200 protein-coding genes, 2 tRNA genes, 1 other RNA gene, 3 pseudogenes and 1 riboswitch (2 of these 207 only partly in view) are annotated in these 230,686 nt (G+C 36.2%); of the genes and pseudogenes, 111 read left to right on the forward strand and 95 right to left on the reverse strand.

Annotated elements, in window-relative coordinates:
* The 7 genes from BAZ10_RS14335 to BAZ10_RS14365 form a co-directional block, all read left to right on the forward strand.
* On the forward strand, nucleotides 1-592 hold the 3' portion of the coding sequence (locus tag BAZ10_RS14335; RefSeq protein ID WP_078772621.1) for a PLP-dependent cysteine synthase family protein. The gene continues 446 nt to the left of window position 1, outside the view; the window shows 592 of its 1,038 coding nt (coding positions 447-1,038); its start codon lies beyond the left edge, outside the window; its stop codon occupies nucleotides 590-592.
* A gap of 73 nt (nucleotides 593-665) precedes the next feature.
* Nucleotides 666-1,937 (forward strand): aminotransferase class I/II-fold pyridoxal phosphate-dependent enzyme, encoded by a 1,272-nt coding sequence (locus BAZ10_RS14340; RefSeq protein WP_059156314.1) that lies wholly within the window; start codon nucleotides 666-668, stop codon nucleotides 1,935-1,937.
* A gap of 78 nt (nucleotides 1,938-2,015) precedes the next feature.
* Entirely contained in the window at nucleotides 2,016-2,831 is an 816-nt protein-coding gene (locus BAZ10_RS14345) for a hypothetical protein (protein ID WP_078772622.1), read from the forward strand.
* 74 nt (nucleotides 2,832-2,905) lie between these two features.
* Nucleotides 2,906-3,367 (forward strand): glucosaminidase domain-containing protein, encoded by a 462-nt coding sequence (locus BAZ10_RS14350; protein ID WP_078772623.1) that lies wholly within the window; start codon nucleotides 2,906-2,908, stop codon nucleotides 3,365-3,367.
* An 81-nt stretch (nucleotides 3,368-3,448) separates the two neighbouring features.
* Nucleotides 3,449-4,780 carry an SGNH/GDSL hydrolase family protein gene (locus BAZ10_RS14355; RefSeq protein ID WP_078772839.1) on the forward strand — a complete coding sequence of 444 codons (1,332 nt, stop codon included), beginning with the start codon at nucleotides 3,449-3,451 and terminating at the stop codon, nucleotides 4,778-4,780.
* A gap of 9 nt (nucleotides 4,781-4,789) precedes the next feature.
* Complete coding sequence (locus tag BAZ10_RS14360) at nucleotides 4,790-6,445, forward strand: MBOAT family O-acyltransferase (protein WP_078772624.1); 1,656 nt, start codon at nucleotides 4,790-4,792, stop codon at nucleotides 6,443-6,445.
* A gap of 46 nt (nucleotides 6,446-6,491) precedes the next feature.
* Nucleotides 6,492-6,926 carry an FKBP-type peptidyl-prolyl cis-trans isomerase gene (locus tag BAZ10_RS14365; protein ID WP_021347813.1) on the forward strand — a complete coding sequence of 145 codons (435 nt, stop codon included), beginning with the start codon at nucleotides 6,492-6,494 and terminating at the stop codon, nucleotides 6,924-6,926.
* Between the two features lie 130 nt (nucleotides 6,927-7,056).
* Here BAZ10_RS14365 and BAZ10_RS14370 read toward each other — a convergent pair whose 3' ends face one another.
* From BAZ10_RS14370 to atpD, 4 genes are all read right to left on the reverse strand, one after another.
* On the reverse strand, nucleotides 7,057-8,370 hold the full coding sequence (locus BAZ10_RS14370) for a GDSL-type esterase/lipase family protein (RefSeq protein ID WP_078772625.1): 1,314 nt from the start codon (nucleotides 8,368-8,370) through the stop codon (nucleotides 7,057-7,059).
* Nucleotides 8,371-8,536: 166 nt separating this feature from the next.
* On the reverse strand, nucleotides 8,537-11,068 hold the full coding sequence (locus BAZ10_RS14375) for a DUF5686 family protein (RefSeq protein ID WP_245803824.1): 2,532 nt from the start codon (nucleotides 11,066-11,068) through the stop codon (nucleotides 8,537-8,539).
* A 166-nt stretch (nucleotides 11,069-11,234) separates the two neighbouring features.
* On the reverse strand, nucleotides 11,235-11,519 hold the full coding sequence (locus tag BAZ10_RS14380) for a F0F1 ATP synthase subunit epsilon (protein WP_009090662.1): 285 nt from the start codon (nucleotides 11,517-11,519) through the stop codon (nucleotides 11,235-11,237).
* A 56-nt stretch (nucleotides 11,520-11,575) separates the two neighbouring features.
* Nucleotides 11,576-13,084 (reverse strand): F0F1 ATP synthase subunit beta, encoded by a 1,509-nt coding sequence (gene atpD, locus BAZ10_RS14385; protein ID WP_009090660.1) that lies wholly within the window; start codon nucleotides 13,082-13,084, stop codon nucleotides 11,576-11,578.
* A 102-nt stretch (nucleotides 13,085-13,186) separates the two neighbouring features.
* On the opposite strand from atpD, the gene BAZ10_RS14390 reads away from it, so the two are divergent.
* A complete protein-coding gene (locus tag BAZ10_RS14390) occupies nucleotides 13,187-14,107 on the forward strand; it encodes a bifunctional riboflavin kinase/FAD synthetase (protein ID WP_078772627.1) in 921 nt (306 codons plus the stop codon).
* A gap of 38 nt (nucleotides 14,108-14,145) precedes the next feature.
* Here the strand turns inward: BAZ10_RS14390 and BAZ10_RS14395 are convergent, their stop codons facing one another.
* Both BAZ10_RS14395 and BAZ10_RS14400 read right to left on the reverse strand, forming a co-directional pair.
* The gene (locus BAZ10_RS14395) at nucleotides 14,146-15,651 is read right to left on the reverse strand and encodes an alpha-L-fucosidase (RefSeq protein ID WP_078772628.1); all 1,506 of its coding nucleotides are present in this window, start codon (nucleotides 15,649-15,651) and stop codon (nucleotides 14,146-14,148) included.
* Between the two features lie 118 nt (nucleotides 15,652-15,769).
* Entirely contained in the window at nucleotides 15,770-17,848 is a 2,079-nt protein-coding gene (locus tag BAZ10_RS14400) for a glycoside hydrolase family 2 protein (RefSeq protein ID WP_078772629.1), read from the reverse strand.
* Between the two features lie 268 nt (nucleotides 17,849-18,116).
* On the opposite strand from BAZ10_RS14400, the gene BAZ10_RS14405 reads away from it, so the two are divergent.
* The gene (locus BAZ10_RS14405; RefSeq protein ID WP_059156306.1) at nucleotides 18,117-19,124 is read left to right on the forward strand and encodes an acyl-ACP desaturase; all 1,008 of its coding nucleotides are present in this window, start codon (nucleotides 18,117-18,119) and stop codon (nucleotides 19,122-19,124) included.
* A gap of 276 nt (nucleotides 19,125-19,400) precedes the next feature.
* Nucleotides 19,401-19,529 carry a hypothetical protein gene (locus BAZ10_RS19380; RefSeq protein ID WP_262488187.1) on the forward strand — a complete coding sequence of 43 codons (129 nt, stop codon included), beginning with the start codon at nucleotides 19,401-19,403 and terminating at the stop codon, nucleotides 19,527-19,529.
* A gap of 90 nt (nucleotides 19,530-19,619) precedes the next feature.
* Here the strand turns inward: BAZ10_RS19380 and BAZ10_RS14410 are convergent, their stop codons facing one another.
* From BAZ10_RS14410 to BAZ10_RS14450, 9 genes are all read right to left on the reverse strand, one after another.
* Nucleotides 19,620-20,153: a glutathione peroxidase gene (locus BAZ10_RS14410; protein ID WP_078772840.1), complete on the reverse strand. Its 534-nt coding sequence runs from the start codon at nucleotides 20,151-20,153 to the stop codon at nucleotides 19,620-19,622.
* Between the two features lie 103 nt (nucleotides 20,154-20,256).
* Nucleotides 20,257-20,919 carry a histidine kinase gene (locus tag BAZ10_RS14415; protein WP_078772630.1) on the reverse strand — a complete coding sequence of 221 codons (663 nt, stop codon included), beginning with the start codon at nucleotides 20,917-20,919 and terminating at the stop codon, nucleotides 20,257-20,259.
* A 30-nt stretch (nucleotides 20,920-20,949) separates the two neighbouring features.
* A complete protein-coding gene (kdsB, locus tag BAZ10_RS14420; RefSeq protein WP_078772631.1) occupies nucleotides 20,950-21,684 on the reverse strand; it encodes a 3-deoxy-manno-octulosonate cytidylyltransferase in 735 nt (244 codons plus the stop codon).
* 30 nt (nucleotides 21,685-21,714) lie between these two features.
* The gene (locus BAZ10_RS14425) at nucleotides 21,715-22,071 is read right to left on the reverse strand and encodes a four helix bundle protein (RefSeq protein ID WP_059322394.1); all 357 of its coding nucleotides are present in this window, start codon (nucleotides 22,069-22,071) and stop codon (nucleotides 21,715-21,717) included.
* A gap of 30 nt (nucleotides 22,072-22,101) precedes the next feature.
* Nucleotides 22,102-23,355, reverse strand: coding sequence for a pyridoxal phosphate-dependent aminotransferase (locus BAZ10_RS14430; RefSeq protein ID WP_078772632.1), 1,254 nt, complete (start codon nucleotides 23,353-23,355; stop codon nucleotides 22,102-22,104).
* Nucleotides 23,356-23,400: 45 nt separating this feature from the next.
* Nucleotides 23,401-25,113: a phospho-sugar mutase gene (locus BAZ10_RS14435; RefSeq protein ID WP_078772633.1), complete on the reverse strand. Its 1,713-nt coding sequence runs from the start codon at nucleotides 25,111-25,113 to the stop codon at nucleotides 23,401-23,403.
* Nucleotides 25,114-25,116: 3 nt separating this feature from the next.
* Nucleotides 25,117-25,818 carry a GIN domain-containing protein gene (locus tag BAZ10_RS14440; protein WP_078772634.1) on the reverse strand — a complete coding sequence of 234 codons (702 nt, stop codon included), beginning with the start codon at nucleotides 25,816-25,818 and terminating at the stop codon, nucleotides 25,117-25,119.
* A 39-nt stretch (nucleotides 25,819-25,857) separates the two neighbouring features.
* Complete coding sequence (locus BAZ10_RS14445) at nucleotides 25,858-26,808, reverse strand: glycosyltransferase family 2 protein (protein WP_065082666.1); 951 nt, start codon at nucleotides 26,806-26,808, stop codon at nucleotides 25,858-25,860.
* Between the two features lie 15 nt (nucleotides 26,809-26,823).
* On the reverse strand, nucleotides 26,824-27,411 hold the full coding sequence (locus BAZ10_RS14450) for a DUF4199 domain-containing protein (protein ID WP_078772635.1): 588 nt from the start codon (nucleotides 27,409-27,411) through the stop codon (nucleotides 26,824-26,826).
* Between the two features lie 157 nt (nucleotides 27,412-27,568).
* Between BAZ10_RS14450 and ffs the strand changes: the two genes are divergently transcribed.
* Nucleotides 27,569-27,666: signal recognition particle sRNA small type (gene ffs / locus BAZ10_RS14455), an RNA gene on the forward strand.
* 8 nt (nucleotides 27,667-27,674) lie between these two features.
* On the opposite strand, the gene BAZ10_RS14460 is transcribed toward ffs, so the two are convergent.
* From BAZ10_RS14460 to BAZ10_RS14475, 3 genes are all read right to left on the reverse strand, one after another.
* Nucleotides 27,675-28,361: a metal-dependent hydrolase gene (locus tag BAZ10_RS14460; RefSeq protein ID WP_078772636.1), complete on the reverse strand. Its 687-nt coding sequence runs from the start codon at nucleotides 28,359-28,361 to the stop codon at nucleotides 27,675-27,677.
* A 365-nt stretch (nucleotides 28,362-28,726) separates the two neighbouring features.
* Complete coding sequence (gene menA / locus BAZ10_RS14470) at nucleotides 28,727-29,647, reverse strand: 1,4-dihydroxy-2-naphthoate octaprenyltransferase (RefSeq protein WP_078772638.1); 921 nt, start codon at nucleotides 29,645-29,647, stop codon at nucleotides 28,727-28,729.
* Between the two features lie 74 nt (nucleotides 29,648-29,721).
* Nucleotides 29,722-30,558, reverse strand: coding sequence for a 1,4-dihydroxy-2-naphthoyl-CoA synthase (locus BAZ10_RS14475; RefSeq protein ID WP_016198645.1), 837 nt, complete (start codon nucleotides 30,556-30,558; stop codon nucleotides 29,722-29,724).
* A gap of 125 nt (nucleotides 30,559-30,683) precedes the next feature.
* On the opposite strand from BAZ10_RS14475, the gene BAZ10_RS14480 reads away from it, so the two are divergent.
* Entirely contained in the window at nucleotides 30,684-31,166 is a 483-nt protein-coding gene (locus tag BAZ10_RS14480; protein WP_078772639.1) for a lipocalin-like domain-containing protein, read from the forward strand.
* Between the two features lie 8 nt (nucleotides 31,167-31,174).
* Here BAZ10_RS14480 and BAZ10_RS14485 read toward each other — a convergent pair whose 3' ends face one another.
* The 3 genes from BAZ10_RS14485 to BAZ10_RS14495 are packed head-to-tail and all read right to left on the reverse strand — an operon-like array spanning nucleotide 31,175 to nucleotide 34,885.
* Nucleotides 31,175-32,308 (reverse strand): lactonase family protein, encoded by a 1,134-nt coding sequence (locus BAZ10_RS14485; protein WP_078772640.1) that lies wholly within the window; start codon nucleotides 32,306-32,308, stop codon nucleotides 31,175-31,177.
* A gap of 11 nt (nucleotides 32,309-32,319) precedes the next feature.
* Nucleotides 32,320-33,330, reverse strand: a complete 1,011-nt coding sequence (locus BAZ10_RS14490; protein WP_165689650.1) for a WD40/YVTN/BNR-like repeat-containing protein — start codon at nucleotides 33,328-33,330, stop codon at nucleotides 32,320-32,322.
* Nucleotides 33,331-33,370: 40 nt separating this feature from the next.
* The gene (locus BAZ10_RS14495; protein WP_059156296.1) at nucleotides 33,371-34,885 is read right to left on the reverse strand and encodes an amino acid permease; all 1,515 of its coding nucleotides are present in this window, start codon (nucleotides 34,883-34,885) and stop codon (nucleotides 33,371-33,373) included.
* Between the two features lie 184 nt (nucleotides 34,886-35,069).
* On the opposite strand from BAZ10_RS14495, the gene pnuC reads away from it, so the two are divergent.
* The 7 genes from pnuC (at nucleotide 35,070) to BAZ10_RS19095 (ending at nucleotide 41,694) form a co-directional block, all read left to right on the forward strand.
* Entirely contained in the window at nucleotides 35,070-35,759 is a 690-nt protein-coding gene (gene pnuC, locus BAZ10_RS14500) for a nicotinamide riboside transporter PnuC (protein WP_078772641.1), read from the forward strand.
* A 7-nt stretch (nucleotides 35,760-35,766) separates the two neighbouring features.
* Nucleotides 35,767-36,417, forward strand: a complete 651-nt coding sequence (locus BAZ10_RS14505) for a translation initiation factor IF-2 (RefSeq protein ID WP_078772642.1) — start codon at nucleotides 35,767-35,769, stop codon at nucleotides 36,415-36,417.
* A gap of 119 nt (nucleotides 36,418-36,536) precedes the next feature.
* Entirely contained in the window at nucleotides 36,537-37,304 is a 768-nt protein-coding gene (gene dapF, locus BAZ10_RS14510; protein ID WP_078772643.1) for a diaminopimelate epimerase, read from the forward strand.
* Between the two features lie 7 nt (nucleotides 37,305-37,311).
* On the forward strand, nucleotides 37,312-38,337 hold the full coding sequence (gene mltG, locus BAZ10_RS14515) for an endolytic transglycosylase MltG (RefSeq protein WP_078772644.1): 1,026 nt from the start codon (nucleotides 37,312-37,314) through the stop codon (nucleotides 38,335-38,337).
* On the forward strand, nucleotides 38,337-40,928 hold the full coding sequence (locus BAZ10_RS14520; RefSeq protein ID WP_078772645.1) for a TonB-dependent receptor: 2,592 nt from the start codon (nucleotides 38,337-38,339) through the stop codon (nucleotides 40,926-40,928). Before mltG ends, BAZ10_RS14520 begins: the two co-directional genes overlap by 1 nt.
* 5 nt (nucleotides 40,929-40,933) lie before the next feature.
* Nucleotides 40,934-41,497, forward strand: coding sequence for a tyrosine-protein phosphatase (locus BAZ10_RS14525; RefSeq protein WP_078772646.1), 564 nt, complete (start codon nucleotides 40,934-40,936; stop codon nucleotides 41,495-41,497).
* Nucleotides 41,498-41,541: 44 nt separating this feature from the next.
* Entirely contained in the window at nucleotides 41,542-41,694 is a 153-nt protein-coding gene (locus tag BAZ10_RS19095) for a hypothetical protein (protein WP_164474698.1), read from the forward strand.
* On the opposite strand, the gene BAZ10_RS14530 is transcribed toward BAZ10_RS19095, so the two are convergent.
* The 14 genes from BAZ10_RS14530 to tpx form a co-directional block, all read right to left on the reverse strand.
* Nucleotides 41,691-42,338: a J domain-containing protein gene (locus BAZ10_RS14530; RefSeq protein WP_078772647.1), complete on the reverse strand. Its 648-nt coding sequence runs from the start codon at nucleotides 42,336-42,338 to the stop codon at nucleotides 41,691-41,693. The genes BAZ10_RS19095 and BAZ10_RS14530 overlap by 4 nt on opposite strands.
* Before the next feature lie 202 nt (nucleotides 42,339-42,540).
* On the reverse strand, nucleotides 42,541-44,544 hold the full coding sequence (locus tag BAZ10_RS14535; RefSeq protein ID WP_078772648.1) for an alpha/beta hydrolase family protein: 2,004 nt from the start codon (nucleotides 44,542-44,544) through the stop codon (nucleotides 42,541-42,543).
* 114 nt (nucleotides 44,545-44,658) lie between these two features.
* Entirely contained in the window at nucleotides 44,659-45,117 is a 459-nt protein-coding gene (locus tag BAZ10_RS14540; RefSeq protein WP_078772649.1) for a DoxX family protein, read from the reverse strand.
* Nucleotides 45,118-45,555: an SRPBCC family protein gene (locus BAZ10_RS14545; protein WP_078772650.1), complete on the reverse strand. Its 438-nt coding sequence runs from the start codon at nucleotides 45,553-45,555 to the stop codon at nucleotides 45,118-45,120. It lies immediately after the preceding gene.
* A 33-nt stretch (nucleotides 45,556-45,588) separates the two neighbouring features.
* Nucleotides 45,589-46,011 carry an SRPBCC family protein gene (locus BAZ10_RS14550; protein WP_078772651.1) on the reverse strand — a complete coding sequence of 141 codons (423 nt, stop codon included), beginning with the start codon at nucleotides 46,009-46,011 and terminating at the stop codon, nucleotides 45,589-45,591.
* Between the two features lie 26 nt (nucleotides 46,012-46,037).
* A complete protein-coding gene (locus BAZ10_RS14555) occupies nucleotides 46,038-46,892 on the reverse strand; it encodes a VOC family protein (RefSeq protein ID WP_078772652.1) in 855 nt (284 codons plus the stop codon).
* Between the two features lie 10 nt (nucleotides 46,893-46,902).
* Complete coding sequence (locus BAZ10_RS14560; protein WP_078772653.1) at nucleotides 46,903-47,313, reverse strand: SRPBCC family protein; 411 nt, start codon at nucleotides 47,311-47,313, stop codon at nucleotides 46,903-46,905.
* Nucleotides 47,314-47,422: 109 nt separating this feature from the next.
* Nucleotides 47,423-47,863 carry a VOC family protein gene (locus BAZ10_RS14565; RefSeq protein ID WP_078772654.1) on the reverse strand — a complete coding sequence of 147 codons (441 nt, stop codon included), beginning with the start codon at nucleotides 47,861-47,863 and terminating at the stop codon, nucleotides 47,423-47,425.
* An 18-nt stretch (nucleotides 47,864-47,881) separates the two neighbouring features.
* Complete coding sequence (locus BAZ10_RS14570) at nucleotides 47,882-48,655, reverse strand: alpha/beta fold hydrolase (protein ID WP_078772655.1); 774 nt, start codon at nucleotides 48,653-48,655, stop codon at nucleotides 47,882-47,884.
* 2 nt (nucleotides 48,656-48,657) lie between these two features.
* Nucleotides 48,658-49,182, reverse strand: a complete 525-nt coding sequence (locus tag BAZ10_RS14575; RefSeq protein WP_078772656.1) for a DinB family protein — start codon at nucleotides 49,180-49,182, stop codon at nucleotides 48,658-48,660.
* Between the two features lie 198 nt (nucleotides 49,183-49,380).
* Nucleotides 49,381-49,968: a Crp/Fnr family transcriptional regulator gene (locus BAZ10_RS14580; RefSeq protein ID WP_078772657.1), complete on the reverse strand. Its 588-nt coding sequence runs from the start codon at nucleotides 49,966-49,968 to the stop codon at nucleotides 49,381-49,383.
* Entirely contained in the window at nucleotides 49,952-50,338 is a 387-nt protein-coding gene (locus BAZ10_RS14585) for a glyoxalase superfamily protein (RefSeq protein ID WP_078772658.1), read from the reverse strand. Before BAZ10_RS14585 ends, BAZ10_RS14580 begins: the two co-directional genes overlap by 17 nt.
* Nucleotides 50,339-50,349: 11 nt before the next feature.
* Nucleotides 50,350-51,561: a DUF763 domain-containing protein gene (locus BAZ10_RS14590; protein ID WP_078772659.1), complete on the reverse strand. Its 1,212-nt coding sequence runs from the start codon at nucleotides 51,559-51,561 to the stop codon at nucleotides 50,350-50,352.
* A gap of 69 nt (nucleotides 51,562-51,630) precedes the next feature.
* Nucleotides 51,631-52,128, reverse strand: a complete 498-nt coding sequence (gene tpx, locus BAZ10_RS14595; protein ID WP_009090558.1) for a thiol peroxidase — start codon at nucleotides 52,126-52,128, stop codon at nucleotides 51,631-51,633.
* Between the two features lie 335 nt (nucleotides 52,129-52,463).
* On the opposite strand from tpx, the gene BAZ10_RS14600 reads away from it, so the two are divergent.
* The gene (locus BAZ10_RS14600; protein WP_078772660.1) at nucleotides 52,464-52,991 is read left to right on the forward strand and encodes a DUF4442 domain-containing protein; all 528 of its coding nucleotides are present in this window, start codon (nucleotides 52,464-52,466) and stop codon (nucleotides 52,989-52,991) included.
* Nucleotides 52,992-52,994: 3 nt separating this feature from the next.
* On the opposite strand, the gene proC is transcribed toward BAZ10_RS14600, so the two are convergent.
* Nucleotides 52,995-53,783: a pyrroline-5-carboxylate reductase gene (gene proC / locus BAZ10_RS14605; RefSeq protein WP_078772842.1), complete on the reverse strand. Its 789-nt coding sequence runs from the start codon at nucleotides 53,781-53,783 to the stop codon at nucleotides 52,995-52,997.
* Between the two features lie 162 nt (nucleotides 53,784-53,945).
* On the opposite strand from proC, the gene BAZ10_RS14610 reads away from it, so the two are divergent.
* Together BAZ10_RS14610 and BAZ10_RS14615 are read left to right on the forward strand one after the other, a co-directional pair.
* Complete coding sequence (locus BAZ10_RS14610; protein WP_078772661.1) at nucleotides 53,946-56,165, forward strand: NADP-dependent isocitrate dehydrogenase; 2,220 nt, start codon at nucleotides 53,946-53,948, stop codon at nucleotides 56,163-56,165.
* A gap of 153 nt (nucleotides 56,166-56,318) precedes the next feature.
* On the forward strand, nucleotides 56,319-58,715 hold the full coding sequence (locus tag BAZ10_RS14615) for a hypothetical protein (protein ID WP_078772662.1): 2,397 nt from the start codon (nucleotides 56,319-56,321) through the stop codon (nucleotides 58,713-58,715).
* Between the two features lie 71 nt (nucleotides 58,716-58,786).
* Here BAZ10_RS14615 and arsC read toward each other — a convergent pair whose 3' ends face one another.
* The 3 genes from arsC to BAZ10_RS14630 form a co-directional block, all read right to left on the reverse strand.
* The gene (gene arsC / locus BAZ10_RS14620; RefSeq protein WP_009090551.1) at nucleotides 58,787-59,134 is read right to left on the reverse strand and encodes an arsenate reductase (glutaredoxin); all 348 of its coding nucleotides are present in this window, start codon (nucleotides 59,132-59,134) and stop codon (nucleotides 58,787-58,789) included.
* A 13-nt stretch (nucleotides 59,135-59,147) separates the two neighbouring features.
* The gene (locus BAZ10_RS14625) at nucleotides 59,148-59,762 is read right to left on the reverse strand and encodes a deoxynucleoside kinase (protein WP_009090550.1); all 615 of its coding nucleotides are present in this window, start codon (nucleotides 59,760-59,762) and stop codon (nucleotides 59,148-59,150) included.
* A 106-nt stretch (nucleotides 59,763-59,868) separates the two neighbouring features.
* Complete coding sequence (locus BAZ10_RS14630) at nucleotides 59,869-60,210, reverse strand: winged helix-turn-helix transcriptional regulator (RefSeq protein ID WP_078772663.1); 342 nt, start codon at nucleotides 60,208-60,210, stop codon at nucleotides 59,869-59,871.
* Between the two features lie 92 nt (nucleotides 60,211-60,302).
* On the opposite strand from BAZ10_RS14630, the gene BAZ10_RS14635 reads away from it, so the two are divergent.
* Entirely contained in the window at nucleotides 60,303-60,938 is a 636-nt protein-coding gene (locus tag BAZ10_RS14635) for a peroxiredoxin family protein (protein ID WP_021347852.1), read from the forward strand.
* A gap of 56 nt (nucleotides 60,939-60,994) precedes the next feature.
* Here the strand turns inward: BAZ10_RS14635 and BAZ10_RS14640 are convergent, their stop codons facing one another.
* The 8 genes from BAZ10_RS14640 to BAZ10_RS14675 form a co-directional block, all read right to left on the reverse strand.
* Nucleotides 60,995-62,041: a glutaminyl-peptide cyclotransferase gene (locus BAZ10_RS14640; RefSeq protein ID WP_021347853.1), complete on the reverse strand. Its 1,047-nt coding sequence runs from the start codon at nucleotides 62,039-62,041 to the stop codon at nucleotides 60,995-60,997.
* Between the two features lie 64 nt (nucleotides 62,042-62,105).
* Nucleotides 62,106-63,023, reverse strand: a complete 918-nt coding sequence (locus BAZ10_RS14645; protein ID WP_021347854.1) for a Dyp-type peroxidase — start codon at nucleotides 63,021-63,023, stop codon at nucleotides 62,106-62,108.
* Nucleotides 63,024-63,075: 52 nt separating this feature from the next.
* Nucleotides 63,076-63,453 (reverse strand): VOC family protein, encoded by a 378-nt coding sequence (locus BAZ10_RS14650; RefSeq protein ID WP_009090541.1) that lies wholly within the window; start codon nucleotides 63,451-63,453, stop codon nucleotides 63,076-63,078.
* The gene (locus BAZ10_RS14655) at nucleotides 63,437-63,871 is read right to left on the reverse strand and encodes an SRPBCC family protein (RefSeq protein ID WP_078772664.1); all 435 of its coding nucleotides are present in this window, start codon (nucleotides 63,869-63,871) and stop codon (nucleotides 63,437-63,439) included. The genes BAZ10_RS14650 and BAZ10_RS14655 overlap by 17 nt, the downstream gene beginning before the upstream one ends.
* 123 nt (nucleotides 63,872-63,994) lie before the next feature.
* Nucleotides 63,995-65,200, reverse strand: a complete 1,206-nt coding sequence (locus tag BAZ10_RS14660) for an ABC transporter permease (RefSeq protein ID WP_078772665.1) — start codon at nucleotides 65,198-65,200, stop codon at nucleotides 63,995-63,997.
* Nucleotides 65,201-65,208: 8 nt separating this feature from the next.
* Nucleotides 65,209-66,165 carry an HlyD family secretion protein gene (locus BAZ10_RS14665; RefSeq protein ID WP_078772666.1) on the reverse strand — a complete coding sequence of 319 codons (957 nt, stop codon included), beginning with the start codon at nucleotides 66,163-66,165 and terminating at the stop codon, nucleotides 65,209-65,211.
* Nucleotides 66,166-66,175: 10 nt separating this feature from the next.
* Entirely contained in the window at nucleotides 66,176-67,597 is a 1,422-nt protein-coding gene (locus BAZ10_RS14670) for a TolC family protein (RefSeq protein WP_245803825.1), read from the reverse strand.
* A 131-nt stretch (nucleotides 67,598-67,728) separates the two neighbouring features.
* Nucleotides 67,729-73,563, reverse strand: a complete 5,835-nt coding sequence (locus BAZ10_RS14675) for an alpha-2-macroglobulin family protein (RefSeq protein WP_078772668.1) — start codon at nucleotides 73,561-73,563, stop codon at nucleotides 67,729-67,731.
* Nucleotides 73,564-73,750: 187 nt separating this feature from the next.
* On the opposite strand from BAZ10_RS14675, the gene BAZ10_RS14680 reads away from it, so the two are divergent.
* From BAZ10_RS14680 to BAZ10_RS14690, 3 genes are all read left to right on the forward strand, one after another.
* On the forward strand, nucleotides 73,751-74,335 hold the full coding sequence (locus BAZ10_RS14680; RefSeq protein WP_245803826.1) for a UbiA prenyltransferase family protein: 585 nt from the start codon (nucleotides 73,751-73,753) through the stop codon (nucleotides 74,333-74,335).
* 31 nt (nucleotides 74,336-74,366) lie between these two features.
* On the forward strand, nucleotides 74,367-75,446 hold the full coding sequence (gene recF, locus BAZ10_RS14685) for a DNA replication/repair protein RecF (RefSeq protein WP_078772670.1): 1,080 nt from the start codon (nucleotides 74,367-74,369) through the stop codon (nucleotides 75,444-75,446).
* Nucleotides 75,447-75,819: 373 nt separating this feature from the next.
* Complete coding sequence (locus tag BAZ10_RS14690; RefSeq protein ID WP_009090517.1) at nucleotides 75,820-76,113, forward strand: hypothetical protein; 294 nt, start codon at nucleotides 75,820-75,822, stop codon at nucleotides 76,111-76,113.
* On the opposite strand, the gene BAZ10_RS14695 is transcribed toward BAZ10_RS14690, so the two are convergent.
* The 3 genes from BAZ10_RS14695 to BAZ10_RS14705 form a co-directional block, all read right to left on the reverse strand.
* Entirely contained in the window at nucleotides 76,091-78,127 is a 2,037-nt protein-coding gene (locus BAZ10_RS14695) for a recombinase (RefSeq protein WP_078772671.1), read from the reverse strand. The genes BAZ10_RS14690 and BAZ10_RS14695 overlap by 23 nt on opposite strands.
* A 19-nt stretch (nucleotides 78,128-78,146) precedes the next feature.
* Nucleotides 78,147-78,797: a monofunctional biosynthetic peptidoglycan transglycosylase gene (gene mtgA, locus BAZ10_RS14700; protein ID WP_078772672.1), complete on the reverse strand. Its 651-nt coding sequence runs from the start codon at nucleotides 78,795-78,797 to the stop codon at nucleotides 78,147-78,149.
* A 171-nt stretch (nucleotides 78,798-78,968) separates the two neighbouring features.
* The gene (locus BAZ10_RS14705; protein WP_078772673.1) at nucleotides 78,969-79,406 is read right to left on the reverse strand and encodes a hypothetical protein; all 438 of its coding nucleotides are present in this window, start codon (nucleotides 79,404-79,406) and stop codon (nucleotides 78,969-78,971) included.
* Nucleotides 79,407-79,753: 347 nt separating this feature from the next.
* Here BAZ10_RS14705 and BAZ10_RS14710 point away from each other — a divergent pair, with 347 nt between their 5' ends.
* From BAZ10_RS14710 to pgl, 9 genes are all read left to right on the forward strand, one after another.
* Nucleotides 79,754-80,818: a sensor histidine kinase gene (locus tag BAZ10_RS14710; RefSeq protein WP_245803827.1), complete on the forward strand. Its 1,065-nt coding sequence runs from the start codon at nucleotides 79,754-79,756 to the stop codon at nucleotides 80,816-80,818.
* On the forward strand, nucleotides 80,815-81,537 hold the full coding sequence (locus BAZ10_RS14715; RefSeq protein WP_078772674.1) for a LytR/AlgR family response regulator transcription factor: 723 nt from the start codon (nucleotides 80,815-80,817) through the stop codon (nucleotides 81,535-81,537). Before BAZ10_RS14710 ends, BAZ10_RS14715 begins: the two co-directional genes overlap by 4 nt.
* 393 nt (nucleotides 81,538-81,930) lie before the next feature.
* On the forward strand, nucleotides 81,931-82,065 hold the full coding sequence (locus BAZ10_RS19385; protein ID WP_262488188.1) for a hypothetical protein: 135 nt from the start codon (nucleotides 81,931-81,933) through the stop codon (nucleotides 82,063-82,065).
* Between the two features lie 201 nt (nucleotides 82,066-82,266).
* Nucleotides 82,267-85,221 carry a SusC/RagA family TonB-linked outer membrane protein gene (locus tag BAZ10_RS14720; protein WP_078772675.1) on the forward strand — a complete coding sequence of 985 codons (2,955 nt, stop codon included), beginning with the start codon at nucleotides 82,267-82,269 and terminating at the stop codon, nucleotides 85,219-85,221.
* Between the two features lie 6 nt (nucleotides 85,222-85,227).
* A complete protein-coding gene (locus BAZ10_RS14725) occupies nucleotides 85,228-86,694 on the forward strand; it encodes a RagB/SusD family nutrient uptake outer membrane protein (protein ID WP_078772676.1) in 1,467 nt (488 codons plus the stop codon).
* A 342-nt stretch (nucleotides 86,695-87,036) separates the two neighbouring features.
* Nucleotides 87,037-88,386 carry an endonuclease/exonuclease/phosphatase family protein gene (locus BAZ10_RS14730; protein WP_078772677.1) on the forward strand — a complete coding sequence of 450 codons (1,350 nt, stop codon included), beginning with the start codon at nucleotides 87,037-87,039 and terminating at the stop codon, nucleotides 88,384-88,386.
* A 287-nt stretch (nucleotides 88,387-88,673) separates the two neighbouring features.
* A complete protein-coding gene (gene gndA / locus BAZ10_RS14735; RefSeq protein WP_078772678.1) occupies nucleotides 88,674-90,092 on the forward strand; it encodes an NADP-dependent phosphogluconate dehydrogenase in 1,419 nt (472 codons plus the stop codon).
* A 12-nt stretch (nucleotides 90,093-90,104) separates the two neighbouring features.
* Complete coding sequence (zwf, locus tag BAZ10_RS14740; protein ID WP_078772679.1) at nucleotides 90,105-91,586, forward strand: glucose-6-phosphate dehydrogenase; 1,482 nt, start codon at nucleotides 90,105-90,107, stop codon at nucleotides 91,584-91,586.
* A 21-nt stretch (nucleotides 91,587-91,607) separates the two neighbouring features.
* Nucleotides 91,608-92,318 (forward strand): 6-phosphogluconolactonase, encoded by a 711-nt coding sequence (pgl, locus tag BAZ10_RS14745; protein ID WP_078772680.1) that lies wholly within the window; start codon nucleotides 91,608-91,610, stop codon nucleotides 92,316-92,318.
* A 61-nt stretch (nucleotides 92,319-92,379) separates the two neighbouring features.
* Here pgl and BAZ10_RS14750 read toward each other — a convergent pair whose 3' ends face one another.
* The 4 genes from BAZ10_RS14750 to BAZ10_RS14765 are packed head-to-tail and all read right to left on the reverse strand — an operon-like array spanning nucleotide 92,380 to nucleotide 96,420.
* Complete coding sequence (locus BAZ10_RS14750; protein WP_078772681.1) at nucleotides 92,380-93,171, reverse strand: TerC family protein; 792 nt, start codon at nucleotides 93,169-93,171, stop codon at nucleotides 92,380-92,382.
* A complete protein-coding gene (locus tag BAZ10_RS14755) occupies nucleotides 93,172-94,371 on the reverse strand; it encodes a cation:dicarboxylate symporter family transporter (RefSeq protein WP_078772682.1) in 1,200 nt (399 codons plus the stop codon).
* Between the two features lie 48 nt (nucleotides 94,372-94,419).
* A complete protein-coding gene (locus BAZ10_RS14760) occupies nucleotides 94,420-95,706 on the reverse strand; it encodes a CitMHS family transporter (protein WP_078772683.1) in 1,287 nt (428 codons plus the stop codon).
* Between the two features lie 21 nt (nucleotides 95,707-95,727).
* Nucleotides 95,728-96,420 (reverse strand): DUF2490 domain-containing protein, encoded by a 693-nt coding sequence (locus tag BAZ10_RS14765; protein ID WP_078721228.1) that lies wholly within the window; start codon nucleotides 96,418-96,420, stop codon nucleotides 95,728-95,730.
* A 330-nt stretch (nucleotides 96,421-96,750) separates the two neighbouring features.
* Here BAZ10_RS14765 and BAZ10_RS14770 point away from each other — a divergent pair, with 330 nt between their 5' ends.
* Nucleotides 96,751-97,686 carry a sensor histidine kinase gene (locus BAZ10_RS14770; protein ID WP_245803828.1) on the forward strand — a complete coding sequence of 312 codons (936 nt, stop codon included), beginning with the start codon at nucleotides 96,751-96,753 and terminating at the stop codon, nucleotides 97,684-97,686.
* On the forward strand, nucleotides 97,679-98,380 hold the full coding sequence (locus BAZ10_RS14775) for a LytR/AlgR family response regulator transcription factor (RefSeq protein ID WP_059322467.1): 702 nt from the start codon (nucleotides 97,679-97,681) through the stop codon (nucleotides 98,378-98,380). The genes BAZ10_RS14770 and BAZ10_RS14775 overlap by 8 nt, the downstream gene beginning before the upstream one ends.
* A 52-nt stretch (nucleotides 98,381-98,432) precedes the next feature.
* Here the strand turns inward: BAZ10_RS14775 and BAZ10_RS14780 are convergent, their stop codons facing one another.
* The 4 genes from BAZ10_RS14780 to BAZ10_RS14795 all read right to left on the reverse strand — a co-directional run bounded on the left by BAZ10_RS14780 (nucleotide 98,433) and on the right by BAZ10_RS14795 (nucleotide 104,450).
* On the reverse strand, nucleotides 98,433-100,859 hold the full coding sequence (locus BAZ10_RS14780; RefSeq protein ID WP_078772684.1) for a TonB-dependent receptor domain-containing protein: 2,427 nt from the start codon (nucleotides 100,857-100,859) through the stop codon (nucleotides 98,433-98,435).
* Between the two features lie 66 nt (nucleotides 100,860-100,925).
* Nucleotides 100,926-102,212 carry a sensor histidine kinase gene (locus BAZ10_RS14785; RefSeq protein WP_078772685.1) on the reverse strand — a complete coding sequence of 429 codons (1,287 nt, stop codon included), beginning with the start codon at nucleotides 102,210-102,212 and terminating at the stop codon, nucleotides 100,926-100,928.
* 7 nt (nucleotides 102,213-102,219) lie between these two features.
* Nucleotides 102,220-102,903, reverse strand: a complete 684-nt coding sequence (locus BAZ10_RS14790; RefSeq protein ID WP_078772686.1) for a response regulator transcription factor — start codon at nucleotides 102,901-102,903, stop codon at nucleotides 102,220-102,222.
* Between the two features lie 164 nt (nucleotides 102,904-103,067).
* Complete coding sequence (locus BAZ10_RS14795; RefSeq protein ID WP_078772687.1) at nucleotides 103,068-104,450, reverse strand: MFS transporter; 1,383 nt, start codon at nucleotides 104,448-104,450, stop codon at nucleotides 103,068-103,070.
* A gap of 892 nt (nucleotides 104,451-105,342) precedes the next feature.
* On the opposite strand from BAZ10_RS14795, the gene BAZ10_RS14800 reads away from it, so the two are divergent.
* Nucleotides 105,343-106,155 (forward strand): M12 family metallopeptidase, encoded by an 813-nt coding sequence (locus tag BAZ10_RS14800; protein WP_034868180.1) that lies wholly within the window; start codon nucleotides 105,343-105,345, stop codon nucleotides 106,153-106,155.
* Between the two features lie 65 nt (nucleotides 106,156-106,220).
* Nucleotides 106,221-107,117, forward strand: coding sequence for an omptin family outer membrane protease (locus BAZ10_RS14805; RefSeq protein ID WP_245803829.1), 897 nt, complete (start codon nucleotides 106,221-106,223; stop codon nucleotides 107,115-107,117).
* A 54-nt stretch (nucleotides 107,118-107,171) separates the two neighbouring features.
* Here BAZ10_RS14805 and BAZ10_RS14810 read toward each other — a convergent pair.
* Both BAZ10_RS14810 and BAZ10_RS14815 read right to left on the reverse strand, forming a co-directional pair.
* Nucleotides 107,172-107,245 (reverse strand) — tRNA-Arg (locus tag BAZ10_RS14810).
* A gap of 168 nt (nucleotides 107,246-107,413) precedes the next feature.
* A tRNA-Arg gene (locus tag BAZ10_RS14815) sits at nucleotides 107,414-107,487 on the reverse strand.
* A gap of 45 nt (nucleotides 107,488-107,532) precedes the next feature.
* On the opposite strand from BAZ10_RS14815, the gene BAZ10_RS14820 reads away from it, so the two are divergent.
* The 7 genes from BAZ10_RS14820 to BAZ10_RS14855 all read left to right on the forward strand — a co-directional run bounded on the left by BAZ10_RS14820 (nucleotide 107,533) and on the right by BAZ10_RS14855 (nucleotide 114,036).
* Nucleotides 107,533-108,579 carry an ABC transporter substrate-binding protein gene (locus tag BAZ10_RS14820; protein WP_078772689.1) on the forward strand — a complete coding sequence of 349 codons (1,047 nt, stop codon included), beginning with the start codon at nucleotides 107,533-107,535 and terminating at the stop codon, nucleotides 108,577-108,579.
* Nucleotides 108,580-108,792: 213 nt separating this feature from the next.
* Nucleotides 108,793-109,449 carry a hypothetical protein gene (locus BAZ10_RS14825; RefSeq protein WP_078772690.1) on the forward strand — a complete coding sequence of 219 codons (657 nt, stop codon included), beginning with the start codon at nucleotides 108,793-108,795 and terminating at the stop codon, nucleotides 109,447-109,449.
* 39 nt (nucleotides 109,450-109,488) lie between these two features.
* Nucleotides 109,489-109,890 carry a DoxX-like family protein gene (locus BAZ10_RS14830; RefSeq protein ID WP_078772691.1) on the forward strand — a complete coding sequence of 134 codons (402 nt, stop codon included), beginning with the start codon at nucleotides 109,489-109,491 and terminating at the stop codon, nucleotides 109,888-109,890.
* Nucleotides 109,887-110,390: a DUF2071 domain-containing protein gene (locus tag BAZ10_RS14835; RefSeq protein WP_317043653.1), complete on the forward strand. Its 504-nt coding sequence runs from the start codon at nucleotides 109,887-109,889 to the stop codon at nucleotides 110,388-110,390. Before BAZ10_RS14830 ends, BAZ10_RS14835 begins: the two co-directional genes overlap by 4 nt.
* 221 nt (nucleotides 110,391-110,611) lie before the next feature.
* Complete coding sequence (locus BAZ10_RS14840; protein ID WP_078772692.1) at nucleotides 110,612-111,370, forward strand: class I SAM-dependent methyltransferase; 759 nt, start codon at nucleotides 110,612-110,614, stop codon at nucleotides 111,368-111,370.
* Between the two features lie 521 nt (nucleotides 111,371-111,891).
* Nucleotides 111,892-112,701 (forward strand): helix-turn-helix domain-containing protein, encoded by an 810-nt coding sequence (locus BAZ10_RS14850; protein WP_078772694.1) that lies wholly within the window; start codon nucleotides 111,892-111,894, stop codon nucleotides 112,699-112,701.
* 66 nt (nucleotides 112,702-112,767) lie between these two features.
* Complete coding sequence (locus BAZ10_RS14855; protein ID WP_078772695.1) at nucleotides 112,768-114,036, forward strand: erythromycin esterase family protein; 1,269 nt, start codon at nucleotides 112,768-112,770, stop codon at nucleotides 114,034-114,036.
* Between the two features lie 89 nt (nucleotides 114,037-114,125).
* On the opposite strand, the gene BAZ10_RS14860 is transcribed toward BAZ10_RS14855, so the two are convergent.
* Complete coding sequence (locus BAZ10_RS14860; protein ID WP_078772696.1) at nucleotides 114,126-114,614, reverse strand: nuclear transport factor 2 family protein; 489 nt, start codon at nucleotides 114,612-114,614, stop codon at nucleotides 114,126-114,128.
* 94 nt (nucleotides 114,615-114,708) lie between these two features.
* On the opposite strand from BAZ10_RS14860, the gene BAZ10_RS14865 reads away from it, so the two are divergent.
* The 3 genes from BAZ10_RS14865 (at nucleotide 114,709) to BAZ10_RS14875 (ending at nucleotide 116,433) form a co-directional block, all read left to right on the forward strand.
* A complete protein-coding gene (locus BAZ10_RS14865; protein ID WP_078772697.1) occupies nucleotides 114,709-115,116 on the forward strand; it encodes an Rrf2 family transcriptional regulator in 408 nt (135 codons plus the stop codon).
* A gap of 7 nt (nucleotides 115,117-115,123) precedes the next feature.
* Nucleotides 115,124-115,771 carry an NAD(P)-dependent oxidoreductase gene (locus tag BAZ10_RS14870; RefSeq protein ID WP_221407377.1) on the forward strand — a complete coding sequence of 216 codons (648 nt, stop codon included), beginning with the start codon at nucleotides 115,124-115,126 and terminating at the stop codon, nucleotides 115,769-115,771.
* A 119-nt stretch (nucleotides 115,772-115,890) separates the two neighbouring features.
* The gene (locus BAZ10_RS14875; protein ID WP_236900601.1) at nucleotides 115,891-116,433 is read left to right on the forward strand and encodes an HdeD family acid-resistance protein; all 543 of its coding nucleotides are present in this window, start codon (nucleotides 115,891-115,893) and stop codon (nucleotides 116,431-116,433) included.
* A 117-nt stretch (nucleotides 116,434-116,550) separates the two neighbouring features.
* Here BAZ10_RS14875 and BAZ10_RS14880 read toward each other — a convergent pair whose 3' ends face one another.
* A complete protein-coding gene (locus tag BAZ10_RS14880; protein WP_059323969.1) occupies nucleotides 116,551-116,733 on the reverse strand; it encodes a hypothetical protein in 183 nt (60 codons plus the stop codon).
* A 17-nt stretch (nucleotides 116,734-116,750) separates the two neighbouring features.
* A complete protein-coding gene (locus tag BAZ10_RS14885) occupies nucleotides 116,751-117,281 on the reverse strand; it encodes a hypothetical protein (protein ID WP_059323968.1) in 531 nt (176 codons plus the stop codon).
* A gap of 266 nt (nucleotides 117,282-117,547) precedes the next feature.
* Between BAZ10_RS14885 and BAZ10_RS14890 the strand changes: the two genes are divergently transcribed.
* The 7 genes and pseudogenes from BAZ10_RS14890 (at nucleotide 117,548) to BAZ10_RS14920 (ending at nucleotide 126,704) form a co-directional block, all read left to right on the forward strand.
* On the forward strand, nucleotides 117,548-119,242 hold the full coding sequence (locus BAZ10_RS14890) for an acyl-CoA synthetase (RefSeq protein WP_078772698.1): 1,695 nt from the start codon (nucleotides 117,548-117,550) through the stop codon (nucleotides 119,240-119,242).
* Nucleotides 119,243-119,427: 185 nt separating this feature from the next.
* Nucleotides 119,428-120,030: a TetR/AcrR family transcriptional regulator gene (locus tag BAZ10_RS14895; protein WP_078772699.1), complete on the forward strand. Its 603-nt coding sequence runs from the start codon at nucleotides 119,428-119,430 to the stop codon at nucleotides 120,028-120,030.
* A gap of 16 nt (nucleotides 120,031-120,046) precedes the next feature.
* A pseudogene (locus tag BAZ10_RS14900) lies at nucleotides 120,047-121,393 on the forward strand (TolC family protein).
* 22 nt (nucleotides 121,394-121,415) lie between these two features.
* Nucleotides 121,416-122,492: an efflux RND transporter periplasmic adaptor subunit gene (locus tag BAZ10_RS14905; protein ID WP_078772700.1), complete on the forward strand. Its 1,077-nt coding sequence runs from the start codon at nucleotides 121,416-121,418 to the stop codon at nucleotides 122,490-122,492.
* A 32-nt stretch (nucleotides 122,493-122,524) separates the two neighbouring features.
* Nucleotides 122,525-125,698: an efflux RND transporter permease subunit gene (locus BAZ10_RS14910; protein WP_078772701.1), complete on the forward strand. Its 3,174-nt coding sequence runs from the start codon at nucleotides 122,525-122,527 to the stop codon at nucleotides 125,696-125,698.
* A gap of 98 nt (nucleotides 125,699-125,796) precedes the next feature.
* Nucleotides 125,797-126,279 (forward strand): DUF2059 domain-containing protein, encoded by a 483-nt coding sequence (locus tag BAZ10_RS14915; protein WP_078772702.1) that lies wholly within the window; start codon nucleotides 125,797-125,799, stop codon nucleotides 126,277-126,279.
* Nucleotides 126,280-126,290: 11 nt separating this feature from the next.
* A complete protein-coding gene (locus tag BAZ10_RS14920; protein WP_024565904.1) occupies nucleotides 126,291-126,704 on the forward strand; it encodes a hypothetical protein in 414 nt (137 codons plus the stop codon).
* 38 nt (nucleotides 126,705-126,742) lie between these two features.
* On the opposite strand, the gene dnaE is transcribed toward BAZ10_RS14920, so the two are convergent.
* Nucleotides 126,743-131,404, reverse strand: coding sequence for a DNA polymerase III subunit alpha (dnaE, locus tag BAZ10_RS14925; protein WP_078772703.1), 4,662 nt, complete (start codon nucleotides 131,402-131,404; stop codon nucleotides 126,743-126,745).
* A 267-nt stretch (nucleotides 131,405-131,671) separates the two neighbouring features.
* Here dnaE and BAZ10_RS14930 point away from each other — a divergent pair, with 267 nt between their 5' ends.
* The 3 genes from BAZ10_RS14930 to BAZ10_RS14940 all read left to right on the forward strand — a co-directional run bounded on the left by BAZ10_RS14930 (nucleotide 131,672) and on the right by BAZ10_RS14940 (nucleotide 136,484).
* Nucleotides 131,672-132,085 (forward strand): GxxExxY protein, encoded by a 414-nt coding sequence (locus BAZ10_RS14930; protein WP_078772704.1) that lies wholly within the window; start codon nucleotides 131,672-131,674, stop codon nucleotides 132,083-132,085.
* Between the two features lie 61 nt (nucleotides 132,086-132,146).
* Complete coding sequence (locus BAZ10_RS14935) at nucleotides 132,147-134,219, forward strand: alpha-ketoacid dehydrogenase subunit alpha/beta (RefSeq protein ID WP_078772705.1); 2,073 nt, start codon at nucleotides 132,147-132,149, stop codon at nucleotides 134,217-134,219.
* 45 nt (nucleotides 134,220-134,264) lie between these two features.
* Nucleotides 134,265-136,484, forward strand: a complete 2,220-nt coding sequence (locus BAZ10_RS14940; RefSeq protein ID WP_078772706.1) for a hypothetical protein — start codon at nucleotides 134,265-134,267, stop codon at nucleotides 136,482-136,484.
* A gap of 79 nt (nucleotides 136,485-136,563) precedes the next feature.
* Here the strand turns inward: BAZ10_RS14940 and BAZ10_RS14945 are convergent, their stop codons facing one another.
* From BAZ10_RS14945 to BAZ10_RS14955, 3 genes are read right to left on the reverse strand one after another with little or no spacing between them, the layout of a single operon-like run.
* Nucleotides 136,564-137,910, reverse strand: a complete 1,347-nt coding sequence (locus BAZ10_RS14945; RefSeq protein ID WP_078772707.1) for a family 43 glycosylhydrolase — start codon at nucleotides 137,908-137,910, stop codon at nucleotides 136,564-136,566.
* On the reverse strand, nucleotides 137,897-138,997 hold the full coding sequence (locus tag BAZ10_RS14950; RefSeq protein WP_078772708.1) for a glycoside hydrolase family 43 protein: 1,101 nt from the start codon (nucleotides 138,995-138,997) through the stop codon (nucleotides 137,897-137,899). Before BAZ10_RS14950 ends, BAZ10_RS14945 begins: the two co-directional genes overlap by 14 nt.
* 27 nt (nucleotides 138,998-139,024) lie before the next feature.
* A complete protein-coding gene (locus BAZ10_RS14955; protein WP_078772845.1) occupies nucleotides 139,025-141,433 on the reverse strand; it encodes a glycoside hydrolase family 31 protein in 2,409 nt (802 codons plus the stop codon).
* Between the two features lie 327 nt (nucleotides 141,434-141,760).
* On the opposite strand from BAZ10_RS14955, the gene BAZ10_RS14960 reads away from it, so the two are divergent.
* Nucleotides 141,761-143,032: a M20 metallopeptidase family protein gene (locus tag BAZ10_RS14960; RefSeq protein WP_078772846.1), complete on the forward strand. Its 1,272-nt coding sequence runs from the start codon at nucleotides 141,761-141,763 to the stop codon at nucleotides 143,030-143,032.
* 9 nt (nucleotides 143,033-143,041) lie between these two features.
* Here BAZ10_RS14960 and BAZ10_RS14965 read toward each other — a convergent pair whose 3' ends face one another.
* From BAZ10_RS14965 to BAZ10_RS14985, 5 genes are all read right to left on the reverse strand, one after another.
* Nucleotides 143,042-143,845, reverse strand: coding sequence for an SDR family oxidoreductase (locus BAZ10_RS14965; RefSeq protein WP_078772709.1), 804 nt, complete (start codon nucleotides 143,843-143,845; stop codon nucleotides 143,042-143,044).
* 22 nt (nucleotides 143,846-143,867) lie between these two features.
* Nucleotides 143,868-145,526 (reverse strand): FAD-binding dehydrogenase, encoded by a 1,659-nt coding sequence (locus BAZ10_RS14970; protein WP_078772710.1) that lies wholly within the window; start codon nucleotides 145,524-145,526, stop codon nucleotides 143,868-143,870.
* 182 nt (nucleotides 145,527-145,708) lie between these two features.
* Nucleotides 145,709-146,701, reverse strand: a complete 993-nt coding sequence (locus tag BAZ10_RS14975) for a glycosyltransferase (RefSeq protein WP_078772711.1) — start codon at nucleotides 146,699-146,701, stop codon at nucleotides 145,709-145,711.
* An 80-nt stretch (nucleotides 146,702-146,781) separates the two neighbouring features.
* Nucleotides 146,782-147,945, reverse strand: coding sequence for a THUMP domain-containing class I SAM-dependent RNA methyltransferase (locus BAZ10_RS14980; RefSeq protein ID WP_078772712.1), 1,164 nt, complete (start codon nucleotides 147,943-147,945; stop codon nucleotides 146,782-146,784).
* A gap of 41 nt (nucleotides 147,946-147,986) precedes the next feature.
* Entirely contained in the window at nucleotides 147,987-148,367 is a 381-nt protein-coding gene (locus BAZ10_RS14985) for a Fur family transcriptional regulator (protein WP_078772713.1), read from the reverse strand.
* An 80-nt stretch (nucleotides 148,368-148,447) separates the two neighbouring features.
* On the opposite strand from BAZ10_RS14985, the gene BAZ10_RS14990 reads away from it, so the two are divergent.
* Nucleotides 148,448-149,170, forward strand: a complete 723-nt coding sequence (locus BAZ10_RS14990) for a class I SAM-dependent methyltransferase (RefSeq protein ID WP_078772714.1) — start codon at nucleotides 148,448-148,450, stop codon at nucleotides 149,168-149,170.
* Entirely contained in the window at nucleotides 149,171-149,863 is a 693-nt protein-coding gene (locus BAZ10_RS14995) for a ZIP family metal transporter (protein WP_078772715.1), read from the forward strand.
* Between the two features lie 80 nt (nucleotides 149,864-149,943).
* Here the strand turns inward: BAZ10_RS14995 and BAZ10_RS15000 are convergent, their stop codons facing one another.
* Together BAZ10_RS15000 and BAZ10_RS15005 are read right to left on the reverse strand one after the other, a co-directional pair.
* Nucleotides 149,944-151,356, reverse strand: a complete 1,413-nt coding sequence (locus BAZ10_RS15000; RefSeq protein ID WP_245803830.1) for an OmpP1/FadL family transporter — start codon at nucleotides 151,354-151,356, stop codon at nucleotides 149,944-149,946.
* A 63-nt stretch (nucleotides 151,357-151,419) separates the two neighbouring features.
* Nucleotides 151,420-152,343 carry a vitellogenin ii gene (locus BAZ10_RS15005; protein ID WP_078772717.1) on the reverse strand — a complete coding sequence of 308 codons (924 nt, stop codon included), beginning with the start codon at nucleotides 152,341-152,343 and terminating at the stop codon, nucleotides 151,420-151,422.
* Between the two features lie 148 nt (nucleotides 152,344-152,491).
* On the opposite strand from BAZ10_RS15005, the gene proS reads away from it, so the two are divergent.
* The 7 genes from proS to BAZ10_RS15040 all read left to right on the forward strand — a co-directional run bounded on the left by proS (nucleotide 152,492) and on the right by BAZ10_RS15040 (nucleotide 163,158).
* A complete protein-coding gene (gene proS, locus BAZ10_RS15010) occupies nucleotides 152,492-153,967 on the forward strand; it encodes a proline--tRNA ligase (RefSeq protein ID WP_078772718.1) in 1,476 nt (491 codons plus the stop codon).
* Between the two features lie 244 nt (nucleotides 153,968-154,211).
* Complete coding sequence (locus BAZ10_RS15015; protein ID WP_078772719.1) at nucleotides 154,212-155,534, forward strand: OmpA family protein; 1,323 nt, start codon at nucleotides 154,212-154,214, stop codon at nucleotides 155,532-155,534.
* Between the two features lie 113 nt (nucleotides 155,535-155,647).
* On the forward strand, nucleotides 155,648-157,045 hold the full coding sequence (locus tag BAZ10_RS15020; protein ID WP_078772720.1) for an Nramp family divalent metal transporter: 1,398 nt from the start codon (nucleotides 155,648-155,650) through the stop codon (nucleotides 157,043-157,045).
* 59 nt (nucleotides 157,046-157,104) lie between these two features.
* The gene (locus BAZ10_RS15025; protein WP_078772721.1) at nucleotides 157,105-157,641 is read left to right on the forward strand and encodes a nucleotide exchange factor GrpE; all 537 of its coding nucleotides are present in this window, start codon (nucleotides 157,105-157,107) and stop codon (nucleotides 157,639-157,641) included.
* Between the two features lie 26 nt (nucleotides 157,642-157,667).
* Nucleotides 157,668-158,780: a molecular chaperone DnaJ gene (dnaJ, locus tag BAZ10_RS15030; RefSeq protein ID WP_078772722.1), complete on the forward strand. Its 1,113-nt coding sequence runs from the start codon at nucleotides 157,668-157,670 to the stop codon at nucleotides 158,778-158,780.
* 297 nt (nucleotides 158,781-159,077) lie between these two features.
* Nucleotides 159,078-159,533: a glycine-rich domain-containing protein gene (locus BAZ10_RS15035; RefSeq protein ID WP_236709566.1), complete on the forward strand. Its 456-nt coding sequence runs from the start codon at nucleotides 159,078-159,080 to the stop codon at nucleotides 159,531-159,533.
* Nucleotides 159,534-159,926: 393 nt separating this feature from the next.
* A riboswitch (SAM-I-IV-variant riboswitch) is annotated at nucleotides 159,927-160,022 on the forward strand.
* A gap of 391 nt (nucleotides 160,023-160,413) precedes the next feature.
* Nucleotides 160,414-163,158: a TonB-dependent receptor plug domain-containing protein gene (locus BAZ10_RS15040; RefSeq protein ID WP_078772723.1), complete on the forward strand. Its 2,745-nt coding sequence runs from the start codon at nucleotides 160,414-160,416 to the stop codon at nucleotides 163,156-163,158.
* Nucleotides 163,159-163,289: 131 nt separating this feature from the next.
* Here the strand turns inward: BAZ10_RS15040 and BAZ10_RS15045 are convergent.
* Together BAZ10_RS15045 and BAZ10_RS19285 are read right to left on the reverse strand one after the other, a co-directional pair.
* Nucleotides 163,290-163,844 (reverse strand): annotated as a pseudogene (locus BAZ10_RS15045) (class I SAM-dependent methyltransferase); the annotation flags it as partial.
* A gap of 15 nt (nucleotides 163,845-163,859) precedes the next feature.
* Nucleotides 163,860-164,087: a hypothetical protein gene (locus tag BAZ10_RS19285; RefSeq protein ID WP_245803831.1), complete on the reverse strand. Its 228-nt coding sequence runs from the start codon at nucleotides 164,085-164,087 to the stop codon at nucleotides 163,860-163,862.
* A 717-nt stretch (nucleotides 164,088-164,804) separates the two neighbouring features.
* Here BAZ10_RS19285 and BAZ10_RS15050 point away from each other — a divergent pair.
* The 8 genes and pseudogenes from BAZ10_RS15050 to BAZ10_RS15085 all read left to right on the forward strand — a co-directional run bounded on the left by BAZ10_RS15050 (nucleotide 164,805) and on the right by BAZ10_RS15085 (nucleotide 172,837).
* Entirely contained in the window at nucleotides 164,805-165,383 is a 579-nt protein-coding gene (locus tag BAZ10_RS15050) for a hypothetical protein (protein WP_009091631.1), read from the forward strand.
* Nucleotides 165,384-165,471: 88 nt separating this feature from the next.
* On the forward strand, nucleotides 165,472-166,272 hold the full coding sequence (locus tag BAZ10_RS15055; RefSeq protein WP_078772724.1) for a WxL protein host-binding domain-containing protein: 801 nt from the start codon (nucleotides 165,472-165,474) through the stop codon (nucleotides 166,270-166,272).
* Entirely contained in the window at nucleotides 166,265-169,027 is a 2,763-nt protein-coding gene (locus tag BAZ10_RS19100; RefSeq protein WP_078772725.1) for a COG1470 family protein, read from the forward strand. Before BAZ10_RS15055 ends, BAZ10_RS19100 begins: the two co-directional genes overlap by 8 nt.
* On the forward strand, nucleotides 169,024-169,563 hold the full coding sequence (locus BAZ10_RS15065) for a hypothetical protein (protein WP_078772726.1): 540 nt from the start codon (nucleotides 169,024-169,026) through the stop codon (nucleotides 169,561-169,563). The genes BAZ10_RS19100 and BAZ10_RS15065 overlap by 4 nt, the downstream gene beginning before the upstream one ends.
* Nucleotides 169,564-170,073 carry a hypothetical protein gene (locus BAZ10_RS15070; RefSeq protein ID WP_078772727.1) on the forward strand — a complete coding sequence of 170 codons (510 nt, stop codon included), beginning with the start codon at nucleotides 169,564-169,566 and terminating at the stop codon, nucleotides 170,071-170,073.
* Between the two features lie 79 nt (nucleotides 170,074-170,152).
* Entirely contained in the window at nucleotides 170,153-170,590 is a 438-nt protein-coding gene (locus tag BAZ10_RS15075) for a low affinity iron permease family protein (RefSeq protein ID WP_078772728.1), read from the forward strand.
* Nucleotides 170,591-170,748: 158 nt separating this feature from the next.
* Nucleotides 170,749-171,147 (forward strand): hypothetical protein, encoded by a 399-nt coding sequence (locus tag BAZ10_RS15080; protein WP_078772729.1) that lies wholly within the window; start codon nucleotides 170,749-170,751, stop codon nucleotides 171,145-171,147.
* A gap of 356 nt (nucleotides 171,148-171,503) precedes the next feature.
* Nucleotides 171,504-172,837 (forward strand): annotated as a pseudogene (locus BAZ10_RS15085) (GH1 family beta-glucosidase).
* Between the two features lie 63 nt (nucleotides 172,838-172,900).
* Here BAZ10_RS15085 and BAZ10_RS15090 read toward each other — a convergent pair.
* Entirely contained in the window at nucleotides 172,901-173,494 is a 594-nt protein-coding gene (locus tag BAZ10_RS15090; protein WP_078772730.1) for an HD domain-containing protein, read from the reverse strand.
* A gap of 260 nt (nucleotides 173,495-173,754) precedes the next feature.
* Between BAZ10_RS15090 and BAZ10_RS15095 the strand changes: the two genes are divergently transcribed.
* The 12 genes from BAZ10_RS15095 (at nucleotide 173,755) to BAZ10_RS15150 (ending at nucleotide 189,635) form a co-directional block, all read left to right on the forward strand.
* Entirely contained in the window at nucleotides 173,755-174,318 is a 564-nt protein-coding gene (locus BAZ10_RS15095) for a helix-turn-helix domain-containing protein (protein WP_078772731.1), read from the forward strand.
* An 84-nt stretch (nucleotides 174,319-174,402) separates the two neighbouring features.
* Nucleotides 174,403-176,826, forward strand: coding sequence for a heavy metal translocating P-type ATPase (locus BAZ10_RS15100; protein WP_078772732.1), 2,424 nt, complete (start codon nucleotides 174,403-174,405; stop codon nucleotides 176,824-176,826).
* Nucleotides 176,827-176,950: 124 nt separating this feature from the next.
* On the forward strand, nucleotides 176,951-177,196 hold the full coding sequence (locus tag BAZ10_RS15105) for a heavy-metal-associated domain-containing protein (RefSeq protein ID WP_078772733.1): 246 nt from the start codon (nucleotides 176,951-176,953) through the stop codon (nucleotides 177,194-177,196).
* 57 nt (nucleotides 177,197-177,253) lie between these two features.
* A complete protein-coding gene (locus BAZ10_RS15110; protein ID WP_078772734.1) occupies nucleotides 177,254-177,835 on the forward strand; it encodes a helix-turn-helix domain-containing protein in 582 nt (193 codons plus the stop codon).
* 227 nt (nucleotides 177,836-178,062) lie between these two features.
* Nucleotides 178,063-179,118: an efflux RND transporter periplasmic adaptor subunit gene (locus BAZ10_RS15115; RefSeq protein WP_078772735.1), complete on the forward strand. Its 1,056-nt coding sequence runs from the start codon at nucleotides 178,063-178,065 to the stop codon at nucleotides 179,116-179,118.
* Nucleotides 179,119-179,139: 21 nt separating this feature from the next.
* Nucleotides 179,140-182,244 carry an efflux RND transporter permease subunit gene (locus BAZ10_RS15120; RefSeq protein ID WP_078772736.1) on the forward strand — a complete coding sequence of 1,035 codons (3,105 nt, stop codon included), beginning with the start codon at nucleotides 179,140-179,142 and terminating at the stop codon, nucleotides 182,242-182,244.
* Nucleotides 182,245-182,356: 112 nt separating this feature from the next.
* Nucleotides 182,357-183,706 (forward strand): TolC family protein, encoded by a 1,350-nt coding sequence (locus tag BAZ10_RS15125; RefSeq protein ID WP_078772737.1) that lies wholly within the window; start codon nucleotides 182,357-182,359, stop codon nucleotides 183,704-183,706.
* A 48-nt stretch (nucleotides 183,707-183,754) separates the two neighbouring features.
* Nucleotides 183,755-185,173, forward strand: a complete 1,419-nt coding sequence (locus tag BAZ10_RS15130) for an MFS transporter (RefSeq protein ID WP_078772738.1) — start codon at nucleotides 183,755-183,757, stop codon at nucleotides 185,171-185,173.
* 260 nt (nucleotides 185,174-185,433) lie between these two features.
* On the forward strand, nucleotides 185,434-185,661 hold the full coding sequence (locus BAZ10_RS15135; protein ID WP_078772739.1) for a heavy-metal-associated domain-containing protein: 228 nt from the start codon (nucleotides 185,434-185,436) through the stop codon (nucleotides 185,659-185,661).
* A 233-nt stretch (nucleotides 185,662-185,894) separates the two neighbouring features.
* On the forward strand, nucleotides 185,895-187,076 hold the full coding sequence (locus BAZ10_RS15140; protein WP_078772740.1) for an MFS transporter: 1,182 nt from the start codon (nucleotides 185,895-185,897) through the stop codon (nucleotides 187,074-187,076).
* An 86-nt stretch (nucleotides 187,077-187,162) separates the two neighbouring features.
* On the forward strand, nucleotides 187,163-187,909 hold the full coding sequence (locus BAZ10_RS15145; RefSeq protein WP_078772741.1) for a hypothetical protein: 747 nt from the start codon (nucleotides 187,163-187,165) through the stop codon (nucleotides 187,907-187,909).
* Nucleotides 187,910-188,486: 577 nt separating this feature from the next.
* Nucleotides 188,487-189,635, forward strand: a complete 1,149-nt coding sequence (locus tag BAZ10_RS15150; RefSeq protein ID WP_078772742.1) for an acyltransferase family protein — start codon at nucleotides 188,487-188,489, stop codon at nucleotides 189,633-189,635.
* A 75-nt stretch (nucleotides 189,636-189,710) separates the two neighbouring features.
* Here BAZ10_RS15150 and BAZ10_RS15155 read toward each other — a convergent pair whose 3' ends face one another.
* Together BAZ10_RS15155 and BAZ10_RS15160 are read right to left on the reverse strand one after the other, a co-directional pair.
* Nucleotides 189,711-191,726, reverse strand: a complete 2,016-nt coding sequence (locus tag BAZ10_RS15155) for a BCCT family transporter (protein WP_078772743.1) — start codon at nucleotides 191,724-191,726, stop codon at nucleotides 189,711-189,713.
* Between the two features lie 280 nt (nucleotides 191,727-192,006).
* Nucleotides 192,007-192,696, reverse strand: coding sequence for a TMEM175 family protein (locus tag BAZ10_RS15160; RefSeq protein ID WP_078772744.1), 690 nt, complete (start codon nucleotides 192,694-192,696; stop codon nucleotides 192,007-192,009).
* 221 nt (nucleotides 192,697-192,917) lie between these two features.
* Here BAZ10_RS15160 and BAZ10_RS15165 point away from each other — a divergent pair, with 221 nt between their 5' ends.
* On the forward strand, nucleotides 192,918-193,895 hold the full coding sequence (locus BAZ10_RS15165) for a DUF2971 domain-containing protein (protein ID WP_078721167.1): 978 nt from the start codon (nucleotides 192,918-192,920) through the stop codon (nucleotides 193,893-193,895).
* 57 nt (nucleotides 193,896-193,952) lie between these two features.
* Here the strand turns inward: BAZ10_RS15165 and BAZ10_RS15170 are convergent, their stop codons facing one another.
* Complete coding sequence (locus tag BAZ10_RS15170) at nucleotides 193,953-194,771, reverse strand: anti-sigma factor (RefSeq protein WP_078721166.1); 819 nt, start codon at nucleotides 194,769-194,771, stop codon at nucleotides 193,953-193,955.
* 1 nt (nucleotide 194,772) lies between these two features.
* Nucleotides 194,773-195,375 carry an RNA polymerase sigma factor gene (locus BAZ10_RS15175; protein WP_245803832.1) on the reverse strand — a complete coding sequence of 201 codons (603 nt, stop codon included), beginning with the start codon at nucleotides 195,373-195,375 and terminating at the stop codon, nucleotides 194,773-194,775.
* Between the two features lie 61 nt (nucleotides 195,376-195,436).
* Between BAZ10_RS15175 and msrB the strand changes: the two genes are divergently transcribed.
* The 4 genes from msrB to BAZ10_RS15195 all read left to right on the forward strand — a co-directional run bounded on the left by msrB (nucleotide 195,437) and on the right by BAZ10_RS15195 (nucleotide 198,254).
* Complete coding sequence (gene msrB, locus BAZ10_RS15180; RefSeq protein WP_078402321.1) at nucleotides 195,437-195,952, forward strand: peptide-methionine (R)-S-oxide reductase MsrB; 516 nt, start codon at nucleotides 195,437-195,439, stop codon at nucleotides 195,950-195,952.
* A gap of 116 nt (nucleotides 195,953-196,068) precedes the next feature.
* Nucleotides 196,069-196,638, forward strand: coding sequence for a fasciclin domain-containing protein (locus tag BAZ10_RS15185; protein ID WP_078772745.1), 570 nt, complete (start codon nucleotides 196,069-196,071; stop codon nucleotides 196,636-196,638).
* Between the two features lie 66 nt (nucleotides 196,639-196,704).
* Nucleotides 196,705-197,415, forward strand: coding sequence for a ferritin-like domain-containing protein (locus tag BAZ10_RS15190; protein ID WP_078772746.1), 711 nt, complete (start codon nucleotides 196,705-196,707; stop codon nucleotides 197,413-197,415).
* A 26-nt stretch (nucleotides 197,416-197,441) separates the two neighbouring features.
* The gene (locus BAZ10_RS15195) at nucleotides 197,442-198,254 is read left to right on the forward strand and encodes a ferritin-like domain-containing protein (RefSeq protein ID WP_078402323.1); all 813 of its coding nucleotides are present in this window, start codon (nucleotides 197,442-197,444) and stop codon (nucleotides 198,252-198,254) included.
* A 70-nt stretch (nucleotides 198,255-198,324) separates the two neighbouring features.
* Here the strand turns inward: BAZ10_RS15195 and BAZ10_RS15200 are convergent, their stop codons facing one another.
* The gene (locus BAZ10_RS15200; protein WP_078772747.1) at nucleotides 198,325-199,317 is read right to left on the reverse strand and encodes a phosphatidylinositol-specific phospholipase C; all 993 of its coding nucleotides are present in this window, start codon (nucleotides 199,315-199,317) and stop codon (nucleotides 198,325-198,327) included.
* A 159-nt stretch (nucleotides 199,318-199,476) separates the two neighbouring features.
* Nucleotides 199,477-201,126 carry a fibrobacter succinogenes major paralogous domain-containing protein gene (locus BAZ10_RS15205; protein WP_245803833.1) on the reverse strand — a complete coding sequence of 550 codons (1,650 nt, stop codon included), beginning with the start codon at nucleotides 201,124-201,126 and terminating at the stop codon, nucleotides 199,477-199,479.
* Between the two features lie 509 nt (nucleotides 201,127-201,635).
* Here BAZ10_RS15205 and BAZ10_RS15210 point away from each other — a divergent pair.
* The 7 genes from BAZ10_RS15210 (at nucleotide 201,636) to BAZ10_RS15240 (ending at nucleotide 207,341) form a co-directional block, all read left to right on the forward strand.
* Nucleotides 201,636-202,259 carry a Crp/Fnr family transcriptional regulator gene (locus BAZ10_RS15210; protein ID WP_078772749.1) on the forward strand — a complete coding sequence of 208 codons (624 nt, stop codon included), beginning with the start codon at nucleotides 201,636-201,638 and terminating at the stop codon, nucleotides 202,257-202,259.
* 62 nt (nucleotides 202,260-202,321) lie between these two features.
* Nucleotides 202,322-203,113 (forward strand): sulfite exporter TauE/SafE family protein, encoded by a 792-nt coding sequence (locus tag BAZ10_RS15215; protein WP_078772750.1) that lies wholly within the window; start codon nucleotides 202,322-202,324, stop codon nucleotides 203,111-203,113.
* Between the two features lie 98 nt (nucleotides 203,114-203,211).
* A complete protein-coding gene (locus BAZ10_RS15220) occupies nucleotides 203,212-204,624 on the forward strand; it encodes an MBL fold metallo-hydrolase (RefSeq protein WP_078772751.1) in 1,413 nt (470 codons plus the stop codon).
* A 41-nt stretch (nucleotides 204,625-204,665) separates the two neighbouring features.
* Nucleotides 204,666-204,980 (forward strand): thioredoxin, encoded by a 315-nt coding sequence (trxA, locus tag BAZ10_RS15225; RefSeq protein ID WP_078772752.1) that lies wholly within the window; start codon nucleotides 204,666-204,668, stop codon nucleotides 204,978-204,980.
* A complete protein-coding gene (locus BAZ10_RS15230) occupies nucleotides 204,964-205,527 on the forward strand; it encodes a YeeE/YedE family protein (RefSeq protein ID WP_078772753.1) in 564 nt (187 codons plus the stop codon). The genes trxA and BAZ10_RS15230 overlap by 17 nt, the downstream gene beginning before the upstream one ends.
* A gap of 11 nt (nucleotides 205,528-205,538) precedes the next feature.
* On the forward strand, nucleotides 205,539-206,027 hold the full coding sequence (locus tag BAZ10_RS15235) for a DUF6691 family protein (protein ID WP_078721157.1): 489 nt from the start codon (nucleotides 205,539-205,541) through the stop codon (nucleotides 206,025-206,027).
* 225 nt (nucleotides 206,028-206,252) lie between these two features.
* A complete protein-coding gene (locus BAZ10_RS15240) occupies nucleotides 206,253-207,341 on the forward strand; it encodes an alpha/beta hydrolase (RefSeq protein WP_078772754.1) in 1,089 nt (362 codons plus the stop codon).
* Between the two features lie 81 nt (nucleotides 207,342-207,422).
* Here BAZ10_RS15240 and BAZ10_RS15245 read toward each other — a convergent pair whose 3' ends face one another.
* The 4 genes from BAZ10_RS15245 to BAZ10_RS15260 form a co-directional block, all read right to left on the reverse strand.
* On the reverse strand, nucleotides 207,423-207,824 hold the full coding sequence (locus tag BAZ10_RS15245; protein ID WP_059324912.1) for a DUF1634 domain-containing protein: 402 nt from the start codon (nucleotides 207,822-207,824) through the stop codon (nucleotides 207,423-207,425).
* Nucleotides 207,824-208,657, reverse strand: a complete 834-nt coding sequence (locus BAZ10_RS15250; RefSeq protein ID WP_078772755.1) for a sulfite exporter TauE/SafE family protein — start codon at nucleotides 208,655-208,657, stop codon at nucleotides 207,824-207,826. Before BAZ10_RS15250 ends, BAZ10_RS15245 begins: the two co-directional genes overlap by 1 nt.
* On the reverse strand, nucleotides 208,654-209,310 hold the full coding sequence (locus tag BAZ10_RS15255) for a FadR/GntR family transcriptional regulator (protein ID WP_078772756.1): 657 nt from the start codon (nucleotides 209,308-209,310) through the stop codon (nucleotides 208,654-208,656). Before BAZ10_RS15255 ends, BAZ10_RS15250 begins: the two co-directional genes overlap by 4 nt.
* A gap of 218 nt (nucleotides 209,311-209,528) precedes the next feature.
* Nucleotides 209,529-209,942, reverse strand: a complete 414-nt coding sequence (locus BAZ10_RS15260) for an OsmC family protein (RefSeq protein WP_059324910.1) — start codon at nucleotides 209,940-209,942, stop codon at nucleotides 209,529-209,531.
* A 316-nt stretch (nucleotides 209,943-210,258) separates the two neighbouring features.
* Between BAZ10_RS15260 and BAZ10_RS15265 the strand changes: the two genes are divergently transcribed.
* Together BAZ10_RS15265 and BAZ10_RS15270 are read left to right on the forward strand one after the other, a co-directional pair.
* The gene (locus BAZ10_RS15265) at nucleotides 210,259-210,927 is read left to right on the forward strand and encodes a carbonic anhydrase (protein ID WP_078772757.1); all 669 of its coding nucleotides are present in this window, start codon (nucleotides 210,259-210,261) and stop codon (nucleotides 210,925-210,927) included.
* Nucleotides 210,928-210,947: 20 nt separating this feature from the next.
* A complete protein-coding gene (locus BAZ10_RS15270; RefSeq protein ID WP_078772758.1) occupies nucleotides 210,948-211,253 on the forward strand; it encodes a hypothetical protein in 306 nt (101 codons plus the stop codon).
* Between the two features lie 88 nt (nucleotides 211,254-211,341).
* Here the strand turns inward: BAZ10_RS15270 and BAZ10_RS15275 are convergent, their stop codons facing one another.
* Nucleotides 211,342-211,761, reverse strand: coding sequence for a helix-turn-helix transcriptional regulator (locus BAZ10_RS15275; protein ID WP_078772759.1), 420 nt, complete (start codon nucleotides 211,759-211,761; stop codon nucleotides 211,342-211,344).
* Between the two features lie 127 nt (nucleotides 211,762-211,888).
* Nucleotides 211,889-213,304 carry a tetratricopeptide repeat protein gene (locus BAZ10_RS15280; protein WP_078772760.1) on the reverse strand — a complete coding sequence of 472 codons (1,416 nt, stop codon included), beginning with the start codon at nucleotides 213,302-213,304 and terminating at the stop codon, nucleotides 211,889-211,891.
* A gap of 793 nt (nucleotides 213,305-214,097) precedes the next feature.
* Between BAZ10_RS15280 and BAZ10_RS15285 the strand changes: the two genes are divergently transcribed.
* From BAZ10_RS15285 to BAZ10_RS15315, 7 genes are all read left to right on the forward strand, one after another.
* The gene (locus BAZ10_RS15285; protein ID WP_078772761.1) at nucleotides 214,098-214,742 is read left to right on the forward strand and encodes a Crp/Fnr family transcriptional regulator; all 645 of its coding nucleotides are present in this window, start codon (nucleotides 214,098-214,100) and stop codon (nucleotides 214,740-214,742) included.
* A gap of 251 nt (nucleotides 214,743-214,993) precedes the next feature.
* Nucleotides 214,994-215,200: a hypothetical protein gene (locus BAZ10_RS15290; protein ID WP_245803834.1), complete on the forward strand. Its 207-nt coding sequence runs from the start codon at nucleotides 214,994-214,996 to the stop codon at nucleotides 215,198-215,200.
* A gap of 47 nt (nucleotides 215,201-215,247) precedes the next feature.
* Entirely contained in the window at nucleotides 215,248-216,906 is a 1,659-nt protein-coding gene (locus BAZ10_RS15295) for an FISUMP domain-containing protein (protein WP_078772762.1), read from the forward strand.
* A gap of 142 nt (nucleotides 216,907-217,048) precedes the next feature.
* Nucleotides 217,049-217,618, forward strand: a complete 570-nt coding sequence (locus tag BAZ10_RS15300; RefSeq protein ID WP_078772763.1) for a hypothetical protein — start codon at nucleotides 217,049-217,051, stop codon at nucleotides 217,616-217,618.
* 225 nt (nucleotides 217,619-217,843) lie between these two features.
* Complete coding sequence (locus BAZ10_RS19105; RefSeq protein WP_078796800.1) at nucleotides 217,844-218,692, forward strand: DUF4822 domain-containing protein; 849 nt, start codon at nucleotides 217,844-217,846, stop codon at nucleotides 218,690-218,692.
* A 391-nt stretch (nucleotides 218,693-219,083) separates the two neighbouring features.
* Nucleotides 219,084-219,602, forward strand: coding sequence for a hypothetical protein (locus BAZ10_RS15310; RefSeq protein WP_078772764.1), 519 nt, complete (start codon nucleotides 219,084-219,086; stop codon nucleotides 219,600-219,602).
* Nucleotides 219,603-219,722: 120 nt separating this feature from the next.
* Nucleotides 219,723-220,928 carry an NAD(P)/FAD-dependent oxidoreductase gene (locus BAZ10_RS15315; protein ID WP_078772765.1) on the forward strand — a complete coding sequence of 402 codons (1,206 nt, stop codon included), beginning with the start codon at nucleotides 219,723-219,725 and terminating at the stop codon, nucleotides 220,926-220,928.
* Between the two features lie 380 nt (nucleotides 220,929-221,308).
* Here the strand turns inward: BAZ10_RS15315 and BAZ10_RS15320 are convergent, their stop codons facing one another.
* From BAZ10_RS15320 to BAZ10_RS15345, 6 genes are all read right to left on the reverse strand, one after another.
* The gene (locus BAZ10_RS15320; RefSeq protein WP_078772766.1) at nucleotides 221,309-221,731 is read right to left on the reverse strand and encodes a hypothetical protein; all 423 of its coding nucleotides are present in this window, start codon (nucleotides 221,729-221,731) and stop codon (nucleotides 221,309-221,311) included.
* Nucleotides 221,732-221,753: 22 nt separating this feature from the next.
* Nucleotides 221,754-222,101, reverse strand: a complete 348-nt coding sequence (locus BAZ10_RS15325; RefSeq protein WP_078772767.1) for a DoxX family protein — start codon at nucleotides 222,099-222,101, stop codon at nucleotides 221,754-221,756.
* Between the two features lie 66 nt (nucleotides 222,102-222,167).
* A complete protein-coding gene (locus BAZ10_RS15330; RefSeq protein ID WP_078772768.1) occupies nucleotides 222,168-222,923 on the reverse strand; it encodes an SDR family oxidoreductase in 756 nt (251 codons plus the stop codon).
* 228 nt (nucleotides 222,924-223,151) lie between these two features.
* Nucleotides 223,152-224,846 carry a RagB/SusD family nutrient uptake outer membrane protein gene (locus BAZ10_RS15335; RefSeq protein WP_078772769.1) on the reverse strand — a complete coding sequence of 565 codons (1,695 nt, stop codon included), beginning with the start codon at nucleotides 224,844-224,846 and terminating at the stop codon, nucleotides 223,152-223,154.
* 12 nt (nucleotides 224,847-224,858) lie between these two features.
* Nucleotides 224,859-227,846, reverse strand: a complete 2,988-nt coding sequence (locus BAZ10_RS15340) for a SusC/RagA family TonB-linked outer membrane protein (RefSeq protein WP_078772770.1) — start codon at nucleotides 227,844-227,846, stop codon at nucleotides 224,859-224,861.
* Between the two features lie 249 nt (nucleotides 227,847-228,095).
* Nucleotides 228,096-230,324, reverse strand: a complete 2,229-nt coding sequence (locus BAZ10_RS15345; RefSeq protein WP_078772771.1) for an alpha-L-fucosidase — start codon at nucleotides 230,322-230,324, stop codon at nucleotides 228,096-228,098.
* A gap of 311 nt (nucleotides 230,325-230,635) precedes the next feature.
* Between BAZ10_RS15345 and BAZ10_RS15350 the strand changes: the two genes are divergently transcribed.
* Nucleotides 230,636-230,686, forward strand: partial view of a hypothetical protein gene (locus BAZ10_RS15350; protein WP_078772772.1) — the 5' end (the start) only. Its footprint extends 378 nt past the window's final position; 51 of the gene's 429 nt are visible here — the first part of the coding sequence; it begins with the start codon at nucleotides 230,636-230,638; its stop codon lies beyond the right edge, outside the window.

A 230,686-nucleotide genomic window follows, 5' to 3' on the forward strand; every position in this document is an offset into this window, starting at 1 on the left:
CTTCAATGAATTAAACATTGAAGCTCACTATCAGAACACAGGTCCTGAAATCTGGGAACAGACGGAGGGGAAAATAACTCATATTTTTGCATGTTGTGGTACCGGCGGAACTTTGTCCGGATCTGCAAAGTTCTTAAAAGAGCAGAATTCTGATATCAAAGTAATTGGTGTAGATGCAGATGGCTCTATTCTGAAGACTTACCATGAAACCGGAGAAATCGACAAAGATGAAATTCACTCTTATCAGATAGAAGGTTTGGGAAAAAATCTTATTCCCGGAGCCTTATTATTTGATCAGGTTGATGAATTTGTCCGTGTAAATGATGAGAACTCGGCATATGCCACAAGAGATATTGCGTTAAAAGAAGGAATTATGGGTGGTTATACCACAGGTGCTGTTGTTCAGGCTCTGAAACAATATGCGGAAACCCATGAATTTTCTAAAGATGACCTTGTTGTACTTATATTCCCGGATCATGGCTCCCGTTATATTACTAAAGTATATAATGACGGCTGGATGGAATCTCAGGGATTTAACCGTAACTGTGTACACAATTACGAAGAGGTCTTCAAAACAGAATACATCAAATAATTATTGTAATAATTTAATATAACTTTCTCCCGATATTCCATCGGGAGACTTTTTAATAAAAAACCACAATTAAATGGATATTTTTGAAAGAATCAAGCAAAATCCAGGTCCATTAGGGCAATTCGCCGATTATGGAGAAGGTTACTTTATTTTCCCAAGACTAGAAGGACCTATTGGTCCGAGAATGCAGTTCCAGGGAAAAGAGGTTATCTTTTGGAGTGCTAATGATTATTTAGGATTATGTAATCATCCGGAAGTAAAAGAAGCTGATGCAAAAGCTGCTGCAGAGTATGGAATGTTCTATCCTATGGGTGCAAGAGCAATGTCCGGAGAAACTGACCAGCACCTTCAGCTGGAAAAAGAACTGGCTGAATTCGTTCAAAAAGAAAGCGCATATCTATTGAATTTCGGATATCAGGGAATGGTTTCTACTATAGATGCCCTGGTAAACAGAAATGATGTTATTGTATATGATATGGATTCTCATGCTTGTATTGTAGACGGTGTAAGACTACATTCTGGTAAGAGATTTACATACAAGCACAATGATATGGAAAGTCTTGAAAAAAATCTTCAAAGAGCAACTAAAGTAGCACAGGAAAACAATGGTGGTATTTTAGTAATTACTGAGGGGGTTTTTGGAATGAGAGGACAGCAGGGAAAAATTAAAGAGATCTGCGAATTAAAATCTAAATACAACTTCCGCTTATTAGTAGATGATGCTCATGGTTTTGGTACTTTAGGTAAAACTGGTGCCGGAGCAGGTGAAGAACAGGGATGTCAGGATCAGATTGATGTATACTTCTCTACTTTTGCTAAGTCTATGGCTGGTTTTGGTGCATTTTTAGCGGGAGATAAAGAAATCATCCGTTACCTGAAATTCAACCTTCGTTCACAGATCTTTGCGAAATCTCTTACAATGCCTATGGTACTTGGCGGATTAAAAAGGCTGGAGCTACTGAGAACCAGACCGGAGATAAAAGCTAAGCTTTGGGAAAATGTAAATAAATTACAAAAAGGATTAAAAGACAGAGGCTTTAACATTGGTGATACCAATACATGTGTAACACCTGTTATGATGCAGGGAACTCCTGTAGAAGCTACCCTATTAGTTAAAGATCTTAGAGAGAACTACCGTATATTTACTTCTGTTGTAGTATATCCGGTAATTCCTAAAGGAATGATCCTTTTAAGACTTATTCCTACTGCTTCTCATACAGATGCTGAAATCAATGAAACTCTTGCAGCTTTTGAAGCTATCCATGACAAATTGGTTAGCGGATACTATAAAGAGCAGGAGCAGAAGCTTTTACAAGAACAGGGACTAAGTTTCAAGCCAATTTAATAGTAAGCTATAATTCAATATAAAAAGCTGGAAGTATACTTTCAGCTTTTTTCATGCCTTAAAACTATTATTATTTCGATGAAAAATGCTATTATTGCAGTATATATCTCAATGATGAGAAAAGTTACCTATATAGCTTTTTCATTTATATTATGTACAACTTTTACTGCCTGTAAGACAGCCCCTCAGGAAGCTGATTTCCTGAGAAACAATGTGGTGCACGGCATTAATGACCAGATTATTACCGGAAAGTTCGTAGCCAAAAACGACCTCAATATTCAGCATGAGATCAATATCACTAAACTGAACAGATCTAAGAATTATGAGGTTAATTTTGCAGCGTATGACAAAAACGGAATTGCTTATTACTCAGTAACTTCCAAAGGAACGTATAATGGATATGTACTTGTTGTTCCGTTTGAATATGAGCACCAGAAAGATGATTTGTATTTAAACTTTAACGGAGAAAAAATGAAGATTAATTATGATACTGATGTAAAAAGTATTATTTCTAATCTTGGAATTAAAGGAAATCATTTACCTAAGATTTACACCCATATTCTTACAGCTGTACCCGGAAATGGAAAGAAGCCGGAGTTATTTTTCTTGAAAAACTTTGAAAATGAGTATCCAAAAGAAGCTGGATTTTTTGATCATCCAATTATAAAAAACAGGTTAGAAAAATTATTAAAAGATGCTTATCCGGACTTTATAAAAAATTTCAGAGAAGAGACTCCAATCGTCCAAGCAGAGCCGGGTGTGTACAAAACGTCAGGATGCTCGGATCGTAAATGTCTTGATAATCAATCATTTATAGAATTCAATGTACCGCATAACAAAATAAATGTTAAAGTTTTTAACAAAAAAAAGAAAATAGAGTACAAAGAACCCTGAAAAAATGTTAAAATTTCTTAAAAATTTGAGACCATAGACTTGAAGGGCTACCTTCGCACTCAAATTTAATATTTATGAAACATTTTATTAATATTAAAGTAGTCGTCATAAGTTTAGTATTAACTTTTATTTCATTCAATGCCAAAGCGCAGAATTCTTACATTAAAGAGAATAAAGACATGGCAGCGACACTTTCAAAAGAATATGGTATACCCAGTTCGATTATTTTAGCAGTAGCCTTCGTAGAATCGGGAGGCGGAACAAGTAAAAACAGCAAAGCTTTAAATAACCACTTCGGGATTGTAGGCAAAAACACAGTAAACAGTTCGAAGTACAAAAGCTTCACTTCAGTAAAAGAAAGTTACAGAGCATTCTGCGAGCTTCTTTCCAGAAAAAAATACTACTCCCAACTAAAAGGGACAGACAATCACAACGCTTGGGTCAAAGCGATCGCATCCGCAGGATACTCCACTCAGCCAGAAACCTGGAAACAACGGATCAACTCAATCATCAACAAATTCGGACTTTCAGACTAATATGTCTCTGTTTTGTGTAAAATTATTTTTATATTTGGCATCTGTTTGCTAGGTACTATTAATAATTTAAAAACACATTCTTTGAAAAATCAAAATAAAAGAGTACTCGCGTTAGTCTCTGCATGTTTTTTCATTTATCTATTAGTTTCCATAATTTTTAAGGTTTTCAGCCTTAGCTGGGAACCTTTTGACCGCATTAATTTAATTGCTGATATTTTCCCTAATAAGGAAAAGCAAAAAGCTGATTCTTTAGCTTCACAGCCAAAAATAAATGTAAAGGAAACTACGGAGCAGGATTTTGATCTTTACAAAAAACCTGAATTCATCACCAATTTTAATAAGGGTGAGCATAGTTCGCTTCCTAAATTCATGGAGAAGCTGAACAGGCTGAAAAAGGGTGAAAATGTAAAAATCCGGATTGCTTATTTTGGAGATAGTATGATCGAAGGTGACTTACTTACCCAGACATTACGTAAACTTTTACAACAGGAATACGGAGGTTATGGTGTAGGTTATCTTCCTATCTCTTCTAATGTAGCAGGGTTCAGACAAACTGCAACCACTTCTGCATCCGGATGGAATGATACCAGCTTTAAGACCAAAGGAGCTACCAATATGTACCTCTCCGGGCATTATTTTACCGGAGATGGTTCTGGTTCTTATACCGACAATACTATTAAAAATGATTCTTTAGCTACACCTATTACCAAATCCGTCATTTACGGAAGAGGAGGCGGAAGTGTATCTGTAAATGGGACAGAGCTTAGCCTTGGCGGAAACGCAAGTGTAAATAAAGAATCTATTACCGATTCTTCCCACCAGATAAAACTAAAAGGTAATGCAGGCTCTACACCTATCTATGGTGTAAGTTTTGAAAGCCAGAAAGGTATCTTTGTAGATAACTTCTCTTTCAGAGGTATTACCGGTGTGGAACTGAACAAACTGGATGAAGATTTTATTAAAGCTATCCAGGAAAATAATCACTACGATCTTATCGTACTTCAGTATGGGGTAAATCTTCTTTTCCGTCCGAACGATACTGACTATAGCTACTATGCTAAACTAATGAAGCCGGTTCTGGCTAAATTAAAAAATGGTTTTTCTGATGCCGATTTCCTTGTCGTAAGTTCTGCGGACAGAGCTTTCCGATATGATGGAACTTATAAAACAGCAAAAGGATTACCTAACCTATTGGAAACACAGGCACAATTAGCTATTGAAAACGGATTTGCATTCTACAATCAGTTTGAATCTATGGGTGGAACCAACTCTATTGTAAAATGGGCAAATGAAACACCTCCGCTGGCTAATAAAGATTATGTCCATCCGAATGGGAAAGGAGCCGATATACTGGCAGAGAAAATCTACCATGCTATCCAGAATGATTATAAAAAATATTTAAAGAAAAAATAAGCACTACAAATGTTTGAGAAATTACTGGCTGATTTCGATTTAGGAGCCTTCCTTCATCAGTTTTTATATGACAAAGAGAATCCTTTGCTCTTTAACAATGGATTTTTCGTTTATTTCTTCTTTTTATTTATTGTTCTGTTTTATTTTCTTAGAAAATATCCTAAGCCCAGAAGATATATGTTTTGTTTCTTCTCGCTTTACTTTTTCTATAAAGCAAGTGGAGCCTTTGTATTACTGGTAATACTGTCTGCTATTGTAGACTTTGTTCTCTCTAATGCGATATACAAAACACCGGATAAGAAGAAAAAGACCATATTACTTATTTGTAGTATAGTGTTTAACCTTGGGATGCTTTTCTATTTTAAGTATACCAATTTCTTTATTAATGTATCCAACGAATTATTCCATACAGGATTCAATCCTCTGAATATTTTATTACCTGTAGGGATCTCTTTTTATACTTTCGAAAACCTTAGTTATACACTGGATGTATACCGTGGCGAATTTAAACCTGCTACTAAGTTTTCAGATTATTTATTATTCCTTTCTTTCTTCCCAAAACTTGTGATGGGGCCAATTGTACGGGCACATGATTTTGTACCCCAGATTAACCAATCTTATGTTATATCGGAAAGGGACTTTGCAAAAGGATTTTATCTTATTATTTCAGGTCTGATAAAAAAGCTTGTTATATCGGATTATATTACTCTTAACCTTGTTAATTATATATTCGATAATCCATCCTTGCATGCCGGTGTAGAAAATCTTTTTGCGGTATACGGCTATGCGATGGTTATTTACTGTGACTTTAGTGGTTATAGTGATGTTGCAATAGGTGTTGCATTGTGGTTAGGCTTTAAAATACCGACAAACTTCCTTTCTCCTTATCAGAGTAAGAGTATTACCGAATTCTGGAGAAGATGGCATATTTCCCTGTCTTCATGGCTGAGAGATTATTTGTATATCCCGTTAGGAGGTAACAGAAATGCAACTGTAGGTTCTTATATCTTTGTTGTATTATTCCTGGCAGGAACTTTTCTCATGTCAGTTAATCTGTTCCATTTATCATACATGTGGGCAGGCGGAGTTTCAGCAATTTTATTGTTAATCTTTGTTCTTCCGCCACTGATTAATAAAAATCCAAAAGGTATTGCAGCCAATTTCAATTTACTGACAACAATGTTACTAGGTGGTTTCTGGCATGGTGCAAGCTGGAACTTTATTATCTGGGGTGCCATGCATGGTGTATCATTAGGTATTCATAAAATATGGATGATGCTTACCGGAAAGGCTTTTGCAGGATTTAACAATTCTAAGTGGTATAATGCTATTATGGTTGTGATAACTTTCCACTTTGTATGTTTCTGCTGGATCTTCTTTAAAGCTGAAAATTTTGATATTGCTATGTCAATGATTCACCAGATCTTCTATAACTTCGATGCCGGAGTTTGGGGACCTTTCTACGACAATTATAAAGAAGTATTATGGATGATAGCTCTGGCAATGTGTATTCACTTCATACCGGATGGCTATGCAGATAAAGTAATAGATAAAGTTGGTAAAGTTTCTTTAGCATACTATATTCTTATTTTCTTTGCATTTCTTATACTATATGGTTACTTTAAATCGTCTGAACAGGTAATGCCTATTTATCTACAGTTCTAACTGATTAATTGTTTTTCACTAAATTCGCAGTCTAAAAAATAAAAATATGGGCGTAGCAGATTTATTATTGAAAAAGAAGAAAGCTTTGGCTGAGAAGAACCTAAAGGAAGGTCAGGAATTTCAGGCTGCATTTGGGGCAAAAGAAGGAGTTGTAACCCTGGAAAGCGGGCTTCAGTATGAAATATTAGAGGCTTCTGAAGGGAAAAAACCTGGTGCTAAAGATTCTGTTATTTGCCATTATCACGGTACAACGATTAGCGGTCAGGTTTTCGACAGTTCTGTAGAAAGAAAAAAGCCAGCTACGTTTCCTTTGAACAGGGTTATCGAAGGATGGACTGAGGCTTTACAGCTAATGTCTACAGGCAGCAAATGGAAACTGGTTATTCCACCACATTTAGCATACGGAAACGAGCAAATTTCAAAAGAAATAGGGCCTAACAGTACTTTGATCTTCGAAGTAGAGCTTTTAGGAATTAAATAAAATACGAAGTTAGAAATTAGAAATACGAAATTTTCACTTCTAAATTTAAAATATAAAAAACAACCTGTTTCATTTTGAAACAGGTTGTTTTTTATATTTATGATCGTAATTCGTAATCCAAAATTCTAACTTATTTTAAAGCCTCATTCAGCGCCTTCCAGATCATTTCTGCTTGCTGGGTATATCCAGGTTTCAGAAAATGAACTCCATCTCCATTAGCTTCTTTTCTTGCTAAAGATTTAACAAAGTAACCTTTCCCCCCTGTTGCTTCATACATGTTAAGAAAAGCTGTATTATTTTGAATACTTATTTCTTTTATCCATGAAACAATTTCTTGTATACGGTCTCCTTTTAATTTATTATCTGTAGGAGAGATCAAAAGAATGGGTAATGTAGGATTATCTTTTCTAAAAGCTTGTATCAGGTCTTGTGCGCTCTTTTGGAATTCTTCTTTTGTAATGGTACTCAAAGATTCATTTGTTCCCAGTGAAATCATAACTACATCCGGATTTACCTGCTTCAACTCTTCCAGCTGCAACGGATATTTTAAAAAGTCAGCATAAGTAGCCCCGTTTACACCTACACCGTTGAAAACAATACCAGAAGTAGCATTCTTTTTAAGAAACTGAAAACCATATAAAATATTTCCTTTGGAAGCATTGGTACGCATCAGAAAGTTTCTCGTTGCCTTAGGATAATTAAAAACAGTTTCTCCTTCAGTATATTTTCCTTGCCCGGCTATAGTCAATTTTTGTTCAAAATCGGGGTTAAAATCAGGTTCTGTCTGTTCCGCTTTTATGACCTGCCCAGGCTGCGGGAATTTAATTCCATTTCCATTTAGCTGGGCCAATCTTGTCGTTGTTGTATTAAATTTTGCAGCCAGTTCCGGAAAAGTTTCTCCCTGCTGAACCGTATATGATACAATAGTCTTTCTTTTAGCAATATAAGAATTAAGAGGAGCATTGGTTTCATAAATAGTAAAGCTCTCCCCTGCCATTTGCTTATCATTCAGTATTCTTACTTCATCAAAAGAATCATTAGGATTATTAAAGCCTATTTCTATAAAAGAATCTTTATTATTTCCCATAACAAAGCCTAAAGCTCCCATCTGACTGAAAACATCCTGATCGTATACCAAGCGGAATGTCTGCCATGCCTGATTAGAGACTGATGTAATATCCAATGGCCCGTTGGAATTGGCTACAGCATAAGGAAATACCAATCCTCTTCCGGCATAGCCATATTTTTCGGTAAATCTTTGTCTCAAAACTTCCGGAATCCATCCAGCCTGAATATGGGAATCTCCTAAAAATAAGATATTAGTAACTTTATTATTTGCTTTAAGTTTTTGAGCAAAACTTGCCATTCCTGATGGATTTTCAATCTGTTGTGCAGATAAAGAAATACAAGCGGCTAAAGAAATTGCTTTTAAATATTGATGCATAATGTGTTCTCAGAATTTGAAGTCTTAAAGATAGGAACTATGACTGAAAAAACAGGAAAACCAATAAGAAATCATAAATGCCCAGATACAATATTGTCTATAAAAAAACTCGCAGGTTTTTAAAGCCTGCGAGTTTATATACTCAAAAATATTTTTGCTCTATATATTAGAATCCGAACTGCATTCCGATTTTCACACCAAATTTACGTGCATCAGGTCTGTCCAGGTAGTTCCCTCTCCAGTTGAAATCTATTCGGAACATACGGAAGTTACCGAAACCAATATTTTCTATTCCGAAACCATATTCATAGTAAATATGATCTTTAGGAGCTGTATAGAAAATGTTGGATCTGTTCATGACTACATTATCATGCTTCAGGCTACCCCATGCTCCTCTAAAGAAAGCTACTTCACGAAGTTTTAGCTTCTTAAGTAATGGTACTTTGTTGAATATCCATCCATTAAAATGGTGCTCCCAGAATAATGTAGAATAAGAATCTGTTACAAATTCATAGAAATTAAGCTGGGCAAAAGTATTTGGAATACTAAAGTATGATTGGTTCCCCGGAAGAACATTCATTAAAGATAATGGTACAGATCCGAAAATGGTACCTGCTTCAAAACTAACATCTGATCGTCCCATATTACCAATAAGAATTGGATGTCTGTATGAGAACTGTAATTTATCGTAGTTGAAATCAGACTTGAAAAAACCAGGTATCCCTTTCGTATAACGTAAAGTAAAAGTCGGAGATAATGTTTTTATGGTATTTCTGTCTACTCCATATTCAGCAAATCTAGCTCCCGGACGATAAGTTAGTACTAGCGATGCTCTGGCATCATTTACCTGACTTTTTTCTATACCATTTTTATTTACGTAGTTTATCTTGAATAACTCCGGATCTGCAGCTGTAATTTCTCTGTAGCTGCCGTCCAACATTATCTGGAAATTACGGAAAGGCTCTATCGAAAAATAGAGGTTATTCTCTACAACCTTACTCAGATAGACATTGCTTCCGGTACTTGCAATAGATGAAGATGCAAATGATCTTCTCATCCCTACACTACTGTTGGTATCCCCTATTGCTTCTACACCCAATTGCTGGATATCGTTTTTGAAACCATAACCAATTGTAAAACGGTTATTTTTATCAAACATGTAGCGTCCGCCTATTCCATATTTGAATTTATGATCTTTAAATCCATAAGCTCCATAACCTTCGAGTCTCCACATATCATTACGACTAAAGAAAGTTCTTAGTCCCAATCTTACACGTGGCCCTTCAACATCATTACGCCCGTATACGGAATAAAGATTACCTATATCGATCGCTTTTCCTACATTATAAAAGCCAGAACCTAGCATTTCCGCAACTTTTATAGCAGTTTTAAATTTAGGTACCTGCCATAATTTTTCAAGATTATTATAGGTCACAGAATCCATTTTGGTTAATGGAACCTGACGGTTAGCTTGCCAAAAAGCATCGTCTTTCTTATAAACTTCAGGGTTTCCTATCTCAACTTTCTTATCTACTTCAGCAGATATTTCAGGTTTATTAACCTCAAAGTTTGTATAAGAAATAGTACGGTCTACATAAAGTCCTTTAGAATTGGCTTTTTTATTCAATAAGGACATATCTATCATAATATGCGACTTCTCCGGTCTGAAAGACTTTTCATCGATAATATAATAGGTTAATTCAGCATTTACACCACGAACAAAGTTTACGTCCATATTCTTTGCAGAATTCAACGATACTTTTTTAACGGCATAAGATGATTTCGCTATAAATATAACGCCTCTGAAAGCAAGTGCTGCTGTATTTTTAGGATAGTATTTTATCGTAAAACATGGTTCTCCATCTACAACATTATCCGGCATCAATTCGTACTCGTATATACTAAATCCGTCTGTAGAAAGCGGACTTGGAAAACCTTTATCGAAAAAGTTTAACGTATTGTCATAAATATTGAAATCTTTATAAAGGTTCTGAATAGTCTGAACCATGAACTGGTAATCTTCAAAGCCTGAAGCTTTTTCAGCTACCAATACTTTCTTTTCAGATGAAGAAGGTTTGTTTCTTTTATAAAAGGTAGAAATTTGCTCGTTCATGTAGATCGGTACATAAGCTTTTCCGGTAACGGCAGCTGTATCAACATTTTTGAACATGAACTCCATTCCTTTAAAAATCTTTTTCTGGGTAAAAGTACTGTCAAGATTATTGAGGGATGCTTCCAGCTTTTGATATTCGTCATATTTATAATTATCATACGAATCAAAAGCATTTCTGTACTTGCGCTTCCATACTTCGTTCAGAATTGCGTAGGCAGGATTTTCTTTTTTATTTTTGTACTTTTTCTTACCACTGATTACAACACCTTCAATATTCTTCTGTTCCGTTTTCACAGATGATACCAGTGAAATATCCAGTATGGATGTTTTATGAAAATCAAAAGGTACATCCTGCAGTAGAAAGTCTTTCTTTTCTACAGAAATCATACCGATACTGTCCTGAACAACAAGTTCAAAAAGTCCGTTACTGTCTGTTTTTGCAGTGTTATTTTGATTGCTAAGCAGGGCTTCAGCAATCGGTTTTCTAGATTTGGAGTCCGTTATTTTACCTGTCAGTTTTAGCTGCCCGTTTACCTTCACAAGCATCACACAGGTTAAAGAACAAAATAGTAGTTTTTTCATCATAAGATTTCACATCGTCAGAACCAGCATTCCTTTTATAAAATAATTTTGCAAATATATAAAAGAATACCTGTGTTTATAGCCAAGGGCGTGCCAATTAACTATTTATAACAATAAAAAATCCCGAATCATTGATGATCCGGGATTTTTTTATCCTTAAACAAGGGAATTAACATTCACAAAGAATAATTCCGTTGTCGTTATTAAACTCTATTACTCCGCTTTTGATTTTGTAAGCAAACTCACCTTTGTCAGCACTTACGGTCTCAAAATTCTTAGCATAGTTATCTGAAATTCCAGCTGAGAAAATTCTAACATCACCTTCCTTCAGTGCAGAAACAATTGATGCGTGATTTTTCATGATGTGGAAATCACCACTGATACCTGGTACCAGAACTGAATCTACTTGTCCTTCAAACACTACAGATTCCGGGGTTAATATTTTTATAATCATTTTTAATTGCTTTAGGCTACCAGCTAATAGCTATGGGCTATCAGCAATTAGCAATATTATTTGTTCTCAGCTAACATTTTCTCTCCGGCTTCGATAGCATCTTCGATAGAACCTTTAAGGTTGAAAGCTGCTTCCGGAAGGTGATCTAACTCACCATCGATAATCATGTTAAATCCTTTGATTGTATTTTTGATGTCTACCAACACACCTGGAATACCTGTAAACTGCTCAGCAACGTGGAAAGGCTGAGATAAGAATCTCTGAACTTTTCTTGCACGGTAAACTGATAATTTATCTTCTTCAGAAAGTTCTTCCATACCAAGGATAGCGATGATATCCTGAAGAGCTTTATATCTCTGAAGAATTTCTTTTACTCTCTGAGCACAGTTATAGTGTTCTTCACCGATAATTTCCGGAGCAAGGATTCTTGAAGTAGATGCCAATGGATCTACAGCCGGATAAATACCTAATGAAGCAATTTTTCTGTCCAATACAGTTGTTGCATCTAAGTGAGCAAATGTTGTAGCCGGAGCCGGGTCAGTTAAGTCATCCGCAGGTACGTAAACCGCCTGTACAGATGTAATAGATCCGTTTTTAGTTGAAGTAATTCTCTCCTGCATCGCACCCATCTCAGAAGCTAGAGTTGGTTGGTAACCTACCGCTGAAGGCATACGACCAAGAAGTGCAGACACCTCAGAACCAGCCTGTGTAAAACGGAAGATATTGTCTACGAAGAAAAGAACGTCTCTACCTTGTCCGCTTTCACCACCATCACGGTAGTATTCAGCTAAAGTAAGACCAGAAAGGGCTACACGTGCTCTTGCACCTGGTGGCTCGTTCATCTGTCCGAAAACGAAAGCAGCTTTAGATTCTTTCATCAACTCACTGTCAACTTTAGAAAGATCCCATCCACCGTTCTCCATAGAGTGCATGAATTCGTCACCATATTTAATAATACCAGACTCTAACATTTCACGAAGAAGGTCATTTCCTTCTCTTGTTCTTTCACCTACTCCTGCGAATACAGAAAGACCACCGTGTCCTTTAGCGATGTTATTAATCAATTCCTGGATCAATACTGTTTTACCTACACCAGCACCACCGAACAAACCAATTTTACCACCTTTTGCATAAGGCTCGATAAGGTCGATTACTTTGATACCTGTATATAATACTTCAGCAGAAGTTGATAACTGATCGAATTTAGGTGCTTCTCTGTGGATTGGCAAACCATTGTCTTTAGATAATTCCTGAAGTCCGTCGATAGCATCTCCTACCACGTTGAACAATCTACCATTTACTTCTTCACCAATAGGCATAGTAATTTGTCTTCCATGTCCTATTACAGATTGTCCTCTTTGAAGTCCGTCTGTTGCATCCATAGCGATACATCTCACTGTATCCTCACCGATGTGTTGTTCAACTTCTAAGATCAGACCTTTCTGGCCTTCTCTGACAACTTCAAGTGCGTCATAAATGTTTGGTAGTTCCTCTACTTCCTGAAATACCACGTCGATTACCGGTCCGATAATCTGTGCAATTTTTCCCTGAATTTGGTTTGCCATTTCTAATTTTTTTCTTGAGTGCAAATATAGTGATATTCCTCATATCTGCATTGTCTGTAAAAAAGATTTTTATCATATTTGTAATGCCTAAAATTTTTCACCTTGAAAATTGTAAAAAATATAGCTGAATATAGCGATGCAATGGGACTTACAATGTCGTTGGGAATGTTCGACGGAGTACATAAAGGCCATCAGGAAATTATAAAAAAACTAGAAAAGCATAGTGAAACCCACCAGCTGGAGAGTGCATTGCTCACTTTTTGGCCGCATCCCCGAAAGGTTTTGCAACCAGAAGTTGAGATAAAATTACTCAATACTCTGGAGGAAAAACTACAGCTTTTAGAACGTTTTGGAATTCAAAAAACATTTCTTCAGGAATTCAATGACGACTTCAGAAATCTTTCCGGAGAGGATTTTGTGAAACAAATTTTGCTGGATAAACTCCATATGAAGCATATTGTGATTGGCTACGATCATCATTTTGGAAAAAATAAAAGCGGAAATTTTGAGCTTCTCGAAAAAATGGCTTCAGAAAACAATTTTGTTGTGGAAGAAACCAAAGCTGTTCTTGTGAATGAACTTGCAGTAAGCTCTACAAAAATAAGGAATGCGTTGTCTGAGGGAGATATAATAACAGCTAATGAATTCTTAGGTTACCACTACCCTGTAAGCGGTACAGTCGTAGGAGGTAAAAAAATAGGAAGAACTATTGGCTACCCAACCGCCAATATAGATGTAGATCCTATAAAGCTGCTTCCTAAAAACGGAGCCTATATCGTAGATGTAGAACTTAACGGACAAATGCACAAAGGAATGTTGAGCATAGGTACAAATCCTACAGTAAACGGAACTAAAAAAACAACGGAAGTATATATCCTGGATTTTGATCAGGATATCTACGGAGAACATATTACCGTATACTTCAGAGATTATCTTCATGATGAGATAAAGTTTGAAAGTCTTGAAAAACTGATTGAAAGACTGGATGAAGATAAACAGCTAACAATAGATTTCTTTAAATAACAAAAAAGCGAAAACCTGGGTTTTCGCTTTTTTATTTATTACATTTTCGCATCCATCAGCTTGTCTGTTTTCACAGATCCCTGTTTCATTTCTATTTTTATAACAAAAGCTTTATCTGTCTGGTAATCTTTCGGGAGGATAATATCATAGTATGTATTCTTATCCAAATCCAATCCCATATCGCTTTGTTTTAATTCCAGTTTTCTGTTCCCTGTAAGCAGTGAAGCAGAAGACGGAACTTCTGTAGCTTTCTTATCTACTCTTAATCTCACAATCTGATTAACAGGTCTGTTAAACACTGTTAAGTAGGTATTATTACCTTTCTTTGTAAAATATCCATAGTTGGAAAGGGACATCGGAGAATGTTCTACATTATAAATAGCTTCAGCATTTACTTTTGTCCATTCACCTATTTCTTTCATTATTTTATCCTCTTCAGGGTGAAAATTCCCGTTACCATCGGGTCCAAAATTAACAACAAAATTACCTCCCATAGAACGTGAACGCATCAACATTTCAATTAGATCATCAGGTGTTTTGGTATAAATCCCATTCCAATCTTTCATGTAACCCCAGCCATTTGGCGGAATAGTCATTACACAATCCCAGTCGTTCCCGTTAAGAGATTCGTAATTTTTTGGAAGCTTACGTTCCCAACCCTGCTCATAATCGCCCAGCAAATCTCCGTTAGTATCGAAGTGCCTTTTTTGATTTTCATCGTTACGGAAACGACTACCGATGATAAGCCCTGGATGTTTTTCGCGAAGTTTTTTCTCCAGATTATAGGTAAATTCATAGGCACTTTTCCACGAGGCATCCCATGTTCCGTCGAACCAAAATCCTTTAATCTGTGGATAGTTCTTCAGCAACTCCAGTAACTGATTTTCTGTATATTTCAAAAATTTAGAATATTTAGCCTTCTCTTCAGCTGTTTGGGGTGCTTTGTAAAGATAGTCAGGATTATTCCATTCCAAAATAGAAAAATATAGGAAAACATCTATCCCCTCAGCATCATAAGCATCTACAATTTGCTTTACAATATCTTTTTTATAAGGCGTTTTTGTAATATTATAAGCAGAGTACTTTGTAGGCCATAAAGCAAAACCATCGTGATGCTTTGTTGTAAAGATTACATATTTAGCGCCCATATCTTTAGCCTGTTTCGCCCAGCGTTTGGCATCAAAATCTTTAGGGTTAAACTGTTTATATAGATTATCATAGGTATTCTTCCAATCCTTAGGAGCTGTTGGTCCGCTCCAGGAACGTATCCACTCCGATGCTGCTGCCCCGCCTCTGGCACTTACACCATTCCATTCGTTTCCCGGAATAGCATAAATTCCCCAATGGATGAACTGCCCTAATCCGTATTCTCTGAATTTCTGCATCGCTTCATCTGTCCGGTGAGCTGGCGTGATGGGGCCGTATTTCAGCACCACCCTTTCCTTAGGCTTCTCCTGTTTTTCTCCGGTCCATGCCTGAGCCTGCATCATAGCACTCATAGAAAGCACGGTCAGAAGGCTTAAATTAAACATTGATTTTCTCATGGTATTAGTTGGTTGTTAGTTTTTAGTTATTGGTTGTTAGTTGATGGTTCCTAGTTTTCAGATAATGCCTTAAAATGTAATAGAGTATATACTAGTCCTGTAACATTGCTACATTATCTCACTCTAAAGTCCATGTCATTTCATCGGTCAGTTCTTTTCCACCGGATTTACCAATAGCTTTAATGGTATTTGTTCCTTTTTGAAGCTGAGCATTTTCTATTACCCAATGTTTCGCATTCACACCATTTTTAGCCTGATATTCTTTTCCGTTAACCGATATTTTAACCTCTTTTAGATTAGAAAACACCTGAATTTTAGAAACCGGATTTTTACGCATATTATCTCTTCTATTCGCCAGATATATCATTGGCTCTGGGTTCCAATTGGCCTTATACCAGTAGAAAGAATCTTTTTTACGTTTGCGGTCAAAGGTAATCAGCCCTTTTAGGTTTCGGGCGTTTACACCACCACGATTCCACATCGGAACTGCAAATTCAAACATATTCCATACATAAGAAGCGGCAATCTGCGGATGTTTTTCTATAATCGCCCATTGCTGAATATGGGTCTCTGTCTGATAATTTTCCGGAAATGATTTCCCGGAAACCACATCTGCAGGCTGTTTTACTTCTTCAGCTCCAATATCCATATTTCCGTCTGCGCCGTATTCGGTAAGGATTACTTTATACTGTGCAAAATTCTTTTCCAGTCCTTGTGCCCAATTTTCCAGATCACCAATTTTACCGCCATACCAGCCAAAATAGTGGTTAATTCCCTGAACATCAGTTGTAAGATTTTCTGGCCTGTCTACCTGATTATAGCCATTTACAGCTCCTGTCATCCGGTATGGGTCTATTGCTTTTGCAATATCACTTAGCTGGCGCGACAATACAGGAACTTGTTCGTCTTTGGTCTTGGAATAGACCTCATTATGTACCCCCCATATATATATAGAAGGGTGATTATAATTTTGCTTTACCAATTCCGTCATTTGTTGTTTCGCATTGTCATTCTCCTGATAAGAAACAGCATTTACGAAAGGAATTTCTGCCCATACAAGAAAACCGTACTGGTCTGCCAGTTCATACATCTGCGGGGCTTGCTGGTAATGAGCCAAACGAATAGTTGTAACGCCCATTTCCTTCATCAGGTCCATATCTCTTTTATGCTGCTCATAAGACAGTGCCGAACCATATCCCCATTCATCCTGATGGCGGGAAACGCCATGCATTGGGTAATGTTTTCCGTTCAGAAAAAAACCTTTTCCGGGAATTACCTCTACAGTTCTTACACCAAGGTTTTGCTTTAGAACATCTGTATCGGTACCATTAACAATAATTTTGGAAGATACGGTATACAAGTAAGGATCGCGCACACCATCCCAAAGATGCGGATTCTTCAGATTAATATTCTGGGTAACATAAGTAGTCCCCTGCGGACTTATGTTCACAGGATTTTTTACTACCGCTACGGTTTTACCATCTTTATTAATAACAGAAGTCTCCAGTATAGCATTCTGAATTGTTTTTTCAGTAGTTTCGAGTTTTGCTTTTATTTCTATATCTGCACTTTTCGCAGATACATTTTTCTGGCTAATAAATATTCCGGGTGCGGCATAATCCGTTACCACAAAATTGGTTTTATTCGTCGTAATCATACTTACCGGACGGTAAATGCCTCCATAAATAGGGAATAAAAACTGATTAACGGGAATAACATCTTTACGCGCCTGGTTGTTGGCGATAACTGTCAGTACATTTTCTTTACCATAGTTTACCGAATTGGTAATTTCGTAGGCAAACTGGGAATATCCTCCTTTATGCTCCCCAATAAATTTATTGTTGATATAAAGCTTCGCAACGCTTCCTACTCCTTCAAATTTCAAAAATGTTCTTTTGTTTTTTTGCGCATCACTTACTGTGAATTTCTTCTGGTATAATACATTTCCGGTATAAAAATTATTATCCCGCTGCATATCATCTTTGTTGAAAGTGTGAGGAAGTGTAACACTTTCCCACAGATCTATATTGGAAGGCTTAAAATCCTGTCCATTGTCGAAGTTAAAATTAAAAGTTTCGTTTCTGGGCTGGAAGAATTTCCAGTCTTTATTGAAATCTTCTGTAACCCTTTGAGCATAAACTACAGAGGCAGATGAAAGCATTGTAAGCAACAGTGCCTTGTTAAAATGATTCAACATGATGTTTGTTTTGGTTATTAGTTTTCCAAAAATAGGAATTTTTATCCAGCATTCTCTGCTAATTAATTATATTATAAATATCTATAAAGTTTTAATTAAAAACTGTATGCAAAACATAATTATTGAAATATAAATAATCATAAGGCCTCTTTTTTGACAAAATAAAAATTAAACACAGAATATAAAAATGATATCCAATCAAATAATGGAAATTTTAATAGCTATATTAATTTATAATAGATAAATTTGCATTAAAGAAAAGAGGAAAATGAATACGAAAGAATTGCAGGAATACCATGATAGATTTGACGTGATCAGATCCATGGATAGTTTTGTTTCAGAGGCCGTTGATGATAAATTAATGGACCCGGATGATTGTTGGCAACCTAATGACTTTTTACCAGATATGGAAAGGGAGGATGCATTGGACGAGATTAAAAAATTACGCGAAAGAGCTGCTAACATTCCCAATACTGTAATCACCTCATTGGTAGGAAATATGATCACTGAAGAGGCATTACCTAGCTACCAGACTTATTTCAGTTTAATTTTCAATGAAGATAAAGAAGTAACTTCCGATAAGGGCTGGGCAAGATGGTCCAGAGCATGGACAGCTGAAGAAAACCGTCATGGTGATCTTCTTAATAAATACTTGTACCTGAGTGGACGTTGCGATATGAAAAAGGTAGAACAGACGATTCACCGCCTTATCTATAACGGATTCGATCCTGATGCAGAAAAAGATCCATATCAGTCTATTATCTATACATCCTTCCAGGAAAGAGCTACAAAAATATCTCACGTAAATACAGGGAAACTGGCTGATAAGGCTGGAGATAATGTTCTGTCTAAAATCTGTAAGCAAATTGCAGGTGATGAAGCAAGACATGAAAATGCCTATAAGTCTTTTATGACAGAAATCTTCAAGAAAGATCCTAATGGTGCTATTGCAGCTTTTGAAAGAATGATGCGTAAGCAGATTTCTATGCCGGCTATGCTAATGGATGATCAGGCTTCAAAGAGCAATATATTTATCGATTTCTCGGCTATTACTCAGCAAATCGGTGTATATACAACATGGGATTATGCTGCTATTATAGACCACCTTGTTAAGTACTGGAAAATTGAAACTTTAACTGGTTTACAGGATGGATTTACAAAGGCTCAGGATTATCTGTGTCGTTTGTCTGATCGTTATAAAAAGATTGCTGAAAGAATGAAAGTTCCGGAGGAAATAAACTTACACTGGTTAAGTAACCCTAAATTCTCATTCTAAAAACAGTACAGAAATACAAAATGCAGCCTTTAGGGCTGCATTTTTACATTAATAACAGGTCAGATACAAATTCTGGGAGATCCAGAGAAAACATTACTGTTTGGAGATAGTATTCCTCCTGAATACTTACTTTCCTATACATCTGTTTTTACACAAATTAGGCTCCTCCGGAGCTTTATTCTGATTCCTGCTATTCCTCTATCTCATATGGAAAATATAGTTCATTATAATGAATGGGGAGCTCCGTCAGGAGCTTTATCTCTATAGATTATAAATATGAAAATTCAAGGCGTTCCGGAGGAATGCTATCTTGATAAGGAGAGTAAATATTACTTCAAAATGCAGATTAAAGGAGTAAAGAACAGCATATTTTTCCTATTCAGATTAACACAACTTTTCTCTTAGTCTCCAACTTTTGCACCTGATCCTTAATAACAGAAAAACAGCAGGCTCAGTTGAACCTGCTGTTTGTTATTTTTTAAAGCCTTACTTTTATTATTTCAGATATTTTACAATAGCCTCGTCTGTAGGTTTTACTTTACTCGGGAATGAATTGATTAATTTTCCTTTATCATCCAGTAAAAACTTCGTGAAGTTCCACGCAATATCAGTGTCTTTTACTCCATTTTGCTTTTTTTCTGTAAGGAATTTAAATATTGGTGCAATATCTTCTCCTTTTACAGAAACTTTCGCAGCCATAGGGAAAGATACTCCGTAATTAGCTTCACAGAAGCTATGTATATCTTCATTTGTTCCCGGTTCCTGCTGTCCAAAGTTATTTGCCGGAAAGCCAACAATAACCAGTTTATCTTTATAATCCTGGTAGATCTTCTCCAGGTCCGCATACTGAGGTGTGAAACCACATTTAGAAGCAGTGTTTACAACAAGAATTTTTTTCCCTTTGAATTTAGAGAAATCAATTTCGTCACCAGTAAGCCCTTCCACTTTATAGCTATAGATAGTCTTGCTTTGTGCTGCAATAAAAAGAACTCCTGCCACAGACAATGCAAATAATAAGAACTTTTTCATCTGTAAATATTTTTTTAAAATTTGGTCGGATGGTACTCGCATGATAGTCTTCATCCTTAAAATTATTAACGAATCATGCCCGTTTTATAATATTTATATTTTATTAAAATTTAAAAGTATTATTCGGGAATACTTTATTCACTTCTATTTTACTAAACAAAAGTACATAATCTCCTTCTTTTTTCTGAGATGAAGATTCAATTCTGAATGGCATTAACAGATTCCCTACTTTACGGTAATCATAATAAGTTAGAATATCTGTTTTGTTAATCTCTCTTACAAGCATATACGTATTGGCATCAAAATAGTAAATAGTTTTGTTTACATTCTTTACCAATTCCACTTTAAAACAATCTACGTTACCGATTTTTTCTTTGCCCAGATAGTTTGCTACAAACCCTTTAGAATCATAATCTATAAAGTCTGTATCGAAACTTTCTGCAACATAATCTTTTACTTCTACCAGCTTATTCGTTGCAAAATTCATAGAATAACCTTTCTCTCCGTCAAAACCTTCAATTGCATACTCTTTTCCTTTAATGGTAAAGCTTGTTTTCTTCAGATTAGGTCTTTGCTGGAATATTTTAACAGGATATTCTTCACTAACACCCAGAACTACTTTCCCCTGTAACATTATAGAGTTAAGCAATTTCCACTGTGTTAATCCTCCTGTACTCTGAATGTTTTTTTCAATAATTTGCTCCGCTGTCTGGGAGAAAAACATTTGGCAGACACCAACAAGTACAACTAAAATAAGTTTCTTCATAAATATTTTTAAAGTTAATATTTCCGGAGATTAGCCTTTATTAGCTATAATCTCCTTAGCCTTTTTCAGATCATCCGGAGTATCAATACCTACGCCGATAAAATCGGTTTCGAGAAGTTTTATCTTCATCCCGTATTCCAGATATCTGATACATTCAATTTTCTCAGCTATTTCCAAAGGCTTTTGCTGAAGTCTGGCAAAGTTAAGTAATGCCTGTTTTCTAAAAGCATAAACGCCAATATGTTTAAAATATTCTGCCTGAAAAGATTCTTCTCTTGGATAAGGAATTACAGAACGGCTAAAATAAAGTGCAAAACCGTTGTTGTCGGTAATTACTTTTACATTATTAGGATTCTGTACTTCTTCAGCATTGTGAAGTTTTATTTTCAGCGAAGCTAATGAAATTTCTGCATTAGGATCGTTTTCGAATACTTTTATCAGTTGGCCAAGAGGTTCTTTTTTCAGAAAAGGTTCATCCCCCTGAACGTTAATCACAATATCGCAATCGATATTCTGAACCGCTTCTGCTATCCTGTCACTTCCCGTTTCATGCTCACCTGTCATTACAGCCTTGCCTCCGCTTCTTGTTACTTCTTCAAAGATAATCTCTGAATCTGTAGCTACAAAAACATCATCAAACAAACCTGTTTCTTCAACATTTTTATAGGTTGTAGAGATTACAGTTTTATCCTCCAGAATCTCCATTAATTTTCCAGGAAATCTGGTAGAATTATAACGTGCAGGAATAACTGCGATTACTTTCATGTTATAAAGTTATAAATTATGAGTTATAAGTTATGAGTTCTTCTTGCTTGTGATAATAATACTTCTAATAATTTTAAGTAATTCCAATGCTCCGGAATGTAAATTGGTAAACTCTGATTCTTCTATATAATCGGTTGCTTTTAGCAATTCTAGCCAATAAATGGTTTCATCACATTCCTTCTGAGCGATTGAAAGTTTATGAATGAAATCAGCTTTACTTTGTCCATTTAGAGCTTCTCTGACATTTGCACCTATAGAAGTTCCTGAACGCATAATTTGTTTAGAAATTATAAATTCTTTCTTTTCTGCAGTAAATTTCTTATAAAAATTTACAATGCAAATGGCAAACTCAAAACTCTTCTGTCCAATGATGCTGTTTTCACTCATACCTCATTATTCATAACTTATAACTGAATGTTATACTAATTTAGCAAGTGCTTGCTCCAGTTTTGGTAACATGTTCTTGATTTCATCAAGAGAAAGACCTCCTACTGATGCACGGAACCATGGTTCTGTAACTTCGCAACCGAAAGCAGAGAATGGAACTAATGCAACGCCGCCTTCCTGAATTAAATAGAATACTAAATCTGAAGAGTTTTCTATTTTCGCTCCGTCTGGTTTTGTTTTACCAATAAAGTCAAGCTTAATTGTAAGGTATAAAGCGCCCATAGGCTGAATACTCTCTACTGCCAATCCTTTATTTTTAATCTCCTGAATTCCTTCGTGTAGAACTTTCAAGCTTGCCTGTAATTTATCTTTGAAATCCGTAACAAAATGATCTACATTTTCCTGGTTTTCATAAAACTTAGCTGTAGCCTCCTGCTCTGGCTTTGGAGCCCATGCTCCAACGTGCGTTAACAAGGCAGCCATTTTCCCCATAATAAGACTTGGTCCGAATCCCCATCCTACACGTACTCCTGTTGCAGCAAGACATTTAGAAATACCATCAATATAGATCGTATATTCTTTCATTTCCGGGAATAAAGAAACCGGATTAAAGTGCTCTGCTTCAAAAGTAAGATTGGAATAAATCTGATCATACATCAGATATAGAGGCTTCTCGTCTGCACCACGCTTTTTATTTTCCTCCAATACCATTTCACAGATATCGGAAAGCTGCTCTTTGGTAAACATTGTCCCTGTAGGATTAAGCGGAGAGCATAAAGCTAATAAAACTGCATCTGATAAGTGTGGTCTTAAATCATCTGCTGTTGGCAGGAAATTGTTTTCCTGAGTTGTTTTTACTTCTACCGCATTAGCTGAAGTAAGGTATGCATAATGATTGTTATTCCAAGAAGGTGTAGGATAAATTACTTTATCACCTTCGTCTACAATGGTTTTATAAACTGCATAAATCAAAGGACGTGACCCTGCAGTAATTAAAATATCACCTGCCGCATAATCTAATCCCCATCTTGATTTAAGATCTTTGGAAACAGCCGTTCTTAGACCCAATAATCCGTTTGCTGGCGGATAATTGGTAAGATTATTCTGATAAGCTTTCTGAATTTCGTCTTTTAATCCCGCAGGAATTGGATAAATATTGGAGTTTAAATCTCCAATAGTAAGGTTAGCGATTTCAGCTCCTTTAGCCTTCATATCGTTAACTTCATTTCCTATTTTTACAATTTCTGAGCCTATAAGGTTTGCGGCTAGTTTAGATACTTTCATATTTTTAGTGGACAGTTATAGATTAACGGTCTTTTATTTGGTTGATTATAAATTCAAGTCTGTTTTAATCTGCTGTATTTTAGCCTCCAGAGAAACTAATTTATCTTTAAAATCCTGTTCGGAAGAGATTTGTGCTTTTACAGAAACGTAGAATTTAATCTTTGGTTCTGTTCCGGAAGGACGAATACATACTTTTGTTCCGTCTTCTGTATAATAAATTAATACGTTAGATTTCGGAATATCATTCATTACAGACTTCTCATTCGTAGCAATTACAAGACTTGTCTGCTCCTGGAAATCTTTTACTTCTGCTACAGCGGATCCTGCTAAAGTTTTTGGCGGAGACTGACGGAAATCTGTCATCATCTGCTTAATCTGATCTGCACCATCTTTTCCTTTTTTCGTAATATTTACCAATCCTTCATAGTACATTCCAAGATCTTTGTAGATATCGATAAGGTACTCATAGATTGTTTTACCATTGGCTTTGCACCATGCAGCAATTTCGCAAGCTAAAAGAATACTTCCGCAAGAGTCTTTATCACGAACGAAATCTCCGGTCATAAACCCAAAGCTCTCTTCACCTCCACAAACAAATTTCTCCTGTCCTTCTGCTTCACGGATCATTTTACCAATCCATTTGAATCCGGTCAATCCAACCTTACAGTCAACTCCAAATTTCTTAGCAATATCATAGAAAATATCAGAAGTTACGATTGTAGATCCGATAAATTCTTTTCCTGTAATTCTACCTTGTTTTTTCCACTGATCTAAAATATAATAAGTAAGGAATGTATTGGTCTGATTTCCGTTTAACAACTGCATTTCTCCATCCAGATTTCTTACAGCAATTCCTAATCTGTCACCATCCGGGTCTGTTCCTATTACAATGTCAGCATTGGTAACCTTAGCCAGATCCATTGCCATAGAAAGTGCAGCAGGCTCTTCAGGGTTTGGAGATTCTACTGTCGGGAAGTTTCCACTAGGGATCATTTGTTCCGTAACCAGATCTACTCTTGTAAAGCCTGCTTTTGCAAGAGCTTTAGGAATAGTTGTATATGTTGTTCCATGGATAGAAGTGAAAACAATATTCAACAGATCTCTACCAACGTTCTGATATAATGAATTTTCAATACAAGCATCGATATAAACATCATCCTGATCTGCTCCTATCCATTCAATTAAATCATCGTTTCCGTCGAATTTAATCTCATTAAACTGAGTTTTTTCTACTTCGGAAATAATTCCGTTATCATGTGGCGGAACTACCTGTGCTCCGTCATTCCAGTATACTTTATAGCCATTATATTCCGGCGGATTGTGTGATGCTGTTAAAACAATACCAGCATTACATTTCTTATCTCTTACTGTAAAAGACAATTCCGGAGTTGGCCTGTGTTCTTTAAATAGTAAAACTTTAATACCATTTGCCGTTAAAACATCTGTAACTAATTTTCCGAATTCTGGAGAATTGTGACGCACGTCATAAGCGATAGCAACTTTAATTTGTTCACCCGGAAATTGTTGATGAAGGTAGTTTGCTAATCCCTGTGTTGCCTGCCCTAATGTATATTTATTCAGACGGTTGGTACCAACACCCATAATTCCGCGCATACCTCCTGTTCCGAATTCCAGATTTTTATAAAAAGCATCATCCAACTCTGCCGGATTGTTATCTATTAATGCCTGAACTTCTTTTTTTGTTTCATCGTCGAAACCTTCTCCTAGCCACAATTTTGCTTTATCTAATGACGTCATATATTAAGGTTTTTGTTTTTGTTCTAATTTAGCTTTGTCAGTTACTTTTATTTTCTTCTGCGGATTACCATAGTATACTAATTCTGCAGTATTTCCCAAATTTCCGTTTAGTTCATCATCCACTGAAAATTCTGAATAATTTCCATTTTTAGAAGTTATATTCAGATTATTAATGTACCAGTAAGGAGAAATAATACTCGCAGTGTCACTAATCGCAATATTTGCATCCAGCGTTCTGCCTAAAAGATTTGCTTTTGCCTTGTTAGTCATGGTTATATCTGCTTTATTAGCCAAAACAGAACCCATAAATTTAGCATTGTCTTTAATCTTCAGTTTAAATGCCGGCACCGACATCTGGCTGGAAATTGTAATATCTGTTGAATCTGCCATTGCTATACTTTCTAAGTTATTTTTAGAGTATAACATAATATTGTACATATCCACACCTTCTGTCTTGCTTTTCTCTGAAATATAAAGCGTTTTATCTTTTACTTCAATTTTAAGATTATCAAAGACATTTGGATAGGTTTCTACGGAAACCATATTTTTAGGATTTTGTACATAGAAAATTTTAAATTTTCCACTGACATCCAGTTTATTAAAATCCTGAACTGCTACATCTTTAGTTGCAATTTCGCCCTTAGGTTTTACCTTTGAACAAGAAACCAAACCGATGACAAGAAATACATAAAATAAGTTTTTCATCTGCGTTAAAATTGAAGTTTCAATTTAGTTATTTTTCAATTAAATTATCTCTTCAATATGATAATTTTTACGTTCACGATTAGTTCTGATCAACATCTCGCCAAGGAATCCGGCAATAAACAGCTGAGTTCCAAGCACCATCATTGTTAATGCGATATAGAACCAAGGGTTATCTGCAATCAGATGTCCATACATTCCTCTTGCAACATCTATTAGCTTAGAAATCCCCAACCATAAAGCTGAAAGAAAACCTATAATAAACATTACGGTACCTGCGGCACCAAAGAAATGCATTGGACGACCACCAAAACGGCTTACGAACCATAAAGTTATAAGATCTAAAAATCCTCTGATAAAACGGTTTGCACCAAATTTGGAAGTACCATAAGGACGCGCCTGGTGCTTTACTTCTTTTTCAGTGATATTTTTAAATCCTGCATGAGCTGCCAATACCGGAATATAACGGTGCATATCCCCGTATACATCTACAGTTTTAACAACTTGTTTTTTGTAAGCTTTCAATCCGCAGTTGAAATCGTGTAAGAAAACTCCCGAAACTTTCCTTGCCGAAGCATTGAATAATTTAGAAGGGATATTCTTGGTCATTACATTATCAAAACGCTTCTTTTTCCAGCCACTTACAATATCGTAATTCCCTTCTCTTAGTTTTTCTACCAGTCCAGGTATTTCTTCCGGGAAGTCCTGAAGGTCGGCATCCATAGTAATTACAACTTCGCCTTTAGCTTTTTCAAAAGCAGCATGTAAAGCCTGAGATTTACCATAATTACGGGTAAATCTTATAGCATGTACCTGCGGATGTGATGCAGAAAGCAGTTGTATAACGCCCCATGAATTGTCGGTAGAACCATCATCCACAAACCATACTTCATAAGAGAAATCATTCTCATTACATACATTGTCTATTCTGGAAAAAAGCTCTTCAAGAGATTGTTCTTCATTAAGAAGCGGGATAATAATAGAAAGATCCATTCAGTATTTTTAATTTTATTCGTAGCGCTTTTTGTTCTTCAAAAACGCTGCTATTACGATTGACAAAAGTAGATAAAATAACATAAAGCCTCCAAAAACGGCAGAAAGAAAACTGAATGAAAAATAATTTCTATTCTCCTTTATTGCAGCTTCTCTTGCAAGTTTTGCATCTTTATAATTTTTGTCTAATTCTCCCAATTTGCTCTGATCTTTAAGATGTACTGCTTCAGACTTTTGCTTAGCATAAGCTTCATCCAGATTGGTTAATTCGGTCTGAATATACTGATGGTTTAGTAAATCTCTGGCATCGGTATCTACATAATTAAGAAAAGCAAAAATGGACATTACAGAAAGAAATCCTCCTATAAATAATGTTACAAAAGCTTGCTTAAAAGCCTGCGGATAAGTTATTTTCCCGGCTCCTCTATACCAATATACAGAGAGAAATCCTCCAACTGCATACAAAAAAGGCATTCCAAATGCATTTACCTTCATAGAGGTACTATAATAACTGGCATTTGCAAAAAAATAGTACACTACAAAGAACGCCAACATGGTAATTCCGAACAACACTAACCCGATAGCTACAGGATTTTTCGTCATATTTTTAATAATAATAGATGTTGGAAGTCCGATTTCAGAAAAAAAATAATAAAAATATTAATTTATAAATCAGCTATTTATCCCATTTTACGGGGATCATTACACTTTTTTTCTTGGATCTTTCTTCCGGATTCGTAAATAATTTCTATATTTGCACTGGCAAGTCCTACACAACCAGCTCCTGAGAATCCTCCAGGGTGGGAACACAGCAAAGGTAATTGGTCGTAGCGGTGTGATGTAGGTAGCTTGCCATTTTTTATTTCTTAAAATTCAAATTCCTCACCCAGTTTCGGTAAAACCAACTCCACATTTTTCTCTTCAAAATGCTTCATTGCACTGTCGTGATTAATTGTAATTGGAGGAAAAGTATCGAAATGACATCCAATTACTTTCGGAGTTTTCAATAATTCGCCTGCAGCAAATGCAGCTTTTCTCGGACACATTGTATAATGACTTCCTACCGGCAGAATTGATAAATCGATTTTACCAAAAAGCCTTGGGAATAGTTCCATATCAGCCATTACCCCTGTATCACCTGCCAAGTACATATTTCTTCCTTCAGGAAGTCTGAAAATATAACCTACCGGTACACCACCATAAGTACCATCCGGAAAAGAACTGGTATGATGAGCCGGCACAATAGAGATCTTAAGATCTTCAACTTTTGCAGATCCTCCCAGGTTAATATCACATGTATTTTTCGCGTTTTTAAAATAACCGCATACTTCTGGCACCCCAATAATAGTTGCTTCCGGATAATGAGCCAATACCTCTTCCACATCCGCAATATGATCGCCATGTGCATGCGTTAACAAAATATAGTCAATTTTGTGTGCTTTAATATCAAATCCGGACTGTTCTTTCTGATAATTATAGAAAGGGTCTGAAAGGATATTTTTTCCTTTGTAAGTGAACAAAAAACAGTTTTGTCCTAAAAAAGTAAATTTCATATTCTCTTATTTTTTTATTTAAACAAATATTGATCTTATGAGTACTAAAAAATAATCTGCATTATCTACATACTTTTATTCCGTAATAGAAATAATAGTAAAAATTAAGCAGAAAAATATATTCAATAAAATCTGTATTACTAAAAGCCAGGCGTATGGATTAATCTTTTTTCTTAAAAGCAAGACCGAAACATACAAATTTCCTATTGCAACAAACATTAGAACAGAAGGGAAAATTTCAAGTTCCGAAATTGTTAACCCTTCTATAAATTCCCTTAATAATAAATAAAGGAAAATTAATCCAACCAGAACGGACAGAAAGAAAATTAATTTTATAGTAAGCCTTCTGCTCATTCTATTTCTCTTTATCTAATCAGGTTCAAACCTATCCCTGTAAGCAGGCTCATTGCAAAACACATAATAGCAACCTGCTTCAGGTAAGGATCCAGATTTCTTGGTTCTTTAGTCTCCATTATCCTTCTTCGTAAAGCCATTAAAGGCAGAAAAAGAATAATAAATATGTAGGCATAATAACTTCTGATTTCATACACCATCATATAGGTTAAAATCAGAATAAGAGGCAACTGTAACAAGATGATCTCGTAGATCATTGCCTTTTTAAAGCCCATTTTTAACGCAAGAGTATGCTTTCCGCTCTCTGCATCACTTTCTATATCCCGCATATTATTCAGGTTAAGAACAGCTACACTGAACAATCCTACAGCTGTTGCCGGTAAAATCATCTGCCAGTCGAACGTTTTAGTAAACAGATAGTAAGACCCCATTACAGACACAAGTCCGAAAAATATAAATACAAATACATCTCCCAGCCCCATGTAACCATAAGGTCTTTTTCCTACCGTATAACCAATTGCTGCAAAAATACAGGCAATCCCTAAACCTATGAAAACATAAAATGCCTGAATGTGCCCCGGAAAGAATGCTTTATACAACAATAAAACAGTAAAAGCCAATGACAAAACAGAAAACAAAATGACTGCATTACGCATTTGTTTCGCTGTTATTTTCCCCGAAGCCACGGCGCGGGCTTCTGCCTCTCCTACTCTCTTTTTATCTGTACCTTTTACACCATCACCGTAATCATTCGCATAATTAGATAACACCTGATACAAAAGCGTCACCACTAAAGCCAGTACAAAAACCCATACATCCCAGCTTTCTCCTACAGAATTAAGCTTCCATTTTGCAATAAGGGAACCTAAAATAATACCACTAAGGGAAAGTGGTAATGTTCGCAGACGAGCTGCTTTTATCCATTCAATCATAATATTTAGATATTAGATATTAGAGGTTAGAATTTGGTTATTTAAATCCAATTTCTAACCTCCAACTTCTTATTTTAAGAGATCCATTGATCTTCTCCAAAGTCTGGTTTTCTTTTTTCAAGGAAAGCATTTCTTCCTTCTTTAGCTTCATCTGTCATGTAAGCCAAACGGGTAGCTTCACCTGCAAAAACCTGCTGTCCAACCATACCATCATCAGTAAGGTTCATTGCAAATTTCAGCATACGAATAGAAGTTGGTGATTTCGCTAAAATTTCCTGTGCCCATTCATAAGCAGTATCTTCTAACTCGGCATGAGGAACAACTTTATTTACCATTCCCATCTCAAAAGCTTCCTGTGCAGAGTAATTTCTACCTAAGAAGAATATTTCACGAGCCTTTTTCTGCCCTACCATTTTAGCCAGGTATGCAGAACCATAACCACCATCGAAGCTGGTAACATCGGCATCTGTTTGTTTGAAAATAGCATGCTCTTCACTTGCTAAAGTAAGATCACATACAACGTGTAGTGAGTGTCCTCCACCTACAGCCCATCCCGGAACAACCGCGATAACAACTTTAGGCATGAAACGGATTAAACGTTGTACTTCCAGAATATTCAAACGATGTCTTCCATCTTCTCCAACATAACCCTGGTGGCCACGTGCTTTTTGATCTCCACCACTACAGAAAGCCCATCCACCATCTTTTGGACTTGGCCCTTCTCCGGATAGTAAAACTACCCCGATTGACGGATCTTCATATGCATCGTAAAAAGCATCATATAATTCTGAAGTTGTCTTTGGTCTGAAAGCGTTGCGGATTTCTGGTCTGTTGAAAGCTATCCTTGCTACACCATTACATTTTTTATAAGTAATATCTTCGTATTCTTTTGCGGTTTTCCACTCGATCATAGTCTGAAAAATTTTCCTCAAAGATACGGTTAAATTAGGAATTTTAAGAGTTGAACATCCACAATGATTTACTGTAATTTATAAAATTAATGTATTTTTGGTGATCCTTTTTCAAAACACAATTTATGAAGAAAACCTTGAGTTTCTTAATCACTGGCTTTAGTCTCTTTAGCTTTGCACAACAAATAATTTCCCCTGAAGCTGTCATCGGAATTTGGAAGCTTAAAGAAGCAGGGTTTTATGAGAATAATAAAAAAGTAAAAAAGGATTTTGATGCGTGCCGCCTGCAAAGACATTATATTATAAAAGCTGATGGAACAGCAATTTATAATTATTACGAAGGCTCCACTGGGGACTGTTACAAAAGTGATCCCAGAGAAACATACTGGAAAATTAATGAGGGAAAATTAGTTTTCTTTATCGGAAATGAAATATATCAGGAGGAAAAAATAACCAACTTTGACTCACAGAACATGATTTTCAACTCTATTCCGATGGATGCCGCTAATGAAAAAGATCCTGTTGTTGCAAAGATACTGCAAACAGTACACTATGAAAATTTGGAGAAAATAACAGAAGAGCAGCTGCAACAACAGCTACTCCACTGATTTTTTTTCTATTTTGTAAATTTTATACAAACCGGCATACTGAGTTTAATATCCTGATTTGTATTATTCAGTAAGCCTGTTTTAGCATCGATTTTAAAAACCTGAATCTGGTCGCTATCTCTGTTAGCTACCAATAACAATTTACCATTGGGGGTGATTGCAAAATTACGCGGATGAATACCCGTTGGCTGATACCCTACTTTTGTAAGCTTTCCATTTTTCTGATCAATCGAAAAAACAGCTAGTCCATCGCCTTTCAGTCTATTGGAAGCATACAGGAATTTCCCATTTGGGCTGATATGAATATCAGCACTGCCTTTTGCATTTAATGAATCTGCTTTTACAGTCTGGAATTCTTCCAGCGTACCATTTTTATAATTAAAAGCGATAACATCTCCGGAAATTTCCGTAATCAGATATGCATATTTTCTATTAGGGTGAAAAGCTAGGTGTCGCGGACCGGAACCATCTTTTACCTTAACCAAAGACGAATTATCAGATGCTAAAAGCTTTGAAGCATCTTTATTCACCTGATATTTATAGATTTTATCCGTACCAAGATCATCAGCAAACAGATACTTCCCTTCCGGTGAAAACGCTACATAATGAAGATGGGGCTGGGTTTGTCGTTCTTTATCGGTTCCGTTTCCGGAAAACACAATATTCTGTGAAGCATCACCCAAGCTTCCATTATTATTAATCGTATATTCCGTAATACTTCCGCCCATATAGTTAGCCGTTACAACATGCTTACCATCCGGGGATATATTAATATGACAAGGCGCTCCACCACCAGCAGGCTTACTATTGATAAAGCTTAGCTTACCAGTTTTTTTATCAAAAGAGAATGCATTGACCTTAGAATTCTGCTGATCTTCTTTTTCGGTAACGGTATAGACATAATTACCACTTTTACTAATAGCCAGATAAGAGGGATCTTCCACTGCGACTTCACTTACATATTTGGAAGCTCCTGTTTCCGTATTTAGCTTATATACATAAACACCTTTACTTCCCTTTGCTGTATATGTCCCGGCTAACATATACATTTCGTTATTAGTTTTTGTTTTCTGAGCACTACAATTACTACATATTACAACAGTAGAAGTAAGTACCAATAAACTTTTATAAATTGTATTCATTTTTAAATATATTACTGGATTTTCATTTTCAAAATCTTATTATTTCCTGCAAGAACTACAGTATTCTTATCCAGCCATTGACAAACATACAGATTTTTTTCTTCAGAAATAACTTTCCAGGTCTTTCCATAATCAGCAGAATAGCTAATATGCTGATCTCCTACTGCAATAATTTCTTTACCTCCCGATCCCGGTTTAATTTTAACACAAGTCATGTATCCCCCGTTTTTGCCGGAAGCTTGTATTTCCCAGGTTTTCCCGCCATCGGTTGTAGTCGCTATATTGTTCTGATTTTCTTTCTGCGCTGTATAATCTCCACCAACAGCAATTCCAAATTTATCTCCGTAAAAATCTATAGAATAGATTCCCTGAGACGATTTTCCCTGCACAAAAGGTGTATTAAAAATTTCCCATTTCTGAGTTTTCAGATTTTGTCTCAAAATTCTGGAAGACATACCTCCGGTGGCTATCCATAAATAATTTTCAGAAGATGCTATATTGGTATTACTTGCCGCAAATGCTGCCTCTCCTTTATTTAACTGCATTTTATAATCAGGGATAGCCCACTCCCCTTTTTTGTTCATCTGCGCCAGTTTCAGATTCAGACTTTCATCAGTATCACTAAATGCATATGCTGTTCCGCCTCCTGTAAAATGTAGGGCATCATAAAACGCCGTCGGTGCATTATCCTGAAAAATATTTTCTGCCTTCAGGCTTTGCTTTTCTATTCTGAAAAAGTTAGCAGGGCTTTCAATATTAATAGCATATAAATACTTTTTATCCTGAGCCAGCGTACGAAACTGAAGATTTTTATCAGAAAGCCGGATTTGTTTTTTATCCAATGTATCGTTTACGCTTACAAAACCAAACTTAGATTCTGTACCTGAATACCATACTTTACCGTTTGATACCTCCAGAGCGCGGATACTGATCTTATCTTTCAGTAAAGTAGTGAATTCAACCTGCTGGGAAAACCCCAGAAAAGAGACAGATAATAGTCCCAAAGACAATATTTTTCTCATAATAATTCAATAAAAAACCCGCCGGAGCGGGTTGCATTAATTAGTCTTCCGTTATTTTATCCGGATTATTTAGTTTACTATTATTTTTACCATAGAATATATAGACAAAAATACCAAGCACTAACCATCCTGCAGATAATTCCAAAGCGTGGGCACTAAGATTAAAAATCAGATAGATATTGATAATTACCCCTAATGCTACAACTAATTTGTAAGCAGGAACTTTGAATGGTCTGTTCAGGTTTGGTTCTTTTTTTCTCATTACCCATACTGCAATACATACCAGCGTAAAGGCGAACAGGGTTCCGAAACTGGTCATATCTGCCAGGGTAGAAATTGGTGTAAGTGCTGCTACAAAGGCTACAACCAATCCTAATATGATAATACCTTTGTATGGTGTTCTTGTTTTTGGATGAAGTTCTCCGAAGAATTTAGGAATCAATCCGTCTTTTGCCATACCGATAAAGATACGAGACTGCCCCATCATCATTACCATTACTACAGAGATCAATCCAACTGTAGCTGCAATCGTTACAATATTACTAGCCCAGTGTTTACCTGCAATTTCGAATGCATATGCTACAGGAGCTTTAATTGCCTCAGGATATTTTCCTGCCGGATTAAAGTCTGTATAATTCATCATCCCTGTTAGTACTAAAGACACACAAATGTATAATGCTGTACAGATTAATAATGATGTGATAATTGCAAAAGGAACATCCTTTTTAGGATTAATTGCCTCACCTGCCTGGGTAGAAACGGCATCGAAACCGATATATGCAAAGAATATTGCTGCAGCTCCGGAAATAATTCCTTTAATACCATAGGCCGACACCATCTTGTCCTCGGAGTTCTTAATCAGGGTTTCATCCGGAATAAAAGGTTTCCAGTTTTTCACACCATCTACTGCACTGTAAAGATCAGTATTAGAGAAGATTATATAAGCTCCGGAAATAATTACGAAAATTACAGCTGCCGTTTTTAATAATACAATTAGGTTATTTGCTCCCGCAGCTTCTTTAGTTCCTTTTACCAATAGCGCTGTAAGCAATAATACCAGAATAAATGCCGGTAAATTCATAGAGAAACCTGTTCCCGTATAACTTGCCGGATCCGATGTAAGATATGCCGGCAGATGTACTCCGAATATCTTTAGAAATTTAGTAAAATACCCGGACCAGCTTACTGCCACAGCCATACTCGCCATGGCATATTCCAGAATTAGACACCACCCCATAGCCCATGCAAAGATTTCACCTACAGTTCCGTAAGCATAAGCATACGCTGATCCCTCAACCGGGATTATAGATGCAAATTCTGCATAACATAATGCAGCAAAAACACAGGCTATTCCTGCAATAATAAAGGATATTGCCAGTGCAGGTCCTGCGTGATAATACGCTCCAGTTCCTGTAAGAACAAAGATTCCGCCGCCAATAATAGCGCCAACCCCTATTGCTGTTAAGCTCCATTTTCCAAGGACTTTTTTCAGTCCACTTTTCTTCATGTCTGCCTCGTAGGCACTAAGCGGCTTCTTTGCCCAAATACTCGCCATATATTTTTTCAGTTTTTCTTTTAGATTTACGAAAGTAGAAATTTTTTACAATATGTTAACATTTTTTTAGCAACAAAAACTCATTGTTTTTGCCTTTCCCCTTCTACATAAGACTAAAATGTAAATTTTCATTTTTTAGACATTCGTTGTAAACATAGACCGAAAAGCTCTACCTTTGGGCATTATGGACATTTTCAATTATCTTATTGACCCCTATCTCAGCTATTCGTGGCAACAAATATTACTGGAATCTATTGCCGCAATATTTGGCTTGTTAAGTGTCTATTTCTCGGCAAAGAAAAATATCTGGGTTTATCCTACTGGTATTATCAGTACCACTATATATGTGTATATCCTCTATCATTTTGGATTATGGGGAGATATGCTCATCAACTTTTATTACACCAGTATGAGTATTTATGGTTGGATTCAGTGGGCTAATAGCTCTGAAGACCATATTCATGTTGAAGTTTCCCGTGCTACAGAAAGAGAATGGGAAATTTGTACGATTCTTTTTGCCCTCAGCATGGCACTTGTAACACTTGTCTACTACTATAAGCCATACATTAACAATGGTTTTTCAATGATTGGCATCATTTTGGATTTAAGTCATTTAGACTGGGCTAATTATATGGATATTCTTACGACTTCTATATTTTTAGCAGGGATGTGGCTAATGGCGGAAAAGAAGGTAGAGAGCTGGTGGTTCTGGATTATAGGAGATCTGATATGTATTCCTATGATGATTTACAAAGAACTTGGTATAACAGCAATACAATACATTATCTTTACTATAATTTCCATACACGGTTACATGGACTGGTCAAAAAGCATTAAAGAGAAAGAGAAAAATAAATCAAACCAATTATATTAAACACATCATGAAACTTTTATCAAAAATAGCACTAAGCCTCTTCACTGTCGGAACTTTAGCTTCCTGCGGTGTTTATACTGACGGATATGGATATAACGACGGATATTATAACAATAATAGAAATCCATATTATGACGGAGGTTATTATATGAATAACGTATACTACAGTGGTCCTAACTATAATTACTATGGTCCCGGTGGCTACTGGGGGAATGATGGCTACTACTACAGAAGAGGTGTTTCCTATTATTATGATGGTGGAAGACCCTACTTCTATAATAATAACAGAAGAAAAATATACGTAGAGAAAAGAATTGTTTCCGGAAGAGATCAGAATAACGGATTCCGAAATAACAATTCATGGAACAATAATAACAGAGGAAACAGCTGGGGTAATACTAATAACAATAATGGATTCCGAAACAGCCAATACGGAAATGGTAACAACAATAACCAGGGTTACAGAGCCGAAAACAATGATGGCAGAAGAAGAGACAATGGTTTCCAGAATAACAACAATTACCAGCCACGTCCTGAAACTCGTGTAGAGACCCGTTCTAATAATAACATGAATAATAATGGTTTCAGAAATTCCGGATCTACAGAGCAAAGATCAGGAAATGAAAACAATGGATTCAATACCGGAGGAAGAAGATAATTTAAACATTCTTATACAAAAAACAGCCACATATTGTGGCTGTTTTTTGTATAAATTATTCACTAATTTCGCGTTATTAATTCGGGAACTATAACTACCAATTTTTATATATAACATTTATGGAATTTTATAAATATCAGGGAACAGGGAATGATTTCGTAATGGTTGATAACCGTGATCTTACCTTTCCAAAAAGCACTTCGCTTATAGCACAACTTTGCGACAGAAGATTCGGTATTGGCGGAGATGGCCTTATCCTTCTGGAGAATGATGATCAATACGATTTCCGGATGGTATATTACAATGCCGATGGTAATGAAAGTACTATGTGTGGTAATGGTGGCCGTTGTCTTGTTTCTTTTGCTCATTTTCTGAATATTTTTGAAGATAAAACAAGCTTTATGGCTATTGACGGCCTGCATGAAGCAGAGGTAAACGGAGATCTGGTAAAATTAAAAATGATTGATGTAGAAGACATTAATACTTTCCCTGAATATACGGTAATGAATACAGGCTCACCTCACTATGTAGCATTTGTAGAAGATGTAGAAGATATGGATGTTTATTTAGAAGGAAAAAAAATAAGAAACAACGAAACTTTCAAAAAAGAGGGCATCAATGTAAACTTTGTAACACAAACTTCTGAAAACGAACTATTTGTAAGAACTTTTGAAAGAGGTGTAGAAGATGAAACTTACAGTTGCGGAACAGGAGTTACAGCATCTGCTTTAACTTTTATGCAAAATCATAATCAAACCCCTGTCCATATCAAGGTTCTTGGAGGAACATTGAAAGTATATGCGGAAAAAGCTGAAAAAGGCTTCCGTAATATATGGCTAGAAGGTCCTGCGAAACAGGTATTTAAGGGTAATTTAGAAGTAAAATAACAGCATTATGAAGAAAGTAGTTTTAATTGCAGCACTTGCTATCGTCTCGGTAGCAGGCTTCTTCGGCTGGAAATTTTACAAAAAAAATTACGGAAGCAATGTGAAAAAGTCCGGATTTATTCTGGTGCCTCACAATGCAACATTCCAGCAGGTAACAGATTCTCTGAAACCATACCTGAATGATACTGAAAGCTTTACTCAAATTGCAAAATCCAAAGGTTTGGAGAGTAAGATAAAAGCCGGACGTTATGAAATTAAAGAAGGTGCAGACAATGCTCAACTTATCAACATGATTAAGGCGGGATTGCAAACCGAGAATACCTTCAGAATAAAGGATTTCGATGATGTATATCAGATGATTGGCCGTGTATCCCGAAAAACGGAAGTGGACTCTTTAACTTTTGTAAAGGCATTTAATGTAATTGCCCGCCAGAAAGGACTGAATAATGCGGAAGATCTGAAGCCCTATTTCTTTTCAGATACTTATAATTTTTACTGGACAGTAACACCTGAAGATTTTTTCAAAAAATTTGAAAGTCTTTATAATGACTTCTGGACTCCCGAGAATCTTGCAAAAGAAAAGAATTTAGGCCTTAGCCGTACTCAGGTTTATGCATTAGCTTCTATTGTTCAGAAAGAATCCGGTGGAAAACCCGATGAACAAAAAAGAATTGCTGGTTTATATCTGAACCGTTACCGCAAAGGAATGAAACTACAAAGTGATCCTACGGTAATTTATGCTATAAACAAAGATGCCAATTTCACTAAGTCGATTAAACGAGTCTATTACAAAGACCTTACCGTAGACTCTCCTTATAACACCTATAAAAACATAGGTATCCCGCCGGGTCCTATTTGCCTGGTCAACAAATCTTCGGTAGAAAATGTTCTGAATGCAGAAAGCAATGATTATATATTTATGGTAGCCGATCCTTCCAGGCCAGGCTTACATAAATTCACCAATAATCCTGAAGAGCATGTTCAGAATGCCAAAATTTACCAGGACTGGCTGAATAAAAAAGAAATTAAATAATGATAAAAACTGAAATCAAACAGAGAATTGTAACCCGAACATTAGGCTTAACGCTCGCATTTAGTGCAGCAGCTTTTGCCTTTGCTCAACAACAGAAAGTAGCTGTATCCGGAAAGATAACTGATAAAAACGGTGCAGCTGTTCCTTATGCTTCTATTACATTTGCTAACAAAACAAATAATGCGTTATCTGATGGCAGCATGACGGATGATAAAGGAAACTACTCTCTTAATCTTACTCCCGGAACTTACTCCTTACAGGTAGAAACACCAGGATTTAAGACATTTCAGACAGAAAAAACAATAACTGCTGCCGGAAACATTGGCAGTGTTCAAATAGAGGCTCTGAAAGGTCAGGAAGCTGTAGATAGTAAGACCAAGAGTATACAAGGTGTTACCATTACTGCTGCTGCATCTAAGCCTTACAAGGTTGAGCTTGATAAAAAAACCTATGACCCATCAACCGACCTTATTAGTAAAGGTGGTACATTACAAGATGTACTAACCAATGTTCCTTCAGTATCTGTAGATACAGACGGAACAGTTTCTATGAGAGGAAATACCAATGTGAAGTTCTTAATCAATGGTAAGCCGTCTTCACTTTTAGGTATTGACGATGGCGCGAATGCTCTACAAAGTATTCCTGCAGATCAGATTGAAAAAATAGAAGTTATTACGAATCCTTCTTCTAAATTTGAAGCATCGGGTACATCAGGTATCTTAAATATCATCCTTAAGAAAAATAAAAAAGTTGGTTTCAATGGTAGTGTTACCGGAACTCTAGGTTATATGCCAAGAACCGCATTAAATGCCAATTTAAGCTGGAGAAAAAACAACTGGACCTGGTTTTTAAATGGTGGCGGTGGTTACACAGAGAGTAAAGGTAGAAATGAAACGGAAACAACCTATCACAATATTGTTCTTCCAGAAATCCCTCCTGGTCTAGCAACCCAACCTAATGATATATCATCATATCAGTCACAAAATTCTAACAACAAGACTTATAATAATAACTATAACGCAACCGGAGGTTTTGTTTATGATATTTCAGATAAAACATCTTTAAGTTTATCAGGTGTAGTACGAACTTTTGAAGGCGATAACAGAGAACCTTTAAATACTTATAATGAGTTTTACAGAGCTAACCGCAGTACACTTAATTGGGATTTTATGAATTCATTAGGTACCAGAACCTCTGTTGGAAGGAGCAATAACCTTGCTTTTCAGGGGGATTTAGGATTAGATCATAAATTTAATACCAACGGACATAATCTATCTTTAGCACTAAGTGTACAAAGAAATCGCAGTAACAACTACTCTGACATCACTGAAACACTAGATTCTGCCTTAGTAAGCCACGATAACACTGAAAGAAAATCGGTTACGAAAACGATTATTGGTAAAGCAGATTACGAATTACCAATTGGTGAAAATTCGAAATTGGAAGCTGGTTACCGATTGGATGTAAATAAGAATGATTATAACAATATTGTGAATACTACTGCAACCAATCAGTTGATTCCAAATTATAATAATACAACGGATTATCAGGAAGTTTTCAATGCTTTTTATGTTCAGTTCAAAAGTAAAGTTGGTAATTTCGGATACCAGCTTGGGCTGAGAGATGAACTTTCTAATGTAAAAATCGATTATAGTAATCTTGCAGGGACCAATATTAATAAGACCAAAAATTATAATAATCTATTCCCTAGTATATTCTTAAGCTATGATGTGGCAAAGAATAATCAGATTTTGGTAAATTACTCCCGTAGGATCGACAGACCAAGAGCTTTCTTCATGGTACCTTTCCCTAATTATAGCAACAATCAGAATATCTTTGAAGGAAATATAGATCTTAACCCATCTTATGTAGACTCTTTTGAAGTTGGTTACAGTATTCAGAAAAAGAAATTTACGGTGAATCCTACTCTGTATTACAGCCGCACTACAGACGATGATAAAATGTTGGTATACAGACCAGATGAAAGGCTGAATGTCTTCTATACCAAGCCTATAAATCTTGGGACTAGTGATCGTTATGGTTTGGATCTTAATTTCACTTACGATCCCTTATCATGGTTAAAATTCATGGGTAGTTTAGACTTGTTTGGGTATAAAACTACAGGTATAGCGTCTTATAATACTATAGATAAAGTCACACTGCAACCTAAAGTAGGAACAATGGATTTTACCGGAAGTGGCTTCTCTACACGTGCCAGACTAAATACAACTTTCAAGCTGGACAAAACCCTAAGTGTACAGCTACAGGGACAATACAGAGGTGCACAAAAGACAGCAAGCCAGAACAGATCAGATATGTATTCTCTTAACCTGGGAGCTTCTAAAACAATCTGGAATGGTGACGGGACTATTACGTTTAACATTCAGGATGTATTTAATACCAGAAGAATGGAGTCTTTCACCTTTAATGATGATTTTACAAGACGTAATTATATGCAGTGGCAGCCAAGACAGTTTTCCATATCTTTGTCTTACCGCTTCAAACAGGGTGAGAAAGTTGATCAGCCTAAAAGAAAAAAAGACATCAACAATAATTACGATGGTGGTGACGAGCAAGGCGGACCAATGTAAAAAATATGAAAAAAACAATTGTTATAATTTTAGCATTTAGTACAATGGCTTGTACTTCCAGAAGTATGAAAGGGCCACGGCCTGAAAACTGGGCAACAAAAGTTACAGAAAAGCCTTTCCACAATCTGCATAAAGTTAGCGACAGCATTTATAGAAGTGAAAAGCCCGATAATGCGGGCTTTCACTTTTTCCAGGAAAAACAGATGGAGTCTGTTCTGGATCTGAGACGCCAGCACAAAGATCTTATTGCTGTAGAAGGAAGCTCATATAAAGGCAAATTGTATAGTGTTCCGATGAAAGCATCACAGATGTCGGATAAAGACATAATTGAAGCTTTAAGAATACTAAAAACAGCTCCTAAGCCTATTGTAGTACATTGCGCACATGGAAGTGACAGAACCGGAGTTACAATAGCTATGTACCGCATTATTTTCCAGAATTGGAGCAAAGATCAGGCTATCGAAGAGATGAAACGCGGTGGCTACAATTACCACTGGTTTTATCCGGGTTTAATTACTTATATCCAAAATGCAGATATAAATCATATTAAAGAACAGGTATTTAAATAGCTATTTTTATTTGTACTTATTCTAAATTAATTTATATTTGCAACATGAAATCTAACATTATCCCTTTCAGAGTTGCTCCATTAGCACCAGCATTTAATCATACAGAAGAAATGTACTGTGACAAGAAAAAATGTTGTAAAAAATTCAAAACAGGAAAACGCTGCAAAAAATGCCCGGGTCGCCTGAAAATGGCTTAATGCTTTTTCAATAGCAAATAAAGAATAACTAAAATAACAGCTGCCGCTGCTATCCCCCATTTTATATAAACCGGAAGCTGTTCATCTGCTTCATCTGCTTTTCTTACCTCAACTGCTTTTTCTTCAGCTACTGGGTATTCTTCTCTTTCTACTTCAAAAACTTCTGTAATGGTAATGCCATTCGCAACTGTTTTATTCAACAGTGTATTTGTCGCGTTCAGTATAAGCTGAAACCTTCCTTCGGCATCAAAATCATTGACAATAAATTTCTTTTCTCCATAAGCCTTTTCCAGTCCAAACGGGTGAATTTTCACTACATCGGCATCAAAAGTCTGCCAGGTAATAATAATTTCTTCTCCTTTTACCACACGAATCTTGTTCGCATGAAAAGACTTTATGCGTGGAGGCAGATTAGATTTCGCATTTTTCTGTTCAAGACTCAGAAGATGATCGTAGGTTCTGCGCCGATCTTCGTCACTTAGTGTATTGTAGGCTTCCTGTACTTCTCTAAAGCGATTTTCGAAAAAAGGATCATTATCACTTTTATCAGGATGATACTTTAGAGATAATTTACGATAAGCCTTCCTGACGTCTTCGTCTGAAGCGTCAACAGAAATACCGAGAAAGTAGTAATAGTCCTTCACAATGGGAATTGTGAAGCAAAAATAACAATTTATTTTCCGATACGACTAATGTAATATAAAAACGTAAGACTCATTTTCTTGTTTTTAAAAGTTTAAACTCCAGTGAAAATATCTCGTATGTTTTTGTTTTTATTTCTGTCTTTAAAATCCCTATAACCAAAGAAACGAAAAGCAGATACTTTTCGTTTCTTTATTATTTGATTTATTTATTAAAATTCTTTGCAAAGAAGCCCAGCATATAGGTATAAAGCTCAATTCTGTTTGGTTCTTTACCAAATCCATGACCTTCATCGTATTTCACCATATACGGAACATCAAAACCTTTTGCCCGCAGGCCTTTTACAATCTGATCCGATTCATTGATATTAACTCGCGGATCATTAGCTCCCTGTACTACAAATAATGGTTTCTTTATTTTATCAATCTGGAATACCGGAGAAACTTCTTTAGCTATTTTAGCTTCTTCAGGATTATCCAGATCGTACCAGATTTGTTTTACCATTTCTTTGTAAGGCTTCCAGTATTCCGGGAACGAATCGAAAAAAGTAAAGATATTGGAAACACCTACATAATCTACACCACACGCATAAAGATCCGGTGTTTTTATAAGCCCCATTAATGTTGCATACCCACCATGGCTTCCACCATAGATAGCAATTTTATCTTTGTCTACCCAACCCCGCTCTATTGCGTATTTTACTCCATCTTCTACATCATCCATTGCCTTTCTACCGATTTGCTTATACCCTGATTTCTGGAATGATTTTCCATATCCTCCGGATATTCTGAAGTTAACCTGTAATGTAGCATAACCACGACTGGCAAATAATTGCGTTTCCGGATTGAATCCCCAGCTATCACGGACTCCCTGCGGGCCTCCATGAGGATTTACAACTAACGGTACTTTTTTTCCTTCAAGTGCTGCCTTAGGTAAGGTAATATAGCCATGTATTGTAAGTCCGTCCCTGCTTTTAAAGGTTATAGGTCTCATTTCTGCCATATCTTCAGGCTTCAACTGAGGCATCAGATCATATAAAAGTTTAGTTTTTTTAGTTTTTGTATCATACTCGTAATAAGTTCCATACAATTTATCACTACTTACGACAACCAGAAATTTGTTATCGTTGTCATCAGAAGAAACTACAGAAAAGTCTTTATCTCCAAATTCAGATTTCAACTTATTGTGTACTTCTTTGTAGAATTTACTTACCGGTATAATCTCTCCCCTTTCTCCTTCGTAGTTTATGTAATCCAGTTCGTAGTTTCTGTTTTTACCGGCAAGACTTATAGAGCTCACATCATATACCGGATTGGAATAAACTTCTTTAATCACAGCATTCTTTTTCAGATCATATAAAACAATCTTCGCTTTATCACTATCCAGATTAGTTACAACATAAGCTTCATCTTTATTCTTAGAATTTTCATTGAAGCTGATAATATCGAATGTATCTGACCAGTCAGTTTTTTTCAGAAGGTTGAATTTCCCTGTCTGCAAATCTTTGTAGTATGTATGGGTTGTTAATCCGTTTACCAATATTGTATATCCTCTAAGATTTCCGTCTTTATCAAATATATAATCATTAATAGGATTCTTAGGATCTTTGTTCTCTAAGAGTTGGGTTGCTTCCCCCGTAACAAAGTTTATTTTAAAAGGTTCAAAAATCTGCTTGTTGTTCTTATTCATAGTAACCACAACAAAGTCGGTATCTTTTACGGGCATTGCAAAACCTATTTTCACACCTTCAAATGGTGTGAGATCTTTTAAGTTTTTTCCATCAATGTCCGTAGCATACAGGTGGATATTCTCATTCCCACCCTTATCCTGAGTAAAGTACAGACGGTTTTTGCTTAACCATCCATAACTTTTAATCAGATCTTCTTTTTCTTCAATAGCTTTGGTTATTTTTCCGGACTTCAGGTCTTTTACATAAACATGATTTTTCTTGTTATTATCTTTCTCTTTGTAAGATAAAAACTGTCCATCTGGTGAAATTTTAAATTGTGAAGCTTTTGGTCTTGCAAAATAATCTTCGACTTTGTACTTAAAATTTCCTTTATCATAGGAAGCAAGTTGTTCCAAATTAGCTTTGGAAGATGGCAGTGTAGCATCTCCCGGCAATTTAGTAGTAGTGCTTTGTGCATTCATCATAGCAGCAGTTATTACAACCTGGGCGGTTATAAAAAGTTTAGTGTTTAATTTCATAACTCATATTTTAGTGATTAGGATAACCGAAAAACAGTTATTTACTAATAAGACTATTTATAACACCAAAATGTTACACTCAATATGATTTATATGCAAAATTTTATTTGTTCTCTAGTGTAAATAAATCCCAAAGTACCATGTCCAGGCAATCAGGATAATCTGCATAGGTATTCTTTCTTTATACAAATATGCCATTCCCGGGCCTGTATAGTTGGCTTTAAAAATATTGATCCGTTTCTTTGAGGAATTAATATTGGCTATAAATACAACAACATAAAAAACAATAAGCAAAATGGCTGTTAATTCTCTCAGCTGTGGCAGCATTAATCCTATTCCGGCTGCTATTTCCAATACTCCGGTAAAATATACCCAGAACATTTTGTAAGGAATAAAGTCAGGAATCATCAGAGCCATTCCTTTCTGGAACTTAAAGTGAGAAAATCCGGTAAAAATAATAAATACAGCCATCCCCAGATTACCGGAAAAAGTCCAGTTCCATTCTCCCTGAATAATTTTTGTTCCGAGCAGGGCTATAATAAATACACTAAAAAGTATGGATAATAATTTCATTTATTTTTCTGCTAATTCTTTTACCAATCCGAGTCCTCTGATAAATCCTTTATCCATATCATCTTTCCATTTCTCATCTACCTGCACTTCGACGTGAAGTTTGGTTTTATCTCCCAAATCTGTAAGAAAATACTTTTCCTGGGCTCCACTCCATTCCATAATTTCTTTGCTATGGAGATCTTCAATCCCGTTTAATATCATTCCTAAATGTTTAAATACGATCTGATGGGGTTCTTTGAGACTATCAATCGTAGAAACCATTCCGTCGCCTTTGTTGTTAACAAATAATGTACGCCCGCCAACTTTCCAGTCTGATTTCATAACAGAATCTGAACCAAAAAATTTTGTCCATTCACTGTAGGTTGCTTCACTCCACAAAATATCCCAGATCTTCTGTGGCGAAGCTTTAATTTCAAATTCATATGATAAGGTTTCCATAAATATATCTTTTAGGGTTATAAAATTCAGTTTTTATTTTTCAGCCAAATCTTTAACAATTTCCAATGCTTTCGGAAACTTATCTTCAAAGAAGCTTTTAAATTCTTCCGGGGTCTGTATCTCTCCTTTAAGAATCGTTCCGTTTCCGATTTCTTCTAATACATAAGATTCTGTTGCCTCTCCCCAGTTTTGCGCCTTCTCTACCCCATCATAAATTTCACCAAGATGCAGAAATTTCATTTCTTTATTCGGAATATTTTTTTCAACACGGCTATATATACCGTTATTATTAGGATCGAAAAACTTTACAATACTTCCTTCTTCCAAAGTTCCTTTATAAAAAGAACCTTCAGCAAAAACTGATGTCCATTGTGTATAAGTATTATCATTCCATAATACTTCCCATACTTTATCCGGAGCAGCCTTAATCTGGATCTGATAAAAAAGTTTTTCCATGAAATACAATATTATAAATTAATTACTTAGGAATTATAGGCTGCCTCCAAATCGGAAATTACAATCTTCTGCATTTTCAGCATTGCCTGAACAACTTTTTGTGATTTTTCAGGATCAGAATCATTCATCAGTTCTATTAATCTTTTAGGAACGATTTGCCAGCTTACACCGTATTGATCTTTCAGCCAGCCACACATGCTTTCTCTTCCACCTCCGGATATCAATGTATTCCAAAGATGATCTGTTTCTTTCTGATCATTTGTCATCGTTACCAAAGATATTCCTTCGTTGAAATCAAATTTATGGTCAAAAGAAGAGTCCATGCAGCTTAGCATATAATTATTGATAACAAAATGAGCATGCTGTACATTTTCAGGATTTTCTCCATTCTCGTCGCCATCTTTATACTTCAGGACACCTTCAATCTTAGATTCAGGAAATGTACTTGTATAGAACTCCATTGCTTCCATTGCCTTTCCGTTATTTTTATGCATAAACATTAGTGTAGGCACCATTTTCTGTTCTTGTGTTTCTCCAAAATAAAGTTGCCAGGTTGTTCCATATTTATCTTTAATCCATCCGTACTTTTTACTCCACGGATAAGAATCGAGTTCCATTAATGCCATTCCGCCTTCAGATAACATATCCCAATAATGTTGTACATCTTCTTCAGAAGCACAATTTATCAGAAAAGATATCGAAGGATTTTTTTCAAACTGAGGTCCTGCATTCAGCAGCATCAGCTTTTGCCCGAATAGTTCTATATTTATTACAACAGGAGTATCAACTGTGATTTTCCCGCCAAATACCTGGCAATAAAATTCTGCTGCTTCCTTTGCGTCTCCGTTGCACCAAAGGCATGGAAAAATATCATTATTCATTTCCTTATTTTTAGTGTGTTTCTGTATACTGGCTAAAGCTGCCTAAAATTGCATTCCATCCTTCTTTTTGCATTTCAACAGGATTTTCTGCTTCGGGATCGAAAGTTGTGGTAATTTTTGTCCCGCTTTCTACTGCTTCAAAAGTTGTGGAAACCTTCCGACCGTCAGGCATATGATATCTGATTAACTGCTGAGGAACGACCTCATCATAAGTTCCTTCAAAATTAAATCCAAAACTTCCATCTCTTGCTTCCATTCTGTTATTGAATTTTCCACCAACTCTAAGGTCATTTTCAGAAGAAGGGCAAAACCAACTTTCGTGGGCAAAGTTCCATTGAGTAATATGTTCTGGTTGATTAAAATAATCCCAAACTTTTTCTACAGGAGCATTTACTGTTGTTTCTATTGTGATTTGTTCCATGATATTCTAATTTATTAGTTTGTCTAAAATAATGAAATTGATTTTTATTTTGACTATCGCATTATAAACTAAACCTTGTCAGGGTTTAAAATCCTGACAAGGTTATTTATCATTTGTTCTCGTAGCCTTTATCACCACTATAGTTAATCATCCATTTTACATCAAATTTATCTGTAAAACAACCAAAATAATCTCCCCAGAACTGATCTTCCAGTGGCATTTCTATAGTTCCGCCTTCGGAAAGACCTTTGAAGAGCTTATCTGCTTCTTCTCTGGATTCAGGAAAAATAGATACATAGTTGTTATTTCCTAACTGAAGACTTTGTCCAAATTCAGGAACAATATCGGAAGCCATTAGTAAATCACTGCCTATTGGCAATGCGATATGCATTACTCTGTTTTTAGCTTCTTCAGATAAGTTTTCAGTACCGGGAGCATTTCCCATTTTATGGATATCACCAAGGAATTCTCCTCCAAAAACAGATTTGTAAAAATTAAAAGCTTCTTCTGCTTTACCATCAAAATTGAGGTATGGGTTTAATTTAGGCATTGTAATAAAATTTAAAAGTTATTGTAAAAATTTTTTGATTTTTAATAGTGTAAAATCTATCATTCTGTTATTTGTATTCCCCTGTTCATCGGCCATCATATAAGTACCATGCCCAGCAGGAAGTACAAGTAGACGCGAATCCGGAAGCAGTGTATGCAAATCAGCCGCGTGAGATACTTTTATAACGTCTCTGTCACCATAAATAAGAAAAACAGGTTTCTGAATATTCTGTATTGTCTTATTATCCCAGTCTTCAAAGTTTATCATTCTCTGACTGTCCTTCCTAAACATATTATGAAGTTTGCCTTCATCCGGCGTCAGTTTCAAAAAGTTTTCTTTAAGGTAGTTGGGCATTATCTCTATTGTAGCATTTTCCATTCCCTCAAAAAAACCGTCTACCATTCCTTTTCTTTTATATAGTCCGGATGCTGCAATTATTTTCTCTACCCTGTCCGGGAAAAGTTCTGCGATCTTCATAATGCTTGTTGCACCATTGCTGAAACCAAAGAATGAAGCTTTTTCAATATTCAGTTTATCGAGAACTGTTATAATGTCTTTTGCATCCTGTTCAAAAGTTTCAGGGACGTCTCTGTGATCAGATTTTCCATGATTTTGCAAATCTATCCCGATAAGCATCCGCTCGTTATGTAGCCTGTTGATGACCTCCTTAAAATCTTGTTGTATAGAAGATCCTCCGCCATGAACTAATACTAAAGGTTTCCCTTCTCCGTAAATTTCGTGGTATAAACGGATACCATTGATATCCAGATATCCGGCCTTATGCGGTTCCATATTTAATACAGAATATTATTATCCGTGTCATATTTCATTCCGGGATAATTAAGCAAACGCCGCATCAATCCCATTTGTCCACATAGGTAATCCTGACGCCCTATACACATTCCTATAAAATTTAGCTTATCTTCTTTAATAAAAGGGATATTCATATTAATGGGAAACATTTCGGATAGTTGCTCATCAGTAGCTTCTAAAAGTTTCTGATAGGCTTTGGGGGAAACAGCATGAAAGCTGTCTTTCAATTCTTTCAGAGAAGGATAAGAAAAGCTTTCATCCAGTGCTTTTCCCATAAAAAATAAATCCTGATACGGATCTTCTGTTACTTCTTCCAGTACATGAGCAATAGCATAGCGAACGTTTACATAATTTCCGGCCATCCAGATGATATGATTGGTTCGTCCGTCAATTCTTTTCAGTGCATCTTCTTCTGTAATTCCGTCCAGTACATTCAGAAAGGTCTGAGTATGCATTCTGTACGCAGGAATGATGACTTCTAATTTTAATGATTTTGGTGCATTCATTTGTAATTGTTTTAAGTCGGTTTAAACTATCTCATTTCTTTATCAAAATTAAGAGTGAATAATATAATATGGACTTGCCATAGGGCAAGAAATATAAAAGAGGTTTATCTATTTTTAGCCTATGCTACTGATTTTTGTGTACAGTATTAATTTGCTAAAAAAATAATAGCATGAACAAATGTCCATGCCAATAATATTTTAAGATTCTTTTTTATGAGAAACCAGTTCTTTTCGAATTCTGCTAAGAGAAGTATCTGTCACACCAAGATAGGAAGCAATTTGCTTTAGAGGAGCAAATCTGACTACATCTGGTTTTTGTTCCATCAGATTCAGATAACGTTTGGTAGCAGATAATGTAATCATATCCAACGAACGCTGTTTCATGGAAAAAACCTGATAACTGAACCAAAGACGTCCCCACTCACTAAATCCGGGAATAGTATGATAAATATGTTGAAAATCGTCGAATTCTATTTTCAGTAATGTACAATCTGTAACAGCCTGAAGATTTTCCTGTGAAGGAGTCCTTTGAAAAAGCGAAGCCGGAACAATAACAATATCTCCTTTTGTGAAAAATTCAGTCATTATTTCGTTATTATCATAATCATATACAAAAGCCCGAATCAATCCACTTTCAAGCAAATAATATTCATTGGCAGTTTCACCTTCATGCAGAAATATTTTCCCCTTTTCTATTTCAACTTTCTGGTGCTTCTCTGCGATTTGTATTATATCTTCATCGGACAAGAGAAAATGTTGGTATACCTCTTTATAAATCGGATTCATAATTTCTTTCCAGTTTTTGATTAAAGATAATACTATTTCCGAAAGGATCGGTTACTGTAAAAGATAATGCTTCATAAAATGTTTCTTGTAAACCGGGTTTATTGTATTTATAATCTTTTGCAGAGAGTTCTCTATGAAAGTCTTCTATTCCGTCACACCAAATAAATATATGGGTTCCGGGTGTACCATCGCCATGATGTTCACTAAGGTGAAATTTAATATTAGCTCTTTGTATTTCCATATATACAGGGAAATTTTCTCCGAATGTATGCTCCCACAAAATTTCAAAACCAAGCCAGTCTACATAAAATTCTTTTGCCTTCTGATAATCGAACATTCGTAAAACAGGAATAACGGCTTCTGCTTTCATAACAGTATTATTTAGAATAGTGATAATTGTATAGCATTTGGTTTATCCGGTTTCTTAGCATCTCCCATTGTAGACTTTCCTCCATATTGCCATGAAACGTTTCTTTCTTCTTCTATCACCCGCTGAATATCAAAATTGGGTGTAAAGTTCTTTTCAGTATTCAGTACAATCTGATGCAGCTTGTTAATTGAATTCAGTTTATCCGAATTTCCCAATTTAGATTTTTCTATTCCTTTCTGGAGAATCTGAATACTCTCATCATAAATTTTCACAGGAACAGGAAATGGGTGTCCGTCTTTACCACCATGTGCAAATGAAAAACGGGCAGGATCTTTGAAGCGCGAAGGAGCTCCGTGAATAACTTCACTAACCAATGCCAGCGACTGCATGGTACGGGGTCCTACTCCCTCCAGCATAAGAAGATCTTCAAAGGTTTGTGGCTGTTGCTCTCTTGTGACATAAAGCAAGGCTCCCAGTCGTTTAATATCTACATCTGTAGCCCTTACGTCATGATGTTCGGGCAAAATAAGCCGGGCAAAGTCCTGCATAATCTTTGTCGAATCTGTATGAGAAATATCAAGGATTCCTTTTCTGTTACCTGAAGCTTCTGTAGCAGTAAGATTCAGAATTGTTCCTCTGGAAATTCCATTGATCCCGGTGTGTGGTTCTTCTATAAAGGAGGTGAGATTTTCGGATAACCAGTGATAACGCCTTGCTGTACCATCAGCATCATTTAAACCTTGCTGAATTACACACCAGTTGCCATTATCTGTGACAATAAAATTATGCTGATATAGCTGGTAACCATCCTGAATAGCTGTATTATCTACTTTTGCAGATAATTTACTGGCTTTTACCAACTCTGTCCCATTAAGTCCGGTTTTATCTGCAATATATAGAAGTTCCTGCGGGGTATCCCGGGAATATTTTCCTTTACCTCCACAAATAAAGATTCCCAGACTTTGAGAATTGGGATTAATGGCTCTTTTCAAAGCTCCCATCACAGAAGTTGTAATACCTGAGGAATGCCAGTCCATACCCAAAACTGCTCCAAAACTTTGGAACCAGAAAGGATCGGACAACCGTCTTACAACTTCTTGCTTTCCATAATCGGTTAGTATAACTTCTACTATAGAAAGCCCAAGCCCAGACATCCGCTCGTATAACCAGGCGGGAACTTTTCCGTAGTGTAATGGTAAATCTGCAGTTCCTGAACGTTTCATACCTCTAAGATAAAAAAACGACTTCGAAAAAGAATTACGAAGTCGTTTTTTATGATTTTTTGCTTTTAATTATTTCAAAGCAGCAAGCGCAGCATCATAGTTTGGCTCCTGAGCAATTTCCGGAACCTGTTCTGTATAAACTACGTTTCCGTTCTCATCTGCTACTACGACTGCACGGCTTAGTAAGCCTTGTAATGGAGAATCTGCTAAAGTCACTCCATAATCATCTCCAAAATGTCCTCTGAAATCAGATAATGTATCCACATTATTTAATCCTTCTGCTGCACAGAATCTGCCTAATGCGAAAGGTAAATCCTTAGAAACATTTACTACCACTGTGTTGTCTAAGTTAGAAGCTTCCTGATTGAATTTTCTTGCAGAAGCTGCGCAAACACCGGTATCAATACTTGGGAAAATATTTAATACTACCTTCTTTCCTTTGTAATCTGCTAAAGTTTTCTCAGACAGGTCTGCATTTACCAGTGTAAAGTCTTTTAATTGTTCTCCAATATTCGGAAGATTTCCTACTGTAGAAATCGCATTTCCTTTTAGTGTAATGTTTGCCATTATTTTGTCTATTTAATTTTAGATAAAAATACAGAATTCTTCTAAATTTCTACTGATAGTTCATTTTAAATTTATCATAAATTTCAGTACAAGAGAAACAAATAAAAAAACATAAGATTTATTCTTAAAAGGTACAGGCTTTTCTGTTGGAAGCTTAATATGCCTGACATTCTATTTAGCATTGAATTTCAATTGCATATGAAATATTTTACATTATTTTATCTAACATTTTAAATGTAGGAATACTAAACATACAAATTCAACTGTATAAAACTATTAGTAGTCTGCCTAATTTTAAAGTATATATAAATGTTTTTAAACTAAATATTCAGTTTATGTCGTTCTACCAAAAAATTTCAGTCATTGGCTCCAAATATATAGGATTACCTAAACTTATGAGATGGGGCTTCAATCTGTCTCCCATGTATAGAAGAAGTACTGCAAGAATTACTTCCGTATCTCCTGACTTACTCAATGTACAAATTAAGCTACCCATCAGCTATAAAAATCGAAACTATATGGGAACCATATTTGGTGGAAGTATGTTTTCTGCAGTTGATCCCATCCCAATGGTACAGCTGATTAATCTATTGGCGCATCAGTATGTCGTATGGGATAAATCTGCTCAGATATCTTTCAAGCGTCCGGGAAATGTAGATTTATTTGCAGAATTTACATATACAAAAGAAGAGCTTGAACAAATAATTGAACAAGTTGAACGTCAGAACGAAATCGAAATTGTAAAGACAACACAATTAACGAACAAAAGCAGAACGATTGTATACTGCGAAGTAAAGAAAACTATCTATATTGCAGGAAAGGCTTATTACAAAATGAAAAGAAAGGAAAAAACCAAGCTATAAAATTTAAGCCTTCTTTTCAATCTTTAGGAAAGAAGCGTTTATTCCTTTAATCAAAGATGAGCTAAATCCCTGATGTTCCATTTCATTAAGACCAACAATAGTACAGCCTTTGGGTGTCGTTACTTTATCAATTTCATCTTCCGGATGATTCTGATTCCGGATTAATAACTCTGCAGCACCTTTTACAGTTTGGTTTACAATCTGTACTGCCGTTTTAGCATCGAATCCAATCTGAATTCCTCCCTGTACCATTGCACGCATAAATCTTAGCACATAAGCAATTCCGCAAGCTCCCAAAACAGTTGCTGCTTCCATAAGGTCTTCATTGATCTGTATAACACTTCCGACATGAGACAGCAGACTTTTCACGCTTTCCAGCTTTTCTTTCTCCTGTCCGTTGTATACTAAACAAGTTAAGGATTCTCCTACATCCGAAGCTGTATTCGGCATCGCCCGCATAACAGTAACAGCTTTATTTTCTATTGCTTCCTGAATTTGCTGTATGCTAATCCCTGTTGCCATGGAAACAAGAATTTTGTCGGGGGTAAAGTATTGCTTGTATTCTTTCAATACTTCCAGAATATTAAAAGGCTTAAGTGCTACAATAACAATATCCGATTGTGTAATTGCATAAGCATTGTCTGAAGTTACTTCAATACCATCTTTTTCCAGAAAAGCAATAGACTGAGTATTTCTTCTCGTTGCTATAATCTGATAATTCTCACCGGACTTCAATATGCCCTTTATAATGGAAAGTCCAAGGTTTCCCGTCCCTAATACAGCTATCTTCATAGACATTTGGTTTTTAGTTTATTCTTTTATCACAATAAATGTACTTCATTTTTGGCGATTTGTTCTAAAAATCATTCTAAAAACAGTAAATTTGTTACTCTAAAAAATAGATCATAGAGAGGGGCTCTCTTTTTATAACTAAGTTTAAAAAAACAAAAAAGAATGTCAGAAAAATCAAAAATCTACTACACACTAACGGATGAAGCGCCAATGTTGGCTACACACTCGTTTTTACCAATCGTAAAGGCATTTACAAAATCAGCAGATATCGAAATCGCTGTTCCTGATATTTCTTTAGCAGGAAGAATTTTAGCAAATTTCCCGGAATTCTTAAAAGACGATCAAAAGATCGGTGATGCATTGGCAGAATTAGGTGAATTAGCAACCAAACCAGATACTAACATTATTAAGTTACCAAATATTTCAGCTTCTGTTCCGCAATTAGATGCAGCTATCGCTGAATTACAAGGAAAAGGTTTTGCTGTTCCGAACTACCCTGCTGAGCCTAAAAATGATGAAGAAAAAGCAATTAAAGCTAAATATGCTAAGGTTTTAGGAAGTGCTGTAAACCCGGTGTTAAGAGAAGGGAATTCTGACAGACGTGCTCCAAAAGCAGTTAAGAACTACGCTAAAGCTAACCCTCACAGAATGGGTGACTGGGCTTCTGACAGTAAAACAGATGTTGCTCATATGAACAGTGGAGACTTCTATGGTACTGAAACATCTACTACTGTAGAAAACGCTACTAAGTTCAGAATCGTATTCAAAGGAAATGATGGTTCCGAAACTGTACTAAAGGACTTCGCACCTCTTCAGGCCGGAGAAGTAATTGATTCTTCTGTAATGAACCTTAATGCATTAAAAGTTTTCGTTCAGCAGGCTATTGAAGAAGCTAAAAACAGAAATGTACTTCTTTCCGCTCACCTGAAAGCTACTATGATGAAGATTTCCGATCCTATTATCTTCGGAGCTATTGTGGAAACTTTCTTCAAAAATGTATTTACAAAATATGCTGAGACTTTCAAGTCATTAGATATAAACCCTAACAATGGTCTTGCTGATCTTTTTGAGAAAATCAAAGGAAATGCTCAGGAAGCTGATATCAAAGCTGATATTGAAGCAGCTTTAGCTAACGGACCAAGAGTTGCTATGGTAAACTCTGATAAAGGTATTACTAACTTCCACGTTCCTTCTGATATTATTGTTGATGCATCTATGGCTGCTCTTATAAGAGGTGGTGGTAAGATGTGGAACAAGGAAGGGAAAGAAGAAGATACTGTTGCTATTATCCCGGATCGTTCTTATGCTGGTTTCTATCAGGCTGTAATCGATGATATGAAAACTCACGGAAAATTAGATCCTACAACTATGGGGTCTGTTCCTAACGTAGGTTTAATGGCTCAAAAAGCTGAGGAATATGGTTCTCATGATAAAACTTTCCAGGTAAAAGCTGATGGAACTGTAGAAGTTCAGGATGAAGCCGGAAATGTTCTTCTTTCTCAGAAAGTAGAAAAAGATGACATCTTCAGAATGTGTCAGACTAAAGATGCTCCTATCCAGGACTGGGTAAAATTAGCAGTAAACAGATCCAGATTATCTGAAACACCTGCTATATTCTGGTTAGACAAAGGAAGAGCTCATGACAGAGAAATCATCAAAAAAGTAGAAAAATATCTTAAAGATTATGATACTACAGGTCTTGATATCAGAATTCTTGATGTAATGGATGCAATGACCGAAACTTTAAGAAGAGCAAGAGAAGGGAAAGATACAATTTCTGTTTCCGGAAACGTATTAAGAGATTACCTGACTGACCTTTTCCCAATCCTTGAACTTGGAACTTCTGCAAAAATGCTTTCTATTGTTCCGTTAATGAATGGTGGTGGTTTATTCGAAACCGGGGCCGGAGGTTCTGCACCTAAACACGTTGAGCAGTTCTTGGAAGAAGGGTACTTAAGATGGGATTCATTAGGTGAATTCCTTGCACTTCAGGCTTCTTTAGAGCATTTAGCACAAACTCAGAACAATCCTAAATCTCAGGTATTAGCAGATGCATTGGATGAAGCTAACGCTAAATTCCTTGCTACTGATAAATCTCCAGCGAGAAAAGTAGGTCAGATTGATAACAGAGGTTCTCATTTCTACCTTGCCATGTATTGGGCTGAAGCATTGGCTAACCAGACTGCAAATGCAGAGATTGCTGCACAGTTCAAGCCAATTGCACAAAACATGCAGGAAAATGAGGCTAAGATTAATGAAGAATTAATCGGAGCACAAGGACAACCTCAGAACATCGATGGTTACTACAAGACTGATGAGGTTAAAACTTATGCAGCAATGAGACCAAGTGCTACATTGAATGCTATTATTGACGGAATCTAGTTCCTGACAGATATATAATTTATATAAACCGGATGCTTTTAGTATCCGGTTTTTTTATTTCTGTACATGCTTCTATTATATTAAATAAAAACTCGTGCTACATATCTGAAAAATCACTAAATTTCTAAGTTAAAATCAAGATCTATTATTAGCATGAAAAACAGAATTATATTTTCAATCTGTCTATCTTTCATTTACAATATAAAAGCACAAAGTAAAATTGATCAGGCAATTCAAATACTTGATCAAAAATATTCTCAGGAAAAGGTTTATCTCCTTTTTGATAAAGAGAAATACATTTCCGGAGAAAACATGTGGTTCAAAGCCTTTGTTTTTGACGGTTATAACCGCTCCACAATATCATCTTCTCTGTTTGTTGAGCTGTATGACAGCAATAAAAATATAATTGCTAAAAAGGTGTTTCCAATCAACAATGGTGAAGGAAATGGCAGTCTTAACCTTTCTGAAAAATTAAAAGAAGATGTTTATTTCGTAAGAGCCTATACGACATGGATGGCTAATTTTGGTGAAGAGTTCCAGCTTGTACAACCTATCCCGGTATACAATCCAGCATCTCCACAAAGACTCGTCATTAATAACGACTCAAAATGGACGGCTAAGGCCTATCCTGAAGGTGGTACCTTTATAGAAAACCTTCCCACAAAGTTTGCTGTAAGACTACAGACCGAAGGTACTCCCCCATCAGAATGGCATGGCTATGTAACAGACAAAGACAATCCTTCAGAAAAAATTACCAGTTTTAAAGGTTTAGACCAGAATATAGGAGTATTTAGTATTACACCCAAAAAAGGAAAAACATACCAGGTTGTTGTTGAAGACAATAATGGCGTAAAACAAAATATCGATTTACCTGTAGCCAAAGATACTGGTGTACATATACAAATAGCTAATACAGCGAAAGGTATTCAGTATACACTGAAAAGCAATAATCTTTCCGGTCTGAAAGACTATAAAGTTATTGGTACTGTCAGTAATTTACTGGCTTACAAAGCCAATATCAGCATCAACAATAAAGAAGCATCAAGTACCATTCCATCTTCTATTAGTAATAAGATGAATGGCATACTACAACTGGCTGTATTTGATGAAAAAGAGAATCTTGTTGCTCAAAGATTATGTTTCATTGATCCTTCACAGCTACATGTAACTCAGCCCACTGTTTCGTATTCACAAGCTGATAAAACACCACGCGCATACAACACAATTGAAATTCCGCCTCAGGAAAATTATTCCAATTACACAGTGGTTGTCCGGGATGATGCTAAAAACACTGAGAAAAATAATATTTTAAGTGCTCTATGGCTTACCGGAGATTTCTCTTCAAAAATAACTGCGCCAGCACAGTATTTCACTAAAAATGCAAATACAGAAGCTCTGGATGGTCTTCTGATTTCTGAAAAATGGACTCGTTTCGACTGGAATGCTGTAATGGCAGGAAGAACACCCGATATAAAATATAAACCCGAGCCCTATTTTTCTTACAGAGGAAAATTAACAGTCAACAGCAGACCTCTTCCGAATACTTCTGCAAACCTGATCTTCAAAACACCTGATAACACAGTGATTAATGAAGTCCAAACCGATGATGGAGGCTACTTCATGCTGGATAATATAAATACCGATGAACCTATAAAAGTCACCTATTTTTTAAATACTTTAAACAAAGCAGCTAGTAATCCACCCAATCTTAGAATAGCTTTTGAGCCAACTGTTGATTTTGTTACCTACAGAAGTTCATTACCTGCTACACAATACCATCTGGAAGACCGCCAGGCTGCAACTGATACTCCTGCACCGGAAATAGCCCGTGCAATAGCCAATAAAAAGAATCAGAAGTTGATACATGACAATGAAATTCTGATCAAAGAAGTACAGCTAAAAGCGAAAAAGAGAGATGAGAAGAGAATACTTAATGATAAATTGAGTAGTGGAATGTTCAGAAGTATGAATGAACAGGTCTTCGATCTCGTGAATGAAAATCAGGATGCACAGGCCTCTCAAAATATATTACAATGGTTGCAAGGCAGAGTTGCCGGGTTAACTTTCCAAATGGATTCCAGTGGAAATTATGTACCCTATATGAGAGGGGGACAGGCTAAATTATATATGGATGAAGTTCCTATGGACGCCAGCATGATTAACAGTACACCTGTAAGTAATATTGCCATGGTAAAAATCATTAAGGGCTCCGGTCTTCTAGGAGATGCTGTCGCTATATATACCCGAAGAGGAGATATTCAGGCTGCCACCCCGGCTGTAAAAGACCCTTTTATGGACAATACTGCAACTATTTTAGGTTATGATAAAGTAGCAGAGTTTTATAACCCGAATTACAGCAAAGAAGCCTATAAAACTATACCAAATGATACACGTGATGTATTATACTGGAACCCTGATTTAAAAGCTCAGGATAAAGCACCATCCGCAATACAGTTTTATAATAATGATACCCCGAAAAATTATCAAGTCATCATTATAGGTTTTGATAAGGACGACAAACCTTTATACTATAACGGGACAATGCCATAATCCCGAACACAATAAAAAAGGACTGAAGAATATCTCTTCAGTCCTTTTATTTTTTATATAACCAGTCTGGATTATTTTAGGAAATCTACTATATTTTCCAATGGTCTTCCAATAACAGCTTTGTTATCTTTTATAACAACAGGTCTTTGGATTAGGGTTGGATTATCCACCAGAACATTAATCCAGCCATCTTCATCTAATTCCTGTCCTGCATATTTTTCTTTAAATAACGCATCACTTTTTCTCACCAAATCTTCTGCTTTCATACCAAGTTTTTGCAGTACCGATACTACCTCTTGCTTATTCAGTGGATTCTGAATAATATTAATAAGTTCGAAATCTATATTCTGATTTTCAAGATACTGTAATGCTTCTCTGGATTTAGAACACCTGCTATTATGTAAGATTTGTATTCCCATTGTTGGTTAAATTTTAGAAAAGACCATTAAGATTACTGTCAATACTATCTAAGATAAAACCAAAGTCTTCTGGCTTTTCAACAAAGTCAATGTCATTAACATCTATAATAAGCAATTTTCCTTCATCATAACCTTTGATCCATTTCTCATACTTATCATTCAGTTTCGAAAGATAATCGATGCTGATTCCTGCTTCATAGTCTCTTCCTCTTTTTGCAATCTGCGCAACAAGTTTAGAGATATCTGCTCTTAGATAAATCAATAAATCCGGAGCTGATACGAAAGTTTTCATCAGATTGAATACTGACTTATAGTTATTGAAATCTCTTTCAGTTAAAAGCCCCATATCATTAAGGTTTTCAGCAAATATATGAGCGTCTTCATAGATCGTTCTGTCCTGAATAACATTCTTACCACTCTCACGGATTTCTTTAATTTGTTTAAAGCGACTTCCTAAGAAGTAAATCTGAAGGTTAAAGGCCCATTTAGCCATGTCGTGGTAGAAATCATCCAGATACGGATTGTGATCTACATCTTCAAACTGCGCTTCCCATCCGTAATGTTTAGCCAACATCGTTGTGAGCGTGGTTTTTCCAGCCCCTATATTTCCTGTTACCGCAATGTGCATATCTTATTTTTTTCGAGGTGTAAAGATAAAGCTTGTTTGTCTCGATTGCAAACCCATTTTGAAAACAATGACTAAAGTCCGGAATTCCATTATGTAAGATATATACTTACGATTTATTATTTTTTTCCAGCAATACTTCTCCCCATGCGTTAAGCTGCCACAATACCTTTACTAAATCCTCACCAAGAGGTGTAAGGGAATACTCCACACATGGTGGCAATTCAGGATAGGAAACTTTTGTTAAAAGACCTGCTGACTCCATTTCTTTAAGCTGCTGATTAAGAACTCGTCTATCCACTTTACCAATTCCTTTGATAAATTCGCTGGGACGTTTTTTACCTTCATTAATCTGCCAAACGATAGGAATTTTCCATTTTCCGCTTATTGCATTTACGGCAAATTCAAGTGGACATATTTTTTCTTCTATCGCTCTTTCCTTTGTATTCATAAAATTGACTTTTTTATCCCATAGGGACAAATTTATGCGTTATTGCCTATCTCCGGATAGTTATAAATCTTTGCAAAATTAAATAAAATCATATGGATATTTTAGCAAAAAACATTGCTCAATTCAACGAAGTATTAGCATCTCAAATTCCCGCAGAAACATTACAGGCTTTTCAAAAATCTGTCCAGGATTTGGAAGAAAAAAAAACCGGAAGTAAAAGTCTTAAAATTGGAGAAAGATTTCCGGATTTTCAACTTTCCAATTTTGACGGACAAATGCATTCTTTAAAAGATCTGTTAAAAAATAAACTAGTGATCGCTTTTCTCAGAGGAAGCTGGTGCCCTTACTGCAATATGGAAATACAGGCATTACAAAATGAACTTCACCAGTTTAAAGCAAAGGATGTAAATCTGATTGTCATTACACCGCAACCTTCGAATATTAATGCTGAATGGCAGCAACAGCAAAATGCTGAATTTGAAATTTTATCGGATAAAGGTAATCTACTCGCTAAAAAATTGGGAATCGATATTGAGCTACAAGAGTTTGTTATTCCTCATTATAAAGCCATGGGAATAGACTTACTTCAAATTAATCAGACAGAACAATACTCTTTGCCAATTCCCGCTGTTTATGTTTTAGATTCTCATGCTACTGTAACTTATAAATTTGTAAACCCTGATTATATGAAGCGTGTTAATATAGAAGAATTATTAAATCAGCTCTAGACTAAGGCTCCAAAGCCATTTTGCTATGAGCAGAAAAAATTAAAGTAAGCTTTCGCTTACTTTAATTTTACTTCGTATATCTTCGGCCAGTTCTTACCGGTTACCAGCATATTATCACCTTTAAAAGCTATACCGTTCAGGACATCATCGGATCCTTTGGTATGTAGTTTTACATAGTTAGAGAAATCATATCTTCCCACCACTTCCCCGGTTGCCGGATCAATTTTTAGTACCACAGGTTGTTGCCATACGTTGGCATAAATAAATCCTTTATAATATTCCAGTTCATTAATCTGACCATATGCCATTTCTGAACCGGCTACTCCGATTTTTCTTACCACCTTGGAAGGATCATTAACATCCAGAAAATAAATATTAGAAGAACCATCTGAAGCAATCAGGTTTTTGCCATCATAAGTCAATCCCCAGCCTTCTGTCATCTCAGTAGGATACTGAAACTGTCCTATTTGCTGTAAATTGGCTTTATTATAAATGAAACCTATTTTATTTTTCCAGTCAAGCTGAAACACTTTATCTCCGGCTATTGTACTTCCTTCTGAGAATATTTTTTCAACCAACTGAGTTCCGGGAGCAGGATTAGGTTTTGCCTCAGCAATAGGCTGGGTCTGCCCTAATGTATATTTAATTAGTCTGGACTGGTCGAATTGTCCATCTGATTCATAGACTGTATTTCCGTCTAACTGAAATCCCTGTACAAAATTTTTCGGATCATGAGGATATTCAGCAACCTGCTCATAAGTAAGATTTTGCTCTGGCTTAGATGCAAATACATTAATTGTTGCATCCTGGTTGACCACTTTACCATCTTTCATCTTAATATTGAATGTTACGTCATTCTCTCCCAGTGTGAAAAATTTAGGATCAATTGTCAGTGTATTACTTTCTTTATCTCCGAAGCTGATACTGATGCTTTCTGCATTTCCTGTTACATCGGAGGGCAAAGCTATCTTATCTCCGAAATGATAACCTTTATCCTGCATTGTAGCATTATATTCCTGAATACTTTTTATAACAGTTTTTTCCTTGTTACAGGAAGCTAAAAGTGTAAGAGCCATAAGCCCTATAACTATATTTTTTTTCATTTACCTATTTTTATTTTCAGGGGTATTCATCCCCCTTTTATAATTGAGTCAAAAGTACAAAATTTTATCCCGAAAAATCACCAAGCATATCCATTGTTGGCACAAAAAACAAACTTCCGGTTTTTGCGGTACTAAAGTCTAATATTCTGTCATAATTGCCTGCAGGATCACCAACAAACATACTTTCCAGCATTTTTTGTACTGTACTGAATGTACTGGCATAAGCGATAAAATAAGTTCCGGTTTCGGAACTTGTCCGGAAAGGCATATTATCTCTTACTACTTTAAAATCATCTCCTACATTAGCAAGAGCACTATGCGAATTTGCAGGCTTTACATCATCTGTCATTTCTATATCACTTGCTTTGTAGCGGCCAATCACTTTTTCCTGCTCCGGTACAGGCAATGAATTCCATGCTTTCATATCATGGATATATTTTTGTACAAACAGATAACTTCCTCCTTCATAAGCTTCATCTTCTGTTCCTACCTTTGCAAAGAAATCGCGGTCGGATCCCTGCGGATTTTCTGTTCCGTCTACAAATCCCAATATTGCTCTCCCATCCCAATATCTGAAACCATGTATTTCCTCTATACAACTAGCTACAGGAGATAATACATCGGAAATTGCCGTAGCCATATCAAAACAAATACTGAACTGATCTGCCCTGATATGGAAATGCAAATCACCCGGAGTAGAAACAGCTGTATGCTTCTCTCCTTTTACTTCTTTAAAGATATCAAGCTCTTTAGGCAGTGGCTCCTGAAGCTCCAGCTTTTTCCATGCATTATAACCAATTCCCATAACGCAGCTAACCCTTACATTTGGAAAACGTACTGCCGCCGAGTTATTGAGATTAGAAACCAATGCACATACTCTCTGAAAAGCTTCTTTAATATTATCTGTGTCTTTAAAATTCCATACCATAAAATAGGTATTGGCATTAGGATTATCTGTTACTTTTTGTGATTGTACAGCCATATTATTTGTCTAAATAAACGATTAAATCAATATAAATTTACTCCAGTAATAATTATTTCAAAGTTTCTACATCCTGACCAAATTGCAGGATATAACCATTGTTATCATAAATAGCAAATTCCCGCATTTGCCATGGAAAATCTTCAATATTATAACATATCTCTGTTTTATCTTTCAGCTGTTCCCAAAGACTATTTACATCCTGAATGTTAAAATAGAATGATCCCGAAAACATTGAGCTTTTGAAAGGAATCTGCTCATTAGGCTTAGAAAACATGATCTCAACATCATCTTTTTTCAGCAGTGCCCATTGCCATTCTTCATCTTTTTTCAGGCATTGAAAACCTAAATTTGTTGTATAGAATTCAATCGTTTCATCTAATTCCGTTGTCCATAAATTAGGGGTAAGTGTATTAAACTTTATCTCCATTATTTTCTAAAAAATTTTTAAGTGATTTTCCCAGAATTTCATTCCAGCCTGCCTTATAATTTTCCTTTGCAAAGTCGGCTCCGGCATCGGAAAAACTATCTAAGCCGGTATGTGTTAAAGTAAGCTTTGTTCCGTTATCTGTTTTTTCCAGTTCCCATAACAATTTTGATGAACCTCTGCTATGATCTGGGTGTGTCCAGGTATGCTTTAAAAATCTGTTAGGTTCATAACCAAGCACCTGACAGCGATGAAGGTATTTTTTCTCATTCCCAGGTTCAAAAAAATCAAATACGGCACCTTCTTTAAGAACAAAGTTGGGAATATCAAAATACCATATTTTCATTTCATCTTTATCGGTAATAGCTCTCCATACTTGTTCTACAGGTACGTTATATGTTTCGGTAACGATAACTGACATGGCCCATATTTTCCAATAAAGCTAAACAATATTTCAGTTATTCTTAGCCTATTTATGAAAGTTTATGAATTTTCATGAGGTATTTCATATTAAAAGGTGAGCAAGCTCACCTTTTAATATTATTTATTTTAAATCGATTAATTCGTCCTCAGACTTTTCTTCTTCAGGTTTGAGATAGCGGAACATCTTCCATAACTTTATTTTCAAAGCGATCCAGCCTAAAACCCCATATATAATGAGAAGAATAATCAGGTGTTGTAAATACGGGAAGGTAAGTTCAACAGAACCTTTCTGAATCAGAAGTATTTTGAATGCCTGTAAAAATGGTGTCAGCGGAATAATATTGGCTAAAAATTGTACTGCTGCGGGCATTGCACTAAGTGGCCATGTAAAACCACTGATAATAAAGGACGGCGACGCCAATACCATTAAGATCTGTGTAGCCTTCAGTGCATCCGGAATCAGAATACTGATAAACACGCCCAGAAATGATGCAGATCCAACAAAAACTGCAGTGAGCAATATAAAGTTAAAAATACCTTCCGGCATCGGAACCTTAAAGATCATATGCATGAGGTAATAGATTCCTACAATAAGAATCGAGAAAAACCATATCGGGATTACTTTTATCAGCATTGTAGGAAAGGCCCATCTGCGCATTCCATAATATTCTTTAATAAACGATCCTCTTTGGAATTCCGCAGCAAAACTTACTGCCATTGCCAAAAGGATTACCTGCTGCAGTACTACTGCAAGCATCGCAGGCCACATAAAGATAAGGTAATTACTGGTTGTATTAAACAGGGTAATATAATTAGTCTTAAAAGGCTCGTATTGGGTAGCAGCTTTTATAGCCGGCATTCCCATTTTCTGAAGTCCTTTTATTGAAGCTCCCGCAGAGAAAGTCCCAATCGTAAGCTGTAGTGCTTTAGAAGCAAAATTAGCTGTTAAAACATTTCCTGTATTCACATAAACATTCAGCTCCGGATATTTTTTCTGCAGCATGTCTGCCTCAAATTTTGCCGGAATCATTACCACTGCAGCCGCTTCATTTTTTATAACTTCATCCTTTATGCTTTGTGGTTCCTGTATATATTTAATAACTTTTATACTGCTGTTATCATCCAGCATATCAGTCAGCTGATTAGACAAAGGGGTGTTATCCCTGTCTACAACCAATACCGGAATATTCTCTACTTTTCCGCTTTGGTAAACAAAGCCTAGTAAAACAGCATACAGAATCGGAGCCAGAAAGAATACTGACCTCAGGGTATCATTGGCTACAAAAAGCTTAAATTCTCGCTTTAAAAGACGCAGAAATTCTTTCATAGACCTTATTATTTCAGAATAATATTTGCATTAACCAGGATATTCTGGGCTTTCTTCATATCTTTTGGTTTCACTTTGATTTCATAGATAGCATCCTGAAGCTGATAGTCGGGATAAGCGGTTGTAATATCAGCATAACGGGTAAGCTGTTTGATGTAAACAATTGTTCCTTCCAGCTCTTCTTTGTTGTAGACTACCTGCATTTTCACCTCTTCACCTTTCTTATATTTAGCAATCTTACTTTCCGGAATTGTAAAACGGAAGTAAGTACTCGAAGGTATATAACCATTGAACAATGCAAAACCTGCTGTTGCCAATTCTCCCGGATTAAGACTGATGGTTTCTATCTCCATATCGTTTGTTGCAATAACATAACGTTCGGAATATGCTACATTGGCTTCCTGTAAAGCTCCCTGAGCCTGAGAAGCCTGTCCGGCTGCCATTTCTATTTTTTCATAGCGCGTTCCTCTCTTTACATCGTCGAGTTCTGCGTTTACAGCATCGAATTGGGCCTTGGCACCTTGCAATTTTGCATAAACCTCATCATAAGCCTGTGGAGACATCAGACTGTCTCTGTACATATTGGATGCTCTTCTGAAAGATTTCTGAGCGAAATCATATTGTTCTTTCAGCCCTTTATACTTAGCCTGAAGCTGCTTCATCTGATCCGCAGTGGCTCCGTTCTTTGCCATTTGCTCTTGTGCCTGAGCTGCACTTACAGCTCCTTTTGCCTGAGCTATTTTAGCAGTAACCTCGGGAATATCAAGTAATGCCAGCGTATCTCCTTTTTTTACCATCTGCCCTTCACTCACAAATATTTTTACGATTCTTCCGGTAACTTTAGGTGCAAAAGAAATAACATCCTTTTTGGTTTTCCCTTCAAATTGGGATTTATCTCCTTTGTCGCTTCCGCAGCTGCCCAGAATAAATAAACTGAAAAGAGGTATGTAGATATTTTTTTTCATAATGTTCTTTTTATAAACCTTGATAAAGCTTTGTTACATCTAGTTCCTGAGTAGATTTCATCAGTTCGATAGCTGCTCTTCTCTGATTAAATATTGCATTCTGATAATCCAACTCAGCGGCTTCCAGATCGTTTTCAGCTTCTATTAACTGCATAGATTTTGCCATTCCGTAGCGGAACTCTTTTTCAGCCTGAACCAATGCATTCTGTGCCAGTTCTTTTTGCTTCTTTTTCAGAGCAATTTGCGCATAGGCAATATCATAATTAGACTGATTATTGGCCAGATTCAGTGTCAGCTTTCTCGTAGCGTCATATTTCTGAGTCTGCAGCATTTCTTTATTTACTTTTGCCAGTTCTTCGGCATGTTTACCTTCCTTACCATCAAATATCTCCCATTTGAATCCTACTCCCGCAGTAAGCAATGGAAAGATGGCGAGATTATTAGGTCTCCAATCCAGTTTTCTTCCCGGATAATTCAGCTCCGGAATTGCCGGAATAATATTTTCCGAGGTTTTAATTCTGTTGTTATAAAGACCAATATAGTATAAAGAAGCCATTAACTGAACTTTTGGAATCCACCATGTTCTTTCTGCCTGTATTTTATAATCTGCAGCATTAATTCCATGATCGAGTGCACGAATTTCAGCTCTTTCTTCGATGCTTTTCTGCAACGGAAGACTTTCCACCGGAACCAATACAGGGTTTATCAAACGTAATCTTTCTTTTTCTACTCCTGTCAATACTTCCAACTGAGTAAGCAGAAGTTCTTTCTTCCCTTCATATTCTACAACCTTTGCATCCAGGGTTGCCTGAGCCAGTTCAATTTTCTTATGATCGTATGGTGTAATAAGGCCATAACCTAAAGCTTTATCTGCTGTTTTTCTGTTGGCATCCAGTCTTCTCTTGCTTTCATCCAGAACAATTTTGGACTGGTGAATTAGCGCCAATTGGTCGTAAGCACGGGAAACGGTTGTGATAACCTCATCACGGGTTTTCTCCAATAGGATATCTTCTGACTTTTTCTTTTCTTCCAGTGCTTTATTCAGATATTTTACCTTTCCGCCGGAATACAATAACATTTTGGCATCTGCTTTTGCTATTCCGGAAAACCCGGAAATATTAAGATTGTTGCTATATGCCCCGCTGGGAATAGTAAGAAAAGGCTCCAGATTTATTTCCGGAGAACTCAGACGAGTTGTCGCATTAAGATAACCTGCCTGCCCACTCACCTCCAGTGTAGGAAGAAATATGTCTTTAAGTTTGTGCTGATCGAGTTCTGTGACCTTATTCTTGGTCTTCTGCATCATTAAATCCGCATCGCGTACAATAGCACTTTCCAGCAATTCTTTGAAGTCGGGAGCCGATTGTCCCCATCCCAAAACAGGGAGTAAAAACAAGCTTATCCCATACAGTGATAATCTGTTCCTCATCATTCTATTTTTCACAAAAATAATACAAAAAAAATGGAAAAAAGAGAAATTTTAATCCTCTTTTTTCCATTAAAGTTAGTTTAACCCTCAATTCCCATAAAATCAATGCTTACAGGAAGTGTATAACTTCATTTCTATGGCGCTACGGTAACATTTGTTCCTTGTGTATGTGCATTCATCTGAGGAGCGTAGTAATTCTGCATTGTTGTAATTCCGTTAGAGAACTTACCTGCAATATTAGCTACCACATCATATTCGAAAACATATTTACCTTTTGGCATCTGTTCTATATAGAAGTTGGTTGATGCATCTTTAGTCGACTGATAATAACCTAAATTGTTCTTCCACTGGTATCCGGACAATACATCTGCTGGCTCAAATCCTGCAGCTCTCATATCTTTGATATGGATATATTCCATCGGACGATCTGTATTCAGAATCATTCTTACCGTTACTTTATCTCCTACACGAAGTGGTGTATCAGCTGTAATCTTTTTAAGTTCTTCTCCGTTTTCTGTTTTCACTTTTTTGTAAAGCTCTTTGGTCACAGAAATATAGGTTTCAGAAGATTTCACTTTATCCAAATCTTCATAATACTGCCAGAACAATCCTCCCTGAACAATACCAGGACCTGGTTTGGTTACGGTTACTTCAGCCAGTTTTTTATCCAGTTCAGGAGATTTTACAGCAGACTTGATATAACCTGTTGCCTGAACATCAGTTTTTGTCAACTCTTTACCACCCCAGACTACAGTTGCTTTGTCCGCTTCCGGAGTTGTCCATGACTTACCGCTGTTCATTATTGTATAGATAACTTCTGCAGTAGCACGGCTAGTTTCCCAATGGTTGACTTCTTTCTGAGTTATCAGCCAGATTTTCATATCTTCTATAATTGCATCATTAGGTTTCAGCTTATTGAATGCCTGCATTGCCAAAGCATGGTTAATTGCTTTCGAAGCATACCAGCCCCATGCATCCAGATTCTGCTTCCAGTATACACCCTGAGTTTGAGTATCTGTAGACGTTTCTTTCAGATAGGTCATCAGTTTATCAGAAACATCTTTCAATCCATAGTTATTGAATAATAATGCAGCTCTTGATAATCCGTAGAATGTAAAATCTGTAATCTTAGCTGTTTTTGCTTTAGCAATAACCTGAGATTTCAGTGTTGCGCCTGTATTTTTTAATGGGTATTGAGCTTCCCAGTAATGACGTGTATCCAGATAATCCAATACCAGATTGCTCCACGGATTCATATCTTTTGGTTTCCAGTAACGGTTGATCTCACGGTCCAAATAAGCCGTTAATGCACTTACCATTTCATTTTGCGGTGTATTCTGATAATCGTTCACGCCGCCTTTATCTTTCAGCCATTCGTTTACTTTTCCTAAATTTTTAAGAATATAAAGCGATGTAGAGAAGCTGCTTGGAGAACCTGCATACCATGAGAACCCACCATCACCATTTTGCAATTGTTTTAGTGTGCTCCAATCGTCTAAAATAGAGTTACGCATATTATTGGCATCAAACAGACGTGCTAACATTTGCATTTGCTGTTTCTCATCTTTAGCCTCGAATACCCAAGGTGTTTCTTCTAATAAAAGCTGCTTCAGTTCCTGATTTTTCTCCAGATTACTTTCCAATAAGCCTTTCTCCTGATATTCTTCAAAGATTTTCTTCATTCTCGGATTAGCCTTAAATATTTCAGAAGCCAGAACATCTGCAAACCATTTATTGAATACTACATCTGCTGAATTATTAATATCATTCTTCAGACTTGGTAATGCAAACAGCACTTCCCAAATTGGATTGGTTGTCAGCTCTAATGTATTAGAAACATTGGCAATTGTTGTCGAGTTATTCGATTTCAACTGATCCAGTACAAAAGTCTTAGTTTGCCCTTCTTTTACAAAAATTGGTAAGGCATCCGTTACCAACATTCTGTTTGGCAATACCGGAACTGCTTTTTGTTCACCATCACTGTACTGCCCTGCTTTTGCAACCGTTTTTATAATAATTCCGGAAACATCGTTTGGCACTTTGAAAGTCCAGTTAACAGATTTGCTTGAAGTTGCATTGATATCAAAATTCTGAATCAGATTATTCAGTCCGAATTTTGAAGAAATATCTTCGTTGGTATCAGCATTCAGAATTTGCAGCTGTACGCTACCACTCAACGCTTTTTCTACAAGATTATTCAGCTTCACCTGCATATTAATTTCATCACCTTCACGTAAGAATCTTGGATAATTTGGAGTAACCGAGAAATCTTTCTGTGTAACAATAGTCTGCTCCAGTGTTGCAGCATTAGCATTTTTATCATGTGCCAGGAACATCAGCTTCCACTTAGTTAGCGCTTCCGGAGATGTAAATTCAAAACTTACATTTCCATCTTTATCTGTTTTTAAGTTTGGATAGAAGAATCCAGTTTCATTCAAATTACTGCGAACAGGAACTTTGTCCAGATCTTCTTTTTTCTTCGCTTTACCATATCCAGTAACTACAACTGCTTCTACATCTCTAGTGTTTACACTATCTTTTTTAGCAGCAGCTACAGGTGCTGGTAATGCCATATCCGCAGTAGCTTCATAAGCTACATTAGCTTTCCGTAATGTGGATCCTCCTCTAATTCTGACATTAGTTGCAAGTCCACTTAGCGCTCCATACTGATCGAACCAGTTAAAATAAGGCTCAAATACGGTTTTAGCATTCAAATATTTTTCACGTTTATTAAAGCGTACAGAGTTTAGACTTTCTTTACCCACTCCATAATTTTGCTGTATAAATCTTTCGAAATTGAAATTTCTGAATGTATAAGTATTAGCAGCGAACTGATCCAGTGACATATCGTACATATTAGCCAATAATTCGGCAACTGCTTTTTCTTTGTTCTTTCCAGTAATCTTCACCGTCCACTTTTCTTTGCTTCCCGGCTGAATCTTATCACGGAAAGTGGTAAGTTCTATCTTCATAGGTTCTGTTTCATTACGAACCGGCAAGTTTGTAGAAAGTGTCTGAATATCATTATAAGCGGCTAAAGTAAACTGAAGGTTCAGTTGCTTCACAGCCGGATCTGTAGGAATTACTATCTCATATTCCAACACACCATTTTTAATGTATTTCTCTTCGGTTTTAGTTTCTCCGTTTCCGTTTTGTACATACACATATACTTTAGCGTCAGGGATTGAGGAATACAGATATACTTTAGCTTTTTCTCCTCTTGCATAATCTTTCTGATTATTCATTAATCTGAAGAAAGGTCTCTGTCCATTTCCTAAAGATTTTCTGTCCCATACCTCGAAGACTTTTTCAGTTTTTATAGTATCCTGTCCTTCGATGTTGTAGAATTCCAGTTTGTAAGTTCCAGCAGCTAATTTCCCAAGACTAAATTCTTCATCAGTGGTTGTTTTTTGCAGTACTGTTTGTTTCTCTTTTCTATTCTTCGCTAACTCGGATTTATCAAAGTAATCGTGTGGGAATTTCTGAATGAAATTCTCTTTAGAAAATACAGGAATATCTTGTACAAAATCTTCAAAATTATTTCTGAAAATACGATCCGGAGATTCCAGAAGACTTAGTTTTGCCTGATAGCTTTTCCCTAGTTTCTGGTTATTATAATTCTTAGTCGCTACTTTTACTTTTATATCTTCATTCGCAAAAGCCGGCTTTACTTCTTCAGCTTCTATAAAGTGGCTTACAGAAGCTACACGGAATGTTGAAGAGTTTTCCTGTGTTTCACCATTGATATCAGTTACCGATGCATTTACCACATATTCATTTACCTGAATTCCTTTTAGCTTATCATCTTTTTTAAGATCAACAGGAATATCAAATTCACCTTTTTCATTGGTTTTAATAGTTCCCAGAATTGAATTTTCGTTAGATGTTGGTGTGAACCAATAGAAATAACGGTAACGAATATCCTGTTTCTTAATTTCATAATTCAGCGTGGCGTTGCTTAACGGAACTCCCGAGAATGAAACAGCTTTGCCTTTCATATGAATGGTTTGGCCAAATTTATATTCACCTTTAATATCTTCAAAGGTAATTTCGAAATTCGGACGTTTGTATTCTTCTACTCTGAAATTTACAGAACCTTCATCTGTTTCCAGCATAAACTGGCCATTTAGTTTTCCTTTTGGTAAAATAAAGTTGCCACTATAGCTACCAAATTCATTTGTTGTAAATATCTGCTCCGAAACATCTTCACCATTAGCATCTACCAATTTTATCTTTTGCTTCATCCCTACTACAACAGTTTCCTTTTTATTGCTGTATTGGGTATTAATCACTTTGAAATAAACTGTTTGTCCAGGTCTGTAAATAGCTCTGTCCAAAAATATCTGAGCTGTTTTTTCAGTTGCATCAACTCTTGGCTGATCATAATAATCGCCACCATAAGCTTCTATAAAGCTGATATTTTTCTCCGAATCTTCAACCAAATAACGTTTGTAATTTCGGGTTTTATTTTCCGGAAATACAAAAATTCCCTGTGGGTCTGTTTTAGTTAAAAATTTGGCTACAGGCTTATTGTATTCGCTGTAGTCATAAAAAATAAGACCTATATTCTTCTTAGATTCACCATTATTTCTGCTAATAAGTCTCAATACATTGTTCGCACTGTTATTCGAAATTTTATTATAAATAATACGGGAATCTGTTACAGAGAACCAGTAGCTTCCCTGAGATTTTCCCTCCACAATATATTCGGCAATGTAAAGACCATTCTTCAATGCAGACAGTTCTACAGAAGAGACATGGTTTTTATAATCTTCTGTATTTTTCAGCTGATAGTTTTCTTTTTTCACGAGTTGCTTTGCAACCTTTAACAAAGGGTTCTTATAGCTGTCTTTAATATGGCTGATAAATGAATTCATATCAGTTACCTGATAAATATTCATGGCAAAAGCATCTGCATTTTTATAGTTAACAGACAAGTGAATGGGTTGCTGAGGTAATGTAAAAGATTCATAGCTTACCGTTATTACCGGAGCTGTAATACTATTCTCTGTATTTTTTATATTATTCTGAAAATCACTCTTAGGATATATTTCCTTTGCTTTCTTCAAAATAGACATTGCCTCTTTAGGGCTTGAAGAAGCCAGACCTCCAGCTATATCATTCAGAATATAGACTTTGTAATCTCCATCTGTGGAAGAATTTACAATTGCTTCATATTTTTTGCGGGCTTCCGCTTCTGATAATTGACTAAAGCTTACCTCATACTGGGATTTAAGGTATTCATAAAACAATTTAGGGTTTCCTGAATTAGATGCAATCTGATCATTGTAAATTTCCAGAATTTTAGCATTATTTGATTTTAATTCATTTGGCGTAAATAATACATTATCCTTTAAAAAGTCTACATGTTGCAAAGCGACCCAGTCCTGAACAGACGGGAAGTAAGCAATATCCTGTGTATTGGCAAATAACTTCTGATATTTGGTCATGGAAATTTTATGAATTTCATTTTTAACCTTTCCAAGATCATTGAAATTCTGTGTGAAATATTTTTTAAAATCCAGCTTAGACCATGTTTCAATCTGACCAAAGTCCTGATTATCTATATTAGTCCTGTCCTGAATCTTCCATTGATTTCGTTTTAAATAATCGTCTACAAACTTTATCTGTAAAGCACGATATACTAATAGCTCGTCTCCTTTCAGATTCTTTTCCTGCTTTTTTATTTTGTCAAAAAACTGGCTTGCAGAATTATTTTTCTCATCGTCGCGCGCTTGGTTGACAATTACAAACTCTGCCTTCAGGGCATTGATTAACTCAATGGTGTTGTTATCTTTCATAGCTTGTTTCTGAATATCCAATACTATTGGCAAATTGGATTTTACCATTCCTTTTGCATAATTATCGTTAATCTTTTTCCATTGCTGATCATAGTAATTCTGGGCATGTAATGAGATACCCGATAAAATGACCAACAGCAGGCTAAAAATTTTGGCAATGCGTTGCATAAATATTTATTTTTGATGTGTGTTAAATTTACTTAAAAAATATATAGTAGACAGTCAGATTTATGTTTCTTTAATGGGAACTTTGCTCACGCTGTTCTTTATGACAGAGCGAATTCCATTCCGTTCTGCGCTTATCCTCCTTATATTTCTTACTTTTCTAAATGGGTATTTGTATACAAAATACCAGATGACGAAAAGACTTTTTCGTTATGTATTGCTCTTTAATACAGTAACTTTTATCTTCTGTGTCACTGTAATCATCCACAGACATCATCCCGAATCATTGATTAAATGGTTACTTATCATCATTTTAGGTTTTTTGTATAATAGTCAGTTCCTCAATACATTCATCAGAAAAATTCCTTTTATAAAAATCTTCCATGTGGCTCTTGTATGGGCGCTGATCAACTCGTGGCTTATAATGCCTGTGATACAATGGGATGTTTTTTTCATCACCTTTCTCTTGGTATCAGGTCTTATTTTACCTTTTGATATTCGGGATATGCAATCTGATACCGTTACTACATTTCCACAGATTATCGGTATTCAGAATACTAAATATCTGGCTTATTTGCTGTTTTTTTCTTCATCACTCATTGCTGTTTTTTTTCTACAACCCGATTTCGCTTTATGCTATTTTCTGTCTGTAGTTATTGGTTTTATACTTATTTATTTTGCTCAGCCTTCAAGGTCTGATGCTTATTATTCTTTCGGAGTAGAAACGATTAGTGGTCTTCCGTTTTTGTTTCATCTCCTTCTGAAATTATTCTGATTGTCGTATCTTTACCCAAGTTTTTCCAAGTATGCTGATACAATCTATTCGCTTAAACAATTTTAAAAATCATGCTTTTCGCCAATTTGACTTTTCACCACAAATCAATTGCTTTGTTGGGAACAATGGCGTAGGCAAGACTAATATATTAGACGCACTATATTACCTTTCGGTTGGAAAAAGTTTTCTGGGCAATACAGATCAGAACAATATTTTGCAAGGCGAAGAGTTCTTCAACATCGAAGCAGTGGTAGCTGATGATGAAAAAGAAAATATTATAAAAGTTCAGCAACCTCTCAATTCTAAGAAAATTATTAAGAAAAATGATAAGTCATACGAAAGGCTTGCCGATCATATAGGCTTTCTGCCTTCGGTTATCATTTCTCCTTATGACAACAATTTAATATCAGATTCGGGAGAAGCGCGCAGAAGATTTCTGGATGGTATGATCTCTCAGACCGATACTGAATATCTTTTTCATATTATCCAGTACCAAAAAACGATCCAGCAAAGGAATGCTTTACTAAAAGCTTTCCAAAAGAATCGTTTTTTCGATGCCGATTCTCTGGAAATTTATCAGCATCATCTGATAAAATCCGGGAATATAATACACGAAAAAAGAAAGGCTTTCAACGAGAAGTTCTCTCCTATCGTACAGAAGTTTTATCAGTTGATTTCTGATGGAAAAGAAGACATAGAAATCAATTACCAATCCGATCTTTCTGAACAGGATTTCGAAGCAATTCTGGTTCAGAACCTGGAAAAGGACAGAATATTGACTTATACCTCCCGAGGTACTCATAAAGATGACCTTATCTTCCTTATGCGCCAGTTTCCGTTAAAGAAAACAGGATCACAGGGACAACAGAAAACTTTTCTTATCAGCCTAAAACTTGCGCAAATGCAGATGATAAAAGATATCACCGGGAAATCGCCTATTCTTTTACTGGATGATATTTTTGACAAACTGGATGACAACAGAGTGAGTCAGCTTATAGCACTTGTAAATAAAGAGAATTTCGGGCAAATTTTTATTACAGATACCCATAAAGACCGTACACAATCTATTGTACAACGTATTAATGAGGAAAGCCGGATTTTTGAGTTATAGTTTTGGGCAATGATAAAAACTAAGAACCACTATAGATACATAGAATACAAATATTTATAATAGTCTTACATAGAAAAATAAATTTTTAAACATAGACCCTGTTTAAATTTTGATTAAAAAAATATTAGACTTCGACAGGCTCAGCCTGACACTCCTAAAAGGAAGATATATCGGACGAGCAATGTCACTCTGAGTTAAGTCTATAGTGAGCTTGACGAACTATCGAAGAGTATTAACAATAAAATTTAACTTATATATTTTTATAGTGCATCGGAAATATCTCTAAACCACATTAAAACTATATTCCTCTGTAGTTAACAAATTTATTATAATTAGAAATTATACAATTTGAATAAAATCAATAGATTTAAAAATGAAAAAAAAGAAACGCGAATATATGTCTTCTGAATTGGTTCAATCTTTTATAAAGATTTACGGACTGGAAGAAAAAATGGAGGCTATTGCTATCCGGGATTTTCTTGAAGATTATCTGGACGAATCTCTTTATCAGGAAATCACCAGTGTGTCTCTGAAAAATGGCATGCTGGATATAAAAATTAACTCACCTCTTCTGAAAAATGATTTCAGAATGCGTAAAACTTTTTTTCTGCAAAAATTCCGTAGTGTAATTGGTGAAGAAAAGATTAATGACCTTCAGTTTTTGTAGTATTCGTACTCTTCATGAGATCCATTGCTCGCTCATCCAGTCTGGAACGGATTGGCAGGAAGAATCTCAAGGGGTTTCTGAAGAAATAACGGAAGATCTCTGCAATAATCAGTCTTACCTCTCCCATATTTACTTTTCTCGAACGGAATGCCAATACCATAGATAATCCAAAACTTACCAGGAAGTTGAAAAATCCTATTAAGAAGACTGTTATAAAGGAAATCCAGAAAGCATAAGTGGTTACATTAAAATCTTTACCATAAAGACCTAATGCAAAGTTTCCGGCCGCAAATGTAATATGTCGAATATCCAGATCCAGACCTAAGAAAAGTCCTATCGGAGCTGTTGCACCCAGAAAAATACCGAACCAGAAATTGGATACAATCCCGCCCCAGTTACGGGAATAATAGACAGATAAATTTCTTGCAAATTTTTCTCCGAAGAAATAGTTAATAAACGGATTTTTGGCAATACGCTTCGGTATCTGATAAAAGACCCCTGTATTGCTCACATTTCCGGCTATAATACCCGAAATAAAAAGGAAGAATCCTGCTATACATGCATGGAAAATTGCTTTAGAATGTATAGGATCCAAATCCTGTAACAATTTGGAAGATTTGTCTATCGCAAGGTTTTGTTTGAAAATAATCTCCAATCCATAAATAATAATTAATGCTACAGGGAATGATAGCAATACATTCCCGACGAAAGCAATAAACTGCGAACGGAATAATTTAGAAACAAGGTGTGCAAAATCTATATAATTCTTCTTGGTATTACGTCCTTCTGAAAGTACTCTTGCCATTGTTGCTGCAGTCATAGCCGGTTGCTTTGTTGCAAGGGTAAAATTCATCAGATAGATCATTACAAATCCCATTGCATAGTTAAAAGAGTACATAAATGCGTGTACAAAATCACTACTGTGACTATAGCTGTACAACATTTTCAGTACACACAATGCCCCCACAATAACACCACCACCGGAAGACTTCAGTAGCATCTTAAAATAGTCCTTTCTTCCTGTAGTAATATAATGGGTACCTACTTCCGAGGTATGGGTTGTAATAAGGTGAGAAATAAGTCTTGTACTATCAGATACAAGATCAGAAATATTATTTTTATGAGATTTGAAGTCCAGAATACTGAAAAATAACTGTCTTGATTTTTTCAGGTAATCATCCGGACTATCTATTACCAGTAGATTAAGAATAATACTTACTCTCTCCAACTGCTGGCGGATCTTCAGCAAAGACTGATTAATCTTATTGGAAATTCCGTATTTAGAAGCATTTTTAAAGGCCAGATTCACGAACTCCTGACATTGCTGCAGATAGACTTTCATCTGTTTATAAATCTCCGATTTTGAATTTAATTCGGTTGCAGGATCTTTTTTAAACTCCTCTAAAAGTAAATCCAGTTCATTCTGTAATGCCAGAAACGGATTGTCGAAGTTCTTATACTCCGGTGCCATCCTTACAACATCTACATCCAATGCATTACCGATAACACGCCATGCCAAGATATTCATAGAGAACATCAACTCGTTTTTTACTTTTGGATTACGGATAAAATCATCAATTCTAAGCAGACGGAAAAGTTCGTCCATCTCGGCGTCTGAAATATTTTTCAGATAAGCCAGATCTTTTTTGGTATGTACAGAAACGGTGTCCACCAAATAAGAAACAGAATTTTCGTTATCTACAGATGGCAGAATTTTGTTTAGGATTCTTTTCTTTAGTTCCGGGTAAAATGCATTTTCCGAGAGGATATCTGCTTCAGTAAGAGATAGGTTGAAGGGTTTCCCATCAAAAAGATTCCGGATATAATATCCGAAATTATCACATATCTCGGGATTGTTCTTTAGGTAGGCCAAAAAAACCTCAAAATCTTCATGAACAATGCTGTTAAATATGTCTTTAAGAGGTTCTAAGGATTTTGTTTCGTTTTTAAAAACGAAATATTTTTTTAGAATATTGTTAAAATTATCTTTATTTCTTCTGAGGAGCCTTCCCATAATCTATACTGCTAAGATATCAATTTAACTTCATATAACCCATTTGTTTCATAATCCAGCTGTGCTTTTTCTGTAAATACGGCGACGGATTTTTAGGATCATATTTTTTTGGATTTGGTAATACAGCTGCAATCCAGGCAGCTTCGCTTTTGGTTAAATCTTTTGCAGATTTATTAAAGTAGTATTTAGAAGCTGCTTCTACACCGAACACTCCGCGTCCCATTTCAATGGAGTTCAGATAACGCTCCAGAATAATATCTTTATTCCAAAGGTGTTCTATAATAAAAGTATAAACAACCTCCAGACCTTTACGCACCCAGCTTCTCCCATTCCACAGGAATATATTTTTGGCTGTCTGCTGAGAAATTGTACTACCGCCCTGAACTGTTCTCTTATTTTTCTTTTCATTGTGTTTCATTGCTCTCTCGATAGCTTTGAAGTCAAAACCATTGTGTTTAAAGTAGTTCTGATCTTCACTGGCTATTACGGCAAGCTTTACATTATCTCCCATTTCGTCAAACGAAATATAATTGCGGTCTAATTTCCCGTATTCCGCAAGTCCTCCCAGCTGGATAAATGTAATAGGCGGATTAAAAAAACGTCCCCAGATTACTGCCAGTATATTGAAGACTATAATAATAAAAATAACTCTTTTAATAAACTTCCACATAAGTCGAAATATGTCGCAAAAATAAGCTTTTTAATTTTTTGAGAAAACATTGATTATTGTTTTAAAAAGCCAGTGTGCAAAAGTTCAGGAAGCAGGCATAGGCATAAATAAACAAACCTGCTATTGGCGATGAGCAATAACAGGTTATATTTCATGATGTTTTATTATTTTTTAGTTCAGAGAAAGAACTTGCTTTTTAAAAAAATCAAATAAAAAAAGCTTGTCAAAGATGTATCCGATATTTTCCTGCTGTATAAATTCTAGAGCTGGGCTTGTATCTTCTGTTTCTCTTTCCCGTACAAATACCAGCCACAGTTCTTTAACTCCGCCATGATTTCTTTTAGCTTCTGCAACTAACTGTGTATATGAAACCGTATTGTGCAGACTATTGATATCGCAAAAGAGAATTCCTTTATCCCTGCCTTCATCAACAATTATATTTATTTTTCCCTTTAACTGGTATTTGGAAGCCTTTATAGAAGAGTTATAACATTCTATAAAACGGGTAAGGTCTGCAAGCTGTATTATTTTTTCTTCTTTTTGTTGTTCTGTTAAAGCGCTATCGCTCAGGATCTGGTTAGACAAATCAGTGAATTCCTTTAGGGCCATACGATTAAATTATAATATGCAAAAAAAAGATAAATAGTGTACATCAATTCTTATTTTTATATAAAATCCGGTTTTTTTTATACAAAACTGCCATTTAGAATTTAGTATAATAGGATTACAGGTTTGTATAATTTTTTAAATAATACTTCTGAATATTTTAGTTTTGCAAATTAAAAGCTCGTTTAGATTTATTTCAAAAGAATATAAGGTTTCGACAGGCTCAACCTGACATCTCTTAAATAAAATATCTTTAGGATGAGCAGTGTCATTCTGAGCCTGTCGAAAAAGATCAGCAATAAAATACTTTTAAACAGATTTTTAAATCTATAGAATAATATATCTATAATATGAATATGGAAGATTCTCAGGATATTCAGGTCAATGGTTTTATTAAATTTCTTGTGGAGGACCGCTACAGGGTTATTCGCCATGTTATTTTTAACATCGGACTTTTCCTTTTATTCTATAGTAACAACCCCAAACTAACATCAGATTCTTCACAGATTTATAAATTCTATATGGTTTTGATAGGCTGGTCTGTTTTTATCGCCATGTTTTATGTCAATATGTATATTCTGGTGCCTTATTTCTTCTTCAGATCCAAGTATCTGCTGTATCTGCTTTTGCTTATTATTCTGGTTGCTGTCAGCTTATCTTTTATAAGTTTTATTATATATAACAGCACTTCGCTTAAATTTCGGGAAGATAAAAGTCTGTATAGCGGCATCATTATTTCTACACCAATTATACTGACAACCACAACTTTAAAGCTATTTCAAAGGTGGATAAAGGATAAAGAACGAATTTCGGAATTGAAAAACCTTTCACTGTCGATGGAGCTGGATGTACTAAAAAACCAAATTAATCCGCACTTTCTTTTCAATATGCTGAATAATGTAAAAGCACTGATTAGAAAAAATCCCGAACAAGCTACAGAGGTTCTTATGAAGCTTTCGAGCTTTCTGCGTTATCAGCTTTATGAAAACAATGATAAAACGACTCCGCTTACAGACGAAATCAATGCACTTTCTAATTTCCTAAATCTTGAAGAGTTAAGACGGGAAAACTTTACTGCTGTTATCAATCAGGATATTCGGTCTTTCAGCAATATTTTTATTCCCCCAAATCTATTTACCACTTTTGTGGAAAATGCTGTTAAACACAGTGTAGATCTTGCGGATAATGATACTTATATTATAATTGATTTTACTGTAGAAAATTCCAGATTAATTTTCACTTGTCGAAACTCTGTAAGCCCGGATTTGTCTCTGGAAGAAAACCGTTATGGAGGCTTAGGACTCAAGAATATTAAAAGAAGACTGGAATTACTGTATCAAACTGAGTACAGTCTGGACATTATTTCAACAGAAACAGAATATATTGTAAATTTAACAATTCCCCTATCTTTATGAACTGTATAATAATAGATGATGAGCCATTGGCAAGAGAAGAGATGAGATCTTTGATTAATGAAGTATCTCCTGTTGAAATATTGGGAGAGTTTTCTAATGCTCTCACAGCTCTAAGCTTTCTCAAAGAGAATAAGACTGATCTTATATTTCTGGATATACAAATGCCTAAAGTAACAGGATTGGAATTTGCAGAAATGATTCCGGAGGATAGCCTGATTATCTTTACAACCGCCTACCCTCAGTATGCGCTGAAAAGCTATGAACTGGATGCTATAGATTATCTGTTGAAGCCCGTAGAAAAGCAAAGACTAAAAAAGGCGATTGACAAAGCTATTTCTTACAAAGAACTTTTTTCGCAGACTACAGTAAAAAATACAGTTGAGGGTAGTAATGATGCCTCTCTGATGATAAAGGCAGATAAAAGATATTATAAAATTCAGCTTGATGATATTATGTTTATTGAAGGGCTGAAAGATTATGTTGTTATTTATACCCAGAATCAAAAGCTTATCACGGCGATGAATCTCAAAACCATTCATCAAAAGATTTCGTCCCCCCTTTTTCTGCGGGTGAGTAAATCCTATGTGGTAAACATGCAGCATATTGAATCTTTCGATACTCATACTATTTATATTTGGGAATATGAAATTCCTATTGGAGAAGTATACCGGAATGATTTTTTTGACAAATATTCTGGCGGACTTATTGCCGGAAACTGATAATAATTGTCTGATCCGAGGAATTTCGGCAATAAAAAAAGTGATATTATCATTGGTGATTAAAAAAAAAAAAACGAATCAAAATCTTTGAAAAAGCTCTTCAAAAATAATGTAAATCCCTACTTATTTCAGTTTTTTTCATTTTTTTCAAAGCTTTAAGTAATTAAGCAATTACAACAAAAAATCCATTTTTCTTAAAAATTATATAAAATAGATTCTAATAATTTTTATAATTTATAATGTTATTACTTTTTTATTCAAATAGAAGAATCATCAAAAATAAATATCTACTAATTAGATAGACTTTATATGATATATATCATATCTTCTATTATCAATGAATTTTGATTAATTAGATACTTTTGAAGCAGTAAAAAAATCAAATTCGTTTTTATGAACACAAGTATATCTGACTCTGCCCCGGGAAGCTTCCCGACAGTATCTGCTCTGGAAGTTCTTTGTACAAAAAACTATTATACAATGAAATATTTCACTTTTCAATGCATGTGCTATATGTATTCCATGTAAAGCACTATTGAAGAAGTAATAAAAACAGGAGTCTGAGCTCTTTCTCATACTAAAAACTCCTTTCCCAATTCAATCTTCAACGCTTATAATACAACCTCCCTCACAGAAGGAGGCTGAATATTTATTATCTCATTTCTACAGCAATGATTAGAGTTCAGATAAGTTATGAAGTTTTTCAAGATTTAAACTAAGATTAATATAATGAAAAAGAAACAATGCAAAATTGGAGCATTAGCCCTTATTCTGCTTGCAGAATATGGCTTTGCACAAACCAGAGACAGCCTACCCAAGGAAAATTCCATAAAGGAAGTTGTGGTAGTAGCCTTTGGTAAACAAAAAAAGGAAGAAATTACAGGATCTGTACAGTCACTAAAAACAAAAGATCTTGCCAATCTTCAAAATGGAAACATTCTACAGGGAATTGGCGGAAAAGTTGCTGGTGTACAGGTAATATCTTCCGGTCAGCCAGGTTCCCAACCAACCATAAGAATGCGGGGAATAGGTTCTATCAATGCATCGAGCGATCCATTAATTGTATTGGACGGTATTCCGTATAACGGAAATCTGAATAGTATCCCAGGAACTGATATAGAGAGTATCTCTTTCTTGGAAGATGCATCTTCTAATGCTTTATACGGATCCAGAGGAGCCAACGGGGTAATTATCGTAAATACCAAAAGAGGAAAATCGAATGGACTTCACGTAGAAGCAGATGTAAAAACAGGTATAAACTTCAGATCGATCGATGATTATCCGGTTTATACCTCTCCAAAGGATTACTATATGGCTTTTTATAACCGTGCAAGAGTTGGTGAAGTTGCACGATTAAAGCAGAATGGAGCTGTTCCGTCGGGAGCATCACCTCACGAAGTTGGTATTTCTGCACTGAACAGACTGGGATATAATGTCTATAACCTTCCTTTTAATAAGCTAATATCACAGGATGGCAAGTTTAACCCAGATGCACAGCTTTTGTATCAGGATGATTGGAAAAAACTACTTTTTAAACCAGCTTTAAGAAGAGAAGCCAGCATAGGAGTTACGGCTAATAATGAACAGGTAAAATCTTATACATCATTAAATTATCTTGATGATCAAGGTTACCTTATTTCTTCGGGATTCGAGAGATTTGGGATCAGGTCCAATCTCGACTACACTATTACCAGTAAATTAAAATTAACCAGTGGTTTATCTTACACAAATAGTAAGCAGAATTTTGGTGAAACCGGAGGATTTTCCAATCCGTTTCAATTTGCCAGAAATATTGCTCCATTTTATCCGGTATTTCTAAGAAATAATGATTATCAGATTGTATATGACAAAAATGGAAAAGCCCTTTATGACTATGGGGACGGCCAAGGGCCAAATGGTGCAACGAGATCTTATGCAGTTTATGAAAATCCGGTTGGCAATCTTCAACAGGATAAATCCCAAACAACCAGCAATATAACAAACATCAACCTTGGTTTAAACTATGAAATTATTAAAGGATTAGATTTCACTTATAACTTTGGTGCATATTTAGAAAATATTAAAAATCTACAGTTTGGAAATACAGTTGGAGGCACCTCTGCATCGGTTGGAGGCACAATTACAATGAGCTCTATATTCAGAAATACACTGAATCACCAGCAATTGCTTACCTATCAGAAAAAACTGGGTAAACACAGCTTCAATATTCTCATTGGCCACGAACTTAATAAAACAAAAAGCGACAGGTTCTCCGGGACAAAACAGCAACTGGTATTGCCAAATTCTTTATCCTTTGACAATGCTGTAAAAATAACAGATCTATCCGGAAATGCTTATGATTATGCTGTAGAAGGCTATTTCTCCAGACTACTCTATAATTATGACAATAAGTATTTCTTCAATGCCAATGTTCGTAGAGATGGCTCTTCTGTATTCTCTCCTGACAGCAGATGGGGCAATTTTTATGGTTTAGGTGCTGCATGGAATATTGCAAAAGAAGATTTCCTAAAAGAAAACAGTATTATTAATACATTAAAGTTAAAGGCCTCATACGGGCAACAGGGAAATGATAATATACTCCTGGAAAATGCTGACAGAGATTATTATGCCTATCAGGATATCTACGGAATTAACAACTTCGGGGATGGGAAACCGGTTTTATCACTCAGAAAACAGGGAAATAAAGATTTGAAATGGGAAACATCGAAAAACCTGAATGCAGGTATTGAGATTTCTCTTTTAAAAAACAGAATCAGTCTGAATGCTGATTATTTCGAAAGAAAGGTTTCGGATATGATCTATACTCTTCCATTGCCTCCTTCTAATGCCGGATCATATATTAAATATGGGAATATTGGAGATATGATCAACAGAGGATTTCAGGCAAGTCTAAATGTGGATATTCTGCGCTCAGAAGAGATTCAATGGAGTTTTTATGCAAATGCTACCCATTATAAAAATAAAATAACCAAACTTCCTGAAGAGCAAAGAAGTACAGGTTTGGTTTCGGGATTATTTATTCTGACAGAAGGAGGTGACAGATATACTTACTATCTGAAAAAATTTGCGGGCGTAGATCCGAATAATGGTGATGCACAATGGTACAGAACAAGTATAAATCCAAATACCAAGAAGGAGGAAACTACTATTACCAACAATTACAAAGAAGCCACCGATTATAACACAGGCAAATCTGCTATTCCTAAAGTATATGGAGGCTTTGGTACCGATTTCACATATAAAGGATTCAATTTGTCCGTTAATTTCGCTTATCAGTTCGGAGGTTATGGCTATGATGATACCTACAGAAGCTTATTTCACTCAGATACCTACGCATCCAACTATTCGACAGATTTAGACAAGACATGGACACCGGAAAATCCGAATGCTGCATTACCACGTGTAGACCTTAACTCGACTAACCAAAACGGAAATTCCACACTATACCTGATCAAGTCAGACTATCTCAGTCTTCAGGATATAACCCTGTCTTATCAGTTACCTCAGGATTTTACACAGCAGATTGGTTTATCAGCACTCAAAATATACCTTACAGGAAACAATCTTTACCTATGGTCCAAAAGAAAAGGCTATGACCCGAGAGCCTCATTAACAGGCGTGTCTAATTCATACAGATACTCATTACTTTCAAGCGTTTCTTTAGGATTTAAACTCAATTTTTAAAAATATATGAAAACAATAAAATATTTAATCACGGCATTATCTATAGGCACAATCATTAATAGTTGTTCCAGTGACCTGAATACTTTGCCAAACGGAGATATTTCGGGTGAACAACTGAATGATGACCAATCAAAGGCTGAGAAAATCCTGGGCGGTATATATCTGGATCTTCGCAGTAATGGTGCCGGCGGAACTACTCTACATTCTGACTTCGGTATCATGGCTATTAAAGCTGGAGCAGATCTTATGTCAAATGACGTAATACAAGCTACAAACCAGCATTTAGGTATGTTTTATAATTATGATGCTACAAATGCCAATAATTCTGCTGCTGAATTTGTCTGGACTACTTTTTACGCCAGAATTTTTGTAATCAACAAATTACTGGATGATATAAAAAATGACAATAGTGCAAGCAACAGAGCTATAGCAGGGCAACTGCATGCGCTAAGAGCTTATTCTTATTTTTATCTGATTCGCTTCTATGCCAACGATTACAAAGAGCACAAACAGGATCCGGGACTTCCTTTGGTACTTACAATCAACAATCAAAGTCAGGGACTTGCCAGATCTACAGTATCCGAGGTATATCAGCAGATTACAAAAGATATTGAAGAATCCATTGTACTTTTAGGAAGCTATGCACGTTCTTCCAAAGCTCAAATAGACCAAAGAACAGCTAAGGCGATTGCTTCTGAAATATACTTGCAAACCGGAGATTATGCTAAAGCCAGCAAATATGCGAATGAAAGCAGACAGGGAATAGCACTGATGACTGAAAACGATTACACCTCCACCGGCTTTTCCAACATCAATAATCCGGAAGTAATATGGGGATTCCATAACACAACATCCACCATGAGTATTGGAAATCATTATGCTTCATTTTTCTCCATGTTCGACAATACAAACAGAGGTTATGCCGGAGCAGCACAGATTTATAAATTAATAGACAAACGCCTTTATGATGCAATTCCGGGAACTGATTACCGCAAGAAAGTATTCAATGGCAGCCAAAGAGCAGATTATAACTTCAACGGAACAGAAAAAAGCTATCCGCCATATGTAAGCTGGAAGTTTAAGGATCCTACTTTGTTTGAAGGTGACTATATCTATATCAGAGCTTCTTCTTTATACTATACAGAAGCTGAAGCACTGGCTAGACAAGGCTGGGAAGCTGAAGCCAGACAGGTTCTTTACGAAATCACTTCACAAAGAGATAAAACATATTCTCTGTCTTCAAAATCAGGAAATGAACTTGTAAACGAAATTATCCTTCAGAAAAGAATAGAGCTTTGGGGAGAAGGTTATGCATGGTTTGACATGAAAAGACTGGGTACGCCATTGGAAAGAATATATCCTGGAACTAACCATACCTTCGGAAGGTTCAACTTAGCAACTGATAAATTCAAGTTCCAGATCCCTAATAAAGAGATCAATAACAACCCACAAATTAAACAAAACGAATCATAGATCGTGTGGATTATTTTTTAGTTTTTTAAATGGCCGGATATTACTCCCGGCCATTTTTAATACCTTTATAATCAGCCCTAAAAGAAATCCTCTGAAATAGTTATTTCAAAATAATAGATTATTAAAAACAGAGACTTGTCACTAGCCTATGTGGCTTCATTATTATCAATAAGATTTTCCTATATATTAAATTTAATTAATGCTTAGTAAAGGTAATCCTGAGAAATATTCCTATTAATCAGCAAAATAACAGACCTTCGGATTGTGGGTTTATTATGTTAAATGGAAATAATAACATTAATGTATACTTTTGCATAACAGATCCAAAATAATATTAATACCATGAAAAAAAATTTATTCTCCACAGCTTTTGCCGTTACATTACTTATCTCGTGCTCCCGGCCGGAAATCCACGCCAGCACATCCGAGTTAGAGGCAGCAACATCTTTACAGTATAAATCAGCATTGCCGGAGCAGACTTATTCATTTAGTGTTCTGCAATTCAATATATGGCAGGAAGGGACTAAGGTTTCCGGAGGGTATGATGCTATTGTAAATGAAATAGCTTCCCGAGAGCCTGATTTTGTTACTCTTTCGGAGGTCAGAAATTATAACAATACATCTTTTGATCAGCGTATTGTAGCATCCTTAAAAGCAAAAGGAAAAACATATTATGCCTCCAGAGGAGATGACAATGGTGTTTTGAGTAAATATCCTATTAAAGAGTATTCTGCCTTTAGTGCTTACCATCGACTAGTTACGGAGGTTGTTCCGGGAAATGAGGTTGTTATCTATTCTGGTCATTTAGATTATACATACTATGCTGTAAACTACCCCAGAGGATATGATCCTATAACTTTCAAAGAATTACCTGCCCCTGTTACCGATGTAAATAAAATTACAGAAATAAATGATCAGTCTAAAAGGCCACAACAGATTCAGGATTTTCTTTCTCGTGCAAAACAAGATATAGCAAGTGGGAAAGTAGTAGTTCTGGGTGGAGATTTTAATGAAGCATCACATCTGGACTGGACAGAGGCAGTTAAAAATCTATATGATCATCGTGGTACAGTTATCAACTGGAGTTCCACCTCTACTCTTTCCAAAGCAGGTTTTAAAGACAGCTACAGAGTAATATATCCGGACGAAGTCAATTATCCAGGATTTACATGGCCGGCACAATCCTCATGGGCTCCTAAATCTGATGAGCGGGACAGAATTGATTATATATTCTATTATGACAACGGAAATATTTCTGTAAGCGACAGCTATATTGTAGGGCCGAAAAATACGATAGTAAAGAATATTTCAGTTCCGGAAACCTCAAAAGATAAATTTTCTGAACCAAAAGGTATATGGCCTACAGATCATAAAGCGGTATGGAGTACTTTCAAAGTTAAAATACCTCGGAATAACGCCAAAATCACATTAAACAGAAACAGTTATAAACTAAACGAAACTATTCCGGTTTCCTTTAGCAGCGGTTCTACAGATCCCAAAGCATGGATTGGTATATACAAACAAGGGCAAACTCCGGGAACTAATTCTTCGACAAAATGGCAATATACAAACGCTAAAAGTGGCACACTTAACTTTGCTTTGGATACTCCCGGTTCTTATTATATTTCTTTCTTTAAAGATAACGGATATACCGAAATAGCACCTAGAGTTTATTTTAGTTGTGTGAATTAAAAAATAAATACAAGGCTTTATATTGATCAAAAGAGGCTGTCTCACTTTTAAGACAGCCTCTTTTGTGATTAAATATACAATTGATTTATTATAATATCCGAAGAAATAAAATAAAGTAAGATTAATTATTAGGATTTATTGAAATAATTAGCTGTCCAAACAAAGACATTTGATAGATAGACTCTAACAGGAAATTAATAATATTTCACATTCTATTATTTTGTTCTCCACCCCCATTTCCGTAATTTTATTGTCTGTAAAAACAGAATTCACATAACATTTAAACAATGGAGAAATATAATTACGGAGTGATTGGCCTCGGAGTAATGGGACGCAATCTTCTTTATAATATTGCTGATCATAATTTTTCAGTTGCAGGATTTGACCTGGATGAAGAAAAGGTAAAAGAATTACAGGCTGGTGCTACTTCCGCAATGAAAGTAAAAGGAAGCACAACTCTGGAAGATTTTGTATCGGCATTAGAAACCCCAAGAAAAATTATCCTTATGGTACCCGCAGGAAAACCTGTAGATGCAGTTTTAGGAAACATAACACCACTTCTTAGCCCGGGAGATATTGTCATAGACGCAGGAAACTCTTATTTTGAAGATACCAACAGACGTATTGCCGATTTAGCAGCAAAAAATCTGCACTTTATGGGAATGGGTGTTTCTGGAGGTGAAAAAGGTGCAAGGACAGGTCCCAGCATTATGCCCAGCGGAGATTTGGAAGCTTTCCGTCTTCTTCAGCCAATGCTGGAAGCTATTTCTGCAAAAGTTGGCAATGAGGCTTGTACCGCATACATGGGGAAAAGTTCTGCCGGAAACTATGTAAAAATGGTGCATAACGGAATTGAATACGCCATTATGCAGCTTATCAGTGAGGCTTATGACCTGCTTAAAAGAGGAGCTAATCTAAATAACGACCAGTTATACGAGGTTTTCAAAGAGTGGAACAATGGCGAAATGAATTCGTTCCTGATTGAAATTACCCGTGATATTTTCCAGCAGAAAGATTCCCTTACGGACGGTTATCTTGTAGATAAGATCCTGGATAAAGCCGGAGCGAAAGGAACCGGAAAATGGACTTCCGAACAAGCTATGGAAATTGGAGTTTCTATTCCAACTATAGATATCGCAGTTACTTCAAGAATTTTGTCTGCTTATAAAGACGAAAGGGTTCAGGCTTCTAAGCTATACTCGGAAAAGGAAATTGCAAGTCCTGAAAATACAGCTCTGTTCATAAAAGAAGTTGGAGATGCTTTGTATCTGGCTACATTAATAAGTTATGCGCAAGGTCTTGCTTTATTGGTAAAAGCATCTAAGGAATATGGTTTTGAAATACCATTACAAGATGTTGTAAAAATATGGAGGGGTGGCTGTATCATTCGATCAGTACTATTGGAAAAATTCTATTCTGCTTATTCCAAAAATCCGGATTTATCCAATATTTTACTGGATCAAAACATTTCTGCTATCGTTAAAGAAAAAATCAGCTCATTGCGAAAAACAGCCAGCTATGCTGCATTAAACGGAATTCCTTCTTTAGGTATTCAAACTGCATTGGGATATTTCGATGCCTATACAACGGAATTTCTTCCTGTGAACCTTATCCAGGCTCAGCGTGATTATTTTGGAGCACATACCTATCAGCGTATTGATCAGGAAGGTACTTTTCACACTTCATGGCAATCTGCAAACAACTAAAATCAGGAAATAATGAGTGAAGAAAAAGTCCTGCATCCGACTACTATTATCATTTTCGGAGCAACAGGAGATTTAGCAAAAAGAAAGTTGTTCCCGGCGTTTTATAATTTGTATATAGATGGCAGAATGCCTGAACAATTTAATATTATCGCCTTAGGAAGATCGGAAAATACCAATAAAAATTTCAGAAATTACGTTGTAGAAAATCTGGAAAATTTTTCCAGAAGAAAAGGAACTCCTAAAGACTGGTCTGGATTTAAGTCCCATATTACCTATTTCCAGCATCAACTGGATCAGGAAGATTCCTATCAGGCTCTTAATCAGAAATTAGAAGATTTAGACAATACCTACGGAACAAGAGGAAACAGATTGTTCTATCTATCCATTGCCCCTAATTTTATTACTACAATTTCTAATCATATCAAGAATGCTTCATTAGCTTCTGATCCAGCAAAAGATCGGATCATTATCGAGAAGCCTTTTGGCCATGATAAGCAGTCTGCCATTGAACTCAACAATCTTCTGGGTGAAACTTTTGAAGAAGAACAGATTTACCGTATCGACCATTATCTGGGAAAAGAAACGGTACAGAATATTCTCGCATTCAGATTTGGAAATTCAATTTATGAACCTTTATGGAATCATAACTATATAGAATCTGTGCAGATTACGGTAGCTGAAGAAGTTGGTGTAGAAACAAGAGGTGCATTCTATGAACAAACGGGAGCGCTAATCGATATGGTACAAAATCACCTGTTACAAATATTATGTATGGTAGCTATGGAACCACCTGCTTCCTTAGAATCCGGTGAAATCAGAGATCGAAAAGTAGATGTTCTGAAGTCAATCCGCAGAATTTCACCTGATCAGGTTGGTCATTATGCAGTGAGAGGCCAGTACGGCCCCGGCATTATAAATGGTGTAGAATCTAAAGGTTACCGCCAGGAGAATGGTATTGCTCCTGACTCCAATACAGAGACTTTTGCTGCTGTAAAATTCTATCTGGATAACGAGAGATGGCAGGATGTTCCGTTCTATGTACGTACCGGAAAAAAAATGAAAGAAAAGCATTCTTACATTACTATTCAATTTAAGCCACTTCCCCACTCTACATTCTCAAATAGTTCGCATCATCTTTCAGCCAACAGACTTATTATTAATATCCAACCAATGATGGATATCAGACTGCAGTTTATGACAAAAAAACCAGGTCTTTCATTGGTTTTAGAGCCTGTAGAAATGATTTTTGACAACTTTGCATGTCAGGAAGATACTCCGGAAGCCTATGAAACCTTATTACTGGAAGCTCTTTTAGGAGATCTTACGCTGTTTATGCGTTCAGATCAGGTAGAAGAAGCATGGGACGTGGTAAAAACTATACAGGAGTCCTGGAAAAATAACAAAGATACCTCTTTCCCTAATTATGAAGCCGGAAGCTGGGGGCCGGAAGACAGTATGGAACTTGTTAAAAGACAAGGCCATAAATGGGTATAAAATATAATAAAAAAAGAAGAAATGAATATTACGGTATTTAATGATCTGGAAAAACTGTATAAGAAAGCAGCAGATAAATTTATTGATCTTTCAAAAAAATCTATTGAAAAACATAATCGTTTTGTTGTAGCACTTAGCGGCGGTTCTTCTCCAAAAGCTATTTTCAGTTTATTGGCTACTCCGGAATATGCAGACCAGGTTGAGTGGAATAAAGTTTATTTTTTCTGGGTTGATGAAAGATGGGTACCTCTTAATGATGAAAAAAGCAATGCAAGGATGACCTTCGAAACGCTTTTGGATAAAGTTCCTGTCAACAAGGATCATATCTTCCCGATGTATCAGGACGGAATAGAACCTGAAGAGTTTGCCAAAGTATATGAACAACAGATAAGAAATGTTCTTGGAGACGAGGGTATTTTTGATTTTATTCTTCTTGGGATGGGAGATGATGGTCATACAGCTTCTTTATTTCCCGGTGAAGCAATCCTGAATGAGAAGCAAAAATGGGTAGATGCTTATTACCTGAAACCTCAGGAGATGTTCCGTATTACCCTGACCGCTCCTTTGATTAATAAAGCAGATAATATTCTGGCTGTAGCATTCGGTGAATCAAAAAAACATGCGCTGAACGAAATATTGAACGGTGAATATAATCCTACGTTATATCCAATGCAGCTCATTAACAAAAAAGAAAGCTTCCAGTTTTTCACTGACGAGAAAGCTAAAGGATAAAATTCTACAAATAAAAAAGACCACTTTTCAGTGGTCTTTTTTATTTCTGTAAAAGAAGTCTTTATTTAGAACGTTTGGGGAAACCAAATAAATAACTGGTTATAATCGGGACTACAAATAAAAGAACAGTAGTTGCCGAAATCAGAACTTCCATTGTATGTCCGCTTAAAAATTCCGCCAGCGATGTGGTTGGATAAAAATGTTCGTACAACGACAATGTAAGCTTAACACCTAAAATTGCAATAACAATAAAAGCAATGGTTTCTAAAAAGGGAAACTTTTGCATTAAACGCACAAACCATTGTGCAATAAATCTCATGGCTAAAATTCCTATAAAAACGCCTATTGTAACCAAAAGTAAGTTTTTTGAAAAGGCCACAGCTGCAAAGACATTATCTATGGAAAATGCCAGGTCCATTACCTCTACTAACGCTACCGTTGTCCAGAATTTGCCTAGAAGACCTACGGAGTTTCTATAGATCCATCCGGATTCTTTAGGGTGCTGCTCTTTCTGTTCTTCTTCTCCATCTGAATTTTTATTCTTTTTAACAAACCAGTCCAAAGCAATATAGATGAGATATAAACCACCCAGGGGTTTTACCCACCATACAGAGATGAGAACTGAAGCAAAAATAAGTGCTAAACCACGAAACAAATAAGCACCCCATATACCGTACTTAAGTGCTTTTTTCCGTTGCTTTTCCGGTAAATCCATTACCATCGTTGCCAAAACAGCCGCATTGTCTATTGACAAAAGACTTTCAATAAGAATTAAATTGGCAATAATGATTGCAGACTTTGTTGGATTTTGAAGAATCTCTTCTAAAAGGATTGAGAAATCAGAAAGTATCATTTATATATTAATGTGTTTTTGATTTATTTTCGAAATAATGGCACCACCAATAGCAATTCCTATAAAGTTGGTCACAGCTCTTGCCTCGTTCATAAAGCGATCTATACTATACAACAGTGCAATCTCTGACATCGGAATTTCCCCAAATTTATCAAGGGTGAAAACAAGTGCCAAGAAGCCAGATCCGGGGACACCCGATGCTGTTTTTGAAGCGATTGATACAACAATAAATAACCAGATATAATCTGTATAATCTAAATGGATATTATATAATTGCACAAGAAATATACAGGCAATTGAAAGATAAATACAGGCTCCTGCAAGGTTAAAATTGTATCCTAATGGAATAATAAAGCGAAGAATTTTCCTGTTGTATCCTTGTGATTCCATTTTTTCAAAAATCATCGGAAAAGCAGTCTTTGATGATGAAGTTGCCAGAACAAGTACAATTTCTTCTTTGATACTGATAAGAAAATCCCAAAGATTAATTTTGAACAAATAAGATACTATACCCAATATTCCTACAATGAAAACAATGCAGGCCAAATATACTGTTGCAACAAGTTTGCTCAGTGGCAAAAGAGTATTGATTCCGTAAACGGAAATACTATAAGCTATATTACAGAAGACAACAATAGGAAGAAGAAAATACAAATACTTTATTAGCTTATAGAGCATCTCTCTACCGTTATCCAAAAGAAGGAGAATCTTGTCTTTATTTTTAAAAAAATTGATAACTATCCCACCCGCAATTGATAACAAAATAAGTATCATATAATTGTTGATATACAGCAAACCTTTGTAGCCGATAACGGGAGAGGCTGAAATATATTTACCGACAGAGGTTATATCAATCCCTGTATCCGCACCTGGCTTTAGTAAAAAACCAAAACCAAGTCCCAGCAAAATACTTATTGTAGTAATCAATAGAAAATAACAGATCATTTGTACAGTAATCCTGAATGCATTTTGGATACTGAAAACATAACTAACACCGTAAGTAGTTGCAATAAAAATAACAGGAACTATTAATAACTCCAGAACCTGAAAAAAATAATAGCTTACAATTCTTAGTTTCTTACTTAGTTCCGGAAAATAATACCCTGTGAGTGCACCACAAATAATTGCTGCAAAAACATATAAAGAAAGGCTTCTTACATATGTATCGGAAAATGTTTTTTGTCGGAAAGCAGAACTCATGAGAAAGTTACCATGTTAAAGTATATAAGAATACAAAATTATCTAAAACTAAATAATGCCGAGAATCAATGCTCCCACAAGCATAACAATTGAAGAACCTATTGCCCATTTTAAAGTAAACTTCAAATGATCCGAGAATTCAACTCCTGCCAAAGACACTAATAAATAAGTAGAAGGCACCAGCGGACTCAGAAGATGTGAAGCCTGACCAACCAAACTTGCTCTTCCTAAGATATCAGGTGGGATTCCTAATTGATTTCCAGTTGCTGTAATAATAGGCAGTATTCCAAAATAGTAAGCATCATTGGTAAGGAAAAATGTCAACGGAACACTAAACACAGCTGTAATAACATTCAGAAATCCGCCCCAGCTCTTAGGAATAATCTCTATCATACTATTTCCCATTGTCTGCATAATCCCCGTACCATTTAGTATTCCTGTAAAAATCCCTGCACCAAAAATCATTCCTGCAACCGATAATGCATTACCTGCATGCTTGGAGATTATTTTCTGCTGATCCTTCAGCTTAGGATAATTTATAATTGCTGCAATACAAAATGCAATCATAAATGCTACTCCCAAAGGGATAATATCAAGAATCATTACACAAAGAAGAACAATTGTAAGTATAAAATTGATAATCAAAAGTCTGGGTCTGCGAAGCGTATTATCTTCGTCCCCAACTATATCCTGATTATTGTATTTTGTAAATTTTCCGTACTTCAGTATTCTCTTTTTTTCTTTTACACCGAGAATATAGGCCACAATAAATACCCATATAATGCCTATAACCATTACCGGAATCATCGGAACAAAGATTTCGGTATGACCAAGTTTCAAAGAACTCATCACCCGGGCTGTAGGCCCGCCCCAAGGAAGAATATTCATGATACCACCAGCCAGCATAATAATACAGGTAAGTACGAGAGGATTCATACCTTGTTTCTTATAAAGCGGAAGCATTGCGGCGACAACAATAATATAGGTAGAAGACCCGTCCCCATCCAAAGAAACCAATGTTGTAAGTACAGCCGTTCCTATTGTGGTTTTTACAGGATTGTCTCCTACAATTTTTAATATAAACTGAACGAGCGGCTCAAAAAGCCCCGTATCGATCATTAAACTGAAATATAAGATTGCAAAAATGAGCATGACTCCTGTAAGTGCAATTTCTTTTACCCCTTCCTTCATCATTTTACCTAATTCCGGACCAAAACCTGCAACCAAAGCGATAAGAACTGGTACCAGAACTAAAGCAGTAAGAGGAGTCATTTTTTTCTTCATGATGAGCACCATGAAAATAGCGATCATTAAAAAACCAAGAAATGTAAGCATAGCTATAAATTCGTTATGATGTTATTGTTTTTCTTTTTTTCTCCAGTCAAAATTGTTTCTAAAGCCTAAGAATCCATAATTACTGGTTTTCCCTGTTTCTAACTGGTTTATAAAAGCCAATTCAATAGCAGAATTCCTTCCTACCTTTATTCCAAACCCTGCAGTTATACGATTACTGTCAAAAGGCTCATCTTTTACCATATTCATTCTAATTTCATTTTTCAGAATTCCATACAGCTTCTCCTTCTCTCCTTTCCTATTAAAGGGGATCCTTATGGAAAGGAGATAACGGATTCTTACAATAAATTCATCAGGGTTGTTTAGGAATCGTTCTTCCACACGAAACCTATTGGAAATGGAAGTTCTTCCTATATTACTTTCCAGAGTTACCTGCTGGAAAGGTCTTTTCTCGTAACGTATTCTTTTGGTATTATCAGAATTATAAGATTCCAGAACAAGGAACATTGCTCCCGCTGCCGGTTTTACCCCTTTTGCAACCTCATAATCGAGATAGGCATTCAGCAAAAAAAGCCTTGTATCATAAGCCAAATCGAAAGATCTATACTGCGTAAGTGCTGTCAGCGTACTTTTATCCGATACCTGAGCGGTCATTAGATACTGAAACCACATATTGTAATTATCTCTGCTCTGTCCTTTTGAAAAACCGGCAAAAACAGTCACAATAATAAAGGTTAATGTTAATTTAGTTTTCATGTAATATTTGGTTAACATTATAGTTTCTCAAATATATTTATTCGGAAAAGTGCTTCCGGAATTTTTCAATCAATGGCAATTTTTATCAACGAACAGCATTTTGAGTTGAAAAGATATTATATTTGGCATATCCTCTAAATGGGAGGTATAAAGATGTTTTTAATTGCCAACATAATTATAATATTACTGATTATAAGGATTTTATTTAACCCTAAAATCCTAAAATCACTTATGGAATATCGCTGGAAGCTTTTACTGAGGTTTCAGCACATTTTTTTCTTTTTTGTCTTTGTTTTAATGACATTTTTCACCGAAAACTACTTCCTCAACATGCCGGAGCTTATCTGGAGTGTTATTTTAAATAGTATTTTTAATATCGGCGTTTACTATTTGGTCTATTATTATCTGGTCCCTTATTTCTACCTTTCAAATAAATATCCGGAGTTTATTCTTTATGCACTTATCTGCTTTTTGGTTTCCAGCCTGTTCAGAATTCTTTGGGAACCGGCTTTGTTTAACATGGATTTCAGTAAAGAAGGCTCTCATATCAGTTTCCTGTATAATGTATATATCTACCAGGGCATTGTAATATTGGTCGCTTCATTCTTAGGGATTACAAAAGACAAATTTTTAATCGAGCAAGATGTTATCGATCTGGGAAAGCAGAAAGACGAGTTGTATCTTAATTTATTAAGATCAAAATTAAACCCTCATTTCTTACTGAACACGCTTAATAATATTTATGCCAACAGTTTTACGCCTTCTGTAGCTACTTCCAACTCTATTTTGCAGCTTAGCAAGCTTTTGCAATATATTATATACGACAGCAGCAAAGAAAAAATAAATGTAATACAGGAGTTATCTTCTGTAGAAGCTCTGGCAGCCTTATATCAGTTAAAGTATAACAATCAGCTCAATATTGAATTTGATATCCAGAACAAGGAAACACTGGAGCTTATAGAAATCCCGCCATCCCTTTTCCTTACTCTTTTTGAGAATGCATTGAAACATTCTGCAATAGGAGAAAATCCGGATAGTTTCATAAAGCTGATATGTAAAACGGAAGATCTTGTTTTAGTTTTTGAGATTCTTAATTCTTCTGATAAAAATAGAAGCTTACCTGTTGAAACAGGATATAATGGATTAGGCAACAAGGCTATTATTCGTATATTAGAAAAATACTATCCTGGAAAATTTGACTTTTTTTCAGAGCAAGATGGTGATTTTCAATACAAAACCATTTTAAAAATTAATTTAAATGAATGACCTGACTGTCGTAAATATTGATGATGAATACCCTGCCCTGCAAATTATAAAACAATATTGCGAGCAAATTGAAGGCATTGATTTATTGAAATCTTTTCAAAGTCCGCAGGAAGCATTAATATATCTTGAAGAGAATAAAGTTGACCTTATTATATTGGATATTAATATGCCCGGAATAAATGGCATTGAGCTCTTGCAGAAACTCTCCTATAAGCCGCTTTGCATTTTTCTAACTTTAGAAACTCAGTATGCTGTAAAAGCCTTTGAATTGGATGTTGTCCATTATCTTGTGAAACCTGTAGATTTTGAGACCTTCAATAAGGCCATTAATAAAGCAAAAGATTTTTTACAGTTTAAAAATCTCTCCAACAATAGCACTCAGAAGGATTTCATTATGTTTAAATCCGATTATATAATGAATAAGGTTTTCTTAAAAGATATTCGATGGATTCAGGGTTTTGGTGAGTATATTATCCTTATCACCCCTTTGAAAAAATATATGATATTGGAAAGAATGACCAATTTTGAGGAAAAGTTTAAAGATTTTGGGTTTATAAGAATTCACAAATCCTATATTGTTTTATCTTCTTCCATTAGTTCTTACGACTCTAACAATGTCTACCTAAAGGACGGACATAATCTGCCTTTAGGTAGAACTTATAAAAATACTTTAAAGAACATTTTCACAATATAATCAAACTGTTTCTTGATATATTAAGGGCTACTGCAATTATAAACAACTGTGCTTAAAACTTATAGCTATATCCTAATCTTATCACCTGTGTTTCGTAATAGTCATCACTTGTATACTTAAATCCGGATCCCTGAATTTGTTTTTTAATCACCATTGTATTTAGAAGATCTGATGCATTCAGGAATATTTCTCCTTTGCCATTTTGCACAGATTTCTTAATACCTGCATCTACTGAGAATCTTGTTTTTATTCTTCCCTGCGGTATAATATCCGGTGCGAGATAAACTACTGTTAGCTGAGCATCAAAGCCATTTGAAAATTTGAATATATTATTAAATTTTATGTTTCCTGAAACGGCTGTCTGCTTCTCCGCTGAAAAAAGGACTGGCTGTGGATACAGGTTTTCAACCGAAAATGCATTGATCTGATTTCTGTAAATATTTCCATTGACATTAAAAGAATATCCTTTTGAAACTTTTTGATTCCAAATCATTTCCAATCCGGAATTATAGCTTCTTCCTGCATTTTGGAATACTGCATAGATTAGTGTACTTTCAGGGACAATACTGGAAATTCTGGTAATCGTTCCATTTGCAAAACGATGGTATAAAGCCGAATACAGATAACCATTACCCCAATTATATTTATGTCCTAATTCTATTGAATTGGTGAACTGAGGTCTCAAACCGGGATTTCCCACTTTTATAATCTCTGCATCGTCATATTTCGGGAAAATTCGAATGTCGACTTCATTAGGGCGGTCTACTCTTCTGTTATAGAAGATAGATAGCTTATTACGATCATTTAGTTTATAGGCTAATCTAAAATTCGGGAAAGGCTGTGTATAATTATAGCTGTCGCTTTTATAAGTAGGATGGTTTGGGTTAACATCATACTGGATTTTTACGTATTCCAACCTCAGTCCAAGTTCTGCTTCCCATTTTGCATTTTCGAAAACATAATTTCCGTACACAGCAGGAATCAACTCTTTATATGTTGCCCAACCTCCGGCATTGACATCTAATACTGAGTTCGCTCCCGGAATAAAATTCATATTAGTCGGAATACTTCTGTTTCTCAATTTAATTCCGGTTTCTATACGTCCGTATTTCAAAGGCTTTACATAGTCTACATTAAAGTCATATACCTGCTCATCGGATAGTAATTTGAATGCATCTGTTCCTGTTGAATTGGGCAAATAATTATCATAGAAATATTTCTCGTCTTCCCGATGGAATGTATAATTGAATCCAACATTTAATACATGTCCGGCTTCTTTAAATTTATGCTGATAAGAGGCTGTCCCCATTATAGTTGTCTTTAATTCGTCTTCTAAAAACTGCCAAAGACGCAGACGCTGGGAAAGATCTCCATTGAAAAAAGGCTGGTCTCCACGGTCTATAATTTTTTCGCTTCCATAAAGTCCGGAAATTGTCAGTGTATTCTGTGAATCAATATTCCAGTCTATTCCTGCTTTTGTAGTCAGGTAATTCGTATTTCTGTTTCTTTTCAATTGGGAGTTGATCACTGTTCCGTTGTCGTAGACTCTTGTTACAAACTCATTCTTATTAAGTGTTTGTGTGTACAAATTATCAACCTGCAGGAAAGCATTTATTTTATCTTTTCTGTAATTTAATGACAGTGAAGGATTTATTTTTGGCGTGATTGTATACTGTGGTCTTATTGTAGGAAGATTATCTTTTCTTATCCAAAATGAACCTGTACCATAGGTAAAACCAACCTTACCATTCCAACCGTTTTGTTTATTTTTCTTCATGATAATATTAATGATTCCGGCATTTCCGTTAGCATCATATTTTGAAGAAGGATTATTAATAATCTCAATTTTATCAATTGCCGAAGCCGGAATATTATCTAGCCCCGACTGATTCCCGAAACCTGTCAGTGCAGTCTGCTTACCATCAATTAGTACTGTTACTTTATCGTTTCCGCGAAGCTGTACCTTTCCATCCTGAACGGTAACACCCGGCAGATTTTGCATGCTTTGAAGAACAGAACCTCCGCTTTGGCTGATGTTATCTGCTACAGAGTAGGTCTTTTTATCAAGTTGGTTACTTATTTCATTCTTTTTTGAAGACGTTAAAACAACTTCCTCAATTTTTGTTTCTTTATCGTTTTTAATTTGTTCAAGTTCCACAGTCGGAATCTCAAGAAATTCGGAAAGACTTCCAATAAAAACAGATTGAGTATGGGAGCTGTATCCCGAGATAGAAAATTCCAGATCATAATTATCAGGCTTTATTCCCGCTATAGAAAATCGACCTTCTTCGTTCGTAATGGTTCCGGATACAAACTTCTTTTCCTTCGCAGTCTTTAGGGTAACTGTAGTATATGGTAAAGCAGTTTTGTTCTTATTGGTTACAATTCCCGAGATTGTTACAGAAGAAATCTGTGCAAACAAGAAATTGACAAATACCAATGAAAGAAATAACGAAAAACCTAAAATCTTTTTTTGCATGAATTTGTATCTTTAAGATTATTAATGACACAAATTTGTAACCTGATTTAGAAGAAATTTAGAATTCTATAGGTTTATGGAAAAAATATGCTGGTTATTTTCAAATTTGTAAGCGACTGTCCACCCATGAAATGTACATATTTCTTTAATGATTGCAAGGCCTAAACCACTGCCTCCAGTATGGGATGATAATGATGAAAATCTTTTAAATAGTAAATCTGTATTCAACTTCCCAGTTCCGGAATTGGAGATTTCAAAAGCAGCATTAGTAAGTTTTATAGAAATTGTACCACCAAACGGAGTATGACGAATGCTATTCAAAATAAGATTATTGATCAGGATTTCTGTTAAGCTTCCATTTCCATGTACTTCTACTTCCTCAGAAACATTTTCCCGGATTGTAATATTTTTCTGATCAAAATGTTCTTGTAAGGTCTCTATACTCTGATGAAGTAGTGCATTGAACAGAATCGTTTGAGAGTTATCGAATTGATTATTCTCTATTTTAGCAAGTAGCAAAAGGTTCTTATTGATTCTGGCGCTTCTCGTAAGCGCTTTATTCATTTCCTCCGTAATCTGATATTGCTCCTGTGTAAGATCTTTGCTCTGTAACAGAAGGTCAAGTTTATTTTTCAAAATAGCCAATGGCGTTTGTAATTCGTGTGAGGCATTTTCAGTAAATTCTTTCTGTGTTTTATAAACCATAATATTATGCTCTATCAATTTACTCAGTGACCTGTTCAATTCTTCAAACTCCAAAGTATCGGTCTGATTAAATTCGATTTTGGTATGGTGATTCAGATTGAATTTTTTCAACTTTTCTAAAGTATCCCGAAATGGCTTCCATACAGAATTTGAAAGTTTTCTGTTGATAAATAAAAACCCAAAAACGATAGCCATAAAGAAAAAGAATGTTGTAATCGCAATTACAACAATTGTTTCCTGAGATTCCTCGATATTGGTTTGAACCGTAAAACGGAATGGCTTATTGTTTACATAAATGACTGTAGAAAGTGCCCTGAATCGGTCAATATTAAACTCCTTAGTATAGGGTTTCTGTTTCTCGTAGGTAAAAATGCTGTCCTTTAGCCTATCATTATTTTTTATATTCTGAATATTTGTCCCAGGCTGAATATCATTCCAAAGTTTTATACTTTCTGATAGTTTTTCATCTGTCAACTTTAGCTGATTGAGCTCATAAGCTGTCTTTTCAGCAATGATTTTATTATGTTCATCCAATTCGGTTTTCCAGATTGTATCGACAACCCAATAATAAACGGGAACACTAATAATAAGTACAAAGAATACGTAAATTAAAAATGGTCTGGTAATTTTATTTAATAACGGCTTCATAAATCAGCTATTTAGAAGTTTCTTCCCATTTGTATCCGGTTCCATAAACCGTTTTTAAATATTGGTCGCATCCAGCATCATACAGTTTTTTCTTCAGATTTTTAACGTGAGCATATACAAAATCATGATTGTCCAGCATATCTGCAAAATCTCCGGAAAGGTGTTCTGCCAATGTACTTTTAGAAATCACTCTATTTTTATTTCCTACAAAGTAGATGAGTAAGTCAAATTCCTTTTTGGTAAGTACAATTGTTTGATCATTTACAGATACAGTTTTTGCCAGAAGGTCAATTTCTAATTCATTTTGCTTTATAACATTGGAGTTACTGAATTGTTTTCTGCGGATGAGAGAATAAATTCTGGCCATTAATTCTGAGAGATGAAATGGCTTTGTAAGGTAATCATCGGCTCCCAGGTGTAGTCCTTTTATTTTATCGTCCAATGCATTTTTAGCTGAAATAATAATGACTCCATCTTGCTTATTCTGCTCCTTTAATCCTTCTAAAATAGCAAGACCATTTCCATCAGGCAAAGTAATATCCAGCAAAATACAGTCGTAGTGAAAGTTTTCTATTTTTTGTATTGCTTCTTTATATGTTGATGCAAACTCGCATAGATAGTTCTCTTCTGAAAGATATTCAGCTATACTTTTAGCCAATTCTATTTCGTCCTCTATTATTAGTAGCTTCATTTTACAAATCTATAGTTCAATTCTGAATAAATTTTGAATTAAAATAGAAATAAAATTTTATTTATGAAGTACATGATGATTAATGATATTTACAAAAAAGACCACTGCTCTGTGGTCTTTTTTCATCATTTGTTATGATACAAAGTACAAATTCTCTGCAAGAATCATGCTCTGGAAAATATTTTCACCTGTTTAATACCAGTCCGTATACTATAGAGTAACATTCCCGATGCTAAAAGAGCATAACATACCAGAATAATTATATTTAAGGCTCCTACTGCATATTCTGAAGAAAAAAACTGACTTATAAGGGTTAAAAATGATAATCCCAATCCCGCTCCCAGAAAGTAGCTTGTCGTTCCTAAACTAGATGCTACTCCGTAATTAGCTGGTTCTACATCCTGAATTCCAAGTACCGATAAAGCGGTAAAACAAAAAGTCATTCCTATTCCCGAAATACAAGCTGCCCCCATCAATACAAATACCAAAGGATGTCCGGTAAAAACGGAAATTAGTAAAAGCAATGCACCTGTAAGCATGAATATCCATCCTAAAGCACCCAATCTATAAGAATTTAAACGTTTTGATATATTAGGCAGAGCATATTTTGCAACCAATGCAGACATTATACTAAAAGGAACAAGCATTAATCCTGAGGATGCAGCATCATAATTCATATCTTTCTGAAGCATTAATGAAATAAGGAACAAAAATCCAATGAAAAATGCACCCAAAAGAAAAAATGCAAGATTAGAGATAACCAATGATCTGTGCCTGAATATCTGCAGACCTACTAATGGGAAAGAAACTGTCCGCAATCGGTAGATTACAAATTTCAAAAATACTACAGGAAGTACTAAAGAAGCTATAATTATTACAGGGTTTTCCTTGATATGTACCAATTCATGTACACCATAAGTTAAGCTTAGAAATCCTAACACTATAAATACAGCAGAGACCATGTCCGTTTTAGCAGCTTTATCGGGTTTATCTGCAGGCAAATAGTAATATGCAGCTACCAATGTAATAATAAGAATAGGCACATTAATCAGGAAAACCCAATGCCAGCTTAGATAGGTGCTTATAATTCCGCCAATAGAAAGTCCGCTCCCCGATCCTATTGCTGCAAAAGAACCAAAAATTGCCATTGCCCGATTCCGTTCTTGCTCAGCCAGGAAAGTATTCGTTACAATTGATACAGCAGAAGGCATTATAAATGCAGCTCCCAATCCTTGTAATGCCCGAAATACGGCCAACACTTCAAAACTTGTAGACAACCCTGCTCCCAATGATGCCAGCATAAAAGTAAGTACTCCAAATAGAAACACCATTTTTCTTCCTAATTGATCCGAGAGCTTTCCTCCGATAATAAGGAATCCCCCAAAGAAAAGAACATAAAAAGTTTGCAACCACTGTGCTGTCTCGGATGTAATATGGAACTGCTCCTGGATCGAAGGAATCGCCAGATTGATTACTGCGATATCCAATGCCTCTACAAAAGTCCCAATTGAAGCTAAGATTAGTATTATTTTTTTTCTACTGTCCATTATATTTTAATTCAATAATTCTAAGCAATAACCTTTGGCTACATACAAGTTCTTTACTACACAATGTCAGCTTAAATAAAACAAGACACTATATAACAGATACTTACAATGCAAAAAAGGTTGTTTTAATGCTGCAAAAATCAAAATAAAAACGATTCAGAAAAAGGACATTTGTCCCAACTATGATAAAATTTATACGTAATTGGTCAACTTATGCTACTCTTTTGTTGATGTTTTTCAGGTAATTAGAAAAAAAACTCATAAATATTTACATTTTTTCAATCTTCTCCAACACGCTATACATCTAGGTTTTTATCATATTTTAATTGGCATTTCATTGTTTATTTATATACAAAAACAATATTTTATTTTGTATTTGATAAAAATTTGTATATTAGCATTATGATATGATAAAAATTGTATCATAAACCAAATCACGCTTAATTAATTATTATGAAAAAAACATCCATTCCTCTATTGATGGTAGAGATACTATTATACACATCTCCGAATTTGTGTGTTTAGAGAAAAAGCACTTCAATTTCAGCAAAAAATAATCAGTACAGAACTTTAGCTCGAACGCTCCTAAATGGAATTATTATGCAGCTATATTGATAACAGCTCGATTTTATCATCTGTTTCAAAAGGTATTTTATACTGATTTATACATTCTGAAATAATTAAAACGATTTTTTTACAGAAGTAAGATATACTTATATAACAGTTAAATATGATATTTATTAATCTTAATTGTATATAATATTGATAGGATTAGAAGTATATTTAAAATTAAACTCTAAATAAAGTTGTACTGTAAATTGTCTAAGACAGAATCGACATATTTTATCAGTAGTGTCACAAGAATTATAAACCAAATTTAACACTAAATATTATGGAATTACACAAGAAGATCCTACTTGGATCATTTATCTCGGTTGCATTGGTATCATGTAATACCAGCGATAATGTGGACGAAAGCACTCCACAAGGATTAACAGAATTGAAAGCTGTACCACAGGCAGATATCCCTGCTGGCTTTGAAAACACACACATGTGTAAAGATGTTTACCTTCCAGGAACTGATCCAAGAGGAGCTGTTATTAAAAGTACAAAATGGCCAAATGGCAGCGTTATCACTGTAAGTCTAAACGGTGGAACAGCCAAAGTTCGCAGCAAAGTAATGCAATATGCTAACGAATGGTCTAAGTATGCTAATATCACTTTTAAATTTATTACTAGTGGAACAGCACAAATTCGGGTTACCTTTACACAAGGAGCAGGATCTTATTCCTATTTAGGAACACAGGCTCTTAACCGCCCTTCTAACTCTGAAACAATGAACTTCGGTTGGTTTGATGATTCAACAACTGACACAGAATTCAGCAGAACAACGATTCATGAATTTGGACATGCTCTAGGTATGATACACGAGCACCAGCATCCTTTGGCTAATATCCCATGGGATAAAGAAAAAGTCTATACCTATTATGGTGGTTATCCTAACTATTGGTCAAGAGCACAGGTAGATAGTAACTTGTTTGCAAAATATTCTACTACACAAACGCAATATAGTGCTTACGATACACAATCTATCATGCATTATAGCATTAGCAGCAGCTTGACAACAAACGGATTCAGTGTTGGCAGCAATACTGTTCTTTCTTCTACTGATAAGCAGTTTATCGGATCAGTATATCCAAAATAATAACTACATTTAATTAAACAATTGTCTACCCTGATCACACAGGGTAGACTTATTTATATATGATTATGAATAAATGGTCTCTCCTGCTATTTCTTAGTTTTTTCTCCTCTTTGGCAAGCGCACAGGAGAAAGAACGTAAGTCTTACATTATGCCATATGTTGGTTGGAATCAAGAAAAATTAGACTGGAACATTGCCGGCAATGAAAATGGTCAATACCCTAATGTGTTATCCGAATTAAAATGGCAACAGCTACGCGGACCAGAAATGGGAATTATTTCCGCTGTATCAATTTCATCAAGATTTCAGGTAAAATGGGACTTCAGTTATCAGGTTATTACCTCAGGAAAAGTAAATGATACAGATTATGCAGGTGATAACAGAGCACTTAAAACTGCAGAATTCAATCTACAGGCCGATAAAGGCTATACAATCAAAACCCGTCTGGAATTATCTTACCTTCTATGGTCTAACCAAACATTCTCTTTTAGCCCACATGCAGGATATTTCGGTAGTTATCAGAAGCTGTATATGTTGGACGGTGACGTTCCACTTATTCCCGGAAAAGAACTAAGAAGTACATATAAACCTCAATGGCATGGTGCAGTTCTTGGTTTAGAAACAAACTTCAAAAAGGAAAACTGGAATGTTAATCTCGACATCAGTGGTATGTATTTACCTCAATATTCAGCCACCGCAGATTGGAATCTTCGGGAAGAACTTAGAAGACCTGTTAGCTTTGAACACAGATCCAAAGGAGCAGGTTGGGATGCGGCACTGCGAATTGGATATCAGCTTGGCCAGCGTATTCAGCCTTTTGTATCTGCAAGATATACACAGATAGAAGCAGGAAAAGGGACAGATAAATTATATATGGCAAACGGTGATATTTATAAAAGCAGGCTGAATGAAGTTAATTCTACCAGTATCAGTTTTGGCATAGGTGTTAAAATACTATTTTAATATTCAAACGCTATAAAAACAAAATATCCCTCTATAGAGAGGGATATTTATACGTGAGCGCGGGAGGAGTCGAACCCCCAACCTTTAGAGCCGTAATCTAACGCTCTATCCAATTGAGCTACGCACCCATTTAAAGGTTTGCAAATATAATAATTTTATGCAATTATATGCACTATTAATCGACATTATTAGTAATATTTTTTATTCTTAAATTAGAGGATATAACTAAGCAGCTTTTAAGGATTTATCCTAAATAATAAAAAAGACCACTATTTAGTGGTCTTTTTCTTTCCGAGTGAGCGCGGGAGGAGTCGAACCCCCAACCTTCAGAGCCGTAATCTGACGCTCTATCCAATTGAGCTACGCACCCGTTTAAAGGTTTGCAAATATAGTACTTTTTTTCTTTCTTTGAAGAATGAAAGCACTTTTTTTGTCATCAGGTCTCCTATTTTTTCTGTTTTCCTGCAAAAAAACAGAGCAGAGTTTTCCAAAAGAAGACACTCAGATTTCTCAACGACTTCATTTTAAAGAAGATAAAGATAACTTCCGAATTACCTCAGGAAAATTCGATATTGAGCTAAAAAAATCAGTTTTTCCGTTAAAAAAAGTAATCTTCCTGAATTCGACGCTTATCGGATACATGACCGAACTTGGATTAGAGGATAAAATTGTCGGGGTATCCAATCCTGAATATATATTCTCAGAGAAAATTCAGCAGCTTATTAAGGCCGGAAAAATCCAGAATGTAGGATCTGAACAAAAATATGATATAGAAAAAATACTGGCTTTAAAACCTGATGCTGTTTTCACCAACTACATAGCTTCATTTGAAAACACTTATGAGCTACTGAAGAAAAATGGCATTAAGATCATCTTCCTTGACGAATACATGGAACAAAAGCCTTTGGAAAAGAGTGCCTATCTGAAACTATACGGAAAGCTATTTGGCATTGAGAAAAAATCAGATTCTCTATACAACCTTATCGAAAAGAATTACAATCAACTGAAACTTCAGGCTTCTCAGGCAAAAGACAAACCAGAGGTTATCTGTAATGAGATGTATGGAAATCAGTGGTTCGTTCCGGGTGGAAATAGCTTTGCAGCGCAATACTTTAAAGATGCCAATGCCAGCTATCCGTGGCAGTCTTTACCTAATGAAAACTCAGTTCCGTTAAGCTTTGAAGAGGTTTTCGCAAAATCTACCAAAGCTACTTATTGGGTAAATGTTGGAGAATATAAAAAGAAAAGCGAGTTATTGGCCTTTAATCCGGTATATGCAAAACTTTACCCTTTTAAAAATGGAAAAGTTTACAGCCTTTATGGCAGTGTAAAAGGTAAATCCAATGATTATTTTGCTTCTGGTGTAGTTCGTGCCGACAAAGTACTTCATGATTATGTGAACATCTTCCACCCAAACCTGTTGAAAGATACAGCTATGGTGTATATGAAGGAACTCAAATAAAAAGCAATAAAGTTTTCTCTTTATTAACTAATTATCGAAATTTAAATATTATTATTTCGATCAAAAAAATATTTACAATAATCTAACTATATCAATCTATATAAAGCCTCATATACAATCAACAAAATAGCAAACATGCTCAAAATTTTTGCTATTTTATCACAAAATAATATAAAAGTTATTTATCTTGGATGCAATTAAATGCAAATCTAGATGAAAAAAATTCTTTTATTTTTTATCCTTTTCACGACCTATTGTGAATCATTTTCTCAAATTGTCTATTATCAAGGTGGTGCTCTTGGAGGAGTGTTATATGCTGCTTCAGGCTCACTAATGCCAGAACATGGATTTTTACCTGGTAAGAAGTTTCCAATTTATGAAACAATTGAAAAATACAATTTTAATAATAAGAAAATTAAGGTTTTACTATCTGATAGTAGAACTCCTTCAGATCTAAAAAAAGTTGACTGTTCAAATATTTCTTTGACAAATTCATCAGAATTCAAAAATGAGCAAGGAATTGTAAAAGTAAGCGAATACATTAATAAATTATTTACTGATTCTGGGATTATTATTGATAAAGATGCCCCTGAAGAATATGAAATTAGTTTAATGGCCTTAGATACAAGACTAATTGGATTCGGAAACATTGACGTTCATGGACTATGTCAAATAAAAGTAAAGCATAATGGAACCGAAAAAATTTATTGTACCGATATTCAAGATGGAGATAAAAATGCTCCTCTGAGTAAATCGAGTTTTGTTAGTAGAAAAACAGCAACAAGACTTATGATGTCTGCAGCAATAAGAGAAACTATTGAAAATATCATAAGAGATATGAATAACAATAATACAAATAACATTCTTTAATTAATTTCAAGAAATTGCTTGTTTGATTGAAACATCAAGATGACTAATCTAAATAAACAATTTATACATAAAGCTTTAACTTACACCATTGCAGTCGTATGGCTGGTAAATGGATTATTTTGCAAAGTTCTGGGACTTGTTCCCCGGCACCAGGAAATTGTAGCCCAAATTCTGGGACGGGAATATGCAAAGCCAATCACTTTGTGCATAGGCTTTGCAGAAATACTAATGGCTATATGGATTATATCGGATTGGAAATCTAAATTAAATGCTATTCTCCAGATCTTGGTAATTGTGATGATGAATATATTGGAATTCACTATTATTCCCAATTTACTTCTTTGGGGAAAAATGAACATAATTTTTGCCGTAATGTTTTGTGCTCTTATTTTCTATAATGAATTCATTTTATCCAAAAAGCTAAAACATTCGATACCATGAAATTCCTGAAAGATCATCCTTTTGCTGTAGAAGCTTTTTTAAAAAGTTCTGTAGTATTGACTTTTGCTGTGCCCAAAGAACAGTTGCGGGATCTAATTCCGGAATGTTTGGAGCTGGATACTTTTCAGGATAAATGGGCATTTGTTGCCGTTGCCATGGTACAAACTTCCGGACTTCGCCCTAAAGGCTTTCCAAAATTTATGGGCAATGATTTCTTTCTTATCGGTTACAGAATATTTGTTCGCTTTACTAATGAGAAAGGCAAAAGACTTCGTGGATTATACATCATAAAATCTGAAACCAACAAACGGAAAATGGAGTTTTTCGGCAATATATTTACCCATTATAATTATACAACTACAGATATTACCCAGTCCGAAAACAGTGAAATAAGATCAATACAATCCCGTAAATCAAACTTCACATTGGCTATAAACAAGAATAATCAAAACATTCTTTTGCCCGAAACCTCTCCGTTTAATGATTGGAAAGAAGCCTGACGGTTTGCTGGGCCACTCCCCTTTACTTTTACGTATAATAACGAAGACAAGAGTGTACTTGTTATAGAAGGAGTCCGACAGAACTGGACACCGGAACCTATACAGATTCAGGATTATCATTTTGGTTTTCTGGATTCGCTCCAGTTGAAAGGTTTGGTTCTGGCTAATGCTTTTGAAATAAAGAATATCCCTTACTATTGGAAAAAAGGAGTGTTAGAGAGATGGAAATAAATAGAAAACCTTTTCAGGGAGTAATGAATATTATCCGGTTCAACTGGCATTTCTATGTAGTAGCATTTGTTGTGCTCGTCTGTTTGTTGATTATTGGTAGCTTTCTGCCCTCTGACTTACAGACTATTATAAACATAATGATTATTCTCGCCACAGCTTCTGTTATGATATCTTTAGCTTTATCATATTATATTTATGATTTGTCAGGTCTTTATAAGCTTCGTTGGATACAAACAGATAAACAAAAACAAAGTCTGCTAAATATTAATGCTGGCTTTGATGAAACAAGTGAATTAATCAAACAAAAATGTCCAGACTCTGAATTGAGTATTTGTGATTTTTACAATCCCAGACTACATACTGAAGTTTCTATAAAAAGAGCCAGAGAAGCCTATCCACCTTATCCCGGAACTATTTCTGCAGAAACAAATCATTTACCATTTCGGGATGAAATTTTCGACCAGATATTTGCCATCCTTGCTGCTCACGAAATAAGAGATGAACAGGAGAGAATATTATTTTTCAAACAACTTCATCGTATTCTAAAGCCTCATGGTCGGATTTTCATAACAGAACATCTCCGTGATCTAAATAATTTTTGGGCATATAATATAGGATTTATGCATTTTCATTCCCGGAAAACCTGGTTACACACCTTCGAAAAAGCTGGATTTATTGTAAAAGAAGAACAAAAGTCAACACCATTTATAACTACATTTATACTAGAAGTCAATGGAAACTCATTATAAGATAATTGGAAGTATTTTGATCTTTTTAGCATTAGTCCATATAATATTTCCTAAATACTTCCACTGGAAAAAAGAACTTCAGTCACTGAGCTTAATAAATCGGCAAATGATGTTTGTCCATACATTCTTCATTGCTCTCACTGTCCTATTAATGGGTATATTATGCCTCACAAATACAAAAGAATTAATTACTACTCCTTTAGGGAAAACAATTAGTCTGGGATTTGGAATATTTTGGGCAGTTCGTTTAATTTTCCAATTTTTTGTTTATTCACCCGTGTTATGGAAAGGGAAAAAATTTGAAACGATCATCCATATTGTCTTTTCCTTACTATGGATTTATCTTAGCTATATCTTCTTAGCCGTTGGTCTCCAATAATCCTGACTAAAAGACTATAAGACATATTGTTCTAACAGCCATTCAGTAAACTACAAATTAATACTCTTATCCATTTTTATATTTGTATTTTTACAACTCATCAAAAAGGTGTTATACATATTTTGAACATTTGCAGTAGTATATGAAGATAAGAACAGAATTCTATAAACCAGACCATAATATCCTGAACAAATACATTGAGGGATTTTATTTTATTTCCAAACAGGAGATTGAAAATTCTTTTAGTTATCAGACCTTTCCAAACAATTACAACATTGTTTCCGCTTATCTGAATTCAGATGTAAAATTAGAAAAAGGTAAAATCACAGTTTCTTCTTCAGAGAACAAGTTTACCTCTACCCTTGTAAAAAAATATATTACACCGATAGAAATTAAAGTCAATGCGATAGTAGACGAAATTACAATCTACTTTAAACCTGCAGGTCTCAACTATTTTATAGACGATATATCTTCTCTGTTTGAAAATGATTTCAGCTACTTCAATCCTTTTAGTGATTATGAAGCTGAAATGACAAAAATACTGCTCACCAAGGAAAGAAATATCCAGTTGGAGCTTCTGGAAAAGTATTGGATTTCAAAGTTAATTCAAAAAGATCTTACGCCTGTTGAAAGTTGGCTTTCAGATATCAATTCCACATTGAGTATAGAAGAAATTGCAGAAAAAAATCAGATTTCGAGACAATATTTTAATAAAATGTTCCAGAAATATGTAGGAAAATCCCCTTCCGAATTTCGAAAAGTTAATAAGTTCAGAAATTCAATTAGCCAGAAGAATAAAAATACCAATCTTATCGAATTATCTTTGAACGCTGATTTTTATGACCAGTCCCATTTTATCCGGAATTTTAAAGAACTCACCAAAGTAAACCCGGGATCATTTTTCAATAATGTCGACATCTCTAAAGAAAATATCTGGCTGTTTGAAGAATAGTTTCCATTTGTACAATTATAATAGTCCGGCGCATTTTATTTTTGCCCAACACTATTATAAGACAACATGAAAAAGATATTTTTAGCACTATCACTTATAACCGGACTGGTTTCTGTAGAAGCACAGGATAATGCTATAAAAACAACAGAACTAAATTTAGCCAAAGATTACCTGAAAATAGCAGCACCAATTGCAAAAGAAATTGGGAATAATACCATTATAGGTCTTGGAGAGGGAACACACGGAACCAAAGAATTCAATGAAATAAGGGCTGCAATCTCTAAAAATCTGATCACAAAACAACATTTCAGTATCATATGCTTTGAATCACCATATGGAGATATGTTCTATCTTAATAAAGCTGTTAACTCTGATACCGACATTAAAACTGCCATGAAACAATATCTCCTTTCTATATGGCAGACTAAAGAAATTGAAGAATTCTTATTATGGGTAAGACATTACAATAAGAAGAATAAAAATCAGATTTTGCTTACCGGAGTAGATTTTAACTTTGTATCCAATTCGGTTAGAATCCTTGAAAATGAATTTAAAGATAATAGCACGCTAAAAGTACAAATAATTGATTTGCTGGCTAAAGCAAAATATCAGGATGATATGTGGAGCAAGCGAAATGATAAAAACTTCCGTGTCGATATGCCCGCAGTTATAAAAAATGGTACACAAGCCTACGAATTGGCCCGTAATATTGAAGAAACGGCAAAAAAAGATAATATTAGCCTCTCTACTGAAGCTAAACTGGCATTGCAAAACATCAAATTAGGCTTTAAAGTGATGTACGAAGCGAGCAAGCAAAATTATGATATTTCAAGAGATCAGATGATGGCGGAAATGGTTACAAAAACCCATCAGCTTTATAATAATAAGAAAGTTATAGTTATAGCTCATAATGGACATATAGCTTTTACTTTCCCTTTCTCTGATGATCTAGGTATGGGCGGCTATCTCAAAAAGCAGTTTGGTGAAAAATACTATTCATTGGCTACATTAACAGCGTTCGGTACTTATAGTGCAACTTTGGATAATACAGATACTAATGATAACAAATACCAGGCATATCCACTTCCTGCCCCATTAAAAGACAGCTGGCAAAATTATTTTTCAGAATTTAAAAATGAGAATTTTTACCTGAACCTTAGAGGTAACAATGGAAATCCGAAAGGAAATTTCTCTTTAGCTCTATGGGGATACTTTTATATGGATCCGGTAAAGTTTGAGAAAAATATATATACCCGGAAAATCAATAATCTGAGTAATTACTTCGACGGCATTATTTTCCTTAAAAAAACAAATGCCTCTGAACATTTAAACTAATATCGTAAAACTATAATTAACAAAGAAGGAGCTGAATCTTTAAGATTCGGCTCCTTTATTTTCTACCAGATATCAAAAATATTTATCTGCTAAAACATCGGATGCGCATTTGCTGCTTCTTTTGGAACGTCTTCCTGAGCATCCCAGTGTTCCACAATTTTACCGTCTTTAATTCTGAAAATATCAATAGTCGATTTCAGACTTCCGTCCTCATTTTTATTTTTCAGGTGTATAAAAACCAAATCTCCTTCTGCAGCAATATGCTGTACATCTATCTTAGTTTTAGGAGCTCCTTCAAACCATTTTGCAGCAGCTTCTTTAAATGCTTTTGCACCATCTGCCACAGTAGGATTATGCTGGATATACTCAGGTGCTATATACTGATCTACTGCCGACAGATCTTTATCTCCAAACATCTTTTGATAAAAATCCAATACCAGCTGCTTATTAGCTGCCGCCTGATCTTTTGAATCGTTTGTAATAACCTCTTTAGTGGCAATAGTTTCCTTTTTACTACAACTAGCAAGTGCTACCACTCCCATTGCTGCTATTCCAATAATTAAACTTTTTGTACTCATTTTATTTTTTTTTCAAATGTATAAAAATATTCTGTAACAAAAAATATTACAGTTTAAAATATTTTATTACCTTTGCATCATCATTATAATAAAAATGCTTAACAATTTAAGATTTGCAACAGCTATTCATATTCTTATCCTTCTGGAAAAAAATCCTGAAGTATGGATGAGTTCTGAATATATAGCAGGAAGTATAAATGTAAACCCTGTTGTTGTAAGAAAAGAAATAAAGAACCTGAAAGCTCTTGGTTACATACAGAGCAAAGAAGGTAAAGGCGGCGGTGCTAAACTAGCAACGGATGCAGGAAACATTACACTTGCTGCAATATACCGCAGTGTAAGCGAGGATCAGAAAGGAAAACTAAATTCCCCAAATCCGGCTTGTCCCGTAGGAAGACAAATCAACGAACATTTGACAGATCTCTACGAGGAAATTAACAAAAAGACTGAAGAAGTTTTAGGGCAATACACATTAGAAAATTACAGTAAACAATTTAAATAAAAACATGATGAAAGTAGCAGTAATCGGAGCCACAGGTTTTGTTGGCTCACATATCGTAAGCGAATTAGCAAACAGAAATCACGAAGTAACAGCGATTTCCAGAAACACAAATGAAAACCAGCTTCCTGAAAATGTAAAATCTGTAACTGCAGATGTAACAAATACAGCGCAACTGGCAGAAGCACTAAAAGGTAATGATGTTGTAATCTCCTCGTACAACGCAGGATGGACAAACCCAAATCTTTACAATGATTTTTTAGCAGGATCCGAAAGTATCCAACAGGCAGTAAAAGACGCTGGTGTTAAAAGATTAATTATTGTAGGAGGAGCTGGTAGTTTATTAATCGATGGTAAAAAAGTAGTTGACGGACCAGACTTCCCGGATGCATACAAGCCTGGAGCAAAAGCTGCCAGCGACTATCTGGATATCATCCGTAACGAGCAAGATCTGGACTGGACATTCTTTAGCCCTGCGCTGGCTATGAACCCAGGAAACCCAGGAGAAAGAACCGGAAAGTATAGAACAGGTCTGGATACTCCGGTATTCGATGCTGATGGAAACTCTTACCTGTCTGTAGCAGATACTGCTGTAGTTCTGGTAGACGAAGCAGAAAATCCTAAGCATATCAAAGAAAGATTTACAGCTGCTTACTAAGCACTTTTCGATTCAGAATAAATAAAAAATCCTCAATTATTTGAGGATTTTTTATTTATTATTCCTAAATTAAGGCTTCAAAAGCACAAACAATTAATCTAAATTAAATTTATATGACTATGGACAATTACAACAATCCCGGCAGACTTTGGTTTCTTCCTCTTATCACGGGTATCCTTTTTATCGTTGTAGGAATCTGGATCTTCAAAACTCCAATGGAATCTTATCTTACGCTTTCAATATTTTTCGCTGTAACTTTCCTGATTAGCGGACTGTTCGAAATTATTCATGCATTAAGCAATACCCATCTCCGCAACTGGGGCTGGTCTCTTGCCGGTGGACTTATCGATTTATTATTCGGTATCATTATGATCTCGTCTCCCCTACTGTCTGCTACTGTACTGGCATTATACGTAGGTTTTATTATTTTGTTCCGTTCCTTTATGAGTATAGGTTTTGCACTCAACCTCAGGGAACTTCAGTCCAAATCATGGGCAAGTCCTTTGATCTTTGGAATAATAGGCGTTATTTTCGCCATCATTATGATTGTTAATCCTGCATTTGGTGGCCTAAGCATTATCATCTATACAGCATTGGCTTTTATTCTTGTAGGAATTGTACAAATTTTATTTGCCTTTATGATTAAAAAACTAAAAAGATAACTACTCTTTTTGAAATAAAAAATGAGACAACTTCAAGAGGTTGTCTCATTTTATTTTATAGCTTATAGATTTAGCCTTTTTAGAAATATTTCTAATTCATTTATTAATTAAAAACGTCTAAATAAACTGTTTTCCAACGATAATACCATATAAGGCAACCAGAAAAAGAACCGCTACAACTAATAAAGTAATAGGCTTGTACCTGAACTCTATCCCCTTCTTTACGGCATATTTATAATAAAAAAATGTTCCTGCTAAATACAGCCCGGTAAACATTAGTATCAAATAATTAACGCTCATATTACACTTTTACGGATCTAATCTTTTTGGACTGTTATATCAGTTATTTCATAGCTATAATCCTGTCCTTCATCTCTCATCGTTTCTTTACCTGTTTTATAGTCCTTTACCAATGACTCTTTTTTCACTCCCTTATGAGGATAGACAATGCGTCCTGTAATCTTTACTTTGTCAGATGTTTTTAGCTTATTCCCATCTTTATCGAAGATAACAACATCCGATTGTTCGAATTTATTATCGCTACCTGCATTAATCAATACTGTATTCTTTCCTTCTCCATAATTCATACGTATTCCGGTGATAACTTTATTCTTTGTTTGGATGATGTAAAAGTCATTAAAGACTTCAAATTCCATAGAAATAGTATTCCCGGTTCTGGTTAAAAATGGTGCTTTAAATTTCCCTTCCAACTCTATCACTTGTCCGTCGTATGTGTAACTATTTTCTATTTCTTTGGATAGTTTTACACTTTTGTTGTTATAAAATACAACGAGAAGTATAAATACGACAATGGCTAGTGGAATTACTTTTGTTTTAATAGTTTTCATTTTGAATATAAATTTAATTTGGTGTTATTCTATACAATAAAATTCTGTTTCTAAAATATTAAACCTTCTTTAAAAGTTAAATAAAAATTCACAAAACTTTGATATAAGTTGGCAAATATAAAACAAAATCTTGTGTTTGATCCGTCATTTACAATTTACACCCACATTCCGCTAATTCTACAGCAAACATTATCTGACTGATTTGGCATGAGTATTTATTTTAAATTCTTAAATTAAAACATTGAAAAACCAAACCAATTAACAATATGAAGGAGATCTTTTTAAAAGTCAAAAAATTTATTGAAGAAGAAAATTTCACTGCACTAAGCGAAATCAAATACAATAAACCGGAAACCTTTAACTGGGTAAAAGAAATTTTTGAAGGTATACATTTACAGGAAAGACCGGAAAAAACAGCATTACTATGGACAGATGGCATTGATACAAAGGAATACAGTTTCCGAGCACTGAGTAATGAATGTAATCAAATATTAAACTTTTTGCGGAACAAAGGTGTTCAGCAACATGATGTTGTCCTGACTCAAATGATGCTGGAACCAATCAACTGGACAACTATTCTTGCAGTAATTAAGGGAGGGTTGCAGCTGATTCCTGCAGCTGGGATACTGGGATCAAAAGATATTGCTTACCGTTTTGAAAAAACATTACCTGTTGTAGTTTTCGCTAATCAGGATAATGCCTACAAAACCGATGAAGCCGAGAAATTGATCGGTAAAAATATAAAGGTGAAAATTCTGGTCGACGGCAATCGCGAAGGCTGGTACTCTCTCGAAGATATTGCTCGCGAAAACACCGAAGCTGAGGCTGCAAGTACATCTCCGGATGATACATTATTTATGTTCTTCACCTCCGGAACTACAGGATTACCCAAAATTGTATGTCACTCGCAGCTAAGCCAACCCTTCGGGCATCTCACTACTGCATCATGGATTGGATTGAAAGAAAGTGACATTCATTACAACATTTCGCAGCCCGGATGGGCAAAATTTTCATGGAGCAGCTTTTTTGCACCATGGAACATAGGTTCCACTATTTTTGCATTTCATACCAACGAACGTTTTAATGCTATCAAAACATTGGAGCAAATACAAAAACATAAGATTACCACACTTTGTGCTCCTCCTACTGTCCTCCGTTTATTAATCAATGAAGATTTGGAATCCTATCACTTTAGCCTCCGGCAGTGCGTAGCCGCAGGCGAGCCTCTGAATCCGGAGATTATCGAGCAATGGAAATCCGGTACCGGTATAGTTATCAGGGATGGTTTTGGCCAGACCGAAACAAGCTGTATTGTAGGCAATCTTCCCGGAAATATCATAAAATTCGGATCCATGGGAAAACCTACCTTTCAATATGATGTGGTTATTGCTGACGAAAACGGAAAAGAACAACCACTAAATGAAGAAGGCAATATTTGTATAAAGATGAACAAAGGCGATATGAATGGTGTTTTCAAAGGCTATCTATATGCTAAAGACAAAGAAGAACAAGTATTCAAACATGGACTTTACTATACAGGAGACAAGGCTTATAAGGATGAAGACGGCTATATCTGGTTTATAGGCAGGGACGATGATGTGATTAAAGCTTCTGATTACCGGATCGGACCATTTGAGGTTGAAAGTGTTCTTATAGAACATGAAGCAGTTCTGGAAAGTGCAGTTGTTGGTTCGCCCCACCCAGTTAAGGGTTTTGAAGTTAAAGCTTTCATCATATTACAAACTGGTATTCAGGCATCAGAAGAATTGGCCGAACAGTTATTCAGTTTTTCGAGAGAACATCTTGCACCCTACAAAATTCCTCGTATCATAGAATTCGTACAGGAACTGCCAAAAACCATCAGCGGAAAAATCAGGCGCGTGGAACTAAGGGCCAGAGAATCAGAAAACAAAGCAAAAGGAATTACCTCTTCTGACGAATACAATTATCAGAAAAAATAGCGGCCTTTTAACAAGATACCTTTTACCTTCAAAATAGTAATCAATAATACTCCTTATACTCCATAAGGAGTATTTTTATGACATTATTCACAAAAATTTAACACTAATTTTATAAAAAAAGAATTTGACAATTTTGTTAAACAAAAAATTCGAAGTACATTTGTTGACGAAAATGTCAAACTATAATGTCAACTGAATCAAAAAAAGAAGACACAGAAGAATTAATCAAAAAAACTGCCATGCAACTGTTTTTCGGGGAAGGCCATTTCAAAGCTACAACTCAGGAAATTGCAGATGCTGCGGGAGTTAACAGAACTTCTATCAATTATTATTTTAGATCACAGGACAATCTTTTCAAGGTTGTATTCGAAGAAGCTACAGAGCAAATGCATCAAAACCATAATGCAATTTTGCTTTCAGAACTTCCTTTCAAGGATAAATTAAGCCGTTGGCTGGATGACGAATTGGCATCTGCCCTGAAATATCCTTTTCTGGAAATTTATATTGTAACACAATTATCATCTGATAAGTGTGCACACATTAAAGATGAAGAGCATGTAGAATCCATTACAAAAGTTCTGGAGAAAGAGCTAAAAGCAGAAATAGAAAAAGGAACTATAAAACCAATATCAACGATTCAGTTCATGCTGAATATTGCTTCTTTGGTATCATTCCCTACCTGTATGAGACCTCTGCTACAGGAATCCTTCAAACTAAGTGACAGTGATTTCGAACAGATTCTTAAGGAAAGAAAGCAAGTAATACTGGATACAATATTTATTAATTAAGATAATAAACTAAAATATGAACAGAAAAAATAATGTACGTATTGCCGCATTCTTACTTATGCTGGGCGCTTTTCAGGCCAATGCACAGCAGACAGTAAGCCTTAAAAATGCCATACAGTACGCATTACAAAATAAGGCGGATGCCATAAAAGCACAGTTAAATGTCCGCAATTCGGAATATCAGATTGCTGAAGCCAAAGCCGGTGCACTACCTACTCTTACAGGAACCGGAGCATTGAACTACAATCCTATTCTTCAAAAAACACCATTACCAGGTGATCTTATAGGCCAGCCCGGAACTGTTGTAATGGTTCCATTCGGACAAAAATGGAATTCAAATATCGGAGTGAGCCTTCAACAAGCACTTTTCAATCAACAGGTATTTATTGGCTTAAAGGCTGCTAAGACAACAAAAGAGTTTTATCAGATCAACAAACAACTGACAGAAGAACAGGTAATAGAAAAAGTTTCTACAGCGTACTACCAAATATTCTCTCAGCAGTAAAAACTTGAAGCTGTACAAAGCAGCTACGAAAGTACACTGAAGGCAAGAAACATTATCAAAAGTCTTTTTGAAAACGGTTTGGCTAAAAAAGTAGATTTGGACCGTACCAATGTAAACCTTACTAACCTGGAGACTAATCGTTCTCAGCTGAAAAATGCTGTAACACTTCAGGAAAATGCCCTTAAGTTCTATATGGGCATGCCTATTGAAGAGCCAATTTCACTGGTTAAAGAGGATGTACAAATTAATCCGCAGTTGCTTACAGATCAGATAAATACAGATAACAGAACTGAGGTAAAAGTTTTAGAAAAGAAAAAGCAACTACTTCAGTATAATGTAAAAGCAACTCAGGCTGCTTACTACCCAACTCTTTCTTTAATAGGAAATTATGCTTGGCAGGGTTTTGGTCCTAAATTCCCGATTGGCCAAGGTAAAAGTCAGGGAGTTTACTGGTCAGATTATGCATCAGTAGGTTTATCACTTAACATTCCTATTTTCAACGGGTTCCTTACCAAATCAAAAGTAGATCAGGCAAAAATTCAGTTAGAAACACTTGAGCAAGATCTAAAAGACACCAAACTTAGTATGAGTCTGGATTATCGTAATGCTAAAGCGCAAATGGAAAATAGTCTGGATGCTATTAAAAACCAGACAGCTAACATGGAGCTTGCACAGACAGTACTGGACAATACCCGTAGCAATTATCAATATGGTCTGGCTACTTTAACGGAGTTATTAGATGCTGAAAATGCTTTAGTACAGGCAAAAAACAATTATTCAAATTCACTTTACGATTACAAAGTTGCCGAAATACAACTTTATAAAGCTCAGGGTGAACTTTTAAACTTAACAAAATAATAAACTATTAAATTATACTAAAATGAAAATTGGTAAAACATTACTTTATATTCTCATAGCTGCAGGACTTTTGGGTGGTGGAGCCTATATCATTAGCAAAAACCAAAAAGAAACCAATAAGCAGACAGCAATTATCGCAAGTAGCAATGCTGAAATCCCTGTAAATGTAGTCACTGCCTCTTTTGAACATGTTAGTGCCGATTATTCTTCAAACGGAACATTCGCACCTTTACAAAATATGCAGCTTTCATCTGAAATTGGAGGAAAGGTAACTCGCGTATTGGTAAAAGAAGGTGATTTTGTACATGCAGGACAGACAGTAGCAACAATAAAAAAAGATGCATTGGAAGTTGATCACTCTACGGCTCAGGCTGCATATCAGAATGCTGTTGTAGACAATCAGCGTTATGAAAATGCATATAAAACAGGCGGTGTAACCAAACAACAGCTTGACCAATCAAGACTTCAACTAAAAAATGCTAAGAACTCATTAGATCAGGCTGGTATTAAGATTGGTGATTCTAATGTAAGAACATTAATAAGTGGTTATATTAACAAAAAAACTGTTGAACCAGGTGCTGTTGTATCTATTGGAACTCCTCTTTTTGAAATCGTAAATGTATCTAAATTAAAGTTACAAGTTACTGTTAACGAAAGTGAAGTTGCAAAATTAAGAGTTGGAGATCAGATCAAAATAAAAGCAAGCGTTTATCCTGACAAAGAATTCTCGGGTAGAATTACATTTATTGCACCATTAGCTGATGCTTCTCTTAACTTCCCTATCGAAATTACAGTAGACAACAATCCAAATAATGAGCTAAGAGCTGGTATGTATGGTACAGCTGTTTTTTCTGCTAAAGAAACCGGAATACAACATGCTTATATGACCCTTCCTAAAAATGCCTTTGTAGATGGTGTGAGCAACAACAAAGTATTTGTTGTACAAAAAGACAACACTGTAAAACTGACAAAAGTAGTGGGCGGAAGAATTTTTGGAGATAAAATAGAAATTATCAGCGGTCTCAATGAAGGAGACAGAGTTGTAACCAGTGGTCAGATTAACCTTACCGACGGTACTAAAATTTCAGTTATCAAGTAAGCAGGCGTAGCCACAACTAAAATTAAAAAGACGTGAAATTAGCAGAAATATCCATAAAACGACCAACCCTGGTTATTGTATTGTTTACAATACTAACCCTGGGAGGGATACTCGGTTACTCCTCCATGGGGTACGAGCTAATCCCGAAATTTGAAATCAACGTAGTAAGTGTTTCCACCATTTATCCCGGAGCATCTCCTGCAGAGGTAGAGACAACGGTAACCAAAAAAATTGAAGATGCCGTTTCTTCTCTGGAAAACGTAAAGAAAGTAGAATCCAAATCATTTGAAAGTTTATCACTTGTTACAATTACCCTGAATGCTGGTGCCGACACAGATTATGCGCTGAATGACGCTCAGAGAAAGATTAACGCTATTATTGCTGACTTTCCGAAAGATGTAAAAGCACCTTCATTGCAGAAATTCTCTCTGAGTGACCTTCCGATTATTACAGCTGGTGCTACTTCTAACCTGAGTAGTGTTGCCTTCTATGACCTTCTGGACAAAAAAATCCAACCAGTACTATCCAGGGTAAAAGGTGTTGCACAGGTAAACCTTATTGGTGGACAGGAAAGAGAAATTAAAGTAAATCTGGACAAAAATAAACTGGAAGGCTATGGACTATCTATTCCACAAGTACAACAGGCAATTCTTACATCTAACGTTGACTTCCCTACCGGAAACGTAAAAACACGTGAGAGCAGTACTATTATCAGATTATCCGGAAAATACAAAAATGTAGAAGAACTTTCTAATCTTGTAATAGCCGTTAAGGATGGAGCGCAAATCAGACTTTCTGACGTTGCTTTTGTTGAAGATGCCCAGAAAGATGCTGAAAAAGTGGCCAGAATCGACAGAAAGCCAGCTATTCTTCTTCAGGTTGTAAAACAATCTGATGCCAACGCTGTTGAAGTAAGTGAACTCACAAAACAAACGATAGAAAAAATTGAGAAAGATTATGCACAACAAGGTGTAAAACTTAATGTTGTAAATGATACTTCTACATTTACCCTTACTGCTGCGGACAATGTAACGCATGACTTATTCATCGCGATTATCCTTGTAGCTGTGGTAATGTTATTATTCCTTCACAGTATCCGTAATGCCTTTATCGTAATGGTATCCATTCCGGCATCATTAGTCGCAACCTTTATTGGTATGGCATTAATGGGATATACGCTAAACTTAATGAGCTTACTGGGACTTTCTCTGGTTGTAGGTATTCTTGTGGATGATGCGATTGTGGTACTGGAAAACATCTACCGACACATGGAGATGGGTAAAAATAAAGTAAGAGCTTCTTATGATGCAACTGCCGAAATCGGTATGACAGTAACCTCCATTACATTAGTAATTGTGGTAGTATTTTTACCAATTGCAATGAGTACTGGTTTGGTATCTAATATTATCTCCCAGTTCTGTGTAACCGTGGTTATTGCAACATTGCTATCATTATTAGCTTCCTTTACTATTGTACCTTGGTTATCATCCAGATTTGGTAAACTTACACACCTTACCGGAAAAAATATTTTCGAAAAATTCATCCTTGGATTCGAGAAACAACTGGACAACTTCACCCATTGGGTTTCTGACTTACTTAAATGGTGTCTGAAAAACAGATGGACAAAGATTTCTACAGTAGTTATTGTAATTGTATTATTTATCATGTCATTTGGTTTAATGAAATTCATCGGAGGGGAATTCTTCTCTAAAATCGATAAAGGTGAATTCCTTGTTCAGATAGAACTTCCAAAAGATGCGTCTGTAGAAAAGACCAACTTTATGACACAGAAAGCTGAAGATTATCTGTCTAAAAAGTCAGAAGTTGTAAAAATGATTACAACTGTTGGTCAGCAAAGTGATGGTTTCGGTGGAGCTCAGGCAACAGCATACAAATCAGAGATCGATGTGATCCTGGTTGGTAAAGATAAAAGAGCAGATAACTCATTTGTATACGCTGCTAAGATTAAAAATGAGCTTTCTAAGGTATTAGTAGGTGCTAAAATTAAAACAGTACCTGTAGGTCTGATGGGGGCGGAACAAGCTCCGCTGGCATTAGTTGTTACAGGTCCGGATTTGAAAAGCATCAATGAATTTGCTAATCAGGCAATGGCACAGCTAAAAACAATTAAAGGTGCATCCGAAGTAAGATTATCATCTGAAGGTGGTAACCCTGAAATTAATATTGCTATTGACCGTGATAAAATGTCTGCCCTGGGATTAAATATTCAGGATGTAGGATTGACAATGCAGACTGCATTTAGTGGAAATACCGATGGTAAATTCCGTGCAGGTGACTATGAATATGATATCAACATCCGCTTCAATCAGCTGAACAGATCAAGTGTAGACGATGTAAAAAGCATCATCTTTGTAAATGGCAAAGGAGAAAAGATCAAACTGGATCAGTTCGCTACTATTACAGAAGGTTCAGGACCTAGCTTCCTGGAAAGAAGAGATAAATCTCCTTCTGTAACGATCAACGCACAAACTGTAGGTATTCCGACCGGTACCGTTGCACAGCAGTGGGAAGCTAAATTCTCACAGTTAAAAAGACCTTCAGGAGTTAACTATGTATGGAGTGGTGATATGGAAAACCAAAGTGAAGGTTTCGGTACATTAGGTATTGCCCTTATGGCTGCTATCATCCTGGTATACCTTGTAATGGTTGCTTTATACGATAGTTTTGTATATCCGTTTGTGGTATTATTCTCGGTTCCGTTATCTCTGATCGGGGTATTAGCAATCCTTGCATTAACCAATAACTCTCTGAACGTATTTACCATTCTTGGGGTTATCATGTTGATTGGTCTTGTATGTAAGAATGCGATTATGTTGGTAGACTTTGCTAACCACAGAAAAGAAGCTGGAGAAAGCACATTCAATGCATTGCTTCAGGCTAACCATGCCAGACTTCGTCCAATCCTTATGACCACTATAGCGATGGTTTTCGGTATGATTCCGATTGCATTGGCACAAGGAGCTGCTGCAGAACTTAATAACGGATTAGCGTGGGTAATCATTGGTGGTTTAACATCTTCATTATTCCTTACCCTAATCTTTGTACCTGTAGTATATTCGATATTCGATAGCATTATTGCACGTTTCAACAAAGGTGGAAAAGTAGATTATGCTAAAGAAATGGTTGCTGATTATGAACCATTAGAAATGAGTGAAGACGGCTTTACACCAAAGCATAATCACTAAATAGTAGTAAATAGTTTAATTTATGTTTATAGGATCCCGGCAGATATTTTTTTCTGTTGGGATTTTTTTTATTGTACTTTTGGTTTAAATATATACTAATGAAAAAAATTACAATACTCTTTTTAATAATGACTGGCAGCCTGATATTTGCTCAGGAGCAAACAATTTCGCCTGTAAAAAAAGAAAAGATAAAAACTTTTCTAAAGCTTACAAATGTATTAGGAGTTGCTAATCAGGTAATGGATAATATGATTAATTCCTATCAAACCTATTACAAACAGGTTCCTGCTGAATACTGGAACGAATTAAAAAAGGAAACGGCCAGTACAAAAGACTTCGAAGAGCTTCTTATTCCTATATATTCCAAATACTACACAGAAAAAGAACTGGATGACATCATTGCTTTCTATAAAACACCTACTGGACAAAAAGTAATAAAAACAATGCCGGACATGACAAAAGAATCTATGCAGGCAGGACAGGAATGGGGTATGAAGCTTGGACAGAAGGTCTTAAAAAAAATTAATGAAAAATATCCTGTTCAAAAAGAAATAATTATGGACTATCCATCGTCTAAATAATATAAAACTATATGAAATATCCCATTATAATTACCTGCTTTGCTTCTCTTTTGACATTTGGTCAAACTGCAAAAGCTAAAAAAGCAGAATCGCTAATCCGTTTGGAAGAATCTGAAGCAAATTTCAAAAAAGATCTTTCTGCAAGCATTACAAAATTAAAAGTTGCAGACAACAGGAATCTTTCACCAATATATTATCAGACACTGGAATCCGGACTAAACTATCAGAGTATGCTGAAAAGCCTTGTACCGGTCTATGAAAAATATCTTACCAACGAAGAACTGGATGCCAGAATAAAGAATCATAAGAGCAAACTTCAGAAACCTTTAAAGGACAATCACACTTTCGATACAGAAAGACAGAAAGCCGTTATCCAATGGCAAACTCAGGCAAAGCTGGCAGCTGAAAAAGCTGTATCAAAATAGAAAAAATCCTCAGCTAATGCTGAGGATTTTTGTATACATTAATTTAAGAACACTTCATATTTCTTATACTCGTGCAGAAGCTTTATTGTCTCAGCACTTATATCTACTGAGGTCTGCATCGAATTGAGTTCTACAAAATGATTTTCAACCGGATCTTTCAGATAGAAGCTTAGTTTATGTACCCCTTTATTATGGGCAAAAGTACGTCTGAAAAATTCTATATCATTCTGATCCACTTCATTAAATGGCACTACTAAAGAGAGCTGATTGGCATAGCGGTCAAAAGCTTCTTTAAGATCAATAACCTCAGTAACGTTTACATACAGTCTGTCGAAATCTTTGGAAGGCGCAAATTTAATTTTAAAAATCACAAAACGGTGCTCTCCAAGCTTCTCTCTCAGACGCATATAGTCTTTATCATTCAGCCTGAAAGAATAAGAACCTGTATAATCTTCCAGCGTAATAAAGGCAATCTTTGTTCCGCTTTCATAACCATCCCTTATTACATACTCTGTAATAAGACCTGAAACCATGTATTCTTTGGAATTATCATTTCCTTTACTCCGGAATTTTTTCTCTTTTAATTTTGAAATTTCTGCTGGTGTCAGATTAGAAAAATCTCGTTGAAGTACAAAGTCTCTGTAAGGATCTACCTCATCCAGGTTAAGGAAATTAAACTTCCCTCTTGGATCCACTTTTTTAACAACCTCTTCAATAATTTCATCTCCATCTACCTCCAACATATCAGCGGGAAAATCTATATCTATAGATACTTCATCCTTATCATCCTGCTCTTCTGTTTTTTCAGTTTCAGGTACCTTTTCCAGATCTTCATCCAGTTTTTTGTTGACTACCGACTTTTTACTCAGCGCTCCCTGAATAAATTTATACTGATAATAGAATTCATCCAATGGATGCGCTGATAGATAGAAGCCTATTGCTTCTTTTTCCCGGTTCAGTTTATGCATGTTCTGCCATTCCGGAGCCGGATTTATTTTTGGTCTTTCAATCTGAACTTCATCTGCAAAGTCTGCAAACAGAGAGTTCTCTACGGAATTTTTACTGTCCTGAAAGCTATTACTGTATCTTAGTAAGCGTTCAATATTCGTTCTTCCTGCAGTATCTACATCGAAATACTGGGCACGGTGATAAGAATCTAATTCGTCGAAAGCTCCGGCAAATACCAAACTTTCCACTACTCTTTTATTCAGTTGTGATGAAGGAATTCTTTCAAAAAAACTATAAATATCTGAAAATCGCCCTCCCCGTTCTCTTTCTTTACAAATTGCTTCGGACGGCCCTTCCCCAATCCCTTTTATAGCACCAAGTCCAAAACGAATCTGCCCTTTTTCGTTTACCGCAAATTCATATTCGGATTCATTAACAGATGGCCCCAATACATCCACGCCCATCGCCTGACAATCCTCCATGAACAAGGTAATCTGCTTAGTATTGTTAATGTTATTACTCATTACACTCGCCATATACTCAGCCGGATAATTAGCTTTCAGATAAGCGGTATGATAAGCTATATAAGCATAACATGTAGAGTGAGACTTGTTAAATGCGTATTCCGCAAAAGCTTCCCAGTCTTTCCATATTTTATGAAGTTTCTCTTCATCCAGATTATTTTTCTTTCCACCTTCAATAAATTTGGGGAACATCTTATCCAGTACTGCTTTCTGCTTTTTCCCCATTGCTTTTCTCAATGTATCGGCTTCACCTTTGGTAAAGTTTGCCAGTTTCTGGGAAAGCAGCATTACCTGTTCCTGATAGACTGTAATTCCGTAGGTTTCCTGTAGATATTCCTGCGTCTCCGGAAGGTCGTATATAATTTCCTCCAGCCCGTGTTTACGGTTAATAAAGTTTGGGATATACTTAATAGGGCCCGGACGATACAATGCATTCATTGCAATAAGATCGGCAAATACAGTAGGCTTCAGTTCACGCATGTATTTCTGCATACCGGCAGATTCATACTGGAAAATACCAATAGTACGCCCCTCTTTAAAGAGCTGATAAGTTTTGGCATCATCTAATGGTATATCATCCGGAATAATTTCTATTCCGTGTCTGTTTTTAATGAGCTTAACAGCATCTTTAATAATGGTAAGCGTTCTAAGCCCCAGAAAGTCCATTTTCAGCAATCCGGCACTCTCAGCTACCGAGTTGTCAAACTGAGATACCAAAATATCCGCATCTTTTGCTGCAATAGTTACCGGAACCAGATTACTGATATCTTCCGGCGTAATAATTACCCCACAAGCGTGGATACCTGTATTCCGAATACAGCCTTCCATTTTGTAAGCACTGTCCAGTACATTAAAACGGTCATCATCAGGATTATTCAGAATTCCTTTTATTTCATCTACCAGTGGAAGGTCTTCCGGTTTAAATTTCTTCAAATCGGACTTCATCACTTTTGCGATATTCATCCCCGGGGTATTTGGAATTAGCTTTGCAATATTATTGGTTTCAGGAATGGATACATCCAGTACCCTTCCCGCATCTTTAATAGCCGATTTACCACCCAGTACAGAGTAGGTAATAATCTGTGCTACCTGATTTTGTCCGTATTTATCGATTACCCACTTGATAATCCTGTCACGACCTTCATCGTCAAAGTCGATATCAATATCGGGCATCGAAATCCTTTCCGGGTTAAGAAAACGCTCAAAAAGGAGATCATATTTAATAGGGTCTACATTTGTAATTCCGATACAGTAAGCTACAGCTGATCCTGCAGCAGATCCACGTCCGGGGCCAACCGATACCCCCATATTTTTAGCTTCATTACAGAAATCCTGCACAATAAGAAAATATCCCGGATAACCTGTTTTAGCAATAATATCCAGCTCGAAATCAAGTCTTTCTCTTATATCATCTGTAATTACTTCATATTTTTTCCTTGCTCCTTCATAAGTAAGATGTCTCAGGAAGTTCATTTCTCCTCTTTTACCACCATCATTTAGATCTTCAGCATCCTGAAATTCCTCAGGAATATCAAATTTAGGTAAGAGTACATCTCTTTTCAGTTTATAAGACTCAAACTTATTCAGAAATTCATCATATGCTATAAAAGCATCCGGATACATCTGAAAAGCCTGTTTTATCTCCTCACTATTTTTCAGATAAAACTGCTCACTATTCAGACCTTTTCTTTTTCCAAAACCTTTACCTACAGGTGTCGAAAGTTTCTCACCATCTTTAATACAGGCTACAATATCCTGGATTTTGGCATCTGATTTTCGGGTATAATAAGTTTCGTTCTGGGCCAGTATTTTTACATTATGTTTATCCGCAAACTTCAGTAGAATCTCATTAACATAATCTTCCTCATCCATCTGGTGATTCTGGATCTGTACATAGAAATCATCACCAAATTCATTCAGCCACCATTGGAAAACTTCTTCACCACGTTGTTCCCCTAATTCCAGAATGGTAGAAGGAACTTCACAGGACAAGCTTCCCGTCAGTGCAATAAGATTTTCTTTATATTGTGATATTAGTGCACGGCTAACCCTTGGAACACCGGCATAATAACCTTCTTTAAATCCTATAGATGAAAGCTTTGCCAGATTTTTATATCCTTCAAAATTTTTGGCCAATAATACGACCTGAGTTCTTCTGTCCGGATCATCTTTAGTAAACTGTCTTTGCTGATAACGCTCTGATATATATAGCTCTAATCCTAATACAGGTGTAAGGAACTTAGCACTGTTTATTTCATCATAATTATCAGGTTTTTCTTCCGCGGCCTCGGCATCCTGTTTTTTCTGTTTAAGATTTCCGTTGTATTTTTCAACCTCATCAATAAACTTGAAGGCTCCCATCATATTACCAAGGTCTACAAGCCCTACAGCCGGAAAATTATTCTTTTCAGCTACGGAAACCATGTCAGCCAAACCGGTCGTTGCCTGTAAGGTAGAATAAATACTGTGGCTATAAAAATGGAAGAAATTCCCAATATCAATATCATCAGTATCGCCAAAATCAGCAGTTTTTTTCCGCTTTTTAGAATCGGCAACCTGTCTTCGGATAACAATATTGAAAGGCTTGAAGACATCAGGATTATGTTCCTTAAAGGCCTTCATCTGTACATCATCGAAGAAAATCTTATCCAATGGATAAACTTCCAATCTCATCATTTCGAAAAATGCCTGTGCTGTAGCATTTACATCGGCTGCGGCATTGTGGGCTTCATCGAATTTGTGTCCGAATAATTTTTCAGAAAGTTCCTCCAGTTTAGGAGATTTGAATCTTCCACCTCTACCTCCCGGAAGCTGACATACGTTGGTACCAAACTCCATCGTATCTACGATAGGCTTGTCTTTCAAACTATCTTCCAATTCCTTCCGAAGAAATTCGGCTCCTACTATACTGTAGTCAAAGTTTACATTATGTCCTGCAACTACTTTTGTTTTTTTCAGTACTTCCTTGAACTCGTTAAGTACCTCTTTAAGATCGCGGCCTTCACGCATCGCCATCTCTGTAGATATACCGTGGATGCGATATGCATTAAACGGAATATCGTAGCCCTCGGGCTTTATAATATAATCCTGATTCTCTATAAGATTTCCATGCTCGTCGTGTAACTGCCATGCAATCTGGACCATGCGCGGCCAGTTGTCGAAGTCAGTTAAAGGAGCATTGAAATTTCGGGGTAAACCAGTTGTTTCTGTATCAAAAATCAAGAACATAATCCATCAGAAATTTGAGTAAAATTACAAAAAAAGTGAACGTAAAAAAAGTTTCAGGTTCAATTGATTTTCTGTACAACATTGTATTTCAACACAGGCATTTTTCATTACAAAATCTATAAAACCTGACTTGAACAAAAATTAACGAATTGATTTACATAAATTTAAGTACATTAATTCTTCAAAAACATTTTACCTAACGATCGTTAAGTAAATTTATCTATATTTGTTAGCACCTCAAAACAAAACCACATAGGTACATAGGCTATGCTGACAAAAAAATATTTAAATGAATTAACCTACGAAATTATTGGTAGTGCTATTGAGGTGCACAAGGTATTGGGCAAAGGGCTACTGGAAAGCGTTTACCATCAATGTTTAAAAGAAGAGTTATTACATAGGAAAATAAATTTTCTAACAGAGATGAAAGTTCCGGTAACATATAGAGGAAAGATACTGGATGTTGATTTCAGATGCGATTTGTTCATTGAACAATGCATTGTGTTAGAACTGAAATCTGTACAAAACTTAACACCAGTATTCGAAGCACAGCTTCTAACCTCTATGAAACTACTGTCCTGCCCGAAGGGTATCTTGATAAACTTTAATTGTTCTAATGTTTTTCGTGAAGGACAAAAAACATTCGTTAATGAATATTTTAATGCTTTACCAGACCTATAAAAGAACTATGATCCTATGTGGTTGAAAAATGTTGCGGACCTTTTTAATTTATAATGATAATATGGAAGTTGACTTTAAAAAACATCTCGATAAAAAAATACTACTACAGGCTTTTGAAGACATGATGAAAGCCAGAGCTATCGCTAATTTGTATGATGAAAAAAAACAAATCTGCAAATATGTACATAGTACTTCCCGTGGGCACGAAGCTATTCAGTTGGCAACAGCCTATCATCTTCAGAAGCATGATTGGGTAAGTCCATATTACCGGGATGAAAGTATGCTTTTAGGAATGGGTTACACTCCATATCAGCTGATGTTACAGTTGTTGGCAAAGGCAGATGATCCTTTCTCAGGTGGCCGCTCGTATTACAGTCACCCTTCCAATTTAAGTGATGATTATCCAAAAATGATTCATCAGAGCAGTGCTACCGGCATGCAGGCAATTCCTACAACCGGAATTGCACAAGGCATACAATACATAGAGCACTTTAGCCTGAAATCATATCCTACTCCACCAGTTGTGGTTTGCAGCTTTGGTGATAATAGTGTAACCGAAGGCGAGGTAAGCGAAGCTTTTCAGTTTGCGGCACTACACCAGTTGCCTATTATTTTCCTGGTACAGGATAACAATTGGGGAATTTCTGTAACTGCCGAAGAAGCCCGATCACAGGATGCTTATGATTTCATTGCAGGATTCAAGGGTATCGAGAGAATGCGTATTGACGGAACAGAGTTTCCGGAGTCTTATCTGGCTATGAAAAATGCTTTCGACTATGTTCGTACAGAAAGAAAACCAATTTTAGTCTGTGCTAAAACTGTTCTGATTGGTCATCATACTTCCGGAGTAAGAAAAGAAATGTACCGTCCTTTAGACGATCTGACCAAGCATGAAGCTCATGATCCGGGTAAAAAACTATGGAAGTACCTTGTGGAAAATGGCATCAGTGACGATCAGTTAAAAGAAATTGAGAAAAATGCAGAAATACAGGTTCGTGAAGATTTTGAAAAAGCTTTGGCAGCTGAAGATCCAAAACCTGAAGATGCTGTAAAACATATTTTTGCTCCTACCCCTGTTACAGAAGAGAAAGGAGAAAGAACCCCTGAAAATGGGCAAAAAATAGTAATGGTAGATGCCTCTATCCATGCGATTGAGGAACTGATGCGCAAACACCCTGAAGCATTACTTTATGGACAGGATGTAGGTGGCCGCATTGGCGGTGTATTTCGGGAAGCAGTTACGTTGGAAGCCAAATTTGGTACAAAAAGAGTTTTCAATACTGCTATCCAGGAAGCCTATATAATTGGTTCTACAATTGGTATGAGTGCATTAGGGCTAAAACCTATTGTAGAAGTACAATTTGCTGATTACATCTATCCGGGAATCAATCAGTTGGTTACCGAGATTTCTAAATCCTGTTATTTAAGTGAAGGAAAATTTCCGGTAAATAATATCATCCGTGTACCAATTGGTGCCTATGGTGGTGGCGGGCCATATCACAGTGGCAGTGTTGAAAGTATTCTAACCAATATCAAAGGAATTAAAGTTACATATCCGAGCAATGCAGCAGATTTCAAAGGACTTTTTAAGGCAGCATTTTATGATCCAAATCCGATAATCATGCTGGAACACAAAGGTTTGTATTGGTCTAAAGTACCCGGAACTGATGATGCCAAAACTATAGAACCTGCGGAAGATTATATTTTGCCATTCGGAAAAGCCACAAGCACTATTATGGCTACTGAAGAAAATATCCGTAAAGGAAAAACGATCTGTATAATCACTTACGGAATGGGAATTTATTGGGCTAAAGAGGCTGCTAAAAGTTTTGAAGGTCAGGTGGAAGTTGTAGACCTGCGAACGCTAGTTCCAATGGATGAAGAATATGTATATGAAACCGTAAAAAGACACGGTAAATGTATTGTACTAACCGAAGAACAGGTACAAAATTCTTTTGCTGAGGCTCTAAGTGCCAGAATTTCCAGAGAATGCTTCAGATATCTGGATGCTCCGGTCACTCCGATAGGTGCCCGGAACGTACCTGCAATTCCGATTAATATAGATTCTGAAAGAGAAATACTTCCTAACCCCGAAAAGCTCAAAAAAACAATAGAATACTTGTTAAATTGGTAATACAGAATACTTTATAAATCAAATTTTGTTTCATAAATTTGACTTATGAAAAAACTACTGCTGCTGCTTATTCCAGTTCTTTATTCTGCTCAGAATAAAACCAATTCCACTAAGTCAGATAGTAGTACTTCTTATAAAAATATCAAGGAAGTTGTTTTAAGCAACAGAAGCAATCCTCAGGCTCTGGCAATATTAGCAAAAGCCAATAGGAACTTCAAGCAAAACAGTCCTAAAAATCAGGACTCCTATAGCTTTAAAGCCTACAGTAAATTTTCAGTAGATTTTGACAAAGATTCTATTACCAATTATCAGAACTATGTAGCACGCAGAATTGATTCTTTGAAACTCTTAGGCGACAACCCGGAATTTTCCAAAAGAAAACGTAAAGATTCTATAGAAGATATAAGCTATAAAAATATGCTTACCAGCAGTAAAATGTTTCTTTGGGAACGTGCTCTGGAATACAAATACAATAAAGAGCAGGGTGAGCATATTGATATTCTGGACAATAAAGTATCCGGGCTAAAACGCCCCCTCTACGATGCTATTGCTTTACGCTCTAATATTGGCCAGATTCCGGATGAAATACAAAAAGAAAACTGGACATTATACCGCTATTATCTTACAGATTCTATTCTCCTGAATGGTAGAGAAACTTATGTCATTGGCTTTAGAAAGACCAATATCACTTTCTCAAGAAAACGTAAATACAGCGGCTATATCTATATCGATAAAGAAAGCTATGCTGTAGCCAAAATAGAAGATCATGGTAAGGATAAAACCGATCTGGAACATATATCTATTTGGAAACCTATTAACAACAGTTGGTTTCTGGAAAAAGAATACATGAAATCCAGAATTGGGAGTATACCATTTAAAAATAAGGATAGCAAAAAGAGATTCAACAGCTATTTTTATATAGAAAATAATTACTTTGACTTCAAAGTGCCTAATGATAAACTTACTCCTGATGATTTTAAAGGTTATACTTACACCATAAAGAACACTACCGGTACCGAACTTCCTAAATATCGTAAGGATAATTTCGATCATCGGGATAATAATACCTATTATAAAATGGACAGCCTTTTTAAGGCCAAAAAAGTAGAATTTAAACTCAATTTTTTAGCAGGGATTACAAGAGGAGATTTCCGTTTTGGTATTATTGACTTCCCAATCGACAGATTTTTCGACATCAACAGATACGAAAATTTTAGATTTGGACTGGGAATGAAACTTAATGAAAACTTTAATCCTTATGTATCACCAGATGCTTATGTTGGTTATGGTGTTCGGGACGGAAAGTGGAAATTCCGTGTTGGTGTAGATGTAAGGACTACTCTTGAGAGGGATGCTGTGCTTCGTTTAGATTACACGGATGACGTTGGTGCATCCGGAAGGTTCAGACAGAATCTGTGGGTAGGTAAAATGAAGATTATGAATACCGGTGCGGGACTTCAGACGCTAAATTACTACAGATACAGAGGTTTTAAACTTTCTTACTTAGACAGTCCTATCAACTCTTTTATGTATAAAGTAGAAGCTTCAAAATATAAAGAAGAAGCTTTATTCGATTACCTGTATAAAGGCCAAGATAAGATTTATGATAATTTTTCTACTGTTGTTACTCTAAAATACTCTCCAAACAGTAAGTATATCATGACACCAACCGGAAAAGATATGGTAGAACAGGGTTACCCGGAACTGTATTTCAATTGGGAAAAAGGATGGACAGATCTAAAATACAACCGACTGGATTTACTTGCGCTATACCAGCAGGAAAGTATATTAGGCCAGACCGGGCTTAGAGCTTACGGAGGCTATGTTGGCGGAGATTTCCCATTCTGGAAAACATTTGAAGGTGGAGGTCTGGCACCGGAAGGAAAGAAAAGTTTTATGAGCCGCTTTAACCTTACAACATATTTAGGTTTTGCAACTATGCCTAGTGGAAAATACTATCAGGACAAATTTGGTGCCTTCTATATCAGTCATCGTATTCCATGGCATTTTAAAAGCTTCGGGCAAAACACCTCCAGCTTTGATCTTGTTTACAAAGGGATTATAGGAGACTTTAAAAATCCTGAATTTCACCAGATAAAGTTTGAAACACTAAACAAACTTTATCAGGAAGTTGGTGTAGAGTGGAATAATTTCCTGAGCACTCAGTTCAATCTTGGATTCTTTTATCGTGTAGGGCATTACCAAACCAGTAATTTCACCGATAACTTTGCTATTCAGCTAAAGCTTAAAATTTTAGGATTTTAAAATTTTTATAACAGAATATACATATTCTGTACATGGTACAGAATTTTTCTATAATATCATAGCAGCTTAAAAATTTTAATTAATTTACTTTATTACCGTACCAATTAAAGCTAATCCAATCTAACGAAATATCGGACTTTTTTTCTTTTGTCCTTAATCTGATATACACATCTCTTTTTCCTTTCACAGATTGAATATTACAGGATATATTTCTGTAGTTTTTTTCAGATGTGTAATTTTCCACACCTTTTAGTTTACCTATAACTGGCCCTCTTGTACCATCTAACCTGATCTCTAAATTGGAGAATTTACTTAATCCTGCCACACGAGCAGTAAATTTCGTACCTGCTTTAGTCATATCAACATTTGCAAAACGTACCCAGCTTCCGTCACTCATTCCTCTAAGCTCAAAACCACCATCAATGGAAGAGTGTTTGCTAATAAAGTTAGCTTTTTCATAGAACCATTCTGCCTCTATTTTTGACCAGCCCGCGTCATAGTGCCCTACTCCGGTGGCAAAATGCTGATTCAGAAAATCGGTATCGGTAACAATATGTCCCTGATCATCAAAATGACAATAGGTCATCATTGTGCCCCTGAATTTATATCCAGGTTTCAGGTAATAGCACCATATGTGATAAAATTGTCCTTTCCACCAGAAAAAACTGCTATGGGCAAATGCACCTAAATAATGACCTTTCCCCGTAGATCCTACTCCTGTATAAGGCCCATATATGTTTTTGGATACTGCATACTCGGTACCCCAACTCAGGTAATAAGTATCTTTATATTTAAAAATATAATTTTTATCCATCCATCCGTCTGCTTTCTCCCATTCTTTACCTGTAATGATGATAGGTTTAGGCTTTTCGGCAAGCGATGTCATATCATCATTGAGTCTTGCAATAAGATAACCTCCCCCTTCTTTATCACCATATACCAAATAGGGTGTTTTGGTTGGATCATCGTCTGTAATAATGGTTGGATCATGCATAGGTACTACCAGTGGTTTACCCAGTGCGTCGACATATTTTCCACCGGGAGTATCAGCTTTCATGACACCTATACTTCTTTTCCTGTCCGAAAAATAAAAATAGTATTTCCCGTTTCTTTCAGCCGCGTCGCCAGCCCAACAATCTGTAGAATTAGCACCCATATAATTATCTTTGGGCGAAATTACCGTTTCCAATTTCCAGTTGATCAGATCGGTTGTTGAAAACACCCGCCAGTCTTTCATTACCCAGGTTGTGTCCGTTGGTTTATCATCATGTCCGGAATACAGATATATTTTGTTATTAAAAAACCTTACATGTGGATCCGAAATACCAGAAACGCCTATGATTGGATTTTGTGCAAGTACCACATCACACAAAAAAACACCAATCCAACATATCAGTGTAAAAAAAGCTAACTTATTTTTTTCCATAGGGATCAATGGTTATGATGCTGCCATTTTTGTTATATTTTAGCTCGGTTACTTTAATATTTCTTAAATGGGTTTTACTTCCAGATAATTCTGTGTCATGATAATACAGCCACCATTTATTCTTAAATTCAACAATAGAATGGTGTGTTGTCCACCCTATTACGGGAAGCAGAATTATCCCCTGATAGGTAAACGGACCATAAGGTGAATCGCCGGTTGCGTATACTATTTTATGAGTATCGCCGGTAGAATAAGAAAAATAATACTTTCCATTATACTTGTGTACCCACGAACCTTCGAAAAAACGTCTGTCGTGGTCTCCACTAAGCAGCACATTTCCCTCTTTGTCCAACACAATTACATCTTTAGGTGCTTCAGCAAGTTGTTTCATATCAGCACTTAGTTTTGCTACCTTAGCTGTTAGCGCTGGTTCCTCACGCTGTTGCCCGTCTGATTTATCAGAAGCATTCATGTTGAATACGCCGATTTTCCAGCGTTGCAACTGTCCCCCATGCAGACCTCCAAAATAAAGGTAAAAACTGCCATCGCTGTCCTTAAACACCGCCGGATCTATACTGAATGCTCCTTTTATCGGCTCGTTTTCAGCTTTAAATGGCCCTTCAGGACGCTTAGATGATGCTAAGCCAATACGGAATATTCCTTCTTTATCTTTTAGTGGGAAATACAGATAATAGATATTATTATTGTAAGCCGCATCTGGTGCCCATAACTGTTTTCCTGCCCATGGGATATCTTCTGCCGATAGTGCTACGCCATGATCGGTCACTTTTCCGGTAGGACTGTCCATGGACAATACATGATAATCCTTCATCTGAAAATGATCTCCGTTGTCGCTTTCTGCAATATTACTTTCAACATCGTGTGATCCATAGATGTATATCCTGCCATTAAAAACATGGGCAGAGGGATCTGCGGTATACATATTACTAACCAATGGCTTTGAAATAGCCCTTTTAAATAAATATTTATCCTGCTCTTTCTTCTGCGCATAGGTGATAAAAGGCAGGCAAAGTAACACAATGAAAATGTTTAGATTATTCAAAGTGTATATCTGATATATTTTCATAATACTGTTTAATGTTGTTATTCGTAGTTATTTCAATGATACTACCATTGCTTTTCCTGTATATTTTACCGTTTTATTATAATGTTGAGACAGAGAAATACCTGTTCCGTTCTTCTCATTGACAATATTGATATTAAATATTCTATTGGTTAAAGCTCCGGAATAACGACCTTTTACAGCACCGATATTTAGCTTTCGTTTTTTATCATTCCATGAAAAGTGAATAGTCGTGAACTTGCCATTTTCATAATTATAATTATCTCCTTCATCTTCGTACAATACGAATTGTCCGTTGGCTCCAGGATAAATCCGAAGTTCCATTACCGAATCATCCTTTTCTGCTGTAAATTGTTTAAAATCTCCCAATGGTATAATGGATCCCGCTTTAACATATACAGGAATAATGTCTATCGGGGTTTCTTTTTGCACATATTGCCGTCCTTCAAGATTTTCTCCTGTCCAGAAATCGATCCATCGGCTTCCTTCGGGCAGATAAACACGTCTGATTTTAGTATTACCAAAGTCTGTTTTTCGTTCCTCACTAGTGCTATCTACATACTGGCTTTCCAGTACGGGAGAGATTAATAAAGATTTTCCATAAAGAAACTGATCGTTGATATTATAAGTTAGCTTATCATTTTTAAAATCAGCAAAGAGAGGCCTCATCAATGAAGCATTGCTTGCCATGATATGATAGGAAGCAGAATAAGTGTATGGCAACAAGCGATAACGAAGGTCAATTGCCTTTTTGATGGCATCGTATGCCCATTGCCCTTTTTCACCAAATTGATAAATTTCACGGGGAGTATTTGTACCGTGCAAACGCATTAAAGCGGTAAATGCTCCAAACTGAGTCCAGCGTACTACAAGTTCTCGAAAGGCCGGATCAACGTGGCCTTTGGGATACAGTCTGTTGCTCCAGAATCCTCCGATATCAGCATTCCAATAAGGAATCCCGCTCAAACCTACATTCAGAGCTCCTGAAATCTGGTTTTTCATTACTTGCCATGAGCTTGTAATATCGCCAGACCATACAATGGCCCCGTACCTTTGCTGACCAATATAGCCAGATCGGGTAAGGATAAAGATTCTTTTGCTGGTCCTGGTAGCTCTTTGGTTATCGGCCACACCACCCACAGTATATAGCGGATAGCTGTTGGGTACAGCAACTATAGTATCTGTAGTTTGATTGATTAATGGTTGCAATTTTTTGATAAGGGAAGCATCTGAAAATGTACTAAAATCATATTTTTCAAAGGGTTCAGTAGCATCCAACCACCAGCCATCTATTCCCTTGGCAAAGAGATTTTTGTTCATGTGTTCCCATACTATATTTCGCGCTTTAGGATTAAAAGCGTTATACACCCGTCCTTCTTTCGGAAAGTCGGGAGTAATATTATGATAAATATACCCTCTTTGGTCCAAATCTTTAAAGATACTAGTATTAGGACCAAAGGAAGGCCATACAGAGATGATGATTTTGGCGTTCATTTTGTGTACATCATCTATCATTTTTTTTGGATTGTTGAATGCAGGATTGTTAAATCTGGTAGAATTCCAGTCTTTATTATCCATTCCCCAATATTGCCAGTCCTGGACAATACAATCCAGAGGCACACCTAGTTTGCGGTATTTTTTTACAACATTTACAACTTCTTCCTGACTTTCGTAGCGTTCTTTACTTTGTACAAAACCAAAACTCCATTTAGGCAATAAAGGTGATTTGCCGCTTAAATGCCGGATGCCAGCTACTACTTTATCTGTATTTCCGCCCCAGATAAAAAAATAGTCCACTGCCTTTCCTTTATCCGATAGGAAATACGTCTGATTATTGATGTCCGAAAATAAGCTCGGGCTTTCATTATTCCACAATATGCCATATCCTTTAACAGATTGAAAAACAGGCATAGCAATATCCATATTATTCTGGTAAAGCAACTGTACATTATTACGCTGATTCATTATTCCCTTTTGGTGCTGCCCCAACCCGTATATAGGTTCTTCTTTTTCCAGTACAAAGCCCTGTTTTATCTTGTATTCATCTGTTTTTGCATTTAGCTGGCGGAATAAGGGCAGTATTGTGGGATCTTCACGGATAAGAAGCCGGTTTTTCTGAAGGAAACTTATTTCTCCTGTTTTTTGATGTACCTGTATACAGATACTGTCGGTATAGAAATTTAGCAAATTGCCATTTCCAATTTCTTTTACGGCTATATTTTGTGGTGCGGCAACTATGGAAAAATTGTTATCCGAAATGGATGTTTTACCTAATTTTGTTTTGGTAACCCGGATGATGACAGGGCTGTAGAATTGCAACAATACCGATAGTGAATCAGTTTTTATGTACACTTCCTTTTTATGTTTTGGCTGCTGTGCAGAAGCTGCTCCAAAAAGAATAAATACAAATATTAGAAATAAAAAAAATTGATTATTCATTTTTTCTCTTTTTTTAGTTAAAATCAATATTTATCTATACAGTGATATCTTTCCTTGTAATATAAAATATTTAGTTTACAGTATATTTTTAAGACAAATCTTCCAATGCAACCGATTGCAATTATAAGTCAAATATAAATAATTTCCAAATTAAACTATACACCAAAACACTGATAATCAATAAAAAAATATTATTTATCTTATAGAACTATTCCCAATTAATATTAAGTCGAATTAATTCCAGAAAATTTAACACAATCTAACAATATACATGAAAATATTTTGCATCTTTAGAAATTGTTTATCCTAAAGATAGAAATGCTTAATATGAAAATACAATTCCTATTTCCTTTACTACTGGTGTGCTCAGTTGGTGCTCAACAAAATGCAAAAGCAACATCAGTTCATCAATCCATTCAGTCTGAAACTGATAAAATTTTCAATAAGCTTATTGAAATCCGAAGAGATCTTCATGAAAATCCAGAGCTGGCAGGTCAGGAAATCCGCACCCAAAATGTTTTGGAAAAGTATTTGCTCAATTTAGGATTAGAGGTCCAAAAAGATCTATACGGACACTCATTAGTAGGAATCCTCCGAGGAGGAAAAAAAGGAAAAAAAATAGCATGGCGGGCAGATATGGATGCTCTTTCTGGTGATAATACTGATAAAGTATCTTTTAAATCTAAAAATAAAGGTGCATGGCATGGCTGTGGTCATGATGTTCACATGGCGATCGGACTTGGTATAGCCGAAGTGCTTTCAAAATACAAAAAGGAACTGAAAGGAACCGTTTATTTCATATTCCAACCGGAAGAGGAAACTTTCATTGGAGCAAGAAAAATGATTGATAATGGCTTATTTTCTAAAATAAGTCCTGACGAAATCTATGGACTCCATGTAACAGCACTACCTGTTGGCCAGATTATGACTAAACCTGAAGAAATCTTCGCTTACCAGAGAAGAGTAAAAATTGAACTAAAGAATACACTACCAGATAAAGAAATAAAAGAACTTTCAAAGCAAATATCACTTTCTTTATCCCGTTCGGAAAACAATACTAAACCATGGGAAATACAGCATATATCCGATCCCAAAATAGGGTTGAAGAACCCTAATACCATTTTTAAAAACTACAGGATAATAGACGGAAATTTTACTTCAGGCTCGGATGATAAAGGGTTCTCTGTGAAAACTTATATTTATGAAACAAACTCCGATAAGCTGAATGAAATTATTCCACAGATAAAGCAGGTTTTAGAGACAAACGGCTACAAAGATCAGCTTATTTCTATTTCCTACGTACAGGAAAATCCAACAATTTTCAATGATAAAAGCTTAACCAATCTTGCCTCAGAAACATTAGAAAAGGTTTACGGAAAAACAGCAGTTGTCAGAGACTATGGACAAGTCCCTTATTTCAATGATGATTTCTCCTATTTCCAGCAGAAAAAGCGTGGCGTTTATTTCTTACTAGGCGGCTCAAATTCAGCAAAAAGAATTGTTGCAATGAATCATACTGCCGGTTTCGAAGTCGATGAAGAAAGTATAAGAACTGGTGTTAAAAGCTTTTCATCCCTTATTTATGAAAGGTTAAAATAGTACCCATAATTACACCACTTTTGCCTTCCTGACAACTCTTGCTAATAACGAGGGGAAGAATCTTTTAATATAAACTCCTAGCTTTTCTTTCCCACCGATAACAGCCTGGTATTTTTGCTTAGCTATAGCTTTTAACATCTTTTGAGCAAAAATGTTAACCGGCATTCCGTTAGCACTAGCGTCATCCATTGTATCTTGTGAAGCTCCCGTTCCTGTAACTGCATTGACAGAAATATTGGTTTGTATAAATCCCGGACAGATCATCGTTACTAATATGTTATCATTGTAAAGCTCTGCACGCAAAGCCTCAAAAAAACCATGCAAAGCATGTTTTGCCGCCGCATAACCACTGCGCATAGGTGCGCCAAAAAGTCCCATAAGGCTGGATACAACAACAATTTGGCCGCCTTTATTCTTAATCATGTAAGGAACAACAGCTTTTGTAAGAGCAACAGTACCTATAAAATCTACGTCCATCAGCCGCTTATCTACCTCTATAGAAGTTTCCATGGCAAGTGAGCGCTGCGATAGCCCGGCATTATTAATCAGAATATCAATTCTGCCAAACTTGTCAATAGCTTTTGTTGCTGCAACCGGCATATCTGTATATCTTTCCAGATCAACAGTTATTACTGCATATCTGTCTTTATCCAATCCTGCCTTTTGAGCAATCGCATAAAGCTGCTCTTCCCTTCTTGATGAAAGAATAATCTTTGCACTGCTTATTATTGCAAGTTCTCTTACAAGAGCCTCTCCGATACCAGATGATGCACCTGTAATCCAGATTACTTTATTATTAAAATATGCATTCATGATTCGTTCATTTTTATTGTAATTATAATCCGCCTATATACTTTCCTGCTTTCATTCCGGAGAATATACAGCCTCCAAGGAAAGTACCTTCCAAAGCTCTGTATCCATGCATTCCTCCGCCTCCAAATCCAGCAGCTTCTCCTACTGCATAAAGTCCTTTTAGCACCTCTCCATCACTTCCCAATACCTGAGCATCCAGATTGGTTTCTATTCCGCCCAAAGTTTTACGGGTCAGAATATTAAGGCGAACCGCAATAAGAGGACCATTTTCCGGTGCCAGTATTTTGTGTGGTTTTGCTACACGGCCTAATTTATCTCCTAAATATTTCCGTGTGCTTCTTATGTAATTGATTTGTGTATCTTTTGAGAACTTATTGTCCAACTCCCGATCCCTCTCTTCTATTATCTGTCGGATATTATTATAGTCCAGAAGGTAATCTCCGGAAAGTTCATTCATCTTTTCTACAAGCTCTTCCAAATTGTCGGATACTATAAAGTCCTTACCATGTTCTTTAAAGGCTTCGACAGGAGCAGGTGCTTTTTTACCAAAAATCCGATTCAGAAAAAGACGGTAATCTTTATTTGTAATATCGGGGTTCTGCTCCGATCCTGAAAGTGCAAATTCTTTTTTTATAATCTTCTGAGTCAGAATAAACCAGGAATATCCATAGCCTGTGTTCTGAATATATTTTAGTGTCCCTAATGTATCAAATCCGGGTAAAAAAGGTGCCGGCAAGCGGTTTCCTTTAGCATCAATCCACAGCGATGATGGCCCCGGTAATATTCTTATTCCATGATTAGGCCAGATAGGATTCCAGTTTTGAAGACCTTCTGTATAATGCCACATGCGGTCTCTGTTGATAATATTAACGCCTGCATTTTCTGCAATACCTATCATTTTTCCATCCACATACGCAGGAACTCCACATACCATATTTTCGGGAGCCTTTCCTAGCCTTTCAGGCCAGTTCTTTCTTACCAACTCATGATTGGCACCAATTCCGCCTGATGCTATAACAATATTCTTTGCTTTATATTCAAATACTCCAGTTATATTTCTGTTTGTGGCAACTCCGCTTTCTTTATCATCAGCTTCGAGAATATTGCCTTTAATACCGGTTACGCTATTATCTTCTGTGATTAATTCTGTAACCTGGTGTCTGAATTTCATTTGGAGCAATCCCGCTTTCTGTGCCTCATAAGTTTTCTCTACAAAAGGTTTTGCAACACCTGTTCCTGTTCCCCAGCTAACATGAAACCTGGGTACAGAATTTCCATGACCACTTGCATTGCCATCTCCGCGTTCAGCCCAACCAACCATAAACATAAGTTTGATTCCCATCTTGCTGATGTATTCATATTTATCATGAGATGCAAATTTCAAATAGGCTTCAGCCCATTGTCTTGGCCAATAGTCTTCTTCCCGGTCGAAACCAGCTGTTCCCATCCAATCCTGTTTTGCAAGTTCAAAAGAATCCTTGATTCCCATCCTTCGCTGCTGCGGGGAATTGATCAGGAATAATCCACCAAAAGACCAGAACGCTTGTCCGCCTATATTCTGTTCGGTTTCCTGATCCAACAGCAAAACCTTTTTTCCGGCATTGGTAATTTCCATTGCGGCAACCAATCCTGCCAGTCCACTTCCGATAATGATAGCATCCGGATGAAAATTATTTTCCATTTTAATAGATTATGATTTTGGTGGGCACAATTAAAGCTCTTACTACGAAGAACATAACTATCAAATATAATAAAAAGTATCTGTTTATATTCCAGGAAAAACAGAACTACTCTACTATACATATAAAAATATATAGCCCGTTGATAACGGGCTATATTGTATATTTTGAAATTGTATAAATATTAGTGAAAATGCTTCGGGAAAGCATCTCTGGGCTCTTTTCTAAAAACATTCAGCTTTATCCAGGACTCCAGAAAACCATAACCATAAGAAAACATCTGCACGTAGGTTGTAACTACCGCAAGTGCACCAATAGAAATATTACGTGTAATTATTGTAGCGTGGGCAAAAACTAAAAATGTATAAAGTCCATATAGGCTGAGAATAATTCCGTTATGTTCAAAGAAATAATGAATAATCCCCATACAATAGCCTACTAAGAAAACGCTTGGAAACCAAAAGGTAAGTTTCGTATAATCCGGATGTCTTTGATTAAGAATCGGACGTGCTACTCCAAACTGGTAAACCTGTTTAGAAAATTTCCCCAGATCGGTACGGCGTTTATGATAAACTCCTATATAATCGAAGAAAGCCGTCTGGTATCCTTTTTCCCATAAAGTCATGGACAAATCCGGGTCTTCTCCGATTCTCATCTCAGAAAAACCACCTACTTCCAAAAACACAGCCTTTTTAACTCCCATATTGAAACTACGGGGCTGAAACTTGCTTACCGCTTTTTTATTTCCTCTGATTCCGCCTGTAGTAAATACAGATGTCATGGAATAAGAAATCGCTTTTTGCAGCAGATTAAAGCCTTTATGTGCTTTATCCGCACCACCAAAAGCATCTGTCGGGATTTCTTCGATATTTTTACAAACCTGTTCTATATAATCAGTTTCTACAATAACATCCGAATCCAGGAATACCAGCCACTCTCCTTCTGCACGGTATGCACCATAATTACGGGAAAGACCCGGCCCTGTATTTTCCTTTTTGAAATACCGGATCGTCAGCATTTCCCGGAACATATCAACCGTAGGCTGCAATTCTATTTTGGATCCATCATCTACAATAATTACTTCGAAATCTTTACATGTCTGATGAGACAGGCTATTAAGAAGCTCAAAAAGCTCATCTTTTCGGTTAAATATTGCAACAACAATGGATATCTTCATATTTTATTTAGTTTACATACTCAGTTATCAGCTACAAACTCTCAGTCGGAGGTATATAGCCAAACACCTGAAAAATATACTTATGCTTCTACTATTTTGTGGATTTTTTTGGTTCCTTCATACATTTCATATTGGAGGAAGCGGCACTCCAGTTTTCCGTTGAACAGTTTTATTTTTCGGGACGGACGAAGACCTATTTTTTTCACAGCTTCCAGGTCTGCTGAAATCATCCATGCTAAAGTGTTAGGATAATTCGTTTTGAATGTATCTCCTATTTTTTTATAGAAATCTTCATCAGAAATACTCAGACGTTCGTCATAAGGAGGATTAAACACCATTAACAATGGGAACATATCCTTTTCTGAATCAAAGAAGTTTTTCTTTTTTACAGTAATAATATCATCCATTTCTGCTTCTTTGATATTTTTCCAGGCAACATCCAATGCATCTTCATTTATATCATAACCTACAATCTTACCTTCAAAAGCTTTTACCCGGTTAACTCTGAATTCTTTTATTTTTTCGAATAGCTCTGCATCGTAGTTCTTCCAATTCATAAAACCGAATTCTTTTCTGAAGATCTGCGCTGGTAGATCCATTGCTACCATTCCGGCTTCTATAAGAAGAGTTCCCGATCCACACATTGGATCCAGGAAGTTTCCTTTTCCATCCCAGCCTGCAAGCTGTAGCATTCCTGCAGCCAATACTTCATTGATAGGAGCTGTTGTCTGCTCTTTTCTGTAACCACGCTTAAATAGTGGGGCTCCGCTACTATCCATAGAAATAGTAACTAATTCACGATCGATATGGAGGTGGAATTTGATATCCGGATTTTTTGTATCGATAGACGGACGCTTTCTGTGATTTGCCACAAAATAATCGACAATAGCATCTTTCATCTTCAGCGTCATAAACTGAGAGTGACTGTAGCGTTCAGAATATACAGTTGCATCTATGGCAAAAGTCTGGTCAGCATCCATATATTCATCCCATGGAAACTTAAATAGTTTATCGTAATATTTACTTTCATTAAATGCTTTAAATGTAAGTACCGGGACCAAAATTTTGAGTGCTGTACGCAGGGAATAATTAATCTTATATAAAAATCCTAAATCTCCTGCACAGTTTACTGCGCGGTTTTTAACCTCTACATTTTTTCCGCCTAATTTTTTAATTTCCTCTGCCAAAACATTTTCCAGTCCAAAAAATGTTTTCACCTGTATTTCCAGATCCCCTGTTTGCATAATATTGTAAGTATTTTGCAAAAATAGACATTTTAAACCGGCTATTTTTCTTTTTCCTTACAATTCGGACAATAACCCGATACAAATGCATTAACTCCGGCGATATGATAATCTTTCGGAAGATTTACACTAATCTCTTCCGTCATGCATTTTACCTTCTTGCATTTCATACAACGGAAATGAAAATGATTGTGATCTTTTCCATCACAAGGTTTACACAATGCAAAATATTGTTTTCCTTCATCACTTATAATTCGGTGTACAATTCCGTCCTCACAAAAGCTATTTAAAATCCTATAAATAGTAGCCCTATCTACAGTTTCCTGCAGGCGATTCTGAAACTCTTCATGACACAGTGCGCAAGGTTCCGATTCCAGAATATCCAAAACCAGCTGCTTCGATTTTGTATTTCTTTTTCCCATGAATAAAAATTAATGCGACAATGTTGCAATATTAGCGATTTTTTTTAATAAATTTGCATACTATTAAAAATTAAAACAGAATGGATTGGTTCGAAAGTTGGTTCAATACCCCGTATTATCATATTTTATATAAAGACAGGGACTTTGTTGAAGCCGAAAATTTCATTGATAAGCTGCTGGCAGAAATCAAATTACCACAACATTCTACGATTATAGACCTGGCATGTGGCCATGGAAGACACTCTGTATATCTTAATCAAAAAGGTTATAATGTATTGGGCCTCGATTTATCCGAAGCCAGTATAAGTTTCGATAAACAATTCGAAAACGAAACACTAAGCTTCCGTGTACATGACATGAGAAATCCTATTCAGGGTGAGAAAGTAGATGCTGTGATGAATCTCTTTACAAGTTTTGGGTATTTTGACCAGGACGATGATGATGAAAAGGTTTTCGAATCTGTAGCGCAGGCATTAAAACCTGGTGGATTATTTGTCCTGGATTTCCTGAATGCAGATTATGTAAAGCATACTCTGGTCTCTGAATCATTAACGGTAAAAGATAATATCTCTTTCAGTATTCACAAAAAGATTGATAACAACAGAGTTATAAAGGACATCCGTTTTAGTGACAATGGTCAGGATTTCCATTATGAAGAGAAAGTAAAGCTTCACTCCTTTGAAAAATTAAAATCGCTGGCAGAAAAACATCAGCTTTCTTATGTTATCAGGTGGGGAGATTATCAGCTAGGGACATTATCCGAAAATTCACCGCGTTGTATTATATTATTCCAGAAAAAATAAATGGTTTATTTACTTCTTATACTCAGCGTCCTTTCAGGTATTACCTTAGGATTTTATTTCGGCAGACAGCAGAAGTTTGCCAAAAGATTGCTCATACTAAGTGCCGGCTTTTTGCTCAGCATGACAGTTATGGAAGTATTTCCGGTTGTATTTCAGACTCCTTCACACAATATAGGGATGTGGATTCTGGGTGGTGTAATCCTGCAATTAATACTGGAAAGCCTTACCAAAGGTTTTGAGCACGGCCATTTTCATCACCATGAAGAAGAGAAACAAATCTTCCCGATGGCGCTTATTGCCGGAATGTTCATCCATGCTTTTATAGAAGGGATACCTTTAAGCAAAATGCCGCATACGATAACACCTTATTTGCAGGGAATACTGGTACATAATATTCCTATATCTTTTGTGATGGGAGCCTTTCTGCTTAACGGCAGTTATAACAAAAAAATCGCATGGACAGTAATCGGATTATTTGCATTAGCATCACCGCTCGGAATGCTTCTGGGTCAATATTTTAGTCCGGATTATCAAATCTATATCTTAGCAATAGTAAGTGGTATTTTCCTTCATATATCATCTGTTATTATTTTTGAAGGCAATAAAAACCACAAACTGGATTTGGAAAAAATAGCATTAGTACTATTGGGAATAGGCATTGCTTACGTAGGGCATCTTTTCCATCACCACTAGATTTATAGACTTTATTACGGTTTTATAAAAAAATCCTGCAAAATAATTTTGCAGGATTTTTTTATATAGTAAAGATTTTATTAAAATCTGTATCCTAATGTGATAAAGATATTGTTTTGCTGGTTCTTCACTGCAGAAACTATTGATGCATCAAGATTTGTTCCACCGCTTACAACACTCTTATCTAATGTTGCATAACTTCCACCAAGGAATGGATTATTGTAATCATATTTCACGTTCTGATATGCCGCATCGATATAGAACGAACGGAAATCATAACCAATCCCTAAACCTAATGTATTTCTTTTACCTACATATAAGTTATTAAAAGATTCTTTACTACCACTAGTAGTCAAAAGAGATCCTTTATCAAACGGATTATTTGCAAAAGCATAACCTGCTCTCAAACGTAATCCCTCAAATCTATATTCAGCTCCAACTTTAAATTCAGATAGGCTTTTAGAAGAATCACTAAAGAAATTATTCAACTGATCGTTTACTGAACTAGATGTTGTGTATTTAGGCTTAGAGATTCCTATTGTATAATCTACGTTAAATGCAAAATCCTTAGATGGAATTAATGCTGCACTGAAAGTAGCTTTTGCCGGAGATCGGAAATCTCTACGCTCATTATAGATATCAACTGACGTGATAGGTCCGTTATCTTGAGAAACAGAATATTGTGTATAGGCTCTATCTATATTCCACCATGTCGGCGATTCTAAAGATGCTCCTAAACGGAATTCATTTGTAATTTTCCCAATAATCCCGGCAGAAATAGAGAATCCACTTGAAGATTCAGTATATGGTGAAAACTGTTTATCATATACAACACTAGATTTATCTGAAGCAAAAACTCCTCGGAAAGAATCACCCTGATCAAGATCCGCAGTATGGAAATTAAGCCCCATACCTACATAGATTTTGTTGTTATAGTTACCACCTACTGTAAGGTTGGTTTTTGTTAAATGACCTGTTCTGTTATATCCATGACCATCATACATTTCACTATCAGTGAATTGTTGTCCTTGTCTCATTCTTTGTACGCTCCTTGAAATACTTTGATCTCCTGGTGTTTCTACATAATCATCCAAATTCTGATTTATATAGCTCATCCCAATATTTACAAACTTCCAGTTGCTTCCGGAAAGAGGAAATGATAACACTCCACCTAACTGATTAAGATTTGTATTATTTTTCTTATATGAAAGACTCGAATTATTTAATGTTGATGTATTTTTATAAGAATTGATACCTAGTGTTCCCTGAAAATCACCCGTAATATATACTCCAATACCTGCAGGGTTAACACTAACGGCAGAAACATCTCCACCTATAGCTCCCATAGATCCGGCCATACCCATATATTTAGCAGTTCCTTGTGTCATATTGTTACCATAAACAGTAGCTGCATTCCGAATTTCCGAAACATCCTGAGCGTGCAGAAACAATGCCGCAGGAAGGCTCATTAACAAAACTATTTTTTTATGCATCTTTATTTTCTTTAACTATTTTAATATTATACTATATCCGTAATATTTGATAAGACTGCGGGATTATCTTCTTCCCCCAGATCTGAAGCCGCCTCCGCCGCCGCCAGAACTTCCTGCTGATCCTCCGCCAAAGCCACCGCCGCCTCTGCCACCAGTACTGAAGCCATTATTACTTCTAAAACCTGAGTCAGAAGGTCTGTTATTCCAACCTTGTTGAGATTGAGGCATCTGATTTTGTGAACGATCACGGAAGCCAGAATTTCTAAAGCCATTGTTAGAACGATCCTGGTATCCGTTGCCATTATTCCCACGGAAACTTCCATTGCTATAACTACCATTATTATTACGGAAACCATTTCTGCTTCTGTCTATATAATCAGCATCTCTGTTTCTATATCTAGGCGCATAATAGCCGCCACCAGCCCACGGGCGGTAGTAACCTCCCCAATAATGAGGTCTGTATGCATAATAAGGATAACCCCAGAACGGATCGTAGAATCCGCCCATACCCCAGCCATAAGAAGCGCCCCAGCCAAAACCTAGACCACCATAGTATGGTCCATAGAATGGAGATCTCCATCCACCCCAACCATAAGGATAGCCCCAACCGCCATAATAGCTGTTGTTGGTATAATAGGTTTGTGTTCCGGTAAAGTCACCCCAATCGGAATCAGTTTTTTTATTACCCCAGTTCTGGTATTTTGTTTGTTGTTTTTTCTGATTGTACTGGCTTTGTCTTACAATACTGGTATCATAAGATTCATCCTCATCGTCACCATATGAATAATAGCCACCTACCTGATTACCGGCTGTTCTTGTGTCATATTGTGGCACAGTATCTCTACTCGGATCATAATAGGCCCCGTCTGTCTCAGAATATCCGTTCATATAAGCACCGCATGAGGTTAAAAGTCCCAATGCAGACGCTCCCAGCAACACATTGCTTTTCAGCAGTTTGCCCATACCAATTATAGTTTTATTTTTCATGATAATTACAGAGCTTAATTTTATTAATATATTTGCAAAATGAATTGCTAAAATTATACCAAATTATACAAAATCAATGGTATAAAATTACAATTTATTATTTAGATAATTTTTTCTAAAAAAAGTTAAATTAATTGAGATACGCAATATGGCAAAATTAACTTCAAGAGCTGAAGATTATAGCAAGTGGTACAACGAGTTAGTGGTAAAAGCAGATTTAGCAGAAAACTCTGGTGTCAGAGGATGTATGGTTATTAAACCGTACGGTTATGCAATCTGGGAAAAAATGAGAGATGAGATGGACAGAATGTTCAAAGAAACAGGCCATCAGAATGCTTACTTCCCCATTTTCGTGCCCAAAAGCTTGTTTGAAGCTGAAGAAAAAAATGCAGAAGGCTTTGCCAAAGAGTGTGCAGTAGTTACCCACTACAGATTAAAAAGCGATCCTAATAATCCGGGAAAACTAATTGTAGATCCTGAGGCTAAGCTTGAAGAAGAACTTATTGTAAGACCAACTTCTGAAGCTATCATCTGGAATACCTATAAGAACTGGATTCAGTCTTACAGAGATTTACCTATACTAATTAACCAATGGGCAAATGTTGTTCGTTGGGAAATGAGAACTCGTTTGTTCCTAAGAACAGCTGAATTCTTGTGGCAAGAGGGGCATACTGCTCACGCTACAAAAGATGAAGCTGTTGAAGAAACAGAAAAAATGCTTGGCGTGTATGCAGACTTTGCAGAAAGATTTATGGCTATCCCGGTTGTACAAGGTTACAAAACGGAGAGTGAAAGATTCGCCGGTGCTGATGAAACTTACTGTATCGAAGCAATGATGCAGGATGGAAAAGCATTACAAGCGGGTACATCTCACTTCCTGGGACAAAACTTTGCAAAAGCATTTGATGTAAAGTTCACAAACAGAGAAGGAAAACAAGAGTTTGCATGGGCTACTTCATGGGGAACTTCTACCCGTCTTATGGGAGCGTTAATTATGACACACTCCGATGACAACGGATTAGTACTTCCTCCTAGCTTAGCTCCAATTCCGGTTGTTATTGTTCCTATCCACAGAACGGATGAGCAGTTGGCACAAATCGGAGATGTTGCAGATGATATCATTGCTAAATTAAAAGCAAAAGGAATCTATGTGAAATATGATGACAGAAACGAATACAAACCAGGTTGGAAATTTGCCGAGTACGAACTAAAAGGTGTACCAGTAAGAGTGGCAATTGGTCCTAAAGATCTGGAAAACCAGACTGTGGAAGTAGCACGTCGCGATACTCTAACTAAGGAAATTGCTCCGATTGAAGGTTTAGATCAGTATATTACAGATTTGCTTCAGACAATCCAACAGGATATTTTCAACAAAGCAAAATCTTTCAGAGACGAACATATTACCAAAGTAGATACCTATGAAGAATTCAAAAAGGTATTAGAAGAAAAAGGAGGATTTATCTCTGCACACTGGGACGGAACTCCGGAAGAAGAGGAGCAGATTAAAGACGAAACTAAAGCTACCATCAGATGTATTCCTTTGGATGCAAAAGAGGAAGACGGAGTTTCCCTTATCACCGGTAAGCCATCTAAAAGAAGAGTATTATTTGCAAAAGCATATTAATAAAATTCTATAAATATCATAAAAAAGACACTTCTCTTCAGAAGTGTCTTTTTTTATAAATTATAAGCTGATCTGCTAAAGCAAAGAACAGTATACAGTACGCCTTCACAATAAAAGTGAGATGAAAAAAACTTATTTTTAATTCACGATTCTATATTAAAATATTCTTAAAGTTTCATTTTCAGCAATTTAATTGAAAAAAAATTACTTATTTTTGATATATTAACTTTTAAACTAAACTATTATGTCTGTAAACATTATTGATCTTGTAAAAAATTATCTTTCACCTGGCGTAGTATCCCAGACAGCTACTCAGCTTGGAGAAAGCGAATCCGGAGTATCTAAAGCAATCAGTGCTTTTCTTCCGGTACTAGTTGGTGGTATTGCCGATAAAGCAGGGAGTACTCCCGGACTATTAGACCAACTAAAGGGACTGGCTTCCAGCGGAATTCTTTCCAGCTTAGGATCTGGATCCGGCAGTGGCAATTCTGTAGTATCTGGTATTGTATCTTCTATTTTTGGAGATAAAATCGGCGGTATTCTTTCTTCAGTATCAAGTTTTGCCGGTATCAAAGAATCGTCTGCACAGTCTCTTTTAGGACTGACATCTGATGCAACTTTAGGTACTATTGGCAAGTATGCTGCAGATAACAATCTTGATGAATCCGGATTTACAAACCTTCTTTCAGGCCAAAAAAGCTGGATTTCTTCTTTATTACCAGCAGGACTTTCATTAGGTGCCTTAGGTTTAGGTGGTGTTTTCAGCGGACTTGGAGAGAAAGCTGAAGATGTAAAGGAGGCTGTTACTGAAAAAATTGAAGACATTAAAAATGTATTTACAGGAAATGAAGAAACTCCTGAAGTTACCAGATCCGGAAATACATATACTCCGCCGCCTGCAGGAAATAACGGTGGTGGTGGTTCAGTATGGAAATGGTTGTTGCCATTGATTCTTTTAGGACTAATAGGCTGGTTCCTGTGGAAGCAGTGTAAAGCAAAAGAAAGCTCTACAACAACAGTTACAACTACGGAAAGTACTTCTTCAGGTACTACACCTCAGGATAGTGCAAAAACAAGCACAACAACGACCACTAAAGAAACGACTACAATTGATGTAAAAGGAGCTTCTCTTCAAGGCTTTAAAGGTGGTATGGAAGAAAGTATGGTTAACTTCCTGAACTCCGGAAAATATGCTACTACTGATGACGAAGCGCTAAAAACGACATGGTATAACTTCGATAATGTTAATTTTGTAATTGGTAAAGCTGATCAACTTGAGGCTGGTTCTGAGGGACAAATCCAAAATATAGCAACCATCCTGAAAGCGTTCCCTGATGCTAAAATTAAAATCGGAGGTTACACAGATAAAACAGGAAATGAGGCTAACAACCTGAAACTATCTCAGGACAGAGCTAACTTCATCAAAGCTGAGCTAACAAAATTAGGTGTTGGCGGACAAATCCTTGAAGCAAAAGGCTACGGAAGCGAGCACGCTACAGTTGCTGCAACTGCATCTAACGAAGAAAGAGCTGTTGACAGAAAAATGGCTGTGAGATTTGCAAAATAATCATCTCATTTACAATACTTAACCGCTCATGATGAGCGGTTTTTTTATGTTCAATTCTTTGTTTTTAGATTATTTTAGTAATTTTGTTAGATTAAACTAACTTTCCATTTTTAATGACAGATAAATCTCTTCACGAAATACACGAAACAATTGATACCAAAAAACTTACCGGATGGAGACGGATTCTTAGTTTTTTCGGCCCTGCACTTTTAGTTAGTATTGGCTATATGGACCCTGGTAACTGGGCAACAGACCTGGAAGCTGGTTCCAGATTTGGCTACAAACTATTATTTGTGCTTCTGCTTTCTAATCTTATGGCCCTGGTATTACAAAGTCTTTCAGCAAGGCTGGGTATTGTAAAGAGAAAGGACTTAGCACAGATTAATAAAACAATATATCCCCGAAAACTTAATTTCATTCTTTATATTCTGGCAGAAATAGCCATTATTGCAACTGATCTGGCAGAAGTACTCGGGATGGCGCTCGGTCTGAAACTCTTGTTCGGGATAGATCTTATCTGGGGAGTACTTATTACTTTTGTTGACACTTTATTAATACTGTATCTGCAAAAATTGGGTGTAAGAAAAATTGAAAGTTTTATCCTTGGACTCATCTTCATTATTGCCGGCGCATTTGTTTTTCAACTTATTCTTTCGCAACCGGATATAGCCAGCATTACCGGGGGATTGGTTCCCAAGAAGCTAAGTACTGAAGAGCTTTACATATCCATAGGGATTATTGGTGCTACAGTAATGCCACACAACTTGTACCTTCACTCTTCCCTTGTGCAGTCCCGTAAAATAAATGATGATGAAAAAAGCATTAAAGAATCGCTGAAATACAATTTCTGGGACTCTGCAATCTCATTGAACTTTGCCTTCTTTGTGAATGCAGCAATTCTTATTCTGGCTGCCAGCACATTTCATAATTCAGGAAATCAGGAACTCAACTCCATTACTGATGCTTACAAAATGTTGGCTCCAGTTCTGAATAATAATTTTGCACCAATTGCATTTGCTGTTGCACTAATTGCTGCCGGACAGTCCTCTACCGTTACAGGAACCCTGGCAGGGCAGATTGTTATGGAAGGTTATCTGAATATTAAAATCAACCCATTTATTCGTCAGCTAATTACCAGATTACTGGCTATTATTCCATCAATATTGGTAATCATTCTCTATGGAGATGACAAATCGGAATCACTATTGGTTTTCTCCCAGGTAATATTGAGCTTACAACTAAGCTTTGCCATTATACCTCTTATCTTTAGTGTAAGCTCTGAAAAGATTATGAAGAACTTCAGAATCGGCCTACCACTAAGGATTACATCCTGGGGAATAGCGATACTCATATGCGGACTTAATCTGTTTTGGCTGGTATCCTATACTTTCGAAGGCTTCAGCAATCTTTCTTTTGGTATAAAACTATTGCATATTCTCGGAATTGTGGCATTTATCACGCTTCTGTTTTATACATGTTATTATCCTCTTAAAAAGGAAAAATCTGCCTAAATGTCCTAAAATATATTTTGGCGTTATCTTTGCGAAAATGACTTTAAAATATATCAGTAATGGACGAAAATAAGGAAATACAGGCAGAAGAGACTACGCCAAATGAAAATATAGAGAACAACGATACTACATCAGCTGAAAATTTGTCAGCAACTCCGTCAGTTGAAGACCAATTGGCAGAAGAAAAAGATCGTTATATCCGCCTTTATGCTGAGTTCGAAAATTATAAAAAAAGAACCAGCAAAGAGAAGATGGACTTTTTCAAATATGCTAATCAGGATCTTATGGTTTCTATGCTTGCTGTTTTAGACGATTTTGAAAGAGCTATAAAGGAGATTTCTAAAAATGGCAATCCTGAAGACCTTAAAGGTATAGAACTTATTTACCAGAAATTTAAAGGTAAATTAACTGAAAAAGGTCTTATTACTATTGAGGTACAGGCAGGTGATAGCTTTGATGTAGACAAGCACGAAGCTATTACACAAATTCCTGCTCCTTCAGACGATTTAAAAGGCAAAATCGTAGATGTTATAGAGACTGGTTATATGCTTCATGATAAAGTAATTCGTTTCGCGAAAGTAGTAGTAGGAGCATAATTCCAATATAATTCTGAAGTAAGAAAATGGCAAAAAGAGATTACTATGAGGTATTAGGCATTAGCAAATCTGCTTCTGCTGATGAGATCAAGAAGGCTTACCGTAAAATGGCTATAAAATTTCACCCGGATAAAAATCCTGGTGATAAAGAGGCTGAAGAAAACTTTAAGGAGGCTGCTGAAGCCTACGAAGTTCTAAGCGATGATAATAAACGTGCCCGTTATGATCAGTATGGTCATGCTGGTGTTGGCGGAGCGGCTGGCGGCGGCTTTGGCGGTGGAATGAATATGGATGATATTTTCAGTCAGTTTGGAGATATATTCGGTGGACATTTTGGCGGCTTTGGCGGTTTCGGTGGTGGTGGACGTCAGCAGGTAAAAGGAAGCAACCTCAGAGTAAGAATAAAATTAAACCTTGACGAAATGGTAAATGGTACAACCAAGACCATCAAGGTAAAGAAAATGAAATTGGCACCCGGAGTAACTTCCAAAACCTGCCCAACATGTCAGGGAAGCGGTGTACAAATGAAAGTAATGAATACGATGTTCGGACAAATGCAGACACAGACAACCTGTGGAACTTGTAACGGACTAGGGAAAGTTGCAGACAAAATTCCTTCAGGAGCTAACGAGCATGGTCTTATAAAAGATGATGAGGAAATAAGTATAAACATCCCGGCAGGAGCAAGAGATGGTATCCAGCTAAATGTTCGCGGAAAGGGTAATGATGCACCATTTGGTGGTACACCTGGGGATCTTTTGGTTGTTATTGAAGAGGAAGAAGATAATACTATAAAACGTGAAGGTGACAATCTGCACCAGGAATTGTATATATCCTTTGCTGAAGCTGCACTTGGAACTTCAAAAGAAATCCCGACAGTTGGAGGTAAGGTAAAAGTAAAAATCGATGCAGGAACACAATCCGGAAAGATTCTTCGTTTAGCTAACAAAGGACTGCCAAGTATTGACAGTTACGGAAAAGGTGATATGTTTGTTCATATTAATGTGTGGACACCTCAGAAGTTATCTAAGGAACAAAAAGAGTTTTTCGAAGACCAGATGGAATCGGATGAAATGATTCCAAAACCAACAGGAAAGGAAAAAACTTTCTTCGAAAAAGTAAAAGACTTATTTAATTAAGTATACATAAATCAACTTTATAAGAACCTGCTTTTTAGCAGGTTTTTTTGTTGCCTAACCTATCCCTTATAGCATTTAGGTTTCAAATACATCTTAAAAAGAAGTAGCAAGAATAGGCAGTCTGATTTTTCATATTATTGATTATCCTGATTAACAATCTTTTTATAAAGCCTGAAATGTTAAACTTATCTAAATATTAATGCGACATTATTGCATTTAAATATAAAGAACTTATATTCGCAATAAAGTTGCATTTAAGAAAAGTAAATTTAATCTAACACTAAAAACTAATACGTTATGATGCTGCCGCAAGTTCTGAAGAATTCTTCTTACCTCGACTATCGCAACGAAGAGGTTCTCTTTCATTTTTCCTGTATATACAATCTTCCTGAGAGCGAAATAGAAGAGCTTTTTCAGGAAACCAAAAAATATATTGCAATCTGTACCCAGCCGGGAATATATATTAATAATGACATGCTGATTATAGAAGAGATGTGGCGAAGCTTTATTTTGTTCACTTCCGTTTATAGTGAATTTTGTCAACGTTTTTTCTCTCGCTTCATTCATCACACACCAATTCTTAAAAGGAATAAAAGGATTGATCCGGAACCAAATACAGATTTCTCGGATAAAGAGAAAGAATTACTTATTAATACGGTTTATGTGCTGTGTGGTGAGAAAACAGTTTCGAAATGGTTTAAGGAATACCCTGAGAAATACACCAAAGAATATATAAAATCTATACAGAAATAGAACTATAGATATTTTACTTAGGTAAGCAACGCAACCTTTTTCTGGTTTTTACATCTTATTTAAGACAGGGACAGTCCCATGCACGAACTCATTAAATAATTTTGATATGACACCAGATAAACAAAATATTTTAAAAGTACTGGCCTTTTTAATGATCTATAACACGGTGAAAATTTGCCACAAAATTTTCAACCTGCAACCTAAATCATGTGAATAAATTATAACGAATTTCAAGTATTTCTCTATCTCTCTTTAATAATATTTTCATTAATTTAATATATTAAAACCACTGATATTCAAGCCAAAAATTAAAAAGACCTTAAATACTATCAAAAAAGTATAATTTTATTTCAATGATGCATTTTTATTTCAAAAAAAGAAATATATTTGCATCATAATTATCAAGAACTTCAAAAGAAGTAGCAACCTGCAACAACAAGCAAGGTGCTGAAATAGATAAGCCGATATTTCGGAAAAAATGTTGTATTCTATTTTCATTTTGTTGAGTTCTTGTGTTAAATGAAACACATTAATGAAATATCAAAAAAGAAATCTTCGATTAATTATTCCGTTTACCGAGTTAATACTTTTAGGAGCTTTTATAGCACCCTACTATTCTTGTATTTTCTTCACACCAGTTACCTTACTTTTAAGCGCTATTACTATTCTTAGATTAATTAAAGAAAAAGGGATGATGCACAGTATGTGCTGTTGCTATTAAATCCAAAGCTACATATCATCACTACAGGAAACCTATTCTGTTTCTCATGACGGTATCCCCATAAAGCCTGATTTCATATATGCTGGCTTTCATTACAATTAATCATCAATAAAAAAACGGCTCTGAAATACCGGAGAGTTATTAACTATTATCAACTTTATGAAACGACTATTACATAAAACTATTATTACTTCATTAACTTCTGTATCTGCTATTTACTTTGCACAGGATAGTTTACAAAAAGCTAAAACATTAAACGAGGTTGTGCTCCTCGGAACCCGGAGTTCCAGCCGTACAGTTGTAAATTCTCCAGTACCTGTAGATATCATTGAACTATCTAAAACGCTGAAAGAAGTACCACAAAATTCAGTATCCAGTACGCTTAATTTTATTGTCCCTTCATTTACCTCTACCTCTCATACTGTAAATGATGGAACCGATTTCGTAGATCCTGCACAAATTCGTGGATTAGGCCCGGATCAGGTACTTGTTCTTCTTAATGGAAAAAGAAGACATCAGTCGTCTCTGGTCAATGTTACCCTAACCCCCGGAAGAGGATCTGTAGGTACCGACCTGAATGCAATCCCTGCTTTTGCTTTAGAAAGGATTGAAGTACTTAGAGATGGAGCTTCTGCACAATATGGTTCCGATGCAATAGCAGGCGTTATAAACCTCGAACTGAAAAAGCGATTGGGCTTTTCGGGACAAGTATATCTTGGAGGTTATACATCCTCTGTTGCCAATAATCATACTGGTGGTGTGGATGGTGAGAATATAGGCTTAGACCTTAACTATGGTACCAAAATTGGCAAAAAGGGCTTTATCAATTTCACCTCATCTTTACAATACCGTGATCCTTATTCAAGAGCAGGCGAGCAGCAAGCAGACCTTTTTAATGGATACAACGCTATATCCTATCGCGCTGCACAGGACAATATCAACATAGATGGTCTGTACAAAAACATCAACAATACACCGGATACAAACCAGATTATTAATTATATACACCAGTACAGCAATAAGGTCAATTATTTCTCTGCAGGAGAGAAACAAGCGATTCAAAATGCTAACAGTATATCTGCCCTTCAGCAATTGCTATCCAAAGATTACACTACTCAGGAACTCGCTTATCGTGGTCTTGAACGCAGTGACTTTAACATGAGAATCGGACAATCCCGATTAAGAAGTGCTCAGCTTTATTTTAATACAGAAGTCCCAATCAATGATCAATGGAAAATCTTCTCTTTTGGTGGCTACAGTCTGAGGAATGGTAATGCAGGTGGCTTTTATCGCTTTCCTAACAATCCGAGAGCAGTTACAAGCCTTTACCCAAATGGGTTCCTGCCTCAAATAGAATCTACTATTTATGACTATTCTCTTGCAGCAGGAATAAAAGGTAAATGGAATGACTGGAATATTAATCTGAGCAATACTTTTGGTCAAAACAATTTTAAATTTGGCGTTGCTAATACACTTAATGCTTCGCTATTGCAAAACTCCCCAACTTATTTTGAAGCAGGAAGTCTTGGCTTTCTTCAAAATACATTAAATCTGGATTTTCAGAAAAAATTTGATGTGTTAAAAGGATTAAACTTAGCCTTCGGGGGTGAGTATCGACACGAGAAATACAGCATCACTCCGGGAAAAGCAAATTCGTATCAACAATATGATATATTTGGAAACCCGGTTACTGAAAAAACAGCCACAAAAGATATTCCTACAGATTTTTTTGGTAATGCACGTCCCGGCGGCGCACAGGTATTCCCGGGATACCGCCCCGAAAATGAAGTTTCCAAAGGAAGAAACAGTGTAGCGGCTTATCTGGACGCAGAGCTGGAAGCAACAGATTGGCTTTTCCTGGAAGGAGCACTTCGCTATGAAAACTATACAGACTTTGGCTCAACATTCAATTACAAACTCGCTTCCAATATCCGAATTTCTCCAACGGTTAATTGGCGCTTTGCCGGATCTACAGGATTCCGCGCTCCATCTCTGGCACAGTTATATTACAGCTCCACTTCTACTCTTATTAATGGTGGAAAAACGACTCAGGTAGGAACGTTCCGCAATGATTCGGACGCAGCAAGACAATTGGGTATTCCTCAGCTGAAGCAGGAAACTTCTAAATCAGTAAGTACGGGATTCAATTGGAAAATACCTTCTATAAACCTTCTATTTACGGTAGATGCTTATTTTACACGAATTGATAATCGCGTTGTCCTTACGGATTTATTCACGAGACCTCAAGGAAATTTTGCTAACGGAACTCCGGAGAGAAATCTGCAACAGATATTTGATTCCGTAGGAGCAGAAGCTGCAAACTTTTTTGCTAATGCCATCGATACAGAAACCAAAGGAATAGATATAACAGTATCTCAGCGTTCCCGATTTGCCCCCAGAATTTCTTTGGAAAATAATCTGGGGATTAATCTTAATCAAACCAGAAAAGTAGGCGCTATTAAAGCATCCGAGCAACTGCAAAGTCAAATAAACAGCTATTTTTCTGAAGAAAACAGAATATACTTTGAAGAGGCTGTTCCCCGTTTCAAAGCTATTCTTGGTCATAATTTAAAAGTCAACAAATTTAATTTCTATGTACGAAATGCTTACTTTGGCAAGGTTACAGATGCCAATATTGTAGATGCCAATCTGGATGGGATAACAGGGCCTAATGAACACGTAATATTGGGCGGTAAGCTGGTTACAGATCTATCTGCCGGGTATCAATTCAACAAAAATGTTTTGTTAACAGTAGGTGCCAATAATATTTTCAATGTACAGCCTACACAAAATCCCAACATTAATAGTCTTACTGCCGGAAATCAGTTTCTTACTTCCAGACAGGTTTCTCAGTTTGGTATTGGCGGGCGTTATCTGTTTGCCCGCATTAATTTTGATTTTTAGTAAACTCAAAGTTATATCTGGAGTTTAATCTAAACACATATTAATAAAAAAGAGTCTGTCTCCTACATTTGACTTTGCAAACATAAGAGACAGACTCTTTATATATAATATATACTTCTTAGGGTACAGACCTACAGCTTTATAGACCATGTTGCCAAAAAACCGGGCATATATTTCTCAATCAAGAACCTGGGCACTGGCGCAGAAGATTCATGAAAACCTTTAATTAGAAATCCGGATTGTAACTGCCCTTCTATTAACTGGGACAGGCTATGTCCAAAAGTTAAAGCCTCATTCTTTTCTTTCTTAGCTTGCAGAGCCTTTTCATCAATATCCGTAAGGTCTGAGAACGGGATTTTATATCGGGGTTTTATCACTCCTTGCTGCAGATATTCCGGATTACGGTCAGCAACAAACAAAACCGGATTATAAAAACTGCTAAGCAATTTTCCACCAGGCTTTAGCACTCGAAAGCATTCGTTCCACACGGGCTGTACATCCGGAATATACAGATTGGATATTGGATGGAAAATACAATCGAATACTTCATCTTCAAATACACTCAGATTCCGCATATCTCCTTGTATAATTTCCAAATCAAGATGATCACGCTCTGCAACCAAACGATCTTTTTCTAATTGGTTCTCAGAAATATCAAAGACAGTAACTTCAGCACCTGCTGCAGCAAGAACCGATGCCTGCTACCCGCCAGCAGATGCGAGGCACAGAATTTTCATTCCCATTACATTATCCAACCAGCCTTTTGGTAATGGATCATGAGTTAGACGTACCTCCCATTTTCCGGCACGAGCTGCGTTAATAATTACGGAACTTACAGGTCTGAACCATTCGCAGTCCATACTTGATAGCTGATCCCATACTTTTTGATTATGACTTTCATTTAATTTATTGCTATTATTCGCTTTCATTATATAATGTAATTTTAAAATTTGATTTTAATTACTCATAAATGCAAAGCTTAAACAGCAGCGTTATTTTCTGTGAAAACAAGTATATGTAATGGTGAATCCCTGATAAAAAATGTTATACCAAATTCTGAAAAATATTGATTATACTTTCCAATACAGATGCATCAAAAAACATATAACTGAAATAATAAACTACAGGAAAAACAGGACAACGGAAACTAATTTCACAATCACTACATTATTAAGCCATGCTTCTGTTAAACAATAAGATTTAACAGTAGATTCTCTCTAAATTTTAGTTGATTGAAATTAAATTAGCATGTCCTTATGGGTATTTTTAGTATTAAAATTCTTTTCAGGTATATCTCAAGCGGCTGAAAAAGCCTGCTTTATACTACGATTATGCTGCAATATTAAGGATAATTTCCAACATAACCTTTCTGTATCATCATTTTAGGAAGTTTTTATATCCCAATAATAAAAGTTGACAATTTGCTATATATAGTATAAATCCTTTAGAACTACGATTATCAGACAAGTAAAACATCAGAATGTTTTTTTTGTAAAAAAAAATTAACACATTTTCACCCAGAATATGCCACTATAACATCAATAAGCAACACATAAAGTAAAAAACAAATATATTATTCAAAAAAAAATAATTATTAATGAAAAATTAATTATATTCACTTCACAATACAATCAAATACAAACAATATGAAAAAATTGAATTACCCTTTAGCATTATCCATTGTTCTTGTTACATTATCTGCGAATGTAAAGGCTCAGGATAAAAATTTCGACAACCACTCTATTGCAATAACTATTCCTGAAGTTGCTATAGTAGATATAGAACCTGCTGCCAGTAAAAACCTTACACTGGCATTTACTGCCCCCACGGAAGCAGGATTACCACTGAACGCACCAAGTCCCAATAGTACACTTTGGCTCAATTATTCCTCTATAAAATCTCAAACCGACCCTACCCGAAATGTTACCGTAAAACTAAATGCATTGGTTCCGGGGGTAGATATTAAAGTAACTGCGGCGGCGGCTACGGGTTCAGGTGGCGGAACAAGAGGAACACCTTCCGCACAGCTTATATTAAGTGCTGCTGACCAAACCATTATATCAGGAATCGGAAGTGCTTATACAGGTGATGGTGCTAATAATGGACACAATCTTACTTATGCCCTCAACTATGGTAGTACAGTTGGTTCTGTAGCATCCTATAGTGATCTGGAAGCGACAGCAACAGCATCAGCAATTGTAACCTATACTATTTCAGACAACTAACAGCCAGAAGCACAGTTACATTACTAAGAAGAAATTGCCAGAGCCATTTCTTCTAAAATTTTTATGTCGTTAATTTAATATTCAGCGTATGCTAAAGCGCATTCTATATATTGTTGCATTTGTTATGCAACTAGGTTTTTTACATGCAAGCATAGTGGTTCTTAATGGCCTCACTCACAATTACAAAGTAGAGAATGGCCAGATCTATAAGGGAAAAATTGCTATAGAAAATACAGGTATTGCTTCACAAAATGTAAAGATATACTTGCAGGATTTCAGCTATAAATCCGATGGTAGTATGAACTATACTGCTCCTTTGACGAATATAAAAACAAATGCAGACTGGATAAAACTGAACACAAATCTCATCACGTTAAGAGGGAAGGAAAAAACTGAAGTTTATTATGAAATCATTGTTCCTGAAAAAATTACTCAACCGGGCAGTTATTGGAGCGTTCTTATTGTAGAGCCTGTGGATGACATAAAGCCTAGTGACAAAAAAATGGGAATAAATATTACCTCGGTAGTTCGTTATGCAATACAAATAATCACGGATTACAGAACCGAAAATATAAAACCCGATCTTAAATTTGAGAGCATAAAAATGGAACATTTGGAAAATAAGCGACTGTTGAAAATTGCCATTGCCAATATGGGTAATATTTATTGCAAACCTACAGTCTCCGCCGAGTTATACAACAGCAAAAGCGGTCAAAAGATCAGCACCCTTACCGGCATACCAATGGGCTTGTTGCCTACAACTTCCAAATCTTTTTATATAGATATCAGTAAAATACCACCTGACAAATACAATGCAGTGATTATTGCAACTGATGAGAACGAAAATGCCTTCGCTCTCAATACAGAACTAGAAATAAGGAATGATTAAAAACCTTATCTCATATTTTATTTTACTATTTCCGGCACTTATTTATTCACAACTCCAACCACAGCAATCCATTAGTCAAAATGATAGTTTAGTGCCGGGAACAGCAACTTCCGTATCTTTTATTATAGAAAACAATACAACAGAAGACAAAATATATAGTTTGCAGGCCAATACATCAGAGAAACACATTACTCCTATTATAAATCAAAACGAATTAAAGGTTCCGGCACAAAGTAAATCTCTTTATATAGTTCCTATACGTATTGCTACTGAAACCCCGCAGGGTTCTTATACTTTGTCTGTACAGGGAACAGAGAAGAATTCTGAAAACAGATTTACAAGATCAGTAGCCATTACAATTACCAGTATACGCAACATTTCTCTCAGCACTTTAAATACTCCTGAGTTTGTTAGAGCTGGCGAAAATATTACAGCTACTTTTCTTTTAAAAAATAATGGAAATACCACAGAAAATATAAAACTGGAAAGCAGTCATGATTCGTCAATAGAAAAAGATTCTTCTTTTTCTTTAGCATCCGGAGAAAGCCGGGTTGTCTCTATTATAAAAAAAACAGATCCCTCTTTAGGTCGGAATGAATATCAGAATCTAAGTCTATCTGCTATTGTAGCAGGTTATTCTAAAGAAAAATTAACCGCTTATACCAGTACACGGATTATTGCCATAAAACCAATTGAAGAAGATGTATATCATAGATTTCCGATGTCTGCGGCCGTTTCGTTCATAGGTATGCGCAACAGAGGAATTTACGAAAATGGCTTTCAGGGTGAGATTCAAGGAAAAGGAAGTCTGAGTAAAGAAAATAAAGATATGCTTGAATTTCGGGCAGTAAGTCCCAACCCTGTTGAATTCAGTGCATTTACCAGATATGAAGAATATTATATTAATTATAAAAATCAGAATTTCTTTGTTCATTTAGGCGATAAGACATTTTCTTCTTCTTTTCTTACCGAGTTTGCCCGCTATGGACGGGGAGCAGAATTACGCTACGACTTTAAAAAAGTATCTTTAGGCGGCTTTTACAATCATCCGCGATTCTTTCGGGATATTAAGGAAGAATTCAATATATACTCTCAGTTCAGATTTGGTAAACAAACAGAAATTACAGCCGGATACCTGTACAAAATACCGCAAACAGATATCAATAACTATTATTATTCAAATAATACCTATCTCAGCTCTAAAGCCCATCTCCCCTATCTTGTTGCAAAATTCAAACCTTTTAAAAATATAGAAATCCAGGCAGAAACAGCCTATAGCTCTACCAATAAAACAAGCGGAACCGCTTACATACTTCAGGCACAGGCTAATTATGAAAAAATAAGCGGAAACCTGTTATATATGAAAGCAAGTCCACATTTTGCCGGTTATTTTAACAATACTAATTCCCTCAACGGGAATATTCAGTACAGAATTACTAAAAGGCTAAATGTTTCCGCAAGCTATATACAGGACGCCAAAAACTTTCAACGGGATACATTATTACTAGCCTCACCTTATCGGAAATTCTTTCAATACGGCATCAATTTTAGATACCTGAAAAGTGGTAGTATTATGTTTTATAATGGTTTTCAGTCTTATGAAGACCGCCTGAAAGACAAACAGTTTAATTACAATGAGAAGTTCTTTAAGGTAAGTATTAATCAGCAAATAGGTATTTTCAATTTGAATATGGAGGGACAGTTTGGTAGAACGGCCAATTATCTTACAGACTTTACTGGCAATTCTAATTTCTATACGGCTAATATTAGTTTTGAGAAGTTTAAAACGACTTTTAATCTATTTGGAAGCTATGGTACTACCTCTCGTTATCTGGAAAAAGATCAGAAGCAGATTTATTACGGTGCAAGGATTTCCAGCAGGCTTTCACAGTATAACTCGCTGAGTCTTTTTTATCAGAACAACTATATACCGGAGGAATACTACAAAGACCGTAATCTTTTCGAAATACTTTTTCATCAGCAAATTTCCCGTAATCATGGACTTGATATTTCCGGGCGATATGCCTTGCAACGTGGAGAACTGGGTGATAAGGACTTTATTTTCTCACTGCGTTACATCCTTCGGATGAATATTCCGGTGCAAAAAACAGCGGAATACACAATCCTTACAGGAAATATAAGCAACATGGGAGTAAGGAAGACAGGTGGTATCCGTTTACTGCTGGGCAATCATCTTTCTGTGACGGATATCAATGGTAATTTCACTTTTAAAAATATAGTTCCAGGAGATTACTATCTGGAAATAGACCGCTCAACTACCGATATGAATGATATCCCAAACCTTAGCTTTCCGGCTCAGGTATCTCTCGTCAATAAAGAAAATATATTCAATTTCGGCTTAACCCATGCAGCAAACATCAAAGGTCATATCCGGCTAAATGAACAAAGTAATATGAGCCAACAGGAAAATACGCCTCTCGTTTCTTCACAGGAAAAAAAGAAAAAAGAAAGCATCGTAGTAGAAGCGACCAATGGTGATCAGACCTACCGGAAAATATGTAGCATAAATGAAGACTTTGATTTCACCTACCTGCGTCCCGGAGAATGGACCGTAAGACTTTACAGAAATGGTCTGGACAAACGGTACAAAATTGCCACAGAAAATTTAAGATTTACACTGAACAGTGCTGAGAATAAAATAATCAATATTTATATTGTAAAACAACAGACAGAAATAAAATTTCAACAGGAGCCTGTAAAAGTAGAATACAATAGTAGTAAAAAAATAAAATGAAAAAATTAGTATTCCACATATTAGTCATTTTCTTCACACATACTTCCTGCGGTATATTTTCACAGGTTTCAACCAATAAATGGGTATCTGTAAACTTGCCCATAGTAAGCCTTTTGGATATAGAACCGGCCGGAGGTATTGCACTAAGCTTCATAGCACCTACAGAGGCTGGAAGACCCCTAACTAACCCGACAGCCAACACTACAAAATGGATTAACTACACTTCGGCAATAGCAACAGGTGGAGTCTCCAGAAAAGTAACTGCTTCTATTAACGGGCCTGTTGATGGGGTCGATATCAGACTACAGGCAGCTGCAGCAACTGGTCTGGGTGGTGGTACTTTAGGAACCCCGACCGGACAAATTACACTAAGCACAACTCCACAGACTATTATCAGCGGAATTGGAGGAGCATATACCGGAAACGGAACAAACAATGGCCATCAGTTAACCATATCGCTGACAACAAATATTTATGCCAACCTTCAGGCTCAGAGCAATACTACCGTCGTTATTACCTATACCATTACTGAATAAATGAAAGTATCAATCTCCACAAAATATCTATACAGCCTAATTTTAATAACAATAGGATGTTTTTATAATGCGCAAAGTATAATAGCAAACGGTACAGACTGGACCGTTAGTCCAACTATTACTGAAGCCGGAACCAATTATTTAGGAACCTACGAAACATCCCCCGCATCACCTTTTCAGATGTCACTAACCGTAACCGTTCCTGCTTTATTAAGTTCAGCAAGTATATCCGCCCGTTATATACCAGATCCAACATGGAATAATTCGTTAGGTATAGCTGTAAAAAGACTGAATAACGGAACCTCTCTCTGTGTTCTGTGTTCTGTAGCCGGGGGTACAGATTATATTTCGTTAGCCCAGTCAGATGTTCCATTTTTTAGCGTGCACACCCTGTTAGCTCTAACTTCCTTCACAGACATAGGTTTACAGCTTCGGCTTACCGGCATATCGGTTACTGTTCCTGCAGCTGCTTATAAAGCTAAAATACAGTTCACTATAGCAGCTCCGTAAGCAGAACACAAGAATATTAAGCATTTAATTTTAAGTATATTGCAATTGTATTTTTGTTGAACGCATAATCACCTCTCCCATGAAATTCAAGGCTTTTTTTGAAACATTTGCCAATAAGGCAACCAGCTTTACAGGCAGTTCTTCTGCTTTTACAATAGCATTGGCTATTGTTATTATTTGGCTTTTAAGCGGTCCATTTTTTAATTATTCAGAGACCTGGCAGTTGATTATCAATACCGGAACCACAATTATTACCTTTTTAATGGTTTTCCTTATTCAGAAGTCACAAAATAAAGACAGTAAAGCAATCCAGTTAAAACTAAATGAGCTGATTGCAGCAAGTAAGGATGCCAGCAACCGAATGGTAGATATAGAAGATCTTACAGAAAAAGAACTCGACCAGCTACACCAGTATTTCGTAACATTGGCACAAATGACCAAAAATGAGATTAATATCCATCAGTCTCACTCCATAGATGCTGCAAATAAAAACCATATAAAGAAGCAGGATAATTAATTGTCCTAAAACTCTGTCTTCTATAAAAAAGATAATATATCTATTTTTCATTTTTATAAACCATTGTAATCATCGACTAACACGCATGTAGCAATTATTCATCTGTCCTTGGCATTTTATTTGTAAACTAACAGAGGTCTAACCTAAAAAATATTATTATGAAAAATTTATTTAAAGTAGCCGGACTTTTTTTATTAACAGCTTTCACAATCGTATCTTTCTATTCTTGCAGCCGAAGTGATGATCCTGCTGACAACGATTTTTTTGCAGGAACATATAAAGGAAATGTATCTTATAGAAACAATACTAACTCTACCACTATTAACAATACCAACGGAAGCGTATTCGTGACTAAAATTGCTAGTGGAACAAGATATAATTTTACTTTTTCAGATAAAATTCCGGATCTGAATGGTGTTGAATTTGAAAAAAAGGGAGATAATACTTTAGTTAGTATAGGAGCTAACGATACCTCTTACATCAGAATTGACAGCAATAAATTAAGAATTTTCTATACAAAAGACGGACAAACCTGGACCGCAGATTGTAACCGTTAAATTCTAAATAATTATAATGAAAGACCACTTTAGGTGGTCTTTTTTATTCAGGCCTATTACCCTATAATAAATATAATTGCAAAATAAGAAGTCTATAAATTTTCTTATAATCACAAATTTAATATTCCATTAATATACAGTAAGTTAAAACGATGTACCTTTATAATAGAAAGTGAATATAGTATTGTAACCAAATACATTAACACAATGAAAACTATTGTACATTTCTTCCAAAGACTATTCTTCCGTTTGTTTCTAACACAGTTTAGTTCATTTTATTCTCCGTTGAAATTTCATAAAAATTAAACGGCTGAATGAGAGGAATGCAGATGTTGTCATTAAACCACTCCGAATAGATGCTATTGACAAAGGAAGCCTTTGGCAAAGATTTTATCTGGGGAGTATCTACTGCGGCATATCAAATAGAAGGTGCACATAATCAGGATGGCAAAGGCCCTTCTGTATGGGATATATTTGTACAAAAAAGAAATAAAATATTCCGCAATCATACAGGTGATATTGCGTGTGACCATTACAACCGCTATATAGATGACCTGTACCTCATGCACAGCATGAATATACACAATTACAGATTTTCTGTTTCCTGGAGCCGAATTCTGCCAGAAGGTACAGGCCAAATCAATCAGACCGGAATCGATTTTTACAACAAGCTTATCGATCTTTCATTAGAATTGGAAATCATTCCATGGATTACATTATACCACTGGGATTTACCACATAGCCTTGAGGTAAAAGGCGGCTGGACCAACAGAGATGTTAAGGATTGGTTTGGTGACTATGTTGCTATTTGTGTAAAGAGTTTTGGAGATCGCGTAAAAAACTGGATGGTACTAAATGAACCTACAGTATTTACTGCTGCGGGTTACTTCTTTGGTGTACATGCCCCCGGCAGAAAAAGTATTGAAGGTTTTTTAGCAGCCGCACACCATGCTGCTCTGGCGCAAGCCCACGGAGCAAGAGTCATAAAGCACTACAACCTGAAAGTAATGTAGGCACTACTTTTTCCTGCTCACATGTTGAACCCTATACAAATCGGGAAAAAGATATTAAAGCTGCTAAAAAAGCAGACCTTTTGCTTAACCGATTATTTATAGAACCTTTACTGGGTATGGGATATCCGGTGAATGAAATTAAAACTCTGAGAAGAATAGAGAAATACATCAAACAAAATGATGAGCAGGATCTAAAATTCGATATGGATTTTATTGGCATCCAAAATTATACACGTGAGATTATCCGTTATGCCATGTTTGTTCCTTTTCTGCATGCAAAAATTGTAAGTGCCAAGGACAGAAAAGTAGAACTGACAGCTATGGAATGGGAAGTATATCCGGAATCTATTTATCATATTCTGAAGAAGTTTCAGGCTTACGAGAATATTCCACCTTTAATTATTACCGAAAATGGTGCTGCCTTTTCAGATATATTACAAAACAATGTAGTACATGATCCCAAAAGACTGCAGTATATTCAAAATATATTACAGCAGGTACTGCGCGCAAAACAGGAAGGTATAAATGTAAATGGTTATTTTGTATGGACTTTTCTGGATAATTTTGAATGGGCGGAAGGATACCATCCCAGATTCGGTTTGGTACATGTAGACTTCCATACCCAACAGCGCACTGTAAAAGCATCGGGACACTGGTATGCTGATTTTATTAAATAACCCGGAAAGCCCGTAATATATTACACTGAGTTTTTCCAAGAAAAATCATTAGAGAAAGCAATCTTATTCCTTCCTTAATATACCTTTCTCTACACTGTCGTTGATAAGACCTTCCGCATACTCCCATATATTTTCAGCTCCGTCTTTAATGGCAACTTTTTTAGCATATACTTTAGTATAATTCACGCCCGGTGTATTCCAGGTACCTCCATTATTAGAAGTATTTTGCAGCAGAGGTTCCAATCGGTCCATTGCTCTGGCAAATTTTGCTTCGGCTGTTTCACCAGCTTCAAATTCTTCCCATATTGCTATCAGTTCCTTTGCCTGTTCATCGGGTAATATTCCAAATATACGCTGAGCCGCCAATCTTTCTTCATCTGTATTGCTGTGATTCTTTTGTGTGTCGTAGATAAAGGTATCCCCTGCGTCTATTTCTACAACATCATGAATCAGAACCATTTTGATAACTTTCAGTATATCTACCGGTTCATTAGCATGTTCAGCTAATACAACCGCCATCATAGCCAGATGCCAGCTATGTTCCGCATCATTCTCATTGCGGTCGCTATTGAACAGTTTTGTTCTGCGCTGAATGTATTTGAGCTTGTCAATTTCTTTTATAAAGTCTATTTGTTTGAGCAGTGTATCCGGAAGCATGTATAAGCGGGTATTTATATTCTATAACTATACAAAGATAGTGGATCTTATACTACTTATTTAAATTACAAAACCAGATTATGATTTTAAGTAAATAGGGAATCTTGCAATACAAAATTTACATTTTCTCCATTTTATAAAAAATAACATGTATTTTATGAAAATAACGCTTAAACATCAGCCTATTAAATTTTAATAGTACATTTGTTACTAAGAAAATATGATAATATATAATTTTTTAATTTAAACTGAACATTTATATGAGTACTTTGTTTATAAAAAATATGGTTTGTAATCGTTGCATCATTGTTGTTCAGAACGAATTAGAAAAACTCGGACTGGAAGTTAAATATATAAAGCTAGGTGAAGTTACGCTTGCCAATCAATTAACTTCTGATGAAAAAAATGCAGTAGGAAATTCACTGATTTTATTCGGCTTTCAGATCATAGATGATAAAAAAAGCAGAATTATAGAAAAGATAAAAAACACTATTATTGATTTGGTACACCACCAAAACAATAATATAAAAAATAATTTGTCTGATATTCTGAGTGAGATCCTTCATCATGACTATAATTATTTATCTAATCTTTTCTCTGAAGTAGAAGGTACTACTATTGAAAAATATTTTATTGCTCAGAAAATTGAAAAAGTAAAAGAATTACTGGTATATGATGAACTGACTTTAAGTGAGATAGCCCTTCGCCTAAACTATTCGAGCATTTCATATCTAAGCAACCAATTTCGTAAAGTAACCGGACTTACTCCTAGTCATTTCAAAAAAATTCGTGAAGATAAAAGAAAACCACTAGACAAAATATAAGTAAATCTTACAAATCAACGCCTTAATTTCACAATAATCATACTATCGATTCTTGTCAACTTTGCATTGTAAAAACAATCTGGAATGACAACCAATAATAGTAATAAGGGAATAATATATAATCCTTCAGAAGATGTAGAGAGTCAACATTGTGCATTAATTGTAGGAAAAGAACTGGACCAAGTAAAACACACAGAAAGCCAAAAAATAGAGCTAAACAACCAACAAGCTTTTATAACAGTAAATAGTAACGAAGCGATTGAAGATGCCGCCGTAAAGAGTGTTAAGAATCTTGGCTATAATGTTATCACAACTAAAGCTAGCTACCCTGTTTTAGGGATGACATGTGCGTCCTGTGCAAGTAGTGCTGAAAATATTGTAAAAAATGAACCTGGTGTCGTTAATGCTTCTGTAAACTTTGCTACAGGAAATCTGAGTGTAGAATATCTTCCCAATATGACCAACACTATACAGCTTCAAAAAGCAGTATTATCTGGTGGTTACGATTTGTTGATTGAAGATGAATCTACACAACACGAAACTCTGGAGATTATTCATACCCGGAAATTCAGACTATTGAAAAAGAAAACATTGTGGGCTGTACTACTATCAATACCGGTGGTGATTATCGGTATGTTTTTTATGGAAATACCTTACGCAAATCCAATTATGTGGCTATTTTCTACACCAGTTGTATTGTGGTTGGGAAAAGACTTTTTTGTAAATGCATGGAAACAGGTAAAACATAAATCAGCTAATATGGATACGTTGGTGGCACTAAGTACAGGCATTGCTTATATATTCAGCGTATTCAATATGCTATTTGCAGACTTCTGGCACCAAAGAGGTTTACATGCTCATGTTTATTTTGAAGCAGCATCTGTAATTATTGCATTTATTTTATTAGGAAAATTATTAGAAGAAAAGGCCAAAGGTAATACATCTTCAGCTATAAAGAAATTAATGGGATTACAACCCAAAAATGTTATTGTGATACAAGAAGATGGTACAGAGCGACAAATGGCTATAGAAGAGGTAGAAGTTGGTAATATCATTATGGTAAAACCCGGAGAAAAAATTGCAGTCGACGGAATAGTTACTTCAGGAAATTCCTATTTGGATGAAAGCATGCTGAGTGGAGAACCTATTCCGGTGCTAAAAAAGGAAAATGAAAAAGTATTTGCCGGTACCATAAACCAAAAAGGTAGTTTTCAATTTAAAGCTGTAAAAGTAGGTAAAGAAACGATGCTAGCTCAGATTATCAAAATGGTACAGGATGCACAAGGCAGTAAAGCCCCCGTTCAGAAGCTGGTGGATAAGATTGCAGGTATCTTTGTTCCTACAGTAATTAGTATTGCTATACTTACCTTTATTTTATGGCTTGTTTGGGGAGGGCAAAATGCTGTTGTACAAGGATTGCTTGCAGCTATTACTGTACTGGTCATTGCATGTCCTTGTGCATTAGGATTGGCTACTCCTACAGCTATTATGGTTGGTGTGGGAAAAGGTGCTGAAAATGGTATTCTTATAAAAGATGCTGAAAGCCTTGAGCTGGCAAAAAAAATAAATACTGTTGTATTGGACAAAACGGGAACTATTACCGAAGGGAAGCCACAGGTAACTGGTATCAAATGGTATAATAATGACGATACCGCTAAAAATATTTTACTGAGTCTAGAAAAACAGTCCGAGCACCCACTGGCTGAAGCTGTTGTAAAATATCTTAATGATACTGCAACCACTCCTATTTCAATGTTCGTAAGTATTACTGGTAAAGGAGCAAAAGCTGATCATAATAACGAAACTTATTTGGTAGGGAACAAAAAATTTCTGACAGAAAATAATATAATTATTACAAAAGACCTTTTAAAACAAGCTGATGAATGGAGCAATCAATCAAAAACTGTTATATGGTTTGCCAACAGTAAGCTGGCTCTTTCAGTATTGGCTATATCTGATAAAATTAAAGAAACATCGGCTCAAGCTATTAAAGAAATGCAAAATAAAGGTATAGAGATATACATGCTAACGGGTGATAATGAAGCTACCGCCAAGTCTATTGCAAAACAGACTGGTATAAAACATTATAAAGCTGAAGTAATGCCTCAGGATAAAGCAAATTTTGTAAAAGAATTGCAACAACAAGGGAAGGTAGTGGCAATGGTTGGTGACGGAATTAATGATAGTACTGCATTGGCAACAGCAGATGTAAGTATAGCAATGGGTAAAGGAAGCGATATTGCAATGGATGTAGCGAAGATGACTATTATTTCTTCTGATCTGACCAAAATACCTCAGGCTATAAAATTATCCCGACAGACGGTTGCTACCATCAAACAAAATTTGTTCTGGGCATTTATTTATAATCTTATAGGTCTGCCAATAGCAGCAGGTATTCTTTATCCTGTTAATGGTTTTTTACTGAATCCTATGATAGCTGGTGCAGCAATGGCTTTGAGTAGTGTAAGCGTGGTAAGTAACAGTTTACGCCTAAAATGGAAAAGATAAACATTGAGCGTTTTTATTCCTGTTAACCTAATAATCAGTAAATATCATAAACAACTGAGGAAAAAATGTAATAATAAAATACCTGATTGTACTGAACTTTGTATAACAATAAAAGCAATTCAAAATGAAAAAATTAGAATTAAGCATACCTGGTATGCAAAGTGCACATTGCCAAGAAACGGTAAATAATGCTATTAAAACAATTAATGGCATTGAAGTTCAACACATGGAAGCAGGGAAACTATCTGTTTCCATTGATAGTGCGGAAATAAAGGAATTAGTTAATGCAATTGAAAAAGCAGGCTATAAGGTAAGCAATTACGATAGTCCTAATTTTCGGGCTACTGAATCCGACGATTACTCAAGTTAATCTAACTTCGGGAGTACAATGTGCTCCCGAAATTTAAAAAAAATATGAAGTTAGATCATGGTACTATTAATAAAAGGAATGGTATGCTTCAGATGCATCTATGTGTTGGATCACGAGATGTCTAATCTTGGTTATGAAGTACTGAATATACAGTTGGGACGTGTTGTTATCAATAGTGAAAGTACTGCAAAACCTGATTTAATGGTTATTAGGTCCATGCTAAATAAACATGGTTTTGATTTATTATATGATAAAAATGAAAAAATAATTAAAGAAATTAAAATTATCGTTAAAGATGGTATTCAGCAACAGCTTAATACTGGTATACCTGTAAAATTTTCTTTACTCATTAGCAGTATACTTCATAAAGATTATGATTCTCTAAGTTCTTTATTTTCATCTATACAAGGACTTACTCTTGAGAAATATATCATTCACCAAAAAATTGAAAAGGTTAAAGAACTATTGGTTTATACTGATCAGTCTTTGTCTGACATTGCATATTCCATGGGATACAGCAGTCCGTCGCATCTTTCTAATCAGTTAAAAAAACATACAGGTTTTACCTCTTCATACTACAAACAAATAAGACAGGACAAGATGTCTATTTTAGATAATCAGTCACAAAAAAACACTTAATAAGCTTTAGTTAAAATTTTTAAGATCAAAAGTATTTCTTTATCAATTTCCATAAATTCTTTTTGAACCTGTATGCAAATGTATACAGGTTTTTCTCTAGTTCATAAAGTTTATTCTTAAATAAATTTTACAACACATCGCTGTAATTATGCAAAAAAATTGAATACTACCAAGTATATATTTGTCAATAAAATCAATTGTTTGTTGCATAACTTAAAAAAAAGACAATGTTTTACAAATACCACACACCCAAATTAGGAATATTAATTCCGTTACTAGGCGTACTACTCGCAGCTTGTGATAGTAAACCTAAAAAAGAAGCTAAAGCTCCTGCTGCCGGAAAGCTACCAGTAGATATTCTTGTAGCACAGGAGCAGACATTAGACCAGCAAGAAATCTTTGTAGGTACTATAATGCCTCATCGTGAAGTAGCAGTTGTGAGCGAAACTGCACAAAAGATAACCAAAGTAGCCTTCAAAGACGGTGGCTATGTAAGTCAGGGAGCTATACTTTACACCCTCAATGACGCTGACCTTAGGTCACGGCTAAGACAGGTACAGGCAGAGCTTAAACTTGCACGGCTAAATAAAGAACGTATGGCTAACCTACTGAAGACCGAAACCGTGAAACAACAGGAGTATGATGAAGCCTTTATGCGTTTCACTTCCCTCGAAGCACAACAGGATTACCTACAGACAGAGCTGGCAAAAACCGTTATCCGGGCTCCATTTTCAGGGAAGGCAGGTATTACAAAAGTACATCTAGGCGCCTATGTACCCCCTGGAACACCATTAGTAAATCTTCAGGACCAAAGCAGTATAAAAATAAGCTTTACACTTCCTGAAAGGTACTTGCCACTAATAACATCCGGAACACCAATTAAATTCAGTACAGGATTGTCTGAAGAACAGTACAGTGCCAGCATTACAGCTACCGAACCTGGACTGGATGCTAAAGACAGAAGCCTTCAGGTGCAAGCCATTGCGAGTAACAGTGGTGGGAAATTCCGGCCTGGAGAATCTGTTAAAGTATATTTCAGTACCGAAAAGAAAGGCACAAAAGGTGTTATGATACCTACCGAAGCATTGATGCCCGGAGAAAAAGGCTATAATGCATTTGTGATAAAAGGCGGTATAGCTAAACCTACACCGGTAGTCATAAGCAACAGAACCGAAACAGAAGCAATCATTACTTCCGGTATAAAATCAGGCGACAGCATTGTTATTTCCAATATGCTTCGTGTTGGCGATGGTACTCCGGTACAAGCTGTCGTAAAAAAATAACCCATCTCAATTTGCAACATTATGAGTATATCATCTTTAAGCATAAAAAAACCAGTTTTAGCCGGTGTATTTTCCCTCCTTATCGTTATTCTTGGTATCGTGGGATGGAAACAACTCGGTATCCGGGAATTCCCACTCACGGAACCACCTGTAATCTCAGTCGTTACCTTTTACCCCGGAGCAAGCCCAGATGTAATCGCTTCCAAACTGACCCGGCCTATGGAAGAATCCATTGCCGAGGCAAATGGAATAAGGACTATTTCTTCTGAATCCAGAGAACAGGTAAGTGTTATTTCGATAGAATTTAACCGTGATATAGATATAGAAGATGCCCTGAATGATGTGAGAGATAAAGTATCCAAAGCTAGGAAGCAGCTTCCTGCAGATGTGGATCCACCTATCGTACAAAAAGCATCCTCACCAGACAATCTCGTAGCCTTTCTGGAAGTAGAAAGTGATACTAAAGATATTAAAAACGTTAGTCATATTGCCTCAACCATTATCAAAGACCGGGTACAATCCATTCCGGGGATCAACAATGTAGCCATTGTAGGTGAACATAAATACGCCATGCGGCTACGCTTTGATCCGATAAAACTGGCAGCCTATAAACTGACACCGGAAGATATCCGACAGGCATTGTTACGGGAAAATATAGATGTTCCGTCCGGACGTGTGGAAGGAAATAACAGTGAACTGAGTATACGTACACTGGGCAGGCTCACTACTGTATCCGATTTTGAGGAGATGATTGTCAAACAGACTGAAAATACAGTTATCCGTTTGAAAGACATAGGTTCAGCAGAACTAGGAGAAATGAACGAACGTACTGCCATAATCAACGAAACCGGTAATCTCAACCGTGTGGGTGTGGGTGTAGCCATACAGATTCAACGAGGGGCAAACGCTATTCAGGTAGTAGATGAATTTTACAAACGTCTCGAACAATTACGCAAGGATATCCCATCCGAGTATCGTCTTATTGTAGGATTCGACTTCACACAATCCGTACGCGAATCCATAAAAGAAGTAGAAGAAACCCTCTTTATAGCTTTTGGGCTTGTAGTCATTATTATCTTCCTGTTTTTACGCGACTGGCGGTCTACTATCATTCCGGTCATTGCCATTCCGGTATCCATACTGTCAGCATTTTTCATAATGTATATAGCTGGCTTTTCCATCAATGTACTCACATTACTAGGTTTAGTACTCGCTATTGGTTTGGTAGTAGATGATGCTATCGTTGTCCTAGAAAATATTTATAAAAAAATAGAAGAAGGTATGCCTCCGGTACAAGCTGCATTTAAAGGTTCCAAGGAAATCTATTTTGCTGTAATCTCTACCACCATTACGTTGGCAGCCGTATTTTTACCCATTGTCTTTATGGGAGGTATCAGTGGACAACTCTTTAAAGAGTTTGCCATTGTTGTATCCGGATCTGTACTGGTATCAGCATTTGTTGCCCTTACATTAACGCCTATGCTTAGTGCCTATTTTCTGAAAAAGAAAGAAGGACCAGGTTGGTTTCATCGGGTAACAGAACCTTTCTTTATTCGCCTGAACAACGGATATGCGCGTTTATTAACTGCCTTTATGCGTGTCCGGTGGATGGCGTGGGTGTTCCTTGTGGGCACCAGCTTGCTTATCTATTTTGTCGGTAAAAAACTACCCTCCGAGCTTGCTCCGGTAGAAGATCGTTCCAACATGAATCTTATTGCTGTAGCGCCCGAAGGTGTTTCTTTCGATTATATGAAAAAACACATGATGGAAGTGGGCAAATATGTCAACGATTCTACAGATGGATTGTACCAGACTTATTCCATGGTAGCTATTTCTTTTATTCCGGCTCCGGCTCCTGTTAATGTTGCTGTACAGAGTATTTATCTGAAAGACCCTAAAGAAAGAAAAGCCAGCATACAGGATTTGTACAATCAGTACGGAGCGGCATCCGGAAATTTTAGAGGGTTTCTTTTATTCCCTTATCTGCCACCTACAATTGGTACGCGCTATGGTGGGGGCATGCCTGTACAATTTGTATTGCAGGCACAGGACTTGGGCACACTTACGACAGCACTTCCTAAGTTTCTAAATGCTGTACGCCAGAGTAAAAAACTGATGTTTGCTGATGCTGACCTGAAAATAAACAAACCTGAAATCAAAATTAATATTGACAGGCAAAAAGCAGCCCTGATGGGTGTTTCCATAGAAGAAGTGGCTCGCACTTTACAACTATCACTCTCTGGGCTACGTTATGCTTATTTCCTACGCAATGACAGACAATATGAGGTTATCGGACAGATGAAACGTGAATTACGAAATGATATCACAGACCTTAATTCCATCTATGTACGTTCCAATACAGGACAACTGATTCCGTTGAATAATCTTATTACCACCGAAGAGGCAGTAAGTCCGGCAGCTATATACCGCTACGACCAGTTTACCTCTGCCACTGTATCTGCAGCTCCGGCTCCTGGAGTGAGCCTTGCCGAGGGAATAGAGGAAATAGAACGTATAAAAAAGAATGTATTGGGCGAAAATTTCAAAACGTCTTTAGCCGGTCAGTCACGTGATTACAGAGAAAGCCAGGGTAATATCGCTTTCACCCTTATTCTGGCCCTAGTAATTATCTACATGATTCTGGCTGCACAATTTGAGAGTCTGCGTGACCCACTGACCATTATGCTTACCGTACCAATGGCTGTCACAGGAGCCGTTCTCAGTCTCCATTGGTTTGGTCAAAGCCTTAACGTATTCAGTCAGATAGGTATCATCACTCTTGTAGGACTTATCACCAAAAATGGAATTCTGATCGTGGAGTTTGCCAATCACCTGAAAGACACGGGACTATCCAAATACGAAGCAGCTATACAGGCAGCAGAGCAGCGATTCCGTCCTATTTTGATGACCTCACTGGCTATGATATTCGGGGCATTACCTATCGCACTTACTGCTAACAGCCGTCAGTCGCTAGGTATTGTTATCGCAGGTGGACTTGTATTCTCAGGAATACTTACCCTGTTCATTATTCCGGCAGTATACTCCTATCTGTCCAGTAACAAACGCAGAAAAGAAGCTGTAGAATTGGATGAAAACGAGATAACAATTGTTGATGATAACAAATAAAATTGCCAGATTATCCCCTCTCAGTTGATTCGCCATTCGACTGAGCAAGGTGATAAGAATAAAATATGACAAAATAATCGGTGAACCCATTTATGACAATAAACATTTTCACATGAAAAAAGCATCACATATACTTATAATAGCCCTGCTATTGCTCACAAGCAGTACTCCGCTACTTGCTCAAAAAAAGACGCTTTCGCTTCAGGAAGCTTTGACTATGGCAAAACAGGGGAACAAAGCATTGCAGGTACAGATATTGGAAGAAAAGAATGCTACAGAGCAGACACGGGAAAGTAAAGGGCGGCTGTTGCCTGATATTTCGGCAGGAGTAGTGTATTCTTACTATTTTGACCGTCAGAACATTTTCCTCCCCGGATCGTTTGCCGGAACCAATAAAGCGGTACAGGAAGTTGCTGTTGGTGGCAGAAATGCCTTTAACGGATACGTATCTTTATATCAGCCCGTTCTCGATTTTGCCTCACACAGGCTGACACAGGCATCCAAACTTAATGAGAAAATCCAGTCTGAAAAGACGGAAGACCTGAAAAGTCGGGTAGCACTAAGGGTTTCTACTCGTTATCTCGACATATTGATGATGAAGCGCCAACTCAGTCTTTTGGAACAAAGCCATGAGCGTAATGTCCGCGCCCTGAAAGATTCCCGAGCTTTGCTGACTCAGGGCAGAGGGCTAAAATCGGACACTTTACGGAGCTTTATAGCTGTGGAGAACCTGAGATCTTCGGTTTCCTATCTCAGAAATAGCATTGAAGTTTCCGGTATGGAGCTCAAAAGACTTATAGGATTGGAAGATGCAGAGGAACTAGAGCTTACTGACGAACTGGAATTTGATATGAAAGCTAACCAAAGTGCGTTTCTTAATGTGGGTGAAGCATTGGAAATTGCTGAAACCAATCGAAATGACTTAAATGTACAGGAGTTTATAATAGCTATGCAACAGCAAAAACTGTATGCCATCAAAGCTGAATTATTGCCTAAAGTTTCGATAATCGGTCAATATCAGGTACAGGCGCAGGCAGACAATCTGAAATTCAATGACTATGTTTGGCCAAGAACTTCTTTCCTGGGATTACAAGTTAGCGTACCTATATTTAACGGTGGGCAACGCAAATCCAGAATCAGTCAGGCAAGAATAATAACACAACAAGAACAGATAAGGCTGAATGACCTGAAAGATGAAGTAAAGACAACATTGGCAAGCATCATCAGTAAATGGAAAGAAGCGTCCACCCAACTGGAGATCCAAGTAACAACAGTACAATCCGCAGAGCTAAACCATCAAATGACTGAAGACCGTTTCAAAAACGGGTTAGGCTCCCGATTGGAACTGACGGACGCCGAACTGGCGCTCACACAGGCTAAAATCAGCTACCTGCAAGCAGTATATAATCTAAGAATATTATATACAGAGTTACAACATGCTTTGGGAATGTTGGAACTATAGTCTATAGAACAAACAATACTAAAATTCAGATACTAACTAAAAATAAATATGAAAAACATTTCATCAGTTGAACCAACAACACCTTATAGCAAAAGATGGGCGGCTCTTTTCTTATTATGCACCGCCGAGTTCTTGGTAATAATGGACACCTCAATCATTGGAGTAGCATTACCCGCAATAAAAGCAGATTTAGGCTATTCACAAACCGGACTGCAATGGATTTTTAATGCCTACGTTATTCTTTTTGGCGGTTTTTTATTACTAGGTGGGCGTCTGTCAGACCTATTCGGGGCACGCAAAATATTTATGTGGGGGTTTGCCATTCTTACCTCAGCATCTCTTTTGGCAGGTGTCGCATGGTCAGAATCTACTCTTAATATAGGGCGAGCTCTTCAAGGTCTGGGATCTGCATTTATTGCACCGGCAGCACTTACATTAGTTCTATCCAAATTTACCGATCCAAAAGAACTTAACAAAGCGCTTGGATTTTGGGGTGCTTCTGCAGCAGCTGGAGGTTCAGCCGGGGTTTTTCTCGGCGGAGCAATTACCGAATGGCTTTCATGGCATTGGATATTCCTCATTAACATTCCAGTAGGCCTCATTGTACTAATGCGTAGCCGCAGCCTGCTATTCACTGGTGAGACAAGACAAGGAAAAGTAGATATGGTGGGAGCTATTCTGGCAACAGCAGCTCTTATACTAATGGTATATGCTATAGTATCATCTGAAAGCGAGGGTTGGGGTTCGGTACATACCATTGGTCTTCTGTTACTATCATTGATATTGCTGTTTGCCTTCTATATTCTTCAAAAACAGAAAAGCGAACCTTTGATGCCCCTGTCAATTTTCAAAGTACCTAATCTTTCAGCGGGTAACATCGTCATGGCATTACTAGCAGCAGCATGGATACCACTGTGGTTTTTCCTTAATCTGTATTTACAACAAACACTTCATTATTCGGCCTTTAACAGTGGATTAGCGCTATTACCAATGACATTGGCTATTATGTTTCTAATGGTAGGCGTTACGGGAAAACTGGTAGCAAGGTTTGGCTTCAAGTCCAATATTATTATAGGTCTGTTTGTCCTTGCAATATCACTTATTCTATTTAGCAAAGTCCCATCAGACGGAACCTTTGTTGTCCATGTATTACCAGCATCACTATTAGGTGCAATAGGCATGTCACTTACTTATATTCCGGCAACAGTAGCTTCTATGTCTGGGGCAAAACCTGAAGAAACAGGACTAGCATCAGGTTTAGTCAATACTAGTTATCAGGTTGGATCAGCTCTTGGACTGGCAATTATAGTAGCCATCTCTGCCGCTAAAACGAATAGTCTTAAAATGGCTGGAGAAGTGGAATCCACAGCTCTTAATATAGGTTTTCAAACGGCCTTTTTCTCTGCCGGAGTAATTTGTATTGTTGCTGCAATTATTGCAGCAGTACATATACGATCAATGAAATAATAAAATTTACTTTAATATAGTAGTAGTAGTAGTTTAGTTGTGGTGTTTAAAAAGCCCACCACAGGCCTCGCCTCTCAGAGGTGAGGTTTTGTGGTTGGTGATAATAAGAATACATGTGAAAATAATAAAGATTGGTTTTCCGTAACTCTTTTCATGAAACAACCAGTAAATATCACAAATAAAAGATGAAATATTGCAAACAAAACTGCTCTCTATTGAATGAAATTTGTAATAACAATAACGTTAAAAACAAAAGTAAAATGGAAGATAAAAATTTTCAATTCAAAACAAACCTTAATTGCACCAGTTGTGTTGCAAAAGTAGAATCTGAACTTAATAATACCGACGGTATCTCTGAATGGAATGTTGACGTAGCCAACAGCAATAAAACACTTACAGTAAAAGCTGAGGGTATTTCTGAAGAAGAAGTAATAAATATCATTAAAAAGAAAGGTTTTCATGCTGAGCCTCTGCCTATAAAAGCTTAAGCTTTTATTATTCTGAACCATCAAATTATTATGTATGATATTCCATAAAAATTCGTATAAATTTTTCAGAATAAAATAGACAGAGCAAAAGTTAAGGGTTGCAATATAATATTGCAGCCCTTAATGTTTTTGTAAGTGCAAAATCTGTAAAACTCATAAAACAAACAGTAAATACCGTAACATAAAATTGATTTTAGTTTTACAATTTTGTTGTTTAAAATCTAATAAAGATTATGAAAGCAAAAATTAACTGGAGCAATGTATATATATTGTTTTTATCGCAAGCATTATATCAAACCTCTTCCACTCTGGTAATAACATTATCCGGAATAGTAGGTATGCAAATGGCACCCGATAAAAATCTGGCTACATTACCTCTTGCCATGACGACTATTGGTGCAGCAGTCATGATGATACCTGCTTCTATGATCATGAGAAAAATAGGTCAGCGAAAAGCTTTTATGACAGGTACAGTAATCGGCGCTCTATCTGGTATAGTTTCCTGGTACGGTATCATCCATCAATCTTTTTGGATATTCTCAGTGGGTAATATGCTGCTGGGGGCTTATCAGGGTTTCACACAATACTACCGTTTTGTAGCGGCAGATTCTGTTCCTGATCGAGCAAAAAGTAAAGCCATATCCTGGGTAATAGGAGGTGGTATTGTTGCTGCCTTTACAGGGCCTAATCTCGCAAGATTTACACAAGACATAGGCACAATCCCCTATGCATATTCTTATCTTTCCACTATTCTGCTAGGCATATTAGCTTTTGGGGTAGTGTCACTATTAAAACTTCAGCATGTTCCTGTTTTACCAACTCATATTCAAAAACAAAACGGACGCCCTTTAAAAGAAATCATTAAAAATAAAAATACCATTCTGGCTTTATTCTCCTCTGCGACAGCTTTTACAGTAATGGGAATGTCCATGACTGCTACACCTATAGCCATGCATGATTTCGGACATTCGCCCGACAATACAGCAATGGTTATTCAGTGGCATGTATTGGGTATGTTTTTACCCTCTTTCTTTACAGGTACACTTATTCAGAAATTTGGTGTACATCGTATTATTATTGCAGGAATACTTATTCTGTTTATATACTTGTCTATAGCTTTTTCGGGAACTGATTTTATCAATTTTATTGTTGGATTATTTATTGTAGGGTTAGGTTGGAATTTTCTTTTTATAGGAGGAACATCTATTCTTACAAAAGTCTATAAGCCTGAAGAAAAGGAGAAAACACAAGCTTTCCATGATTTCACAGTTTTTACAGTCATCAGTATTTCGAGTTTTTTTGCAGGGGCTTTATTTAATCATTGGGGCTGGACCGGGCTTAATTTAGTATTACTTCCCTTACTTATCATTACACTCATAATAACTATAAGAGTTATGAAACATAATAATCAGTAAATATTACAAATCTAAACGCAAATACCACAATAATTATAGATATATTTTTATGGAAATTTGTATAGTAAGACAATAAATCATCAAATATGAATACACATCAGCACACAAACAAACCAGAAGTTAAGATTGATTCTGAACCAGAAATTGCAGAAGCTGGAAAACCAGCATTCTTTCTTATTTCGGTAACCGAAAATGGTAAAAGTATTCCTTTAGAAGTTGTACATACTATGAAAATGCATCTATTACTGGTAAATGAAGAATTAACATGGTTTGATCATATTCATCCTGAAGAACAGACAGACGGAACTTACCTTGTTTCTGAAACTTTTCCATCAGCAGGAAAATATCTTTTGTTCATTGATTACAAGCCTATTGGAGGCGAAGCAGCCGTTGATAAACATACAATTGAAGTACAAGGTAAACAAATATCCAGCAGTCAGGAACTACAAACAAAATTAGTTGCTACTGTTGATGGATACCTGGTGACTTTAGCTAACCGGAATGATCTAAAAACAAACAGAGCACAAAGCCTGCAGTTTTCTGTAGAGAAAAATGGAACAAGACTTCTGGAAAAGGATATGCAGCCTTATCTTGGAGCAACGGCTCATATCGTAATGATAAACAAAGCCGACAAAGACTTTCTTCATATTCACCCAATGTCGGACCAACGTTTTCCAATTTATGCAGAAACTTATATTGAAAAAGCTGGTTTATACAGAATGTGGGTACAGTTTAAAATAGATGAAAAGGTTCATACTGCAGATTTTACTGTGGTAGTTTCAGAAGGAACAAAAACAGAAACAAGCCTCAATAATCATGGTGCCCATCATTAATCACTATATGTAAAAGGAAGATGCATTTTTATTTACGCTACAGAGTAAATTTGTATTCCATCTGAAAGCTCTGTTTTTATAAAACAGAGCTTTCTCATTTTGCAGTATTTTATTTACAAAGATAGGCTTTGTATATTCAGGTTGTTTACCAAATACCTATTTGGTTTTCCAAATTTCTTTTAGACTCATCTACAGCTAACCAGGTATTTACCTTTTTTCATCTCTTTTGTCATAAGCTGTAAGATAATGGATATGTAATTTCTCGCCTTCATTCAGCTCGGGAACCTTTGTTACAAATCCATTTTGTTTCATTTCGGTTATTGATTTATGAAAGTCTGCATTGTTTTTTAGTCTTGGCGGAAACCAATCATCATTTTCAGCTCTTATAAAAAGAAGTAACGAACTTTAAAAAAGAAAATAATAGATAACCATACAAGTACATTATTTTCCTTTCCTTTAAAATTCAGGCTTTTATTTATATATTGCTCATCTTTTCAGTTAAATGGTTGTCTATTTTATTATTCTCAAATATTCAACCTTTAAGAAGTAAAGAAAACTAATAACCAAAACTTATTTCATGTTAAACACTCACCCCCCTACAGCTGCTTTTGCAGATACCAAGCCACATTACAATATTCTCGATGGTTTGCGTGGAGTAGCAGCTATTACTGTGGTATGTTTCCACATTTTTGAGGCTTTTGCCACAAGCCATTTAGATCAGCGCATTAATCATGGTTATCTGGCTGTTGATTTTTTCTTTATTCTTTCAGGTTTTGTAATGGGCTATGCCTATAGTGACCGTTGGGGAACAATGACGACTAAGGATTTTATTAAACGTAGAATTATACGCTTGCATCCAATGGTCGTAATGGGTGCTATAATTGGTGGAATTTTGTTCTATACACAAGTTTGTGCGGTGTGGGATGTATCAAAAGTATCTGCCATATCATTATTTGGAGCAACGCTTCTCAATGCTCTTTTAATTCCGGCTCCTCCGGGAACCGAAGTCCGTGGCCTTGGTGAGATGTTTCCGCTAAACGGACCTAGCTGGTCTTTATTCTTTGAATATATAGGTAGTATTCTCTATGCACTGATTATCCGCAGATTTTCTACAAAAGCACTTTTAGCTCTGGTTATTGCTGCAGGATTAGGCTTGGGAGCTTTTGCAATATTTGAACCTTATGGTGATATCTGTGCAGGATTCTCATTGACCGGAATCGAATTTACAGCAGGATTTTTGAGATTTATGTTTTCATTTTCTGCCGGACTGCTTCTTTTCCGTGTTTTTAAACCACTGAAAATAAAAGGTGCATTCTGGATATGTGGTATCATTCTCGTTACGTTTCTGGCTATCCCTCGTATAGGCGGAGCAGAGCATCTCTGGATGAATGGATTATATGATACAGTATGTTGTGTTGTTTTTTTCCCGCTTCTGGTATGGTTTGGAGCTTCAGAAAAAAGCACCAGTCAGTTGACAAACCGTATTTGTAAGTTCCTCGGAGACCTTTCCTATCCGTTGTATATGGTGCACTACCCTTTTATTTATCTGTATTATGCATGGGTAAAAAATGGTAATCTTACATTTCAGCAGTCATTTCCAGGTGCTGCAGCAGTAGTTATAGGCAGTATTATTCTGGCCTATATCTGTCTGAAATTTTATGATATACCAGTGAGAAAATACCTGACTGCAAAATTTTTAAAGTCCAAAAGCAGCATAAAAAATTAGTAATTAAAATCTAGGATTATATAAAAACAGCAGACTATTCGGATAGCCTGCTGTTTTTATTATATAGAATATCTTCTATTTCATTCTCTTGTTTGCATTACTGCTTATAAACATTTCGTTCCTTTCTTCCGAGATAATCTCTATAAAACGTTCATAATGCTTCAATACATCGGATATCAATTCGTTTTTAGTAAAGAGCCTTACATCATAACCTTCACGGGCATCACCAAAATAGGATCTCGGAAAATGCGCCTGGTTATCTTCGGCATCCGGTAAATTGTCTTCATTCAGCAGATAGGCAGATACAGTTCTGGACTGGTTTCTTACTCCATATACAAAGTTATTCACCAGGTCATACTGAATCTCTATTTCGATTCGCGTAGGATTTTCATAAGTATTGATCTTTGCTTCTGTTCCATTCTCTGCAAACTCAGCCTGCAACTCTGTAAAAGCTGTTTTGGCTGTTGTTTCTATAAAATGATCTATTGACTGGCGATCGTCCAGCGAGATAATCTGTTTCAGTCGTTCTTTCCAGTATTCTCCTGACCACGGAGCTGTAGATGCGGAGAAGTCACGTTCGTAGTAATTCTTATCAATAATAAGTGCCTTCATCAGGCTTACAATAAATAGCAATATAATAAAGGAGAATGGCAATGCCGTAATCAACGTCATACTCTGTAATGCCTTTAGTCCACCTGCATTTAGTAATAATAATGCCAGTACAGCGAGCAATACTCCCCAGAAGACAGTTTGCCATTTCGGAGAAACTTTAGCATTTTTTGTTGCAATACTATTCATCACAAACATCCCTGAATCCGCAGAGGTAACAAAGAAAATAAGAATGATTAATATTACGAAGAAGCTTACAATTGAGGAGAATGGCATATATTCCAGAAACCTGAACATTAATGCATCCGGATCACCAGCCAGTTGACTAAGTGCTCCGCCAGCTGTATGAAGGTCAATCCAGATTGCACTGTTTCCGAAAACGGACATCCAGATAAAATTAAATAAGGTGGGCAGGATAAGTACTGCTGCAATAAATTCTCTGATGGTTCTCCCTTTCGAAATTTTAGCAATAAATAGTCCTACATACGGAGACCATGAAATCCACCACGCCCAATACAAGATTGTCCAGTTATAAAACCATGGTAAGGTCTCTTCCTCATAGACATGGGTACCGAATGTAAGGTTAAAGAAGTTGTTGATATAGTTACCCAATCCCTCTGTAAAACTACCAATCAAATAGACTGTTGGCCCTAAAGCCAGTACAAATACAAGTAGAACAATTACACTGATTACATTAATATTACTCAGCAATTTTACGCCTTTGTCTACTCCTGTAACAGCAGAAATAATAGAAAGAGTAACTAAAACACTTACAATAATAACCTGATAAATAAAGCTATTCTCGGGTACAATATGCAATGTCTGCAAACCGGAATTGATCTGCACGACTCCGAAACCTAATGTTGTGGTAATACCAAAAAAGGTACTACATAAAGCAAAAACATCGATAGCATTTCCCCATCGTCCGTTTATTTTACCTTTTAGTAATGGATAAAAGCAGCTTCGCAAAGAAAGAGGCAATCTGTAACGGTAAGCAAAATATGATAAAGCCAAACCGACAACTCCATAAATAGCCCATGCATGAATCCCCCAATGGAAGAAGGTATACAACTGTGCATTTTTGGCTCTGTTAATGTGGTTGTTTCCGGTAAATATATCGTTGGAATAATGCTGCATAGGTTCTGCAACACTAAAGTACATTAACCCAATTCCCATACCTGCAGCAAACAGCATGGATATCCATGAGAAAAAAGAATATTTAGGTTTGCTGTCATTTCTGCCCAGCCGGATATTTCCGTACTTGCTAAACATAAGGTAAATAAGAAAAAGAACAAATATGGTCACCGACCATACATAGACCCAGTTCAGTTTAACAAAAATAAATTCTTTTACATTGTTCAGAATTCCTTCTGTAAGTTTTGGAAAAACAGCCGAAAGTACACAGACGGCAATTATAAAAATTAAACTGGGGACTGTAACGCCCTTACTAAATGTAGTTTTAAAATTAGAAAATTTCATCATTATTGTATTAGTTAAAAAGCAGGTACATTCCTTATACCATCGTACGGAATATAGACCTGAACATATAAAAAAATGGAGCCTTTGTTCTGGAATTTCCTGGCGCATACTAGAAAACGGTACAGCAAAATCAGCTGAATACCTGTATGCTAAAAAGGGAAATTAATAGTGATAGAAAAGACTATAATTACGCTGCAAATATAAGGACAAATAATTAAACGGTTTAAAAACGAATACAACCAATTGATTTACAACTAAATAAAAGCGATTCCAAAACTCAAAATCAGGAATACTTTACATGACTGATATTTAAAATTCTCTCCAGAATATTTTTCACAAAAACAACAACACAGGCAATCCCTCCTAATAGCTTTGCACTATCAGTGAAAAATGTGAGTACAAGCAGTAAAATAAACATGCTTGCCAGAAACAGGTTGTCTGAGAAAAATTTACGTTTATAATGCTCCGGAATACTATAAGAAAGCTCTGTATGTGCAACAAAAACATAGTAAGAAAGAGCAAAAATACTAAGTGCTGCCAGTATATTATTGAGAGCAAATAACCGGAATGCCAATGTAAATACTGCAAAATTTTCAACCGAATCCGCATAAAACGTCGTAGTAAAAGGGAAGAAAATAATAGTAAGCATAATTAACATATTCAGCCGGATCACTGGTCCGTTGTAATTATGAATATGCTTGAACAGAAAATGGTGCCTGATCCAGAACATTGTGATTAAGCCAAAGCTAAAAAGCAGTGCCAGAAAATTATACTTCAGTTCCGACAATTCTCCGAGTATCTCAGCATATGTACTTTCTTTGGTCACATGTGGTACTTTGAACTCAATAATAAGAAGGGTAATAGCTATTGCAAAAATAGCATCGCTGAAGAAAGCCAGCCTTTCTACCTGAAATTCCTGTTTCGGATGTTTTACCTCTGTTCCTGAATAACCTTCATTTTCGTGGTTTTTCATATTAAAGTTTTTGTTTTTTGGTGTTAATCAAATTTAAAATAAAAAATGATTATTCTGAATTTATACTCCAAAATATTACAAATACCACCAGTAATTATTCAATATATTTTCATTATAATTAAAACACCACAGAACAAACAATTAAAAATTAATTTTTAATTTTCTGTTGTTAACCGTAATTTTAAAGAATCAATCTAACACCAGATTAAGTTAATTATTATATGAGAGTTTTCAAATATAGGAGTAACTATGGGCGCGATCTTATTACACTAACCTGTAATCAGCTATTCGCATCAAAATATGAGGATCTTAATGATCCGTTTGAAAGTATGCAGTTTATGGATCCAATAAATGATGAGTCATTCATAGAGAGCCTACCCTATTTAACCAATAAAGCCGAACTAAAAGCTGCTTATTCGGAAGTTGTTCGGTTATTAAAAACCCAGGGTGTATATTCACTCTCAAAAGACGTGGATAATGAAATTTTATGGGCTTTATATTCCGATTCTCACAGAGGGTTTGCTATTGAATACGAAACAGATATTCTACTGAAAGACTTTAACTTCAATGCTGATATTCCTTGTGCTTTTATGTTTGACATTGAATACACCAATACCTCCAGGGTTCCAAAGATAATCCAGCAGGCCTTAAACGGACAACTCAATATTCAAAGCATTATCGGCAATAAATCGACTGCCTGGGAAAAGGAAAATGAATTAAGAATAACATTTGAAGATTGGGGACTTCTTACTTACAATCACACCGCTGTTAAGTCTATTATATTCGGAGCAAAGGCACGAAAAGAGGATATAAAAAACACAATGAATTTGCTGAAAGGCAGAGGACTAAAGTACAAGCAAATAGAAATTAGTTCTAAAAAATACCAGCTGAAAGTTAAACCCATTGAAGATTTGTATCCAAACAGTCCTCAATATTATCAGAACAGGGCTTTTTTCGACAGAACATTACTATTAAAACAAAATCTAAAAGAGTATTACAAATACAAAAAACAAATAGAAAGAATTATATTAAAAGTAATAGAGTTACCAAATATCTTGGAAGTTCAGGACATTGTATTAACAGGCGAAACCAATGAACCTACATTGCAAATTTTATGTAAAAATGATTTGAGAAAACTTGCGATTAGAAATTTCAGCTTCAAATATATTAAGCGAAAAGGTTTTATTGAAATAACATAAAAAAGCCCTCTTATTGAGGGCTTTTTGTATCGTAAATAGTTTTTAAATAATCTCCGGCTAAGTTCCTCCCATTACATACATATTCTCCATAGTAGGTACTTCGCTTCCGTTTTCTTTTTCAAGCGTTATCGCAAACGCCTGAGCCTTTGGTATTTTTGAAAGAGCAATCTTACTGTCTTTTTCTTCAGTATACATTCCGGCATTTACTGGTTTTCCGTCTGCAATAGCCCAAAGTTGGTATTGCATACCTTTTGGTGCTTTTGGCAGACTCTCTGCATTCAGATAAACCTCTTTAGTTTTCTGATCCCAGAAAACTGTAGCTTTAGATTCCGGGTGTTTTTCAACTCCTTTCAAAGTAATGATTTGCATATTAGAACCGGACAACATTTGCCATTTCTCATTCATTTTTTGTAATGCTAAATCCTGAGATGTGTTTACGGTTGTAAGTTTTGCAATTTCTTTTTTGGTTTCAGATTGTTGATTTATCCAATACATATTCCCTGCAATACTTACCAAAAACAACACAGATGCTGCAATTGCAAAGTTCTTCCAGTTATTACTCTTTTTAACCTCGGCCGTTTTACCTTTTTCTTCAATTTTTAAATTAATTACAGGCTCAGCAACCTCAGATATTGGTGCTTCTGTTACTTCTTCTTTCTGAATTTTAGCCCAGATCTTAGATTTCAAATCATCTGGCGGCGTCATAGCTTGTACTGTAGCCAGATCTTCTAAAGTTTTTTGCGCTTCCTCAAAAGCAGCCTTAACCTCTGCATTATTCTTCATAACACACTCCAAAATACCTGCCTCCTCGGGAGAAGCAAGACCTAGAATATAAGATTCTATAATTCCGGATGATATGTATTCTTTAGTATTCAATTTATTGATAATCTTTTAATAAATCTTTTAATTTCATTAGTGCATTTCTCATTTTTGTTTTCACTGTGCCCAGCGGTATTTTCAATTGCTCGGATATTTCATTTTGTGTATAACCCTGATAATAAGCCATATTAATGAGCTCCTGTTTATCCGATTCCAAACCTTCCAGAACACTATGAAAGCCAATAAAATCAGATGTATTATTGGATGTAGAAAGCTCTGCACTGTTATATACGAAATCTGGGATAGATTGGTTTTTTAACTCGTTTTGAAAACCTTTTGATTTTAAGTAATCTATTGCCGTATTTCTGGCAATATTGATCATCCAGGTATAAAACCTACCCTTTTGCTGATCATACTGGTGGATAGAGTTCCAGACTTTAACGAAAACATCCTGAATAATTTCTTCAGTATATTCTTTAGATTGTACAATTCGGAATATTACACCATATAATGCACCAGAGTAGTTATCATACAAATGATGAAAACCAGTTTCGTTTTTTTCTTTTAATAAAACGATAAGCTCCTCTTCCGAATAGTTTGTTTTAATTGTGGTATATATTTCTTTTCCAAATGTAACAAAATAAAGAAGATAACAATACAAATCTGTTTAACTTTTTATCTCGTATATGTATTTATGACAATAATACTTAAAATTTATATTCATGAATACAATATTGAAAACAATAGCTATCAGCCTGTCATTAATGATTTCGATCCAGGCCTGTGCTCAGTCTGAAAAATTTAAAATTCAGAATCCATACTATTCCCGTACGGCCACCAACTTATTAAATGTGAGCAATACCGAATGGAAAAAAATTCTGAACACCGAATTGTACCAAGTAGCCAGAGAAGGAGCTACCGAAACAGCTTTTACAGGGAAATATTATGAATTCGATGAGAAAGGAACGTATTACTGCGCAGTTTGTGGTAATCCATTATTCCTTTCTACTTCAAAATTTGCAACCACATGTGGCTGGCCTTCCTTTTACCAACCAATACATAAGAACAGTGTAAAATACAGAAAAGATACTTCTTACAATATGGTAAGAACAGAAGTTTTATGTGGAAGATGTGGTTCTCACCTCGGTCATATTTTCGACGACGGCCCTGAACCTACCGGAAAGCGTTTTTGTATGAATTCTGTCTGTTTAGACTTCACCCCACTAAAAAATAAATAATTCATTTTCAGTTAATTAACAAAATTATTCGACTTTTTTAAATCTAAAATAAAACCAAACTCGTAAATGCCAATAAGAATAAATTCAGATAATGTTTAATAAAAAAATCAAACAAAATGACTACAAAATCAAAAATCACAGCTTTAGGAATGCTTATATTATCATTTGCCTATAGCGGAAATCTTACTGCACAAGTAATGAAAGAAAAAACAGTAATGGTAGGAGGAGCTCCTATGCATCCTTCTAAAAACATTATAGAAAACGCAGTAAACTCCAATGACCACAAAACACTTGTAGCAGCTGTGAAAGCAGCAGGTCTTGTTGAAACGCTACAAGGCGCAGGCCCTTTTACAGTGTTAGCTCCTACCGACGAAGCCTTTAATAAATTACCAAAAGGAACAGTAGAAAATCTCTTGAAACCAGAAAACAAAGAAATGCTGACTAAGATATTGACCTATCATGTTCTTTCCGGAAAGTACAATGCTAAACAAATCTGGGCAGCTGTAAAAGCAGGAAACGGAACAAGCATGATGAAAACTGTAGAAGGAGAAGGTGTTACCTTCTGGACAAAAGGCAAAGATCTTTATATAAAAGATGCTAAAGGCAACAGTGCCAAAGTTACTATTGCTGATGTAAACCAATCCAACGGAGTTATTCATGTTATAGACAAAGTTCTTATGCCTTAGTCATTCGGCTTCTATCCCAAAAACACAAATTTTCACACCAAATATTAACACCTAAAAAATAAAATTATGAAAAAAACAATTCATATTTCAAACCAGGGAGCAACCCTGGATACCAGCAGAAGAAATTTCTTAAAGCTTGGTGGAATTGGTCTTGCGATGGCAGGTCTTACAATGGTGGGTTGCAATGATGGTGATGGATTCAACTTCATGGACGATACGGTATTCGACCTTGGACAAGGTGATGTAGGAGTACTTAATTATGCTTATGCACTAGAGCAGCTGGAAGCCGATTTCTATACCAAGGTGGTGAACAATTTTTATACAGGAATCTCTAGTAACGAAAAAGAGATTTTCACAGATCTTTATCACCACGAGGTTATTCACAGAGATTTTTTCAAAGCAGCAATTAGTGGCGCCACCTCTCATGTTTTACCAAAATTAGAGTTTCAATATCCCAATGTAAATTTTAATGATCGTAGTTCTGTTTTGGCTACAGCCAAAGCTTTGGAAGACACCGGAGTAGCTGCCTACAATGCCGCGGGAAAATATATTACAAATCCGGCATATCTTGTTATCGCCGGAAAGATTGTCTCCGTGGAAGCAAGACACGCATCAGCAATAAGAAATCTTATAAATCCCGGATCGGCTGACTTTTCAGGAGATGATGTTATAGATGCTAACGGACTGGATGTTGCTAAAGAGCCTAAAGACATCGTTATGACTGCAGGTGGATTTATAAAAACCCGCTTTACGTGGAAAGAAAGAGGCATTAGTTAATTATTTCATTTTTAAAACCTATTGTTATGAACATTCTTAAATTATTAGACCAGCTTTCTGATGACAAATTCTTTACTGCGGGTTCATCCAGATCAGAAGCAATTACAAACATATATACTTTCGGAAAAAAAGCAGCGATAGCAGCCGTACCTCTGGGTTTAGGTTCTATGATGACTACAAAAGCTGAAACTGTAAAACAATCATCCATGGCTGTGAGTATGGCTCAAAATGATCTCACAGATGCACTACAACTGGCATTAGTCCTTGAATATCTTGAAAATGAATATTATAATATTGGTCTTTCTGCTCCCGGGCTTATCCCCGCTAAAGACAGAACCGTATTTATGCAAATTTCCAAACATGAATCTGCACACGTAAGCTTTCTTAAAAATACATTAACTTCCCTGGGAACCACTCCTGGTAACAAACCAACCTTCGACTTTACAGCAAAAGGTAAATTTTCTCCATTTACGGATTATAGTCAGTTTCTTATTCTGGCTCAGGCTTTCGAAGATACCGGGGTAAGAGCTTATAAAGGGCAAGCCGGAAATGTGATGTCAAATAAAACTGTTTTACAGGCAGCCCTTCAGATTCATTCAGTAGAAGCCAGACATGCCTCGCAAGTCAGAAGAATGAGAGCTAATAAAGGCTGGATAGAGCTTGCGGACGGCGGAAATATGCCTGCAGCAACCAATCCTGTGTATGCAGGAGAAGATAATACCAATCAGGCAGGATACAACACCAGTACAACATTTGGAGCCGCTGCTGGTTCCGCTTCTTATGATGAGATTCTTACAGGTGATGATGCCAAAGCTATTGCATCTTTATTCATTGTATAAAGGATACATCCACATAACAAATTAACAAAAAGAGCCCTCATACGAGGGCTCTGTAATAATTCGGGATTTTCTAAGGATTGTTTGAAAAATTTGTTTTAACGATAGGCTCTGCCAGTTCTGCACTGATAAAATCTATTGGCAGAATGCCATAAGAGCCCTGTGCACTACTCTGAAAGAAGGTTTTAAGCTTTGGATTTATGGCATTAGAAACTGTAGGAATACTTGGAATCCCGAATATTAGAGGTTTGTAACCGCTTGTGAAATTAATGAACAACTTTCCACTGGTATCGGCTTTAGCCTCATTAAGAACGGTCTGAATCTGAGACCATTTAGTATCATTATTATCTACTTTATAGTTGTCCTGTACTTTTACTTTAACCGGGGAATCATTACTGATCTCAAAAGTGGTATTATCGGCCCAGTTTGTGGCATCCATTCCTTTAGGCTTTGTTTCCGCAGGAAATCTTCTCAATAGTCTTATCTTTCCTCTTATATCTCCCAGTTTAGGAATATTGTTTCCCAGATCCCATTTAGAAGGATTTTTCTGAACATAAGCATCAAAGGTTTTTTCAAAACTTCTGGTTGTATTAGACGCATTATACTCTTCCTTTACCGACATAATCACTGTTTCCGTAGGATGGCTGTCTAAAAATGTATAAACTGCATTCAGTACATCATCAAAGTTCAACATCTGATAAACAGGTCCATGGTGTATGGCAAAAGAATCATCAATGTGTCGGCAGCGGATATCCAGAAAGCGGACACCAATATTAAGCTGTTCAGCGATAGTAAGATTCTGGGTTTTTGCAGTCCCTGAAGGAAATTCTACTGTAGCTCCCGAATCGTGAGTCCCGGGTACTGAGATTTGTGACAAAGAAACATTATCCTGCAAAGCAGACATCCAGTTGCTAATTCCTACTGAAGCTAAAGAAGCTTTGTTAATGGCAGCAGCATTTAATTGGGCTTTAAGACCTTCGGAATCTCTTTCCATGGTGTTCTCTGAACATGAAAAGAATACGCCTGCAATTGCAGCGGTCAGCAAATAGTTAGTTAGTTTTTTCATATGTGATATATTACCAGATATAAAAATACACAGCCCTTGTACAAAGCAGATGAACAGAGTTTTAAACTCTGATTAAGTTATAGTAAACTGCTATGTCAAAAAAAACAAAAGCCCCATTATGGGGCTTTGTTATATAATTTCAATATAGTTATCCAATATTTATATAGCTATACAACGAATTGAGTTTCCTGTATTTTTAGGGTGGATAACAATTGCATTTCTTCCGTTAGCATAAGCATTGCTGGCGTCACTGGCGGTACTGGTCCATACGTGCGGACTTATTCCACGGTTATTTACTCTTCCGCCAGCAGCATTACGAGCACCAATTGCAGGAAACGTAAGCTTAACACTGCTATTTCTGTTACTTGTATATACTTTTGCAGCACTAAAATTTGTTGGTGAATCACTGAAAGTACCTATCTCACTTTTTGTTGTACCATCTAATAAAGATTGTAACTCTGTACGTGTTGGTATACGATAATTTTGTGGGCATGGATCGTTTCCGGTTTTAACAGGCGCAGCTTCAGTTCCACTATTCCATGCATTATCTGCAGCTATAGTGGTATTCCATCCTGCTATCTCAGCAGTCTGGGTAGATCCTGTTGCGACAACTGCGCTACGACCAAACTGATAAAAATTAGACTGGTCAAATAAAGGTCCAGTATCCGGGTCTGCTCTATTATCTCCCAGATTATAACGCATCCATACTTTTCCGTTAATACGTGCTGCTTTTTGTCCATTATAATTGTCCAGATAAATATCTGCAGGGTTCAATGTAAATTTCAGATTGTACATAATGCCCGGTGTAATCTTAAGTCCTGTTAACGCTGCACTCGATACAGTTTGGGTCAGTGGTCCGATGGTAATTGTAGATAAAGTAAATTTACCTGTAGTTGTATTTCCATTCAACATGACAGGATTTGCAACAACAACCTGCGTTCCTAAAGTAGGAAATGTTACAGCTGCAGTTCCGGCAGTTCCGGTCTGAGCGGGTGTACCACTGGACAAAGGCACATTATAAGATGGATAATTGGAATCTATATTGGCAGTAACAGCGGTAATATTATAACCTGTAGCCGATGCATCTATTGTCGTTGTAATAAGACTTAGCTTATGCAGTAGAATAACACTCAGGTAATTAGTCTGATCTCCGGATACCGATGTATCTTTTCGGTAGTACATAAAATCTACTGTATTTGCCAATCCCGAAATACTGGCCGTTGCCAGTATTTTGTTAGAAGTATTGGTATAGGTAACATCCGGTAAATCAGTTTGACTTTTTACAGAATAAACAATGAATGTATAGCTGCTTCCTCCATCCAGATTAAGATCTGCTGTACTACTTTCCTGACCACGAATATAATTTCGCTCTGTTACATATTCCCCTGTAGATCGGAAAACTACTACTTTGTATCTGATCCCATTACCCAAAGGTGTTGGTCCGGTTGCTGCTATAAGATTACCACTTAATGAAGCCTGAGTCTTATTACCTAACGAAGTTTTAACTGGTGATAATTCTGCTACCAACGTAAAATCATTGTTAAAAGGAATTTCCTTTCTCTGTACAAGGGGTGTCGCTTTCGAAATATTTTTACCTAAAGAAGCCTGTCCGCCAAGATCAGCAACATCATCAAAGGCTTCTCCTTCTATATTGATCTTCACATTGGCAGTACCGCCTGCAGTTATTTTGTTGTCTGCATCGCTGCTGCGACAAGAGAATATTGCAAATAAGATCAATAATAGGCTTACACTAATCGTTATTCCAAAACCTGTACGCTTCGGAATAAATTGTGTCTTTCGTTTTTCCATTTTTATTTGTTTGTGTTTTTATCAATATCTAAAGCTTATTTCATAGAACTTTTATTTTGAATTATTACTTATGGAGCATGATTACAGCAGTTATGCTACCTAACAGCACGACAGGAAAATTCAACAGCATTTATCATATACAGATATCTGATCGTTAGTCAATGGTAAACACAGCATCTGCGAAAGCAGTGCATGTTTTTATTCCGTAATTATACGGATGGCTCCATAGTAAGAAGAGCCTATTCTTTCGGGAAAGGGTTGTTGGGTAAAAAGTTCATTTGTTTCATCATTTGTTTGTGTTTTTGTAAAATAAACGACTTCTGCGAATATTTCGAAATAATCTATCAGAAGGAATATTATGCCAGCAAAAATAGAAAATAAAATCAGGAAAACAATGAATATAAGACAATTAACAATTTACCCTGTGATTTTTTTGATGCTATTTTGTGTAGATGCCGATGAATAAAGCATAAAAAAACTAAGTATCTTTGTAAAAGAATTAAAATATAATGGAATCTCTGGAACAGATAATATCATTTAAGTCTTCTCCCAGTCTGGTTGAAAAGCTGTATGAATATGGCATGCAGAAAAACTACGATGCCGGAACTGTTATCCTTCATGAAAACGCCTGTATTCAGGCTATCCCGATTGTAATGAAGGGAACCTTGAAGGTAATCCGTACAGAGGAAGACGGCAGAGAGATTTTATTATATTACATCAAAACCGGAGAAAGTTGTATTATGTCTTTTCTAGGCGGTCTGCATAATGAACCCAGCAAAGTTAAAGCTGAAGTCGAAGAAGAGGCAGAAATACTTTTCCTGCCTATGGCCAAGGTATCCTTATTCATTAAAGAATATCCACAGTGGCTGGATTATATCTTCCGTTTGTATCATAAGCGTTTTGAAGAATTACTGGACGTTATCAATTCAATAGCCTTTAAAAAAGTTGACGAACGTTTGCTATCACTACTATACAAAAAGAAAGAACTTACCGGTAAAGATACTCTAAGCATTACCCACGAACAGCTGGCTAACGAATTGGGAACAGCCAGAGCTGTTGTTTCGCGGCTCTTAAAACAACTTGAAGACAATGGTGTTCTCCAGCTTGGGAGAAACAAAATTACCCTTATGTGACTAAAGTAGCTGTACAGGTTTTTTAGTTGAAGCAATTTTGCAGTATCAAACTTAAAAAACAAATGGATACAGCAGGATATTTAGCTTCAGTTCTTATAGGAATATCATTAGGATTAATCGGCGGCGGTGGCAGCATTCTTACCGTTCCGGTTCTGGTATACCTGTTTCATCTGGATGCTGTCTCTGCAACGGCATATTCTCTCTTTATCGTAGGTGCTACCAGTCTTACAGGTTCCATTTCCTATTTCAGAAAAGGTCTGGTAGATCTTAAAACAGTTTTCGTGTTTGGTATTCCATCCGTTATTTCTGTTTTTTTCACGAGAACCTATATCATTCCTGTTATTCCTCAGAATATCCTTAGCGTAGGAGAATTTACGATCACAAAAAGTATTTTCTTATTGCTGTTATTTGCCATACTCATGATTTTTGCTTCATATGGTATGATTAAAAAGAATAAAGAAACAACCTCATCGGAGAAAATACAGTTCAATTATCCTTTAGTAATTACTGAAGGTATACTTATCGGTGTACTTACCGGCCTTATTGGTGCCGGAGGCGGATTTTTAATTATTCCTGCTTTGGTTAACTTTATGAAACTTCCCATGAAAACGGCAATCGGAACATCTTTGGTAATTATAGCCATCAACTCCCTGGCAGGTTTCTTATTCTCTCTGCCACACATCAGTATTCATTGGAATTTCATCCTGAGCATTACAGGGCTTGCCATTATTGGCATACTTGCTGGCAGCTATATTTCAACTAAAATCGATGGTAAAAAGCTAAAGCCTGCTTTTGGATGGTTTATACTGATAATGGGTATCTACATTATCACTAAAGAAACCCTGCTGAGCTAAGCAATGCTTGTGTGACAAAAGTAGCTGTACAGGGAAATTGGTATTCCGAAATTTGTAGTATTAAAAAAATGAATCATTAACGATCTAAAATAAAATTTATGTTTTTTCAACATGTTTATGACAAAAGTCTAGCACAGGGAAGCTATATCATCGGCTGTCAGGCAACAGGAGAAGCCATTGTAATAGACCCTCAGAGAGATATTGATATTTATCCGGATATTGCCGGACAAAACAATCTCCGCATAACAAAAATTACAGAAACCCACATACATGCAGACTTTCTTTCAGGCTCCAGAGAATTGGCAGAAGTAACAGGTGCAGGATTGTACCTTTCGGATGAAGGTGGCGAAGACTGGCAATACCAGTTTCCACATACAGGATTGAAGGAAGGAGATGTAATCCGTGTCGGAAATCTTTCTCTGGAAGTATTGCATACACCAGGACATACCCCCGAAAGCATCAGTTTTTTGCTTACAGATCATCCGGCTACGGAGAAACCAGTGATGGTGTTTACCGGAGATTTTGTATTCGTGGGAGATATTGGCCGTCCGGATTTATTGGAAAAAGCTGCCGGACTTATGGGCACAAAAGAAGCCGGAGCCCGACAGATGTTTCAGTCTCTGAAAAAATTTGCAGCATTACCAGACTATGTCCAGGTATGGCCGGCCCATGGTGCGGGATCTTCCTGCGGAAAAGCTCTGGGAGCTGTTTCCAGCTCTACTGTAGGCTATGAAAAAATCCGAAACTGGGCATTTCAGTATGGAGAGAACGAAGAGAATTTCACTGAAAATCTTTTAGATGCTCAGCCGGAACCACCGAAGTATTTTGCCATGATGAAGCATCTGAACAAGACAGAACGTCCGTTGCTGACATCTGTTCCCAAACATCCTAAACTAAACAAAGAGGAGTTTAAAAATGCTTATGAAAAAGGTATAAGCATTATAGATGCCCGAAATAAGATGAATTTTGCTCGGGGTTTTATTCCCGGTAGTCTAAACATTCAGGGGAACAATTCTTTTTCCACATGGGCAGGATGGTTACTCAGTTATCAGGAAGAGTTTATTCTGATTTGTGATGATCAGCAAATTGAAGACCTTACCAGAAAGCTTATGCGTGTAGGGCTGGATAATATATACGGATATATTTCTGACATCAATGATTTAGACATTGAACTTCAAGCAGCTGATATCATCTCTTTGGATGAAATGAAAGCATATATACATCAGCCCGATGTACAGATTGTAGATGTACGAAGCGAATCAGAATATAAAGCCGGACATATTGCCGGAGCAGATCATGTTTTTCTGGGAACATTACCAGATAATCTGGACAAAATAAGCAAAGACAAGCAGGTGATTATTCACTGTCAGTCGGGTGACCGTTCTGCAATTGCTTATTCCCTTCTGGTCAAAAATGGTTTTGGAAACATCAAAAATTTCGCAGGCGGAATGAAAAACTGGCTTGCAGATCAGGATAATGTAAATACCGGAATATCCTGTTCCGGGCTGTAGAAGAGTACTACAGTTACTTTTAATATTTAATAAAAAACGATATGAATTTTCAGGAGATCATCAACAGTGACAAACCGGTACTGGTTGATTTTTATGCAGAATGGTGCGGACCATGTCAGATAATGTTCCCTATCTTAGAGGATGTAAAACAACGTGTGGGAGATAGTGCCGGCATTATTAAAATAGATATAGATAAAAACCAACAGCTTGCAGCTGCTTATAAAATAAGAAGCATTCCTACACTTATTGTATTTAAAAATGGTGAGATACGCTGGCGCCAATCAGGAGTATTTCCTGCAAATGAATTAGAGCGATTGATTAACGAAAATACGGAGAATAATGTTAGAACTTATTAAACAACCATGGCCCTGGTACGTGGCCGGACCATTAATCGGATTAACTGTTCCTGCCTTACTTATTTTAGGAAACAAATCTTTTGGTATCAGCGGAACATTACGTAATGTTTGTGCTTCATGTATGCCTGCCAATATTCCGTTTTTTAAATATGACTGGAAAAAAGAAATCTGGAACTGGTTTTTTGTTATCGGTATCTTCTTTGGCGGGGTCATTGCCTCAGTATTTTTAGCCAATCCCCACCCTATCGAAGTCAGCCCTGATCTGGCATCTGAACTCGCAGGTTATGGAATTACCAATTATAATAATCTGGTTCCGGAAGATATCCTGAACTGGCAGTCACTCTTTACCCTAAAAGGTTTTCTGATGATGGTTGTGGGTGGATTTTTAGTTGGTTTCGGATCTCGTTATGCCGGAGGTTGTACAAGTGGCCATGCCGTAATGGGATTATCCAACCTGCAACTGCCTTCACTGATTGCCACAATATGTTTTATGATTGGCGGCTTTATTATGGCTAATCTAATATTACCTATCATCTTATCACTTTAAATACAGATACAATGAAACAAAATACAGACAATAAAGTACAATCGGCGGAGCTGATATGCGCTAATGAAAATACTCCGGCAGATAAATGGTACACCAATATCAGGTACCTGATTGTGGGTATATTATTCGGTATTATATTTATAAAAGCAGAAGTAATCAGTTGGTTTCGCATACAGGAAATGTTCCGCCTGCAATCCTTTTTCATGTATAAAGTAATTGGAAGTGCGGTAATAACCGGTATTATTTCCGTTCAGATTATTAAAAGATTCAACATAAAAACAATCGATGGAAATCCAATTAACATAGCCCCAAAGAAATTCAGCAAAGGACAAATCTACGGTGGTTTGATCTTTGGATTGGGCTGGGCGCTAACAGGAGCTTGTCCGGGATCTTTTTTCGCACAAATCGGAACAGGAGCTACAGTAATTATTGTTACTCTTCTCAGTGCTATTGCCGGAACATGGGTTTACGGATATTTACGGGAAAAACTTCCCCACTAGATGTAATGTAATCTATTCCACTTTATATAATAGAAGAAGGCCGCGCAGATTTTTTAAATCTGTGCGGCTTTTGGTTAATTCCATCCCGAATGTAACATTATAATACCTACTGTTGTCTTTAAGTAAAAACGGTAAAATCTTTTTGGATTAACCAAAATATGCTGTAACCTGATTTAAGTATATTTGATTTGAATAGAGTTCAGATAACACACAAATACAATTTATATGAGAAACAATATTTTCCTGCTCATTCTCTTCACATATTCTTTTATATGTTTTGGGCAGAACAATCAGCAATCCAATGAATATACTAAAGCCAGAGAAATCATCAAAGATCTTGATTCTATTGTTTCTCCAGATGGAATTCAGGAAAGATATAAAGCTGATATTGGTGGTATAAAACAATGGGTATATGTTCGTGGCCAGAATAAAGAAAATCCTGTAATATTATTTGTACACAGAGGCCCGGCATCGCCTGTTTCCCCTATAATGTGGATGTTTCAAAGGCCTATTGAGGAATACTTTACTGTAGTAAATTACGACCAGAGAGCTGCCGGAAAAACTTATAATGCCAATGATACTCTTACTCTGGGAAAAACTATTAATATAAACCAATACACTGATGATGCTATAAAACTTGCTGAGCTTATTATCAAAAAGTATAAGAAGAAAAAAGTTATTCTTGTAGGTCACAGCTGGGGTACTATCGTATCTATGCATGCAGCTCTGAAAAGACCTGATTTGTTCTATGCTTATGTAGGAATAGGTCAGGTAATAAACACCCGGGAAAATGAACGCCTGAGTTATAATTATGCTATAGAACAAGCAACAAAATTAAAGAATGATAAAGCCTTAAAAGAGCTTGCCACAATTGCGCCTTATCCCGGCAACAAGCCTATTACCAGACAACGAATTATTGTTGCCCGAAAATGGCCTCAATATTATGGAGGATTAACTGCTTACAGGAATAATTCTGTTTACTTTTTCCAGGCTCCGTTATTGGCACCTGAATATACGGAACAAGATGCAGATGCTATCGGCAAAGGAAGTCTGTTTACCTTAAGCAAAATACTTCCGGAATTTGTAAATACAGACTTCACTTCTGTTAAAAAATTCCCTATCCCCGTATTTATGTTTATGGGGCGACATGATTACACAACCCCAACCGAACCTACATATAAATGGTTGCAGCAAGTAAAAGCACCTGTAAAAAAAGGAATATGGTTCGAAAACTCAGCACATATGATTATGTTGGAAGAACCTGGAAAGATGCTCGTTACTCTTCTCAATGATGTAAAACCTGTCTGTCAATAATACTTAGTCAGTATTTTCAGCATAAAAAACCTCACAGATTTTCATAATCTGTGAGGTTTTTAAATTAAATGTTTTTTATTCTTAGCCCTTTACACCACTGAAAATACTAAAGAATATAACGCCCAGTACAATAAGGGTAATGATAATATAAAGCTTATCTTTTTCCATGGTAAACCCTATTAATGAGAAAAAGACACGAAATACAGGTGTAGCCACCAGAAAAACAACACCTAATTGAATAAGCTGAGCGGCCTGTAAATGAAATGCTCCGGATACAATCCCGCTTAGCGTTGTATTAGATTTACCTTCTCCGACAAAATGTCTGTAATCCGGTAATGCTTCTCCTCCGTGATTGATAAGGTACATAATCCCTCCTGCTAAAACAGTAATAGAAGCTATTGTAACTCCCATTCTCAGAATCTTGCCAACCAGTAATTGTATATCCTGGTCTGCCCAGTAATGTTCAGAAAAATACTTTTTCATCAGAATTTATGGTTTATACCGTTTATAATCATCTCTATAGCAACTGCTGTTATGGCTACAGCAAAAATAATCCTTAGTAATCTGGGATTTATCTTTGGCAATATCTTTGCTCCTGTCAAAGCTCCCGCCAATACCCCTAAAACAACAGGGAAAGCAATTCCCGGATCCATATATCCACGCTGTAGATAAACAACAGCAGAAGCTGCTGCTGTAACTCCAATCATAAAATTACTCGTGGTAGTACTCACTTTAAACGGAATTTTCATTGTACTGTCCATTGCCAGAACTTTTAAAGATCCCGATCCTATGCCTAAAAGACCTGACAGTACACCCGCAAGTGTCATTAGAGAAAAACCTCCGGCTACATTGGTTAGCTGATAACTTACTTTCTCTCCGTTAACAGGATAAGTACTGTTTAACTTTAGCTTTTCCGACAGTTGACTTCCTTTTGTAAGTTTTGTTTCGTGTTTCTTTCTTACCGTCATCGCTGCAGAAAAAATAAGAACCATTCCGAAGATTACAGCAATTGCATTAGTCGGCATATAAATCGCGATAAAAGCTCCTACTACAGCTCCTATTGTCGTAGCTATCTCCAGAAACATTCCCAAACGGATATTCGTAATTCCTTCCTTTACATAAGCCGATGCTGCTCCCGATGAAGTCGCTATAGAAGCCAGCAATGCGGCGCCAATAGCATAACGTATATCTACATGAAAAACTAATGTAAGCAGTGGAATAATAATTACACCGCCACCAAGGCCCGTTAATGAACCAAGGAAACCTGCCATATAAGCCCCGACAAGAAGTATAAGGGTAAAAACTAGAATGGTCATAATGAAAAGTTGTTATTTAATATATTATCAAGAATTTTAGCTGCCTGCTTTTCTTTTTTATCTCTGATAGCGATATATAACTGCTCGTGCAGGTGGTAACTCATGGCAAAAAAGCTGACGCCTTTCGGCTCTCTTTCGTGGAAAAAATCGGTTATCATTTCCGTGAACCCCTGATACAGCAAGAGCAATACCTGATGATTGGCTGCTTTCGCTACATTCAGGTGAAAAGCTATGTCTGCCTGAATGCAACTGTCTTTATCTTCTGCCAGGATTGCTTTCTTTTTTTCCTGCAGACTTTTATCAATAGCCTCCAATTGTCCTTTGGTTGCTGTTTGACAAGCTCGCTGAATAAGTTCTCCTTCTACCAGGCGTCTCACATCATTTATCTCATCAAACTTGGCTTTCTTCAGAATATCCGAAGGACTTAGCACCTGACTTTTATTCACATAAGTTCCTGATCCTTGCTTTACGATTAGGATTTTAGACATAGATAGCTGCTTTACAGCTTCTCTGATCGTAGAGCGTCCTACCTGATAAATTTCCATCAGCTCTTTTTCTGTAGGAAGCTTCTCCCCTACAGGATATTTCCCTTTCAAAATATCTTCCTGTATATGGGCTGTAGTAAGATCCGATAAGCGTTCTTTTTTTTCCATTATTAAAAATTACAGCACAAAGATATGATGTACCAATTAAAACATCAGATGAATTTAAATTGATTATTTAAATAATTATTGTGGAGTATTATAGATAGTATCATATTATCTACCAGCTAATTGAATTATAGAAAAGCCTGAATCCGATAAGGTTTAGAAATGAAAAGCCCTGTAAAGATTTAGTTTTACAGGGCTTTTATCAAGATTTTTACAAACTATTAGTTCTGCAATGTAGCATTCAGTGTAATCTCGAAGCTGAAAGCTCCACTTACCGGACAGGTTTCTTCTGCTCCTTTGGCAATTTGCTGAAACTGTTCCTCAGATATTCCCGGTACTTTGGCAGTCAGCGTTAGTTCAGATTTTGTAATCTTCCCGTTTTCAAGGCTAACCACAGATTTTGTTTCCAGTGTTTCAGGAGTAAAACCAGCCTGTGTAAGATCAAGGCTAAGTTTCATCGTAAAGCAACCAGCATGAGCAGCTGCCAGCAATTCTTCAGGATTTGTTCCCACTCCGTCTTCAAAACGGCTGCTGAACGAATACTGAGTCTGATTTAGTACCGTGCTCTGTGTTGTAATATTACCTTTTCCTTCTTTGATGGTACCGTTCCATACGGCTGTTGCATGACGTCTCATAAATTTTTGTTTATTTGTTTCTGATGTTTACAGACTAAAGGTAGTCTTATTCGGTAAACTTTCAATATTAAAAATTGTACTTTTTCTGTTTTTGGAATTCATATATTTATTTTAAGATTTTAAAATCTCTAAAATAATTTCTGTTCTGATATGCTGCCTACACAGTTTCTGTTTTACTATCCAAAATCATAAACTCTATTAATTTTTTATAGAATTAGTTCAAAAATTATACTTTTGTGACCTTATTCATTCACTCTGCTGAGTTTGAAAATAAGTCAAACGAATTACGTCGTAATAATCTTTTAACAAATAAATTATGACACAATCGTACGAAGTTATTTTCGAAAACAACAAGAAGTGGGCGGCATCTAAACTTTTAGAGGATCCGAATTTCTTTCAGGAACTTGCTAAAACCCAAAATCCCGAGTTTTTATATATCGGTGGTTCGGACAGCAGAGTTACAGCAGAAGAAATGATGGGAGTAAAACCCGGAGAAGTGTTTATCCACAGAACCATTGCCAATGTAGTCAATACACTGGATATGAATTCTACAGCAGTTATTCAATATGCTGTGGAACATCTTAAAGTAAAGCACATTGTGGTATGCGGACATTACAATTGCGACGGTGTAAAATCAGCAATGACTCCTCAGGATTTTGGACTTCTGAATCCATGGCTCAGAAATATCCGTGATGTGTACCGGTTACACCAGGCGGAACTAAGCGCCATTGAGGATGAAGAAAAACGTTATGACAGACTTGTAGAACTGAATGTTCTGGAACAATGTATTAACGTGACTAAAATGGCCTGCGTACAGGAAAGGTATCTTTTAGAAGAATATCCTATTGTACACGGGTGGGTGTTCGACCTTAGGACGGGTAAAATTATCGATCTGGAAATAGACTTCGAAAAAGTACTGAAAGATATCCAAAAGATCTATAATCTTACGACCTCGGACTGGGTAATGAGAAGAAAAAACAAATAGTTTTTTTTTAAGAATGTGAGATGAAATTCTGGAGTATTGTTACATTAATGTGTTTCCTGAACTTTACAGCTTTGCCTGGCATTGCTGCAGTTATGGACTGGGAAATTCCCAGAACGGATGTAATGGTAAACGAAGAAGAACCGCATTCTAATCCCGCTTCTCTTATTGTCTACGAAAAGATGCTTCCGAAAACTCTGGAGGTCTTTGACTACCTCAGGTTTTTTGAGCCTAATTCAAAGGGCCAGGCTTTTGTGCTGGTAGATGATGCTTTTCATCTGTCACCTTTACTCACCATATTTTCTCCACCTCCGGAAAGTCTGCTCTAAAATCAGAAAAACAAAACCTCCAAATCTTTAAATCCAGAGGTTCTTAATCTCATCAGCTTTCTGCTGAAAATACTTTTCTATTTCAGAGTTATTTTTCTTTTATTAACTGCTCCAATTTATCAATCATTTCTTTTTGCTGTTGCAGCATACGCTCATATAGCTCCACCATTTTATCAATTGGATTGAAAGTAGGACAATGATTATACAATGAAGGATTATGCATTGTTGCATGGTCATTATTATTAATTGTATTGGAAATAATATTTACAGCTTGTTCTTCATCAAAATTCTCAATCGCCTCAGTCGGAACTTTTAGTATTTTAGCAACCTGAGCCAGAATGTTGGTTTCTACTGTTTCTTTTTGCTCCAGTAACGAAACTTTTTTCTGATTCCAATCGTCACCCAATTCAAAAGCAAGAGCCTCCTGCTTTATACCTAACATTTCACGAAAACGCTTAATATTTCTACCTTGGTGTATCTTTTTCTGCGGAGCATCGGAATGTGTCATAATAACAGATTTTAATTGAAAGTTTAAATATAAGCAAAATTAAATTCCTGAATTATTCTGTAAAAAGAATAATATATCTTTTTGCAATTTCTGAAATTCTCGAAAAAAAGATAATTCGTATTTTATATTACAATTCCAATATCCACTTATTCAGGCTGATATCAGAATCCAGTTTCAATTTCTTTTTTAGTCTGTATTTTCTGCTTTCTGCTGTTCTCAGAGCTATAATTTCGTATTGAGCAATTTGTTTTGTACTAAGACCCAGTCGAATATTAGCAGAGAGTTTTAGATCATATTCCGAAAGATCCGGCTCATGTGCCAACAAGCGTTCTATAAAATCCGGATATGTTTCTTTAAACTGTGCCAAAAAAGAAGGACTGTTGATTTCTGCCAGTTGTATCAGCTGATCTGCAGAAGCGTTCAGCTGCTTTTTCAGCTGCATATTTTCCAGTGTCTGTTCTTCCAGAAGGCTTTCTTTTTTTAGCTGCTTCGAGCGCTGCATCCGCAGTATTCCCGACACTACTAAAAGAAGTAATACAATACAGCCTGCAAAGATAAAGTACAATTGCTTTTTCTCCTTTTGCTTGTCTTCTTTTTCTTCCTGTAAAAGTTTGTTCACCGCCATTGTAACTGCCTCTTTTTCTTCATTTTTAATCGTATCATTTACGGCTTTGTACTTTTTCAGATATTCATTGGCCATTTTGGTGTCTTCAAGATAGTGGTAAGTACTGGCAATAGAATCATATACATTGCGAATCTGTGTCCGGTATTTAGTTTTTTGAAAGGCTGATAATGATTGCTGATAAGCATCAAGTGCCCGGTTGTATTCCTTTTTTTCATTGTACAAATTACCGTAGCTAAACTGTACAATCCCCTGTACCGGAAGAATAGCATAATCTGGCGTCTGTACAGCTTTATTCAGATAATAATCTGCTGAATCTAACTGTGCCTTTTTACCAATAAAGCGATCAGCAATTTTACTATAAGTAAGAGCACTCGGCATTATTCTGATCAATTTTTTTTCAATCATCCGCAATGAATCTTCCTGATTCAGAAAATTAAGTCTTTTCCATAGAAAAATATATAATACCGCCACTTCCTGCTGTCTGGCATCTTTAATTTTTCCGGCATATTGTAAGGCTTTATCAAAATAATCATTCGACTGATCCAGTAGTCCCAGTTTGGTATAAATGCGTGCATATTCACCATAAAAACGAGCTTGCGACAGTGGATTATCCTTATTCATTTCTGCTTTGGCATTGTCCAGATACTGCATACTTTCTTTTAGTTTTCCAACCGAAAATAGTAAGGAAGCAATATTAGTATGTGCAGTACTTATTCCTTCTTTATCTTTTAGAGCTTCGTATTTTTTAAGAGCTTCTACATTAAAAGCCATTGCTTTTGCAAATTCGCCTTTGTTATAATATTCGGCGGATGTTTTAATTGGTTCCGGAAAAAAAGAAAAATCCTGAGACCTGTAGCTCTCAGCCAACAAAAAGAATGAAAATAAAAAAAATTTCACTCCGGAAATCTTACGCAACATTCGTTATGATTTTACTACTGTTAAAGATAAACAGAATTTTCGTTTAAAAATTCAGTCAGTTATTCATTTTTCACCATACTGCAAACCTACTGCACCCCTAACCTAAAAATACTGAAAATCAATATATTAAAAAACTGAAGTATAATTACAGTAATGGTTTTCTGCAGAAGCACGGATAGATTTGTACCAGAAAATAAAACCGATTAAATCAATTAGTGTATAATCCAAATAACAAATGCGATGAGAAATGATACCAAATTTATCCTGACCTGTGTAACCTTTATTTTTTTATGGCTATTAGGAATTTCCATGTTATAAAGAAGTCTCTTTTTATAAAACAATTCCGCAATACACCTGTGATATTTCAGACAATTCTTTTGGGAAATATTTACCCGGAATTCAAAGAAAACAAACTTAAAAACATAAACAAATGAAAAATTATGTCCAACTCATACTGGTCGGAATTAGCCTTCTTTTGCTCTCTGTGGTGAATGAATGGCTTGATGAAAATCTTCTGATAGTAGCTTTTCATTATTTAACAAATGATAAAACCTGAATGCCACAATACTATATTTTATTAAAAAAAATGAAAATAAAATAAGGATAGGTAACATTTGTTACAAACAAAACTAAATATCAGTCACATTTTTGCGACCGCTTAGGCAAAAAAACACAATAACAATTTTTTTGAAATAAAGATTGAACAATAAATATGATGAACTAATGAAACCACAAAAAAAGAAGAAAAAAAATGTACTGCCCGAAATAAAATCCCCACACAAATGCTGTAATCATGGAAAGTTTAAGAGAGATTACAGCGTTTAAATATACGCCCGAGATTGTAGAACAGTTACACCAAAACAGTATAAAGAAAGTCTATAAAGCCGGAACCGTTATCCTGAGAGAAAATGCTTATGCCAACGCTATACCTATTGTTACCAAAGGACTGTTGAAGGTGATCCGAAAAGAAGAGGAAGACCGCGAAATACTGCTGTACTACATCAAAAAAGGAGAAACCTGTGTACTGCCCTTCTGGGGAAGTTTGTACAATGTAGCAAGCAAAGTAAAAGTAGAAGTGGAAGAAGAAGCCGAAATTTTTTTTCTGCCGATTCAGAAAGCTAAGCTTTTTATAAGAGAATATCCACAATGGATGGATTATGTCTTGCTGCTGTTTGTGAACCGGTATGAAGATTTGCTGAATGTCATTGATTCTGCTTTTAAGAAAACTGATGAACGTTTACTGAGCTTTCTGAAAAATAAAGCTGAGATCACACAATCAAGATCTATTAATATTACACACCAACAGTTGGCAAAAGAATTACTGACAGCCCGTGTTGTTGTTTCCCGACTGCTAAAACAATTGGAAGAAAAAGGATTGTTACAGTTGAGCAGAAACAAAATTACGCTGACAGATCAGGCTGATTTTTTCAGCTATTGACCTGCCCAATCAAGCAATGCAAAAATTAAATCAAACTATAAAAGAAGTAAAAAACAGGGGTGAAAATTGATGGATTATCATTTTTCAACTCACTTCACCTACACTGCAAGAACCGATGCAATAAACTTAAAATCAAATAATTACAAAATTGAAGTAGACTTGCAGTAGAAGTTTTCCGGCAGAACACAGGTAGATTTGCTTTAGAAAACAAAACAAAAAACACAAACGTATTACAATAAAAAACAACAAAAATGGACACAATGAAAAAGGAGATGAATAGTACCGAAACACTACAAAAAAAGAGAGCTTATATCGCTCCGACTTTAGAGGTAACACTAATCAGAATGGAACAGGGCATTGCCGCCGGATCCGCCAGTGTAAGACCTACTGACCCTCTCAATAATCCAATCAGAGAAGAGTGGAACGAAGAAGATCAATCCGGTGGTATAGACTGGTAATTCAATTATTAAAACAAACAATTACGATTAACTAAAAGAACAGACAAATGAAAAATAATATAAAACTTACAATAACAGGAATATTATTAACCCTATTCTCATTAGCCATCATCTCATGTCGCCAAAGCGATGATCATATCACAGATCCGGGTAATGGTACCGGACAAACGGAGGTCAGAATTAATCTTAAAGGAAGTGATTTCACTGATGAGGGCTCTTTAAGGAGTCAGGCGGTTACAAAAGGAATTAATGAAATAAGCAAAGCTGTAGTGCAAACAGAAGAGATTACTTTTAGCAACAACGATGATTATAAACTAGTTGCAACTCTTACCCCTGAATCATCAATCAACCCACTTGGAAAAGCAAGTATATTAGAAATTAACCCACTTCCAAATGATATTAGATATAATGTAGCTGTTTTTGATGCTAGTGGTAATTACGTGACTGAACAAATTTATTTTACAGGCAGAGAAGCATCAATGCCTGCTATTACTGGATTAAATGGAGGAAGTACCTATACCTTCGTTGTATATTCGGTTGGGACTACAACAGGATTACCTGCCACTAACTTCACAGATCCTAATAACAAGACATTGGCAACTGCTTCAATTAATAATACTTCTGGAAATAATGATCTGATGTATTTTTCTAAAACGATAACATTGACCGGAAATAATACCAATTATCTGGATGTCATATTGCAACATAAATATAGTCAAATTACAACAGTTCTTGACTCTACTCCAACGACTTATAATATTACCAATATTAGCGGAGTAACAATTGCACCACATACAGGTAGTGCCACGATGCAATTATCAAATGGAAGTACAGTTGCTACAGGAACACAAACTCCTCGAAGTGTAGTCTTTCCTACTATGAATTCAAAAATTATACAGGCTACTCCAGTAGTTATTAATGCAAATAATACGAATACTGGAGTGTTAAATATTGGGTCAATTACAATGAGGTCTACTATCGGAAACTCCGGTGCGCAAATGACACAAAAGAATATAAGTTTCAATAACCTGAAAATTTCCAGGGGTGTAAAATATACTTTAAAACTCACGTTTGCACCAAATGATAGACTTATGACCTATAAAGGGTATTCAGCTGCAAAAATTAATGGTATGATTTGGATGCGTCATAATCTTGGAGCTACCTTGTCTGCTGATCCGGATGTTCCCTCTCAAAATATTAATGGTAATTATTACCAATGGGGGCGTAGCGCAATTGTAGCAACATCGACCACCTCTGAGGCTTCAATTCCGGGATGGGATAACACTACAAATCCGCCTGATAATGCATGGAACTCAACTTTTAATGAAGAAGTACCCGGTAAGTCAGGTAGTGATCCATGTCCTTCTGGCTGGAGAGTACCAACAGGAAAAGAGTACAGCGCATTGTTCAACAACACAACTAAGATTGAAATAGGAACAGCATTAGAAAGTGCTACCAACTTTTCCCGTGCATCTGTTTTAACCAGTAAATACAATACAGGTGTAAAGCTTACTTTTCCAGCTTCAGGATATAGAAATGAAACTGACGGTAGATTATTTCAAAGAGGAACTAGTTCTCATTATTGGAATAATGTTCCATCTACAAGCATTAATGCATGGTTTGCTGGAATAAATGCTACAACTTTTTATTCCGGTAGTAGAAATAGAGCAACACCTATTCGTTGTGTAGCTGAATATCCTAATTAAGCCTTATAATGTTGAAAAAACATTTAAAAAATTAAAATTTTCATCATTTGTTTGTTAACAGGCGGGCTACCGGAATTGCCCGGATCAGCTTGCCTGTTTTTAAAATAAAATAGAATTCTCTAACCATCCTAATATAAATACCATGCCTACATCATTCAACACCCATATAAAATCAGCTGTAAAAAGCATTTATTTACCCTTTATTACTGGCAGCCTTAACCTTGCAACAGGAATATTATTGCTATTATCCAATCTGCATTACATGGAATTTTGTGGTGGATTATTTGCGCTTTCCGGATTAAGTATGAGCATCTTTACGCTCCGGAATTACAAAATACTCAATGGCTGGGGCGGATATCTTTTGTTTGCGGTACTTATTCTGACTGCAGGAGGTTATACAAGTCTGTATAAAACATCGTATTTTTTTATGGGCTGGGTTGCCTTACTGCGCTCCGGAGTATTATTTGGTGCTGCATTAGATTTTAAAAGACTGGGACATAAAGGCTGGAGAAACATAAGCATTGCCGGAGGAATAAGTTTATTATTCTCAGTAATACTAATTGCCGATCCGGAAACATTACACCTTCCAACACACTTTGTTTTAGCTGTTATCTTTATGACTACAGGCACCGCTTCACTTCTCATATTTTCTGAGCTAAAAAAAGTAAATGAATTTCATGGTTTACTGAGAAAGCTCATGAAAAATGCATAGTGAGTTCAACTAGCGTTGGGCTTTTAAGTATGCAGAGCTGTCGACGTAAAACGAAAACAATAAGATTCTTAAAAACACACCTTTTTAGTAATAAAAAGCAATCATTTGTAACAAATGTTACAAAAAGAGAGAAAAATTACCCACATATTTGTAAAACAAAACACAATTAACTGCCTGTAAAGGCTTACTACATTTTTCTGTAAGACAATTTAAAATTTCAAAACTATGAAGAAGTTTTTTTTAGCTTGGGCAGCAGCGCTGGCCATGGTCCTAATTTCATGTTCACGTGACAATGATAGCAACACGGAAATACCATTAACGCCAAGCCAGACTCTGGCCTCTACACCATGGAAAACCACAGAAGCAAAGGATAGAAACGGAAACAATGTAGACCTTAATGATCCAAGAGTAAACGGGTTTGTAGGTTGGGCTTACTTCCGAGCAAACGGTAGCTTTGCCATTTATGGACTGAATGATGTTCTGAGATCAGTAGGAACATGGACTGTAGATGCACAAGGAAAAACAAGAAACATCAAAGTATTGAATCCTGACGGAAGAGTTCTTGTAGACCGCGATGTAGAGATCCTTGAGCTAAACAAAGATATTTTCACGTATAGAATTCATAGCGACAGCAGCGATCCTGCAAATTATTATGATATTATCCATACCAGAACTTCTCATGTAGAACCAGCCAACGGACAGGTAACTTTGGCATCTACACCTTGGGAAACTACCGGAGCCAAAGACAATACAGGGAATTCGGTAGCCTTGAATGATCCTAGAGTAGCAGGATTTGTAGGCTATTCTTACTTCAAAGGAAACGGGCAGTTTACAATTTTCGGATTGGATGATGTACTAAGATCCAGCGGAGCATGGACTTTGTCTGCAGACGGAAAGGTTAGAAACCTGAACGGAACAGTTGCTGCTACAGGAGCGCCTTTCAACCGTGATGTAGAAGTTTTGGTACTGACCAATACTGAGTTCACCTACAGAATTGTACCTGATACTAACAACCCATCTGTATTCTACGATATCATCCACACTAAGGTAAACCATATGGAACCAAGAAATTAAAATTTTCTTCTCCCCGTTCCGAACCAATAATCCGCATATATACAGTATATAGTATAACAGCTATATTTTTTCATACTCAATTTATTATCTGTGATAAAACCTTTTCAAAGGAACGGGGATTTATATAGCCTACTGAATACCTGATGTTATTTATAAGGTTAGAAATAAAAATATCATCATTCATTTGTGTTTGTAGTGGTCGGCTGACTTTTAAAGGCCGGTCACTTTTATAAAAATTATGGCTTTCTCTGTTGATATGAATGTGAAACTAATTAGAAGCCGAAGTCCGATTACAGCAATCGGACTTTTTTATTTCGTGATATTCTAAAAAAATTCTGCTTAACTTTAGCTAAAGCTAAATAATTTGAGCCATTTTCACTCACTAGCACATATGAATAAATGTATCATAACTACTTTACTGATTATATCAGCTATGCTTCCTGTAAGCTATGCCCAATATAACCCGTTTATAAAGACGACTTGGAAAATAGAGCATATTGCACCCAATGGCAAAGCTATTCTGATAAAAGCAAAATGGATTAACCTATCACAAGAACGGGCTAAATTTCATTTTATACAATTTGAAGATAATTTCAATTATCAGACTGGTATTTCATGTTACAATGCCTTAGGTCTTTATCGTGTAAGGGAAAATAATATTATCGAACTTACTACAAGTGACGGAGCTATGAGTCCGGATTGTAGAAAACCTAAACATTTATCCGGATCTTATTATTTCAAAGAAAACAATAATATTTTAGAGCTAAGTCCTTTATACGAGGAAACTACATCTGATATTGATGCTATCAGCAATGCAGCAACAGTCCGGACAGATTCGGTAATAGCAGTTGCATCATCAGGGAAAGAAATAAAAAAGAAACCAATACACAAAAAGAGAATAAAGAAATAAAATATGATATTCTACTTAAAAAATATTCTTCCTCCCTATTAAGATAATTTTTCACTTACAAATTCATTAAATTTACCTAGAACCATATCTTCAAATTACAATATAAATTTATTCACCACCATGGATTTAAAATCAAATGAGCCGTTTTGGCTAATTAAAAATGGATTAATTCAATCTTTTCCATCTCTGATAGAGAACAAAACTTGCGATGTATTAATTGTTGGCGGTGGTATTACCGGGAGCCTTATTGCTCATCAATGTATTAAAGATGGCTATAATACAATTCTAATAGATAAAAGAGAAATTGCCAACGGAAGTACTTCCGCAACAACCTCTATGCTACAATATGAAATTGATACACCTTTATACAAACTATCGGAGATGATTGATGATGAAGGAGCTATTGCGAGCTATAAAGCTTGCTCGGACAGCATTGATACAATAGAAGATATAGTAAAACAAATCCAAGCCAAAGCTGGTTATAAAAGGAAAAAGTCTCTTTATTTTGCAGCACGAAAAAAAGATGTAAAATGGTTACAAAAAGAATTTGAAGCCCGTAAAAATGCAGGTTTCAATGTAAAATGGCTGAATGCAGATAATATCTTAAAACAATATGGAATAGAGAAAACTTACGGGGGAATTCTTTCTGCACAGGGGGCAAGTATAGATGCCTTCATGCTGGTTCATAAAATACTGGCATACAATCAGAAGAAAGGACTACAAATATATGACAGAACAGAGCTAAAGAAAGTAAAATACGGTAAAACATTTAATGAAATAACTTTGAATACCGGAGCTATTATTAAAGCAAAAAAAATTATATACTGTACAGGTTACGAAAGTGCCAATATGATTAAAGAAAACTTTGTAAAACTAATCAGTACCTATGCAATAGTTTCTGAAGAAAAGCCTGAACTTTATAAAAAAATCAATAATCTATTGGTATGGAATACAGAAGACCCTTACATATATCTAAGAACAACCGATGACGGAAGAATATTAATAGGTGGTGAAGATGAAGAATTCCGTAATCCCGAAAAGAGAGATAGCCTAATCACTAATAAGGAGCAAAAGCTTTTACAGTCTTTTCAAAAATATTTGCCTATTACAGAGTTTAAATGTGATTTTGCATGGGCCGGAACTTTTGGAACTACTAAAGACGGGCTTCCTTACATTGGAGAACATAAAGATTTTCTAAACTCCTATTTTGTATTAGGTTTTGGAGGTAATGGCATTACATTTTCAGTTGTAGGTATGGAAATGGTTTCTTCCTGGCTAAAAGGAGAAAAACATAAACTTACAGAATGGTTTAAATTTGGGAGATAAAATAAAAAAAGTATTAAAAAATCTCATAGTCTGCTGTACTATTAAAGCAAGCAAACGCTTATTAAAACCCTAAATAAAAAAAGGTCCCGGTTGCCCGGGACCTACCAAATCACAAAAAATTTTATAAAAAAAATTTATTCACTTCAAAAGTACAAATTATTTTAATATACACAACAGTATTAAGAAAAATTTAATATAAAACCCATATCTCCCTGAATAGAGAATTTAAAAATAAACAACAAAAAAGCCCTAAAATAGGGCATAATCGGAATACAGAAAATATTAATTTTTCATTTTTCACTTTTGAGACATTAAGAACTGTTAAGAAAAAAATATTTGAGATACAGCACTGTATATTTGTCCTATACGTTGTTCAGAAATTAATTTGCCTGGCCAATATCCAGTCTTTCAAATTTTCCGGTCGCGTTTTGATGAAACTTAAAAAATACACGAAATGTTCCCCACTGTCCGGCTTTAAAATTTCCATATAAAGTTTTTCCGTCATCCTCTACTCTATCTATGCTCAGAAATTTTTCATGTCCCAGTGCTTTTTCAAAAAAAGATTTAAAGTCTACCTTGTGACCATCATCTGTCATTTCAGGATTATCCGTAAAGTACAAATACCAGTTCTGATCACCGGATTGTAGCGCTTCAATAGCTTTTTTTACTTCTGCATTTGTAATTATTGATAAATTCATCATGTGTGTGTTTGGGTATTGTTGTTTTGTAATCGATTCTGGTTTCTGTTTCTGTGCACAGCCTGTTAAAGAGAGGCACATACTAAAAACAAATAAAGCTTTCATGACTTTAAAATTTTCCGGGTTTTCAATTTTTCAACGGATGTTGCAAATAAATAATTAAAAGGTTAAGCAACAGGAATGGCAATTCTATAATTGCCCCTTTAAAATCTCTCTCTGAAATTTGAAAACAGATAATAAGCAATATACCTGCTCCCATTAGAAAATTCCCCCATATAAAAGTTTTTGGAAAAAGAATTAATACAGCAGACAGTATAGTAACCATTCCGTTTATCATGACTGCGGATTTTCCTATACCCCATTTTCCAAATAATTCTAACATTTCAGGTTTCCCTGTAAGCATCGCCAAACCTTGTTTAAAGCCCATAAAAACGGCAAACAAAATCAGAATTGAATTTATAATTTTTATCAGCATAATTTTCAGGAATTAAAAACAGAGAATTCTTTTTATTAATCCTGAAGAATTCTCTGTTCTGTTTAATTATCTTGTTGTATAACCACCATTGGCAAAAATAGTCTGCCCGGTAATCCACCAACCATCACTTACCAGAAACTCTACCAGTGGAGCAATATCTTTAATATCAGTTAAACCGCCTAAAGCCGAAGCAGATTTGTGATATGCGACAGCATCTGAGCTTTCCTGTCCGTAGAAGAAAGGAGTATCCATAGGTCCTGGCGCTACTGCTGTTACAGAAATACCTCTGTCTCCAAACTCTTTGGAAGCCGCTCTGGTAAAATGTTCTACAGGAGCCTTCATTCCTTCGTAAGTAGAATACAAGCCTGTATAAGCCGCTAAAAGAGAAGTTACAATAGTACAGATCTTTCCGTTGTCGTTTAGTTTTTTACCCGATTCCTGAATAAAGAAATAAGCTACTTTGGAATTGATATCGGACATCTGATCATATTCTGATTCAGTTGTTTCGGTAAATGGCTTTTTCAGTACCATACCTACTGTGTTGATGGCAATGTCTATACCACCAAATTTTGAAACTGTCTCATCGAATAACTTGGTAATATTCTCAACTTTTGTAAGGTCACCCTGGAACAGAAATGCTTCGGCTCCTGCTGCCTGAACATCTGCAAGTGTTTTTTCAGCATCAGCTTTTGTAGCATCACTATTGTAATGAATGGCCAATTTTGCACCTTTAGCAGCGAAATCACGGCTTAGCAAGCCACCAAGATTTTTAGCCCCACCTGCTATTAAAACTACTTTGTTTTTTAAATCATTTTTTGACATCATATGTATATTTGAAATTAGTATTACAAAAGTGCATATTGCACACCTATAATTCATGGTGAACTTTTCGGAACTTATTACATTTCTCTTCAAAAATAAAAATAAATAGAACTCAAAATAAGATTTACAAGAATTAACAAGCTCATTTACAACAGGTGTAGAACATGTGTCGTATATAAAAAGGGAAGTAATTCTACTTCCCTTCTTTTATAATCTTTGGATTTTAAATTACCAGCCCGGATTTTGTTTGAAACTTTTATTCAGTAATAACTGATCTTTAGGCAATGGGTACAGATACATTTTATTGTCCCATGCTCTTGCTGTAATATTAGGATATACACGGACATTCCCCTGTGCATCACGCAATACATTATCTACCTGAGACTTACCATTGGCATCTTTTGGATAAGATACTTTATAAGCATCTGTAAGCTTCATTCCTTGTATTGTTTTAGGATTGTTAATCTGCTCTCCGGCTCTCCATCTTAATAAATCTTTGAAACGATAGCCATCTCCTGCCAATTCAACACGGCGTTCTCTTCTTATTTCCTGAAGTGGCAAACTAATGCCAGGAAAAGGTGTATTGGGGTCGGCTGTAAGATTAGCCAATGACATATCCGGCATACCTACACGTTTTCTTAATTTGTTAATAGACATATCCAGTACATCTTGCGTAAGCTGTCCTAATTCGGCTCTGGCTTCTGCATAGTTTAGCAGAACCTCAGCATAACGGAAAATAAAACGGTCAATATTATCCTGATTTGCATTTTGTAGTTTAACATCTGAGGATCTCCCTTTTATAATCTGATATCCGGTAGAAGTAGCACTGGTTCCGATATTAGGTCTCTCCAATTGGGCAGTTGAGCCATTTTCATTGATCGTAATAACAAAACCTGGTGTCGCAATTGTCTGCGGATAACGTGGATCTCTGTTTTTCACTTCATTTTCCGGTGTATCATCACCTGCATACAATGGTGAAACTGAGATTGGCTTTCCATCTTTGCACAGATAACTTTCAATTAAAGACTTACTGTATCCATTTCCATTGCCTGCTCCTCTGCTATAATTAGTTGTACTGATATTGGTAATGTATATTCTGGACAAAATACTTTCCTTGTTTTTAGACAAATCATCCTGAATAAACAAGCTGTTATAATCAGTGTCCGGCTTACCGGTAGAATAGATGTCATATTTCCCTGAATTTATCACCTGAAGTGAAGCATCTGCCGCTGCCTGCAAAAATACTTCAGCATCTCCCAGACTATGGTATTTTCTAAAAGTTCCTTCCCACAGGGCAATTCTTGATTTCAATGCTAAAGCTGCATATTTATGTACTCTGTTTTCAGCTGTAGCCTCCGGAAGATTGGCAACAGCAAAATCAAGATCCTTTAATACAAAGTCCATTACCTTCTTATGTGGGTCTCTTGGATTATATAATTCCGGAGACGTCTCATTAAGATCAGTTTCATATATCGGAACATCTCCAAACCGAACCACTTTATCCCAATAAAACATTGCTCTGAAAAAACGAATCTCAGCATTGTATCTGTTTTTTATGTCTTGTCCTAATTGTGGATCCACATTTTTTCTTAAAAAATAATTACAGGCTCTGATATTAGACCAATCGCCAGCGGACCATCCGCCGCCGGATCCGGGAACCTGATCTGTTCCTGCCAGAAAACTGTTGATACTATTCGGAACCTGATTGTCCGATTGAGAATCCTGATCAGAAAACTCTACGGGTAAGCTTGTATAAAACTGATTGGCATAGAGCTTTAAATCATTTTCAGTTTTAAAAAGCACATCTTCAGTCAATTTATCCTGTGGAGATCTGTCCAGAAGTTCATCCCTCTTACAGGAAGCCACATTAACCAAAGCCGCAATAGCAGCAGCATAAATGAATTGTTTTTTATATAGTTTCATGATATTAAATTTTTAAAAACGAAGCTGAGCTCCAAATGAAATAGATTTACTAATCGGATAAGTTGCTCCCGAAAGGAGATATTCCGGATCAAAATTTTTGAACATACTGGTAAACGTAAACAGGTTTTGTCCGGTAATATAAAGTCTCAGATACTTTAGCTTTATGCTCTCCAAAACTTCCTGTGGGAGGGTATAGCCAATGGTAATCTGTTTTGCTCTCAGGTAAGCTGCACTCTGAAGATACTTGGTTTGAGTCTGGAAGTTACCACCGCCTCCAAACCTAAGCCTTGGAAAATAGGCATTGGTATTATCTGGCGTCCAGAATTGACCAACATGTGCTTTTGTCGGTACATCCCATTCGCTTGTATATCCCCAGAAAGCATTTCCGCCCGGCATCCAGTCTGCCTTTCCTACTCCTTGTAAGAAGATGGTCATATCGAAGTTCTTATACTGGAAATCCAAATTGATACTGTACTGATATCTCGGTGTAGTGTTACCAATTATCCTGCGGTCTCCCGGATTGGAAAGCGTATTATCTCCCTGGTCTATTTTACCATCCCCGTTCAGATCTTTATATTTAATATCCCCGGCCAGCCACTGACCACCGAAAAGAAATTTCTGATTCCAGCTTTGAGCTTCTGCGTCTGTTTTAAAATATCCGTCTGTTTCATAGCCCCATATTTCACCCAATTTTTGTCCTACATAGTATGTCCCGATATTCCCGTTAGGATTCTGGCCAAACTTGGTAATACGTGCCTGATAATCCGATAAGCCTAATGTTACCGAGTATCGGAAATCTTCACCAACCCGGTCTTTCCAAATAAGACTGGCTTCGAATCCTCTGTTGCGAAGGTCTACTGAATTCTGAAGAGGTACTCCCGTTCCCAATACCGCAGGCACGGCAGCTCCTGCATACAACATATCTTTAGTATCCCGTATATAGTAGTCAAAACTTCCGGACAATTTATTGTTTAAAATAGAGAAATCAACACCTATATTTTGGGAGGTTACTTTTTCCCAAGTGAAGTTAGAGCTTACAAGACCGGGAGCATTAATGTAAGGTTTCTGTTCTGTCCCGAAGATGTAACTACCTAAATTAACACCCATTGTAGCCAGATATGGGTAATTATTATCACCTCTGTTTCTTCCTAATTTCTGACTGGCGGACGTTCCGTAGGATGCTCTTACTTTTAACTCATTTATAACTTTTTTCAAAGGATTGAAGAATCCTTCTTTAGAAATCCGCCATCCCACTGATGCTGAAGGCTGGAAAGAGTAACGATGGTCTCTTGCAAATCTTGAAGTTCCATCATAACGTCCATTTACTTCAAATAAATACTTTTCATCGTATACATAGTTAATTCTGGAAAAGGAGCCTGCAACTGCCCAGTCATTAATTCCTCCTCCAACGATAGGATTCGGATCGTAATTCAGGTTAATAGAAGGAAAGTCCTGATTAACAAGGTTTTTAACACTTGCATTAAAACTCTTAAACTGCTTCAGTTCCTGATTATAACCCACCATAGCTTTTACATAATGTTTAGCACCGAATGTATTTTCATACTGGGCATAGGCATTAATAGCCTGATAACGGTCATTAAAATTCTCCTCGGTAACCCGGGCGGGAGTTGTCCATGGATAAACACCTAATAAGACACCATTAGCTCCATATTCATTAAAAGCTTTTGTATTGGTAGTCCGATTATAGGTATAGTTGTTCCAGGTATAATCCGCAATAATATTTACATGCTTCATCGGCTTCAGATTGATTCCTCCGGTAAGCCAGATATCATTGTCTTTTGTAATATTGCGTCCGTTATATTCCAGAATAGCAAGCGGATTGGTAAATCCTCCCTGCCCGGAATAATGTCCATCCGGATGTTTAATCGGCATAAGCGGTCTCAAATCGTTTTTAATAAGTTCCGCACTTCCATAACTTACACTCGCAGGATCATTATTATCCGTTCTGTTAAAAGTAATTCTGGTATTAACATCCAACCATGGAGCCAGTTCAGAATCTAATTTAAAAGAAACATTATACTTCTGGAATTTTTGTTTAGAAGCCTCTAAAGTTCCGGCCTGATCCAAATATCCTAATGATGCATAATAGGTCGTTTTATCACTACCCCCACTCAATGATAAATTATGCGACATTTGCGGTGCCCAGCTTGGATATAAAGCTTTTACCCAATCTGTATTTCCGGTATACCTGTAAAGCCTTGGATTTCCCGGATCTACATAAACTGCATTTTCAGGGGAAGGATTTTGCATAAAATATTCGGCTCTTCGCAAATCTTCAGCTGTAAAAGGAGAAGATGCAGCTCCTGCTCCGGTTGCGGCTCCTGTAGCACTGGCTTCCATATGACTTTTAATGTAATCAACGGAATTCATAGTACCAAAAATCTTTGTAGGGCGGCTCAAAGTATAATCGTAGTTATAGCTTACAGCCATACGCGCATTTTTCTTACCCGTTTTAGTAGTAATCAGTACTACACCATAAGCTCCCCGTACACCATAAATAGCCGTAGAAGCAGCATCTTTAAGTACAGTTACAGTCGCTACATCTGCAGGATTAATCAGGTTCGGATCCATCTGTACATTGTCTACCAGAATTAACGGATCTCCCCCATTAATAGAAGTTGTTCCCCTGATATTGAAAGTTGATCCCTGCCCTGGTTTCCCTCCCGCCATATTGATATTAAGGTTGGGAATTAAACCCTGAAGTCCCTGCCCTATATTGGTGATAGGACGGCTTTCCAGTTGCTTTGCAGAAACTGAAGCCACAGCGCCGGTAAGATTAACTTTCTTCTGCTTACCGTAACCTACAATAACGACCTCATCAATGTCTTTCGTTTTGTTGGTTGAATCTTTCTTTTTCTGAATTTCTTTTTTAGATGGGGTTTGCTGTCCGCTTAGCATCTGTACTCCGCCAAAGGAGCACAGAAAAAACGCTATAGCAACCCCCGGGCTGTAAAAAGCCCGACAGGTTAGTGTTTTCATATTTTTGTTATTTGAGTTTGGTATTTAGTTTTTAAGACAAGCATATCTGTGCTCCACGATCATGACTGATCAGAGCACTAATACACTTCTTAAATTATCGTTTTATTACTTTCTGAAATGATGCAGCATTAGCTGTGACATCAAATCTGAATATCATAAATAAACATTCGTAAGTCCTTTGGTACTTAAGAATCTGTTTAACATGATTTATACAGAAGAAGATATTGTTCTGTACAATCAGGTTTGGGGTTAAAACAAATCGAGTTCAGCAATCGTCAGCGCCTGTGAATTTCCCGCAATTTCCTGAGCTGTCACCCTTACATAACGGGCTTTAACGGCCTGTTTAAAATAAAGGCTTCTCTTGGAAGGATCATTTACAAGGTTTCCAAATTCAAAAGCCGATACAGGCTCCCATTTCTTTCCGTCCGTACTCACTTCTATGATACCTTTAGACATCATTCCACCACCAAATGCTGTTTGTGGTGTATATGCCATACCGGTTAAAGTATACAAACCTCCGAGATCTATACTCAGATTTTGCGGGAGCGTCTGACTTGTCGATTGCCAAAAACTTTTAGTATTTGCATCAAAAGCTGCTTCAGCAGAATGATTCTTTGTTCCGTCTTTAATTTCGGCAAGTTTCCATTTGTTTTTAGCAATACTAACGGCCTCGGTTTGTACAGCTCCCCGTTCTCCTTTCAGGAAAGCTACAGCCTTTACTGTTCCTTGTTCTTTTTCAAATGGCCCGTTATATTTCAATGAATTAATGCCAGGCTCGGAACCGTCTGTAGTATAATAGATATCAAAATTATCATCAGATTCTTTTGCTTCTTTTTTATCCTGAACTTTCCAATCAAAAGGTTGTTTCTTTTCTTTGATAAAAACCTTTCCTGTTTTGTCCTGTGAAATAGTAAGTTGTGGTGGTCTCATCTGATAATAGTGAGCAGAAACACCGCTAATAGCAACATTACCACGATCCTGCAATATGCGCAGCCTTATTTTTCGGGTTGTAACTTCAGGGAAGCGTAGAATACGTTTATATCCTATATTGGTAGCAGCAGCCAATTCCTTCCATGCTCCGTCTATCCATGCGTCCACAGCATGATTCTCCACACGTTCACTATGTGTAGATACTGCTTCCTGCAATACGAGTCGGTTAATGGTTACAGGGGTTGGAGTTTCTATAATCAGCTGATTATTGTTCAGTAAGGAATAAGTGGTATCATTGTGATCCAGAACTTGTTTAGGACCTTTAGCATTTTTCAAAAGATCTTTACTGTAAGTCTCTCGTATCCTTTTTCCGGTTTCGCTCAGTACTTTTACATCCTGATCCGAAAACTTTCCTTCTCTGTTGGGAGGGACATTGAGTAGCAATGTGGCATTACCACCTACAGAGCGCTCATAAATATCGAATACATCGTCAGCACTTCTCACTTTCTGGTAAACATCATCCCGGTAGAACCAGCCTTCCCGGATAGATGTATCTATTTCTGCCTGTTGATAATGCAGGAAATGACCATTGTATAAACGATCGCGTCTTCCGATATTATCTTCTTCCCAGTCCGTTAATCCGGTGATTTCCGTTAAGTCTTTATTGTTAAATGGCAATACATTCCATTCTGTTTTTCGGGTAACGCCAGCTTCGTTGCCACACCAGCGGACATCTCCCTGACCAAAAATTACAGCTTTAGGTGCTAGCGTATGTATTACTTTTTTCCAGGCTTCGTAGTTGTACTTCTGGCCGCCTTTTGTTTTAGGATGAGCACCATCAAACCATACTTCATGTATCGGACCGTATTCGGTAAGGATTTCGAAGAGCTGATTCAGAAAATATTCATTATAATCATCTACCTCGAATTCAAACTTGGTTTTATTGGAGAAAGGTCTTCCCGGAACTTCTCGGGGGATTGTTCTCTTGGTATATTGGCTAAGATTGCCATAAAGTCCTTTTGGATTTTCGATCTGAAACAAATCGGCAGGAGACAGATATACACCAAGCTTGAGCCCATACTTCTGACAAGATTTAGAAAGTTCTTTTAAAATATCGCCCTGACCGTTTCTGAAGTTGGTAGAGGCAATACCATGATCGGTATAGCGGCTTTGCCACAATACAAATCCATCATGGTGTTTTACAGTAAGGATCACCATTTTCATTCCGGCATCCTTTAGGGATTTACACCATTGGTCAGTATCCAGTTCTTTCAGATCAAATATTTTAGGGTCTTCCATTCCGTTGCCCCACTCCATACGCGTAAAAGTATTGGGACCGAAATGTATAAAAGCAATGAACTCATTGCGCAAGGCATCTAGCTGATTTTTTGTAGGAATTACATGAGCTGCTTTTTCTATAATAAGCTCTTTGCTGTCTGTAGGAGCTATTGCTATAGTATTAGCCGGTATAATCTTGGCATTTTGTGCAGATATACAGACTAGTCCTTCCAGCAAAGCCAGAGAGGTGATACAGGTTTTAAGTTTCATGGTTGGTTTTAGTTTGTGAAGGTTTTTTATTTTTCTATCTCATATTATTATTATTTTATTGTTTCACCACTTTTATTGATTCTTCTATATCAAATTTAGAAAATAATACAGAATACGCAAAAAAAATATTTGATTATTTATCTGTACCTACTATATGTAGCACCCATGTAGTATCTAAACAGCAGTATATTACACAAAATTCATATTAAAACCTGAAATAATATAGCTAATATAGATGCTGGTTAAAAATTTTAAATACAGACGCAACCATTAGAAAAATAAGCATCTTATAAGAGAACATCAAATCACTTATGCTAAATTTCCTGAAAACCGGATTGGTTACAGTATACTTATGTATATGT

It is taken from the genome of Elizabethkingia occulta (genome assembly GCF_002023715.1).
In the GTDB taxonomy this organism is placed as follows: Bacteria; Bacteroidota; Bacteroidia; order Flavobacteriales; family Weeksellaceae; genus Elizabethkingia; species Elizabethkingia occulta.

Excerpts from the sequence above, each read along its gene's own strand:
- BAZ10_RS14920 (WP_024565904.1), top strand. The coding sequence starts at position 126,291 with ATGAAATATCCCATTATAATTACCTGCTTTGCTTCTCTTTTGACATTT.
- BAZ10_RS14640 (WP_021347853.1), bottom strand. The coding sequence starts at position 62,041 with ATGAAAAAAAATATAGTTATAGGGCTTATGGCTCTTACACTTTTAGCT.
- BAZ10_RS14675 (WP_078772668.1), bottom strand. The coding sequence starts at position 73,563 with ATGCAACGCATTGCCAAAATTTTTAGCCTGCTGTTGGTCATTTTATCG.
- proS (WP_078772718.1), top strand. The coding sequence starts at position 152,492 with ATGGCAAAATTAACTTCAAGAGCTGAAGATTATAGCAAGTGGTACAAC.
- BAZ10_RS14960 (WP_078772846.1), top strand. The coding sequence starts at position 141,761 with ATGAAAATACAATTCCTATTTCCTTTACTACTGGTGTGCTCAGTTGGT.
- BAZ10_RS14885 (WP_059323968.1), bottom strand. The coding sequence starts at position 117,281 with ATGAAAACTATTAAAACAAAAGTAATTCCACTAGCCATTGTCGTATTT.
- BAZ10_RS15270 (WP_078772758.1), top strand. The coding sequence starts at position 210,948 with ATGAAATTCTGGAGTATTGTTACATTAATGTGTTTCCTGAACTTTACA.
- BAZ10_RS15115 (WP_078772735.1), top strand. The coding sequence starts at position 178,063 with ATGTTTTACAAATACCACACACCCAAATTAGGAATATTAATTCCGTTA.
- BAZ10_RS14635 (WP_021347852.1), top strand. The coding sequence starts at position 60,303 with ATGGATATTTTAGCAAAAAACATTGCTCAATTCAACGAAGTATTAGCA.
- BAZ10_RS19105 (WP_078796800.1), top strand. The coding sequence starts at position 217,844 with ATGAAGAAGTTTTTTTTAGCTTGGGCAGCAGCGCTGGCCATGGTCCTA.
- BAZ10_RS14380 (WP_009090662.1), bottom strand. The coding sequence starts at position 11,519 with ATGATTATAAAAATATTAACCCCGGAATCTGTAGTGTTTGAAGGACAA.
- trxA (WP_078772752.1), top strand. The coding sequence starts at position 204,666 with ATGAATTTTCAGGAGATCATCAACAGTGACAAACCGGTACTGGTTGAT.
- BAZ10_RS14785 (WP_078772685.1), bottom strand. The coding sequence starts at position 102,212 with ATGAAGCCGTTATTAAATAAAATTACCAGACCATTTTTAATTTACGTA.
- BAZ10_RS14475 (WP_016198645.1), bottom strand. The coding sequence starts at position 30,558 with ATGATCGAGTGGAAAACCGCAAAAGAATACGAAGATATTACTTATAAA.
- BAZ10_RS14695 (WP_078772671.1), bottom strand. The coding sequence starts at position 78,127 with ATGGGAAGGCTCCTCAGAAGAAATAAAGATAATTTTAACAATATTCTA.
- BAZ10_RS15005 (WP_078772717.1), bottom strand. The coding sequence starts at position 152,343 with ATGAAAAATAAAACTATAATTGGTATGGGCAAACTGCTGAAAAGCAAT.
- BAZ10_RS14365 (WP_021347813.1), top strand. The coding sequence starts at position 6,492 with ATGGGCGTAGCAGATTTATTATTGAAAAAGAAGAAAGCTTTGGCTGAG.
- BAZ10_RS15020 (WP_078772720.1), top strand. The coding sequence starts at position 155,648 with ATGACAGATAAATCTCTTCACGAAATACACGAAACAATTGATACCAAA.
- BAZ10_RS15260 (WP_059324910.1), bottom strand. The coding sequence starts at position 209,942 with ATGAGACGTCATGCAACAGCCGTATGGAACGGTACCATCAAAGAAGGA.
- BAZ10_RS15090 (WP_078772730.1), bottom strand. The coding sequence starts at position 173,494 with ATGCTTCCGGATACACTGCTCAAACAAATAGACTTTATAAAAGAAATT.
- BAZ10_RS15205 (WP_245803833.1), bottom strand. The coding sequence starts at position 201,126 with ATGGAAAAACGAAAGACACAATTTATTCCGAAGCGTACAGGTTTTGGA.
- BAZ10_RS14600 (WP_078772660.1), top strand. The coding sequence starts at position 52,464 with ATGTCGTTCTACCAAAAAATTTCAGTCATTGGCTCCAAATATATAGGA.
- BAZ10_RS14575 (WP_078772656.1), bottom strand. The coding sequence starts at position 49,182 with ATGAATGCACCAAAATCATTAAAATTAGAAGTCATCATTCCTGCGTAC.
- BAZ10_RS14940 (WP_078772706.1), top strand. The coding sequence starts at position 134,265 with ATGAAAAAACTACTGCTGCTGCTTATTCCAGTTCTTTATTCTGCTCAG.
- BAZ10_RS14560 (WP_078772653.1), bottom strand. The coding sequence starts at position 47,313 with ATGGAACAAATCACAATAGAAACAACAGTAAATGCTCCTGTAGAAAAA.
- BAZ10_RS14935 (WP_078772705.1), top strand. The coding sequence starts at position 132,147 with ATGGAAGTTGACTTTAAAAAACATCTCGATAAAAAAATACTACTACAG.
- BAZ10_RS15130 (WP_078772738.1), top strand. The coding sequence starts at position 183,755 with ATGAAAAACATTTCATCAGTTGAACCAACAACACCTTATAGCAAAAGA.
- BAZ10_RS14610 (WP_078772661.1), top strand. The coding sequence starts at position 53,946 with ATGTCAGAAAAATCAAAAATCTACTACACACTAACGGATGAAGCGCCA.
- BAZ10_RS15055 (WP_078772724.1), top strand. The coding sequence starts at position 165,472 with ATGCTAAAGCGCATTCTATATATTGTTGCATTTGTTATGCAACTAGGT.
- BAZ10_RS14625 (WP_009090550.1), bottom strand. The coding sequence starts at position 59,762 with ATGCACATTGCGGTAACAGGAAATATAGGGGCTGGAAAAACCACGCTC.
- BAZ10_RS14795 (WP_078772687.1), bottom strand. The coding sequence starts at position 104,450 with ATGGACAGTAGAAAAAAAATAATACTAATCTTAGCTTCAATTGGGACT.
- BAZ10_RS15140 (WP_078772740.1), top strand. The coding sequence starts at position 185,895 with ATGAAAGCAAAAATTAACTGGAGCAATGTATATATATTGTTTTTATCG.
- pnuC (WP_078772641.1), top strand. The coding sequence starts at position 35,070 with ATGGACATTTTCAATTATCTTATTGACCCCTATCTCAGCTATTCGTGG.
- BAZ10_RS14540 (WP_078772649.1), bottom strand. The coding sequence starts at position 45,117 with ATGAAATTATTATCCATACTTTTTAGTGTATTTATTATAGCCCTGCTC.
- BAZ10_RS15185 (WP_078772745.1), top strand. The coding sequence starts at position 196,069 with ATGACTACAAAATCAAAAATCACAGCTTTAGGAATGCTTATATTATCA.
- BAZ10_RS14645 (WP_021347854.1), bottom strand. The coding sequence starts at position 63,023 with ATGGCTGTACAATCACAAAAAGTAACAGATAATCCTAATGCCAATACC.
- BAZ10_RS14615 (WP_078772662.1), top strand. The coding sequence starts at position 56,319 with ATGAAAAACAGAATTATATTTTCAATCTGTCTATCTTTCATTTACAAT.
- BAZ10_RS15315 (WP_078772765.1), top strand. The coding sequence starts at position 219,723 with ATGGATTTAAAATCAAATGAGCCGTTTTGGCTAATTAAAAATGGATTA.
- BAZ10_RS14665 (WP_078772666.1), bottom strand. The coding sequence starts at position 66,165 with ATGAAAAAAAATATCTACATACCTCTTTTCAGTTTATTTATTCTGGGC.
- BAZ10_RS15080 (WP_078772729.1), top strand. The coding sequence starts at position 170,749 with ATGAAAAATTTATTTAAAGTAGCCGGACTTTTTTTATTAACAGCTTTC.
- BAZ10_RS14990 (WP_078772714.1), top strand. The coding sequence starts at position 148,448 with ATGGATTGGTTCGAAAGTTGGTTCAATACCCCGTATTATCATATTTTA.
- BAZ10_RS14915 (WP_078772702.1), top strand. The coding sequence starts at position 125,797 with ATGAAAAAAATTACAATACTCTTTTTAATAATGACTGGCAGCCTGATA.
- BAZ10_RS14425 (WP_059322394.1), bottom strand. The coding sequence starts at position 22,071 with ATGAGTGAAAACAGCATCATTGGACAGAAGAGTTTTGAGTTTGCCATT.
- BAZ10_RS14345 (WP_078772622.1), top strand. The coding sequence starts at position 2,016 with ATGAAAAATGCTATTATTGCAGTATATATCTCAATGATGAGAAAAGTT.
- BAZ10_RS14760 (WP_078772683.1), bottom strand. The coding sequence starts at position 95,706 with ATGCTTACATTTCTTGGTTTTTTAATGATCGCTATTTTCATGGTGCTC.
- BAZ10_RS14690 (WP_009090517.1), top strand. The coding sequence starts at position 75,820 with ATGAAAAAAAAGAAACGCGAATATATGTCTTCTGAATTGGTTCAATCT.
- BAZ10_RS14485 (WP_078772640.1), bottom strand. The coding sequence starts at position 32,308 with ATGAATACAATTTATAAAAGTTTATTGGTACTTACTTCTACTGTTGTA.
- BAZ10_RS15295 (WP_078772762.1), top strand. The coding sequence starts at position 215,248 with ATGAAAAATAATATAAAACTTACAATAACAGGAATATTATTAACCCTA.
- BAZ10_RS14460 (WP_078772636.1), bottom strand. The coding sequence starts at position 28,361 with ATGAAATTTACTTTTTTAGGACAAAACTGTTTTTTGTTCACTTACAAA.
- BAZ10_RS14835 (WP_317043653.1), top strand. The coding sequence starts at position 109,887 with ATGAAATTCCTGAAAGATCATCCTTTTGCTGTAGAAGCTTTTTTAAAA.
- BAZ10_RS15135 (WP_078772739.1), top strand. The coding sequence starts at position 185,434 with ATGGAAGATAAAAATTTTCAATTCAAAACAAACCTTAATTGCACCAGT.
- BAZ10_RS15310 (WP_078772764.1), top strand. The coding sequence starts at position 219,084 with ATGAATAAATGTATCATAACTACTTTACTGATTATATCAGCTATGCTT.
- BAZ10_RS14630 (WP_078772663.1), bottom strand. The coding sequence starts at position 60,210 with ATGAATACAAAGGAAAGAGCGATAGAAGAAAAAATATGTCCACTTGAA.
- BAZ10_RS14825 (WP_078772690.1), top strand. The coding sequence starts at position 108,793 with ATGAAAAAAATTCTTTTATTTTTTATCCTTTTCACGACCTATTGTGAA.
- BAZ10_RS14400 (WP_078772629.1), bottom strand. The coding sequence starts at position 17,848 with ATGTTGAATCATTTTAACAAGGCACTGTTGCTTACAATGCTTTCATCT.
- BAZ10_RS14650 (WP_009090541.1), bottom strand. The coding sequence starts at position 63,453 with ATGGAGATAAAGTTTAATACACTTACCCCTAATTTATGGACAACGGAA.
- BAZ10_RS15095 (WP_078772731.1), top strand. The coding sequence starts at position 173,755 with ATGAGTACTTTGTTTATAAAAAATATGGTTTGTAATCGTTGCATCATT.
- BAZ10_RS15165 (WP_078721167.1), top strand. The coding sequence starts at position 192,918 with ATGAGAGTTTTCAAATATAGGAGTAACTATGGGCGCGATCTTATTACA.
- mtgA (WP_078772672.1), bottom strand. The coding sequence starts at position 78,797 with ATGTGGAAGTTTATTAAAAGAGTTATTTTTATTATTATAGTCTTCAAT.
- BAZ10_RS14860 (WP_078772696.1), bottom strand. The coding sequence starts at position 114,614 with ATGAGTACAAAAAGTTTAATTATTGGAATAGCAGCAATGGGAGTGGTA.
- BAZ10_RS14945 (WP_078772707.1), bottom strand. The coding sequence starts at position 137,910 with ATGGAAAAAAATAAGTTAGCTTTTTTTACACTGATATGTTGGATTGGT.
- msrB (WP_078402321.1), top strand. The coding sequence starts at position 195,437 with ATGAATACAATATTGAAAACAATAGCTATCAGCCTGTCATTAATGATT.
- dnaE (WP_078772703.1), bottom strand. The coding sequence starts at position 131,404 with ATGTTCTTGATTTTTGATACAGAAACAACTGGTTTACCCCGAAATTTC.
- BAZ10_RS14655 (WP_078772664.1), bottom strand. The coding sequence starts at position 63,871 with ATGTCAGTTATCGTTACCGAAACATATAACGTACCTGTAGAACAAGTA.
- BAZ10_RS14450 (WP_078772635.1), bottom strand. The coding sequence starts at position 27,411 with ATGACGAAAAATCCTGTAGCTATCGGGTTAGTGTTGTTCGGAATTACC.
- BAZ10_RS14965 (WP_078772709.1), bottom strand. The coding sequence starts at position 143,845 with ATGAATGCATATTTTAATAATAAAGTAATCTGGATTACAGGTGCATCA.
- BAZ10_RS19380 (WP_262488187.1), top strand. The coding sequence starts at position 19,401 with ATGAAAATTCAAGGCGTTCCGGAGGAATGCTATCTTGATAAGGAGAGT.
- BAZ10_RS14670 (WP_245803825.1), bottom strand. The coding sequence starts at position 67,597 with ATGATGAGGAACAGATTATCACTGTATGGGATAAGCTTGTTTTTACTC.
- BAZ10_RS15105 (WP_078772733.1), top strand. The coding sequence starts at position 176,951 with ATGAAAAAATTAGAATTAAGCATACCTGGTATGCAAAGTGCACATTGC.
- BAZ10_RS14545 (WP_078772650.1), bottom strand. The coding sequence starts at position 45,555 with ATGGAAACCTTATCATATGAATTTGAAATTAAAGCTTCGCCACAGAAG.
- BAZ10_RS15155 (WP_078772743.1), bottom strand. The coding sequence starts at position 191,726 with ATGATGAAATTTTCTAATTTTAAAACTACATTTAGTAAGGGCGTTACA.
- BAZ10_RS15215 (WP_078772750.1), top strand. The coding sequence starts at position 202,322 with ATGGATACAGCAGGATATTTAGCTTCAGTTCTTATAGGAATATCATTA.
- BAZ10_RS14505 (WP_078772642.1), top strand. The coding sequence starts at position 35,767 with ATGAAACTTTTATCAAAAATAGCACTAAGCCTCTTCACTGTCGGAACT.
- BAZ10_RS15255 (WP_078772756.1), bottom strand. The coding sequence starts at position 209,310 with ATGGAAAAAAAAGAACGCTTATCGGATCTTACTACAGCCCATATACAG.
- BAZ10_RS14705 (WP_078772673.1), bottom strand. The coding sequence starts at position 79,406 with ATGGCCCTAAAGGAATTCACTGATTTGTCTAACCAGATCCTGAGCGAT.
- proC (WP_078772842.1), bottom strand. The coding sequence starts at position 53,783 with ATGAAGATAGCTGTATTAGGGACGGGAAACCTTGGACTTTCCATTATA.
- BAZ10_RS14820 (WP_078772689.1), top strand. The coding sequence starts at position 107,533 with ATGAAAGCACTTTTTTTGTCATCAGGTCTCCTATTTTTTCTGTTTTCC.
- BAZ10_RS15325 (WP_078772767.1), bottom strand. The coding sequence starts at position 222,101 with ATGCTGATAAAAATTATAAATTCAATTCTGATTTTGTTTGCCGTTTTT.
- BAZ10_RS14930 (WP_078772704.1), top strand. The coding sequence starts at position 131,672 with ATGCTGACAAAAAAATATTTAAATGAATTAACCTACGAAATTATTGGT.
- BAZ10_RS15280 (WP_078772760.1), bottom strand. The coding sequence starts at position 213,304 with ATGTTGCGTAAGATTTCCGGAGTGAAATTTTTTTTATTTTCATTCTTT.
- BAZ10_RS14890 (WP_078772698.1), top strand. The coding sequence starts at position 117,548 with ATGAAGGAGATCTTTTTAAAAGTCAAAAAATTTATTGAAGAAGAAAAT.
- BAZ10_RS15040 (WP_078772723.1), top strand. The coding sequence starts at position 160,414 with ATGAAACGACTATTACATAAAACTATTATTACTTCATTAACTTCTGTA.
- BAZ10_RS14985 (WP_078772713.1), bottom strand. The coding sequence starts at position 148,367 with ATGGGAAAAAGAAATACAAAATCGAAGCAGCTGGTTTTGGATATTCTG.
- BAZ10_RS15025 (WP_078772721.1), top strand. The coding sequence starts at position 157,105 with ATGGACGAAAATAAGGAAATACAGGCAGAAGAGACTACGCCAAATGAA.
- BAZ10_RS14660 (WP_078772665.1), bottom strand. The coding sequence starts at position 65,200 with ATGAAAGAATTTCTGCGTCTTTTAAAGCGAGAATTTAAGCTTTTTGTA.
- BAZ10_RS14535 (WP_078772648.1), bottom strand. The coding sequence starts at position 44,544 with ATGAAATTAAACACTAAACTTTTTATAACCGCCCAGGTTGTAATAACT.
- BAZ10_RS15265 (WP_078772757.1), top strand. The coding sequence starts at position 210,259 with ATGACACAATCGTACGAAGTTATTTTCGAAAACAACAAGAAGTGGGCG.
- BAZ10_RS14550 (WP_078772651.1), bottom strand. The coding sequence starts at position 46,011 with ATGGAAAAACTTTTTTATCAGATCCAGATTAAGGCTGCTCCGGATAAA.
- BAZ10_RS14870 (WP_221407377.1), top strand. The coding sequence starts at position 115,124 with ATGAAAGTAGCAGTAATCGGAGCCACAGGTTTTGTTGGCTCACATATC.
- BAZ10_RS15035 (WP_236709566.1), top strand. The coding sequence starts at position 159,078 with ATGATGCTGCCGCAAGTTCTGAAGAATTCTTCTTACCTCGACTATCGC.
- BAZ10_RS15200 (WP_078772747.1), bottom strand. The coding sequence starts at position 199,317 with ATGAAAAAACTAACTAACTATTTGCTGACCGCTGCAATTGCAGGCGTA.
- BAZ10_RS14405 (WP_059156306.1), top strand. The coding sequence starts at position 18,117 with ATGAATACGAAAGAATTGCAGGAATACCATGATAGATTTGACGTGATC.
- mltG (WP_078772644.1), top strand. The coding sequence starts at position 37,312 with ATGAAGAAAGTAGTTTTAATTGCAGCACTTGCTATCGTCTCGGTAGCA.
- BAZ10_RS15125 (WP_078772737.1), top strand. The coding sequence starts at position 182,357 with ATGAAAAAAGCATCACATATACTTATAATAGCCCTGCTATTGCTCACA.
- BAZ10_RS14880 (WP_059323969.1), bottom strand. The coding sequence starts at position 116,733 with ATGAGCGTTAATTATTTGATACTAATGTTTACCGGGCTGTATTTAGCA.
- BAZ10_RS14850 (WP_078772694.1), top strand. The coding sequence starts at position 111,892 with ATGAAGATAAGAACAGAATTCTATAAACCAGACCATAATATCCTGAAC.
- BAZ10_RS14980 (WP_078772712.1), bottom strand. The coding sequence starts at position 147,945 with ATGCAAACAGGGGATCTGGAAATACAGGTGAAAACATTTTTTGGACTG.
- BAZ10_RS15235 (WP_078721157.1), top strand. The coding sequence starts at position 205,539 with ATGAAACAAAATACAGACAATAAAGTACAATCGGCGGAGCTGATATGC.
- BAZ10_RS15290 (WP_245803834.1), top strand. The coding sequence starts at position 214,994 with ATGGACACAATGAAAAAGGAGATGAATAGTACCGAAACACTACAAAAA.
- BAZ10_RS15050 (WP_009091631.1), top strand. The coding sequence starts at position 164,805 with ATGAAAAAATTGAATTACCCTTTAGCATTATCCATTGTTCTTGTTACA.
- BAZ10_RS14775 (WP_059322467.1), top strand. The coding sequence starts at position 97,679 with ATGAATGACCTGACTGTCGTAAATATTGATGATGAATACCCTGCCCTG.
- BAZ10_RS14800 (WP_034868180.1), top strand. The coding sequence starts at position 105,343 with ATGGAATTACACAAGAAGATCCTACTTGGATCATTTATCTCGGTTGCA.
- BAZ10_RS15190 (WP_078772746.1), top strand. The coding sequence starts at position 196,705 with ATGAAAAAAACAATTCATATTTCAAACCAGGGAGCAACCCTGGATACC.
- menA (WP_078772638.1), bottom strand. The coding sequence starts at position 29,647 with ATGATTGAATGGATAAAAGCAGCTCGTCTGCGAACATTACCACTTTCC.
- BAZ10_RS14495 (WP_059156296.1), bottom strand. The coding sequence starts at position 34,885 with ATGGCGAGTATTTGGGCAAAGAAGCCGCTTAGTGCCTACGAGGCAGAC.
- BAZ10_RS14780 (WP_078772684.1), bottom strand. The coding sequence starts at position 100,859 with ATGCAAAAAAAGATTTTAGGTTTTTCGTTATTTCTTTCATTGGTATTT.
- BAZ10_RS14585 (WP_078772658.1), bottom strand. The coding sequence starts at position 50,338 with ATGAAAGCAGAAGCCGTTATTCCTGTTTTACGAATGTTCGATTATCAG.
- BAZ10_RS15110 (WP_078772734.1), top strand. The coding sequence starts at position 177,254 with ATGGTACTATTAATAAAAGGAATGGTATGCTTCAGATGCATCTATGTG.
- BAZ10_RS14805 (WP_245803829.1), top strand. The coding sequence starts at position 106,221 with ATGAATAAATGGTCTCTCCTGCTATTTCTTAGTTTTTTCTCCTCTTTG.
- BAZ10_RS14725 (WP_078772676.1), top strand. The coding sequence starts at position 85,228 with ATGAAAACAATAAAATATTTAATCACGGCATTATCTATAGGCACAATC.
- BAZ10_RS14410 (WP_078772840.1), bottom strand. The coding sequence starts at position 20,153 with ATGAAAAAGTTCTTATTATTTGCATTGTCTGTGGCAGGAGTTCTTTTT.
- BAZ10_RS15145 (WP_078772741.1), top strand. The coding sequence starts at position 187,163 with ATGAATACACATCAGCACACAAACAAACCAGAAGTTAAGATTGATTCT.
- BAZ10_RS15065 (WP_078772726.1), top strand. The coding sequence starts at position 169,024 with ATGAAAAAATTAGTATTCCACATATTAGTCATTTTCTTCACACATACT.
- BAZ10_RS14995 (WP_078772715.1), top strand. The coding sequence starts at position 149,171 with ATGGTTTATTTACTTCTTATACTCAGCGTCCTTTCAGGTATTACCTTA.
- BAZ10_RS14490 (WP_165689650.1), bottom strand. The coding sequence starts at position 33,330 with ATGAGAAAAATATTGTCTTTGGGACTATTATCTGTCTCTTTTCTGGGG.
- BAZ10_RS14950 (WP_078772708.1), bottom strand. The coding sequence starts at position 138,997 with ATGAAAATATATCAGATATACACTTTGAATAATCTAAACATTTTCATT.
- BAZ10_RS14435 (WP_078772633.1), bottom strand. The coding sequence starts at position 25,113 with ATGACGTCATTAGATAAAGCAAAATTGTGGCTAGGAGAAGGTTTCGAC.
- BAZ10_RS19385 (WP_262488188.1), top strand. The coding sequence starts at position 81,931 with ATGAACACAAGTATATCTGACTCTGCCCCGGGAAGCTTCCCGACAGTA.
- BAZ10_RS15250 (WP_078772755.1), bottom strand. The coding sequence starts at position 208,657 with ATGACCATTCTAGTTTTTACCCTTATACTTCTTGTCGGGGCTTATATG.
- BAZ10_RS14855 (WP_078772695.1), top strand. The coding sequence starts at position 112,768 with ATGAAAAAGATATTTTTAGCACTATCACTTATAACCGGACTGGTTTCT.
- BAZ10_RS14955 (WP_078772845.1), bottom strand. The coding sequence starts at position 141,433 with ATGAATAATCAATTTTTTTTATTTCTAATATTTGTATTTATTCTTTTT.
- BAZ10_RS14375 (WP_245803824.1), bottom strand. The coding sequence starts at position 11,068 with ATGATGAAAAAACTACTATTTTGTTCTTTAACCTGTGTGATGCTTGTG.
- pgl (WP_078772680.1), top strand. The coding sequence starts at position 91,608 with ATGAATATTACGGTATTTAATGATCTGGAAAAACTGTATAAGAAAGCA.
- BAZ10_RS14395 (WP_078772628.1), bottom strand. The coding sequence starts at position 15,651 with ATGAGAAAATCAATGTTTAATTTAAGCCTTCTGACCGTGCTTTCTATG.
- BAZ10_RS15220 (WP_078772751.1), top strand. The coding sequence starts at position 203,212 with ATGTTTTTTCAACATGTTTATGACAAAAGTCTAGCACAGGGAAGCTAT.
- arsC (WP_009090551.1), bottom strand. The coding sequence starts at position 59,134 with ATGGGAATACAAATCTTACATAATAGCAGGTGTTCTAAATCCAGAGAA.
- BAZ10_RS14370 (WP_078772625.1), bottom strand. The coding sequence starts at position 8,370 with ATGCATCAATATTTAAAAGCAATTTCTTTAGCCGCTTGTATTTCTTTA.
- atpD (WP_009090660.1), bottom strand. The coding sequence starts at position 13,084 with ATGGCAAACCAAATTCAGGGAAAAATTGCACAGATTATCGGACCGGTA.
- BAZ10_RS14750 (WP_078772681.1), bottom strand. The coding sequence starts at position 93,171 with ATGATACTTTCTGATTTCTCAATCCTTTTAGAAGAGATTCTTCAAAAT.
- BAZ10_RS15320 (WP_078772766.1), bottom strand. The coding sequence starts at position 221,731 with ATGAAAGCTTTATTTGTTTTTAGTATGTGCCTCTCTTTAACAGGCTGT.
- recF (WP_078772670.1), top strand. The coding sequence starts at position 74,367 with ATGCTGATACAATCTATTCGCTTAAACAATTTTAAAAATCATGCTTTT.
- dnaJ (WP_078772722.1), top strand. The coding sequence starts at position 157,668 with ATGGCAAAAAGAGATTACTATGAGGTATTAGGCATTAGCAAATCTGCT.
- BAZ10_RS14340 (WP_059156314.1), top strand. The coding sequence starts at position 666 with ATGGATATTTTTGAAAGAATCAAGCAAAATCCAGGTCCATTAGGGCAA.
- zwf (WP_078772679.1), top strand. The coding sequence starts at position 90,105 with ATGAGTGAAGAAAAAGTCCTGCATCCGACTACTATTATCATTTTCGGA.
- BAZ10_RS14790 (WP_078772686.1), bottom strand. The coding sequence starts at position 102,903 with ATGAAGCTACTAATAATAGAGGACGAAATAGAATTGGCTAAAAGTATA.
- BAZ10_RS15150 (WP_078772742.1), top strand. The coding sequence starts at position 188,487 with ATGTTAAACACTCACCCCCCTACAGCTGCTTTTGCAGATACCAAGCCA.
- BAZ10_RS15275 (WP_078772759.1), bottom strand. The coding sequence starts at position 211,761 with ATGACACATTCCGATGCTCCGCAGAAAAAGATACACCAAGGTAGAAAT.
- BAZ10_RS15300 (WP_078772763.1), top strand. The coding sequence starts at position 217,049 with ATGCCTACATCATTCAACACCCATATAAAATCAGCTGTAAAAAGCATT.
- BAZ10_RS14580 (WP_078772657.1), bottom strand. The coding sequence starts at position 49,968 with ATGAATCCGATTTATAAAGAGGTATACCAACATTTTCTCTTGTCCGAT.
- BAZ10_RS14565 (WP_078772654.1), bottom strand. The coding sequence starts at position 47,863 with ATGCCTAAATTAAACCCATACCTCAATTTTGATGGTAAAGCAGAAGAA.
- BAZ10_RS14570 (WP_078772655.1), bottom strand. The coding sequence starts at position 48,655 with ATGGAACCGCATAAGGCCGGATATCTGGATATCAATGGTATCCGTTTA.
- BAZ10_RS15335 (WP_078772769.1), bottom strand. The coding sequence starts at position 224,846 with ATGAAACTATATAAAAAACAATTCATTTATGCTGCTGCTATTGCGGCT.
- BAZ10_RS14360 (WP_078772624.1), top strand. The coding sequence starts at position 4,790 with ATGTTTGAGAAATTACTGGCTGATTTCGATTTAGGAGCCTTCCTTCAT.
- BAZ10_RS19285 (WP_245803831.1), bottom strand. The coding sequence starts at position 164,087 with ATGAAAGCGAATAATAGCAATAAATTAAATGAAAGTCATAATCAAAAA.
- BAZ10_RS14720 (WP_078772675.1), top strand. The coding sequence starts at position 82,267 with ATGAAAAAGAAACAATGCAAAATTGGAGCATTAGCCCTTATTCTGCTT.
- BAZ10_RS15340 (WP_078772770.1), bottom strand. The coding sequence starts at position 227,846 with ATGAAAACACTAACCTGTCGGGCTTTTTACAGCCCGGGGGTTGCTATA.
- BAZ10_RS15070 (WP_078772727.1), top strand. The coding sequence starts at position 169,564 with ATGAAAGTATCAATCTCCACAAAATATCTATACAGCCTAATTTTAATA.
- BAZ10_RS15285 (WP_078772761.1), top strand. The coding sequence starts at position 214,098 with ATGGAAAGTTTAAGAGAGATTACAGCGTTTAAATATACGCCCGAGATT.
- tpx (WP_009090558.1), bottom strand. The coding sequence starts at position 52,128 with ATGGCAAACATTACACTAAAAGGAAATGCGATTTCTACAGTAGGAAAT.
- BAZ10_RS14715 (WP_078772674.1), top strand. The coding sequence starts at position 80,815 with ATGAACTGTATAATAATAGATGATGAGCCATTGGCAAGAGAAGAGATG.
- BAZ10_RS14770 (WP_245803828.1), top strand. The coding sequence starts at position 96,751 with ATGCCGGAGCTTATCTGGAGTGTTATTTTAAATAGTATTTTTAATATC.
- kdsB (WP_078772631.1), bottom strand. The coding sequence starts at position 21,684 with ATGAAAGTAATCGCAGTTATTCCTGCACGTTATAATTCTACCAGATTT.
- BAZ10_RS14865 (WP_078772697.1), top strand. The coding sequence starts at position 114,709 with ATGCTTAACAATTTAAGATTTGCAACAGCTATTCATATTCTTATCCTT.
- BAZ10_RS14555 (WP_078772652.1), bottom strand. The coding sequence starts at position 46,892 with ATGAATAATGATATTTTTCCATGCCTTTGGTGCAACGGAGACGCAAAG.
- BAZ10_RS19095 (WP_164474698.1), top strand. The coding sequence starts at position 41,542 with ATGAAATCTAACATTATCCCTTTCAGAGTTGCTCCATTAGCACCAGCA.
- BAZ10_RS15230 (WP_078772753.1), top strand. The coding sequence starts at position 204,964 with ATGTTAGAACTTATTAAACAACCATGGCCCTGGTACGTGGCCGGACCA.
- BAZ10_RS14710 (WP_245803827.1), top strand. The coding sequence starts at position 79,754 with ATGAATATGGAAGATTCTCAGGATATTCAGGTCAATGGTTTTATTAAA.
- BAZ10_RS15330 (WP_078772768.1), bottom strand. The coding sequence starts at position 222,923 with ATGTCAAAAAATGATTTAAAAAACAAAGTAGTTTTAATAGCAGGTGGG.
- BAZ10_RS14350 (WP_078772623.1), top strand. The coding sequence starts at position 2,906 with ATGAAACATTTTATTAATATTAAAGTAGTCGTCATAAGTTTAGTATTA.
- BAZ10_RS14430 (WP_078772632.1), bottom strand. The coding sequence starts at position 23,355 with ATGAAAGTATCTAAACTAGCCGCAAACCTTATAGGCTCAGAAATTGTA.
- BAZ10_RS14525 (WP_078772646.1), top strand. The coding sequence starts at position 40,934 with ATGAAAAAAACAATTGTTATAATTTTAGCATTTAGTACAATGGCTTGT.
- BAZ10_RS14730 (WP_078772677.1), top strand. The coding sequence starts at position 87,037 with ATGAAAAAAAATTTATTCTCCACAGCTTTTGCCGTTACATTACTTATC.
- BAZ10_RS14520 (WP_078772645.1), top strand. The coding sequence starts at position 38,337 with ATGATAAAAACTGAAATCAAACAGAGAATTGTAACCCGAACATTAGGC.
- BAZ10_RS14765 (WP_078721228.1), bottom strand. The coding sequence starts at position 96,420 with ATGAAAACTAAATTAACATTAACCTTTATTATTGTGACTGTTTTTGCC.
- BAZ10_RS15195 (WP_078402323.1), top strand. The coding sequence starts at position 197,442 with ATGAACATTCTTAAATTATTAGACCAGCTTTCTGATGACAAATTCTTT.
- BAZ10_RS15245 (WP_059324912.1), bottom strand. The coding sequence starts at position 207,824 with ATGAAAAAGTATTTTTCTGAACATTACTGGGCAGACCAGGATATACAA.
- BAZ10_RS15240 (WP_078772754.1), top strand. The coding sequence starts at position 206,253 with ATGAGAAACAATATTTTCCTGCTCATTCTCTTCACATATTCTTTTATA.
- BAZ10_RS15345 (WP_078772771.1), bottom strand. The coding sequence starts at position 230,324 with ATGAAACTTAAAACCTGTATCACCTCTCTGGCTTTGCTGGAAGGACTA.
- BAZ10_RS15120 (WP_078772736.1), top strand. The coding sequence starts at position 179,140 with ATGAGTATATCATCTTTAAGCATAAAAAAACCAGTTTTAGCCGGTGTA.
- BAZ10_RS14830 (WP_078772691.1), top strand. The coding sequence starts at position 109,489 with ATGACTAATCTAAATAAACAATTTATACATAAAGCTTTAACTTACACC.
- BAZ10_RS14440 (WP_078772634.1), bottom strand. The coding sequence starts at position 25,818 with ATGAAAAACTTATTTTATGTATTTCTTGTCATCGGTTTGGTTTCTTGT.
- dapF (WP_078772643.1), top strand. The coding sequence starts at position 36,537 with ATGGAATTTTATAAATATCAGGGAACAGGGAATGATTTCGTAATGGTT.
- BAZ10_RS15015 (WP_078772719.1), top strand. The coding sequence starts at position 154,212 with ATGTCTGTAAACATTATTGATCTTGTAAAAAATTATCTTTCACCTGGC.
- BAZ10_RS14415 (WP_078772630.1), bottom strand. The coding sequence starts at position 20,919 with ATGAAGAAACTTATTTTAGTTGTACTTGTTGGTGTCTGCCAAATGTTT.
- BAZ10_RS15075 (WP_078772728.1), top strand. The coding sequence starts at position 170,153 with ATGAAATTCAAGGCTTTTTTTGAAACATTTGCCAATAAGGCAACCAGC.
- BAZ10_RS14445 (WP_065082666.1), bottom strand. The coding sequence starts at position 26,808 with ATGGATCTTTCTATTATTATCCCGCTTCTTAATGAAGAACAATCTCTT.
- BAZ10_RS15000 (WP_245803830.1), bottom strand. The coding sequence starts at position 151,356 with ATGCATAAAAAAATAGTTTTGTTAATGAGCCTTCCTGCGGCATTGTTT.
- BAZ10_RS14905 (WP_078772700.1), top strand. The coding sequence starts at position 121,416 with ATGAAAATTGGTAAAACATTACTTTATATTCTCATAGCTGCAGGACTT.
- BAZ10_RS14875 (WP_236900601.1), top strand. The coding sequence starts at position 115,891 with ATGGACAATTACAACAATCCCGGCAGACTTTGGTTTCTTCCTCTTATC.
- BAZ10_RS14970 (WP_078772710.1), bottom strand. The coding sequence starts at position 145,526 with ATGGAAAATAATTTTCATCCGGATGCTATCATTATCGGAAGTGGACTG.
- BAZ10_RS14480 (WP_078772639.1), top strand. The coding sequence starts at position 30,684 with ATGAAGAAAACCTTGAGTTTCTTAATCACTGGCTTTAGTCTCTTTAGC.
- BAZ10_RS14590 (WP_078772659.1), bottom strand. The coding sequence starts at position 51,561 with ATGAAACGTTCAGGAACTGCAGATTTACCATTACACTACGGAAAAGTT.
- BAZ10_RS19100 (WP_078772725.1), top strand. The coding sequence starts at position 166,265 with ATGATTAAAAACCTTATCTCATATTTTATTTTACTATTTCCGGCACTT.
- BAZ10_RS15100 (WP_078772732.1), top strand. The coding sequence starts at position 174,403 with ATGACAACCAATAATAGTAATAAGGGAATAATATATAATCCTTCAGAA.
- BAZ10_RS15210 (WP_078772749.1), top strand. The coding sequence starts at position 201,636 with ATGGAATCTCTGGAACAGATAATATCATTTAAGTCTTCTCCCAGTCTG.
- BAZ10_RS14975 (WP_078772711.1), bottom strand. The coding sequence starts at position 146,701 with ATGAAGATATCCATTGTTGTTGCAATATTTAACCGAAAAGATGAGCTT.
- gndA (WP_078772678.1), top strand. The coding sequence starts at position 88,674 with ATGGAGAAATATAATTACGGAGTGATTGGCCTCGGAGTAATGGGACGC.
- BAZ10_RS14680 (WP_245803826.1), top strand. The coding sequence starts at position 73,751 with ATGACGAAAAGACTTTTTCGTTATGTATTGCTCTTTAATACAGTAACT.
- BAZ10_RS14755 (WP_078772682.1), bottom strand. The coding sequence starts at position 94,371 with ATGAGTTCTGCTTTCCGACAAAAAACATTTTCCGATACATATGTAAGA.
- BAZ10_RS14840 (WP_078772692.1), top strand. The coding sequence starts at position 110,612 with ATGGAAATAAATAGAAAACCTTTTCAGGGAGTAATGAATATTATCCGG.
- BAZ10_RS15160 (WP_078772744.1), bottom strand. The coding sequence starts at position 192,696 with ATGAAAAACCACGAAAATGAAGGTTATTCAGGAACAGAGGTAAAACAT.
- BAZ10_RS14895 (WP_078772699.1), top strand. The coding sequence starts at position 119,428 with ATGTCAACTGAATCAAAAAAAGAAGACACAGAAGAATTAATCAAAAAA.